Below are 229,241 nucleotides of genomic sequence, written 5' to 3'. Positions count from 1 at the left end.
TGACAAAATGGGCGTCGATCTTGAAAAGTCGATGAAGAAGGCAATGGACAAAGGCATGACGCCTATTGAAGCCATTGCCGAAATCACGAACCGCACACTTAAAGGCGACCTCGGCAAGCTCGGCGACCTTTTCCAAGATGCTCAGGTACAGAAGGGCTTGCGCCCTCTAATCCAAAACATTCTTGAATACCGCCGCATTCGCGCCGAAGCGATGAAAGCGCAGGGCGTCGTTGAAGAAGATTATCAGCGCCGTCTTAAAACTTCGCGCGGCTTCGCGGATCGCCTGCGCGCTACTATTGAAAACCTCAATGCTTCGCTAGGCGTTGCACTTCTTCCGGCGTTCAACGATATCGCTGATGCGGTATCGCTTGCGGCGACGAAGCTGGCTGAATTTGCCGAAGCCAATCCGAAGCTAACCCGTTCGATCGTTCTGGTTACGTCGGCGCTGATCGGCCTCCGCATTGCACTGACGGCCCTTAATTTCGTCGGCCTAATGGCGAAGGGCGGCGCGCTTTCTGTGCTTTCTCTTGGGTTGCGCGGTATCGCACCTGCGGCGTTCGTGGCAAGCAAGGTTCTTATGGGGCCACTTCGCAAAAGCTTGTCCGTTGCATCCGGCTACTTCGGTACTCTCGCTCTTCGCTCAAGGCTTGCTACGGCTGCAACCGGCAAAGCGCCGGGCGTTTTTGCCCGGCTCGCCGATGCCGGTATTGTTGCCGGTCGCGGCCTTCTGAGGATGCTAAATCCGCTCAATCTCTTGCGCGGTGGCTTCTCCATCCTACGCGGGGCAGCGGTAGCGCTTCGTGGCGCTCTGATGTTTACCGGCGTCGGCGCTGTCCTAGCCGGGATCGCGGCGGCAGGTACGCTGATCTACAACAATTGGGAAGGATTGAAATCCTTCTTCGTTGGTGTCGGGGAAGGCTTCGTCAAAGCACTTGAGCCGGTAAAACCGATCATTGAACCTATCGCGAAGTTTTCGACGGATATCTTCAATTCGATTAGCAATCTCCTTGGACCGTTGGGCGCAACAAACGCCGAATGGAAGTCATGGGGTGAAACGGTCGGCGGCGTCGTCGGCGGTGCCGTATCAACTATAATCGAAAAGATCAGCACGCTTGTAGGCTGGCTTCGGTCGGGCGTTGAAGCGGCAGGCAAGCTTATGTCTGCACTGTCCGGACCCGTTGGCCCTAGCGGCCTTCCTTATACCGTTACTGGTGGCTCCGATGGTTCTGGCGGCGTGAATACGCCTTCGTACATGGGCGGAGCTATCGTACCGGACGGTAAGCGTGCAAAGGGCGGGCCAATCTCTGCCGGAAGTACGTACCTGACGGGCGAAGACGGGCCGGAAATTATTACGCCTAGCAGGAATGGTTACGTGCATCCAAACGGGAAAGCGCCCGGCGGGTTCGCCGGATCAACGCGTGCTTCTGCTGCCGGTTCACGTTTTCAGTTTGGCGACATTCATATCCACGGCGTCAGCAATCCAGAAAGCGTCGGGCGGAAACTTAACGACGCTATCGAAGCCCAACTTCGCGGAATTCATAGCGATTGGGACTAAGCCGAAAAAGGAAGTTTCAAGATGCTTGCGGCTTTAGGTTCAACGCTTTTCGAAGTAAGCCCTCTCAACTTTCACGAAACCAGCCACGAAACGGGCGGCGACTTTGCGGAGAAATCCGTTATGGGTCGCCGCCCAACGCTCGAATGGGTTGGTGAAAGTTCCGAAAACTGGTCAATTCAAGGACGGCTTTTCCCGCACAAATTCGGAGGTCTGTCGAACCTTGAGGGGCTTCATCAGCAGCGCAGAGCGGGGAAACCACTACCCTATATGCGCGGAGATGGAACGCCGCTTGGATGGGTAGTAATCGAAAAAATTTCGGAACAGTCCAGCTACATCGACGCTAAGGGTTTGGGCAGGGTTATTGAATTCACCGTGTCAGTCAAGCGCTCCGATCCGCCTGCGAAAACCGGAATTTTTTCAATTATGTCGGGGCTGCTCGGATGAATATTCTCGGCTTTGAGCGCGTAACAGTCATGTCCGACTTGATGACGCTCGACCTTATCATTTGGCAGAGGTTCCAACGCCCAATGATTGGTTTAATTGAGGCGACTTATGAATTGCCTCAAAATCAAGACTTGGCTGAATTGGGCGCATTTATTCCGGTCGGAACTGTAGTCACCATTCCTATTCCGAACGAACGCGACGCGCAAAACGTCGAAATCACTTCACTTTGGGATTAGCCAATATGGCGCGGCGTGCGATCTATCAAGTTAAGGTCGCCGGACAAGACATTTCATCAAAACTTCTTCCGATCCTTATTTCACTCGAAACGACTGACAAGGAAGGCTCTTCTTCCGATACCGCGTCAATATCGATTGACGACAAGGATCAGGTAATTCGGTTTCCCAAGACGGGCGACCCAATGTCGGTGTCGTTCGGTTGGGAGGGCGAAGGTTTAAGCGTTGTCTTCACGGGCACCGTTGATGAAGTTCAATCGTCCGGCTCGCGCGGCGGTGGCCGCGTTCTGTCAATCTCCGCAAAGGGGATCGATACGCAAAGCAAGGTCAAGCAACATCAGCATTTAAATATCGACAAAGCCAACCTCGAAACCGCTTTGAAAAAGGCGGGCGAGCAAGCGGGCATTACCGATATCAAGGTCGATGATGAGCTAGCCGGTATTGAACGCGATTGGTGGGGTTTGGACGGCGAAAGCTTTATCGCCTTTGCCGAACGTACCGCACGGGAAGTCGGCGGGATTTTCAAAATCCAAGGCAATAAGGCGGCAATGGTTTCAAAGACCGGCGGCGCGGCGTCTGGCGCAGCGATGCCGACTATTACGGCAGCGTGGGGCGTTAATCTGATCGCTTGGGATATCCGTCCGGTTACGGGTCGCCCTCGGCACAAGACTGTAAAGGCACGCTACTACGACCGCAAAGAAGCAAAGTGGAAAGAAGCCGAAGCATCGGTTCAAAATGAAGACGACGTTCTTGTCTCTTACGGCAAGAAGTCGGGATCGGACGAAGGCGACGCCGTATCAACTTCGAAAGGCAAGGCCAAAGAAGTTGAACGCGACAAGGGCGGCGGGACGGTCGAAATCGACGGGACGGCTTTAGCCCGGCCCGGCGGAACCTGCATAATCTCCGGCGCGCGGGCTGGTGTCGATGGCTCTTATCGCATCGAAGAGGTCAGCCACAGCTATTCGAATAGCGGCTGGACCACTCGCCTAACGGTAAAACTCCCAAGCGCGAACGCTGGCAAAGACACGCGGTCGCCGAAGAAACCCACAAAGAAATCAAGCGGCTCAAGCGGATCATCCGGCGGCGCAAGCGTCGGCGGTGATGACATCCTTGTGCCAAGCTGACAGCGAAGGTTCGCAATGCTCAAAATCATTCAGAAGATCGTTGGCGGAAACCTCACGAGCGCACAAAAGGCAAACGCAAATAGCGTTATCGTTGCGCTCAATGAATTCGGGCCAGCCGTAGGACTAAATCAGCCGCATAGGCTTGCGCAGTACCTTGCGCAAATCCTGCACGAAAGCGGCTCCTTCCGGTATGACCGTGAGGTATGGGGGCCAACCGAAGCGCAAAAGCGCTACGACACGCGCACCGACCTTGGCAATACGGCAGCGCTTGACGGCGATGGATATCTTTTCCGGGGCCGGACGTCGATCCAGATTACCGGCAAATACAATACGACGGCTTTCCGCGATTGGTGCCGCACGCTGGCGTCATCGACCAGCCTGACCGTTCCCGACTTCGTTAAAGACCCCGATGCTATGAATACCGATCCATGGGAGGGCCTTGGTCCTATATGGTATTGGGACACACGAAACCTGAACGTTTACGCCGACCGGGGCGATAACGAAATGATTACGAAGAAGATCAATGGTGGCCTTAACGGCTATCAGGATCGTCTTGATTGGTACACGAAGACGGCGCTTGTGCTTCTCGGCTACGACCGTGGGGATATCCGCTCATTCCAGAAGGCGAAGGGGCTTGCAGTTGACGGCATTGCGGGACCGCGTACCCGTTCCGCGCTCCATAAGGCGCTTGTCAGCCTAACGGCTCCTGTGGCGCAGTCGGATAGCGTCATGTCCGCACCAGTCGTTGAAGAAAAGCCGGTTGTCCCGCCTGTTGTCGAGCAAAAGGCAAAGTCGCAAACCAACCTTTGGGGTTGGCTGACGACGGCGCTCGGCGGTGGCGGCGCTGGAATTACGGCGCTCTTGGGCGCTGACTGGAAGTCGATCCTTGCCTTTGGTGGCCTTGGACTTGGCGGATTGGTTATTCTTACCGTCGTAGGCCCGCAGATCGCGCGCGCGATCCGCAATATTCAGCAGGAATTGGCCTAAGAAGGACGATCAGGACAACACGGTAATTGCCGCGCCCGTCGTGCAAAACCTATTCGGGTCGTCGGCGCAAGCTGGCGCGGTAAAGTTTAGGATGCGTACCGGCGGAAAGCCGGTCGGCCTTCTCTTCTTATGCCCATGCGGATGCAACGTAATCGGCGGAGTTAGTTTCTCCGCCGATGGTTGGTCTTGGGACGGCGATATGAGCCGTCCTTCCGTTACCCCGTCAATTGTTCTGCATACGCGTGAGGGGCCGCATTGGCATGGCCTTCTTATCGATGGAGAATGGAGGCCCTTAGAATGTGGACCGCAATCGTAAAATGGATTACTGGCGATCTTGTCGGCCAGCTTACCAAGGCATACGAAGCGAAGTTGAAGGCATCGAATGAAACCGAAAGGATCATTGCCGACGTCGCTATCAAGGACTTGGAAAGGCAAATTGCTGACCGGCAGGCTGCAAAGGAAATTCGCCTTTCGACTTCCGGCTTTTGGGAAATGCGCCTTATCACTTTCCTAATCGCAGGCAGCTTTACGCTGCACCTGATCCTTGTGTCGTTCGACACATGTTTTTCGCTTGGCTGGAAAATTCCGCGATATCCTGCGCCGTTCGATGAATGGCAAGGAACTATCCTGCTTTCCTTCTTCGGCGTGCAGGTCGTTGGACAGGGTATTTCAGCTATTGCCGGGGCGATACGCGGTCGAAAATAGCGGCTTACTTTGACAAGCGACCGATGATTTCCTTCGCCTGAGCCGCCGCCGTGAGGCGGTCGATTTCCGAAAGCTTACCGCAATCGGCGTCTGTATTAGCGGTGTCGCTTTGGTCTACGTCTGGCGAGCCGGACGTTATGATGACCAACCGCCAAGCGCAGGCGAAAATCGGCTTTCTAATAACCGCGCCATCGCAGCCACTTGATAGACAGAAGGCAACATTCCGTTGGCTTTGATAATCGCCTTTGTAGGCGAGCGGAAACCGCTTCTTGAAATCCTTTGCGGCGCTTTCGCAGAACGGCTTGTTTGCATCGTCCGCGCAAGAACCTGACAGGAAATCGCCTGCCGCTTGCGCACTCGCGTGTCCGGCAAAAAGAGCGGCGAAGGTCAACCCGATAAGCGCCTGTTTTAACACCTTAAAAACCATCCCTGAAAGCAACCCGTTAATGCTTCATAAACGCAGAATGACGGGGCGCATGTCAACCGATGATTATCAGCCCACCCTCTCTTTCCATTCGCATATAGGGTACTTGAAATGACGGCTTCGGACGATCACCGGCACGTTTCCAACGAAGATTACGGCGCGCGTATCGGAATTCTTTCGCAACGCACTACGAACCTTGAAAGCCAGTTCGCGGACCTGCGGCGCGATATCAACCACCAAATGAACGGCGTCAATTCTGCCGTTGTAAACCTATCAGGCAAGCTTGAAGAGCGCTTCCAAGCGCTCGCCGCATCGCTTGCCGAACGTTCCCGACCTCAATGGCAGGCGGTCGGCGTGGCGCTAACCTTTGCCGCTATGATCGGCGCTCTTGCTTATTGGCCGATCCGCGAAGCAACGAAAGACCTCAAGGATGGATTGTCTGCAATGTCGCAGAGGATCGTCACCCGACAGGAGCTTGAAATGTTCATGCAGCGGACGAACGAGAATACGGACAGGAATGAAGCCCGCATCGAAAAAGTCGATGACAAGCTTATTCCCCGGAGCGAATTCGAACTTGGAATGAAGGCGATGGAGCAGCGCCTTGAATTCCAGCAAAAACTTATCGACCAGAATTCAGAAGAGATTGGCCGAAGTAGGACCGCGCGCCCTATCGATCCCGGCTGAACAGAACGAACAATTCCCATCCCATCGCGGAAACCATAGCCGCGAATGCAAAAGGCCCCTGCCGGTTTTATCAACCGGCAGGGGCCTTTTTTGCGTTTCTATCCCACCAACGCCAAGCGCTGACGAACGATCCCCGGCGATAACGCCGACTTGGCGGCGTCGGGACGGAAGAGCTTGTATCCTTGTCGGCGCGACAAACCCACGGAAACTACGGCAATTGTGGCCTTTTCGTTTGGGCTATTATCGGTGCAACGGACCTCCGCTACCATCGTTCTCCCTCTCCAGACATCTGTGTCAAATGCCTATAGCTTGACTGGCTATCGATGCGCTTTATGTTGTGCGCGTCATTATTTAACGTCGGCACATTCATGCAAATCATCGCTCTCGATCATGTTCAACTGGCAATGCCTGAAGGTCAGGAGCAGAAAGCGCGCGATTTTTATGGTTCGACCCTCGGCTTTGCGGAAGTTCCAAAGCCTGAGAATCTGGCGGCTCGTGGCGGTTGCTGGTTTGAGAATGGAGCAATCAGGCTTCATCTGGGCGTCGAACGTCCTTTCGCACCTGCGCGCAAGGCACACCCTGCATTTCTGGTCGATAACCTCCATAACACGATCGCGCATCTGACGCGAGCAGGCATCGAAACCATCGGGGATGAGCCGCTGCACGGTTATGAGCGTTGCTACATCCACGATCCGTTCGGCAATCGTATCGAATTGATGCAAAAGATAGCCTGACGGCGATGGCCATCAGGCTATAAGTTTTAATTCGCTGCAGCTGCGATGATGCGACAAAGCCCTTCGCGTACCACCGACTTGTTGGTCGCCTGCCCCGCCTGAATACTGAAGATCGCATCGACACGAGTGCCTTTACCCTGCGCCCGTGCAGTGACGCGCAAGGTCTGGATGCGACCCGATCCGGTTGTTTCCTGAAACGCGTCAATCGAAGCGAGCTGCTTGTTGACCTTGATGCCCGAAAACCCTTCGGCTGCGACGGCTTGCGCCAGACGCTGCAAGGCGGTCGATGATTTCACACCGGCAAAGCTTTGTGTCGAGCGATAGCTAATCGCTGTTACGAGTGGAACACCCTCGGACTTGAAATTCTGTTCGCACGAAGCAGCAAAGCCTGCCCCAGTTGTCGCCAGGGTCAACAGACCCGCAAGCAGAAACACCCGCATTCATCTCTCCCTCAACTATATTAGACATTTAGACTATTAAATCGTGGCAGCAGTTTCGCCAACGGGAAGTTGATGGCCATGCGGCAACACTTCACTGGATTGTGGCCGGTGCAGCGACTATATCCGGCCCAAAGCCCGCTACCCGGCGAAAGGCAATCGACAAGCGATCATGACTGTTCTCATCAACCAGCCTCACCCGTCCATCGATCCGGTTTCAATCGAGAAACTAGTGGCCACTTTCTATGGACGCGCACGCGAGGATGAAGTCATCGGGCCGATCTTTGCCGATGCGGTTCATGATTGGGATCATCACATCGCACAGATCGCCGCATTCTGGTCGTCGGTTATTCTCAAGACCGGCAATTATGAAGGCCGCCCCATGGCGCCACATCTGAAACTGGGACTCAAGAACGAACATTTCGACCGTTGGCTCGACCTTTTCGAGACAACCGCACGCGAAATCTTCCCGCCGGAAGCCGCGATCATTTTCATAGACCGGGCACGGCGCATTGCCGACAGTTTTGAAATGGCGATTGCTACCAATACGGGACAGATTTCCGCACCACGGCATTCGCGCCGCCCTCTTTAACCACAAGAGGACGCAACCCTTGCGGGCAATGCCACCCATCTTGTCATCGAATATTTAACTATATAAGCACGTCCGCAGAATAGCCGGGCCGCAATTCAGTTGCGTCAATAGAAAATAAAGGCTTGCGGGAGCAGATAAAGCCTGACGCACGATGGTGTGCTTGCGGATTAACTAATATTCGCAACATATCACTTGCATAAAGGGGCAGAATTTCGAACAGTTACCGCAGCTTTTTTGAAAGCTCGATAGATCGTGTATCGCGTCAACCCAGACGTGAAGTTTCGACTTGAGCGGATATGCAGGGAGTTAAACTATGAATGAATCCATTCGCGAACTTTTGACCAAGGTCGGCGGCCTGCCGGGCCCGGTGACGGACATCGCCGACGATGCCGACCTTTACAGCGCGGGCCTGTCCTCCTTTGCATCGGTCCAGCTCATGCTTGGCCTGGAAGACAAGTTCGACATCGAATTTCCGGACCAGTATCTCAATCGCAAATCTTTTGCGAGCATCAAGGCCATCGAACAGACGATCACCCAAATTCTCAAGGACAAAGAGGCCGCATAATGAATGCCGGGGCGGGAAACAGTCTTTCAGAGCGCGTGGGCCGCGTTGCGGCCATAGCGGGTAAATTTTCCGATAGCGTCGATAAGGAAGGCCGCTTCCCGTGTGAAGCAATCGATGCGATGAAGGCCGAAGGTCTGCTGGGCATTCAGGTGCCGAGCGAATTCGGCGGCGAGAGTGCAGAGATCGACCAGATTGCAGAACTGTGCTGTGTTCTTGGTCAGTCTTGTGCATCGAGCGCCATGATTTTCGCCATGCATCACATCAAGCTTTCAAGCCTGGTGGAGCACGGCCAGACGGTTGAATGGCACCGGGACTTCATGCGCAAGGTCGCAAAGGACCAGCTGCTGCTTGCTTCGGCTACGACCGAAGGCGGCATTGGCGGGGATCTGCGCAACTCGATCTGCGCCATCGAGGTCGAAGGTGATATCTGCCGTCTGGAAAAGAACGCCACCGTCATTTCCTATGGTACCTATGCGGATGCCATTCTGATCACATCGCGCTCCCACAAGGATGCCGCATCGTCGGATCAGGTGATGACCGTGTTCCTGAAGGACCAGTACACGCTCGAAAAGACCCATGACTGGGACACGCTCGGCATGCGTGGCACCTGCTCGGAAGGTTTTGTATTCCGTGGCGAGGCGGACAAGGTGCAGATCCTGCCGCATCCCTTTGCCGAAATTGCAGCCCAATCCATGCTGGCGCAGTCGCATACGCTGTGGAGTTCGCTCTGGTATGGCATCGCCGTCGATGCGGTCAACCGCGCGCAGGCATTCGTGCGCGCCGCAGCGAAGCGCAATCCGGGTGCGCCGCAGCCGGGCGCTCTGCGCGTAGCCGAAGCGTCCAACATGCTTCAGATGCTGAAATCCGAAATCGTTGCCTGCCTCAAGACCTATCGCGAAGCAAAGCACGATCCGGACAAGCTGGCCTCGATGGGCTTTGCGATTGCGATGAACAATCTCAAGATTGCCGCATCGCAGACGATCCTTCAGATCATCAATCATGCCATGCTGGTCTGCGGCATCATGGGCTACAAGAACGGTACGCCTTTCAGCCTCGGACGCCATCTGCGTGACGCGCATTCGGCGCAGCTGATGATTTCAAACGAGCGCATCCTCGGCAATACGGCCACCATGCTGCTCATTCACAAACAGAACACCAGCCTTTTGGGATAATTGCCATGGATGCTCAGAGATCATTTCTAGACCGGCTTTTCGATTCCGGTCTCCTGATCGACACCGGCGTGGAAGGTCTTTACGGACGTTCCGGCCAGTTCGAAGATGTCATCCAGGCGTTTGAACGCCTGATCGACCGTACCGGAGGCAATGACGGCGCCGAAGCGATCCGCTTTCCACCCGGCATGAACCGCGCTTTTTTCGAGAAAAGTGGCTACATGAAAAGCTTCCCGCAGCTGGCCGGCACCGTGCACAGCTTCTGTGGCTGCGAGCTTGACCACGTCAATCTCATCAAATGCATGGATGAAGGCACGGACTGGACGCTGGAGCAAAAAGCAACAGACATCGTGCTGACGCCTGCGGCCTGTTATCCGCTCTATCCGACTGTAGCCAAACGCGGACCGCTGCCGCAGGGCGGCGGGCTTTACGACCTGCAATCCTATTGCTTCCGTCATGAACCGTCGATCGACCCTGCCCGCCAGCAGCTTTTCCGCATGCGTGAGTATGTGCGCATGGGCACCGAAGCCGATGTGATGTCGTTCCGCCAGCTCTGGATCGACCGTGGCACGGAAATGATGAAGAAGGTCGGACTGCCGGTCGAAATCGACGTCGCCAACGACCCGTTCTTCGGACGCGCAGGCAAGTTGCTGGTCAACAACCAGCGCGACCAGAACCTGAAATTCGAGCTGCTGATCCCGATCACCAGCGTCGAAAAGCCGACCGCTTGCATGAGCTTCAACTATCATCAGGACCAGTTCGGCGTGAAGTGGGGCCTCTCCCTCAATGACGGTGCCGTGGCGCACACGGCCTGCGTCGGGTTCGGACTGGAGCGCATCGCGCTGGCGCTCTTCCATCATCACGGTCTGGATGTTGAAATCTGGCCGGAAAACGTACGCAAGGAATTGTGGGGCTGATCACGACCATGCAGGCAGTTTTTCCGAACATCGCGCCCGACCGTTACACGCCGCACGCTTTGCATGCCCAGACGCGTATCTGGCCGGAAACAAACTGCTATGTCGATCTTTGGATCGAAGTGCTGGCAACATTGGGTGTCGCTCCGGAAGCCATGCTCGGTTTCACGCTGACACAGGATTTCGAGGGCGACCAGTTCACCTTCTTCAAGGTGCCGCTGGAAGACCTCGAAGCCCTTTATGGCGTTCGGGCGACGGAGCTTGCGATTTTTGATCATGTGGAAAGCCATGTCGCCGAGCAGATCGCGCGCGGACGTCTGTGCATGATCGAAATGGACAGCTACTTCATGCCGGATACGCACGGCGTCAGCTATCGCACGGAACATGGCAAGACGACCATCGCCATCAACCGTATGGACGTCGAAAACCGCTTGCTGGACTATTTCCACAATGGCGGTTTCTATCACCTCGAAGGTGAGGATTTCGACGGCGTTTTCCAGCGTCATCTGACGGAAGCCGACCTGCCCTTCCTGCCCTATACGGAATTCGCCAAGTTTCCGAAGCATGTGCCGGATGAAGCGCATCAGCGACGCGTTGCCGAAATCCTTCTGCCCCGCCACTTTGTCCGCAGGCCGAAGGAAAACCCGATCCGCGCCTTTGCCAGCGTGTTTCCGGGACAGGTTGAAGCAATCGCGGAACGCCCGTTCGGCTTCTTCCATAAATATGCATTCAACACGCTGCGCCAGCTCGGCGCGAATTTCGAACTCACAGCAAGTCATCTTGACTGGCTCGGACAAGGCAGGCGCTTTGCAACGGCCTCGGCAGATGCCTTGCAGATTGCGGAAACGGCAAAGGCTGTTCAGTTCCAGCTCGCCCGCGCCGTCATGCGCAAGAAATTCGACGCATTGGCCGGAACGCTACAACCGGCGGCAGATGCCTGGGATCGGATGACGACAGCGCTTGCAGCGGAACTTGGTCGCGATGCGGCTTGAACTAAACCCGACCAAACGACCGCTCTCGACCGGCTGGCGGCTTGCTGTCACCGACCCGGATGCGGCGCAAACGCCGCATGATGCCAAGTCCAGTACGGCGATCAATGACGCGCCGGTACCCGGCACAGTGGCGGAAGCTCTGGAAAAATCGGGGCATTTCGACCGAAACAATCCCGTAGCGCTCGATAACAGGCAAGCCTGGTATTTCCTTGATATCGAGGAGACACCCGGCCCCGCCACACTCCATTTTGGCGGGCTTGCCACGATTTGCGACATCTTTTTCAATGGCAAGTTGCTGCTACAAACCGACAGCATGTTTCTCGGTTATGATTTGCCGGTTACGCTGACCGGCAAGGACGAGCTTGCCTTGTGTTTTCGCGCGCTCGCACCTCGCCTCAGCCAGAAAGGCCCACGCGCCCGCTGGCGCACGCAACTGATGAACACGCAGGGTCTGCGCCTCATCCGCACAACAGCACTCGGCTATATGCCGGGCTGGTGCCCGGAAGTGCATGCAGTGGGCCCATGGCGTTCGATTTCCATCAGCCGTTCCTATGCTGAAGCCATATCCGACATCGGCATTCAGGCAAGACTGACCGATACCGGCGATGGCGAACTTGCGGTCAGTTTCATCTATGGCGGCACAGCCGGAACGCTCATCCTCCATTGCGCGGGGCGACAGATCACCTGCGAACGCCAGACCGGCGATCAGTGGACAGCAAGGCTGACGCTTCCCAGCGTCGAGCCGTGGTGGCCACATACGCACGGCAATCCTGCGATGCACAATATCGAACTTTCGTTCGACGGCGAACTACGCCTGCTGGGGCATACCGGCTTTCGCCGCATCGAGGTCGACCGTGGACCAGATGGCAAGAGCTTTGCGCTCAGGATCAATGGCGAAAAAATCTTCTGTCGCGGCGCGGTATGGAGTTCTGCCGATATCGTCCGCCTTCCCGGCGCCCGCGACGATTACGAGCCATGGCTGAAGCTCGCGCAGGAAGCGGGCATGAACATGCTGCGGCTGAGCGGCATCACCGCCTATGAGACACCGGATTTCTATGCGCTTTGCGACGAGCTGGGCATCATGGTGTGGCAGGACTTCATGTTCGCCAATTTCGACTATCCGGTGAAGGACGAAGCATTTGTCACAAAAGTGCAGGCAGAAGCGTCTCAGCTTCTGGCCGCTGTCCGACATGCGCCATCGCTGACGGTCTTTTGTGGCGGCAGTGAAATTTACCAGCAGGGCGCAATGATGGGCCTGCCGGAAGCGACCTGGAAAGGCCCGCTTACCGAGGAGATCCTGCCCGGTATTGTTGACAAGCTTTGCCCCCATGTTCCCTATGTGTCGAACTCGCCCTGCGATGGCGCCCTTCCCTTCATCAGCAATGAAGGCGTCAGCCATTACTATGGAGTCAGCGCTTATTGCCGTCCCCTGGACGATGCGCGACGTGCGGAAGTACGCTTTGCGACCGAATGTCTGGCCTTCTCCAACGTGCCCGAAGCGCGCACGCTGAAAACCCATCTCGATGTACCCCCGGTTCACGATCCGCGCTGGAAAGCACGCGTGCCCCGCGACCGTGGTGTGTCCTGGGATTTCGAGGATGTGCGGGACGCCTATCTGGAGATGCTGTACGGCTATGATCCGGCACGGCTGCGGCGCGAGGATGTGGAACAGTATCTCCACCTTTCCCGCGCTGTCACGGCGGAAGTGATGGAAGCGACCTTCGCCGAGTGGAGAAGACCGGGAAGCACCTGTTTCGGTGCGCTTCTCTGGATGTTCCAAGACCTGCTGCCCGGGGCCGGTTGGGGCATGATCGATGCGACCGGCGAACCCAAAGCCTCATGGCATGGTTTGAAACGCGCCTTCCGTCCACAGCAGGTCGCCTTGACCGATGAAGGCGTCAATGGCCTCGCGATTCATGTTCTGAATGAGCAGGCAGAATCCGCTGATCTTTCGCTTGAACTGGCCTGTTTGCGCGCCGGTTCGCAGCCGGTGGTTTCCGGCCGCCGTGATCTTTCGATTGCCGGTCGTTCAGCGATCACCATTGCCGCAACGGACTTGTTCGGCGCATTCTTCGATGTCACTTACGCCTATCGTTTCGGCCCTCCGGCCCATGACGTGACCGTTGCGCGACTGAAGCGCAATGACATTACGATTGCCGAGGCATTTCACTTTCCGCTCGGACGAACAAAGGCATTTCACGACGCCACTATCGAAGTAGCTCCCATCGAAGAGAACGGAAACTGGTTCCTCGATCTGAAAACGCCAGTTCTGGCCCAATCTGTTAGCATCGATGCAGGTGACTGGCGGGCTGCCGAGAACTGGTTTCACCTTGCTCCCAACGAGACGAAACGCATCGCCCTTGCTCCACGTAAGGCAACACTCGAAAAACCGTCTGGAGAAATCCGCATCGCCGGTTCGTCACGGATCGTCTGGTTCTAACCCCGCAAGGCCATTGCGCGGATCGCGCCGATATAAATCTCGCGCGAATGTTCCGGCGTCAGATTATGATCGGCATCCGGAATGATGGCGACTGACGCATTGTCGAAGCCCTGCAGCTTGGCGCCCGCCTGATCAAAATAGAAATTGAAATGTTCGCGCCCGATATCCTTTTCGGCATAGACCAGCGCCAGCGGCACCTCACGCTGCTTCAATTCGTCAAAAGCCGAATAGACTGCCCGTCCTTCCACTGTGCGGCTGCGCAGAAGCTTGCGTGCAAGCCCGCGAATACGCCCGACAACCCCGCGCGAGATATTACGCAGGATGGCACGGATATCCAGTTCACCGCGAAACAAGCGCTGGAATGTTTCGGCGCGGAGCGCGCGGCTGCCATAATCCTCCAGCGTGCGCTTGCCGTCGCGAACGGCATCTTCTACCGAGCGTCCCGGCGCCCAGTAGAACGTCTCCGGATTGACGAGGACCGCGCCGGAAATGCGCTCGTCTTTCAAGGCACTGTGGAACCCCAGAAAAGCACCGCTGCATCGTCCTGCGATAATGGGACGGCCCCAACCAATAATGTCGAGATAGTCGAGGGCTTCGGCAACATCGGCCTCTGCCCCATTGGTATAAAGCACCTGTTCCGGCATCCCCGGATTGGGCGGGCTGTCGCCTGCATTCGCAATATCGAAGCGCAGCGACGCTATCCCTTCCCGCGCAAGCTTGCGCGCCATATCGACGGTCGTGCGCCCCCATCCGACACGTCGATCATAGGCTGCGGAGAGGAACAGGACCGTTCTGCCGCGCCGCTCACCCACGGGTGCGCAGAGAACGCCTGAAAGGCGATTGCCGGAACCGAACGACACTGGCGTTTCCACAAAACCGTCACCCGTCAAAGTGCCGCCAAGTGCCCTTTCATCCGGCTTGTTCTGCGCAGGCTGCGAACCTGCCAGACCTGCCGCCCAGTCGACAAGCCGGTCCGCGACTTCCAGCGGCAGGCGCGAGATGACAGGGTTCGAAATCAGCTTGTCGTAATCGGTAAAAGCTTCAACCGTCACATCGGCGCCCAGCCCTTCCAGATGCGTTGCCAATTCGGCATCGTTCGGACGGTCCGTCCGCGCCAGCAAAAGGCATTGAGGCGCAGGCTTCGTCTCCAGCGACAGAAGATTGATCTTCTTTACATCGGCGGCCACTTCCGGCTGCATTGTCAGCGATGCGATGGAAACGCTGTTCTTGATCCTTTGCTCGTCCGTCAGGCCCAGATCGGCATCGACCATACTCGACCAGACGGCCAGTTCACGTGTGTAGAACCGCCCGGAAATGACCGGCGCCAGAAGCGCCAACGCTGCGATGCCTTCGATCCGGGCCGCAGTTTCGGCAGCAATCGCAGCTCCGAGGCTTTGTCCAATGATGATGACGCGGCTTGCCCCGGACAGGTCACGCGCCTTCCGGGCAGCTTCAGCAAGCGTATTGCGCCAGAACTCCAGCCCTTTGGAAAAGTCGATGTCGTCGCGTCCGTCACCCGTGCCGGGCCAATCGAAACGGACAGAACCTATCCCCCGCACCGCAAGTCCGTCGGCGATGATACGCCAGAATTTGCGTGTCGTGCAGAGCTCTTCCAGCCCCCAGGGGCTTGCGAACAAGACAACCGTATCAAGAGATGGGCCAACAGGGGCCTGATAAAGGCCCAGCGTGTCGCAGAAGACGACCGGGCTGGCGGCAGACCGCACAACATTCGCCGGTTGCCTGTAGGATGTTTCGTTTTCCACCCTGTCGCCCATGCCTGATGCACCCCATCACAGAAATCACATCCTGCAATAATGGAAATCGCGCAAGGCACCAAGGATTTATCGCAGCGACTGCGAAAACGTGCCCCTGCCGTGCATCAAGCGCGGCAGGGTTGCAACAGGTAGAGCCCGTCTTCCAAAAGTGGAAGCTGTTCAAAAGACCGGATCAGGCCGCTGGCTTGGTCTTTTCGCCTTCCAGCAGCTTTTCGTGACGCAGCAGCATGCCGTAGAGATCACGCGGCTCATCTGGATCGGCAAGAAGATCCAGCTTTTCGTAGAAGCCCGTGTCCTTCAGCTTGTCACGCACATAGCGTAGAGCCGAAAAATCCTCGGTCGCAAAGCCGACGGAATCGAACAGCGTAATCTGACGCGCATCCTTGCGGCCTTCAGTCTTGCCGGTGATCACTTCCCACAATTCATTGACGGGATAATCTTCCGGCAGCTGCTGGATTTCGCCTTCGATGCGGGTCTGCGGAGGATATTCAACGAAGATGTCCGAACGGCGCAGAATATCGCCGTGCAGTTCCGTCTTGCCGGGGCAATCACCGCCAACCGCGTTGATATGCACACCAGCACCAACCATATTGTCGGTCAGGATCGTCGCATTGAGCTTGTCGGCAGTTACGGTCGTGATGATGTCCGCACCCTCGACCACTTCTTCGACATCCTTGCAGATCACGATGTCAAAACCTGCACCTTCAAGATTGCGTGCGCATTTTTCCGAAGCCGTACGGTCAATATCGTAAAGACGCAGCTTGTCGATGCCGAGAATTGCCTTGAACGCTAAGGCCTGAAACTCGCTCTGTGCGCCGTTGCCGATGATCGCCATCGTGCGTGCGTTCTTTGGCGCAAGATGCTTTGCGGCAACCGCTGAGGTAGCAGCCGTGCGCAGCGCCGTCAGAATGGTCATTTCGGTCAGAAGCATCGGATAACCGCTGCCAACATCCGAAAGAACACCAAAAGCCGTCACTGTCTGCAGGCCGTCGCGCGTATTCTTCGGATGACCGTTCACATATTTGAAGCCGTACATCGTACCGTCGCTTGTCGGCATCAGCTCGATCACGCCCTCATCGGAATGCGAAGCCACGCGTGGCGTCTTGTCGAAGCTTTCCCAGCGACGGAAATCCTCTTCCACGTAATCGGCAAGTTCCTTAAGGAAAGTCTCGACGCCGACGGAAAGCACCAGCTTCATCATGTGATCGACACTGACAAAAGGGACGATATTCAGGTTCGGTTGGGTCATTCTTGCTCCTTAACATTCAGCGGCAGACCATTTGATCCCGCCAGCAGTGAATGCAGTTTTGAATTCAATAATTGATGGTTGGACGGTCCATAACGCTGCGGCCCAAAAGGCTCGCCATCAGGTCGACCATCACCGTTGCGGTACGTCCGCGTTCATCGAGAAACGGGTTCAGCTCGACGAGATCGAGGCTCGTCACCAGATCGCTGTCATGCAGCATTTCCATGATGAGATGCGCTTCACGGAAGGTCGCTCCGCCCGGAACCGTGGTGCCGACAGCCGGCGCAATCGAAGGTTCAAGGAAGTCGACATCGAGGCTGACGTGCAGAAGGCCGTTTTCGTCCTTCACGCGCTTAAGGAAGCGACGCAGCAAGGCAGCAACACCATGTTCGTCGATAAGGCGCATGTCATAGACGGCAACATCGGTCTGCTTGATCGCAGCGCGTTCTGCCGGATCAACACTGCGAATACCCATCATGCAAACATTGGCGGGATCAATCGGTGCTGCCAGGGCCGGGAAATAGCCCTCAAAGCCCTTCTGGCCCGTGTAATAGGCAACAGGCGTGCCGTGCAGATTGCCGCTGCCAGTCGTTTCCAGCGTGTGGAAATCCGTATGGGCATCAAGCCACAACACAAACTGCTTGCGACCCTTTTCTGCAGCGCGGCGCGCGATACCCGGAACAGTGCCTGCAGCGAGCAGATGATCGCCACCGAGGAAGATCGGGAAACCTTCTTCACTCTCACGATATGCGGCTTCGCTGATGGCTTCGATCCAGGCAACAGCCTGCGGCAGCGCCTTGATCACAGGATTGGAATGGGCCAGCGGGCGCAGTTCGGCCGGGGCCAGATTACCGAGATCGGTAAACTCGTGGCCGAGTTCGCGAATCGCATCCGCAATGCCAGCGGCGCGATAACCGTCAGGGCCCATATTGCAGCCCAGACGGCCCGTGCCTTCCTGAACAGGCAATCCCAAAATCTTGCAATGCATAAACTGCTACTCCAGAGAAATTATTACCCTAGATTGACCATTTACGCTTGGCGATGTGAAGCAACCGGATTGGCAATTTTAACGGTTTGGTTTATCAGAATGTCGGATTGGCTTTTCAAAATGGAGAAAACATGGACGATCTGGATGAAAAGCTCATCACGCTTTTACGTCACAACGGACGGCGCAGTATTTCGGATGTGGCAATCGATCTCGGCGTTTCCCGCGCAACGGTCCGCGCCCGTATGGAACGATTGGAACAGTCCGGCGACATCATCGGCTACACGGTGATCCTGCGGTCCGATGCAGTTGATCTGCCGGTGCGCGGTATCATGATGATCGAAATCGAAGGCAATGTCGCCGACCGTGTGGTCAAGGCGCTCGGCGGCTTCTCGGAAGTTTCCGCCGTTCACACCACCAATGGCCGCTTCGATCTGGTAGTGGAACTGGGTGCTGCGACGCTCACCGATTTTGATGCCGTGCTGCGCCGCATCAGGCTGGTGCCGGGCATCAAGGCCAGCGAAACCAACCTGCTGCTTGCCACACCGCGCTCGACGCGGGCGCGTCTGTAACAAAAAGCCCGGCAATTCGCCGGGCTTTTTCGCTGTTAGGCAAGGATCGGATAATCCGTATATCCCTTGGCGCCGCCGCCATACATATGCTGCTGGTCCAGCTCATTAAGCGGTGAATTATCCTTCAAGCGACGAACGAGATCCGGATTCGAGATGAACGGCTTGCCAAAGGCCACGACGTCAGCGCGACCGCTTTCTATCTCTTCTTCCGCCAGTTCACGATCATAGCCATTATTGACCATCCAGGCAGCTTCGCCGCCAGCATCGCGATAGACCTGCTTCAGGCGCGCATAGTCAAAAGGCTGCGGGCCCTGCTGGAAATCGCGCGGACCACCGGTCGCACCTTCAATGATATGAACATATGCAAGACCGTAAGCGGCGAGCTTGTCGAGCACATAGTCGAACAGCGGCTGCGGATCGGAATCCGAGGCGTCATTGGCGGGCGTCACTGGCGAAAGACGAATGCCAACCTTGCCTGGCGCGACCGACTTGGTGATCGCATCCACCACTTCAAACAGGAAGCGGGCGCGGTTTTCGATAGAGCCGCCATATTCATCGGTACGATGGTTGCTGTCCGAACGCAGGAACTGATCGATCAGATAGCCGTTTGCCGCATGAATTTCGACGCCGTCGAAACCAGCCACTTCAACGGCATCCTTGGCAGCCTTGGCATAGGTCGCAACGATTTCCGGAAGCTCGCTCTTTTCAAGTGCACGCGGTTCGGAGGTTGGCGCAAATTCGCCGGTGCCATCGGGATGCACAAGATAGGTCTTTGACTTGGCGATGATGGCCGAAGGCGCAACCGGCTTGCCGCCATTTGGCTGCAACGTGTTGTGTGAAATACGCCCCACATGCCACATCTGCACGACGATCTTGCCGCCTGCGCTGTGCACTGCGTCGGTCACACGTTTCCAGCCTGCCAACTGTTCGGCGGAATAAAGGCCCGGCACATCGGCATAGCCCTGTCCCTGATGGCTGATCGGCGTTGCCTCCGTGATGATGAGGCCCGCACTGGCGCGCTGTTCGTAATAGGTGACGTTGAGATCATTCGGCACGGCGCGCGGTGAGCGATTACGCGTCAGCGGTGCCATAACAATACGATTGGCAAGCTTCAGATCGCCGATTGTAACTGGATCGAACAATGTGGCCATGGATACATTCCTTCAAATGGGAAAGATTGGGCAAATGGGAAAGATTGGACTGGTGAATTAAAGATCGGATACAGCTTTGATGAAGGCGGCTATCGCCTCCTCATCACGCTTGTAGAACGTCCATTGGCCAACGCGGTGGGGCATGATCAGCCCCGCCTTTGTCAGCACGGACAAATGAGCAGAAACGGACGACTGGGAGAGGCCGCACCGTTCGAACTGGCCCGCGCACACGCCCATCTCCAGAGGCATGTGCTGATCGGAGAAATGGTTCTCCGGTTCCTTGAGCCAGCTCAAAATGTCGAGACGCACCGGATTGGCGAGCGCCTTGAGTATCTCGTCCAAGGGTATAGACTGAACATCCGACATCGCAGTCACCTCGCTGATCCTTTGATACGTATCGTCATTTCCCGATATAAGTATTGAGTAAATCCGATTTATAAAGAGGCCGTTCGTTCACATCGCCGTGAACAGGAAACCGACGCCTTTCCTGTGGAACGTCGTTACTGCCTTGATTGCGCCGAACCCACATCCGACTATGTTGCCGTAAAGATTTGAGATTGGAATGAATATGGCCAACGATATTAAGCGCATTGCTGGGATTATAGCGGCGGAGATCAATGCAAAGCCCGAACAGGCAATCGCCGCCATTGGCTTGCTGGACGAAGGCGCGACCGTGCCTTTCGTCGCCCGTTACCGCAAGGAAGTCACCGGCGGCCTTGATGATACGCAGCTGCGCCAGCTTTCAGAGCGCCTCGCTTACTTGCGCGAACTTGAGGCGCGGCGCTCGTCCATTCTGGAATCGATCCGCGGACAGGAAAAGCTCACACCAGAACTCGAACTGAAAATCGCAGGCGTTCAGACCAAGGCCGAGCTTGAAGACCTGTATCTTCCCTATAAGCCCAAGCGCCGCACCAAAGCGGAAATCGCCCGCGAACGCGGTCTTGGACCGCTTGCCGAAGCCATTCTGACCGACCGCAGGCTGGTCCCCACCGAGATTGCTGCGCAATATGTCACCGGTGAAGTTGCCGATGTGAAGGCAGCACTGGATGGTGCGCGCGACATCATCGCCGAAGGCTTTGCGGAAAATGCCGAACTGATCGGCAATCTGCGCAACTATCTCAAGGAACGTGCTGTTCTCCGCTCCCGCGTTGTCGATGGCAAACAGGATGCAGGCGCAAAATTCTCGGATTATTTCGACCATTTCGAGCGCTGGGCAAATGTTGCAGGCCACCGGGCTCTCGCCATGCTGCGCGGACGCAACGAGGATTTCCTGTCGCTCGACATTGAAATCGACGCCGACGACACCTCGCCGGTAAAGCCTGTCGAACGCAAAATCGCAGCCGCTTACAATATCGGCGCAACCCTTCCCGGCGACCGCTGGCTGATGGAAGTTGCAGGCTGGGCATGGCGCGTCAAACTCTCGCTCTCCCTGTCGCTCGACCTGATGCGCGACTTGCGTGAACGCGCCGAGGAAGAAGCAATCAACGTCTTCGCCCGCAACCTCAAAGACCTGCTGTTGGCCGCGCCTGCCGGTTCGCGTGCCACCATGGGCCTTGATCCGGGCATCCGCACCGGCGTTAAGGTCGCAATCGTCGATGACACTGGCAAACTGCTCGACACAACGACGGTCTATCCGTTTCCGCCGAAGAACGATGTGCGTGGTACCCAGGCCGAGCTCGCAAGCCTGATCCGCAAACATAAGATCGAGCTGATAGCGATTGGCAACGGCACAGGCAGCCGCGAAACCGAACGTCTTGTTGTGGATATGCTCAACGAGCTTCCAGCGCCAAAGCCGCTCAAAGTCATCGTGTCGGAAGCAGGTGCGTCGGTCTATTCGGCATCCGAAGCCGCAGCCGCCGAATTTCCGCAGCTCGACGTATCGCTGCGCGGTGCCGTTTCCATCGCCCGCCGCTTGCAGGACCCATTGGCAGAGCTCGTCAAGATCGAGCCTAAATCCATCGGCGTTGGCCAGTATCAGCATGATGTCGATCAGTCCCGTCTGGCGCGTTCGCTCGATGCAGTGGTCGAAGATGCAGTGAATGCTGTCGGGGTTGATCTCAACACGGCATCCGCCTCACTGCTGGCGCGTGTATCGGGTCTGGGAAAATCTCTCGCCGAAGCAATCGTCGCGCATCGTGATGCAGCCGGAGCCTTCAAGAACCGCAAGGAACTGCTGAAAGTCGCCCGTCTCGGCAACCGCGCTTTTGAACAATGCGCAGGCTTTCTGCGTATTGCGAACGGCACCGAGCCGCTTGACGCGTCCTCCGTTCACCCGGAAGCCTATGGCGTTGCCAAGAAGATCGTTTCCGCTTGCGGTCGCGATGTGCGCAGCCTCATGGGGGATAGCGCAGCACTCAAGGCGCTCGATCCGCGCGTCTTTGTCGATGAGCGTTTTGGACTGCCAACCGTGCGCGACATCATCGCCGAGCTTGATAAGCCAGGCCGCGATCCGCGCCCTGAATTTAAGACCGCAACCTTTGCCGATGGCATCGATGACATCAAAGACCTGAAGCCCGGCATGGTGCTCGAAGGCACGGTAACAAATGTTGCGGCTTTTGGTGCCTTTGTCGATATCGGTGTGCATCAGGACGGACTTGTCCATGTTTCGCAGCTCGCCGACCGCTTCGTCAAAGACCCGCATGAAGTGGTCAAGGCGGGCGATGTGGTGAAGGTGCGCGTGACGGAAGTGGATGTGCCGCGCAAGCGCATTGGCCTCACAATGCGCAAGGACGGTGGCGAAGCTCCTGCCCCGCGTGATCCTGCAAGCCGCGACCAGCGGCCTGCCAAAAACTTCACTCCACAGCGCAAACAGGAGCAGCCATCAACCGGTGGTTTCGGTGCAGCACTTTTGGAAGCGATGAAGAAAAAATAAGCTAAATCTTGTTGCCGATTGGAAAGCCGGTTGAGACTTTTCTCACCGGCATTTCATCGGTTGGAATGATCCAACCACCGCGAATAGCGATGCGAACCTCATCGCCTTCTTCCAGTCGCACTGGATCGCGCACTTCAAAATGCAGATGAATATCTGGCTTGGTGAGCGGATGTGCCTCGATGCGCGAACCGCCACCGCGATAGACCGAACGCTTGACCCGCACAGGGATGCCGCCGGTTTCGGTCAATGCCAGATCTTCTGCGCGAACGCAGAGCTGCGCATTGGCACGCGGCATTTCAATGCCAGAACAGCGCACCTGCGCACGGCTTCCAAGCACCAGCGCCTCGCACTGTCCCGCTTGCGCAAAGGACACGACCTCAGCAGGCAGAACCATGCCATGCGCGATGAAGGACGCGACCATTTCGCTAGCCGGTTCTTCGTAAAGCTTGCGCGGCGTATCGAACTGCTGAAGCTTGCCATGATCAAGCACAGCAATCCGGTCAGCAAGCGCCATGGCCTCGGCCTGATCATGCGTGATGTAGATAATCGTCGTACCGGTACGCTTATGGAAAGCCGCAAACTCGTCTTCCATCGAAGCACGCAAATGCACGTCGAGATTGGCGAGTGGCTCGTCAAACAATACCAGCGAAGGCGCAGCCACCAGACAGCGGGCCAATGCCACGCGCTGCCGCTGACCACCCGAAAGATTGGCCGGGCGGCGATCACCGAAACCGTCGAGATCGACCAGCGCGAGCGCTTGCTTCACACGAGCCTCGCGCTCGGCTTTGGCAACTTTGGCTACCCGCAGACTATAGCCGACATTTTCTGCGACCGTCATATGCGGCCAGAGCGCATAGTTCTGGAAGACGATACCGACCTGCCGCTTCTCAGGTGGTACGTTACCATCAACATGGGAAACGCGGCTGTCACCAATGTGGATTTCGCCGCCATCGACGTCTTCAAAACCTGCAATCATCCGCAGAAGCGTGGTCTTGCCACAGCCGGATGGTCCGAGAATAGCAACAAACTCGCCATCCTTCACATCAAGCGACACTTCAGACAGGGCCTGAAACTCGTTGAAGGCCTTGGAAACAGAAGCGATTTTCAGTCGCGCCATGGCAGCACTCCGTTTGGAAGACGCCGCGCAAACAGATTTGTTGCAAGCATCAGCATGAATGTCACCGCAACGGCCAGAATGGATATGGCAGCCGCATAGGCGGAATCGCCCGCCTGTTCGAAAGAAAACATCACCACGCCCAGCGTTTCCGATCCCGACGCCCAAAGAAGCGCTGAAACCGTCAGCTCACAGAAGGCGGTCATGAAAATGAGCACGCCGCCTGCAAGCGTCGCCGGGGCGACCAGAGGGAATATAATGGTCCTGAGGCGATAGAAAAGCCCCGCCCCCGCAACACGCGCTGCTTCTTCCAAAGCACGGTCGATCTGGTGCAGCCCGGCAACCGTTGGCCGCAGTGCCAGCACGAAGAAGCGCGCAAGATAGGCAAAGAGGATGATCCAGAGCGTGTTGTAGAGGCTGACACCAACCACTGGCAGCGGCTTCAAGAACATCAGCAGGCAAGCAATAGCCAGCACCACGCCCGGTAACGCATAGGGCATCTCGGCTGCGAAATTGAGGATCGGCGTCCAGCGCCGTTTGCGCCAAGCGAGCATATAGGCAAGCGGAACTGCTATCAGCACCGCAAAGAATGCTGCCGCCAACGACAGAACCGCACTGTTGCGGAAAGCGCGCGCAGCACCAGCATGTTCAAGCAGCACGAAACGGAAATTCTCGGCTGTTGCCGTCGCAAATGTCAGCGGCACACCATAGGCCGGAACCAGAGCGGACAACGTAAGACCGATCAACGGCAGAAACAGCACGATAACAATCAGGAGCCATGCCGCGGCTTCCACCAACACGCGCCAGCGGCCAAGCGCGAAGGGTGCAGCAGGCAGCGACGTCGAAACAATGCGGAAATCGCGGCGGCGCGAGGCATATTCCTGCGCGGCGATCCCTGCCATTGCAATCAGCCCGATCAGAACCGACAGCACGGCGACGCTGGACAGCACAGCTGGACCGCCGCCCGCAAGACGCTGATAAATCAGCGTTGGCAAAACGAGGTAATTCGATGGAATCCCCAGAAACGCCGGGATGCCAAAATTGCCGACACACGACACGAAAGCCAAGGCAGCAGCACCGATGATCGATGGCGTCATCAGCGGCAGAATGATGGTGCGCAGAACGGTCCATTTGCTGGCACCGGCACTCAAGCCCGCTTCCACCAGTTCGCGTGGGAGTTTGCGCAGTCCTGCCCGCACGATCAGAAAGACCAGCGGTCCATATTGCACGCCAAGCAGAAAAATAATGCCCCAGACAGAATAGAGCGGATTGCGGCTGCCAAGCGGCGGCGCCATGCCGATGATCTTGAGGAACTGGCTGGAAGGCCCGAATAGCTGGAGCCACGCCAGCGCTGTTACCTGCGGGGCAATCAGCAGGGGGGTGACGTAGAAAAGCACAAAGACATTGCGCCCGCGCATGTTGGTGAGACCGACGAGCAACGCCGCAACAATGCCGAACACAAGCGCCAGCAGCGCGCCGCCAATGCCAATCTGCAGGGAATGCCATGTGGCAACCCATGTCGACTGGCTGCCAAGCGTTTCCACCAGCGCCGAGGTCGAAAACTGCCCCTGCGGCGCGACCAGTTCGACCAGCAGCCTGCCCATTGGCAGAAGCGACAGCACTGCAACAATAAGCGTTACACCAATAATCAGGGCCGCATCACGGCCCTGAAGATCTCGAAACATGTGCATTAAAATGCCTTATCCGCCGAACAGCTCGGAGAACTGCTTCTTGTCGGCATCAGTCTGATCGAGAACCTTCTGGGTGTCGATAGACATGATATTGATCTTGGTGCCTTCCGGCAGCCATGCCGGGCGACCAACGCCTTCCTTGGCAGGCAGATAGCCCTGCTCCAATGCCAGCTTCTGGCCATCATCCGACAGGATGAAATCGACGAACTTCTTGGCACCGTCGACGTTCTTGGCGGTTGCCATGATCGCAACCGGTTCGGTCACGGCAGGCACACCTTCCGACGGGAAGACGAACTCGATCGGCGAACCCTTGGCCTTGGCATTGAGCGCCATGAAGTCAACGAGGATGCCATATGGCTTTTCGCCGCTCGCAACCGACTTCAGCACGGCGCCATTGCCTTTAACGCTTGCCAGCTCATTGGTCTTGAGGTTCTTGAAGTAATCCCAGCCAATATCCTTATTGAGTGCAAAGCCGCTCAGGAGATAGGCGGCAGCGCCCGAATAAAGCGGGCTTGGCATGACCACCTGGCCTTTGTAATCGGCCTTGGCGAGATCGGCCCAATGTTCCGGCTTCTGTGCGGCACCCGTGTTGTAGGCGATGCCGGTGGTGATCAGTTTGGAGCCGAAATAGGTCTTGTCGGCGTCATAGCTATCCGCAGCAAAACCATCAACCTTGGCTTCCGGATAGGCGAGCAGGCGCTTGTCCTTCTTGAGACCTTCCATCGTCACCGCATCAGCGATCAGCAGAACGTCAGGCTGCGGCGCGCCAGCCGAAAACTCGGCGGCAAGCTTGGTGAGGAGTTCGCTCGTACCAGAGCGGAAAATCTGCACATCGGTGTCCGGATTGGCCTTGCGGAAAGCTTCAACCGTCTTTGTCGCATCCGCTTCCGGCTGTGACGTATAGAGCGTCAGCGTATCAGCCTGTGCCACGGCAATGGAAAGAGCAAGAAGCGCAGGTACGACGGCAGCCCGCTTCAGCATCTTGTTCATGGGATTCGCTCCTCGAATTTCTGTATAATGTTCGCCAGCATGACCAGCGATGCCGGTACAATCCTGACGCGTGCGAAGTGATAGCGCGCAGATACTGCCATGGCGATAGGCACGATCATTTCCATTCATGGTGCACCTGTCAAACATCCTGCAACGTGAACCCGGAAAAGCAAAAGCCTCCCGGCGGAATCATAACCATCGGAAGGCTTGTAAGACATTGAATGTTTTGCCGAACAGCCATCCGTATCTCCAAGTATGGAGAAGATGCGGATGGCATTAGAGGAATTGCAATGCGGTTTTATGACAACCGCAAACGCATTCCCGGTAAAAAGATCAACAGATCAGATAACAATCTCGGCGACATGCGCAACCTGCGCACCCGCCTCATAATAGGCTTCACGCAGACCGCGGAAATTCTGTTCCTTCGGATCGCTGACCGGCAGCGGCAGATCGTCTTCGTTGATCTCGCCTGAAACAAGCTGCGAAAGCAGTTTTCCGAAGACCGTGCCCGGCGCGATGCCACGGCCGTTGTAACCGGAGAATCCAACCACATTGCGCGCGAGGCGATGGAATTTCGGCAGGCTGTCATTGGTCATGCCGATCTTGCCATACCATTCGGCTTCGAACTCGACCTCGCCAATCTGCGGAAAAAGACGCTTCAACGATTTCTTCGCCCATGCCTTATGCACGGCAGCGCCGGTATTGCGCAGCGCACCAACGCTTCCGAAGACAAGGCGGCCCTGTTGGTCGAAACGGAAGGATGAAAGGACTTCCTTTGTATCCCACACACCCTGACGTTCCGGCAGAATGCTCTTTTTCAGATTATCCGACAGTGGCCTTGTAGCCATGTTGAAATATGGCAGATGAACCAGCTCAGCACGCACTTCCGGCCATGGCGCATTGGTGTAGGCATTCGTCGCCACAACCACCCAGTTGGCCGTCACGGAACCCTTGGCAGTCTTGACCACCCATTTGCCGTTCTTTTCCTTGGCACCGATCACCGGGCTTCCGGTAAATACTGTCGCGCCAGCGGTAATGGCGGCATGGGCAAGCCCGCGCACATAAGCGAGCGGCTGGATCGTACCGGCACGCAGATCAAGCAGCGATCCGGCATAGGCCTTGGTTCCAACCTTCGCTTCAGTTTCTTTCGCATCAAGCAGCTTCACATTGGCGCCGCGGCGCGCCCACTGCTCATGGCGGTCTTCAAGTTCCTTCAGGCCCTTCTTGCCAACAGCGCAATGAAGCGTGCCCTGCTTCTCTACTTCACAGGCGATCTTGTGCTTTTCGACGATTTCGAAAACGAGCTTCGGCGCATTGCCGAGGACATCAAGCAGGCGATCTCCATATTTCTGACCGAGCACGCCGGGCAAATCATCCGGCATGACCCACATGCCCGCATTGACCAGACCCACATTGCGGCCCGAACCGCCATAACCGATCTCGATACCTTCGAGAACGATGGCTCGCGTGCCTTTTTCGGCCAGATGCAGAGCGGTCGAAAGACCGGTGAAACCGCCACCCACAATCACGACATCCGCAGTCAGATCACCTTGCAGCGCATTCGTCTCGGGGGCGGCAGGGGCGGTCTTTTCCCAAAGACCATGGGAGCGCGGATCGTTCAGCATTGAGAGCAACCATTTTAAATAGTGGAATACGGGCACCCTGCCCGACTGTTCCTATTTCACGCCGCGAAAGCCGGTTGGACAGCGTTATTTGCGCAACAATTCATTCCGGTTTGGAATGAACCAACGGCGAATAATCCGTATTTCCTACCTGCCCGGCGATCCACTGACAGAACACCTGCGTCAGCGGATTTTCCAACTTTCCTTCCGGCACGACGAGATAATATTCATTCTCGGTTCGCATCGGCTTCTCGAAAAGCATGACCAGCTCACCGCTGAGCAATTCCTGTTCAATCAGATAAAGCGGCAGAAGCGCGAAACCCAGACCGGCCAACGCCGCGCCAATGACCATCGAGAACTGATCGAAGCGATGTCCCCGATAAGCCGATCGCCCCTCGACACCGCAGCTTTCAAACCATTGCGCCCACATTTTGGGCCGCGTCGCAAGATGCAGCAAGGGCTCATTCTCAAGCTCTTCCGGGGCGGACGGATGACGCGCTTTCAACAGGGCCGGGCTGGCAACCGGCACGATGACCTCGCTGCACAGGAAAGTGCAGGTGGCATGTGCCCAGACCGGCTGTCCATAATGGATGGCCAGATCGAACGGCTGCTCCTCGAAATCGAAGACACCGGAGCGCGACGCGACATTGATGGCAATGCCGGGATGCTTTTCGATGAAATCTGAAATACGCGGCATCAGCCAGCGCGTGCCGAATGTCGGCAATGTAGCCACACTGAAAGAAGACGTTGATTGCGCCGAAGCCATGGCGCGCAACATCGTGTCCTCCGTCTGGTTCAGAAGACGCCGCACTTCCGGCAAAAATTTCCTGCCCGCATCGGAAAGCAGAATGCGCTGGCGGATGCGTTCGAACAACAGAACACCGAGCTGGCTTTCAAGATCCTTGATCTGACGGCTGACAGCGCTCTGGGTGAGATTGAGCTCATGCGCAGCCTGCGTAAAACTGCCATGACGGGCGGCACACTCGAATGCCTGCAGCGTGGCGATGTCCGGGATCAGTCTTCTGCTCAGCTTCATTCCATTCTCGCATTAACATAGTTGCTTTCGTCGCAAGCATAACCGCAAAACGGTCTATATGATACATTTTCATCATAATCCATGCATGTTCCTCCCAAACAAGACATGCACCACCCGAAGATGCCCCACTCGACGGAAATTTTCGCCATGAAAGACCAGAAATTCGTTTCACCGGACGCCATTCGCTCGGCTTTTTCGGCAGCAATGTCCGCCATGTACAAGCAGGAAGTACCTGCTTATGGCACATTGATGGAACTCGTTGCCGATGTGAACGCCAAGGTGCTTGCTGATGACAGTCACCTGCATGAACGTCTGACGGAAACAGATTCGCTTGAACGCATCTCTGAAGAACGTCACGGCGCTATCCGCCTCGGCACAGCTGCTGAACTTTCCATGATGCGCCGCGTTTTTGCGGTCATGGGCATGTTCCCGGTCGGCTATTACGACCTCAGCGCCGCAGGCGTTCCGGTTCATTCGACCGCCTTCCGCCCGGTTGACGATGCGGCACTGAAGCACAATCCGTTCCGCGTCTTCACCTCGCTTCTGCGCCTCGACCTGATCGCCGATGAAAAGCTGCGCGCTGAATCGGAAGAAGTCCTGTTGAAGCGCAACATCTTCACTGCCGGAGCCATCGCTTTTGTCGAAAAGGCTGAAGCCGAAGGCGGCCTCAACGACGACGACGCGAAAGCCTTTGTTGCTGAAGTACTGGAAACCTTCCGCTGGCACGATCATGCCAATGTCAGCGTCGAACTTTACCATCGCCTGCATGACGCGCATCGCTTGATCGCCGATGTCGTGTCGTTCAAGGGCCCACATATCAACCATCTGACGCCGCGCACGCTCGACATCGACGCCGTGCAGGTTCAGATGCCGGATCGCGGTATTAACCCGAAAGCCGTCGTCGAAGGTCCTCCGACCCGCAAGTGCCCAATCCTTCTGCGCCAGACCTCGTTCAAGGCGCTGGAAGAAGAAGTGTCCTTCGTCAATGCAGACGGCACCTGGACGCCGGGCTCGCACACTGCCCGTTTCGGTGAAATCGAACAGCGCGGCGTGGCGCTCACGCCAAAGGGTCGCGCGCTTTACGACAAGCTGCTCAACGACACCCGTGCCGTTGTCCGCCCTGCCCCAGACGGCTCGAATGCAGCTGAATATGTGAAGGCGCTGAGCGGCACCTTTGCCGCTTTCCCGGACACATGGGCTGGCGTGCGTGAAGAAGGCCTCGGCTACTTCGCCTATTCGGTCAAGGACGCTGCAAAGCTTGAAGCTTACAAGCCGGGCACCGATATTGAGGTTCTGATTGAAGCTGGCGCGGTTCAGTCCGACCCGATCATCTATGAAGACTTCCTGCCGGTGAGTGCTGCCGGTATATTCCAGTCCAATCTGGGCGACGACGAAACACAGGAATTTGTTGAAAGCCCGAACCAGAAGCGTTTCGAGGATGATCTGGGTGCGAAAGTGCTTAATGAGTTCGAGCACTATGCCCGCATCGAACGCAAATCCATCGAAGCCGTTCAGGCAGGCCTGAAAGGCCTTGAAGCGGCAGAATAAACGCATAGCCCCGAAAAGTTACAGACTTTCTGGACAGGACTATGCGCAAACAACTCATACAGAGAGGAAAGCCATGAACACCGCTGTTAGAAAAATCGACGTGAAGAAGGAAGCCGCCGATCTGCTTTCCAAACTCGGCGTCGATGCATCCGCTTATACCGGCGGCGACCTTGCCGGTTTCAGCCCTGTATCGGGCGAACAGATTGCTGCGGTCAAGACCCACAGCAAAGAAGATGCCGTCAAGATCATCGACCAGGCCGATGAAGCCTTCCGTGCCTGGCGCAACGTTCCGGCACCGAAGCGCGGCGAACTGATCCGCCTTCTCGGTGAAGAACTGCGCGCTTCCAAGGAAGACCTCGGCCGTCTTGTTTCGCTCGAAGCTGGCAAGATTCCTTCGGAAGGTCTCGGCGAAGTACAGGAAATGATCGACATCTGCGATTTCGCCGTCGGTCTGTCGCGCCAGCTCTACGGTCTCACCATTGCAACCGAACGCGCTGGCCATCGCATGATGGAAACCTGGCATCCGCTCGGTGTTGTCGGCGTTATCTCTGCCTTCAACTTCCCAGTTGCTGTCTGGTCGTGGAATGCTGCTCTTGCAATCGTTTGCGGCAACTCGGTTGTCTGGAAGCCGTCTGAAAAGACCCTTCTGACCGCTCTTGCCTGTGATGCAATCTTCAAGCGCGCGCTGAAGCGTTTCGGCGATGCACCGGAAGGCCTCTCGCTGCTTCTGCTCGGCGACCGTGAAATCGGTGAAGTCCTCGTCGACAGCCCGAAGGTTCCGGTCGTTTCAGCAACCGGTTCGACCCGCATGGGCCGCGAAGTTGGTCCGCGTCTGGCCAAGCGTTTTGCCCGCGCAATTCTCGAACTCGGTGGCAACAATGCCGGTATCGTCTGCCCGTCGGCAGATCTCGACATGGCTCTGCGTGCGATTGCTTTCGGCGCAATGGGCACTGCCGGTCAGCGTTGCACCACGCTGCGTCGTCTCTTCGTACATGAAAGCGTTTACGACGCTCTCGTTCCGCGTCTCCAGAAGGCTTATGCCAGCGTCACCGTTGGTTCGCCGCTCGAAACAAGCGCTCTGGTCGGTCCGCTGATCGACAAGGTTGCTTTCGACAACATGCAGAAGGCCCTCAAGGAAGCTGCTGCTCACGGCGGCAAGGTACAGGGCGGCGAACGCGTCGATGCTGGCCATGAAAACGCTTACTATGTGCGTCCGGCCATCGTCGAAATGCCGAAGCAGCAAGGCCCGGTTCTCGAAGAAACCTTCGCACCGATCCTTTACGTCATGAAGTATTCCGACTTCGACGACGTACTGGCAAGCCACAACGAAGTTGGCGCAGGTCTGTCCTCGTCGATCTTCACGCTCAACCTGCAGGAAGCAGAACGTTTCCTCTCGGCTGAAGGTTCGGATTGCGGCATTGCGAACGTCAATATCGGTACTTCGGGTGCTGAAATTGGCGGTGCATTCGGCGGCGAAAAGGAAACCGGTGGCGGTCGTGAATCGGGTTCGGATGCGTGGAAGGGCTACATGCGCCGCGCAACCAACACCATCAACTACTCGAAGGCTCTGCCGCTCGCACAGGGCGTTTCCTTCGACATCGACTAATCGATCTGATTTCAGATCAAAAGAAAACCCCGCTTCGGCGGGGTTTTTTATTGACGCAACATCAGCGATTAGCGGAGATTGTGGTTATGGCATGCCGAAAATCGTGGCTTTTGAGAACCGGCGCGCAGCGTACTTGAGTACGTGAGCACCGGAAGCGCAAAAAGACGCGATTTGCAGGCTGCCAGAGCCGCAATATCACCCCATGCGTTCGGAGGCGAAAGAACCGGGGCTAGCCGGGAATACGACCGTGCGATTGCCGTTGAGGAACGAGCGGTGATGAATATGCGCGTGAACAGCGCGTGCCAGAACCTGCGCTTCGACATCACGTCCGATAGACACATAATCCGCCGCACTCTGTGCGTGCGTGATACGGGCGACATCCTGTTCGATGATCGGACCTTCATCAAGATCAGCGGTGACATAATGCGCCGTGGCTCCGATCAGTTTCACACCGCGCTCATAGGCCTGCTTGTAAGGGTTCGCGCCCTTGAAGGATGGCAGGAAGGAGTGGTGGATGTTGATGATCTTGCCCGACATCTTCTGGCAAAGCTGATCGGACAGAACCTGCATATAGCGCGCAAGAACCACCAGCTCGGTGCCTGTATCATCGACAATATCCAGAAGGCGCTGTTCAGCTTCCGGCTTGTTGGCCTTGGTCACGGCGATATGGTGGAACGGGATGTCGTGATTGACGACAACCTTCTGATAATCGAAGTGGTTCGACACGACACCAACAATATCGATTGGCAGAGCGCCGATCTTCCAGCGATAGAGCAGATCGTTCAGGCAATGGCCGAAACGGGAAACCATCAGCAAGGTTTTTGTTCGTTGGGCGTTGTCGTGGAATTCAAATTCCATCTCGAACGGAGCTGCCACGGGCGCAAAGCCTTCACGCAGCACATCAAGCGCTACGCCTTCTTCGGAGATGAAGCTGACGCGCATGAAAAAACGACCGGTATCCAGATCATCGAACTGGGCGCTATCGATGATGTTGCAACCCTTGCCCGCAAGATAACCCGAGATTGCGGCAACGATACCACGAGTGGACTTGCAGGTGACGGTCAGGACAAAATTATGCATCGGACTTCCTCAATTTTCGAAGGCGCAAGCCAAAGCGCGCGCCTTGAAACTAGTTCACGATGCGGCCTCCGCCATGCCAGAATGCGTAATGCACTGACCGGATTGCGCTATCAAGCGACTTTGGAAGAAAGATCGCTCTAATTTGATCAAAGATGCGGATTGCGGTCACGATACCGGGCGACAAGTTCCCGGTTCACCTCACCGGAGCCTGGCATGTTGGCGCTCAGATAAATTGGTGCGTCGCCTTTGCCCACCAGCTTCGCCGCCACATCGGCAAAAATGGCATTGAGGATCGTGACACCAAGCGCCGTCGAAACCGGACCGACCTTCAAAGAACTGCCTTCCATTTCCAGCACCGCATCGCCCGCTGGCGCATCATTGTCCAGCACGACATCGGCCAGAGAAAGCAGCTGCGTGCGGCCCTTGGCGATTGCGTTGGAATAAGTGACGGAAGTGACCGCGATAACGGCAGCCCCCTTCTCCCGTGCATAGCGCGCAGCCTCAATGGGAGCGGCATTCACACCAGAGTTCGACACGACGATCAGCACGTCACCTTCACGGATTCCGTAGCGTTCGAGGATCGGCAGCACAGCCCCCTTGATCCGCTCGAAATGCGAGCTGGCAGCCGCTCCGTCCTGCAGCATGATTGCCCCGCAAAGGATCGGCACAGTGATTGCCAATCCGCCCGCGCGATAGTGCAGTTCTTCCGCCATCATGTGCGAATGGCCAGTACCGAACACATAGACGCGGTTGTCTGCCAGTGCGGCAGCAGTAATCAGCTCGGCAGCTTTGGCCATCGGCTCGGCAAGGCGACCACGCAGGCCGGTGAGCCGCGCAATGAGATCATCGAAATAACGATCCGTAATTTCCGTCATCGACCTTACCCCGAAATCTGTTTTTCGCCGGAAAGCCATGTGGCTTTCGCAAACAGCCCATCGTCAAGATGGACGGCATCCATCCGCATGCCGGGACGGAACGTTCCGCGATCGTTGAGATGCAGATAGCGCGCCGGATAATGGCTCGCCATGCGCAGTGCCTCGGCCAGCGTCAGCTCCAGTTCGGCCACGCCGAAACGCACCGCCGACGCCATATCGAGATCGGAACCGGCAATGGTGCCATCCGCCAGCACAAGCTTGGAGCAGATACCGCCCGGCACACGACGGACGGCACGCCCGTTGATCTCGAAGCTTTCGGAATCCGAACCGACCAGAGCCATGGCATCCGTCACGAAGAACAGGTGGGCATCTCCCCGTTTCGCCCGAAGAGCAAGCCGCAGCGCCATCGGATCGACATGATGGCCATCGGCAACGATACCGCACCAGATGTCGGGATGATCAAGTGCCGCACCAGCCAGCCCCGGTGCACGATGGCCAATCTGGCTCATGGCGTTGAAAAGATGGGTCACGCTTCGCGCACCGGCATCGAAACGCTTGAACGCCTCATCTGCCGTCGTGTCGCTATGGCCGATACTGACGACCACACCGCCGTCGCTCAAACGACGCACCTGATCAGGCGTGACCTGTTCGGCAGCAAGCGTGACCAGCAAGGTGCCGATCTGCTTTGCCGTATGGATATAGAGCGCGATATCGGCATCGTTGACGGGACGCATCAGTTCCGCCAGATGGGCGCCTTTGCGAGCCGGCGCCAGATGCGGTCCTTCCAGATGCAGACCGGCAACGCCCTTGTCGGCCTTGACTGCCTCAATTGCCGCTTCAATGGCGCGATCGCGCACCGGCGTCGTGTCGGTGATCAGCGTCGGTAGAAGGCTCGTCGTTCCATATTTGCGATGCCCCTTGGCAATCGTGAACATGGTCTCGGGTGTCGGCTGGTCATTGAGCATACGCCCGCCGCCGCCATTAACCTGCGCATCGATAAATCCGGGTGCCAGAACGCCACCGTTCAGGCGCTCGACATCACGGGCTTCGCCTAGTGACGCTTCCGGCACGATGGCTTCGATCTTGCCATCGCTGAACACCAGCGCGCTTTGGTCGTGAAAGCGCTCGCCGTCGAAAATGCGCGCGCCTGCTATTGCCGATTTTCTTGTCATACCGTCACCGTAACCTTGTTGAGATTGCGCGGCTTGTCTGGGTCAAAACCCTTGCGGCGCGTGACCGCTTCAATGACGCGGTAATAATTGATGAGGGAAACCAGCGGATCGAGATGCGCATTGCCCGTGCTAGCCGATGGCAGTCGGAAGCCCGGCGTTTCCGCATCGGATAGCGACACGATGCTCGCTCCAAACGAATGCAGCCGCTTCAGGGCCTGCATGTTGGTGTCGAACGCTTCATCGCGCGGCAGGAAGGAAATAATCGGGAAACCTTCTTCCACCAGACGCATCGGACCGTGCATCAGCTCTGCCAGAGAGAAGGCTTCCGCATGGATATTGGCGGTTTCCTTTGCCTTCAGCGCAGCCTCAAGCGCGATTGCAAAGGCCGTGCCACGACCGCCGGTATAAAGCGAGCGGGCATTGAAAAGGAGATTTTCAACCGCTTCGCGACCGTCAGGACGTGTTGCAGCAAGCGCCTCCGGCAGGCGCTGCAGTCCGACCTGCAGGCTTGCGTCACCGCTGGCCGACGCGACCACACCCGACAATGCCGCGACTGCGGCAATGAACGACTTGGTGGCAGCAACACTCTTTTCTTCACCAGCATTGAGCGCGAGTACCACGTCGGCGGCATTACCCAGCGGGCTATCGACAACGTTCACGACGGCAATTGTGGTTGCACCACCTTTTTTGGCAGCGTCCTGCGCTGCAACAATGTCCGGGCTCGCGCCGGATTGCGACACGGTAAAGTGCAATCCGTTCTTGAGCTTCAGCTTGGAACCATAGACCGACGCCACCGAAGGCCCGATGGATGCCACCGGAATACCCATGGTGATCTCCATCAGATATTTGAAGAATGTCGCCGCATGATCGGACGAACCACGCGCGGCGGTGGTGATGACGGCAGGTTCGTTCTTCTGGAAAATGCGCGCGATTTCCGAGAATGTGCCTGCCTCCTTCTCAAGCAGACCGGCGACGACGGCAGGCGACTGTTCGGTTTCCTGCAGCATCAGGGAGGAAGGGCTGTTCATGGTCATTCTCCAATTTTCAGTTCGGCGACGAAGTCATAGGCATCGGCGCGATAGTGCGAACGGGTATATTCGACGATCCGGTCGTCCTCGAGATGCGAGACACGCTCGATCAAAAGTGCTGGCGCACCCCTGTGCACACCAAGCAGGCGTGCCGTGCCGGGGTCGAGTGTAACCGCCGTCAGGCGCTGCAAGGCGCGCACCGGCTTGTGGCCACGCCTTGCCAATGCGCCATAAAGCGAGGTTTCTTCGACGCGGTCCTGATCCAGATAATGGCGCGGGACCACAGCCCGCTCGAAGGCCATCGGCACACCATCGGCAAGGCGCAGACGATCCAGCCGCACCACCGTCGTATCAACGCCGATTCCCAGCCGGAAAGCCTCGTCGGGCGACGGCCTGTCAACCTTGTTGGTGACAACGCGTGCGCCCGGCTCCTTGCCACGCGACAGCATATCCTCGGAAAACGAAGTCAGGCGCCAGAGATGCTGGCTGATGCGGGCCGGGCGTTCGGCAACGAAGGTGCCACTGCCGCGCCGCGCCTCGACCGCGCCCTGGGTCAGCAGTTCCTTATACGCATTGCGAACGGTAATGCGGCCGACGCCAAGCTGCTCCGCCAGATCGCGCTCCGGCGGCAGTCCGACAGCGGGCGCAAGTTGCCCCTCCTCGATCAGTTCACCGAGAATACGCGCAAGGTTCCGGTAAAGCGGCCCCGTAAGCTGCGGATCGTGCAAACCGCGCTCTTCGATGGCCGTGATCAATGTGGTTCTATTCATACTTCATATAATAGAACCTATATAGAACCAATGGCAAGTGACAATCTCATGAAAAAAGCCCGGTCGTGACCGGGCTTTTTGTTTAATGCGATTGCGGAGCGGGATGCGCCTCGGCTGGTGGCCCATCTGCGCCATGCTCGGGCTCCTTGATCCGGAACCAGGCGACATAAAGCGCCGGCAGGAAGAGAAGCGTGATTGCCGTGCCCGCTATGATGCCGCCCATCATGGCATAGGCCATTGGTCCCCAAAACACTTCACGCGCAATCGGGATCAGTGCCAGACTTGCTGCCGCCGCCGTCAGCGCGATGGGTCGCATTCGGTGCTGACTGGCCTGCGTCACCGCATCCCACGGGTGCATGCCCTCGGTGATATGCTCTTCGACCTGCACGATCAGAATGACCGAGTTTCGGATAAGAATACCGACCAGTGCCAGCACACCAAGGATGGCCACGAAGCCAAGCGGTTTGCCGCTCGGCAACAAGGCAGCCACCACACCGATCAGTCCAAGCGGCGCCACGGCGACAACAAGGAACAAGCGCTGGAAGCTTTGAAGCTGGATCATCAGGATTGTCGCCATGACGAACAGCATCAGAGGCACCACGGCAGCAATCGGCCCCTGGCTCTTGCCGCTCTCCTCCACCGTGCCAGCAATCTGGATCTGATAACCGGACGGCAGCTTGTCGGCGAAAGTCTTGATGGCGGGTGCCAGATCCTTGACGATCGTATCCGGCATCGTCTTGTCGATAATGCCTGCAGCAACCGTGATCGTAGGAATACGCGAACGGCGATAGACAACCGGCTGTTCCAGCTCATATCGGAAATTGGCAATCGCGGCCAATGGCACCGACGTCCCGTTACCGGTTGCGATCTGAAGACTTTGCAGCGTATCGATCGAATCGCGTTCGTGTTTCTGTGCCCGCACAATAACGTCGATCAGATAGATCGAATCCCGCACCTGAGTGATGGTGATACCGCCGACAACGCCGTTGAGGGTCGTTGCAATATCCTTCGAGGAAATGCCGAGCTTTCTCGCCTTGTCCTGCATGACGTCGACGCGGATAACCCGACCCGGCTCGTTCCAGTTGTAGCTCACCACCCCAAGCCGCTTGTCGGAACTGAGGATGCCGGCAAAGTCCTGTGCGACACCGCGCAGTTTTTGGACATCCGGACCCGAGATGCGATACTGCACCGGGCGGCCAACTGGCGGTCCAAGCTCCAGATACTTCACATAGACATCCGTCCCGACATAATCCTTGCGCAGAACCTCGTTGAATTTCTGCTTGAGCCTGTCACGCGCTTCGAGGTCCTTCGCGACAACGACCATCTGCCCGAAATAAGGATTTGCTGGCTGCACATCAAAGGAGAGAATGAAACGGATAGCACCTTCCCCGATATACGTGCTCCAGTGATCCACATCGGGATTGTCCTTGAGCATCGTGGCTTCAAACTTCTCCATCTGGGCCTTGGTGTCGGTGATGGAACTGTTCTGAGGCAAGGTCCAGTCGAGCACCAGTTCCGGACGGTCGGATTCCGGGAAGAACTGCCGTTCGATAAAGCCCATGCCGAAAACCGAAACGAGGAAAAGTGCAATGGTCGTAATGATCGTGATCCACTTGTGCCGCATGGACGCAAGCAGGACCTGCGAAAATATCTGGAAAAGACGGCTGTGCTTTTCCTCATGCGCCTTCATTTTCTTCGGCAGGAAAGTGACACCCAGCAAAGGCGCAAACAGAACTGCCACGATCCAGGAAACAAGCAGCGAAACCGCAATCACTACGAACAATGTGAACGTGTACTCACCCGCCTGACTGTTGTTCAGCCCGATGGGTATGAACCCGGCAATCGTAACCAGCGTGCCTGTCAGCATCGGGAAAGCCGTATGCGAATAGACATAGGTGGCAGCCTTGTTGATGGGATCGCCGTGCTCAAGCCGGGCCACCATCATTTCCACCGCAATCATCGCGTCATCGACCAGCAGGCCCAGCGCGATGATGAGCGCACCGAGCGACACGCGTTGCAGGGAAATATCCATCAAAGACATCGCCAGGAAGGTGATTGCCAACACCAGCGGGATCGAAAGCGAAACGACAAAACCCGCTCGCACCCCAAGACTGACGAAGCTCACCGCCAGAACGATGATAACCGCTTCAAACAGAGCTTCGGTAAAGCCCGAAACAGCGTCCTTGACGACTTCCGGCTGATCGGCAACCTTGAAGACCTTGACACCGACCGGGAGTTCCGCCGTCACCTGGCTCATCATTTTGTCGAGTGCCGCGCCAAATTCGAGCAGGTTGCCGTTCGGCTTCATGCCAATGCCGAGGCCGATCGCATCGTGCCCGTTCACCCGGAAAATGGATGCGGGAGGGTCCACATAGCCGCGCGTAATCGTCGCGACGTCGGAAAGACGGAAGAAGCGATCATTGACGCGCAGGTTGACCGCACGCAGATCCGCTTCCGAATTGAACTGTCCGCTGACGCGCACGCTGATGCGCTCCGGCCCGGCTTCCACCACACCGGACGGCGTGATGGCATTCTGGTCCTGCAAGGCCTGCAGGATTGCCTGCTGATCCAGTCCAAGCGCTGCAATCTGGCGCGTCGAGAACTCCAGATAGATCGCTTCGTCCTGCGCGCCGATCAGCTCGACCTTGCCCGCATTGGGCAATGTCAGAATTTTCGTCCGCGTGCTTTCGGCATAGTCCCGCAACTGTCGCATGGAAAGACCATCCGACGTGAATGCATAGACGTTTCCGTAAACGTCACCGAACTGGTCATTAAAATACGGTCCGAGAACGCCCTGAGGCAGCGTATTCTGAATATCGTTCAGAAAATGACGCACTTCGGTCCATGACTTTTTGACCTGCTCGGCCCGCGTCGTATCTTTCAGAAAGACGAACACGACCGACTTGCCCGCCGTGGTTATGCTGCGTGTATAATCGAGCGTATCCAGTTCTTCGAGCTTCTTTTCCAGCCGGTCCGTGACCTGGTTGAGCGTTTCGTCGACGGAGGCGCCGGGCCAGTTGGCCTGTACAACCATCGTCTTGACGGTGAAGTCCGGATCCTCCTCACGACCAAGATCGAGATAGGAAATCAGGCCCGCCACCAGAAAGACGAGCATGAAATACCAGACCAGAGACCGATGATTCAGAGCCCAGTCAGACAGATTAAATCCCTTCTTCACAGGCCCGTTCCTTTCTCGTCCAGGCGGACTTTCTGTCCTTCTTTCAACTCATGCACACCAGCAATCGCAACATAGCTTCCGACATCCACGCCACCGGCAACGAAACTGTTGCCGCGCCGTTCAGTCACCTGCACGTCATGAAGAGAGACCGTCTGTTTATGCGGATCGATGACCCAGATGCTTGTCTTGCCGTTTTCGTCGAGCAAAGCCTGTATCGGCATCGTCACAAGATTCTGTTCAGGCCCGGCTTTGGCTGCCCGGATCGTCGCGCCAAGGCGAAAGCCTTCCGGAGGGTTGTCGAGAGCAATACGCACACGGCGTGTGCGTGTCTGCGCATCAGCCTGCGGCGCCACCTCGCGTACTGTTCCCTGCCCCGTCACTTTTGGATCGGCCTGGAGCTGTACATTGAATGGCGTACCTTGCTCAAAATATTGCGTCATGCTGTCAGGAATATCGAGCACCGCTTCGCGAATATCGGGACGCGCAACCGTCATAACCGTCTGGCCAGCGGCAACCACCTGCCCGACTTCGGCATTCGTTGCAGAAATGACGCCATCATAATCCGGACGCAGCACAGCGTAACTGCGCTGATCCTGCGCCTTTTTCAGTCCTGCCCTGGCTTTTTCCAACCCGGCCTCTGCGCTGTCACGCGCCTGTCTGGCGGCATCATAATCGGCTTGCGAAACGTTGTTGCCCTTAAGCAGGATGCTCTGGCGTTCTTCGCTCGCCGCAGCGTTGGCATATTGTGCTTCGGCGCTCGCCAGATCAGCCCTCGCAGACTGAACGGCAAGATCGAGGTTGGATGGATCAACCATCGCAACCATCTCGTCCTTTTTCACAATATCCCCCACCTGAACAGGCCGATTGATAATTCGCCCGAGCACACGGAATGCAAGATCAGTGGAATAGCGTGGCTCAATCGTGCCTGCAAAACCCGTCTGCGTTACGGGCTTGGGCTCGACCACCATATAAAGAACCGGACGGACAGGGTCCGTCTCAGCCGTGTTCTCTTCACCTTTTCCGCAAGCGGCAAGCGCAAGCATGGCAGCGATAACAGCAATACTGCTCATGGTGTGGATTCTAGGAAACTGGATTGTCGCCTTCATTGCGCAACTTGTCCTTCCTGTTCCTGCACGACTTCGGTCGGCTCGCCAGAACGCAGCATTTGTGCGCCCTTCGTGACGATCAGCTCGCCTTCCTGCAGTCCGCCTTCCACGAGTAGTCGCCCCTTTTCGTATGAGAGCACCTTGATCGGAACCAGCGTTGCCACCTTGGAATCCTTCGAGAGCCTCCAGACGGCTGTACGCCCGGCATCCGAAGTCATTGCGCTCCATGGCAAAACGACTACCTTCACCGTGTCCATATGAACCGTGCCGGTCACTGTGGCCCCGAGCGCCATCTGAGGCGGGGTTTGCGCTATGCCGACCTTTAACCGTACGGTTCCAGTCTGCGCATCGACCACCGGAGAAATCTCACGAACCTTGCCTTCGGCACTTATCGACGCATCGGACAGCAGCGCAATCGTTACGTCCATTCCAATTTTGGCATGATTGACCAGTGTTTCCTGCACATCGAAGACCGCGTCACGTGGGCCATCCTCGGCAATCGAGAACGCTGTCTGTGCGGCCTGCACGACCTGACCGGCCTCGACATTGCGCGCCGTAATCACGCCTGAAACGGGTGCCTGCAATTCAGTGTAGGAGAGCTGATCGCGTGCATCGTTGAGCTGGCTTTCAGCGCTGGCAAGAGCGCTTTGCGTCGTTTGCAGGTTCTGGTTTGCCTGATCGTAGGTGCTGCGAGTGGTGAACCCTTGTGCCAGCAATGCCTTCTGTCGCGCAAAATTGGCCTGGGCCTGCACCAGCTGCGCCTGCGCAGCATCTTTCGACGCCTGTGCAACGCGCAGATTGGCCTGTTGCTCAACATTATCGATGCTGGCGAGAGGCTGCCCCTTTTCCACGTGCTGGCCGATCTCGACCAGACGCTGCACAACCTGACCGTTCAGACGAAACGAGACATTGACAAGCGACCGTGCCGCAATGGCGCCGGATAAGGTCAGTTTCGGTTGATAATCGCTGGCGACTGCCTTTACCGCTGCCACCGGCACGATGTCGAGCGAGTCGGCTTGCGCCTGCAACATTGTGCCCGGCGCAAGCAGCCCCAGACAAAAGAGCAGTATACGGGGTGCTTTGAAATGGGGAGCAAGCTGGCCCATAACGCGCCTCCACCCATTCTGCACGCTGTAAATGAATGGTTTTGCTGCCATTTACACGATTCTCACTGGTTTGGTTCTGTTGAGAATGCAACTAAAGCTTTGCAGAGAAAAGCGGCGTTGTAAAAGATGATGAATCATAGTTATCGCTATTAAAGTCTTTTCGAAAACACTTACTCAGGAGCAATCGGCAGGCATTGCCTTCGATCAGAGAATTTATAAATAGAAATATATAGTTGTGTTGAATTTCAAGAATATCGGCGGCGGCTAACTCGTTGCCTCCTCGACAAGCCTTTTACCGGCAACGTTCAATTCGTAACGTGTGCGTTGCGTGCGCGGATCGCGCTGTTTGATCCGCACATAACCGTGGTCCTGCCCGAGCACTGAAATTTCCCGGAGCACAAGCGCATGAGCGATCCCCAGCGAACGCGCAAAAGTTCGGCTATCCGACGCGATATCCAGCGCCAGCGCGGCGATGATCCCGGCACCAAGCCCGGTCAAATTGCTGGACGCCGTCATCAAAGCATCGACGAACGCCATATATTCCACTTCGCCCTCATCCATCATGCAGCTGCCGATTTAAGGGGGCGGAACGAAACGATCACCGATTTCGATGTGGGCGTGTAGCTTTCATCACCAGAACTGGCGAGCGGCACCAGCACGTTCATTTCCGGATAGTAGCCCGCAATACAACCGCGCGGGATGTCATAGGGCACGAAGCGGAAATCGCGCGCGATACGCTCCACACCATCATCGAATTCGCCAACAATATCAGCCCGGTCACCGGCCTCGACACCGATATCCGCCATGTCAGCTTCATTCATGAAGACGACCTGTCGTTCGCCATAGACACCGCGATAGCGGTCATCCATGCCATAAATGGTGGTGTTGTACTGGTCGTGGCTGCGGAAGGTCTGCAGCACATAACGCCCCGGCGTGCCGCGTGCCTGCTGATGCTCGACAGCTTCCGGAAGGGCGCCGGTCCAGAATGTCGCCTTGCCCTTTGTCGTATTCCATTCCAGCTCACGGGCAGAATTGCGCAAATGGAAGCCACGCGGAACCCGTACACGAGCATTGAAATCGTAGAAGTCCGGCAACACACGGGCGATATGGTTGCGGATAAGATCATAGTCGTCGGCAAGCTCCAGCCAGTTGACCGGATTTGCCCCAAGCGTCGCCTGCGCCATACCCGCAATGATCGCCACTTCCGAACGAAGATGTGATGAAGCAGGCGCATTGATGCCGCCCGAACCGTGCACCATGCTCATGGAATCTTCGACTGTCACGATCTGGGCCACACCTCTGGAATTGAGGTCGATCTCGGTGCGGCCAAGGCAAGGCAGGATGAAAGATTCCTGCCCCGGCACCAGATGCGAATGGTTGAGCTTGGTTGCGACATGAACCGTCAGGCGCTGGCCGGAAAGCGCTTTAGAAATCAGCGGACTATCCGGAGTGGCCCGGGCGAAATTGCCGCCGAGACCGATAAATGCCTGAGCCGACCCGTCGAGCATGGCACCTATGGCACCCAGAACGTTGTGTCCCGGCTCACGCGGAACATTGAAGCCAAATTCCTTTTCCAGCGCATCAAGAAATGCGACTGGAGGCCGTTCGTTGATGCCGACGGTGCGATCACCCTGCACGTTGGAATGACCGCGCACCGGACAGAGGCCGGCACCGGGCCTGCCAATATTGCCGCGCAGCAGCATGAAATTGGTGATTTCGCGGATCGTGATCACCGAATGACGATGCTGGGTGATGCCCATCGCCCAGGTGCAGATGACCCGTTCCGATTCCATATAGATCTTTGCCGCACGCTCGAGCGATTGCCGGAGAAGTCCCGATTGATCCTCGATTTCTTCCCACGACGTGCTGTCCACCGCAGCGCGATAGGCTTCCAGTTCCGCTGTATGTGTGCTGAGAAATTCCCGGTCGAGGATTGATGGCTTGCCTGCGGCGAGTGCGGCATCATCCGCTGCGAAAACCGCCTTGGCCATACCGCGGAAAGCGGCAAGATCACCGCCAAGACGCGGCTGGAAATAGTCGCTCGCTATGGCTTCGCTGCCGCCATGCAGCATTTCAAGCTTGTTCTGCGGATCGGCAAAACGCTCCAGCCCGCGTTCGCGGATCGGATTGAAAACGACAATGCGCGCACCGCGCTCGGCAGCACGACGCAGATCACCCAGCATGCGGGGATGGTTGGTGCCCGGATTCTGACCGACCACGAAAATGGCATCGGCCATTTCGAAATCTTCCAGCAGGACGGTCCCCTTGCCGACGCCAACCGACTGTTTCAGTGCAACGCCGCTAGCCTCGTGGCACATGTTTGAGCAGTCGGGGAAATTATTGGTCCCATAAGCGCGTACGAACAACTGATACAGAAACGCAGCCTCGTTCGAGGCACGGCCCGACGTATAGAACTCAACCCGGTTTGGGCTGTCGAAACTCTTGAGAATGTCCCCGATAGTCCTGAACGCCTCATCCCATTCGATGGCTTCATACTGATCGGTCGAAGCATTGTACCGCATCGGATGGGTCAGGCGCCCGGTATTCTCCAGATCGAAATCCGTCCAGTTGCGCAGCTGCGAAACCGTATGCTCCCGAAAAAAGGCAGGTGTCGTGCGCCGGTCGGTCGCCTCCCAGGCGACAGCCTTCACACCGTTTTCGCAAAATTCAAAAGATGAGCCATGTTCCGGATCACCCCAGGCACAACCGGGGCAATCGAAACCGTCCGGCTGGTTCGCCTTGAGAAGCGTGCGCGCGCCGGAAAGAGGAGCGCCACTTGCAAGCAATTGCTTGCCGCAGCTTTTCAATGCACCCCATCCACCCGCTGCAGCGGATCGCTTGCCGATGAAACCGGTTTTGGTGGCCTTGCTCATCCGTTACCCTCTAACCCAGTTGCGGGACCGCCTTCTTCGAGTGGCAAAGATGCCTTGGGCGGGTGCCAATATCATAAGTGGAATTACACGGTCCTTCAATTAACCGCGAGGCAATTGTTATTCGATACTTGTTCGTACTTGATTTCGGCCGCGCGATCCGTCATGCGATTGGTCAAGAAAAATTACCACAAGGGGTGGGATAGATGCCCAACATCGTTGAAATCGCCGATCTGAAGCGGCTTGCCCAGCGCCGCGTCCCCAAGATGTTCTTTGATTACGCGGATTCTGGCGCATGGACCGAGTCGACCTATCGCTCAAATGAAGACGACTTCAAGAAGATCAAGCTGCGCCAGCGCATTCTCGTCGACATGACGAACCGTTCGCTGGAAACGACGATGATCGGCGAGAAAGTGTCCATGCCGGTGGCTCTTGCGCCGACCGGCCTGACGGGCATGCAGCACGCGGACGGTGAAATGCTGGCAGCACAGGCTGCCGAAGCCTTTGGCGTTCCCTTCACCCTTTCGACCATGAGCATCTGTTCCATCGAAGACGTCGCTTCGGTGACAAAGAAGCCGTTCTGGTTCCAGCTATACGTGATGAAGGACCGCGATTTCGTGAAGAACCTGATCGGTCGCGCTAAGGCGGCAGGCTGTTCGGCTCTTGTGCTTACCCTCGATCTCCAGATTCTCGGCCAGCGGCACAAGGATATCCGCAACGGCCTTTCCGCTCCGCCGAAATTCACCCCGAAGCATATCTGGCAGATGGCGACCCGCCCCGGCTGGTGCCTGGGCATGATGGGCACGCAGCGCCGCACGTTCCGCAACATTGCCGGTCACGCCAAGAATGTTACCGACCTTTCTTCGCTCTCCTCGTGGACGGCTGAACAGTTCGATCCGCAGCTCAACTGGAACGACGTTGCCTGGATCAAGGAACAATGGGGCGGCAAGCTGATCCTTAAAGGCATTCTCGATGTGGAAGATGCCAAGATGGCAGCCAAATCAGGTGCCGATGCGATCATCGTGTCGAACCATGGCGGACGTCAGCTGGATGGCGCACCGTCCTCGATATCCATGCTGCAGCCGATCGTTGATGCCGTTGGCGACAAGATCGAAGTGCATGTCGATGGCGGCATCCGCTCCGGCCAGGATGTGCTCAAGGCCCGCGCACTTGGCGCTCAGGGCGTGTATATCGGTCGCCCGTTCCTCTATGGCCTCGGCGCCATGGGCCAGGACGGCGTAACGCTGGCGCTCGACATCATCCGCAAGGAACTGGATATCACGATGGCGCTCTGCGGCAAGCGGGATATCAACGATATCGACAAGTCGATCATCCATTCGATAAACTTCTGATAACGACAGGAGCCGGCCTCGCGTCGGCTCCTATACTTTAGAAATTGCTTACATAATATCGCGTCACACGCGAGTACCAGCGACTGATGCACCGCAAGGTTACTTAAAAATAACCAAGTGTTAAACATATCTCTTTACCATATCCGGCAGTACGGCTTGTGAGCCGTTTTTCTGTTCGGATTTGGAGTGGGAACCGATGAAGTGCACTTCCGCCATTGCCATCGTGGCTATCAGTCTGATGGCGGGATCAGGAGCGGCGTTTGCCGCCGACATAATTGCAGACCCTGTTATTGAACCCATGCCGGAACCGGTTAATTCGTCCGGCTGGTATATTCGTGGCGATCTCGGTTACAATTTCAAATCCAGCACAGATGGCGACTGGAGCTTCTGGAACCAGTTCGATCCGCCCTATCGCGGCATTGACGACACGCTGCGCTACGATGATTTCGACCTCAAGGCAGGCGCAACTTACGGCGTGGGTGTCGGTTACCGCTTCACCGACATGTTCCGCGCCGACGCAACGCTCGACTTCTTCCGTGCAGGCATAAACGGCCGCACCGCCTGCCCAAGCTATGTGAAATCTGCCAAGGGCTTCAATCCGGTCGAGGACAACTGCAACTACGAGGATTCCTCGACAGCCAATATCTGGACGGCCATGGCCAACGCCTATGTCGACCTGCCGCGTGTGGGACCTGTGACGCCTTATCTCGGCGCAGGTCTTGGCGCCGCCTATGTGCAATATGACGACTGGAAAACCCACGAAGTCTGCGCAGGCTGCACCTATTCCAGCGAAAAGGACGGCCTCGACAGCTGGCGCTTCGCAATGGCTCTCATGGCCGGTGTCAGCTACGATCTGACCGAGCAGCTCAAGCTTGATGTCGGTTACCGCTATATGCGTATCAATGGTGGCAAAGCCTACGGTTTTGACGCAGCCGATCGCAGCACCAACCCTTACGGCAATGCCGAAGGACCGGGCGCCACGGGAACGCAGGCCAAAGACAATGGCTTCAACATGCACACGATCCGCGCCGGTCTTCGCTACGAATTCCGTTAAAGAGAGTGACCTTTCGGATAGAAAGCCCGGTCAGTGCCGGGCTTTTTTCATTTCAGCCGCGTGAAGTCGGTGCCTTTGACAGAAGCACCGTGCGGATTGCGAAACTGGAATGGATGCGCGCGACACCGGGCAATCGCGACAGGATTTCCTTGTGAATGATCTCATAAGCCGCAGCGTTTTCGGCTTCGACGCGCAAAATGTAATCCGCGTCGCCTGTCATGAGATAACATTCCTGAACTTCGGGGTGCCGCCGCACCGCTTCCTCGAAACGATTCAGAAACTCCTCGGTCTGGCGGTCAAGCGTAATGCGTACGATAGCGACGAGCCGCTCATCGCCGTCGGATGAACCGACGATGGCCGTATAGCCACGGATAACGCCGCTTTCTTCCAATATTTGCACCCGCCGCAGACAGGCGGACTGCGAAAGTCCTACTTCGCTGGCGAGATGGCTGTTGGTCATGCGCCCGTCACGGCGCAGGCAGCGGATGATATTGCGGTCGATACCGTCGAGCGTTGGCATGAATAATCTTCAACTCTGGAGCTAAAATATGCGCAAGATGTGCGAAAATTCGCATAATATGCGATAAATAGCAAAAACATTCGAATAGTCTTCGACTAATATGCGAGCAAGCTCTGGGAGTGAGGAGTCACAAGGTTTCTCAACCGAGGCTTATATGCTTTGGGTGGCAGACGATCCATATCGACAATGACCTTCCAGGCGTTCTCGTAACGTAGTGAGCAGTTTGGAAAGAACCGTGCAAATGGTTGAGATGTCGATGCAATTTTCACAGGATGAGCGCGATCTTGCCGCCGGTGGCGTATTGACCATCGACTTGTCGGCGCTGCGTCACAATTATTCGGCCATTGCCCGTCATATCGCACCCACCCGCGCTGCTGCCGTTGTGAAGGCAGATGCCTACGGGCTCGGCGCCAGTCGTGTTGCGCCAGCTTTTTACGATGCCGGTTGCCGTGACTTCTTCGTCGCCCATCTCGGCGAAGCCATTGCGCTGAAGCCGTTTATCCAGCCCGATGCGACGCTCTACGTTTTGAACGGTCTTCAACCGGGGACGGAAGAAGCCTGCGCCCGCGAAGGCATTCTGCCAGTTCTCAACTCGCTGGAACAGATTGAAAACTGGGCGGCACTCGCCACCAGACAGGGCAAGAAGCTGCCCGCCCTGCTGCAGCTCGATACCGGCATGTCGCGTCTCGGCCTGTCGCCGAAGGAATTTGAACGCTTTCTTGAGAACGCCACGCTTCTGGATGCCATTGACATCAAGTTTGTCATCAGCCACCTGGCCAGCGGTGACGAACCGGAAAATGCGGCAAATGCCCGTCAGCTTGCCAATATGACCGCCTTGCTTGCGCGCCTGCCAAAACTGCCGGTTGCTTTCGCCAATTCCGGCGGCAGCTTCCTCGACAAGACCTATCATTTCGACCTCGCTCGCCCCGGTGTCGCGCTTTATGGCGTTGGACCGAAAAGCGAGATCATTCCTGTCCTCACCCTTTCGGCACGCGTCATTCAGGTGCGCGACATCGACAAGGGGGCGGCGGTTGGCTATGGCGGCGCCTATATCGCCGAAGGGCCGATGCGGGTTGCAACGATTGCTGTGGGATATGCCGATGGCTGGTTCCGTTCTCTCAGCAACAAGGGGGCGGCCTTCTTTGGCGATACGCGACTGCCGATCATCGGCCGTGTGTCGATGGACTCGATCACGCTCGACGTCAGCGCGTTGCCGGAAGGCACGCTGAAACTCGGCAGTCTTGTGGAGCTGATCGGCCCGCACCAGCGCCTCGAAGACGTGGCGCGCGATTGCGACACTATTCCCTATGAAATTCTGACTGCGCTCGGCAACCGTTATGCACGTGTCTACGTGGAGAGCGGCGCGAGCGACATAAAAGTATAAGACAAGAGGCGAACATGCAGATCACCATTCTCGGCAGCGGCGTCATTGGCGTTACGACCGCTTATTACCTCGCCAAGCTCGGTCACGAGGTAACCGTTGTCGACCGCGAAGAAGGCCCCGCACTGGAAACGAGCTTTGCCAATGCCGGTCAGGTTTCGCCGGGTTACGCGTCGCCCTGGGCCGCGCCCGGCATTCCGTTCAAGGCCGCGAAATGGCTGTTCCAGAAGCACGCGCCACTTGTTTTGCGTCCGACTTGCGATCCGGTTCAGTATAGCTGGCTCCTGCAGATGCTCGCGAACTGCACCGACAGCCGTTACAAGGTCAACAAGACCCGCATGGTGCGCGTCGCCGAATATGCGCGCGATTGCCTTGTCGATCTGCGCAAGGAAACCGGCATCGAATACGACCAGCGCATGCAGGGCACGCTCCAGCTTTTCCGCGAGCAGTACCAGCTCGACGGTATCGGCAAGGATATTGAGGTACTGCGTCAGGATGGCGTGCCGTTCGAAGTCCTCGACCGCGAGGGTTGCGCCAAGGTAGAACCGGCACTTGCCCGCGTGAAGGACAAGTTCGTCGGTGGCTTGCGTCTTCCGCATGACGAAACCGGCGACTGCTTCAAGTTCACCAATGCGCTGGCAAAGATTGCCGAAGGACTCGGTGTAAAATTCCGCTTCGGCGTCAACATCAAGTCGTTACTGATGTCCGGCGGCAAGGTTTCCGGCGTCGAGACCTCCGAGGGTGTCCTGACCGCCGACCGTTATGTCGTCGCTCTTGGCAGCTATACGCCTGCGCTCGTCAAATCGCTTGGCCTTAACGCCCCGATCTATCCGGTGAAGGGTTATTCCATCACAGCACCGATTGTCGACGAGGATCGCGCTCCGGTTTCGACCGTTCTCGATGAGAGCTACAAGATTGCGATCACCCGTCTTGGCGACCGCATCCGCGTTGGCGGTATGGCGGAAGTCTCGGGCTTCACCACGGACCTACCTGCCGCGCGGCGCGCAACGCTCGATTTGTCGGTAACGGACCTGTTCCCCGGCGGCGATCTGAAAGCGGCAACCTTCTGGTCCGGCCTGCGCCCGATGACACCGGATTCCACGCCGATCATCGGTGCAACGCGCTACGACAACGTGTTCATAAATGCCGGTCACGGAACGCTCGGCTGGACGATGTCGTGCGGTTCCGGCAAATTGCTCGCCGACCTTATTTCCGGCAACAAGCCGGATATCCGGGCCGACGATCTCGGTATTTCCCGCTACGAATAGACTATTTGCACGAAGTTGAATCGCCTTCCTCAAGGCGATTCAAAAACTCGGCGGCGTGCAGGCGCTGACGATTTCGCATGGCACCGGTCCGACGCAACGGAACCGGTGCGGCAGCTTGCTGGAAAAGTAATAGGCGTCACCCGGCCCCAGAATGCGGCGTTCACTGCCGACCGTCACTTCGATGCGACCCGAAATGACGATGCCGCCTTCCTCGCCCTCGTGCATCAAAAGCACTTTTCCCGTATCGGAACCCGGCTCATAACGCTCCTTCAGCATCTGTAAAGAGCGTGAAAACAGATGGTCTCCCACCTGCCGATAGGAAATTGGGCCCTTGCCGATTTCCACCAGTTCCTCGGCCTGATAGAATACCTTGTGCGGAGCATCCGGTTCGAGCGCGAAAAACTCGGCCATGCCGATAGGAATACCGTCGAGAATGCGCTTCAATGCACCGACGGACGGATTGGACTGATTGGCCTCGATAAGGGAGATGGTGGAGTTGGTCACACCTGCCCTTTTGGCCAACTCACGCTGCGACAGATTCTGCCGCATGCGCACATAACGAAGCCTCCCGCCGATATCGATGCTCATCGAACTCTTCCCCATGTTTATGATGTTCGATATAGCACAAACTTGATAATTATCCCACATAAAAACAATAACTTAATATCTTGAAGAAAAGGACTTGTTGCACCTCGCAAAGCGTGGCCTGCTGCTTACAAATAGGAGGTAATTATGCTCACCAAAACCAACACGCCAAGCCTTGAGAACTTCTGGATGCCGTTCACCGCGAACCGGCAGTTCAAGGCAGCGCCTCGCCTGCTCGCAAGTGCTTCGGGCATGTATTACACCGACACCGATGGCAATCAGGTTCTGGATGGCACGGCTGGTCTCTGGTGCTGCAATGCCGGTCATGGCCGCAAGCGCATCACCGAAGCTGTCGAGCGCCAGATTTCGACCATGGATTTCGCACCGACCTTTCAGATGGGCCATAATGTGGCTTTCGACTTTGCTGAAAAGCTCGCAGCTATCGCACCGGGCGGACCGGATGCAAAACTCGACCGCGTATTCTTCACCAATTCCGGTTCGGAATCGGTCGATACCGCACTGAAGATCGCCATCGCCTATCAGCGCGCCATCGGCCAGGGCACCCGCACCATGGTTCTGGGTCGCGAAAAGGGCTATCACGGCGTTGGTTTCGGCGGCATTTCCGTCGGCGGCCTTGTCAATAACCGCCGCGTCTTCCCACAGATTCCTGCCGACCATCTGCGCCATACGCTCGATATCGAGAAGAACGCCTTCTCCAAGGGCCTGCCTGCAAACGGCATCGAACTTGCCGACGATCTGGAACGCCTCGTCCAGCTGCATGGCGCTGAAAAGATCGCTGCGGTTATCGTTGAACCGATGTCCGGTTCGGCTGGCGTCATCCTGCCACCGAAGGGCTATCTGGAACGCCTCCGCGCTACGGCAGACAAGCATGGCATCCTCCTGATCTTCGACGAAGTCATCACCGGTTTCGGCCGCCTCGGCACGCCGTTTGCGGTTGATTATTTCGGCGTCGTGCCCGACCTCGTGACAACCGCCAAGGGCCTGACCAATGGCGCCATCCCGATGGGCGCAGTCTTCGCCGCCCGCAAGGTCTATGATGGCCTGATGACCGGGCCGGAAAACGCCATCGAGCTGTTCCATGGCTACACCTATTCCGGCCATCCGGTTGCCGCTGCTGCCGGCCTTGCAACGCTGGAAGTCTATGCCGAGGAAGGCTTGCTGACGCGCGGTGCGGAACTTGCCAATCATTGGCAGGAGGCACTCCATTCACTCAAGGACGTTTCGAACGTCATCGACATTCGCAACCTCGGTCTGGTTGGTGCCATCGAACTCTCGTCGCGCAAGGATGCACCGGGCGCCCGCGCCTACGATGTTTTCGTGGATTGCTTCAAGAAGGGCCTGCTCATCCGCGTAACCGGCGATGTGATCGCGCTTTCGCCACCACTGATCGTGGAAAAGGAACAGATCGACACGATCGTGTCCGTCATCGGTGACGCCATCAAACGCGCAGCCTGACCTTCACCCAAGTCATGCTGCCTTTTAGAGCGCATCCCGAAAAGTGTGAAACGGTTTTCGGACAAGATGCGCTCTATTTTTAAACTACGCATCGATTTTTAGACCGATGCGCTCGCCGCCGCTGTTCCCCTGCGGCGGCTTTTTTTCTGATAACAGCAATTCATTCGCCGCTATCGGGAAATATCAAACCGCGATACTATTCAGAACGTATATTGTCTTGTTTCGGGAACCTTTTGGCCTCGCATACATCCAATGAAACTCCACAGGAGTTTGACCCATGCGTGCAAAAACAGCGTTACCCGCCACCTCTCCAACATTTCAGGATGATCTTGTCCTCGCCCAGTGCGCAAAAATGCACGATCTGGAAGCGCTGCGCAAAATCATGCAGACCAACAATCAGCGGCTCTATCGTCTGGCCCGCGGCATCGTGCGCAACGACAGCGAAGCGGAAGATGTGGTTCAGGAGACCTATTTTCTGGCTTTCAGGAGTCTTGATCGCTTTCGCGGCCAATCCAGCCTGACCACGTGGCTATCCCGTATTGCAATTCACGAAGCCCTCGGTCGTCTGCGCAAAACCCGGAAGGTCGAGAAGCTTCTTGAGACCACACCCGACACAAACAATATCATCCCGTTTCCATCCGACATGAGCGTGAATGACCCCGAACGCAGTTTTGCGCAGCGCCAGATATTGCAGCTGGTCGAACAGGCAACGGATAATCTGCCGGAAATTTTTCGCCTCGTATTCGTCGCACGGGTCATTGAAGGTTTGAGCGTGGATGAAACAGCCGAATTGTTGAATCTGCGCCCGCAAACCGTAAAGACACGTCTTCACCGCGCCCGATATTTGTTACGAAAACAGCTGGACGAGAAAATCGGCCCTGTATTGCTGGATGCCTTTCCCTTCGCAGGCAAACGCTGCGAGCGGATTATAACTGCCGTTTTGGCGCGGCTGGACGAACTGACTTAATGTCAGGAACCTTTTGAACTCTCCCGCATCCAATAGCTGTCACTAGAGCATTTCCAGCAAAAGTGCGAAGCGGTTTTGCGTAGGATAATGCGACGAAACAACTATTTGGAGCCCGTAAAAAGGCGCCGGACAAGGGAGAGTTCCATGTCTATTCGTTCAGTTGTATCCGTTGCTGCAATTTGCATTTGCGGCAGTCTGTCTCTGGCAATTGCCCATGACGGAAAATTACACGATCCGGCGATAGCCCATATTGCCTACACGGCAGGCGCCATCGATGTCGCGGCTGCCAAACAGGCTCTCGAAAAATCCAAAAACAAAACGGTGCTTGAGTTCGCACAGACCATGCTGCGTGATCATGAAGCGGTCAATCAGCGGGCGCTCGCTCTGGTCAAGAAACTGAACGTCACACCGGAGGATAACGACACAAGCAAAGCCTTGTCCAAAGCGGCAGCAGAAGAACTGACCAGGTTGAGCAAACTCGATGGCGCAGCTTTCGACAAATCCTATGTCGACAACGAGGTTGCCTATCATAAGGAAGTGAACAAGGCGCTGAAAACCGCACTTATCCCGTCCGCCAGCAACACTGAACTGAAGAGCCTGCTCGAAACCGGTCTCAAATTGTTCCAGAGCCATGAGCAACATGCCGAACACATCGCCATGTCTTTGAAATAGGACCGGTCCGATGAGATATGTTCAAGCTGTCACCATACTTGCCGGGTTGCTGATTATCAGTGTCCCGGCAAAGGCGAAAACAATTGAAATTACGGTCGAAAAACTTGCTTTTTCACCGCAGAACATTGAAGCGAACGTGGGCGATGTGATCGAATGGAACAATAAGGACCCGATGCAGCACACCGCAACCGTAAAGGGAGGATGGGATATTCTCCTGCCACCCCGGAAGGTTACGAGACAGGTTCTGAAATCGCCAGAAGCGGTCAAGTTTTACTGCCGTTTTCACCCCGATATGATCGGAATGCTAACAGTCAAACCATGAGGAAAAGCGCGCCGATGCGTTTGCCGGGCCGTAATGTGCACGACCAGCCGTTTATCCTCCCTGCGATGGCGTGAAATTCGCCACCAGCGCATGGCTGTCGCCGGGATAGGTAAAGCGTACATGTGTTACCGGCTGGTCAGCGTTCCACGTCTGGCGCTCGATCACCAGACAGGGCGCCCCCAGCGGAATACCGAGCATGCCAGCATTTTCCTGCGTGGCGGCAATCGCACGTATCGAGTGTTTTGCGCTACTCCACGGCACGCACGAAACCAGCCATGGTCCCGGCGAATTTTCAGCAAAGTCAGTCTGCGCAGCGGTCGGAACCGCATCCAGACTGATGATGCGCTCTTCCAGAGCGAAGACACGCTTGCCCGCATAGTGACGGCAGACGAGTTCAACCAGCGGCGTATGGCGCGGCATGTCGATATGCCTTGCATCGGCTGGTCCGCTCAATCGCTCGCGCCGGCTCGTCAGCTCGAACCTATAAGCGGCGCCGAGCGCTGCCACTTCATCGCGAATATCGTGGATTTCGAGGATTGCAGCCTGCGATTGCGGAAAGGAAACAAAACTGCCGGATCTCCGCTTGCGCTCAATCAGACCGGCTTTCGCCAGCTGCGTCAGCGCCTTGTTCACAGTCATGCGTGAACAGCCATATTGTTCCGTCAGCTCGTGTTCAAACGGGATGCGATGACCGGGCAGCCATTCTCCCGACAGGATGCGCGATTCTATATCGTCCAGAATACGCTGATGCAGCGAAAGCACCGGTGCGTCCTTTACGATCAAGTCTTCGCCAGCCATGCCATCTCCTGTCAGGCGAGTAATTCGCCGATCACTTTCTGGAAAGCACGCTCGGCCTCATCGCGCAAGCGGTGACGCCCGCCTTCCACCTGTTTAACGCCGCGCACCCATACATCGGACGGTCGTGCGCGACCGCCAAAAATCCAGCCATCGAGCACTGCGTCGCCTTTTGCATGTGGCAGACGCGCCGCATCAAGTGCGACGAAATCGGCCGAAGCCCCCGCTTCCAAGCCATCGCTTGCACGTCCCATGGCGATATTGCCGCCCGTCACCGCGCCATCGAACAATGCGCGGCCTGTCGAGCCTGCGTTCTCGGCCAGAACATTGCGCGCGCGGTGCAGGAGACGCTGCGAATATTCGTACTGGCGTAACTCATCGCTAATGCCGATCAGCACATTGGAATCCGAGCCGACGCCGAACTTGCCGCCTGCTTCGTGGAAGACCGTGGCATTGAAAGTGCCGTCACCAAGATTGGCCTCCGTCACAGGACAAAGACCAGCAATCGCACCAGCCTCAGCCATGCGCATGGTTTCCGCGTCGGTCATGTGGGTCGCGTGGATGAGGCACCAGCGCGACGACAATTCCTGATGGTCAAGCAGCCATTCAACAGGTCGCTGGCCCGACCATGCAATGCAGTCGTCCACTTCCTTGACCTGTTCGGCAATGTGAATATGCACAGGCGCATCCGGCAAAAGCTTTGCCGCAAATGTCAGCTCATCGGGGGTGACAGCACGCAGACTGTGCGGGGCTACGCCAAGCACGGCACCATCGAAACCGACAAGCGCTTTCTGGCAGCCTTCAATCAAACGGGAAAAGCTTGCTTCATCATTGATAAACCGACGCTGGCCTTCATTCGGAGCAGCACCGCCAAAGGTCGAATGCGCATAAAGCACTGGCAGCAATGTCAGGCCGATACCCGCTGCCCCAGCTGCGGAAACAATGCGATCCGCCATCTCGGAAATATTGCCGTAAGGTGTGCCGTCGCGATCATGATGCAGATAATGAAACTCGCCGACGCGGGTAAATCCTGCCTCCAGCATGTCGACATAAAGCCGCAGCGCTACAGCTTCCGCCTGTTCCGGCGACATGGTGAGCGCAAACTTGTACATGATCTCGCGCCAGCTCCAGAAGCTGTCAGCAGAAGGTCCACGCCGCTCAGCCAGTCCTGCCATGCCATATTGGAACGCATGGCTGTGCAGATTTGGCATGCCTGAAACGATCACTGCATGGTGTTCGTCGCCCGACTGCGCACTGACGCCGGTTTCCACAGATGCGATTTTTCCGTCGACAATGCCAAGACGCACATCATCCGCCCAACCTGTTTGCAGAAGCGCCTGACCGGCATGGATAAATTGCGTTTTTGTGGCTGCGGCAGACATTCGAACAAGCTCCTCATTTCGCCAAATTCACACGCCGATCTTTCAACAGATCGCAAATGGATGCATTTTTTCTCTTGGCGGCTCCGTTAATATGTATATACATTATTGAAAAACAGGGGAAGCGAGAAAACGCTCATGCCAGATAAAACAAGCTACATTTTCAGCAACGCCCGTATCGCCACCTTGGGTGAAAACGCCGAGGGTCTGGGGCTCATCGACAATGCAGTGCTCGCCGTCAAAGACGGCAAGATCGCTTATGTCGGTCCGGAAAATGCACTGCCTGCTGAATATGCATCTTTCGAGAAAATCGACTGCGAGAACCGCTTGATCACGCCCGGCCTGGTCGACTGCCACACGCATCTTGTCCATGCCGGCAACCGCGCGCATGAGTTTGAATTGCGCCTGAATGGTGCCACTTACGAAGAAGTGGCACGTGCAGGCGGCGGCATTGTTTCCTCAGTCAAGAACCTGCGCGCTGCCAGCGAAGACGATCTGGTGCGCGAAACCCTGCCCCGTCTCGATGCGCTGATTGCCGAAGGCGTCACCACCGTTGAAGTCAAGTCGGGTTACGGTCTCGACCGCGACAGCGAAATCAAGTCACTGAAAGCCGCCCGCCGTCTTGGCGAAGAACGTGACGTGACGGTCCGCACCACCTTCCTCGGCGCGCATGCCCTGCCACCGGAAATGAATGGCGACAAGGCCGCCTATATCGACCGCGTCATCAACGATATGCTTCCGGCTATCGCCGCTGAAAATCTGGCCGATGCGGTTGACGGTTTTTGCGAAGGCATCGCCTTCTTGCCCGACGAAATCGCCCGCGTCTTCGATGCGGCCAAGGCGCATAATATTCCGGTCAAGCTTCATGCCGACCAGTTGTCCAATCTGCATGGCGCGGCTCTTGCCGCTTCCTATGATGCGCTTTCAGCGGATCATCTGGAATATACGGATGCGGACGGCGCTACCGCTATGGCCAAGGCCGGAACGGTAGCCGTGCTGCTGCCCGGCGCCTACTACTTCATTCGCGAAACACAAAAGCCGCCGGTCGAGCTTTTCCGTGCTGCGGGTACCAAGATGGCGCTCGCCACCGACAACAATCCCGGCACCTCGCCGCTGACCTCGCTTCTGCTCACCATGAATATGGGCGCAACGCTCTTCCGCATGACGGTCGATGAATGCATTGCAGGCGTGACCCGCGAAGCAGCGCGCGCACTCGGGCTTCTTGATCAGACCGGCACGCTGGAAATTGGCAAGGATGCCGACCTCGCGATCTGGGACGTCGAGCGCCCGGCAGAGCTTGTTTACCGCATCGGCTTCAACCCGCTCTGGAAGCGTGTGTTCAAAGGCCAGATCTGAGTTTTTGTTTCAACGCGCATCTTATCCGAAAACCGCTTCACGTTTTTCGAGATGCGCTCTTTGGGAGTTTTCCATGACCCTCGTATTGAAGCCCGGCAGCGTGCCGCTTGAAACACTTGAAACAATCTATCGCGAGGGTCTCCCCGTCCGCATCGACCCTGCTTTTCACGCAGGCGTCGAAAAGGCTGCGGCTCGCATTGCGGAAATCGCAGCAGGGGACGAACCCGTTTACGGCATCAATACCGGCTTCGGAAAGCTTGCCTCGATCCGTATTGCGGCGGGCGATGTCGCCACGCTCCAGCGCAATCTGATCCTGTCGCATTGCTGCGGCGTCGGCGAACCGCTTTCGGAAAATATCGTGCGCCTCATCATGGCGCTGAAGCTGATTTCGCTCGGTCGCGGCGCTTCCGGCGTGCGGCTTGAAGTCATCACCCTCATCGAAGACATGCTGAAAAAAGGCGTGATCCCGATGATCCCGGAAAAGGGTTCCGTTGGCGCGTCTGGCGACCTTGCACCGCTGGCGCACATGACTGCGGCCATGATCGGTGAAGGTGAAGCCTTCTATAAGGGCGAGCGTCTACCCAGCGCGAAGGCACTGGAAAAGGCCGGACTGAAGCCGGTCGTGCTTGCTGCCAAGGAAGGGCTGGCGCTCATCAACGGCACGCAGACCTCGACTGCTCTGGCACTGGCCGGTCTTTTCCGTGCGCATCGCGCCGCACAGACAGCGCTGATCACCGGCGCATTGTCCACCGATGCCGCCATGGGGTCGGACGCACCTTTCCACGAGGAAATCCACACGCTACGCGGCCATAAGGGCCAGATCGACGCTGGCCGGGCACTGCGCGCCCTGCTCGAAGGTTCCGTCATCCGCCAGAGCCACCTTGAGGGCGACCAGCGCGTGCAGGACCCCTATTGCATTCGCTGCCAGCCGCAAGTCGACGGCGCCTGCCTCGACATTCTGCGTCAGGCAGCCCGCACGCTGGAAATCGAAGCCAATGCAGTCACCGACAATCCGCTCATTCTCTCGGACGGTCGCGCCGTGTCGGGCGGCAATTTCCATGCCGAACCTGTTGCCTTCGCCGCCGACCAGATTGCGCTGGCCGTCTGCGAAATCGGCGCGATCTCGCAGCGCCGCATCGCGCTTCTGGTTGACCCCGCCCTCTCCTTCGGTCTTCCGGCCTTCCTCGCCCGCAAGCCGGGCCTCAATTCCGGCCTGATGATCGCAGAAGTCACTTCTGCGGCACTCATGAGTGAAAACAAGCAGATGGCGCATCCGGCTTCCGTCGATTCCACCCCGACCTCGGCCAATCAGGAAGACCATGTGTCCATGGCTTGCCATGGCGCACGCCGTCTTCTTCAGATGACCGCCAACCTCAACGCCATCATCGGCATCGAGGCGCTGACCGGCGCGCTCGGCGTCGAGCTGCGCGAGCCGCTGACCACCAGCCCGGAACTGGCCAAGGTCATCGCCGTGTTGCGCGGCAAGGTGCCTACGCTGGAGGACGACCGCTATATGGCCGACGATCTCAAGAATGCCGCTGAGCTGGTGGTTGACGGTGCACTTGCCGGGGCGGTTTCGAGCGGCATCCTGCCCTCTCTGGAGGCGTGATCATGAGCGCCTTTGAAGTCAGGCAGGGCACGTCGCCCGTCATTCTGGGCCTTCCCCATACGGGCACGGATGTTCCCGACGACGTCTGGTCACGGCTCAACGACAATGGCCGCATCCTTGCCGATACCGACTGGCATATTCACCAGCTCTATGATGGCCTTATCGAGGGCGCGACCACAGTGCGCGCCACCTTCCATCGCTATTGCATCGATGCCAATCGCGACCCGGCGGGTGTCAGCCTCTATCCGGGACAGAACACCACGACGCTGATCCCGGAAACCGACTTTGACGGCATTGCCATCTGGAAAGACGGCGAAGCACCAAAGGAAGCCGATATTGCCGACCGCATCACGCGCTTCCATAGGCCCTATCACGACGCGCTTTTAGCCGAGATCGAGCGTGTGAAGGCGATCCATGGCGTCGCCATCCTTTATGACTGCCATTCGATCCGCTCGCATATTCCGTTCCTGTTCGAAGGCAAATTGCCGGATTTCAACATCGGCACGGACATGGGCAAGACCTGCGATCCGAAGATCGAAGCTGCCGCCGTTGAGGTTACGAGACGGGCCGAAGGCTACACGTCGATTCTCAATGGCCGCTTCAAGGGCGGCTGGACGACGCGCCATTACGGCAAGCCGGAAACTGGCGTTCACGCCATCCAGATGGAGCTTGCCCAATCCACGCATCTTGCGACCGAAGCGGTTCCCTTCGCCTATGACGAGGCCAAGGCGGACGAGCTTCGCGTGCATCTCAAAACCCTTTTGCAGCGGCTGGAAACAATAGCCGCAGAACTGAAATCCTGAGGAGAACACCATGTCCAATCCACGCCATAACGAGCGCGAAGTACGTAGCCCTCGCGGAGACGAACTCAACGCCAAGAGCTGGCTGACCGAAGCGCCGCTTCGCATGCTGATGAACAACCTTGACCCCGATGTCGCCGAACGCCCGCACGAGCTGGTCGTCTATGGCGGCATTGGCCGGGCGGCCCGGACATGGGATGATTTCGACAAGATTGTCGCGACCCTCAAGACGCTCAATGAAGACGAAACCTTGCTGGTGCAGTCGGGCAAGCCGGTGGGCGTGTTCCGCACCCACAAGGATGCACCGCGCGTTCTCATCGCCAATTCCAACCTCGTGCCGCATTGGGCGACCTGGGATCACTTCAACGAACTGGATAAGAAGGGTCTTGCCATGTATGGCCAGATGACCGCCGGTTCGTGGATCTACATCGGCGCGCAGGGCATCGTTCAGGGCACCTACGAAACCTTCGTGGAAGCCGGTCGCCAGCATTATGATGGCAACCTCAAGGGCAAATGGATTCTGACCGGCGGCTTGGGCGGCATGGGCGGCGCACAGCCTCTGGCAGCCGTCATGGCAGGCGCTTGCTGCCTTGCGGTCGAATGCGACGAAACCCGCGCCGATTTCCGCCTGCGCACCCGTTACGTCGATGAAAAGACCCATAGCCTCGACGAAGCGCTGGCCAAGATCGATGAATGGACCAAGGCAGGCGAAGCCAAATCCATCGCGCTCATCGGCAATGCGGCTGAAATCTATCCGGAACTCGTCAAGCGCGGCGTGCGCCCCGACATCGTCACTGACCAGACCTCGGCGCATGATCCGGTGCATGGCTATCTGCCAATCGGCTGGACCGTCGCCGAATGGCGCGCCAAGCAGGAAAGCGATCCGAAGGGCGTTGCGAAAGCCGCCCGCGCTTCGATGAAGGTGCAGGTTCAGGCCATGCTCGACTTCTGGAATGCTGGCATTCCAACCGTCGATTACGGAAACAACATCCGCCAGATGGCACTTGAAGAAGGTCTGGAAAACGCCTTCGATTTCCCGGGCTTCGTCCCTGCCTATATCCGCCCGCTGTTCTGCCGCGGCGTCGGCCCGTTCCGCTGGGCTGCCCTTTCCGGCGATCCGGAAGATATCGCCAAGACCGATGCCAAGGTGAAGGAGCTGCTGCCAGACAACAAGCACCTGCACAACTGGCTCGACATGGCAAAGGAACGTATCGAGTTTCAGGGCCTGCCAGCACGCATCTGCTGGGTCGGTCTCGGCGACCGCCATCGTCTCGGCCTCGCCTTCAACGAAATGGTCCGCAATGGCGAGCTAAAGGCACCAATCGTTATCGGTCGCGATCACCTCGATAGCGGCTCGGTGGCTTCGCCAAACCGCGAAACGGAAGCCATGAAGGATGGCTCGGACGCAGTCTCCGACTGGCCGCTGCTCAATGCTCTTCTCAACACCGCTTCGGGCGCAACGTGGGTGTCGCTCCATCACGGCGGCGGCGTCGGCATGGGCTTCAGCCAGCATTCCGGCATGGTCATCTGCTGTGACGGCACCGAAGATGCCGATCAGCGCATCGGTCGCGTGTTGTGGAACGACCCGGCCACCGGCGTCATGCGCCATGCCGATGCGGGCTACGATATCGCACTCGACTGGGCGAAGCAGCAGGGCCTGCGCCTTCCAGCCATCCTTGGCAACTAAGAAATCAATGAAAGGCGGTCCTTCCGGGGGCCGCCTTTTTCATAGCTGGATAATACTTAAATACTGGGGAATAACGATGACAGACGTAGCGCTTGGCCGTAATGAGCCCTCTCGTGGATCGGCGGCTTTGAAACTGGTCATATACAGCTTCATAGGCATATTTTTCTTTTTCGTGCCCGTCACCATTGGCGGTAAATCGACCATCCTGCTCGATCACGCCGCGACCGCGATTGCCACGCAGCTTCGCCCTGCCGCTCTCGTTTTCGTCTGCTTGCTTATCGCTTATGGTGCCTTTGCACCTTTCGTAACGGGCACGTGGAAAAAGAATGTAACCGAAAGAATTTTCTCGGTTCTGCGTCTGCTCGGCCTCATCGCGACTGCCATGTATCTTGCCAATATCGGTCCGGCTGCACTTTTCACGCCCGATATGCTGCCGTTCCTGTTCGACAAGCTCGTATTGTCGGTCGGCCTGATCGTGCCGATCGGTGCACTGGCACTGGCTTTCCTGATTGGCTATGGCCTGCTCGAATTTACCGGCGTCATCGTACAACCAGTCATGCGTCCGATCTGGCGCACGCCGGGATGGTCGGCCATCGATGCCGTGGCATCGTTCGTCGGCAGCTATTCGCTGGCACTTCTCATCACCGATCGCGTTTATAAGGAAGGCAAATACACCGCCCGCGAAGCGGCGATCGTCGCCACCGGCTTTTCCACGGTATCAGCCACCTTCATGATCATCGTCGCAAAGACGCTGGGCCTTATGGACGCGTGGAACCTCTATTTCTGGACCACTTTCTTCGTGACTTTCATTGTCTCCGCGATCACCGCACGCATCTGGCCATTGAGCCGCATGGATCATCCGGGCGACCGCGACACCCCATTGCCCGAAGGCAAAGGCCGTATTCAAACGGCAATCGACACCGGCATCCAGCAGGCACAAAATGCCCCCAAGCTTCTGCCGCTTCTCGGGGCGACGTTCCTTGATGGCCTGCGCATGGCAGCCATGATCCTGCCCAGCATCATGGCGGTCGGGCTTCTCGGTCTGCTTGCATCCAAATATACGCCGATCTTCGACCTTCTCGGTCTGGCGCTCTATCCGTTTACATGGCTTGCGCAACTGGCCGATCCGATGCTTGCCGCAAAATCCATGGCGTCCGGCCTTGCAGAAATGTTCCTGCCAGCCATCCTCTTGAAGGACGCCGATGTCGTTCTGAAGTTCGTTGCCGCCGTTGTCTCGGTCAGTCAGGTTCTCTTCCTGTCGGCCTCAATCCCTTGCGTTCTTGCCACCTCGATCCCGCTCAAGTTCCGGGACCTGATCGTGATCTGGTATATCCGCACGGCACTCAGCATCCTGCTAACAGCACCAATTGCCTTCTGGGCAGCATCCAATGGATGGCTCGGTTGATGGTCGAAATTCTCAAGGCCGAAAGTCATCGCCACATGCCATGGAAAAATGGCGGCGGCGTTACGGTCGAAATCGCCGTCCATCCGGAAGGAGCGTCAGTCGATAATTTCGACTGGCGCATTTCCATGGCGACCGTCGCCAGCGATGGCCCGTTTTCCGTCTTTCCCGGCATCGACCGCACATTGTCGGTGCTGGAAGGAGACGGCATCTTGCTCGATGTCGAAGGACAGCAGAGCACCCTCACCTGCGAAAGCGTACCGCTGTTCTTCGCTGCGGATGCTCAATCCAGCGCACGGCTGATCGGATCGGCCATTACAGACCTCAATGTGATGACCCGGCGCGGACGGTTTGCCCATATGGTCCGGCGCTTGCCCGTCAACGGCACCACGCTCACCCAGGCCAATGGCAATCTGGTTCTTCTTTTCTGTGCCGAAGGTCAGATCGATCTGACACTCGCGGCGAAAACGACAAAACTTGAGCAGCATGATTGCGCGGTCGCCACAAACTGCGACGCCTTGCCTCTTGAACTAAAGGGGAAGGGAGCAGCTTACCTGATTTCGATTAGCCCAATCTGATCAGTAGTTTACGACTATTCCATCGAGAATGAAGTATTCAAAGAACCGCAACGAACTCTCTGGACAGACGATACGGTCCTGTTAATTTGACAGGAGTAAGAGACAAAAAAGTCTCACTATAAAAGGGGTACTACACATGAAGAAATCATTGCTTGCCGGGGCGGCACTAGCAGCTTTCACGTTAACGTCTGCGGCGCACGCTGAAACTGCCGTTTCCCTTGGCTTTTCCGGCTGGACCGGCTTTGCTCCGCTGACGCTTGCCAAGGAAGCCGGAATTTTCAAGAAGAATGGCCTCGACGTCACACTGACCAAAATCCCGCAGGCAAGCCGCCATCTGGCCCTCGCTTCCGGTGATATCCAGTGCGCGGCCACCACCGTTGAAACATGGATTGTCTGGAACGCGGCTGGCGTGAAGACCAAGCAGATATTCCAGATGGACAAGTCCTACGGTGCCGATGGTATTGCGGTGCGCGCCGATGTGAATTCCTTCGCCGATCTGAAGGGCAAGACGGTTGCCGCTTCTGCTCCGGGTACGTCACCCTATTTCCTTCTCGCCTTCATGCTCGCCAAAAACGGTATGACGACCAAGGACGTCAAGGTCGTCAATATGGAGCCGGGACCGGCTGCACAGGCTTTCGTGGCCGGCCAGAACGATGCCGCCATGACCTACGAGCCTTATCTTTCCACCGTGCGCGCAGCACCCGACAAGGGCAAGATTCTTGCCACCACGCTCGATTATCCTGCGGTCATGGACACGGTCGGCTGCACGCCCGATTTCCTTGAAAAGAACCCCGAAGCCGCCAAAGCGCTTGCCGACAGCTACTTTGAAGCGCTGCAGATGATCGCTTCCGACAAGGCGAAATCCTATGAAATCATGGGCAAGGACGTGAAGCAGTCGGGCGAGGATTTCGGCAAGTCGGCAGACTATCTGCGCTGGCAGGACAAGGCAGCCAACCAGAAGTTCTTTGAAGGTGAATTCAAGGAGTTTTCAACCGAAGCCGCCGATCTTCTGCTGAAGGCGGGTGTGATCAAGTCGAAGCCCAATCTCGATGACATCGTGGATACAAGCTTCATCAAGTAACATCGCTTCATATGCAAGCCCGGACGACACGTCCGGGCTTCCTTATTTTCCGCCCGTCGAGTGCGGCGGATGCGCGACTAAACAGGAAAATATATGCAGCCCTTGCAGCCGATAGGCAGTCAGACCCGGATATTACTGGGCATTCTATTCTTCATTCTCTTCTTTGTGTTCTGGGGTATAGCCACTCTGGGCGGCTTCGTTTCCCCGACTTTTCTTGCCGATCCCATCACCATGGTGAAGGACGGCTGGGATCTTATCGCCAATCAAGGCTTTATGTCCGATATCGGAATGACTGTCTGGCGCGTGCTTGGCGGCTTCGTACTGGCAAGCGTCGTTGCCATTCCGCTCGGCATCGCCATGGGCGCATACAAGCCGATTGAAGCGCTGCTGGAGCCCTTCGTCTCTTTTGCGCGCTATCTTCCCGCTTCGGCGTTCGTTCCGCTGTTGATCCTCTGGTCAGGCATTGGTGAAACACAGAAGCTGCTCGTCATCTTCATCGGCGCGGTGTTCCAGATCATTCTCATGATCGCCGTGACGGTCTCCAATACGCGTCGCGATCTTGTCGAAGCAGCCTACACGCTCGGCGCGTCGAACAGCGGCATCATTCGCCGCGTGCTCATGCCTGCCAGCGCGCCAGACATTGCCGAAACATTGCGCCTCGTGCTCGGCTGGGCATGGACCTATGTGATCGTGGCCGAACTCATCGGCGCATCGTCCGGCATCGGCTACATGATCATCAACTCTCAGGCACTGATGGCCACGGGCCAGATCATCTTCGGCATCATCGTGATCGGCGTCATCGGCCTGATCTCGGACCTTGCCTTCAAATATTTCAACCGCTGGCTCTTTGCATGGAGGTTCGCATAATGGTTACCAAAAGCGACCAGGAACTTGTCATCAAGGGCGTGAGCCGTACCTTTCCGGGCGTCCATGGCGGCAAGCCGACACTGGCATTGCAGCCGACCGACCTCGTCATCCCGAAAAATGATTTCGTGACCGTTCTCGGCCCCTCGGGCTGCGGCAAGTCCACGCTTCTTCGCATCATCGCCGGTCTCGACAAGCCCACCACCGGCACCGTGATGCTGGAGGGCAACCCTGTCACCGGACCGGGTGCAGATCGCGGTATGGTGTTCCAGTCCTACACGCTGTTTCCGTGGCTCACCATCCGGCAGAATGTCGGCTTCGGGCTTCGCGAAAAAGGCGTGCCGGAAAAGCAGGCGCGTGAAATCGTGGACAGCTATATCGACAAGGTCGGACTACGCGGCTTTGAAGATCACTGGCCAAAGCAGCTTTCGGGCGGCATGCAACAGCGTACGGCGATTGCCCGCGCACTCGCCAACGACCCAAAGATTCTACTTCTCGACGAGCCGTTCGGCGCGCTCGACAACCAGACCCGCGGACTGATGCAGGAGCTGCTGCTCGGCATCTGGGAGCGGGAGCACAAGACAGTCATCTTCGTCACCCACGACATTGAAGAAGCCATATTCATGGCAACCCGCGTGGTTACGATGACGGCTCGTCCGGGCAAGATCAAATCGATCACGCCGGTCGATATCGAGCATCCACGCACCTACCACGTCAAGGCAAGCCCGGAATTCTCCGAACTACGTCTGAAGTTGACGGAAGAAATCCGCAGCGAAGCCATTGCGGCAGCAAAGCAGGCTGCCTGAAAATAGCTGTTTCCCATTGCAGCCGACTGACCTATGAAAAGACTGCGACTTGATCGCAGTCTTTTCGTTTCAGGACACATCCAATCATGGCCGTTTCAGCAGAAGAACTTGAAAACCGCATCGTCTATGTCAACGGCGAATATGTTTCCGCCCGCGATGCGCGCATTTCCATCTTTGACCGTGGCTTCCTGTTCGGCGACGGTATTTACGAAGTGACTGCCGTGCTCGAAGGCAAACTCATCGACAGCGAGCCGCATATGCGACGCCTGCGACGCTCGACCGGCGAGATCGGTATTCCGATGCCGATGAACGAAGACGAGATCGTTGCCATCGAGCGTGAGCTGATCCGCCGCAACAATCTGACTGAAGGTCTGGTCTATCTGCAGGTGACACGCGGCGACGGACGCGACCGTGATTTCGTGCCCGCGAAAGGTATGAAGCCTTCGGTTGTCCTGTTCACGCAGGAAGCCAATCTGCTCGACAAGCCTGCGCTGAAAACCGGTGCCCGCGTGCTTTCGCTGGATGATCTGCGCTGGAAGCGCCGCGACATCAAGACGGTCTGTCTGCTGCCGCAAGCGCTTGCCAAGGAAATCGCCAAGAACGCCGGTTGCGATGAAGCGTGGATGATTGAAGACGGCTATGTAACCGAAGGCGCATCGTCGACCGCCTATATCGTGACCGAAGATGATGTCGTCGTCACGCGCCCGAACAGCAACTCCATCCTGCCCGGCTGCACGCGGCTTTCGCTCCTGCAGCTGATCGCCGAGACCGGCATGAAGCTGGAAGAGCGCCTCTTCACCATTGATGAAGCCTATGCGGCAAAGGAAGCTTTCCTCACCAGCGCAGGCACATTCGTCACACCGATCACCGTCATCGACGAGAAGACCATCGGCACGGGGAAACCGGGCCCAGTTGCCCAGCGCCTGCGCGAAATCTATCTCGATCACGCGCGCCGAACGGCGATCTGAAAACTGAACTGCCGCACGCCAGTGAAGCGGCTAAGATTTTGGTTATGGCGAGCCGAAAATGGTGGAGTTTGAGAGCCGGAGCGCAGCGTACTAAAGGTACGTGAGCACCGGAAGCGCAAAACAACGCCATTTGCAGGCCGCCAGAGCCGAAATATCAGCGTTTCTGGTTATAGACGTCGATGCAGACAGCCCCCAGCAGCACGATCCCCTTGATGACCTGCTGATAGTCGATGCCGATGCCGAGGATCGACATGCCGTTGTTCATCACGCCCATGATGAGCGCGCCAATCACAGCACCCGTCACACGGCCCACACCGCCATAGGCGGAAGCACCACCGATGAAGCAGGCCGCGATCACGTCCAGCTCGAAGCCGATACCGGCCTTGGGCGTTGCCGTGTTAAGGCGCGCCGCAAAGACCAGGCCAGCAAGCGCCGCCAGCACACCCATATTGACGAAAGCCAGAAATGTCAGCCGTTCGGTCTTCACGCCCGAAAGCTTGGCCGCATGCCGGTTCCCACCCACCGCATAAATCTGCCGCCCGAGCACGGTTCGATTGGTGAGGAACGCATAGGCCGCAATCAGAACAGCCATGATAATGAGGACGTTCGGCAATCCGCGATGCATTGAAATCAGCAACGACAAATAGGCAATCGCCGAAAAGAACAGGATGTTCTTGATGACGAAAAGGCCAAAAGGCTCGGTTTCCACTTCATGCGCGATATGACGCTGACGCGATTTCACATTCTGCCAGATCATGAAACCGGCCAGTAGCACGCCGATGATGAGCGATGTCAGATAGACGCCACCCGTCGTGCCGATGATTTCCGGAATAAAGCCGGACGATAGTTTCTGGAACACGACCGGAAACGGCCCGACCGACTGGCCGCCTAGCACGGCAAGCATCAGCCCCTTGAAGACCAGCATGCCAGCCAGCGTGACGATAAAGGACGGAATATTGAAATAGGCGACCCAAAAGCCCTGCATTGCGCCGATAATGCCCCCGGCCAGCAGGCAGAGAATGGCTGCAATGGGAAACGGCACGCCCCATTTAACCATCATCACAGCCGCGAGCGCACCGATAAAGCCACAGACCGAGCCGACCGAAAGGTCGATGTGCCCGGTGACGATGATAAGCAGCATACCAAGCGCCATGATGACGATATAGCTGTTCTGCAGAACCAGATTGGTGAGGTTCAGCGGCTTCATCAGCACACCGCCAGTCACGATCTGGAAAAAGATCATGATCGCGACCAGCGAGATCAGCATGCCGGATTCGCGCAGATTGTTCTTGAGATAACGCCCCACGCTGCTCGCCGGAGCTTTCGATCCACTTCTTCCGATGATATTCTCGCTCATGGCCGTTTTCCCTTGTTCCGCATGATGGCGCGCATGATGTTTTCCTGCGTTGCTTCCTCGCCAGCGACTTCGCCGACGAAGGCACCTTCATGCATGACGACGATGCGGTCGCAGATGCCGATCAGCTCCGGCATTTCCGAAGAAATGACGACCACGCCCTTGCCGCTATCCGCCAGTGAATTGATGATTGTGTAGATGTCATATTTCGCGCCGACATCGATGCCGCGCGTCGGTTCATCGAGGATCAGCACGTCGGGTCCGGTGAAGAGCCATTTGGACAGCACCACCTTCTGCTGGTTACCGCCCGAAAGCGTGCCTGTCTCCTGATAGACATTGTGGCAGCGAATGCTCATCTGTTCGCGATAAGAATTCGCGATCTTCATTTCGCGAATATCGTCGATGATGCCTTTCGGGCTGACGCCGCGTAAATGCGCAAGAGAAATGTTGCGCGAAATATTTTCGCCTAAGACCAGGCCGAGCTTCTTGCGATCCTCGGTTACATAGGCAAGCCCCGCTTTGATGGCCCGCGCCACAGTGGAAATATCGGCATTGTTGCCGTTGATACGCGCCTCACCGCTGATATTCGTGCCCCATGAACGCCCGAACAGGCTCATGGCGAATTCTGTGCGTCCCGCCCCCATCAACCCGGCAATGCCGACGATTTCGCCTGCCCTCACCTTGAACGACACGTTCTTGACCGAGTGCCGCTCCGGATGCAGCGGGTGATGCACTGACCAGTTGTCGACTTCGAAAATCACCTCACCGATTTTCGGATCGCGCTTCGGGTAGCGGCTTTCCAGATCGCGGTCGACCATCTTGCGGATAATATCGTCTTCCTCGACCTCGCCCGCATTGCAGTCGAGCGTCGCCACTGCCTTGCCATCGCGCAGCACCGTGATCTTGTCGGCAACTTCGCGGATTTCATTGAGCTTGTGCGAAATGAGGATCGAGGTGATGCCTTGAGCACGAAACTCACGCAGAAGCGCCAGCAATGCCGCGCTGTCCGTCTCGTTGAGGCTTGCGGTCGGTTCGTCGAGGATCAGAAGCCGCACGCGCTTCGACAATGCCTTGGCAATTTCGACAAGCTGCTGCTTGCCGACACCAATATCGGTGACAAGCGTATCGGGCGATTCCGACAGGCCAACCTTCTGCAAAAGCTCGCGGGTACGCTTGTGCACCGTACTGCGGTCGATGACGCCATAGCTTGCCGGTGGATTGACGAGGAAAATGTTCTCGGCAATCGTCATGAGCGGTATGAGCGCCAGCTCCTGATGGATGATGACAATGCCAAGCGCTTCGGAATCGTTGATGTCGCGAAACTGCCGCTCTTCGCCGTCGAAGAAGATCGACCCCTCGTAGCTGCCATGCGGATACACACCCGACAGCACCTTCATCAAGGTCGACTTGCCTGCTCCATTCTCGCCGACAAAGGCATGAATCTCGCCCGGCATGACCGTGAAATTGACATCGCTCAGCGCTTTGACGACGCCGAAAGACTTGCTGATGCCGCGCATTTCCAGAAGCGGCTTGCCGGCGATTTCCGGCTTACCGTCAGACTGCTCGCGCAGGACAGGATTGGCTACATTCATCGCTCGCTCCCATTACAAATCTGCTCTGCCATTGCCCTCAACGAAAAGACAACGCTGTCAATCGTCGAGCCTACCCCAGCCGAAAGGCTGGGGATTTGGGGCAATGGCATGCAGAAAGGTTACGGGCATATCCTCCGATACGCCCAAAACCGCATTACTGAATCTGGTCTTCCTTGTAGTAACCGCTATCGACCAGAACCTGCTTCCAGTTCGACTTGTCGACGATCACCGGCTTGAGCAGATAGGACGGCACGACCTTGACGCCATTGTCATAGGTCTTGGTGTCGTTGACTTCCGGCTCCTTGCCGGTCATCAGCGCATCGACCATATCGACCGTGACCTTGGCGAGTTCGCGCGTATCCTTGAAGATGGTCGAGTTCTGTTCGCCAGCGAGGATCGACTTCACCGAAGGCACTTCCGCATCCTGACCGGAAACGACCGGCATTGGCATGTCGCCGCTGCCATAGCCTACACCCTTGAGGGACGACAGGATACCGATGGAGATGCCGTCATAAGGCGACAGGACTGCATCGAGCTTCTTGTCGGAATAATAGGCCGAAAGGATCGAGTCCATGCGGGCCTGAGCAGTTGCACCGTCCCAGCGCAGCGTTGCAACCTTGTCCATGCCGGTCTGGCCGCTGCCGATAACGACCTTGCCGCTATCGATATAAGGCTGCAGAACGGACATCGCGCCGTTGTAGAAGAAGTAGGCGTTGTTATCGTCCGGCGAACCGCCGAAAAGCTCGACATTGAACGGACCCGGCTTGTTCTTGAGGTCCAGCGCGGTTTCGATGGACTGGGCCTGCAGCACGCCGACCTGGAAATTGTCGAAGGTCGCATAGTAATCGACATTCGGCGTATCGCGGATCAGGCGATCATAGGCGATGACCTTGATACCCGCATCGTGGGCCTTGGCCAGAACATCGGAAAGCGTCGTGCCGTCGATGGATGCAACGACGAGAACCTTGGCGCCCTTGGTCACCATGTTCTCGATCTGCGCCAGCTGGTTAGGTACGTCGTCTTCAGCATACTGAAGATCGGTCTGGTAGCCGCGTTCTTTCAGCACCTTGACCATGTTGTCGCCATCGGCAATCCAGCGTGCCGAAGACTTCGTGGGCATGGCGACGGCGACAAGACCCTTGTCTTCCGCATGCGCCAGACCGCTAAAGGCAAGCGCGGCCATCGCGACTGCCAATGTTAGAGATTTCATGCCTGCCATTGTCTCACTCCCAAATTGGGACAGGCTTTTCCGCCTGTCGTTCTCCCAAAATTTCCGCCCCCGCCTTCCGGCCATGCGGAATTCCTCCGGAACAAGTTCTCAAAGGGCCGTCAGCCCGCGATCTTGTCCCATGCCGCAACCGCGCGCTCGGCGCGTTCGCGAACCTCAGCAACCGTCAGTCCGGCTTTGTAAAGACTGGAACCGAGTCCGAAGCAGCTCACTCCCGCTGCCCGATAGGTCGCAAAATCAGCCTCGGAAACACCGCCCACGGCGCCGACCGGAATATCCTTCGGCAAGACGGCGGATATCGCCTTGATACCGTCCGCGCCGAGTACGCTGGCCGGAAAGAATTTCAGCGCCGATGCGCCTGCACGGATCGCCGAAAAGGCTTCCGTCGGCGTGAAAACGCCGGGCATCGTCACCATGCCGTGCTGTCCGGCACGACGGATGACATCCGGCTCGACATTGGGGCTGACCAGAAGCCTGCCGCCGACATCGTTGAGACGGTCCACATCTTCGACGCTCAACACGGTCCCGGCCCCGATCAACACGCCCGCAGGCGCAAGCTTCGCCGCCTTCTCAATCGAAACGAAAGGCTCCGGCGAATTGAGCGGAATTTCAATCGCCTCGAAACCCGTCTCGATCAGTGCTCCGACGATTGCTTCCGTTTCTTCCGGACGAATGCCGCGCAGGATAGCGACCAGCGGATAGCGCAGCTTTGGCCATGCAATGCGGTCGCTCATTGCGCAACTCCTCCGAAGGCGTGTTTTGCAGCCATGAACAGGCCGTCACGCACCAGCTCATCGGCTGCAACGCGCCTGACTGTCAGCCCGGCGATTTCAAGCGCGCTGGCATAGAGCGCACCCATCGTGTCGTCTGAAAGGAGCAGCACTTCTTCGGGTTTGCCGTAAAGCGTACGCCCACCTGCCACTTCCAGCCCGATCAACAAGCCCGACAAACGGGCCAGCTGGTCGGTCGGCTTGCGATCATGGACGAGCCAGCCTGCGCGAATGGAAAACAGCGCGTTGGAAATCAGTGCCGGGTTTTCGAGCGACGCCCTGACGCCCGCAGCGAAAGCTACACCATTCGGATCGACCGCCGCGGCACCTTCCAGCGCACCGGCCAGTACCGATTTTTCCTTCAAAAGAGCGAACATTTCACCGGTCATGAAGGTTCGGTAATCGGCAAGGCCACCGTCGGCAATCCGCACCCATTTGGCATGGGTGCCGGGCATGACGACAACCGCATCATGCGTGCCCCCGTGCACAAGTCCAAGAAGCTTCGTCTCCTCGCCACGCATAACATCGGGTGCCGTTTCGTCCCGACGCGCGACGCCCGGCAACATGATGACGTGACGGTGCGCGGGCACGCGCACCGCAGCCTTCACGATACCATCCAGCCCGGCAGGCAAGCTCATATAGGGCGCTTCGATCCAGCCGGTCCGCGAACCGGCCATGCCGCAGATCACCACCGGCAGATCGTCCGACGCGCCGACAGAAGCAAGGTGCCGCTTGAGCGTTGGCTCGAAACCGGCTTCCTTTGCCTGCAGCAGACCGTCATCGCCACGGCTTTCGCCCAGCACATTGCCATCGACATCCAGCGTCCAGAGGCGGAACCGGGTGGTGCCCCAGTCCGCAACTGCCGCAAATGGCATTTTATCGAGAGCCATCCGGGGAACCCTAGTGGTTGTCTCGCGGCAGGCCACGCGTATGCGCGATGTCCTGATACTTGACCGCGTTTTCGAGAACTGCACCGGTTTCCATCTGGCCGACAACAGCGCGCTGGATTTCCTGCCACGGTGTCTGGCTTTCCGGATATTTGTAGCCACCGGCAGCCTCGAGAGCTTTGCGACGCTCGGCCAGTTCTTCGTCAGAGATCAGAATGTCAGCGCTGCCGCGACCAAGATCGATACGCACGCGGTCACCGGTCCTCAGAATAGCCAGACCGCCGCCAGCAGCAGCTTCCGGCGAGGCATTGAGGATCGAAGGCGAACCCGACGTGCCCGACTGGCGACCGTCGCCGATGCATGGCAGTGAGCTGATACCCTTTTTCAGAAGGTAATTCGGCGCGCGCATGTTGACGACTTCCGCCGCACCTGGATAACCGATGGGGCCAGCGCCACGCATGAACAGCACCGTATTCTCGTCGATTTCCAGTGCCGGATCGTCAATGCGGTGATGATAATCTTCCGGCCCGTCGAACACGACCGCCTTACCTTCAAAGGCGTTCGGGTCCTTGTCGTCAGACAGGTAGCGATTGCGGAACTCGTCCGAAATCACGCTGAGCTTCATGATCGCCGACGAGAACAGATTGCCGCGCAGCACGCGGAATCCGGCATGCTTCTTCAGCGGCTGATCGTAGGTCTTGATGACATTGCCGTCTTCGATGGTCGCGTTCTTGCAATTCTCGCCGATGGTCTTGCCATTGACGGTCAGCGCATCTTCATTGATGAGGCCCTGCCCCATCAGCTGATTGACGACTGCTGGCACACCGCCCGCATGGTAGTAATCTTCGCCAAGATATTCACCGGCAGGCTGCAGATTGACCAGAAGCGGAATTTCCTCGCCATATTTCTGCCAGTCATCGACCGTCAGCTCCACGCCGACATGACGGGCCAGAGCGTTCAGATGGATCGGCGCATTGGTCGAACCGCCAATAGCGGAATTGACGCGGATGGCATTGACGAAGGCATCCTTGGTCAGAATGTCCGACGGCTTCAAATCCTCATGCACCATTTCAACGATGCGGCGTCCCGATAGATAAGAAATTTCCTGACGGTCGCGATAAGGCGCCGGAATGGCGGCCGAGCCCGGCAACTGCATTCCAAGCGCTTCGGCAAGCGAATTCATCGTCGTTGCCGTGCCCATCGTATTGCAATAGCCGGTCGATGGTGCCGAGGAAGCAACGAGCTTGACGAAGCCCTGATAGTCGATTTCGCCCTTGGCAAGCAGCTCGCGTGCCTTCCAGACGATGGTGCCCGAACCTGTGCGTTCGCCACGGAACCAGCCATTGAGCATCGGACCCACCGACAGAGCAATCGCCGGAATATTGACGGTTGCAGCTGCCATCAGGCAGGCAGGCGTGGTCTTGTCACAACCGATTGTCAGCACGACGCCATCAAGCGGATAGCCATAAAGCACTTCCACGAGGCCAAGATAGGCAAGGTTGCGGTCCAGACCTGCGGTCGGGCGCTTGCCGGTTTCCTGAATAGGATGAACCGGAAATTCAATGACAATGCCGCCCGCCTCGCGAACACCTTCGCGCACGCGCTTGGCCAGTTCCAGATGATGACGGTTGCAAGGTGAGAGGTCGGAGCCCGTCTGCGCGATGCCGATGATCGGGCGACCGGACTGCAACTCTTCCTGGCTCAGGCCATAATTCATGTAGCGCTCCAGATAGAGCGCCGTCATATCGACATTATCAGGATTGTCGAACCAGGCGCGCGAGCGGAGCTTTGGCGTTTTCGGAGAGACGGGCTTGTTCATTTCATTGTCCTGCGTGGGTGAGAGGCCGCGTTACGACAACCTCGATTCCTAATCTTCAAAAGCTTCGACGACATGCCGCTTTCCGAGCAGAAACGCATCGGCCACATGGGTCAGTGGAGCGAGATCAACATCCGAACGCCCCGCGCCGATCAATTGCACGAAACGCTTGTAAAGTCGTTGATATTCGCGGTCCGGCTCGGCCATTTTCTCGGTCCCGGCGATGGTGAGGCGGCTGCCTCCACGGCTGAGCAGAACCGTGCCTTTATCGGTCTCCACACGAATATCCCAGGTCTGCGGGCCGGTCTGCCGCCAGTCCAGTTCGAACGAAACCGGAATGCCGCTTTCGGTCTGAAACTGGAGGTCGGCTGCAATGGGCGCCGCACGGTTTTCTGGAAAATAAAGATCGGATTGCGTCAGGAAGAAGCGCTCCGGCAAAATATGCGTAACGATGGAAAGCGCATTGATGCCAGGATCGAACACGCCAAGACCGCCCGATTCCCAGATCCATTGCTGGCCGGGATGCCAGTGGCGGACATCTTCCTTCCACGTGACCGAAACCGAACGAATTTCCGCATCTTTCAGGAATTCCCGCGCCGGCTCGACCGCTGCGGCTTCGCGCGAGTGCCACGTGGCGTAAAGCGTCACGTCTTCCGCTTGCGCAAGACGCCCCAGCGCCTGCACTTCCGAAATGGTTGCACCCGGAGGCTTCTCCAGCATCACATGCTTGCGCGCCTTCAAGGCTGCGTAGGCCTGGCTAAAGCGCCCTTGCGGCGGTGTGCAGAGCGACACCGCGTCAATGGCAATGTCGCTGCCCAGCAGCTCATCGATGTCGTGAAAAGACGGCAGGCCATCCAGCCCGGCATTGCGGCTGGCAATGGCTTTCAGCTCAATGCCATCAACGGCTTCAATGGACGGCAGATGCTGGTCACGCGCAATCTTGCCCAGACCGACGATTGCGAGAGCGATGTTCGATTCCGCCACCATTTCAGAGCGCCTTCACAGCAATATCTTCCGCCGCTGCCTGCGCCAGCCTGTTGACCAGCGGATAACGGAATGGCTTGGCGGAAATCTCGAACTGGTCGCCAGCTTCCGTCTTTACGCCCTCCGAAAACGACAAGGTTGCCGTGCCAAAGAAATGAACATGAATGTCGCCCGGACGGCGGAACAGCCCATATTTGAAATGATGGTGTTCCAGATTGGCAATCGTGTGCGACATGTTCGCTTCGCCCGAAAGGAACGGCTTTTCAAAGATCACCTGATCGCTGCGACGAATGCGCGAAACGCCCTCCACATGGTCAGGCAGGTTGCCCACATAAAGCTCCGGCCCCAACGCGGCCTGACGCAGCTTGGAATGGGCAAGCCAGAGATAGTTCTGCTTCTCGGTCACATGATCGGAAAATTCATTGGCAAGGCAGAAGCCAAGCCGGAATGGCGTACCATCCGGGCCGATCAGGTAGATGCCCGCCAGTTCCGGTTCTTCGCCGCCATCTTCCGCAAAGGAAGGCGAAACCAGTTCGCCGCCGGTTGCCACCAGCGCCGAACCGTCGCCCTTGTAGAACCATTCCGGCTGCACGCCGGTTTCGCCCGGCTTCGGTTTGCCGCCTTCGACACCCATCAGGAACATGCGCATGGAATCGGTCGGTTTTTCGGCGGCCTGTGCTGCCTTGTGCATCTTGTCGCGACCGTCAGCAGAGCCAAGATGTGTGAGGCCCGTGCCGGCAACAATCAGATGTGCTGGGTCAGAATGGGTAATCGGCAGGCCGACGCGGCCCGCAGCCAGAGCGGCGTCTATATCGACGGCTTCGCCCTTGCCGCTGCGTACGACTTGTGCCTCAAGGCTGATACCCGCTGCAATGGCTGCCGAGGCTAGCTCATAGGTCGTTGCTACGCCCTTGACGACATGCGCCGCTCCCTCCTCACTGCAGGCAGCCACACGCATTTCTCCGCTTTCATCGCGGAACTGGACCAGACGCAACATTAAACCTCCCATTTTCCGCATACCCGTTGCGGAATTCACCCCGACCGCTTGAGAAACGCCATAAGGCGCCAATTTACGGTTCGTGTTATTAATATGACTATTTTGCCGTCACCCGCTTTGTCAAGCAAGCAGACGCCCCCACCGGGGCAGTTCGCGAGCCCTGCCCCTCCCGAACGAATACAAGCCTTTGTTTTATATATGTAAATAGCAATATTGCGCGTTTGTCGCACCGGCATTTTATTGGGAAACGTCGAAAGGCGCTTGCCATAAAGTAATATTATATGCTTCATAAATGCGAAGGCCGGGAGGGCCTTATTGGGAGGAACCATCATGAAACGCACATTGACGGCCCTGACGGCCGCATTTTCTTTTGCCCTGATTTCGAGCGCATCTGCTGCATCGCTGACGGTTGGCTTTTCGCAGATCGGTTCGGAATCGGGCTGGCGTGCTGCAGAAACGGCCCTGACCAAGCAGGAAGCCGAAAAACGCGGCTATACGCTCAAGTTCGCCGATGCACAGCAAAAGCAGGAAAACCAGATCAAGGCCGTTCGTGGCTTCATCGCTCAAGGGGTTGATGCAATCCTGATCGCACCGGTGGTCTCCACAGGTTGGGACGCCGTTCTGAAGGAAGCCAAGGAAGCCGAAATTCCGGTCGTCCTGCTCGACCGCCAGATCGATTCTCCGGAAGACCTTTATCTGACCGCCGTAACCTCCGATCAGGTTCATGAAGGCAAGGTGGCCGGTGACTGGCTGGTGAAGGATGTGGGCGACAAGCCGTGCAATGTGGTCGAGCTTCAGGGCACCACCGGTTCCTCGCCCGCCATCAACCGCAAGAAGGGTTTTGAAGACGCCATCGAGGGTCATGACAACATCAAGATTTCCCGCTCGCAGACGGGTGACTTCACCCGCACAAAGGGCAAGGAAGTCATGGAAAGCTTCATCAAGGCCGAAGGCGGCGGCAAGAATATCTGCGCCGTCTATGCCCATAATGACGACATGGCTGTCGGCGCCATTCAGGCAATCAAGGAAGCTGGCTTGAAGCCGGGCACGGAAATCAAGATCGTGTCGATCGACTCCGTGCCGGACATCTTCCAGGCCATGGCGAACGGCGAAGCCAACGCGACCGTCGAACTGACGCCGAACATGGCAGGCCCGGCCTTCGACGCGATTGAAGCCTTCAAGGACAAGGGCACCGTTCCGCCGAAGTGGATCCAGACGGAGTCGAAGCTCTACACGCAGGCTGACGACCCGAAGGCCGTCTATGAAGCCAAGAAGGGTCTCGGCTACTGATCCTCTCGTCCTCGGGCCGCGTTTGTCGCGGCCCGGAATAACCTTTGCAAAATGCAATGGAAGACTGCCATGGCTGCAAAAGACGCTCCATCGGCGGCCGCAATGCCGCTTCTTGAAGCCCGTTCGATCACCAAATCCTTTCTGGGCGTGACAGCGCTCGACCATGTCGATTTCACGCTCAACTGCGGGGAAATCCATGCATTGCTTGGCGAAAACGGCGCGGGTAAATCCACGCTTATCAAGATATTGACCGGCGCTTACCACGGCTTCGGCGGTTCGATCCTGCTTGAGGGCCAGCCGATTGCACCTACCTCCGTGGCGGAAGCGCAGACATTTGGCATCGGCACGGTCTATCAGGAGGTCAACCTTCTCGAAAATCTGACGGTAGCAGAAAACCTGTTCCTGGGACGCCAGCCGAAACGTTTCGGACTGGTCGACCGGGGCCGGATGGAAAAAGATGCGACGAACCTTCTTTCCCGCTATGGCCTCACCATCGATGTCGGCGTGCCTCTGTCCGCCTATTCAGCCGCCATCCGCCAGATCATCGCGATTGCACGTGCCGTCGATCTCTCGGGCAAGGTGCTCGTCCTTGACGAACCGACCGCCAGTCTCGATGCACGCGAAGTCGAAATGTTGTTCGGCGTGCTGCGCCAGTTGAAGGCAGAAGGCCTCGGCATCATCGTCATCACCCATTTTCTGGATCAGGTCTACGCCATCGCCGATTGCGCCACCGTATTGCGCAACGGACGGCTGGTCGGCAGCCGCAACCTGTCGGAACTGCCGCGCACCGATCTCATTTCCATGATGCTCGGCCACCAGTTGCAGGAGACTGTGCGCCGCCAGCTGACCGAGGAAGTAAGCCGCGACACGGTTGCCCCGATCCGTTTTGCAGGCTTCGGCAGACAAGGCAGCGTTGCGCCGTTCGATCTCTCGATCCAGCCGGGAGAAGCCGTTGGCATTGCCGGGCTGCTCGGTTCCGGCCGCACCGAAACCGCTCTTTTGATGTTCGGTGTCGATCAGACCGATAGCGGCACCTTGACCGTCGACGGCAAGGAAACGAGGCTCCCCTCACCTGTTGCAGCCATTGCGGAGCGCTTCGCCTTCTGCCCGGAAGAACGCAAGACAGACGGCATCATTGGCGATTTCTCGATGGCGGAGAACATCGCGCTGGCGGTTCAGGCGAAGCGCGGATGGTCCAGACCGATTTCCTCACGCGAGAAGACGGCGCTTGCGCAGCGTTACATCAAGGCGCTCGATATTCGCCCGCCTGATCCTGACAAGCCGATCAAGTTCCTGTCCGGCGGCAACCAGCAGAAAGCCATACTGGCACGCTGGCTTGCCACCGACCCACGCCTGCTGATCCTCGATGAGCCGACGCGCGGCATCGATATCGGCGCCCATGCTGAAATCTTGAAGCTCATCGGCGAACTTTGCGCCGAAGGCATGTCGCTGGTCATCATCTCGTCGGAATTCGAGGAGCTTGCCGCCGTTGCCAATCGCGTCATCGTCCTGTCCGACCGTCGCCATGTGGCGGAACTGAAGGGCGAGGAAATCACTGCCGACAATATCGTGCGTGCAATCGCAGAGACCGGAAGCGAAAAGGAAGCTGCAGCATGATTGCCCGCATGACCAGAAAACTCAAAAGACTGGCGCCGCAACTGGCCGCCCTTGTGCTCATTCTGGTGGTGAACACCATCATCGCACCCGGCTTTCTTGACATTTCCTTCCAGAACGGGCGGCTCTATGGAAGCCTGATCGATATTCTGGTGCGTGCAGCGCCCGTTGCCATTCTGGCCGTTGGCATGACACTGGTGATCGCAACGCGCGGCATCGATCTGTCAGTCGGTGCCGTCATGGCGATCAGCGGCGCCTTTGCCGCGTCGCTCATCGTTGCGGGCTATCCGCTTGCAATCGTCATTCCGGCAGCGCTTGGCGTGGGCCTTCTGTGTGGCTTGTGGAACGGCTTTCTGGTTGCGGTCTTCGATATCCAGCCGATCATCGCGACGCTTATCCTGATGGTGGCAGGTCGCGGCATCGCACAGCTTATCACCGAAGGCGCGATCCTGACCTTCAACAATGACTCCTTTGCAGCGCTTGGCTCCGGCTCCTTCCTCGGCATTCCGATCCCGGTCCTCATATGGATTCTGGCCGGTCTGGTCGTGGGCCTCGCAGTGCGTACCAGTGCGCTTGGCTTCCTGATCGAGGCGACCGGCATCAACCGTCGCGCAGCGATGCTGGCGGGGGTCAAAGCACGCTTTCTCCTGTTCAGCGTCTATGCAGTTTCTGGCGTCGGCGCTGCCCTTGCGGGGCTGATCGCGGCGGCGGATATTCGCGGCGCAGATGCCAACAATGCCGGGCTGTGGCTTGAACTCGACGCGATTCTGGCGGTCGTCATCGGCGGCACCTCGCTCAATGGCGGGCGTTTCTCGATCATGGCTTCGCTGCTCGGCGCGCTCATCATCCAGTCGATCAACACAGGCATTCTGATGGCGGGCTTTCCGCCGGAATTCAACCTCATCATCAAGGCCGTCATCATCGTGATCGTGCTCACCTTCCAGTCGCCGGCCATTGTCCAGCTCATTACCTTCCTGCGCTCGGAACGCAAGGGCAATGGAGCCAATCCGGTCCGTCAAAGCCAGCAGGGAGCACGGCAATGAGAGCACTGCGCAATCTGCCCTTCCTGACGACGGTTGCAATCTTCCTGCTCGCCTATGCGATCTGCATCGTCCAGTTTCCGAACATGCTGTCGACACGGGTAGTCGGCAATCTTCTGACCGACAACGCCTTCCTCGGCATAGCCGCCGTCGGCATGACATTCGTGATCCTTTCCGGCGGCATCGACCTGTCGGTCGGCTCGGTCATCGCCTTCACCAGCGTTTTCGTTGCCGTGATGATCGGGCAGCTCGGCGTGCATCCGCTCGTGGCATTCGGCCTCGTTCTTGTGATCGCCGCATTGTTCGGGGCGTGGATGGGCATGATGATCCATTTCTTGCGGATCCCGCCTTTCGTGGCCACACTTGCGGGCATGTTTCTGGCTCGCGGTGCGGCCTTCCTCATCTCGACGCAATCCGTGCCCATCGCGCATCCGTTTCTCGATACATTGCAGGGGCTTTATTTCCGCCTGCCGGGCGGCGGCAGGCTGACATTCATCGCCATGCTCATGCTCGCGGTCTTCATCGTTGGCGGCATCATCGCGCATCGCACGCGCTTCGGCGCCAATATCTACGCGCTTGGCGGCAACCAGCAGTCGGCGGAGCTGATGGGCGTTCCGATTGCCCGCACGACAATCGGCATCTATACGATGTCGGGTATCCTTTCCGGCCTCGCCGGGATCGTCTATACGCTTTATACTTCGTCCGGCTATTCGCTCGCGACGGTGGGGGTAGAACTGGATGCCATCGCTTCGGTGGTGATCGGCGGGACATTGCTGACAGGTGGCGCAGGCCTTGTGGCCGGAACATTCGTCGGCATTCTCATACAGGGGCTGATCCAGACATACATTGTATTCGACGGAACGCTGTCTTCCTGGTGGACGAAAATAGCAATCGGTATATTGCTGTTCCTGTTCATTGCTCTGCAACGAGGACTTGCGTGGTTCTCGGATCTAAGGCGCATCCCGAAAAGTGGGAACCGGTTTTCGGGCAAGATGCGCATTGAAACAAATAGCTAGCCAGGCAACGAATGAAGGAGGCCTGAATTGGGATTGCTGGAAACGGCCATAACCGGACGCAAACGCCATAACAGCCACGCTGTCGTGGTGGGTGAACTGGGCCGCGGCATCGTCGCGGGAACCATTCCTGCAGGGTCCATCCTTCCGGGCGACCATGAATTGTCGCTACGCTTCGGCGTTTCCCGCACCGTTCTGCGCGAGGCGATGAAAACCCTTGCCGCCAAGCGCCTCATCGAACCCAAGGCCAAGGTCGGCACCCGTGTTCTGGGCCATGCGAGTTGGAATTTCTTCGATCCCGATGTGCTGACATGGCGCTTCGAGGCAGGCTTCGATGAAGTCTTCGTGGACCATCTGGCGGAAATGCGCATGGCACTGGAACCGGCAGCCGCAGCGGCCGCGGCTGAACGCGCCACCAGTGACGAGATTGTCGAGCTTTACGCGCTCGCCGCCAAGTTTGACGATCCGAACCACACGCCGGAGTCCATCGCCAAGGTTGATCTGGAATTCCATCTGGCCATTGCGCGCATGTCGGGCAATCCGTTCATGCGCTCGGTCAGCGGATTGATCGAAGCGGCGCTGGCAATCTCGTTCCAGCTTTCATCACCCGCCTCATCGCGAGAAGGCATTGCCGAATGCGCGGCCAATCACCTGCGCATTGCCCACGCCATTGCATCGCGTGATCCACAAAAAGCACGTCTGGCCATGGAAAGCGTTATCAAGCTCGGCGTCGATCGCATCCGCGATGTGATCTGAAGGTTACGATACCTTCAGATCAAACTGCGGCTCGCCGCGCAGCGTATTACTGACCGTGCAGATTTCCTCAGCCATTTCGGCGAGACGATGCTTTTCGTCGTCGGTGAGGTCACCGCCGAAATGGAAGGTGATGTTGAACCGTTCGATACGCGACGGTCCTTCATGCGCCTTGTCGCCCTTCACTTCCACCCGCACATCGGTCAGCTTTTCCTTCAGTTCGAGCTTGGTGGCAGCAATGCGCGCGCTGAGCGCCATGCAGGCAGCGACCGACGAATAGATGAGATCGAGCGGATTGAAGCCGGCCTGACTGACACTCGTAACGAGCTCGACCACGCCGCCGGTCGGCGTGGTGATGACTGGCAGTTTTCCATGCGGCATTTCGGCGATGGCACCCGTCTCGCGGGTTCTGACTTTCAGTTCGCTCATTCCTGAATTCTCCTGTAGTCCACATGCCGTGCCAGCCAGCAGCCGACGGTCATGCCTGTTATCTCGCCTTTGGCGTCACGATGGAAGACAAGTTTCCATTCGCCCGGCGACGGCGCGTCCATCGAGCGCTGCACCGGCAGCAGCCAGACATCCGGTCCCGCCTCATAGAGCGAATACATATCGCTCTTGCCAAGAAACCCTTCAAAGGCCCCATAGAAAGCACCGCCCTCATCGACGATCAAAAGATCGGCCTCAAGTTCGTCGCTGCGATAGTGCCCCGCAATATCCTGCTTCGCCGCGCCTTTCAGGCGCTGCATTGTCAGGCTCAGATTTTCGTCCTCGCGCGCCAGATGGATCGTGTCGCCATCGCGGCGGATCGCGGTCATCGAGGAACGCGCTTCGTTCTCGCCCACGACGTCCATCATTTCCGGGCCAGTGCCGAAACGTGCCTTCATGCGTCCGCGTCCGGCATCTTCAAGGCTCAGCACGAGGCCGGTTTCATGGTCGAGCCATGAGCCGAACCATACGGCATCGGCTGCAACGCGAACCTGTTCCGATGTCGGGACGCCAAGCGCAATGTTCATCAGCTTGAAGGCGACGTCGGAAGCTCCGCCTTCAAAATTGAACATAGCGATTGTCGAAAGGCGCTCATCGGCGCAATGCCAGCGCTGGCAGCGCCAGCCGCGCAAAGCCCCGCCATGGCCGGTCAGGCGCTTGCCGCCCGTTTCCTCGAATTTGAGGCCGAGGCCGTAGGGAGCAGCAGCACCGTCGCTGAAAGTCTGAAGACCGCTCAGGCGACGATAGATTCCGCTTTCGTCGTCGCGGGTCGCATCGATGAACTGCTCCCAGGCAATCATGTCGTCCAGCGACGCGCAGATACCGGCATCACCCATCCAGTGGATGCGATTGACGGCAGGCAGGAAGCCACGCACCGTGTCGCCCTCATAGCCGGTGCATTCGTCGAACAGCGCGGTATCGGGGATAAGTTCTGCCGTCTTCATGCCCGCAGGCTGAAAAATACGTTCCGACAGAAGTTCGATAAGCGACCGGCCTGTATGCTGCTCGATCAGATCAGCCAGAATGCGGAAATTGCCGTTGCAGTAGGAATAATGCGTGCCCGGTGCAAAATGCGTGGTCTTCAGGCGGCGCAGCAGGCTTTGTGCCTGTTCGGGCAGAAAGACGCCTTCCGGATCGGCCCCGCACAGAACCGTCAGCGCCCAGTAATCACGCAGGCCCGACTGGTTGTTGCAAAGATCGCGCACGCTGGGACGCTTTTCAGCAAACTTGTCGAGATAGGCGGCAAGCGCATCATCAAGAACTTCCGGCTCGCCGACACTGTCGAGCAGAACGGCGCAGGTGAACTGCTTGCTGACCGAACAGATCGGCATGCGCGTTTCGGGCGTCATCGCCTTGCGAGTGGAAAGATCGGCAAAGCCCCATGCATGGCGCAGCACGACCTTGCCATCTTTCAGCACCGCGACCGCGCCACCTGGCCCTTTATAGTGCTGCGGAATGGTGCGAACGAAGGTTTCTAGCGCGGAAAGATCGAATTTTGACATGATGCTCAGGCGACTCAGATGAAAATCAACAGCCGCCACGAGGCATCATTTTGTCCGTTCGATCAAGGCCATGGCCGCATGCGGATTATGCGCCTTATAGCCGCTGATCACATAGAGATAGACATCGCGGGCGATATGGTCCGCAACAGGCGGCGTCACGGTCTTCAACCCTTCAGCGGGTTCTCCCGCCGCTATCGCCTTGGCGCGTGCAGCCCACTGATCGAGATGACTTTCACCATAGCCAAGCGGCTCGCTTTCCTTCGTTCCCATGATGCGAAGATAGGCGAAAGGTGCGGTCATATCGGCGAATTGCGGAAAGTCGCTGTCGCCTGCAATCACCACCGCTACGCCATATTCGCGCAGCAAGGCGATGAAGTCCGGTGAATTGAAACTGTCGTGACGCACCTCCACCGCATGGCGCACATCGCGCCCGTCGACACGCTTCGGCAGAAGCTTCAAAAACGCCTCGAAGTCCACGGGGTCGAACTTCTTCGTTCCCATGAATTGCCAGTTGACCACGCCGAGCTTGTCTTTCAGTTCCATCATGCCGCCGGTCATGAACCGTTCAATGCTCTCACCCGCCTCCGCCAGGACACGGCGATTGGTGGAAAAACGCGGTGCCTTCAGCGAAAACACAAAGCCTTCCGGCGTTTCATCGTGCCATTTGGCGAAGGTCGTGGGTTTCTGCGGGCCGTAATAAGTGCTGTTGATCTCGATGGATGTGAGCTTGCTCGATGCATATTCAAGCTGGCGCTTCTTCGACAGTTTTTCAGGATAGAAGCTCTTGTCCCACGGTTCATAGGCCCATCCGCCAATACCGACGCGGATCTTACCCGTGTTTTCCCTGGCCATCGCCATTCCTCCATACCGGTGCATCATGAGTTCATACAGTTTAGTCATGATGTTTAATCTGTATTCGCACCGCTGGCTATGTTCATATCAGCGTGCTTGACTGGGAGGAGAAGCAGGCGGCTGAACGTAAACTTTGCCGCGAGACTGAGGTTTATGCACCTGTCGGCCATTTGGGTGCGTCTGACCATGAGTTCCCGTTCCCCCAACACATGGATTGTCCCGGTTTTCGGGAGGATCTTTTTGAAAAGAGGCGGAGAAACCGTCCTTGCAAGGCGAGCCGGAATGGCGAGCGAGACATGGTGAGATTGAGGAAATGCATACAATGACGAGCAAACCCAATGCCCGTACCGGAGGCCAGATTTTGGTGGATGCGCTGCGCATCCACGGCACCGACCGGGTCTTCTGCGTCCCCGGCGAGAGCTATCTCGCTGCGCTTGACGCCTTTCATGATTCCAGCGACGCGATTGACCTGATCGTCTGCCGGCAGGAAGGCGGCGCGGCCTATATGGCGGAAGCCTATGGCAAGCTGACCGGCAAGCCGGGCATCTGCTTCGTCACACGCGGTCCCGGCGCAACAAACGCCTCTGTCGGTGTGCATACAGCTTTTCAGGATTCAACGCCGATGCTGCTCTTCATCGGTCAGGTCGCCAGCGATCAGGTCGAGCGCGAGGCATTTCAGGAAATCGACTATCGCCGCATGTTCGGCCAGATGGCCAAATGGGTCGTCCAGATCGACGATGCCGCCCGCATTCCAGAACTGGTCAGCCAAGCCTTCCACCGCGCCGTCAACGGTCGCCCCGGCCCGGTCGTGATCGCCCTGCCGGAAGACATGCTGACATCCTATGCCGCCGTCAGCGACGCACCAGCCTTTAAACAGGTTCAGATGCATCCGGGCACTGATCAGTTGCAGGACATGCAGGCGCTTCTTGCAAAGGCCGAACGGCCTCTGGTAATCGTCGGCGGTGGCGGCTGGAACGCAGAAGCCACCATTGACCTGCGGAAATTTGCCGAGAACATGCACCTGCCGGTCGCCGCATCTTTCCGCTGCCAGGACATGTTCGACAACACCCATCCGCTTTATGCGGGCGAAATGGGAACCTCGATCAGCCCCAAGCTGGCGCAGCGCGTTCGCGATGCCGATCTGCTGATCGTAATCGGTGCCCGCCTCGGCGAAATGACGACACAGGGCTACGAACTCGTCTCCATTCCGGTGCCGCAGCAAAAGCTCGTCCATATCCATCCGGGCGCAGAAGAGCTGGGTCGCGTTTATCATGCAGACGTTCCGGTCAATGCTTCGATGCCTGCCTTCTGTGCGGCGGCGGCAAAGCTTGCGCCGGTTGCCGATCCGCGCTGGAAGGCATGGACCAACGGCGCCAATGCCGATTACCGCGACAACATCAAATCGCCGGTCATCCCCGGCGATGTGCAGATGGGCGAAGTGATGGAGTGGCTGCGCGCGCATCTGCCCGCCGACGCCATCATCACCAATGGCGCAGGCAACTATTCCGCATGGCCGCATCGCTTCTACCAGTACCGCACCTATCGCAGCCAGCTGGCTCCCACCAACGGCTCGATGGGCTATGGCGTACCGGCTGCGGTCGCGGCCAAACTCACCGCACCGGAACGCACGGTTGTTGCCTTTGCAGGCGACGGCTGTTTCCTCATGAACGGACAGGAACTGGCAACAGCAGCGCAGTATGGAGCCAATGCCATCTTCATCGTCGTGAATAACGGCATGTATGGCACCATCCGTATGCATCAGGAACGCACCTATCCGGGCCGCGTTTCAGGCACCGGCCTCGCCAATCCTGACTTCGCAGCGCTTGCCCGCGCCTATGGCCTGCATGGCGAAGTGGTGGAAAAGACGGCTGATTTTGCACCGGCCTTCGAGGCTTGCGAAAAGTCCGGCAAGCCGGGCCTCATCGAAATCCGCATCGATCCGGAAGCGCTTTCACCGAAGATGAGCCTCAGTCAGATGCGCGAGCAGGGTCTGGCCAAGCAGCGATAGACGGACGCCAAATAAAAAAGCACGCTTTCTTCTCGGCCAAGAAGGAAGCGTGCAAAAAGACATTTTCAATCACAACGCCCCCGGCGTATCTGTGATCCGGTGCAAGGGGGTGTACCGCACCGATAAAATGCCTTTCGGTCGCTGGAACGAGTGTCCCGGCAATCCCACAATCAGGCCTGCGCTTCTCCACAGACCTGCTGTTTGTCGAGCGCTTCGATCATCAGCTCCACCGCTGACGAGATCGGCGCGACAATCGGAATATCGAAGCCGCCACGCAGTTGTTCCGCAGCTTCCCCGAGCGGCCCACCGCCGATGATGACCGCTTCGGCTCCATCCATGATGCAAAGCCGTACCGCCGCTTCCAGTTCTGTACGCAGACGCGCGCCATCGCGCGCCAGCTTCTCAGGGTCTCCGGGCGTGCAGCGAATACCCGTATAAAGATGCGACAGGCCTAGGCTTTCCGCCCGCGCCGCTATCGCATCGGCAAGATCCGGCGTTACCGTCGCAATGCCGAACCGTCGTCCATTCCGTGTTGCCTCGACCATCGAGGCCTCGCAAATGCCGAGAACCGGCACGGCCAGGCTCTCCTGCAGATGCACGACACCGGGATCGCCATAAGCGCTGACAATGACCCCGATGCAGTTTGAATTCTGCCCCCTGCCGATTTCTATGACTTGCGCCGCTGAAGCCATCAGCTGCTCGTCATTGACGATCATCGAAGGGCTGCGTGTCGCAGTGGCGGCTTCGATCCGAAGCCGCCCGTTCGCCTTCCGCCTGGCAATATCGAGCATCATCCCGCTCGTTGCCTCTGAGCTGTTTGGATTGATCAGCAGGACATAGGGGGATGATGCAGTCATGTTCAGGCCTGTTCTTTAGCAGTTTTTGTGAAATCGACCGTCGGCTCGTCGGCTTCCGCCGGCTGCGTCAAGTCTTCCATGGACCGACCATAGGTTTCCGGCCCAAGCTGGATGCAGAATGCGAAGATGGCATACATCGATGCGGCAAGGCCGAAGACACCAAGCATTCCGTATGTGTCGAACAAGGCACCCGCAATCGTCGGCACGAAGGATCCGGCAGCCGAACCGCTCGCGAGGATGAGTGCCACACCGAAGCCGCGGATACGGGTCGGATAGAGTTCCGGCGCGTAAATCCAGATCGACGTGTTGAGCAACAGGACAAAGAACTGGAACAGCGCTCCGAAGAACAGCACCAGATAGATGTTCGTGCCCAGATAGATGATCGAAAGCGCTGCGGCACAGGCACAGACCGCACCCAGGCTGAGAACTTTCTTGCGCGGAAAGTAATAGCCGAATGCCGATGCTGCAATGGCACCGAGCACGCTGCCGCTCTGGATGATCATGCTGTAAAGAAGGCTGCCCGAAAGCGTGTAGCCCATCGAAACGAAAATCATTGGCATCAGCGTCAGGACGGAAAGCTGTGCGCCGTAGCTCATCAGGATCGCGATCGCCACAGGGACGGTGCGGCCAAGATAAGGCGCCTGGAACAGTTCCCTCCAATTGCCCTTGACAGGCTTGGTGTCACTGTCTTCCGACTTCGACAGATATTCAGTGACTTTCAGGTTCTTGGGTCGGAGTGATCCGGACGCCAGAATGGAAAGCACCTTGTTTGCTTCGTCGATCTTGCCTTGCGAGGCCAGAAAACGCGGTGTTTCAGGCACGTAACGGCGAAAGAAAACAACGAGGAAAGCGGGGATCGCCAGAACAGCGAAGAGCCAGCGCCAGTTGTCGTCGCCCGGAAAGAGCGTGAAAACCAGCAGGCCGAAAGCCGGGGCGAGGAAGTTGCCGAAACCGCCTGCGCCGACATTGACGAGACCGGCTGCAGTTCCACGGAACTTCGGCGAACAGAATTCGGCAAGCATCGTAACGGCAGTCGAAATTTCGCCGCCGACACCAAAGCCGACGATGGCGCGTGCGAGACAGAGCCAGCCGAAGCTCGGTGCGAGCGCACAAAGTGCGGAACCGACGGTGAAGAGAAGAAGATTGATCGTCAGCATGACACGGCGGCCGTACCGGTCGCCAAGAATGCCGGACAAGAGACGGCCAATGGCCGCGCTTGCGAAAGTGATGGTATTGAGGAAGCCGATATCGGCGCCCGACAGACCCCATTGTTCGCGAAGGATCGGCCCGACGAGGCCAATCGTGTTCTGCTCGAAACTGTCAAAGAGACAGCCGATCAGGATCAGCGCGAGAATCTGCTTGTGCGCAGTTGTCACGCCGATATTTCCCAATGCATTTTCCATCTGCTTGATGGCCGGTGACGTCGCACCGGATTGTATCATTTGTTCCCCTGCCATAACGGTCCAACTCCCATGATATTAGCCGTATGAAATTATTTTTTCATAATCAAACATCAGAAAATCAATTTTTACAAGCAATTTTTTATCGTTTATTTTCAGATAGATAATCTGCTCAAAGCTTAGGCGAAAAAGATGCAAAAATAGTCAAAAGCTGCTAATAGTTAGGCAATCTGAAAATATGATTTCATCAGGCGGCACATGAAACCCACCGAAAAGTCCTTTCTGACCCGCGTAAGAGACGTTATGGACGAACTGCCGCCAGCCGAAAAAAGGCTGGGTGAATTCGTATGTGATTTTCCAGGGGAACTGGCGAGCTATTCGGCGTCGGAACTGGCAGCTCTCGCCCATGTTTCCAACGCGACCGTGACGCGTTTCGTACAGCGCCTCGGTTATGACACCTATGAAGAATCCCGACGCCATGCCCGTGAGGAAAAACAGACGGGATCGCGTCTGTTTCTGTCGAGTGCCACCGATGCGGAGAGCGGCCAGTCCCTGTCTTCGCATGTCGGTCAGGGCATCGCCAATCTGGAAAAGACCTTTCTTTCCATACGCGAAACACAGATCGACGCCGTTGTGGAAGCAATGCTCGGCGCACGCAAGACATGGGTATTCGGCTTTCGCAGCAGCCAGCCTTTTGCGGCCTATCTGCAATGGCAGATGATACAGGTGGTGGACAATATCGTTGCGGTTCCCGGACCGGGCCAAACACTTGGCGAATATATTGCCAGCATCAGCCCTGACGATATGGTCATCGTCTTCGCGCTTCGCCGCCGTATTGCAAAAATGGACGACATCCTTGCCGCCATCGAAAAGCGTGGTGCGAAACTTCTCTACATCACCGATGAAGGCGCGCCGTTCCGGGCTTCCGCGCAATGGCATTTTCATTGCCAGACACTGGCACCCGGCCCGTTGTTCAATCACGTTGCGGTCATGGCGCTCTGCCATTTATTGACCACGCGGGCCATTGAAAAAGCAGGCGCTTCCGGACGAAAGCGCCTGCGTGATATCGAAGCCTCCGGCGACCTGCTCGAAGAGCTGTAAACCGGTTATTTTACAGGCGGCGCATACATGAGCCCGCCCTTGTTCCACAGCGCATTGATGCCGCGGTCGATCTTGAGCAGGCTGCCCTTGCCGATGGTGCGTTCAAACATTTCGCCATAATTGCCGATCTTGGAGACGACATTATAGGCCCATTTCGGCTCAAGGCCGAGCTGTTGGCCGCTATCGCCTTCCGATCCGAGGAAACGGCGCACGTCCGGCTTCTTGGAGTTCAGATCCGCATCAGCGGAGGCTTGCGTAATGCCCAGTTCCTCTGCCTCAAGCATTGCAAACAGCGTCCAGCGAACGATGTTGAACCATTTATCGTCGCCCTGGCGGACGGCAGGTCCAAGCGGCTCCTTGGAAATCACTTCCGGCAGAACGGTGAAAGCATCAGGTTCGGCAAGCTTCAGACGTTGCGCATAAAGTGCGGACGCGTCGGTCGTGTAAACATCACAGCGACCCGTTTCAAATGCCTTCAGGATGCCATCGGCAGAATCAATCACCACCGGTTCATACTTGATACTGTTGGCGCTGAAAAAATCAGCGGCGTTCTGTTCGGTGGTCGTGCCCTGCTCGGTGCAGACCGAAGCGCCGTCGAGCTTCAAGGCGCTATCGATACCCAGATCCTTACGGATCATGAAACCTTGACCGTCATAATAGGCGGTGCCGACGAAATGGATGCCCATGCCCGCATCACGCGAAAGCGTCCAGGTGGTCTGGCGCGAAAGCAGGTCGACCGTGCCGGATTGCAACGCCGTGAAGCGTTCCTTGGTCGAAAGCGGAATGAAGCTCACCTTGTCAGGATCGCCAAAGACTGCCGCCGATACCGCACGACAGAAATCAATATCGAAGCCGGTCCATTTGCCCTGATCGTCTGGCGACGAAAAGCCTGCAACGCCCTGACTGACGCCGCAATTGATCTTGCCGCGCTCCTTCACGGTCGAAAGCGTATCCGCCTGCGCCCCACTTTGAGCGGACATGGCAAAGCCCGCCGCCAATAACGAACCCAAAACTATTTTTTTCATTGTTCCTCCTCCCAGAGTTTCAGGCCAGAGTTTCGGCCCAGAATTTCGGCCCAGAATTTCGAAAAAGCCGATCCATTGCCCGGCAGCACGCCGCCGGGCTTGTTGTTTGTTCAGTTATCCGACTACGAACTACTTCAGTGCAGCCGCGAAGCTGTCCTCCAGAACGCTCAGCAGATGATCGGCATTGGCACGCGTGAAGATCATCGGCGGGCGCATTTTCAGGACATTGTCGAACGGACCTTCAGTCCCCATCAGAATGCCGCGTTCGCGCGCGCCATCATTGATCTTCTTGGCCAGAGCCGTTGCCGGTTCCTTGGTCTTGCGATCCGTGACCAGTTCGATACCGAGGAACAGCCCCTGCCCGCGCACATCACCGATGATATCGAAGCGCTTCTGCATCGAGCGGAACCCGTCGATGAGATAGTTGCCGATATCAAGCGCGTTGCGGCGCAGATCGTTGCGCTCAATGACATCCAGCACTGCCAGACCTGCCGCGCAGGAAACCGGATTGCCGCCAAACGTGTTGAAATATTCCATGCCATTGTTGAAACTGCTGGCTATTTCACGGGTCGTTACCACTGCCGACATCGGATGGCCGTTGCCGATAGGCTTGCCCATGGTGACGATATCCGGCACCACATCCTGCATTTCGAACGCCCACCAGTGGCTGCCGACACGACCGAAGCCAACCTGCACCTCATCCGCGATGCAGACACCACCAGCCGCCCGCACCATCGCGTAGACTTCCTGCAGATAGCCTTTCGGCAGGAAGACCTGACCGGCGACGCTCGGGATCGACTCGGCAATGAAATAGGCCGGGCCGCGTCCAAGGCTTTTGATGGCCTCGATCTGCTCGGCAATACTTTCAGCAAAGCGCTTGCCATGTTCTGCCAGCGGCCAATTTTCCGGCGCGCGGTAGCTGTCAGGGATGACGGCCTCAAACACGTGATCCGGACGTCCTTTGCCGCCCTTGCGCTTGTACTTGTAAGGGCTGAGATCGATCAGCTCCTGGGTCGTGCCGTGATAGGCCCAGTCGAGCACCAGCGCATCGCGCTGGCCCGAATGCGCGCGTGCCATACGCAGCGCCAGACTGTTCGCCTCACTGCCCGAGCAGGCAAACGAGGCCACCGTCAAACCTTCGGGCAAAGTCGCCGTCAGGCGCTCCGCATAGGAAACGATGTTGTCGTGCAGATAGCGCGTATTGGTGTTGAGGATTGCGGCCTGTCTGGCAATCGCCTCCACCACCTGCGGATGAGCGTGGCCGAGATGGCAGACATTGTTGAAGCAATCGAGATAGGCGCGGCCCCGATTGTCGATCAGCCATGCGCCTTCACCACGCACAAACTTGATCGGCTCGGAGTAGGAGATGGAGAGGTTCGGCAGCAGAATATCCTTGCGGGCGCTGACGATCTCGGCGCGCGTGCGACCGGTCTGGTGAAAGGCTTCCGCCGGAATATCGGCAAGAGCTGCGGCATCCGGGAAGATATCGGCCCAAACATCAAGATAGGCATGTTCGCCGACGCCCAGAATTTCCGCTGCCGTGAGGCCGGTATCCGTCGAAATCTGGAAATGGAGATGCGGTGTCCAACCTCCATTCTCGTGCATGTCGCCCATCTGGCCGACGAGATCACCGGCGGCCAGTTTCTGCCCCGGCTTCAGGCGGGACACAGCCTCATGCGCCATATGGCCCCAGAGCGTGATGAAAGGCGGGCAGCCTTCCGACTGATGTTCCAGCGCAATCAGGCCGCCGTAGCCAAGTGGCGCGGTCTCGATCTCGACGCTTTTCACAATAGCTGCAAGCGGCGTGTAGACGGGCGTGCCTGCAGGCATGAACAGGTCAAGGCCCAGATGGTGGACACGCCGCTCGCCTTCGACAAAGCGTGAACGAAACGCCTCATCGGTATAGACAGTACGCTTTTCGCCCCATGGACCGATGCCGAGCTGCACATGGTTGCGGGTGCAGAAATCATCCCACCAGGCGGTGGCTTCCTTTGGGCGCTGCCCGGCAGAATCGACCGTCATCACATGGGCCGGGTCGCCATAGGGCACCAGCGCCTTGGTCATGGTCGCCGGATGCGGGCGGACGATGGGGGCGAGGTTCTTTCGGTTGGCGCTGATCCAGTCACGCACTGCACCAGCACCGTCGACAGCATCGAAACCGCATGCCTTGCGCAGGATGGCGGTGGCGAAGCGCGCGTTCATGGCATCAAGCTTGTGCAGAAGCCGCCATGCAGGTGCTTCGCTGATCGCAAGATAAGGATTGTCGCCGGTCTTCTCGCGGCGCGAAGCCGACAGCGTGACGCTGGTGACGAGGCGCATCGCAATCAGATCGAATATGAGATCGATTTCCTGCGGCAAAAGCGGATATTTCGCATGGAACCCGGCAGCGAGGGCCGCAGCTGCACCAATCGGGTCGTCCATATCCAGAATGGAATAGGCAGCGGCAATTGCCACTTCGGCAACCAGAACGGTGTGAACCGCATCGCCGAAATCGATCAGCCCGGCAATACGTTCATTATCCTGCGGATCAACCAGCACATTCCAGTCATTGGCATCGCTGTGGATCACCTGTGCACGCTGGAGCGGCAGCTTCGGCGCGATATCGCGCTCGAAACGGACAAGGAAGCGCTCGACGACGGCGCGATCTTCCGGCTTGTCGATGAAATGCAGACGGTCACGCGCCCGTCCGGCGTGGCGCACATCCCAGTCAAAATCACGCAAGGCGCCCGGATGAATGAAGCCCTGCAAGGCGCGGTCCAGCTGCCCCAGCGCACCGCCCAGATTGTGCATCAGCGCCTTGGTGCGCCTGACCTCGGCCAGCGGCGTGCCCGGCAGCCAGCTTGCCACCCGCAGCGCATGGGGCTTGCCCTTTTCCTTTTCGATAGAGGCCAGCACCTCACCCGACAGGCTCGCCTTCAGGCGCGGTACGGCAAGCGCCGGATCAGCCTTGGCCAGATGCTGCAGCAGCGCGGTCTGGAATTCGCTTTCAACGCGCGGTTCGCTGGCATTCACGACCTTCAGAATCCAGTCCCCCGATCCATTGCCCGTCTTCAGCCGGAAATTGCGATCACGCTCGCTGTCGAGCGGCGAGGCACTCGCCGTCACGCCGAAATGAAGCTGGGCCAACACTTCAGCCTCTTGCGGAGAAAAATCGGGGGCGGGATGCGAAATATCGGTCATGGGAGGCGCTTCACGGGTTGAATATGAATGGGAAGTAACAGGATGAGCTTGGCATGTCCGCGATTTTCAGGCATCAGACAAGGCGTCGGTCAGACCGGCACTTTGCCGGAATGGACCGGCACATTTACGATAATACGAAAGAACCGACCATGCGGGAACTGGATGCGAAGGATCGCGAGATACTGGCCATTCTCTCCAAGGAAGCGCGCATTCCGCTGAAAACCCTGGCGGGACGCATCGGTCTTTCGCGCAGTGCAACCGGAGAGCGTGTCGCCAATCTTGAGAAAAATGGCGTCATTCGCGGTTACAGGGCAGACATCGGCCAGATCGACAGGAACGTCATCCGCGCCATGATTCTGGTCAGCCTCAAGCGTACACCGGCGCTTGGCCTTCTCGATGAGTTGGCGCGCCATGCCGAGGTGCGCCGGGTATCGTCGGTGAGTGGCCAGCTCGATTTGATCGTCGAGGTTGAAGTCCCCACCATAGACCGCCTCAACAGCCTGCGTGATCTCATCGCCACTCATGAAACTGTAGAGGATCTCACTACAGCAATCGTGCTTCGCCGGGATATCGAGCGCGAAACCGTCTGAAATTCAGTTATACAACTTTAGTTTGGACTACTACAATTTAAGGTAGACATTCTACCATAAGTCGAACATAACGCCTCCGGGTTGAAAAGGAGGGGACATGAAGACGCTTAATCTATTCATTATCGGGTTCGGCTTTACCGCACTCGTCATTACTTGCATTTTCGCCATTGGCGGCGGCACTATCTGATCAGTAACGAACGACAATCTCATTACAATATCATGCCCGTAGCAGGGGTTCCCCGAGGAAGATTGCTGAAGATTCGCGCACAGCGCGGATCATGAAATCGCTCAGCACCCGGATTCGCGGTGCAGCCACCACATCGATGTGACAGCTCATCCAATATTCACGCACCAGATGCATCTCGCGCGGCAGAACCGGAACCAATTCCGGATGCCGGCTGGCGATGAAGTAAGGCAGCACGCACAAGCCATAGCCAATCTGCGTGGCGATCAGTTGCGCATGAATACTGGAACTTTGATAGGTGCAGCGCTGCCCTGGCAGGATTTCGCGCATGTAATCAAGGCCCGGCGTGAAAACCATGTCGTCGATGTAACCAATGAACGGATGCCGGGCCATATCCTCGCGCGTCCTGATCGGCGGATGCCGCTCCAGATAATCGCGATGACCATAGATGAAGAGCCGATAAGGCGTCAGCTTCTCGCTGTGATAGGGCCCGGTACGCGGCATATGCAGCGTGATCGACAATTCCGCCTCGCGGCGCGACAGCGACATGATCTGCTGGATCGTCACCACTTCCACGAACAGGCTCGGATAGGATTGCGCCAGCACAGGCAGACGGTCGGCAAGAAAGAAATTGCCGAAACCTTCCAGCGTCGAGAGACGCACGACACCTGACAGCGCCGCCAGATTGCCGGTAGCCTCGGTCTGGAACTTCATCGCCTCGCGCTCCATGACCTCGGCAGAGTTCACCAGCCGTTCGCCGATGGGCGTCAGTAGATAACCGCGCGGATTGCGCTCGAAAAGCTTGGTCGCAAGGGCCTGTTCCAGCCGGTCGATCCGGCGCAGAACAGTGACATGGCTGGTGCGCAATTGCCGCGCCGCCGTGGAGAGCTGGCCGGTGCGCGCAACCGCCAGAAAATATTGCAGATCGTCCCATGTGAACTGCCGCATGCACCCCTCCCAAACAGTTGCAGTGGCCCCCGCCTCTCTATCTGTACGTTTTCGAACAGACGGTGTTCAAAAATTGTTGTTCGTGTACGCATTTGTCAATGCTACCGTTTCAAAAAGTAGCTCCGTCGAAAATGCCAGACAGGTTTGCGTCAGGAGCTGCAATAAAGAAAGAAACGCCCGGGGCGGAGGAACAAATCGGGCGGAAGCAGAGGGCGAACGGCACAGAGGAAAAGCCGTTTCCTGATCTCGAAAGACTGCTTCACTACAGCATTGGCCGGAAAATCGGAATCGATTTTCAGAAAGCACAATGCGTAGATTCAATAGTTTAGAGCGTCGTTTGTACGTCCGTAAGGATGCATGGCGCTCTGAAGAATGCCGTGCGGGTTTTCCGTGGCGGTTTTGGTGTTATTGGGAGGAGCACTTCATGAAATGTCTCGCACTTGCAACGGCAGCGCTTTTCGCCGCCACGGCTATCTCGTCGGCAGCGGAAATTTCCGACGGCAAGGTCAAGATCGGCATTCTGAACGATCAATCCGGCGTTTATGCCGACTTCGGCGGCAAATGGTCGTTCGAGGCTGCCAAGATGGCGGCTGAAGATTTCGGCGGCAAAGTGCTCGATGCGCCGATTGAGATCATCACGGCGGACCACCAGAACAAGCCGGACGTCGCCTCGAACATCGCGCGCCAGTGGTACGACACCGAGCAGGTCGATTCCATCATGGAACTGACAACCTCATCGGTCGGCCTCGCCGTACAGGCCCTGTCCAAGGACAAGAAGAAGATCACCATCAACACAGGTGCGGCCACATCGGAACTGACCGGCAAGCAGTGCACGCCTTATGGCTTCCATTGGGCCTATGACACCCATGCGCTTGCAGTCGGCACCGGCGGCTCGCTTGTGCAGCAGGGCGGCGATACCTGGTACTTCCTCACTGCCGACTATGCTTTCGGCTACTCGCTGGAAGAGCAGACAAGCAAATTCGTCGAATCCAAGGGCGGCAAGGTTCTGGGTTCCGTGCGCCACCCGCTGGCAACCACCGATTATTCCTCCTTCCTGCTGCAGGCACAGGCCTCCGGCGCCAAGGTGGTCGGCCTTGCCAATGCAGGTCTCGATACGTCCAACGCCATCAAGCAGGCGGCTGAATTCGGCATCGTTGCCGGTGGCCAGCGCCTCGCGGCCCTGCTCTTTACCCTGTCGGAAGTGCACGGTCTCGGCCTCGAAGCCGCTCAAGGCCTGACGCTGACCGAAGGTTTCTACTGGGATCGCGACGATGAATCGCGCGAATTCGGCAAGCGATTCTTCGAGCGCACGGGCCGTATGCCGAACATGGTTCAGGCAGGCACCTATTCCGCTGTCACTCAATATCTGAAGGCGATCAAGGAAGCCGGAACCGACGAAACCGAGGCCGTTGCCAAGAAGCTTCATGAAATGCCGGTCGAAGACGTCTTTGCCCGTCACGGCAAGGTCGGCGCCAACGGACGCATGATCTACGACATGTATCTGATGGAAGTGAAGAAGCCTGATGAAAGCAAGGCGCCTTGGGATTACTATAAGGTTCTTGCAACCATTCCCGGCGATCAGGCCTACATGAAGCCGGAAGAAAGCGGCTGCCCGCTGGTAACGCAGTAAAAAGAGGCTGGTTGAATGAACGCAGCAACTGGCAATATGACGGCCCTGCATGAAGCAGGGCCGAACGATGGCGGCTCATCCGGCAAGACCGTTCTGTCGGCACGAGGACTGGGCAAGTCTTTTGGCGGCTTTCATGCAGTCAAGAATGTCGACCTCGATGTGGAACATGCTCGTGTTCACGCGTTGATCGGCCCCAACGGCGCAGGCAAAACCACGGTTTTCAACCTCCTGACCAAGTTCTTGCAGCCATCGAGTGGCGAGATCACGCTTCTGGGCGAAACCATCACCAAGACCGATCCGGCCAAGGTGGCCCGCATGGGGTTGGTGCGCTCGTTCCAGATTTCGGCCACCTTTCCGCACCTGACCGTGCTGGAAAATGTAAAGGTCGCATTGCAGCGTCCCAATGGGCTTGCCACACAGTTCTGGCGCTCGCTGTCAGCACTCGACCGGCTCGACGCACAGGCCATCGAGCTTCTGGAGCGGGTCGGCCTTGCCGATGCCCGTCATGCGCTGGCCGCCGATCTGTCCTATGGCCGCAAGCGCGCGCTCGAAATCGCCACCACGCTGGCGCTCGATCCGAAGGTTCTGCTGCTCGATGAGCCGATGGCGGGCATGGGCCATGAAGATGTCCATACCATTGCCGCCCTCATTGCCGATGTGGCGAAGGATCGCGCGGTCTTGATGGTCGAACACAATCTCAAGGTGGTGGCCGACATTGCCCACCACGTCACGGTGCTGCAGCGCGGCGAAATTCTCGCCTCCGGCGATTATGCCACCGTCTCCAAGGACGAGCGCGTGCGCACCGCCTATATGGGAACCGAACATGAATAGAGGCCAACCGCTATTATCCGTGCGCGGGCTCAATGCCTGGTATGGCGAAAGCCATGCCCTGCACGGCGTCGACCTCGATATCTGGCCCGGCGAAACCATCACGCTTCTGGGCCGCAACGGCGTCGGCAAGACGACGACGCTGCGTGCCATCATGGGCATCATCCGCAAGCGCACCGGCACCATCACGCTCGACGGCAAGGACATCATGCGCGTGCCGCTGCATCGCATCGCCCATGCCGGTCTCGGTTTTGTGCCCGAAGAGCGCGGCATCTTTGCCACCTTGAGCGTGCATGAAAACCTGCTTTTGCCGCCTGTCGTCGCCAAAGGTAGTCAGGGCACGATGTCGCTTGACGAAATCTACGAACTCTTTCCCAATCTGCATGAGCGCCGTAACAGCCCCGGCACCAAGCTTTCGGGTGGCGAACAGCAGATGCTGGCAATTGCGCGCATCCTGCGCACCGGGGTCAAGGTGCTGCTGCTCGACGAGCCGACCGAAGGTCTTGCGCCCGTCATCGTGCAGCGCATCGGCGATGTGCTGGTGGAGTTGAAAAAACGTGGCATGACCGTGTTGCTGGTCGAGCAGAATTTCCGCTTCGCCGCCAAGGTCGCCGACCGCTTTTATCTCATGGATCATGGCGTGGTGACGGAAAACTTCCCCACCGCCGAACTGCCCGCCCGCATGGCGGCGCTCAACGAAGCGCTGGGGGTATGACACGATGACAATGATTTTTGGAATACCTTTGCAGGCACTTCTCGGGCAGCTGCTGGTCGGCCTCATCAACGGCTCCTTTTATGCCATGCTGAGTCTCGGCCTTGCCATCATCTTCGGGCTTCTGCGCATCATCAATTTCGCTCATGGCGCGCAATATATGCTGGGTGCCTTTGTCGGCTATCTGCTGTTGAGCTGGCTCGGCATCGGCTACTGGCCAGCGCTGATCCTCGCTCCGCTTATCGTCGGCCTTGGTGGCGCGATCATCGAGCGCGTGGCCCTGTCGCGGCTCTACAATCTCGATCCGCTCTATGGCCTGCTCTTCACCTTCGGCCTTGCCCTCGTGATCGAAGGCACGTTCCGCTATTATTATGGCGCTGCCGGTCAGCCCTATGCCGTGCCGCCTTCGCTTGCGGGCGGGCACAATCTCGGCTTCATGTTCCTGCCGAACTATCGCGCCTGGGTCGTCGTCGCCTCGCTTTTCGTCTGCCTCGGCACCTGGCTCCTGATCGAAAAGACCAAGCTCGGCGCCTATCTGCGCGCCGCCACCGAAAACCCGACACTGGTCAAAGCCTTCGGCATCAATGTGCCACTGCTCCTCACCTTCACCTATGCGTTGGGTGCGGCGCTTGCCGGTGTTGCGGGCATCATGGCCGCGCCGATCTATCAGGTCAGCCCGCTAATGGGGTCCAACATCATCATCGTGGTCTTTGCCGTGGTGGTCGTCGGCGGCATGGGCTCGATCCTTGGCGCCATCATCACCGGCTATGTGCTGGGGCTGGCGGAAGGCCTCACCAAGGTCTTCTACCCCGAGGCTTCCAGCATCGTCATCTTCGTCATCATGGCTATCGTCCTTCTGGTTCGACCCGCCGGACTGTTCGGGAAGGAGGCCTGATATGGCTGATACCGCTCTCAAGGCAACTGCGACCCCGCGCGACAGCAAAGCGCCTGCCGTCAACAGCCTCTCGATCATCGTGCTCGGCATTGCCCTCGTCGGGCTGCTAGCAGCCCCCTTCATGGTCTATCCCATCTTCCTGATGAAGATGTTGTGTTTTGCGCTGTTCGCCTCTGCCTTCAACCTTCTGTTGGGCTATACTGGCATTCTGTCCTTCGGCCATGCAGCCTTCTTCGGCGGCGCGGCCTATATCACGGCCCATACGGTGAAAATCTGGGGCGTCACGCCGGAACTCGGCCTCGTACTCGGCGTTCTCGCCGCAGCCGCCCTTGGCCTCGTCATCGGTTATCTCGCCATTCGCCGTCAGGGCATCTATTCGACGATGATTACGCTGGCATTGGCGCAGATGTTCTTCTTCTTCTGCCTGCAAGCCACCTTCACCCATGGCGAAGACGGATTGCAGGGCGTGCCGCGTGGATATCTCTTCGGCATCATCGACCTCAACCAGCCGATGAACATGTATTATTTCGTGCTGGCCGTGTTCGTCCTTGGTGTCTTCGTTATCTGGCGCATCATCAATTCGCCCTTCGGCATGATCCTGAAGTCGGTACGCGAAAACGAGAACCGCGCGGTTTCGCTCGGCTATTCCGTCAACCGCTACAAGCTTGCAGCCTTCGTCATGTCGGCAGCACTCGCGGGTCTTGCAGGCGGCCTGAAGGCGCTTGTCTTCCAGTTTGCAACGCTGACCGATGTCGGCTGGCAGATGTCGGGCGAAGTGATCCTCATGACGCTTCTGGGCGGTATCGGAACACTCATAGGCCCCATCGTCGGCGCTGCCTTCGTCGTCGCGCTGCAGAACTATCTCGCAACATCCGACTTCCCGGTAACGATCGTGACGGGCGTCATCTTCATGGCATGCGTCCTCCTCTTCCGTAAGGGAATCGTAGGCGAGTTCTATGCATCGCGAATTGGAAAGAAACTCTTCGGCTAACCAACATTTCGGGAGCCGCACGCTCGTTCGATAGCGGCTCCGCCTTTTACTGGATATGAGATCATGACCGACACCTACGATTACATCGTGGTTGGCGCGGGCACGGCAGGTTGCGCCCTCGCGAACCGGCTTTCCGCAGACCAGAATCGCTCCGTGCTGCTGCTGGAGGCAGGCGGAAAGGACAATTACGCCTGGATCCACATCCCGGTCGGCTATCTCTATTGCATCGGCAATCCACGCACCGACTGGTGCTTTACCACAGAGGCCGAGCCGGGGCTGAACGGTCGTTCGCTCGGCTATCCGCGCGGCAAGGTGCTTGGCGGCTGCTCGTCGATCAACGGCATGATCTATATGCGCGGTCAGGCCCGCGATTACGATCTGTGGCGTCAGGCCGGATGCGAAGGCTGGGGCTGGGACGATGTCCTGCCACTCTTCAAGAAATCGGAAGATTATTTTGCAGGTGCCAGCGATCTGCATGGCGCGGGCGGCGAATGGCGCGTCGAGAGCGCTCGCCTGCACTGGGATATTCTGGATGCCTTCCGCGATGCAGCCGTCTCGGCGGGCATCCCCGCCACCGACGATTTCAATCGCGGCGACAATGAAGGCGTGTCCTATTTCAAGGTCAACCAGAAGCGCGGCATTCGCTGGAACACGGCCAAAGCCTTTCTGCGCCCGGCATTGGATCGCAAGAACCTCACCGTCGAAACCGGTGCGCATGTGCGCCGCATCGAGATCGAGGAGTTGCGTGCCACCGGCGTCACCTTCGACCAGAACGGCACCACCCGCACGGTGAAGGCAAAGCGTGAGGTCATTCTTGCTGCCGGTGCGGTCGGCTCGCCGCAAATTCTCGAATTGTCGGGCATCGGGCGCGGCGACGTGCTGCAGCAAGCGGGCATTCCGATCAAGCTGGAGCGCAGGCAACTCGGCGAAAACCTGCAGGATCACCTGCAATTGCGCTGCGCATACAAGGTTACCGGTATTCCGACGCTCAACGAAAAGGCAAGCAAGCTTGTCGGCAAGGCAATGATCGGGCTGGAATATCTGCTGCGCCGTTCGGGGCCTATGTCCATGGCGCCAAGCCAGCTCGGCGTCTTCACCCGCTCCGACCCGTCCTACGAGACCGCCAATCTGCAATATCACGTGCAGCCGCTCAGTCTGGAAAAATTCGGCGAGGCTGTGCACCCCTTCCCTGCCTTCACGGCAAGCGTGTGCAATCTGCGCCCCGACAGTCGCGGCTCGATCCACATCAAGTCACCGGATCATCGTTCACAACCGGCAATCAGGCCGAATTATCTCACCACCGAAAGCGACCGCCGCGTTGCCGCCGACGCAATCCGCATCACGCGCCATATCGTGGCACAGGCTCCATTGCAGAAGTTCCGCCCCGAGGAATTCAAGCCCGGCCCTGCTTACGAAACGCAGGAGCAGCTGGAAAAGGCGGCGGGCGATATCGGCACCACGATTTTCCATCCGGTCGGCACCTGCCGCATGGGGCAGGATGCGGAAGCAATCGTCGATCCGCGCCTGCGCTTCAATGGCATTGCGGGCCTGCGCGTTGCCGACGCCTCGGTCATGCCGACCATCACTTCCGGCAACACCAACTCGCCGACTCTCATGATCGCCGAGAAGGCCGCACAGATGATTATCGCCGATAACCGCTAGAACCAGATTTCCGAGTGCCCGGTCAGCGGAAATGGCAATCCGCTCACCGTCTCGTGAACGCAATTTCGGCATCATGGCTTCGGCAAATTCTGAAATAATTTTCCTTGTTTATTGCCTGACAAAAGGGAATTATCGGCAACAAGGTGGGCAGGGGGAGAAAGATCATCTCAAAAGATCGCTTTCCGGGACCGGCTCTCCAAAGTTTTTAAACAAGGAAAACAAAATGTCGTCAGTCCTTTCCCGCTACACGCTGACCCGTCGCGCCGGTCTGAAAGCCCTTCTCTTCACCGCAGCCGCACTGACTGTCGGCTTCGCGTCGGCACCGAGCCACGCAGAAGACAAGACCATCAAGGTCGGCATCATGGGCGGTGAAGACGAAGACGTCTGGAAAGTCGTTGCCGAAGAAGGCAAGAAGCACGGCCTCAACATCGAGCGCGTGACCTTCAACGATTACAACCAGCCGAATGAAGCTCTGGAACGCAAGGAAATCGACGCCAACGCCTTCCAGCACAAGCCTTATCTCGATGAGCAGGTCAAGCAGCACGGCTACAAGATCAGCGTCGCCGGCTACACCGCCGTCTGGCCGATCGGCATTTATTCGCGCAAGCACAAGAGCCTTGACGAACTGAAGGAAGGCGCGGTCGTCGGCGTGCCGAACGATCCGTCAAACGAAGGCCGCGCCCTTCGCGTTCTGGAAGAGAAAGGCCTCATCAAGCTGAAGCCGGATGCAGGCATTCTGGCCACCCCGATCGACATCGTTGAAAACCCGAAGAAGCTTGAGATCAAGGAACTCGACGCCGGTGTTGTCGGCCGTTCCATCGATGACCTCGATGCAGCCATCGTGAACAACGATTGGGCAGCAAAGGCAGGCCTCAAGAAGGAAGAGGCAATCGGCTGGGAATCGAAGGAAAACAACCCGTACAACAACTTCATCGCGGTCCGCACCGAAGATGAAAACGCCGAATGGGTGAAAAACCTCGTGGCTTCGTTCCAGAACGACGCCGTGAAGGCCGAAATCGACCGTGCCTACAAGGGCACCGGCATCCCGGCCTGGAAATAATCGCTTTTGAAGCTTGAAAGACCGCGCCGGAACCGTTTCCGGCGCGGCTTTTATTGACGTACCGACAAAAATTGCCCTAAAGCATCGCCACAGCAAAAGCTGATGGCTTGAGCGAGGCATCATCCTTCCTTGAACCTTAATAAAACAGCCGCTGTTCGCAGCGGCCTATCCAGACATAGAAGAAACGACCGTGACCATTGAAAAGCCACCCGCCACATCAGCGCCCATCGTCGAGATGAAAGACGTGCGCCGAATGTTCGGCGATACGGCAGCTATCAATGGCGTTTCGCTTTCCGTCGCGCGCGGCGAAATTCTCGGCATCATCGGTCGCAGCGGCGCGGGCAAGTCCACGCTGATCCGTTGCGTCAACGGCCTTGAAAAGCCGGACGCCGGTTCGATCCTGATCGAAGGTCGCGAAATCACTGGTCTTGGCGAAGACGCACTGCGCCCCTTGCGCCGCCGCATCGGCATGGTGTTCCAGCATTTCAATCTGCTTTCGGCCAAGACGGTTGCGGAAAACATCGCTTTGCCGCTGAAGATCGCGGGCAAGCCGAAGGCCGAACGCGCCAGGCGTGTCGCGGAACTTCTGGAACTGGTCGGCCTTTCCGACAAGGCAAAGCATTATCCAGCCCAGCTTTCCGGTGGTCAGAAGCAGCGCGTCGGCATTGCCCGCGCCCTTGCTGCCGAACCGGCTGTGCTGCTTTCGGACGAAGCGACATCCGCGCTCGACCCGGAAACCACGCAGTCCATTCTGGCGCTGCTGAAAGACATCAACACCAAGCTCGGTCTCACCATCCTGCTCATCACGCATGAGATGGAAGTCATCCGCCGCATTGCCGACCGCGTCATCGTGCTCGACCACGGCGCTATCGCCGAGGAAGGTCCGGTCTGGAAAGTCTTCGCCAATCCGCTATCGCCCGTCACGCAAAGCATGTTGCAGGTGCTGACGCCGGAACTGCCTGCCGTCTGGCGCGACCAGCTGGAAAAATCCGGCGCCCTCGCCGTGCTGAAGGTAAAGCTGTCGGGCGCAGCCGCAAAAGGCGCCTTCTTCAACGATGTGACAGTGACCACCGGCCTTGTGCCGCAACTGATCCATGGCGGCATGGACACGATCCAGGGAGAGCCAGTCGGCACGCTCTTCATCAGCCTGCCCGCTGAGGACAAAGCGAAGTTCGACGCCGCAATCACCTATCTCAACACCCATGCAGACGCCACGGAGGTACTCGGCTATGTCTCAGGCGATGCTTGATCTTCTCTGGCGCTCCTTCTGGGAGACCATCATCATGACCGGCTTTTCGAGCCTGATCTCGCTTGTCGTCGGTCTGCCGCTCGCACTCATCATGATCCTGACTGAACGGGGTGGCCTCGCACAGAACCTGACGCTGAACACGATCCTCGGCGCCATCATCAATGGCTTCCGCTCGGTTCCGTTCATCATTCTGCTGGTGGCGCTCATTCCCGTCACGCGCTTCATCGTCGGCACGTCCATCGGCACATGGGCCTCCATCGTGCCGCTTTCCATTGCCGCTATTCCCTATTATGCGCGTATTGCGGAAGTGTCGTTGCGTGAAGTGGACCACGGCCTCATCGAAGCCGCGCGCTCCATGGGTGCAAACCGCTGGACCATCGTGCGCGAAGTGCTGGTTCCGGAAGCCCTGCCGGGCATCATCGCGGGCTTCACGGTCACGATCATCACTCTGGTCGGCGCATCGGCAATGGCGGGCGCCATCGGTGCTGGCGGTCTCGGCGATCTTGCCATTCGCTATGGCTATCAGCGCTTCGAGACGCAGATCATGATCGCAGTCGTGATCATCCTCATCATCATGGTTTGCGGCATCCAGTGGATCGGCGACCGGCTGGTGAGCCGTCTGGACAAGCGCAACCTGCGCGCCTGACCCTTTACTGGTCCGCTTATCTTTTCCTCTCGCGGAAACCCGCTTCCAGCGTGTTTCCGTCGGGATCGAAGACCAGTGCCGCGTAATAGCCCATCTCTTCCGGTCCCTGATAGCCGGGGCCGCCACTATCCCTGCCGCCTGCCTTCAGCGCGGCCTCATGAAACGCCTCCACCGCCTCGCGGCTTCCGGCTGTAAACATCAGGTGCAGGCGGTCGCCGGGCTTGCCCTCGCCAGCGCCTGCCCCATCGTGGCTGCCATGGATCCACAGAAACGGAACCGGCGCCCGCTCTCCCCCACTGACGAAGAAACCGCTGCCTGATCGGGCAATGACCTCCAGGCCAAGTTCGGGCATACAGCTTTCGTAAAAGGAAAGGCTGCGATTGACGTTACGGGCTTTGAATCCGATGTGATCGAAGAGCGACATAAGATTCAATATATCGCGGCCAACTATAAAGAAAAGCGGCGCTTTCGATTTTGGAAAACGCCGCTATCACTCTTCAATTCTTGATAAGATCGAAGGTTATCCGCGTGTGCGGGCCAGACCGTCTTTTGCAGGCTGGTATTTCGGATCAAGCTGTACCGCGCGCGAATAGGAATTTGCAGCCTTGGCCTTGTCGCCATTGTGCTCGTAGACAAGCGCCTGATTGGCCCAGCTTTCCGCAATATTCTGATCGAGCGTAATGGCTGTGTTGAAATCGTCGAAGGCATTGTCGTAGTCGCCGAGCGCCACATAGGAAATGCCGCGACCGTTATAAGGTTCCGGCGCCGTGGAATTGAGCGAAATTGCCTTGGAGAAATCCTCGATGGCCTGCTTGTGCTGGCCCTTGGCCTGATAGATCAGGCCGCGATTATGGTAGGCGCGACCGTCGGTGGTCTGCAGGGCAATAGCCTGATTGAAGTCGCTGAGCGCCTGATCAAGACGACCGGCCTGACGATAGACATTGCCGCGCCCGATATAGGCAGCGTCATATTGCGAATTTAGCTGGATGGCCTTGCTGTAATCCTGCACGGCCTTGGTGCTGTCACCCATATAGCGATAGACCAGCGCGCGGTTGGCATAGGCCTGATAGAAATTCGGATTGAGCGCTATTGCCTGATCAAAATCGCGCAGCGCTTCCTTGTAGCGCCCGGACTTGCCATAGGCGGAACCACGCACATTGTAGCCTTCCGGATCGCGCGGATTGCTCTGGATCACGCTTGTCAGCGAACTGATGTTCTCGCTCGACCCCTGCGCCTTATCGACAGTGCTGAGTGCGGTGGTTGTGGAGCTTTGGCAGCCAGCAACGGTCAAAGCCAGAAGTGCGGCGGCAATGAGAAGGCCGTTTCGACCTGTTCCAGACGATTGCATCATCTTCAAGCGCGTGGGCAACGACTGCATTCCTTTCAGCTCGCATAGGGGCGCAAGGCCCTTCTGCCTCTTTTCCATCCCGTGCCAGCCCGGTTTCCGGAGCTAACTCATGCCGGGCTATTCTGTCTGTTACGGTACTATACTGGTCTCAACCAGCAGATAAAAACAGCAAAAAGGCGGCATGTTCTTAAGCTTGGCTTGCCTTCGGATAGCCCGCCTGACAGTTGAATATCCTAATTATTTGTTTTTACACATAATGGTGTGCAAGAAGTCCAGAAACTTTTCGTAACGCTGCATTAAAAATAGAGGCTCGAAGTTATGAAAATACATCCAGTGGTCTGATTCCGACATTTGCATCCCTCGGATATAAGCGCTGAGCAAATGTCGGAATCAAAAAGACCACTAGTAACTTTATGTATCTAGTGGATTTTTCGAATTTGACGTTTGAAACGGGATTAATGTCGGACGGGTATCAAACGTCAAATTCAATCCACTAGCCGACATAAAATCGTTTCACACTGCACGGGAAACATCTCAAATATCTGAAGTCAAAACGTGCAAAATCCGGCGCAAGCTGAAGCCAGCACCGGAAAGCAAAAAAGGCGCTGTCCAGCAGCGCCTGTTTTCAAGGTCGATCAGCGAGCGCCCGGACGGCCGCCGATGAGGCCTTCACGCTGAGCGCGCTTACGGGCCAGCTTGCGTGCACGACGAACGGCTTCTGCCTTTTCGCGAGCGCGCTTTTCGGACGGCTTTTCATAGTGGCCGCGCATCTTCATTTCGCGGAAGATACCTTCGCGCTGCATCTTTTTCTTGAGAGCGCGGAGAGCCTGATCAACATTATTATCGCGGACGAGTACCTGCACGTGTATTCCCGTATCGGTTAGAATTTCGGTTAAGCCTGAGGCCGTTAGGGGGTCTTTTAACGATTTCAGCCGGTCTGACCGGCCGAGCAACGCCCAAAGGCTCCCAAGCTTCGCAACGGATACGCTGCAAATTGGTCGTGGCTAATACCAGAAAGAGCCCACCCTGTCCACCTCAAGATGCAACTTTGCCCACCGGCTTGCGTGAAATACCGGCTTGCACACGAATTACTATGGCCGCAACCGCGCGAATAGGCTATGCGGCACGCGTTTCCCGCATAATTCGGCCTCAATAGCTATGCATAGCATTTTGCCAGCAAACCGATAATGCCTCCTCTCAATTTATCCGATTCTCCTGATGTCCCTCCGCAAACGACTCGTTATCCAGTTCACAGGCTATGAAGGCCTGCACCCGAAAGCCGTCCGCGTGCGCCACGCGCAGGCCCTGAAGGATTTCGACCGCCTGTGGAAGGCAAAGACCAAGCTTCCGCCCATGACCGAGGAGCCTGACGATTGCGGCACGACCACTGCCGTCACCGTGGGCAATGGCTGGCAGACGGAAACCGAATTCTGCCAGTTCGGCACTGCGGATATTTTTGACGATTACGCCGCGCGCTCCACACCGAAGCGGATGCTGACCGGCTTTCACGCATTCCTGAACATCCTCTTCACCGGAACGCTGTGGCGCTATCTGACGACGAGCTGGCGCTTTGTCCTGTTTTTCCTGTGGCCATTTCTGCTGTCGCTGGCGATTCTGACTATCGCTGCCTTGCTCGCTTTCACACCGATGGCAGCAGGCCTTTCCGCGCTGCATCTCTTGTGGTCGGTTCCGCTTGCCGCCGTCGTCGCAACCCTGCTCGTGCGCAAACCCGGCGACCGGTTTTTCATGTCCTATCTGCTCGACGACTGGTCTGCGGCCTATGATCGTATCCACGGGCGCAACGAGAAGCTCAACCAGCGGCGCAAGGCTTTTGCGGAAGCCCTGAAGCAGAAGATCGAAGCCAGCAATGCCGATGAGGTCATCATCGTTGCGCATAGTCTTGGCACGGTTCCAGCCGTGGAAGCGCTTGCCGATCTGCAGCGCGAGCGTCCCGATCTTCTGGCAAAACAGCCCGTGTCGCTGCTCGCCATCGGCTCATGCCTGATGATGATCGCCCTTCACCCAAAGGCAAAGTCGCTACGCGAGGACGCGCGCGTGGTGATCGAGGAAAGCCCGGTCCTGTGGTCGGAATTCCAGGTGCTGACCGACATTATCCACTTCTACGGCTCGAACCCGGCCAAGGTTCTGAAGCTAGAGACCACCAACCCGCCGCTTATCAACCGCATCCGCTTCAAGAACGTGCACAGCGAAAACCGCTACAAGCGGTCGAAGGGCAATTTCTTCCTGATGCATCTGCTTTACATGCGCGGGGCGGAGAAGAAGAACTTCTACGATTTCGGCATGTTCCTGCACGGCCCGTTCTTCTTCCGCGAGCTGATGACCGAACACAAAGGAAAAGCCGCCCCTCTCGATGAAGAAGGACGGCTTCCAGTTCGACATAGCGAAGCGGCTTGAACTGCTTAAGCCTCCGACGGCTCCACGACGGCAATCGTCAGCCAGGTGGCCGTCAGCGCAGGCTTCAGCGAGTTTTCGATTTCCAGCGTCACATCATAATGATTGACCACGCGACCTGACGGGCGGATATCCGCATCCGCCAGCTTGAAGCGGGCGCGCACGCGGGCGCCGGTCTTGACTGGCGACATGAAGCGCAGCTTGTCGAAGCCGTAATTGATGCCCATCGTAGCACCTTCCAGCATCGGAAGCGCTTCGTAAGCCAGCGTAGAGAGTAGCGACAGCGTCAGGAAGCCATGCGCGATGGTGCCGCCAAACGGCGTTTCCTTGGCGGCGCGTTCCGGGTCGACATGGATGAACTGATGATCGTCGGTCGCATCTGCGAACTGGTTGATCATTTCCTGCGTGACTTCGCGCCACTCGGAACATCCGACTTCCGTGCCGATTGCCTCGCGCAACTGGTCGAGCGTGATTGCGTCTTTCATTCGCTGGCTATTCCTGCTGATGTGATTTGCCTTGTGTTTAACCAATAAAGCCTGGTGTCTGAATCAAAAAGTGGCAGGCCATGGCGAAAATGGTGATTTCGAGAACCGGAGCGCAATGTACTTAAATGTACATGAGCACCGGAAGCGCAGAAATTGCCATTTGCAGTCCGGCATGGCGACTTTTGGATCAGACACTCAGGCGGCAACCAGAATTTCCCGTGCTATATCATCCCAGTGCGAGAAAACCCTATGCGCCCCCCTGCCCGTCAATTTTTCGGCGTGCCCGGTATAAGTATGTCCGCCGCCCGTATAGCCGAATGCCGTCATGCCTGCCGCGATAGCGCCTTCGACACCGAAGGGAGAATCCTCGATCACCACGCAACGCGCCGGATCGATGCCCATCTTGTCGGCTGCAAACAGGAACAGGTCTGGCGCCGGCTTGCCGCGCTTGACCATGCTGGACGAGTAAACGGCATCGCCGAAATAATGGCTGATGCCGGTCTTTTCCAGGCTGAACGCGATACGCTCCGGCTGCGACGACGATGCAACGCAACGCTTTTGCGGCAGATCGCGCAGGAAATTGGCAATGCCGATGGTTGGCTGCAGAGCCTCCGCGAACAGGATTTTCGTCTCGGGCCAGAATTGGCTGGTGGCCTCCTCCGGCAGACGGTGCCCGGTCATGTCCTCAATCATCTTCATGATATCGGCCTGCTTCATGCCGATGCCCTTGGCGACCGTTCCTTCCGGCAGCTTCATGCCGTGATTGGCATAGACCTGCTCGAAAGCCAGACAGGAAAGCGGCTCGCTATCGACAAGAACGCCGTCACAGTCGAAGATCACGAGATCGAAAGGGGATACGCTGCTCATTTTGGCTCCAGTGGCCCACTAAAGGGATGCATATTTTGTCGCGCAGTTTGGGGATGCGCGTCTGTCAGTGTTGATATAGAGACTGTTCATCCAATACGCATCTATAACAACATAAGCGTGACAAAATTACCGCGAAGAAGCGGCCTTGAAGTTTTGCGGAGAGTTTCATGACGACAAATGTGGCACTGGTAGGACTGGCGCGCGATCTCGCAGCGCGAGCGGAAACCGGCAAGCCGATCCGCATCGGTCTGATTGGCGCTGGCGAAATGGGCACCGACATCGTCACGCAGGTGGCGCGGATGCAGGGCATCGAAGTCGGCGCTCTTTCTGCCCGCAGACTGCCCAACACTTTCAAAGCTGTCCGCACCGCCTATGGCGACGAGGAAAACGCGCGAGAAGCCCGCACAGAATCCGCAATGACCAGCGCCATCGAAAGCGGCAAGATCGCCGTCACCGATGACAATGACCTGATCCTTTCCAACCCGCTGCTCGATGTCATCATCGATGCGACTGGTATTCCGGAAGTGGGGGCTCAGACCGGCATCAAGGCCATCCGTAACGGCAAGCACCTCGTCATGATGAATGTCGAGGCGGATGTCACCATCGGGCCCTACCTCAAGGCCGAGGCCGACAAGCACGGCGTGATCTATTCCCTTGGCGCGGGCGACGAGCCGTCATCCTGCATGGAACTGATCGAGTTCGTTTCCGCCATGGGGCACAAGGTCGTGGCCGCTGGCAAAGGCAAGAACAATCCGCTCAATTTCGACGCGATCCCAGACGATTATCAGGAAGAAGCCGACCGCCGGAATATGAATGTCCGCCTGCTGGTGGAGTTCGTCGATGGTTCCAAAACGATGGTTGAAATGGCGGCCATCGCCAATGCAACCGGCCTTGTGCCGGATATTGCGGGCATGCATGGCCCCAAGGCAGCCATTGACGAGCTGAACCGCACTTTGATTCCGAAGGAAGACGGCGGTGTTCTGAACAAGACCGGCGTGGTCGATTATTCCATCGGGCGCGGCGTGTCGCCCGGTGTCTTCGTCATCGCCAAGATGGAACATCCGCGCCTTGTCGAACGTCTGGAAGACCTGAAGATGGGCAAAGGCCCCTACTTCACCTTCCATCGGCCTTTCCACCTCACCTCGCTGGAAGTACCGCTCACCGTCGCTCGTGTCGTGCTGCACGGCAAGACCGATATGGTGCCGCTGCCAAAGCCTGTGGCGGAAGTCTGCGCCGTCGCCAAGAAGGACTTGCAGCCCGGCGATCATCTGGATGCCATCGGGCAATATTGCTACCGCTCGTGGATCATGACGACGCCTGAAGCGCATGCGGCCAAGGCCATCCCCTGCGGCCTGCTCCAGAACGGCACGGTCATCGCGCCGATCAGGAAGGGCGAACTCATCACCTATGCCAATGCGGCACCGCAGCCGGGCTCCAAGATCGCCGAACTGCGCGCGTTGCAGGACAAGATGATCTACGGCTGAAGCCCGATCGAAAACTCAAACAAAAAGGCGGCTCGAAGCCGCCTTTTTGTTTTCCAACCGGGCACCCCGGCCTTATGAGATTCGGGGAAATGGCGTGCCGAAAATGGTGAGGTTCGAGAACCAGAGCGGAGTGTACTTAACGTACATGAGCACCGGAAGCGCAGAACCGCGCCATTTGCAGGCCGCCAGAACCCGAATATCGAAGGCCTAGTGATCGAGGGCTTTCACAATACTCTCCACCATCTTCTTCGCATCGGCGAAGAGCATCATGGTGTTGTCGCGGAAGAACAGTTCGTTTTCCACGCCCGCATAGCCGGAGCCCATGCCGCGCTTGATGAACAGAACCGTGCCAGCCTTGTCGACATCGAGGATCGGCATGCCGAAGATCGGTGACTTCGGATCGGTCTTCGCCGCCGGATTGGTGACGTCGTTCGCGCCGATCACGAAAGCCACATCGGCCTGCGCGAATTCCGAATTGATGTCTTCCAGCTCGAACACTTCATCGTAAGGCACGTTGGCCTCGGCCAGAAGCACGTTCATATGGCCCGGCATACGACCGGCCACCGGATGGATGGCGTATTTGACTTCCACGCCTTCGGCCTTGAGCTTGTCGGCCATTTCACGCAGCGCGTGCTGGGCCTGCGCCACCGCCATGCCATAGCCCGGCACGATGATGACCTTGGAAGCGTTCTTCATGATGAAGGCCGCGTCGTCGGCAGAACCCTGCTTGACCGGGCGCTGTTCGACCTCGCCAGCCGGACCGCCGGACGTATCGCCGCCAAAGCCGCCGAGAATGACCGAGATGAACGAACGGTTCATGCCCTTACACATGATGTAGGACAGGATCGCGCCCGAAGAGCCGACCAGCGCGCCGGTGATGATCAGCGCCAGATTGCCGAGCGTGAAGCCGATGCCTGCCGCTGCCCAGCCCGAATAGGAATTGAGCATGGAGACCACGACCGGCATGTCTGCGCCGCCGATTGGCACGATGATCAGCACGCCGAACACCAGCGACAGAAGCACGATCAGCCAGAACACGAAATGGCTTTCGGTGTTTACCAGCACAACGACCAGCAACACGATGGCTGCGGCCAAAGCGGCGTTGATGACATGACGTCCCGGCAGCATGATCGGCTTGCCCGACATGCGACCATCAAGCTTGAGGAAGGCGATGATCGAGCCAGTGAAGGTGATTGCGCCGATGGCCACGCCCAGCGACATTTCGATCAGCGCCTGACCGTGGATCTGGCCCACTTCGCCGATACCGAAGGAATGCGGCGAGTAAATTGCGGCAGCGGCCACGAGAACGGCGGCAAGACCGATCAACGAGTGGAACGCGGCAACAAGCTGCGGCATGGCCGTCATGGCGATGCGGCGTGCGATGACGGCACCGATACCGCCGCCAATGGCGATGCCGACCACGATGAGAGCCAGACCGCCGAAGCTTGGACGCGCCAGCAGAAGCGTGGTGACGATGGAAATCGCCATACCGATCATGCCGTACATATTGCCCTGACGGCTGGTCGTCGGATGCGACAGGCCGCGCAGCGCCAGAATGAACAACACGCCGGAGACGAGATAAAGGAAGGCTGCGAGATTAACGCTCATAATGGTTCAGCCTCACTTTTCTTTTTTCTTGTACATGGCGAGCATGCGCTGGGTGACCAGGAAGCCGCCGAAAATGTTGACGCTCGCCAGAATGAGCGCAATGAAACCGAAGCCGGTTGCCCAGCCCGAAAGCGAAAGGCCGACGGCCAGAAGCGCGCCCACCACGATCACCGATGAAATGGCGTTTGTGACGGCCATCAGCGGCGTGTGCAGTGCAGGCGTGACCGACCACACAACATAGTAGCCGACGAAAATCGACAGGATGAAAATCGCAAAGCGGAACACGAACGGATCGATCGCACCGCCCGATGCGGCATGTGCGGCAGCCGCTGCTGCATCACCCAGACCGCCTGCATTTTCCGCTGCCTGCCTTACGGCATCTGCCGCCTGATTAAGGCCCTCAAGGGCTTTGTCGAGATTTGTATCGGCCATTATGCCTCTCCTCCATCAACTGGAGACTTGGGGGAAGACGTCGTCTTCGGCGCCTTTGCAGGTGCTTTTTTGGCAGGCTTGGCAGCCGCCTTCGGCGCCGCTGCCTTTGCTGCCGGTTTTTCCGCTTTCGGTTTCGGCGCGGCCTTTGGCTTTGCAGCCTTTTCAGCGACAGCCGGAGCCGCTGCTGTCTCAGCCGTGGCGAACGCCGGATGCAAGATCTTGCCCTGATGGGTCAGAAGCGTAGCCTTGACCAGCTCTTCTTCCGGGTCGATTTTCAGGACCTTGGCTTCCTTGTCGACCAGCGTTTCGACGAAGGCGATCAGGTTGCGTGCATAAAGCTGCGATGCGCTCGCGGCGATGCGGCCCGACACATTGAGGTGACCGACGATCCTGACGCCGTTCACGTCAGCGATCTCGCCTGCAACTGCGCCTTCGACATTGCCGCCGCGCTCGACCGCGAGATCGACCAGCACGGAACCCGGACGCATGGAAGCAACCATTTCCTTGGAAACCAGACGCGGCGCCGGACGCCCCGGAATGAGCGCCGTTGTGATGACGATATCCTGCTTGGCGATATGGTCGGCAACAAGTGCGGCCTGCTTCGCCTGATATTCCTTCGACATTTCCTTGGCGTAGCCGCCGGAAGTTTCCGCAGCCTTGAACTCTTCGTCCTCAACGGCGATGAACTTCGCGCCGAGCGAAGCAACCTGCTCCTTGGCGGCGGGGCGAACGTCGGTTGCCGTCACGACAGCACCGAGACGGCGCGCCGTTGCAATGGCCTGAAGACCGGCAACGCCTGCCCCCATAACGAACACTTTGGCGGCAGGCACGGTGCCCGCTGCCGTCATCATCATCGGCATGGCGCGGTCATAGACTTCCGCCGCATCGATCACCGCCTGATAACCGGCGAGGTTTGCTTGGCTCGACAAGACGTCCATCACTTGAGCACGGGTGATGCGCGGCATGAACTCCATCGTGAAAGCGGAAATGCCAGCCTTGGCAAGGGCCGCTACAGCGTCTTCATGGCCGTAGGGATCAAGCATGGCGAAAAGCGCTGCGCCCGATTTATACCCTTTGAGTTCCGCATCCGTCGGACGCCGCACCTTGAGTACCACATCCGCCGTTTTGGCATCCGCCACTGTGCCGATGCGGGCACCGGCTGCCGTAAACTCGGCATCGGGAATGCGCGATTTCTCGCCAGCGCCTTTTTCCACCACAACGTCGAAACCGAGCGCGATGAACTTCTTCACCGTCTCCGCCGACGCAGCAACGCGGGTCTCGCTGGGGTCACTCTCTTTCGGGATAAATAACGTCTGGGCCAAGCTGGTTTCCCTTTCGTGGCGTTCTTCCGGGGTTCCCCCGGTCAGGCGGCATTACGGGCTTCCGGGAAGAAGCCCTTTTAGAGCGCGTTTCGAACTGATTGAATCAGATCGAAACGCGCTCTAACTATTGTTTTGTAACGCGCATCTGGTCCGAAAACCGTTTCACACTTTTCGGGATGCGCTCTAAAAATGAACTACAGACATGCATAAACCCTCGGCACGGTACCCCATGCCAAGGCATTCGATCAAATCGTGCGGGTTAATCCCGGTTCAGCACCAAAGCTGCATCGTGCGCCACCGGTTGGTCTCCATCCGGCGGCGAAAGGATGCGCTAGAGGATGAACCAGGCAGCGACACAAACTAGAATGAAAAGAACGGTCGCGGAGAAGAAACCACCAGCAAAAAAGCCGAACGCCATGGCAATCATAAGGGCGACGAGCGCCACCGTGCCCCATTTAACCAGGCCCGTGAAACCGGCATAAGTTTTCTCATGCTCGGAATAATCCATCGGTGCGCCAAGTTCAGCCGGAGCCGTCGTATGATGTTCTGCCATTTTAGTTCCACCCATTCAGAATTTCCGCCCATACACCGTCATGTTAAGCGAAAATAACTGCAATCTTCAATGTGCGACCGAACAAACCGATGCTTTGACAGCAAGGCTTTTCGTCGCACTACCCTCTCTCCGCAGAAGCGGTTCCGCAATCTTCGTAAAGCGAAACCACCCCTCTGGCTACATTTAATTGTTTAATATCCGGCGATGTTTTTAGATTCTTATACGCCGAGGCCAGTATATTTCGCCGTCGGCAAAATCGTCAGCGGCACGGAACTGCTGCGCATGTCACCAAACATCGCATGGCGTTCATGCGGCTGCGACTTGAAAAACGGAAAGCGCACCGCCACCGCATCGCGAATATTGCGGATAGGTGCGGAACCAAGCCCGACCCTGATTCCATAGCCTTCATGTTCGCGCGCATCGGCCATGACAGAGGTGCCGAATATGCGTTTGTAGAACGCCATATGTTCCGGCTTCACCGAGGCAAGACATTGATCTGCCGCGAAAAATTCGGATGCCATCGCCGCGATGCGCAGCGTGATGTAGGGAATGGCCGGGTATTCGCTCAATAGCTCGGGATCGGCGGCAAAACGGGTCGGATCAACAAAATGCATACCGCTATTGAGCAGCGGATCAAGAATATCCGGGAACAGTGCATAGCTCGTGCCGCGACGATGATCGGGCGTAATATGATGGATGCGCAGCGTGCTGACCAATTGCCCGTCCACATACACACCATAGACGAAGGCATGGCTGTCGCGGTCGATATCATCAACGATAGACGGCACTTCCGCCTCATGCATGACATTGCGGGTTCGGTAGGAACGGTAACGCAGACGACCGATTTCCTCGAGGTCCTCCGCATGGACAATGCGGCGATATTCCACCCGGTCGAGAAACTGCAACAGCTGTCGCGCGAAATTGGACAATGGCGGTTTATCGCCTGTAACAGCTGTATTCGTCATGCAATCGATTTTCCGCACCCCACAAATCAGTGCGCAGAATATGCGCCTTTATCAGCGTGTAAAGATATAACTTTTTGCACTGCCTTTTTATTGCCCCACAAAAAACACTCCTTCGCCATAATTGGATTGTGCTTTTGCGCGCGCCAAACGAGATAAAAATGCAAAATGGCCCATCTGGGGCCATTTCACGAATTTGCCTTGATTTGAAAACGAGCCTTCAAAGCGCGTTGGCGATAGCCTGAAACGCATACATCGTTTCGTCCTTCATATCCTGCCCGTCGACATTGTAATTGGAATATGCCGAGGTCTTGGCAATGACGACACCTTTGGCAGGATTGACATAGATGAACTGCCCATAGATGCCAACGGCACTATAGTCGCCCTGCCAGTCAACCGGCGTCCACCACTGATAGCCATAGCCGAACGGGATTTTGCCGAGTGCATCCTTGCGACCGGGCATCAGATAAGGCGCATCCGGCGTTACCGAATCGTGCACCCATTGCGCCGGCACAAGCTGCTCACCCTTGAAGTTGCGACCCTCATTGAGATAGAGCAGGCCGAAACGTGCATAATCGCGAAGCACGGCATTCATGCCGGCCCCGGCAGCAGCTTCACCCGTGGGATCCACCGCCCAATAGACATCGGCTTCCGCTCCAAGCTTTGACCAGAGTTTGTCCTTCAAATAATCCTGAAAACGAACACCAGTCGCGCCTTCCAAAACCAGCCCGAGCACTTGCGTATCCGCCGACACATAGTGGCTGAGCGTTCCCTGCGGGCGTTCATTTTTCAGATGTGCGGTGAAATTTGTGATCGAGCCAGTCAGAAGCTCGACAGCATACCGAACGATATCGGAATTGAGATCACCATAGTTCTCGTTAAATCCGATGCCAGACGCCATCTGCAGCACGTTCTTGACCGTCACGCCCTTGTATCCGCCCTCGGCCAGCACCGGCGCATAGCGGTCGACTGGCTGGTTGATATCGATCAGACCGTCCCGAACGGCATTGCCGACAAGGAAGGAAACGACAGATTTCGACATGGAAAATGCGATGCTCTGGGTGGCCTCGGTATTGCCGTGATCATATTCCTCGTGGACGATCACGCCGTCTTTCAGAACAATGAAACCGGTCGTGCCGCCGCGCTTCAGCCAGTCGGAAATCTTGCGGGTCTCACCCTTGTAGACAAAAGTCTCCGGCAAGGGCCGCTCTTCTTTCACCAGCTGGCTGACTTCACCCTCATGCGGGATGCGCACCGATGGATAGCGCCTGTAAACGTTGCGGAAGTTTTCAAAAATTTCCGGCCCCTTGAACATCTGGGCATATTGATAGACCGCCCAGCTTTCGTGGATTTTCTTCCAGAAGACCGCAGTACCAACACCGGCAAGAACAACAAGCCCGATCAGTCCATATAAAGCATAGCGAAAAAATCGTTTCATCGCCTCCCCTTTAAATATTCAAATTGAATTTTATAGACATTTTATAAGCAAATAACGAAATACTTATATACATCCTCCTAAGACATTAAGAGCATGATACGTGCATCTCAAAAAATCCCAATTATTATATTTATATTCAAATTCCTGTGATTTAAACGAGAAGTGGCAACGACATTGAGCATCGTAGATGAGACATGCCGAACACTTCGCAGTACTTTGAAAAACCGCGAGAAGCTCGTCCAATACAAACAGTTAAATCTGAAATAATCAGGCGACGGTTCGCCCGCCGTCGCGGCGCGCTGCGGCTTTCGTGGTCATAGCGCTGATCGCTTCCACAGGCACAGGCATACCGAGAAGATAGCCCTGTACGAGATCGGCACCCGCCGCCACACGGATCAGCGCAAGCTGTTCCTCTGTTTCGACACCTTCGACTGTCACGCCCAGCCCAAGCTCGTGCGAAAGCTGTGTAACGCCGCGAAGCAGCATGAGCGAGCGCCGGTCGGTGGTAATGTCGCGCACGAAGGAACGGTCGACCTTCACCTTGGTCAATTGCAAGGTATTGAGATAGCTGAGACTGGAATAGCCGGTGCCGAAATCATCCAGTGCGATATTGATCCCGGCGTTCTTGAGCCGCTGCAACACCATCGAAGTTTTGTTGCGGTCCGAGATGATGGCGCTTTCCGTCACTTCCACCTCAAGGCGGTGAGCCGGAAGGCCCGATTTCTGCAAGGCATTGGCGATGTCGCGGGCGATGTCATTGCTTTTCAGATCGATGGCCGAAAGATTGACCGAAACACCGATGCGGTCGCCCCATGACAGACAGTCGGCACAGGCCTGCGCCAGCATGAAGCGGGTAATGTCGGTGATGATGCCCATTTCTTCCGCAAGCGGAATGAATTCCGCAGGCGGCACAAAGCCAAGCTGCGGATGCTCCCAGCGCGCCAGCGCTTCACACGCAACAACGCGCAGGGACTGCGCGCTGACGATGGGCTGATAGACGACCTTGATCTCGCCATGCTCGATGGCAAGCCGCAAATCGGCTTTGAGTTTCTGGCGCCCGCGATATTTGGTGTCCATCGCATCGATGAAGATCGACCAGGGCTTGTCTTCCATGCTTTTGGCTTCGTAGAGCGCCAGATCGGCGCTGATATGCATGCTGCCGACATCGCATCTTCCGATATCCTCGATCGCGATGCCAGCGCTGATATCGATATGCACCTGATCGCCGTCGAGATCGTAGACGCCGGTCACGACGGTCATGATATGATCCATCACGCCTGCAACGTCGGCCTCGCTGCGCAGATTGAAGACGAACACCACGAATTCGTCGCCGCCGAAGCGTGACGCGACGAAACGCTGCGGATCGAGCGAGTTCAGCCGCTCTGCAAACAGGCGCAGCAATACGTCACCGGTATGATGCCCCAACGTATCGTTGACATGCTTGAAATGATTGATGTCGATGACGATGAGCGCAGCCTGCGTGCCCGCTTGCTGGTGGGAACGCATGGATCGCACCAGGGTTTCGAAATAATTGCGGTTCGGCAGGCCTGTCAGGCCGTCATAACGCGCCATATGCTGAATGCGCGCTTCCGCTTCCACGCGCTGCGTCACATCCTCGAACATCAGGACGGCCCCCTCATTGAGGGTCTGATTGCCGATACATTCGATATAACGCTGGTTCGAAAGCTGGAAAATATCGCGCGTGCGCTTGCCCAGCAGAAGATCCTGCATGCGCACATGCACACTTTTCAGGTCGTTTTGCGGAAACAGTCCCTTCTTCGCGCAATAGCGCAGCAGAACATCGAGCTTGCGGCCATGCAGCTTGGTGTGTTCAGCGATCTGCAACATCGCCTTGGCCTTATTGTTGATGACCGCAATGCGCTGCTGGCTGTCGAACATCAGCAAGCCCTGCGGCATGTTGTTGAGGGCAGCATCGAAACGCCCGGCCACAATGGACAGGCGTCGCTTGCCCATGACTGCAGCGAAGAGAAACTCGCGCAGACCGTTTGCCATCTGGATGTTGGACAGGAAATACGGGATCAGCAGCAGGCCAATGATGACGTGAAACGGCGTTCCCGCCAGAATAAGCCCGGCCAGAACCGGGATCAGCGTGCAGGCCGACATCAGAACAACGGCTTTCGCCGATGCATAATTGCGGCCCACAATGGAAACGACCGAAGCAAGCAGCACGGTCAGGCTGGCAAGTTCGGCAAAGGAATCCCTGAGCACATAGCTTGAGAAGAAACACAACATGCCGAGCGTCAGGCAGACGGCGGACGCACCGATCAGATAGCGTGTTTCCCAGCGGTCGAGATCGGCATGGGACAGCGACTGCTGTTTTGCCTGGTCGAACTTGTGCATATCGAAGATGCGACCAACAGCAATGATGGCAAATACACCGCCAAAAACCAGATAGCGCCAGTCATCGGTTTTCACATAGATGACGACACAGGCTACAACGTGCGCGAGCAAGCCAAACCAGAGCGTGGTACGATTACCATACAGCGCTCTGAGAAAAGATAGCCGCACATCTGCAGGTATCTCAGGTTTACGGCTTTGCCACATATCGATGCATTTATCCCTTATACGGGGAGGCAATATCGCACTAATGACTTAAAAATATCTTTCGGGATATTAAACCACAAGCTGTCACGACAACCACCATAAGATGTATTCAGATATTTTTTAAGGAAAACCACAGACGCACAACCCTCAACGGGCAATCACAACCATTGGCATACATGTTTTAGTCGTCCTAATATTACTGAAATGGCTAAAATGGGAGAACAGGGACAGGTTAGTTTCCGCATTCCCGAGAATTAATCCAGATTAGTCGATGTGGATATTCTACCGCCAGACCCCCGTCCGTTAGAGAAAAAACCTGCCATACAAGTCACGACGCGGGAAATAACCGCTAAAGAAACTTCCAACCTTGTCAGAGCTGATGACCGCCATCCACGGTGATGACGGAACCCGTCATATAGCGGCTGGCATCGGAAGCCAGCATCAGCACAACCCCGTCCAGATCCTCAGGCTCGCCGAGGCGCCGCATCGGGTTCCGCCCTTTGAAGTAGCCCCCGGCAGGGCCTTGCAGCTGATCTTCATTGATTCGCGTTGGAAACCATCCGGGGGAAATCGCGTTGACGCGAATATCGTGCGCGGCCCATTCCAGCGCCAGCGCCCGCGTCATCTGCGTCACGCAGGCCTTGGACATGGAATAGGCGGCAGCCCCCTTCTGCGGACGCTCACCCAGAATGCTGGTCGTATTGACGATGGAGCCGCCCTCGCCGCGCTCGATCATGCGACGTGCGGCTTCCTGCGCCACAAAAAAGGCGCCTGCGACATTGACCTCGAATATATGCTCCAGCATATCGCGCGTCGTGTCGAGCGCGCGTGCCATATGCGCGACACCGGCATTGTTGAAGAGCGTCGTTATCGGTCCGAAGCGTTCTTCCGCTTCATCAAAAGCACGCACGATTTCATCCGGATGGGTTACATCCGCCATGATTTCGAGCACTTCGCCGCCCGATGGGCAAATGCTTTCGCCTGCATGGGTGCGCGAGATCGAAATCACGCGCGCACCGTGCCCCGCCAGCACATGAACCATGCGCAGGCCCAACCCCGAAGACCCTCCCGTCACGGCAATAACCTTGCCCCTGACGGAAAAAAGCTGATCGTCAGTCATTCATCCCCTCAACTGCCAATCCCTCTTTATACCTTCCTAGAATATAGAGATCGGCATTTGAACCATCTTCGACCGTAAAAATCGGTTCAAATCAACACAATACACAGAAGGCACGACGAAAGACCTATGGCGCAGCCGAAAGACGACACCTGTTCGTGATTGCGCGACCCATTGCGGAGAAGTAAGGAACAGAGCAGATAAGAGCATAATCCGACTGGTGGATACGAACATTATGCCCAAGACTTCTCGCCCTCTCGTTGCCGTACCGACAGATGTGAAGCCATTTGAAAACTACACCTGGCACGCAGCACCCCAGCAATATCTGGCAGCCGCCATCGACGTCGCAGGTGTAACGCCGCTTCTGGTGCCAAGTTTTGGCGACAAGATGGATTTCGATGCCATTCTGGATGCGGTGGACGGCGTTCTCGTCACAGGTTCCAAATCCAACGTCAATCCGGCGCTTTATGGCGTCGAACCGAGCGCCGCGTTCGAGCCCTATGACAATGCCCGCGATGCGACATCGCTGCCACTCATCCGCGCAGCCATCGAAAAAGGTGTTCCGGTGCTGGCCATCTGCCGCGGCATACAGGAGCTGAACGTCGCACTGGGCGGCACGCTCGCCACCGAAATTCAGGAAATGGAAGGCCGGATGGACCACCGCGCCCCGGAATCCGAAAGCCAGGCCGAGCGCTTCGCCATCCAGCACCCGATCAAGCTCAACCCGAACTCATGCCTTGCGGAAATCCTCAAAGAAGAAAGCGTGCGCGTGAACTCCGTTCACCGTCAGGCCATCGACAAGCTTGCACCGCAGCTTGAAGTCGAGGCTGTGGCCGAAGACGGTACGGTTGAAGCCGTCTCCGTGAAGAATGCGAAGGGATTTGTCGTCGGCGTGCAGTGGCACCCGGAATATTGGGCGCATTCCGATGCTCCGTCGCGCAAGATATTCGAGGCGTTCGGAGAGGCTGTGCGTCAACATCAGGCAGTAGGACAGTAGGGGTAAAAGTTCGTTGCGGTCATCCGCAATCAAAACATATTCCCCTACTCGCCTGACAGACTGCTTTAGCCTTGCACATGCACCGTTTCCGGCACCGGCGTGATCGCCTTGCCGGTGTCGAACCATGCAATGAGATTGTCGATCACCAGATCCGCCATGGCCTGACGGGTCTTTTGCGATGCGGATGCGATATGCGGCAGCAAAACCGTGTTGGGCGCATCAAGCAGGCCTTGTGGCACTGACGGTTCGTTCGCGAAAACATCCAGACCTGCAGCAGCGATGGTGCCATCGTTCAGCGCTGCGGCCAGCGCATCTTCATCAACCAGCGAACCGCGCCCGACATTGATCAGCACACCGTCCGGACCGAGCGCCTTCAGCACTTCGGCATTGACTGCCTTTGCGGTTTCCGCGCCGCCCGGTGCGACCAGAATAAGTGTGTCCACCGCCTTGGCCAGCTCGAGCAGGGTCGGATAATAATCGTAGGCGACGCCTTCAGCCTTGCGACGATTGTGATAGGAAACCGGCAGTCCGAAAGCTTCGACACGATGGGCGACCGCCTTGCCGATGCGGCCAAGGCCGAAAATGCCGACCTTGCGCCCACGCAAGGATAGCTTCGACAGCGGATAGCGGCCTTCCTTCACCCAATTGCCTGCACGCAGGAATTCCTGCGACTTCGACAATTCCCGCACCGTATCAATCAGAAGGCCAAGCGCCGTATCGGCTACTTCGTCGGTCAGCACGTCCGGCGTGTTGGTGACCATGACATTTTTCACGCCGGCATGTTTTGCATCGACCGCATCGTAACCGACGCCAAAATTGCCGATGATTTTCAGATTGGGCAATGCATCGATCAGCGCCGCATCGACGGTGGACATGCTGGCAATACCATATATGTCGCCTGCCCAGTCGGCATCGACCAGCGCCGCGTCACCGCGTGGTATGCGGCGCACCGAAAACTCACCGGACAGACGCTCGACGGCATAATCATTGAAGTTTCCGAGCACCAGAACGGTTGCGTCGCGCTTGGTCATGACAATATTCCTCTGGATTCCTCTGGACAGCATGTCGCAGTTCGTGAGGGACCGGCGACCGGTTAACCCAAAGGCTGCAACCGGGGCCGGAGCGGGGGAAATCAGCCGTGTTTCGGCTTGGATGTCGATTGCCGGATATGCAGTTCCGGCTTGATAAGTTCCTGCATCGAAGAAACCTCGACGCCGTTGAGCTGGTCCAGCAGTGCGCGAGCGGCACGGCGTCCCACTTCACGCTGTCCGTTCCAGACGGTCGTCAGCGCTGGCGTTGCGATCGCCGCTTCCTCGAGATCGTCATAGCCGGTCACGGAAATGTCCTCGCCCGGCACCAGCCCGGCGCGAGCAATGCCGTTCATCAGGCCGATGGCGGTCAGATCGTTCCAGCAGACCGCAGCCGTCGGCTTGTCTTTCAGCGCCAGAAATTGCGGCGCGACTTCAAAGCCGCCCTGCTTCGTGCGCGGCCCGGCAATGCGCCAGTCGGGGCGAACCTCCAGCCCGGCCTTTTCCATGGCCTGCACATAGCCGCGATAACGGTCACGACCCGTCGAGGTCTGATCCGTACCGCCGATCATCGCGATGCGCGTATGACCGAGCGAAATAAGGTGATTGGTGGCAAGGCCGATACCATAGGCATCGTCACCCCGGAAAACCGGCGCATGAACACCCTCGACGCTACGCGCGATCAGCACGACCGGCAGGCCGTTATCTTCCGCAAGCTGGATGTCTTCCGGCGGCGTGCCGATAGCGGGCGACATAATGACCCCATCCGCGCCGAGCTGCAAAAGCGTATCCATAAAGGTGCGCTGCTTTTCGAGCTGATCGTAATGGTTGGACAGGATGAAGGTCTGCCGCGACCGGTCCAGTTCCGTTTCGATGGATTTGAGAATTTCCGCGAAGAACGGATTCATGATGTCATGCACCACGACGCCGACAATGCCGGAGCGTGAGGTGCGCAGGCTCGCAGCGCGACGGTTATAGATATAACCGATGGCGCGGGCATGTTCCTTGATCTTCTCGCGAGTCTGGTCGGCAACGAGGGGACTGTCGCGCAAAGCGAGCGAAACTGTGGCTGTCGAAACACCAAGCGCATCCGCGATGGTCGATAGCTTTATTTTCTGGGCCAAGTCGCCTCCCCAAAATGGTCCGTGCCGCAGTCGGAGACGCGGCCGCAACCTGACAAGGTGAGACGCGACCGTTCGTCTTGCGAACGGTTATGCCATTGCAAACCTTGAATTGGAAGCATTTTCGATAGCACGCATCTTGAAAAGTGTTTCACGGTTTCCCGCCAAGATGCGCGTCAAAACAAATAGTTAGAGCTTGATAAGCGACAGGCCTATTCCACGTCGTCCTCTTCAAGCACTTCCGTTTCAGGCTCATCGGGAATGCGCGTGACACCGCGAAGCGCAAGATTGCTCTCCATCCGGCTCAGCATCTTGAGGAAGGTCTTGCGATCTTTCTTGTCGAGCCCCTTCAGCATGTCCTTCTCGGTCTTGCGAATGGATTTCTCGATTGCCTTGATGGTCTCCAGACCCGTCTGCGTAAGATAGACATGCGACTGGCGCTGATCGGTTTCCGAGGCGCGCTTCGCCACGAACCCCTGCCCCTGCAGACGCGCAATGGTTTTGGTGATGGTCGGCGGACGCACACCCAGCCGCTGTGCAAGAACGCCGGGTGTCAGCCCGTCTTCCGCAGCCAGTTGCAACATGACTGCATCCTGCCCCGCATAAAGCCCCTGTTCCAGAAGCCGCGTGGCCAGCACCGTCCGCGACAGTCTTGCCACGGATTGCAGCCGGTAAAGTACAACCGCCTTATTGTCCTTGCTCATCGCCACCTCGCCCTTGTTGGCACTTTGATGCGCATCCCGAAAAGCATCCAACGGTTTTCGGACAAGATACGCTGTTCAAAATAAACCAGTTACTGTCGCCTGATCGATAGTCCCATCCATCCATATATCGTAAAATATTGTCCGACTTATGAAACAACAAGGCCCGGTTGCTGTCATGGCTAACGGACGTTAGGGTCAGGACCCAATAAAACAAATAAAGCGAGGAAAACATGACCGACCTGCGCGATCAAAACAGCGACATGATTGTCGTTCTGCCCCTTGGCGCTCACGAACAGCATGGGCCTCATTTGCCGTTTGAAACGGATACGATCATCGCCGAAGGCATTGTCGCGCGTGTCAGCGATGCGCTGCCTGCCGAACTGAACGTCAATTTTCTGCCCGCACAGCCGGTCGGCTATTCCATCGAACACATGGATACCGAAGGAACCCAGAGCCTCGCCTTTGCCGAGGCCGTGAACCAGTGGATCGGCATTGGTGAAAACCTTCACGCTGGCGGCATTCGCAAACTGGTCATGCTGAACGCGCATGGCGGAAATTCGCCATTGATGACAATTGTCGCAACGGAACTGCGCACGCGGCTCGACATGCTGGCGGTTGCCACGAGCTGGACCCGTTTCGGTCTGCCGGAAGGCCTGATTACGCCGGAGGAAAAAGCGCTCGATATTCATGGCGGCTTCATCGAGACATCGGTGATGCTGGCGCTGCGCCCCGATCTGGTGGACATGTCGAAGGCACGCAATTTCTCCAACGCCCAGTCACGTTACGCCGAGGAATTCAAGTTCCTGCGCGCCTATGGCCCTCATGCCTTCGGCTGGAAGATGCACGATCTCAACCCGGAAGGGGTTGCTGGCAACGCTGCTGCCGCAACGGCAGAAGCCGGGGAAAGGCTGATCACCAACGCGGTGACGGGCTTTATCGAACTGCTGCGCGATGTCGACAGGTTCGATCTCGCCCGGTTCGAATTGCAACGTCTCGCCAATCAGGCAGGTTAGACACTGCAAGGCCCGTGTTCCAACTGGCGTGAATGTGATTAGGCGAATGTAATATTATAGCATTGCATATGGCATTCACGCTGCCCTTCCCTTATATGAATTGTCCTATCCGAGGTTTCGGTGCTGTGCCGCTCGCGCTGGTCGCGCACTGGCCATCCCAGACCACGATTTCAAAAGGCCACAACTTCAAGAGGCATAACCATGAGCCAGGCTGAAGCCCAAACCGAAGCTCCGTCTGAAACCAAGACGACCACTGAAGCTGGCCGCATTCCCGTGACCGTTCTGACCGGTTATCTGGGTTCGGGAAAGACCACTCTTCTCAACCGTATCCTGACCGAAAATCACGGCAAGCGTTACGCCGTGATCGTCAATGAATTCGGCGAGATCGGCATCGACAACGACCTGATCGTCGAGTCGGACGAAGAAATCTACGAAATGAACAATGGCTGCATCTGCTGCACCGTGCGTGGCGACCTGATCCGCGTGGTGGAAGGCCTGATGCGCCGTCCGGGTCGTTTCGACGCCATCGTTGTGGAAACGACCGGCCTTGCCGATCCGGTTCCGGTTGCGCAGACCTTCTTCATGGATGATGACGTGCGCGCCAAGACCGGCCTCGACGCCGTTGTCGCCCTTGTCGATGCCAAGCATCTGCCGCTGCGCCTGAAGGACAGCCGCGAAGCGGAAGACCAGATCGCCTTTGCCGATGTCGTGCTCATCAACAAGACTGATCTCGTGACGCCGCAGGAGCTGGCGGCCATCGAGGCGACCGTTCGCGCCATCAATCCGCATGCCATCATCCACCGCACCGAGCGCGCTTCCATCCCGCTCGACCGCGTGCTGGATCGCGGCGCCTTCGACCTGAAGCGCGTTCTGGACAACGATCCGCACTTTCTCGACCATGATCATCCCGATCACGTATGCGGACCGGATTGCGACCATGATCATGACCATCATGGTCACGACCATGGACATCATCATCATGCGCATGATCACGATCATCATGACCACCATCACGACCATGACCATGTGTGCGGTCCCGACTGCGATCATGACCATCACCACGATCACGCCTCACCGATCCATGATGTGACGGTGAAGTCGGTGTCGCTCAGGGCTGGTGAAATCGACCCGGCGAAATTCTTCCCGTGGATTCAGAATATCACCCAGACGCAAGGACCGAACATTCTGCGCCTCAAGGGCATCATCGCTTTCAAGGACGATCCGGACCGCTATGTGGTGCAGGGCGTGCACATGATCATCGAAGGTGACCACCAGCGTGCCTGGAAGGAAGACGAAAAGCGTGAAAGCCGCCTCGTCTTCATCGGACGTGAACTCGACCCCGCCGCCCTGAAGGCCGGCTTCGAAAACAGTCAGGCCCGATAAAGCGCTTCCGGTTCTGTTCGAACCGGGAAACCGCTTAACCGCCTATTTCTATGCATTTCCGGCAAAACCGCTTCTGCTGGAAATGCTCTCATCAATAAACAATACCGGAAGCCGATGCCTACAGTAGCTCCGCTCGACCTTGAAGGTCATTGTCTTTATGCGCGCTTTATCAGCGGCATTCCCTTCTTCGCAATGGCCGATGGCTCGATCCATCAGCTCAATAACGGCAGCAAGACCTCTGCAGTCCATGACGGCCTGTTGAGCGCGACCGTTTCCGTTGACGGAAAGTCGCTCATCACTGGCGGCGAAGACGGTCGCGTGTGCCGTACCGACGCCGATGGGACGGTAACTGAACTTGCGAAGATCCCGCGCAAATGGATGACCGCCGTGGCAGCAGGCCCCGGCGGAACTGTCGGTTTTGCATCGGGTCGCACCGCCTGGGTGCGCACGTCTGACGGCAAGGTGCAGGAATTTGCGCAGGAACGCAGCGTCGAAGGCATTGCCTTTGCGCCAAAGGGCCAGCGGCTGGCGATTGCCCGCTATAATGGTGCAACCCTGATCTGGACCGGAACAGCGGCGAAACCTGTCGAACTGGAATGGAAAGGCGCACATATCGGCGCAATCTTTTCACCCGATGGTCGCTTCCTCATCACCTCGATGCAAGAAAATGCCCTGCATGGCTGGCGTCTCGAAGATACGAAGCACATGCGCATGACCGGCTATCCGGCCAAGGTGAAAGACTGGTCGTGGAGCGCCAAGGCCAAGTGGCTGGCCACCTCCGGCGCCCCGGCAGCAATCGTCTGGCCTTTTGCGGGCAAGGACGGCCCGATGGGCAAGGCTCCTCTGGAACTCGGTCTTCGTGGCGATAGCATGGTGACATCCGTTGCCTGCCATCCGGTCGAGGACATTGCAGCCATCGGCTATAATGACGGCATGATCCTGGTTGCTCGTTTCGCCGACAGCAAGGAAGTTCTGCTGCGCCGCCCCGGCAAGGGCGCAATCACCAGCATGGGCTGGGATGAACAGGGCCAACGCCTCGTCTTCGGCTCCGAGGCCGGGGATTGCGGTGTGGTTTCGATAGCGGATTAGAGCGCATCCCGAAAAGTGTGAAACGGTTTTCGGAAAAGATGCGCGTAAAAACAAATGATTAGAGCGCCGATCTGATCCAATCAGATCGGCGCTCTAAACCCTGAACAGAAGCCGCAGGTCGCGGGGGAAACAGTCCAATGGACTGATTCCCCGTTTCATCTACACAAGCAGACTGCTTGCAGATCCTCAGACCTCACCGTTTCGTTTGGCGCGAGCCATACCGAAAAGACCCGAAATCACCAGCGCAACACCGACGCCCATCACCCCATAACCCAATGCATTCGACGTTATGTCGGTCTGATTGGCAGAGGCAATGGCTGCGGCAGCTTCCGACGCGCCAGAGCCGCCAGCCCTGGCATCCATCATCGCGACCATGCCGGGCTCGTTGCATTTCGGCAGCAACGACGATTTGGCATCGGCATTATCACCATAAATATTCTGGATGATTTGTTCGCAGCGCTGTTGATCCGCGCTGGAAACAGACGAACCACTGGCTTGGTAATAAAATCCGCCTGCCACAAGAGCCGCACCAATTACGGCCATCAGGACAGAAGAACCTTTAGCACTTCTTAGAATCATACGATTTCCTTATTTAAATCTAGAGTTGCTAATAGATCATACCAACACCGGACCAACAATCGTAATCGATCTTCAGCGGTTTTATCCTGTTCATGCAGGAGGAAGAGAATTTCAGTATGCTTTCACGTCGTTCTATTGTCCTCGGCGGAGTATCGGCAGTCTTTTCGACGTCCCTGCTCGTCGAAAAGACTTCTGCGGCGCTCCCTTCGGTGGAGGCTGAGCCGTGGGCGCAAAAGCTGATTGCGGCAGCGGAAAGCCAGGTGGGAACGACGGTTCACTATGACCCCGCTTATACGCAGCTGAAATATCCCGGCGGAGACGTTCCTCTCGATCGAGGCGTCTGCACCGATGTCATCATCCGCGCCTATCGGCAGGGGTTGAATGCGGACCTGCAGGCCTTGGTCCACAACGATATGCGGAAAGCTTTCACGCAATATCCGAGAAACTGGGGCCTGAAGCGCCCCGACCCGAATATCGACCACCGTCGCGTGCCGAACCTTGCCGTATTTTTCAACAGGAGCAAAGCGGCCTTACCGGTTACAAAAGTTGCTGAGGATTATCGTCCCGGCGATCTCGTCGCGCAGATGCTTCCGGGAAACCTGCCGCATATAGCCATCGTTACACAGCGCTATAATGCCGAGGGCACACGTCTGTTGGTTGTTCACAATATTGGTGCGGGAACCCGGATTGAAGACCGGCTGTTTGAGTTTCCCATTACCGGTCACTTTCGCTACCGCCCGAATGCATGATCGCGAAGCCCGATCAGGGAAACTGACCGGGCTTCAATCAAGTCGATATTATTGTCCGCGTCTTGCAACCGCAGGCGCACCATCTGGTCCGAGCGATGCCACCCATTGAGTGATGGCGGCGATATCCTTTTCACCCAGCATATGATCCGCATCGATGGTGCGGGCATCGACGCGAGCGCCACCGGAGCGCAGAAGTGCAGAAAGCGCTGGCGCAAACGGTGAATAGAGCTTGTCCTCTTCGCCTGTGATGGTCAGAACGCGCGCCTTGCTCAGATTGGCCACAGGGGCGTTATCCAGAACCGGCATCGAGCGCATCAGAATGGCGCGCTTCACCAGATCGGGGTGCAGCATCATGGTTGCAGCCAGAAGATTGGCGCCGTTAGAATAGCCCACGAAGGTTGCGTGGGTGAGGTCGAGATCCTTGTCATCGGCCAGACGCGTCAAAAAGGTCACGAACGCATTGGCTTCGAGCTTCACGTCCTTCTGGTCGAACTTGACCGGCGAGATGCGCTTGTACCAGCGTGTACCGCCATCTTGCATCACGCGACCGCGAATGCCGAGCAGTGTGGCGCGCGGCCAGATCTTGGAAGCCAGCGGCACAAGGCTGGTTTCATTACCGCCCGAACCGTGCAGCAGGATCACCAGTTCGTTCGAAGCATTTTCCGGCTTGTAGAAGCGATGAATGAACTGCTTGCTGCGCGAAAAATTCTGTTCCGGGGTCGTTTCCGTATCCATTTTCTTCTCGCGCATTGTCACGCCTTCACCCAGCTTGGGAGCGCCCTGCTCTTCTTTCATCGATGCAGCAATAGCGCTCAGAACCTTGCCCTGACCGTTCGTCGAAACGGGCTGTCCTTCGGCCAGAGCCGAGCCGGCCGCCACCGTGAATGCAGCTGCCGCCAAAGCGGCAATAAACATCTTCTTTACCATGATCTCAATATAGCCAATGAGACGTTAACGAAGGTTTGAAGGCAGCTCTTCCCGGGTGCGTCCCCACCCCTGCCGGCGATAATCACATGACCCGACACATCTTTCCGAAATCGCCCATGCTTTTGCGGGAAGTGCTTTCGGGATGCGCTAATGTAATGCCGTTAACAGCAGAGTTTTAGCGAGAATATGGCAGAATGCACGAAAAGTTACATTGTGTTACAATTCTGTTACGCCTTCACGCGATCTCAACAATGCGTGAACAACATCGTGTTCGCAAATTATCCATGCTTTTGACGCCTTTACGTGGGATCGTATCTGCAACAGCAGGCTAATCGTTTTGGAAGTGGGAGAGACCATGAGCAGCTTCAAACCCGGGCGTTTTTCATCCGCCCGTCTCACTTATGACGCGGTGACGCCCAAGAGCCTCTATCTGAACCGTCGCAACTTCATGGTTGGTGCGGGTGCGCTGGCCGCGGCTGGTGTTGCATCAACCGCCTTTGCCGAACCGCTCAAGGCGAAGGCTTCCGCCTATAAGGTCGATGAAAAGCTGACACCGCAGGATGCTGTCACGACCTACAATAATTTCTATGAATTCGGCACCGACAAGAGCGACCCTTCCGCCAATTCCGGCAGCTACAAGCCGCTACCCTGGAAGCTCACCGTCGATGGCCTCGTGAAACAGCCGAAGGAATTCGACATTCAGGAACTGATTGCCAGGATGCCGCTTGAAGAACGCATCTATCGGATGCGCTGCGTCGAGGCATGGTCGATGGTCATTCCGTGGATCGGGTTTCCGCTCGCAAGCCTTCTGTCGCAGGTGGAGCCGCTTGGTTCCGCCAAATACATCGCCTTTACCGGCGTGGTGCGACCGGAAGAAATGCCGGGCCAGACCGGCCTCTTTCAGGTTCTCGACTGGCCCTATATCGAAGGCCTGCGTCTCGACGAAGCCAATCATCCGCTGACGATCCTTTCGGTCGGCCTTTACGGCGAGACATTGCCCAATGCGAACGGCGCGCCGATCCGGCTCGTGGTGCCCTGGAAATACGGTTTCAAGGGGATCAAGGCGATCACGAAGATCAGCTTTGTCGAAAAGCAGCCGCCAACCTCATGGCAGCAGCAGGCCGCTAACGAATATGGCTTCTATGCCAATGTGAATCCGGAGGTCGATCATCCGCGCTGGAGCCAGGCGACCGAGCGGCGTATTGGCGAAGGCGGTTTTTTGGGTTCGGGCCGCCGCCCCACCTTGCCGTTTAACGGTTATGGCGAGGAAGTCGCCTCACTTTATGCGGGCATGGACCTGAAGGTGAATTACTGACATGGCAGCAGCGGCCCAGACAGGCAAAAAGAAGACAGTTCGTCCCGGTGAATGGAAGATCTGGCTGCTTTATGCGGTCGGTTTCGTTCCGGCAGTCTGGACGTTCTATCTGGGCGCAAGCGGCAACCTTGGTGCCGATCCGGTCAAGACTTTCGAACACACGCTTGGCCTGTGGGCTCTGCGCTTTCTCATTCTGACCCTCATGGTAACGCCGATCCGCGACCTGACCGGCATGGCTTTTCTGCGCTATCGCCGGGCGCTCGGCCTGCTCGCCTTCTATTATGCGCTGATGCACTTCGCCACCTATATGGTGCTGGATCAGGGCCTGAACATTTCCGCCATTGTCACCGATATCGTGCGGCGGCCTTTCATCACCATCGGCATGATCAGTCTGGTCCTGCTGGTGCCGCTGGCGCTGACCTCCAACAACTGGTCGATCCGCAAGCTCGGCCGCCGTTGGAACAGCCTGCACAAGCTGGTCTATGTCGCAATCGCTGGCGGCGCGATCCATTTCATCATGTCGGTGAAAAGCTGGCCTGCCGAACCGGTCATCTATGCCGGGATCGTCAGCGCACTGCTTCTATGGCGTCTGGTGCGTCCGCACGCCCGCAACCGCAAGCCTGTTTCCCGCCCGCGCGGCGAAGCAATGGCAGTAAAGAAATAAGCCCTGACACACCAATAACTTTCTACGGTTCTAATGTAGAAACTTAAATTTACTATTCTAACCGTTACCCCATGACATAGGGATGCAAATCATGTCAGTATCCCGCCGATTTCCGCACACAGAATAATTCCTGGCAGCGGCAACCGACGAATACGGAATGCATATGTCATCTCTCCTGAAATCGGCTCCCGTCCGCATCGCAGGCAAGTTCGTCTTCATTTTATTCGTCCTTATCTTTGCGATATGGGCCAGCTTTGCCATGTGGTTCCAGTTGCCCTTCGGCGATGCCATGCGCGGATCGATCATCGCCGTCTGGCTTCTGATCGCTCTGGGCGTGATTGCAGGCGAAAGACATTACAGCTGCTGGCGCAGGCGACTGGTCTTCTGCCTTCTGGCGCTGGTGATGCTCGGGGCATGGTCCACAGTCCGCCCCTCCCTCAACCGCATCTGGGCGCCCGACGTCGCACGCACGGTGACGGGAAAGATCAATGGCGACATCGTCACCCTTTCCAATGTCCGCGATTTCACCTGGCGAACGACAGAAGATTTTACGCCCAACTGGAAAGAGGAAACCTACGACCTCAGCAAGATTGCGACGGTGGACGTTTATCTGTCCTATTGGTCGGGCCCGGCAATCGCCCATACGCTTCTGTCATTCGGCTTCGAGGATGGCCGTCATGTGGTCTTTTCCGGCGAAATCCGCCGCGAACACCATGAAGTCTATTCGCCCATCGCCGGTTTCTTCCGCAAATACGAGCTGGCGATGATTGCCGCCGAAGAGCAGGACATCATTTATCTGCGCACCAATGTCCGCAAGGAAAACGTCTATCGCTACCGCGTGAAGCTGCCGCCGGTGGGCGCGCGCGAACTTTTCCTGTCCTATGTCGAGCTTGGCAATGAGCTGGCAGAGCAGCCGAAATTCTATAATACGCTGACCGCGAACTGCACCACGATCATCTTCCACATGGCGCGGGTGCTGGATCCGACCTTCCCGTTCGACTACCGCATCCTCCTGTCAGGCTACCTGCCCGGTTATCTGTACGATCACGGCTGGATCGAGAATGGCGGCACGCTGGAGGAAGCACGCAAACGCGCGTCAATCGACGCAAGAGCGCTCGCGGGTGGACGCGACGGCTTTTCGCAACGTATCCGCGAATAAAAAACCCGCCGAAACCGAAGCTTCGACGGGGTTCGCATCGATATGAAGAAATTACACCGCAGCGGTGATGATGACTTCAACCTTGTAGTCTGGCGTTGCCAGCGCTGCTTCGCCGGTGGCGCGGGCAGGCGTGTGAGCCGGATCGACCCATGCATCCCAGACAGCGTTCATTTCGCCAAAATCCTTCATGTCGGCGAGCCAGATGATGGCCTGAAGGATCTTGGTCTTGTCGGAGCCCGCTTCCTTGAGAAGGCGGTCCACCTCGGCCAGAACGGCCTTGGTCTGTTCGGTAACGCTGGCGCCCGGATTTCCCACCTGACCGGCGAGATAAACGGTGTTGCCGTGAATGACGGCCTGGCTCATGCGCGGGCCGACTCCAATGCGACGGATGCTCATGGTGAACTCCTCTCAATAATGCTCTTCTGCGGGACCAGTCCCGCATGTGAAAATGTTGCGCATCCTTATTAAAGCCCTAGTCTGCTTTGGCAATGCCAATGCCGGTCCGAATGATGCAATTTCAGTAAAAAGAACATTTCCAGCAAAAGTGCGAAGCGGTTTTGCGTGAGGATAATGCGACGAAACAAATACTTGGAGCAGTTCCAGCGACACCGCTCCAACTGGAACCGCTCCGAAGAGGAGGACAGCCATGTCGGAACCACTCGCCGAGATTTATCGCGACTATATTGCATGCCTGAACCGGCAGGACTGGGACGACCTCGGGCTTTATGTGCACGAGGAGGCCATTCATAATGGCAGACCTTTGGGACTTGGCGGCTATCGCACGATGCTGGAACAGGATTTCGAGGCGATTCCCGACCTGCGCTTCAACATAGAATTGCTTGTCAGCGAGCCGCCCTATATTGCCAGCCGGCTTCAGTTTGACTGTACGCCGAAGGGGCTACTGTTCGGCCTCCCGGTCAACGGCAAACGGGTCCGGTTCGCAGAGAATGTTTTCTATGAGTTCGAGAATACGCTCATAAGGAAAGTCTGGTCAGTCATCGATAAGGCTGCGATTGAAGCACAGCTGTGATCATATCAAGCATGTCTTTTTCCCATCATAGCGGGATCAGAAATCAGTCCAGTGGACTGATTTCCCCGTGAAGGCGGCTCCCATTTTTGGGAGACAAGCTTTAGCGCCCGTCACCATTGACTCTTTGCCCCCCTCCCCCTATAAGCCGCGTCACGTTCGCCCGCGCGGTTTTACGGATGGTTTTGTGCTGTCCGTCGCAAGGGACAAGAACCAGCTCCTGTTCAATAGAGCGTGATCCCGAAAAGTGGAAAACAGTTTTCGGACAAGATCGTGTTCAACGGAAAAACAGAATCAAGAAGGGCCGCACACCGCGGTATTAAATAAATGAAGCGCACTTACCAGCCATCCAAGATCGTCCGCAAGCGTCGTCACGGTTTCCGTGCACGCATGGCAACCACCGGCGGCCGCAAGGTTCTCACCGCTCGCCGTTCGCGCGGCCGTAAGCGGCTTTCCGCTTAATCTTTTCCCGCGCTGCAGCGCGGTGAATAAAGAAATGAACAAGCCGAAACAAATACTCCGCCTTCGCAAGAGAGCGGAGTTTTTGGCTTTGAGGAATGGTGAAAAGCGACGTGGTCCACTGTTTCTTCTCGAAGTCCGCGAGCGGACCGAAGAAGAATCGCAAACCGCCAAAATCGGCGAAAAACCCCGTGCAGGTTTCACCGTAACGAAGAAAAACGGCAACGCCGTGATACGAAACCGCATCCGCCGCAGGCTGAGAGAAGCGGTTCGTTGTCACGCAGGGCGTGACATGGCGCCTTCGACCGACTATGTGATCGTAGCGCGCGAGCAAGCCCTCACTGCGCCCTTTTCGCGACTGACCGAAGAACTCTCCCGCCGCATCAAGGCGAAGGGTGAACGGCGGGGCGATGGGAAACGCCGAACGGAAAGACCGGAATCAGGACCCGTCAATGGAAAATAATCGTAATTTCTTCATCACCATTGCCCTGTCCATCCTCGTGCTAACGCTGTGGCAAGTGTTTTATCTGGGTCCGAAAACGGAAGCCCAGCGGGAGCAGGCACGCATTGAGGAGCAGCAGCAGCAGAAACAACAGGCGACGCAACAACAGGCGCAAAGTGGCGACACGCCGCAGATGCCCGCCACGTCCGGAAATATTCCCGGCCATAGCGATGTTGCAGCCGCTGGCGGCACGCTGACCCGCGAGGCAGCCGTTGCCCAGACGCAGCGCGTCGAAATCGATACGCCTTCGCTGCGCGGTTCGATCAACCTGACCGGCGCGCGCCTCGATGATCTCTTCCTGAAGAGATATCACGAGACCGTCGATGATAATTCGCCTCAGATCGAACTGCTTGCGCCCTCGGCGCTGAAGCAGGGCTATTTCGTCGAACTCGGCTTCACCGGCAACGACACGACCGGCCCGGTTCCGGGTCCGAACACGGTCTGGACCGTGGAAGGCAACAACAAGCTGACGCCATCCACGCCGGTCACGCTGACCTATACCAACGAGAAGAACATCACCTTCAAGCGCGTCATTTCGGTCGACGACGCCTATATGTTCGCCGTTGAAGACACGATCACCAACAATACCGGCGCGCCGATCTCGCTGGCCTCCTATGGCCGCGTGACCCGCTTCAACCAGCCGGAACATGCCAGCGCCACCTATGTGCTTCATGAAGGCCTGATCGGCGTCATGGGTCAGGACGGCCTGCAGGAAATCAAGTATTCCAAGGTCGAGGACGACAAGGACATCTCGTTCAAGGACGTGAGCGGTGGCTGGCTCGGCATCACCGACAAGTACTGGGCGGCAACGCTCGTTCCACCGCAGGACGAAAAGTTCACCGGTCGCTTCTCGCATTTCACCAATGATCGCCCGCGCTACCAGACCGACTTCCTCGGCGCGCCGATGACCATTGCACCCGGCCAGGCACAGACGCTGAAGAACCACGTCTTCGCCGGTGCTAAAGTCGTTTCCAACATCAAGGCCTATGAAGAAAAGCTCGGTATCAAGCAGTTCGAACTGCTGATCGACTGGGGCTGGTTCTACTTCATCACCAAGCCGATGTTCTACCTCATCGACTGGATCTACAAGTTCTCGGGCAATTTCGGCGTCGCCATTCTGGTCGTCACTGTTCTCCTTAAGGGCCTGTTCTTCCCGCTTGCCAACAAGTCGTACAAGTCGATGGCACGCATGAAGCTGGTGCAGCCGAAGCTGACTGAAATCCGCGAGAAATATGCGGATGACAAGATGAAGCAGCAGCAGGAAATGATGCGGCTCTACAAGGAAGAGAAGATCAATCCTCTCGCCGGTTGCTGGCCGGTGCTGGTGCAGATTCCGGTGTTCTTCGCACTCTACAAGGTGCTCTATGTCACCATCGAAATGCGCCATGCGCCGTTCTTCGGCTGGATTCAGGATCTTGCAGCGCCCGATCCGACCTCGCTCTTCAACCTGTTCGGCCTCTTGCCTTTCGGCGTGCCGCACTTCCTGATGATCGGCGTCTGGCCGCTCCTGATGGGCATCACCATGTTCCTGCAGATGCGCATGAACCCGACGCCTCCGGATCCAACGCAGGCCGCCATCTTCACCTGGATGCCAGTGATCTTCACCTTCATGCTGGCTTCGTTCCCGGCTGGTCTCGTGATCTACTGGGCATGGAACAACCTGCTCTCCATCACCCAGCAGGGCATCATCATGAAGCGCCAGGGCGTGAAGATCGAGCTCTTCGACAATCTCAAGGGTCTCTTCAAGCGAAAGCCGAAAGAGGCGAAGAAATAGACTTGAAAGAACCCCGCTTCGGCGGGGTTTTTTGTGCCTTCATGTTGACAATACGGCTCATAACATTGATGCGTGTACACAAGAGAACATACCGACCGGGACAGAACCATTGAACCAGCAGGATAAGAAGCAAGCGGCGATCAGGGCCGCTCAGGCAGCGGCGGATGCGGTCCGGGAAGTCCAGGCGGCACTCGTCGAGGAAGGACGCCTGCTTTTCAAGAAATCGTGGATCTTCATCCGTGGCGTGCCATCGATGAAATTCTTGCCGCCGGAAGGTCCGGTCGAAATCGCTTTCGCAGGCCGCTCCAATGTCGGCAAGTCGTCGCTCATCAATGCGCTCGTCAACAAGAAGGGCCTTGCGCGCACGTCCAACACACCGGGCCGCACGCAGGAACTGAACTATTTCGTGCCGGACGGCTATTCCGGCGAAAACGGCGATCTGCCGCCGCTGGCACTGGTCGACATGCCGGGCTACGGTTTCGCCGAAGCACCGAAAGCACAGGTCGATGCCTGGACGCGCCTTGTGTTCGATTATCTGCGCGGACGCACCACACTGAAACGTGTCTATGTGCTGATCGATGCCCGCCATGGCATCAAGAAGAACGATGCGGAAGTGCTCGATCTTCTTGACAAGGCGGCTGTCTCCTACCAGATCGTGCTGACCAAGATCGACAAGATCAAGCCCGCTGGCGTACCGCGCCTTCTGGAAGAAACGCACAAGCTTACCTACAAGCGTGCAGCCTGCTTTCCCGGCATCATCGCGACCTCGTCGGAAAAGGGCGAAGGCCTCGACGAGCTGCGTGCAGCAATCGCATTGCTTATCAAGGAAGCCTGATACTACCTATTCTCACGCATGTCCTAATCCCAAAACCGATTCCCACTTTTGGGGACATGCTCTAGCTCGGGCAGCTTTCAGGCTGCCCGTCCAGCCCTTCATTGAGGCGCTCGAAACGGGCAGTCGTGTGCCCGTCGCCGCGCTGGATATGCAGCACATAGATGCTGTCGAAATCATTGCCGCGCCATTTCGGCACCGCAGCTTTATCTCCGCCATTGTCCTTGAGCAGATTTCTGGCCAGCTTGTAGAGCTGCTTGTGTTCCCAGCCGACCAGTATCGTCGCATTGCTGTATTGCAGCTGCTCGAGTGCGACCTGCAGCTTCCCGATCTCGTCATAGCCGAAGCGCGTATCGACCGGCATCTGAAAACGGATGGCGGTCGGCTCCACCGTCGCCAGCGGTCGGTTATAGGCATAGGAAATGCCGCTATCCTTCTTTTCCTTGGCAGGATCGGGCGCGAAAATGGCATCGGGCTTGCCGAAATCTTTTGCAATGACGGCAGGCAGTTTCAAGGAACGATTGAGCCCACGACAGCTGAGCTGTCCCATGCCACCTTTGGGCTTTTCTCCATGCCGGATGAGGATGATCGTTTCAGTCGTTGCTGCAGGCGCAGCACAGGATGCTGATGTGCCAAGCAGGCAGGTAAGAACAGTGAGGAATATTTTGCGCATGATGCGGTCTCTGAAAATCATTCCGGGTAAAAAACCTGCATAGAGCGCAGACCGGCTTTTTGTTGGGCACATTTCGGGCTGCAAATTCAAATAATCGCGACCGGGTAAGTGAAAAATAAGCATCTGCGGATTCCAATTGCGATAAATCCGGTCTAGAAAAGCCTGCCTCTTTTTGCCCTGTCGCCAGCCATGGAGCCCGCGATGACGACACTTGAAAATCCCGAAATGCAAGCGCAACTCCTATCCGCGGCCCTGCCTTATATGCAGCGCTACGAGAACAAGCATGTCGTTGTGAAATATGGCGGCCACGCCATGGGCAATCCGGAACTAGGCAAGGCCTTCGCGCGCGATATCGCGCTTCTGAAGCAATCGGGCATCAATCCGATTGTCGTGCATGGCGGCGGCCCGCAGATTCAGGCCATGCTGACCAAGCTCGGCATCGAATCCCGCTTCGAAGGCGGCTTGCGCGTCACCGACGAAAAGACCGTCGAAGTGGTGGAAATGGTTCTGGCCGGTTCCATCAACAAGGAAATCGTCGCCCTCATCAATGCCGAAGGCGAATGGGCAATCGGTCTTTGCGGCAAGGACGGCAACATGGTCTTTGCGCAGAAGGCGCACAAGACCGTCATCGATCCCGATTCCAATATCGAGAAGGTGCTGGACCTCGGCTTCGTCGGTGAGCCGGCGGAAGTCGACCGCACCCTGCTCGATCTTCTAGCGCGCTCCGAAATGATCCCGGTCATTGCACCGGTCGCACCGGGTCGCGACGGCCATACCTACAATATCAACGCCGACACGTTTGCAGGCGCGATTGCCGGTGCGCTCGCCGCAACGCGCCTCCTGTTCCTGACCGATGTTCCGGGCGTGCTGGACAAGGACAAGAACCTCATCAAGGAACTGTCCGTTGCCGATGCGCAGGCGCTCATCAAGGACGGCACCATTTCCGGCGGCATGATCCCCAAGGTGGAAACCTGCATCGAAGCGATCCGCCGGGGCGTCGAAGGCGTTGTCATTCTGAATGGCAAGACCCCGCATTCCGTGCTGCTGGAGCTTTTCACCGAACATGGTGCCGGCACCTTGATCGTGCCATAGAGCGCATCCCGAAAAGTGTGAAACGGTTTTCGGATAAGATGCGCGCTTATCGTGCCTTAAGGATCGACCATGACCGATATTCCGGACAGAGCTGCTTTCGCCCACGTCACTGACTGGGTGTTCGACCTCGACAACACCCTCTACCCGCACGCCGCCAATCTGTTCTCGCAGATCGACGTGAAGATGACGAGCTATGTCGAGACTTTGCTGAAACTGCCGCGTGACGAAGCGCGCAAGATTCAGAAGCAGTTCTATCTGGAATATGGCACCACGCTGAAAGGTCTGATGGAGTGCCATCAGATCGATCCGGACGACTTTCTGAGACAAGTCCATGACATCGACTATTCCTGGCTGACACCTGATCCGGCTCTCGGGCAGGCGATCAAGGCACTGCCGGGTCGTCGCTTCATCTTCACCAATGGTGATCGCGGCCATGCCGAACGCGCTGCCAGCCAGCTCGGAATCCTCGATGATTTCGACGATATTTTCGACATCGTCGCAGCTGGCCTGACACCGAAGCCTGAACGGGTCACCTATGACCGCTTCCTCGGCGCTTTTGGCATCGATGCAGGTAAGGCCGTGATGTTCGAGGATCTGGCGCGCAATCTGGTCGTTCCCAAAGCCCTCGGCATGAAAACGGTGCTGGTCGTGCCGAACAATTTTGAGCCTACATTTTCCGAGATATGGGAAAGCGATCCCGAGTTCACCGATCAGGTGGACTATGTGACCGATAATCTGACCCAGTTTCTGGAAGAAATCATTGCACGAAGATAGGCAATTCACCGGCCTTGAAAAACGCATCGACAAGGCCGCCCACCGCCTTCTCGACAATCTGCCCCGTCACCGGATCAGCGATGCGCTGATCGAGTTTCTGGTCTTCGGACTGAAACAGGCATGGGCCTGCCTTTTCGGGGGCGCCATGCTGGCGCTCATCATCCTCACCCGCTGGTTCTGGCCGGATGGCGGCGCGGGGTTTATCACGCGCTACGATTTCCTGTTCCTGTCCGCCCTTGCTATCCAGCTTGCCATGCTGGTCTTCAAGCTGGAGGCGTGGGAGGAAGCCAAGGTCATCCTCATCTTCCATGTGGTCGGCACAGCGATGGAAGTGTTCAAGACCCATGCCGGTTCATGGGTCTATCCGGAGGAGAATTTCTTCCGCATTGGCGGCGTTCCTCTGTTTTCCGGCTTCATGTATGCGGCTGTCGGCTCCTACATGGCACGCATCAATCGCATCTTCGATATAAGGCTGAACCACTATCCACCGCTCTGGATGACCATTGTTCTGGCCGCCGCAATCTATATCAATTTCTTCGCGCACCACTTCATCTGGGATATGCGCTGGCTGCTGTTTGCTGCGACCTTCGTCCTTTTCTGGCGCACGACGATGCATTACCGCGTCTTCCGCTTCCGGCACAAAATGCCGTTGCTGGTCGCCTTTCTGCTGACCTCGCTCTTCATCTGGATTGCCGAGAACATCGGCACATGGTCGAAGGCCTGGCTTTATCCGAACCAGCGCAATGGCTGGGAACTCGTTTCAATGAGCAAGCTCGGCTCGTGGTATCTCCTGATGATTATCTCGGTCGTGCTGGTGACACTCGTTCACCGCCCTCGTGCCTATGACGAAAACGAAAACGCCCGGTCTTAAGAAAACCGGGCGCGATTCCATCAGTCCCTCAGGACACAATCAGAGCTTGTAAAAATCCTTGATCTGCTCCCAGGCTTCGTCGGCGGTTTCGACAAAGTTGAGCAGTTCGATATCGGCAGGCGAAATCGTGCCCTGCTCGGCCAGAAACTCGATATTGATCGCCTTCGTCCAGAATTCCTTGCCAAACAGGATCAGCGGCACGCGCTCCATACGGTTGGTCTGGATCAGGGTCATCGCCTCGAAAAGCTCGTCCATCGTTCCAAAGCCGCCGGGGAACACGCAGATCGCCTTGGCCCGCATCAGGAAATGCATCTTGCGGATCGCGAAATAATGGAAGTTGAAGCAAAGGTCAGGCGTAACATAGGCGTTGGGCGCCTGTTCATGCGGCAGCACAATGTTGAGACCGATCGTCGGCGCACCGACATCGGCGGCTCCGCGATTGCCTGCTTCCATGACGCCGGGACCGCCGCCCGTCACCACGATGAATTCGCGATAATAGGTCGTTGCCGAATATTCGGAACAAAGCCGCGCGAATTTGCGCGCTTCTTCGTAATAATGCGCATTGGCTTCAAGGTTCTTCTTCTGAACCTCGTTCTTGGCTGCCCATGCCTCGCCGCCGGGCTCCGGAATGCGCGCACCACCAAACATGACGACAGTGGACTTGATACCCCGGTCGGCCAGAATCATTTCAGGTTTCAGAAGCTCAAGCTGCAGCCGGATCGGCCGCAGTTCGCGCCGCGTCAGGAAATCATCGTCCGTGAAAGCAAGGCGATAGGCAGGGGCTTCGGTCTGTGGCGTCTGCGGTACGGTGCGCGCCTGCTTGACCGCTTCCTCAGAATTCGGGAATGGCGTCCAGCCAGACTTCTCCATCGGGTTCATGCTCTCACCTGCTCCTTCATTATCGCCATTCAACGCGTAATACCAGGGCGCTGAGATGCTGACGCATCGCGCCCTGAAAATGCTCAATTGCCGCACGGGCTTATCCAAAACTCGATGAGTCAAGCTCATCGGGTTTTGGTATAACAGCATCCATTCTGGCGCTAAATGCTTAATCTGTCTCAAACGTGGCACTGCAATCGGATCACGAACGACATTGACCCTCATGGCGCCTTCGCTTAATCAATTTCCCAGCAAACAGGCCGGACTTGTCCACGCCTGCCTTCCGCCGCCCCTTCATGGAGATCGCACCCTATGACCAAGCCAGACCTCGCCTCCCTTGAGAAGACAATCGACAAGGCTTTTGACGAGCGCGACGGTATCAACACGGCAACGCGCGGCGAAGTGCGCGAAGCCGTCGAACAATCGCTCGTTCTGCTCGACCGCGGTGAAGCCCGTGTCGCAGAAAAACAGGCGGACGGCAACTGGCAAGTCAACCAATGGCTGAAGAAAGCAGTTCTGCTCTCCTTCCGTCTCAACCCGATGGAAGTCATCAAGGGCGGCCCCGGCCAGTCCTCCTGGTGGGACAAGGTGCCGTCGAAATTCGACGGCTGGACAGCCAATGAATTCGAAAAGGCAGGCTTCCGCGCCGTACCGAACTGCATCGTGCGCCACTCGGCCTATATCGCGCCAAACGCGATCCTGATGCCATCCTTCGTCAATCTCGGCGCCTATGTCGATGAGGGCACCATGGTCGACACCTGGGCCACCGTCGGCTCCTGTGCACAGATCGGCAAGAACGTTCACCTTTCCGGCGGCGTCGGCATCGGCGGTGTTCTGGAGCCGATGCAGGCCGGTCCAACCATCATCGAAGACAATTGTTTCATCGGTGCCCGCTCGGAAGTCGTTGAAGGCTGCATCGTGCGTGAAGGTTCGGTCCTCGGCATGGGCGTCTTCATCGGCAAATCAACCAAGATCGTGGATCGCGCAACCGGCGAAGTCTTCTATGGCGAAGTGCCGCCCTATTCGGTCGTCGTTGCAGGCACCATGCCGGGCAAGAACGTTCCCGGCGAAAACTGGGGTCCGAGCCTCTATTGCGCCGTGATCGTCAAGCGCGTCGATGAAAAGACCCGCTCCAAGACCTCGATCAACGAATTGCTGCGTGACTAGTGGATTGAATTTGACGTTTGATACCCGTCCGATATAAATCTCGTTTCAAACGTCAAATTCGAAAAATCCACTAGATTCATAAGGTTACTAGTGGTCTTTTTGATTTCGACATTTGCTCGGCGCTCATATCCCGAGGATGCAAATGTCGGAATCAGACCACTAGAGCATGTCTCCCGAAAGTGGGAACCGGTTTCGGGATAAAGACATTCTTAAAACAAATGGATAGCGCGTTTCGACAATGACTGAGAGCGTGCTTAAAAACAAAAGGCGACGCTGCTGGCGTCGCCTTTTTGCATTTAATGGTCGCCCCTTCGGATGGCGCAATGCCTCTGATCCGGGCAGTCCGGGGAGACACTGACGCCATCCTCCGGGGAGATTTCTTGGCAGCCCTTCGGCTGCCCCGCGTGTCACATGCGTGAGGGGGAGGAACGCAACGGACGATGCAGGGCGACCGACAGGCTCAGCCGTCAGAACGAATTAGTTCTGGTAGCTGGACGGGGAAGCGTCGCCGAAGCGATGAGCCGAGCCGTCCTGATTAACTGGCGCAGACTGACGAATGGCAGCCGGAGCCGTATAGTCGATGTTGCTGCGGGTCGAAGCGACCGGCGTTTCGCCAGGAAGAACGAAAGCCTTGTCCTGAGCAGCCATTGCAGGCGGCTGGCCAACGAACGGGTTTTCGGCATAGGCAGCACCGGCGCTAAGAGCGACAGCAAGAGCGGCGAGAGCAAACTTCTTCATTTCTTTATTCCTTTTCTCCATGGCGTCCCCGGCATCGGTGCTTAACCGGCTGAACCTTGAGACTGCATCTCAGGCATAGAGGGGACATTTGGTTAGCTGGGCCTTCGTGGCCCGCCCTACGGTGCCAGGCACATCTGGGAGGAAATGCCCCGACACCTTCGGGAATACATGCAATGTGGGTATTTCATTCATGCCCGGTCCGTCTGGACCGGAGAGGCCAAAAGTCCGAGCGGACTTTTAGTTCTGGTAAGAGGAAGGCGATGCGTCACCGAAGCGGTGAGCCGAACCATCCTGATAAACCGTTGCCTTGTTGATCGAGGCAGGAGCCGTGTAGTCGAGCTTCTGGCTCTGCGTTGCAACCGGCGTACGGTCATTTGCATAGAGATCGGCAGGTTCGCCGACATGTGGGTTTTCTGCAAAAGCGGCACCAGCGGTAAGAGCAAGAGCAGCGGCAGCAAGAACAATCTTCTTCATTTTCCTATCTCCTTGGAAAGTGGAGCGGCGTTTGTTCGTCGTTCCGATGCAGCTGAAATGGGTGACAGTGGGCAAAAGTTCCAGTCACGAAAATGTTTTCTTTATCACACATTTGTGCGGCCATTTTCTTGGAGGACGATAATTGAAATTATAAAATAATAACAAAATCAAATATTTAATTGATATACCAGCAATCACACGACTGTTACAAAGTGTCTTTTGTTCAAAAAGAGCGAACAGTCTGTCCCAATATATTGTCCAATGAGAGTGAACAATGATGCGATTTTTCGCGAAATCGGTCCTTTGCAAACGACGCAAGCTTCGTCGAAATGACACCCTGATTTGCGGCTGGCATCGTTCAGCCAGTCAAATCAGCCCATACTCAAAAGAAAAGCCGCATCGAAATGCGGCTTGATGACATTCAATTGGACCAGCTCTTGATTGAACGCTGTAACCCCGATCAGTTGTTTGCAACAGCGACCGAACGCCCGGCAATGGAAACCCACTGACCGGAATTGGCAGGCGACTGCATCTTGATATAGCGGTACGAAGTTTTCTCGACCGGCAACACCTCGTCGCGCAGATTGTCGAGGATATAGTCGCCATGATCTGTGCGGGCGGTCAGGACGACATGCGGCTCGCTGCCCTGTACCATAGTAATGAGAAGCTGTGACGGGCTGATACCCCGCGCCATCAGCTGGGCCCGCTTCATCAGGACATAGTCTTCGCAATCGCCCTTGCCGTTGACCGGAATGGTCCAGTAATCGCGCTTGCCATAATTATCCTGATCGGAGACCGGTTTGATGCGGCGATTGACGGAGCTGCTGACCGATTGCAGCAGCTTCGCGCGCTGCGGGGTCATCTTCATCGGCGGCAATACGCGATGCGCACCGCAATCGCGCTTGTTACGATCGCAGTACTCCTTGTGTCCGTAAGGAATGCTTGTAAGCCCGCCTGCTTCACTCCATTGCGCGGCCTTGGCCGGTATTGTCGTCGCCCCGAAGAGCACCATCATGCCTGCTATCGCAGAAGTGACAAAACGCATGCGCAGTTTCCCATTTAAAAAGAGTCCCCGTTGAGCGGCCCTTTGCGGGTCTCGTTATCAACTTATTTTTAACTAACGATGACAGGACCCCTCCGGTCAAGGAAATTTCGTTCCCAAATTGAAACCGGTTGAGAAAAACAAGTGAAAGGCGAAACGATGCCGCCTGCGCGCAACCATCGGATTGCTGTTTCATCCGCCGGCTTCCGGCCTGTTTTTTCAACGCGCATCCTGTTCCGAAAACGCTTTGCACTTTTCGGGATGCAGTTGGTTTCTCACGCGCATCTTATTCCGAAAACCGCTTCGCACTTTTCGGGATGCGCGATAATCTCGCCGTCAGACGATTCCCTTTTCAAAAAAGTCCCGATCTCATGAGCTTAGCCGTCAATCCCGCCGATAACCTTGCCGCCCTCATCCGTTGTGCATCCGTAACGCCTGCCGAGGGCGGTGCGCTGACGGCGCTGGAAGCGATGTTGAAGCCGATGGGGTTTTCGGTGGAACGACCTGTCTTCCACGATGAAGACACGCCCGACATCGAAAACCTTTATGCACGCAAGTCGGGCAATGGCCCGCATCTGATGTTTGCGGGACATACCGATGTCGTGCCTCCCGGCAATGAGGGCGACTGGAAACACCCGCCCTTTTCTGCCGCTATTGAAGACGGCGTGATGTACGGTCGCGGTGCGGTTGACATGAAGGGCGGTGTTGCCTGTTTCGTGGCCGCAGTTGCCCGTCACATCGAAAAGCACGGCAGCATCAAGGGCAGCGTTTCGTTCCTCATCACCGGCGACGAGGAAGGCCCGGCCATCAATGGCACGGTCAAGCTTCTCGACTGGGCGAAGCAGCGCGGCGAAAGCTGGGATGCATCCATCGTCGGAGAGCCAAGCAACCCGAATGCGCTCGGCGATGCGATCAAGATCGGACGACGCGGCTCACTGTCCGGCACGATCACCGTCCATGGCGTGCAGGGCCATGCCGCCTATCCGCATCTGGCCGAAAACCCGGTACGCGGCATTACCACGCTGGTCGACAGCCTGCTTTATCCGGCTTTCGACCAAGGGACAGCCAATTTTCAGGCCAGCAATCTGGAAGTAACCAGCATCGACGTCGGCAACAAGGCCACCAATGTCATTGCGAACAAGGCAACGGCCTCGTTCAACATCCGCTTCAACGACACCTGGACGGCAGAGACCTTGCAGGCCGAAATCATCGCGCGCCTCGAAAAAGCCGCCCGCGACAATCGCTTGCGGCCGGGTCGCGAAACACCGATCAAATACGAACTCACCTGGCGCGAGCATCCGAGCCATGTGTTCCTGACCCGTGACGAAAAGCTGATCGGCACACTGACAGATTCCGTCGAGGCCGTAACGGGCAAACGCCCGGAACTGTCGACATCAGGCGGCACGTCCGATGCCCGTTTCATCAAGGATTACTGTCCGGTGGTCGAGTTCGGCCTTGTCGGACAGACCATGCATATGGTTGACGAGCGCGTAGCCCTTGCCGACCTCGAAGGCCTGACACAGATTTATGAACGCTTCATCGCCGATTTCTTTGGGTAACGCATAGTCCCGGAAAGTCGCATGACTGTTCCGCCGGGATTACGCGAAAAATTGGGAATCTCATGCCAAGCCTGGACGATATTTTCAGATATTTCTGGGGCGTCTGGAAAATGATGCTCGGGCGCAAGGAAGGACTGGGCTATCTCGACATTTCCGCCGAGGGCTTCTGGTCGTCCTTCTTTGCGATAGCGATTGCACTGCCGCCGCTCTTCGCAAGCTGGGTCGCTTATGCCGCGGATCTGACGGCAGGTCGCGAGGAGGCAGGCTTGCGCTTTGCCATTGTCACGCGCGCAGCCTTCGTGGACATAGCGGCCTGGATTATTCCGCTCGTCATCATCGGCCTTATCGCCAAGCGGATCGGCATTGCCAAGCGTTATGCGGCCTTCGTGATTGCCACCAACTGGGGCAGCGCACTGCTTTCGTGGGTCTTCGCGCCCATTACACTGCTACAGCTCTTCTTTCCCGGACGATTCGACATCGCGACCCTGTTCGCCTTCATCATGTTCGGCGCATCCATTGTGCTGAGCTACCGGCTGACTTTTGTCGCGCTGCAGCGCCCACATGCCTATGCGGCACCGTTCTTCGCCTGCATCGTCTTTGGCTCACTGTTCCTGACCGTCCTGCTGCAGCAACTGCTCGGGATCGGCTTTGATCCGCACGCCTATTAAAGCGAAAGCCATTATATCGGCACGGGATGATTGAGGGCGCTGGCGATCTCGGCCATGACGGCACGGAGAGCCGGAACCGTCTTCATATCGGAATGAACGACCATCCACACCTCGCGTGTGAGGGGGGCATGATCCGGCAGCGCTGGCACCAGCTGCTCCTGCGTCTCAGCCATGAAATCAGGCAACATGGCTATGCCCGCATTCTCGCTTACAAGAGCGAGCTGCATCTCCAGCGTATTGGCGCGCAGGGCGATTGGCCGGGCACCAGCCAAAGCAAGCAAATGGGCCTGCTGCGGAGCGTCTTCCAGACTTTCATCATAAGCAATGAACTGCCATTCTTCAGGAGGAGTTCGCGCCAGATAATCCCGGCTCGCATAAGGGCGGAAAGCTTCCTCGCCCAGCCTGCGAATGGTGAGATCGCCGGTTGTCGGGCGCGTCAGGCGAATAGCTATATCCGCCTCCCGACGGTTCAGTGAACTGAAGCGTGCTTCTCCCATCACACGCATATGGATACCCGGATATTGTTCTGACACGGCAGCGAGCGGCTTCGCCAGTCTTGCAACCGCATAGGACGGCGGCGCGGTGAGCGTGATGGTAGCGCTTATGCCCGTATCCCGAACTGCGCCGAAACGGCTGATGGCTTGTGCCTCGTCCTGCATCTTGCGGGCAATCGCCGCAATCCGCTCGCCGTCTTCCGTCAGCAGAAAACGTCGCCCCCGACGATCAACCAGTTTCAAACCGGTTTCGGATTCCAGAGCTGCCACACGTCGCGCAATCGTCGCATGTTCTACATTGAGCAATCGGGCGGCACCGGACAGAGTCCCCGTATCGGCCAAAGCCACAAAGTAACGCACGCTTTCCCAATTCACCATTGTGAAATTTTTCCCATACGCTGCGATAAAATCGGCAATTTTTTCCCGTTTCTCTATCCACGATACTGCCACGGATTGCAACGGAGGCTGACTGATGGACTACGAGATCATTCTGAACGAAACAGGTGAAGCAGGGCTGCTTCAGACAGTCCCGCAGACACCCCGAAGCCCCGGTGCGGGCGAGATACGTCTTCGCCACGAGGCAATCGGCGTGAACTTTGTCGACATATATCATCGGACCGGCCTCTATCCGCTGCCGTCCTTTCCGGCAGTGCTCGGCGTCGAAGGTGCAGGCGTGGTGGAAGCTGTCGGATCGGATGTAACCGACCTCAAGCCAGGCGACAGGGTTGCCTATGCGGGCCTGCCAGTGGGGGCATATGCTTCAACCCGGCTTCTACCGGCCCAAAGGGCGCTGCTACTGCCCGGCACAATTTCCTCGCAGTCGGCAGCAGCGACCATGCTGCGCGGTCTTACCACCCACATGCTTCTGACCGATACATTTCCCGTTGGCTCGGATACAATCATGCTGGTGCATGCAGCCGCAGGCGGACTGGGCACTTTGCTGACTCGCTGGGGCAAGGCTCTTGGAGCAACAGTGATCGGAACCGTCAGCTCGGAAGACAAAGCCGAAATGGCGCGCAAAAATGGCGCCGATCATGTGCTCGTTGGACGCGATTGCGATTTCGTCACAGCCACCCGGCGTCTCACGGATGGACAGGGCGTTCACGTCGCCTATGACGGGATCGGCGGTGAAACTCTGGCCAAAACGGCACAATGCGTGCGCCCGTTTGGAACTCTGGCGAGCATCGGTCAGGCCGGTGGAAAAATCTCCCAGACCGTCATTGATGCACTCGGCAATCAAGCAGATCTTTCTTTCGTCCGGCCAAGCGTGATCGCTTACATCAACGATCTGGATAACTACCGAAACTCCGCCTCCAAGCTTTTCGACATCATGGAAAAGGGACTGACTGGAACGATTGGGGCAACCTATCCGCTGAGCGAGGCAGCACAGGCCCATCGTGCGCTGGAGACGGGAAAATCATCCGGAAGTTTGCTCTTGATTCCCTAGAGCGCGCTTCGGGTCTCAGTACGGAAAGGCGTAGTCCACACCAATCAGATAAAGCCCATAGGGCGGGGCAACCTGCCCGCAGGCCTTGCGATCTTTGGCTTCCAAAGCCGCTTGCAGATCATCCGCCGTCCAGCGGCCAACACCCACTTCCATCAGGCTGCCTGCGAAGGACCTGACCTGATTGTGCAGGAAGGACCGCGCAGAAACGCGCATTTCCACGTAATCGCCGTTGCGGATGACATCGAGCCGGTCGAGCGTCTTGACCGGGCTCTTGGCCTGGCATTGCGTGGCGCGAAACGTCGTGAAGTCGTGCTCGCCCAGGAGCCGCTTTGCTGCTTCGTGCATCGCTTCAGCATCAAGTCGCTTCTGCACCCACCATGCGCGCTGATAATCAACCGCCAGAGGCGCACGGCGATTATGGATACGATAGAGATAATGCCGGGCACGCGCTGAAAAACGCGCATCGAATGTGTCCGTCGTCCTCTCGACATTCAAGATGCTGACGCGCTCATCCGCCATGACGAGGTGCGCATTGACCGCATCGCGCACCTTGCCTGCACCCCAATCCTTGGTGAGATCGACATGCACGACCTGCGCGGTTGCATGCACGCCTGCATCGGTGCGGCCAGCCGCACTCAGCGTCAAATCTTCGCCGCAGAACTTCTTGAATGCCAGTTCGATGGCATTCTGTACCGCATGGCCGTTTTCCTGCCGCTGCCAGCCAACATAGGGCGTGCCGTCATATTCGACAGTGAGCTTGTAGCGCGGCACCGCTTACAGAACCTTCGAAACCTGTGCGCCACGCAGAAATTCTTGCGCGGGCAATGGCTTGCCGCCGGAACGCTGCAACGTAACGAGCCGCACGGCCCCTTCCCCGCAGGCAACCGTCAGGCGATCGTCCAGCACCGTGCCCGGTTCACCGGACCCCTCACCCAGCGCCGAGCGCTGAAGCTTCACACGTTCGACAGCGCCATTGATTTCCATCTCGCACCATGCCCCCGGAAAGGGCGACAGACCGCGAATGGTATTGTGCACGTCCTGTGCCGGCTTCGACCAGTCGATGCGCGCCTCGGCCTTGTCGATCTTGGCGGCATAGGTGACGCCTTCTTCCGCCTGCGGCTGCAAGGCAAGGCTTTCACGCTCAAGCGCGCCCAGCGCACGGATCATCAGGTCGGCGCCGATCATACTCAGACGGTCATGCAGTTCGCCTGCCGTCATGTCCGGCGTGATCGCAACCTTTTCGGCCATGGCAACGGGACCGGTATCGAGCCCGGCATCCATCTTCATGATCATCATGCCGGTTTCGCTATCGCCTGCCATGATGGCACGCTGGATCGGAGCCGCGCCGCGCCAGCGCGGCAGCAGCGAGGCATGGCCGTTATAGCAACCGAGGCGCGGTGCATCCAGAATGGCTTGCGGCAGCAGCAGGCCATAAGCCACGACAATCGCAACATCGGCTTCGAGGCTTGCGAAAACGTCCTGCTCTTCCGCACCCTTGAGGCTCTTCGGCGTGAACACCGGAATGCCGAACTGTTCGGCCTTTTCATGCACCGGTGACTTGGTCAGCTCCAGCCCGCGACGGCCCGCCGGGCGCGGCGGCTGCGTATAGGCCGCAACAACCTCATAACCGTGACCGATGATGGCGGTGAGGATCGGCACGGAAAATTCCGGCGTCCCCATGAAAACGACACGCATTAAAGCACTTTCCCGGGCGCGCGCTGGCTGGCGAGCTTCTTGAACTTCTTGATGACCATATCGCGCTTCAGCTTGGAAATATGATCGATGAAGAGCACGCCGTTCAGATGATCGATCTCATGCTGCAGGCAGGTAGCCATCAGCCCGTCGGCTTCGATCAGATGCTGTTTGCCATCTGCATCGAAGTAATTGACCTTGATGGCGGCTGGCCGTTCCACTTCGGCATAATAATCCGGGATCGAAAGACAGCCTTCCTCATAGGTGCTGACTTCATCCGTCACGCCGACAATCTCGGGATTGATGAAGACATGCGGCGCTTTCGGTTCATCTTCCTTGGCAAGGTCGATGACGAGCATGCGGATCGGTTCGCCTACCTGAATGGCGGCGAGGCCAATGCCCGGCGCATCATACATGGTGTCGAACATGTCGCCGGCAAATTTGCGCAGCTGGTCGTCAAAGCGCTCCACAGGCTTGGAAACCTGGCGCAGGACGGGATCGGGAAGGATGACAAGCGGTTTTACAGACATGGGCTTTCACGTAATGGCTCACGCGAGAATCGTCAATTACACTTTGCAAAATGTTCTCGTTTTGATCTCATCAAGACGATACGAATCAGCTAAGCTCTCTTCATGGAAAACCAGAATCTCCTGAATGAGCCGATTCTGCAGCTCGGTGCCACATCCTTCACGCTGGGGAGTATCCTGCTGGCGGGTATCGTCGTGCTGGTGCTGTGTCTTGCCATTTTTCTGATCGCGGCGACACGTTCCGCCCGGCTTCGTGCGGTTGCGGAAGCACAGGCCGAAGACCGTGCCCGCGATGCGGAATATCGCATGGCGGAAATCCTGAAGGCACAGGCCGAGATGCAGGGCCGGATGCAGACCATGGCCGAGGTATTCGGCTCACGGCAGGCGGAACTCAACCAGTCGATCCGCGAAAGGCTCGACGGCATGACGCATCGCATCGGCCAGACCATGACCGAACAGACCCGCTCGACGCATGAAAATCTCGCCAAATTGCAGGAGCGTCTCGCCGTCATCGACACGGCGCAGAACAATATCCAGTCGCTCGCCGGACAGGTGGTGCAATTGCAGGCGATCCTCGCCAACAAGCAGACGCGCGGCGCTTTCGGCCAGTCGCGCATGGAAGCGATCATTGCCGATGGCCTGCCACAGGGGGCCTACGAGTTTCAGGCAACGCTTTCCAACAGCACCCGCCCCGACTGCCTTGTACGGATGCCGAACAATGCGCCCTCGCTCGTGATCGACGCAAAATTCCCGCTCGAAGCCTGGAATTCGATGCGCGAAACGGAACAGCCGGAGGCGCGCAAGGCAGCAGTCGCCCAGTTCCGCCGCGACATGGAAGTGCATATCAAGGATGTCTCGGACAAGTATCTGATCCCCGGCGAAACACAGGATACGGCTTTTCTGTTCGTGCCGTCGGAGTCCATCTTCGCCGATATTCACGAGCACTTCGAGGCCCTGATCCAGCGTGCGCATCGGGCGCGGGTCGTCATTGTCTCGCCGTCGCTGCTGATGCTGTCGATTCAGGTCATTCAGGCGATCCTGAAGGATGCCCGCATGCGCGAGCAGGCGCATGTGATTCAGGGCGAGGTGATCCGCTTGATGGAAGATGTGGGCCGTTTGGACGAGCGCGTGCGGAAGCTGCAAACGCACTTTGTGCAGGCCAACAAGGATATTGACGATATTCTGGTGTCGTCCAACAAGGTCACCCGGCGCGGCGCGAAGATCGAAGCGCTGGAATTTGGCCCTGCACCCGCAGAGGAGGCATCCCGCCCGCAAACGAGACAGACGGAAAACACTCCCACTCAAATGCGCCTGCGCGTGGTGGATGAGGACTAATTTCTTCGGCTCAGAATAGCGACGCTGTTATTTCCCTCATCCTGAGGAGGCGCGAAGCGCCGTCTCGAAGGACGAGGAAACGCACAACTCGACCCTCATTCTCAGCCTGTCGAAAGGGCCGATAGCATCAAGTATTGGCTGGCCGGTCCGAATGACCGAGATCGCGTTCCGGCCAGACCAGATCGCGCACGCGCTGCTTTAACACCTTGGCTTCCGGAAATCCGCCGTCACGCTTGCGCTCCCAGATGAGTTCTTCACTGCCGTCCGGCATATGAACACGGATTTCAAAAACCCCGCCGGTCCCCGGACGCAGCGCCACTTCGCCTAAGTCCTGCCCGAAAGTCTGTAACAGTTCCTGCGCCATCCACGCAGCACGCAGCAGCCAGTTGCATTGGGTGCAGTAGGTAATGGAGATCGATGGAGACATGTTCAGCACATCCGTATTACTTAGTTCCCGTCACTGTTTTGAAAACACAACAAACCTTATAGAATTTCTCGATATCATATGGAAAATCCGGCACATTACCAGGAAACTGCCCCATGCATTTTTCCCATAAATCAACATAAGATTTACACTTCGCCCAAGCTCTCTTGGAGTCCTTCCCACGAAGCAGTTGAAAACGTACCTTAATAGCGTTCCGGTCATCTGATGGGAAAGTGTTCAACTTTTCAACAAATGGATAAGCCGCTCCCGAATAGTCTACCGGAACCTGTTCAGACGACTTTTGCAGAATGAAAGAATATGCATCTCGCGCCGCATTTTCCAATGCTGGCAAATGATGGTTCAGCCACTGCAACGCTTCTTGCTCTTTGCTACGGCGACTTTCTTCCTCTTTCTCAATGCTATGAGCTGCTCTTTCCGATCGCTCCACAAAAATTTTCAGTATCGAATGACAAAACTCAATCAACGCTTTCAATAGTCCGAACATGCATAATTCCTTATAAAATATTCAAGAAACAACAGAAATAAAAAGGGGCGCCGAAGCGCCCCTAAAACAACTTGAGATCAATCATCGCCCATCTTGAGCGCCTGTATGAAGGCCTCCTGCGGGATTTCGACCTTGCCGAACTGGCGCATGCGCTTCTTGCCTTCCTTCTGCTTTTCCAGAAGTTTGCGCTTGCGCGTCACGTCGCCGCCGTAGCACTTGGCCGTCACGTCCTTGCGCAGTGCCGAGATCGTCTCACGCGCCACGATACGACCGCCGATGGCCGCCTGGATCGGGATCTTGAACATGTGCTGCGGGATCAGTTCCTTCAGCTTTTCGCACAGCGCGCGGCCACGCTTTTCCGCCGCCGAGCGGTGCACCAGCATCGAAAGCGCGTCGACCGGCTCCTCGTTCACGAGGATCGACATCTTGACCAGATCGCCCTCACGGTAATCCGAAAGATTGTAGTCGAACGAAGCATAGCCCTTCGAGATCGACTTCAGACGGTCGTAGAAATCGAACACCACTTCGTTGAGCGGCAGATCATAGGTGATCATGGCGCGCGGGCCGACATAGGTCAGATCAATCTGCAGACCACGGCGCTCCTGGCAGAGCTTCATGATCGCGCCGAGATAATCATCCGGTGTCATGATGGTCGCGCGAATCCAAGGTTCTTCAATCGCATTGATCTTCACCACATCCGGCATATCGGCCGGATTGTGCAGCTCTTTCTGCGAACCGTCCTGCATGTTCAGGCGATAGACAACCGAAGGCGCGGTCGTGATGAGATCGAGATTGAACTCGCGCTCAAGACGCTCCTGAATGATTTCCAGATGCAGGAGACCAAGGAACCCGCAGCGGAAGCCGAAACCAAGCGCAGCAGAGGTTTCCATTTCAAACGAGAACGACGCATCGTTGAGGCGCAGCTTGCCCATGGCAGCGCGCAGATCTTCAAAATCCGCCGCGTCGACCGGGAACAGGCCGCAGAACACGACCGGCTGCGCGGGCTTGAAGCCAGACAGCATCTTGTTCGTCGGGCGGCGATCTTCGGTGATCGTATCGCCGACGCGGGTGTCGGCCACTTCCTTGATCGAAGCGGTGATGAAGCCAAGCTCGCCGGGACCGAGTTCGTCCACCTGAACCATCTTCGGCGTGAACACGCCGGTGCGTTCCACCGGATATTTCGCGCCCGTGCCCATCATGCGGATGGTCTGGCCCTTTTTCAGGACGCCATCAATGATGCGCACCAGAACGATAACGCCAAGATAGCTGTCATACCAGCTATCGACCAGCATGGCCTTGAGCGGCGCATTGCGGTCGCCTTCCTTCGGCGCGGGCAATTGCGTGACGATGGCTTCCAGCACATCCTCGATGCCGATGCCGGTCTTGGCAGAAATGTGCACGGCCTGTGCGGCATCAATGCCGATCACTTCCTCGATCTGCTGCTTGACGCGCTCAGGCTCGGCAGCGGGCAGGTCGATCTTGTTCAGCACAACCACGATTTCATGGTTGTTGTCGATGGCCTGATAGACATTGGCCAGCGTCTGCGCTTCCACGCCCTGAGAGGCGTCCACCACCAGAAGTGAACCTTCGCACGCAGCCAGCGAGCGCGAGACTTCATAGGCGAAGTCGACGTGTCCGGGCGTGTCGATCAGGTTCAGCACATAATCTTCGCCGTTCTTCGCCTTGTAGCTGAGACGGACGGTCTGCGCCTTGATGGTGATGCCGCGCTCGCGCTCGATATCCATCGAGTCGAGAACCTGATCCTTCATCTCGCGCGTGTCCAGCCCGCCGGTCAACTGAATGAGGCGGTCGGCCAGCGTCGATTTGCCGTGGTCGATATGGGCGACGATCGAAAAATTACGAATATGGTCAAGTGGTGTGCTCATGCGCGCGATTTAACAGCAAGAAGCGGAATCTCAAAGCGGTTTTCGGATAAGATCACGCTGAAACAAAAAAACGAACATGGGAAAAAGTCCTGCTATCATGATCGTGACAACAAGTCCCCTTTGCCTTGTGGCCAAAAGGCGATAAATCACCGGCAATATAGATGCATCGCCGCCGCTCAATGCAAGCGGCGCAGCTGGCTTTCATGCAGGAGTTTAGGATGAAGACCGAACCGAACGAAGTCCACAACAGGCCGAAACTGGTCACCGTTTTCGGCGGCTCCGGCTTTGTCGGGCGCGCGGTCGTCGCAAGTCTCACCAAGCGCGGCTATCGCGTGCGCGTTGCCGTGCGCAAGCCGGAAGTTGCCTATTACATGGCTCCGCTCGGCAATGTCGGCCAGATTCAGATGGTGCAGGCCAATGTCCGCAACCGCGCTTCGGTCGAACATGTCGTCAAGGGTTCCGACCATGTCGTGAACCTCGTCGGCATCCTTGCTGAAAGCGGTCGCCAGCGTTTCAACACCGTTCAGGTGCTGGGCGCGAAGAACATCGCCGAAGCCGCCAAGGCCGCAGGCATTCGCATGACGCATCTGTCCTCGCTCGCGGCCGACGTCAATTCGCCATCGGATTACGCACGCACCAAGGGCGAAGGCGAAAACGCAGTTCTTTCCGTTCTGCCGGAAAGCGTCATCCTGCGCCCTTCGATCATTTTCGGTCCTGAAGACCGCTTCTTCAACCGCTTCGCCAACATGGCGCGCTTCTCGCCGTTCCTGCCAGCTATCGGCGGCGGCGAAACGAAGCTCCAGCCGGTCTATGTCGGTGACGTTGCGGAAGCCGTCGCCCGCGCCGTCGATGGCAAGCTGATGCCGGGTGGCGTCTATGAACTCGGCGGCCCGGATGTGCAGCCGTTCAAGAACTGGATGAAGGACATGCTCGGCGTCATCGCCCGCAAGCGCCTCATCATTTCCATGCCCTGGTGGGTTGCCCGTTTGCAGGCATCGATCCTCGGCCTGCTGCCGAACCCGATGCTCACCAACGATCAGGTGACGCTGTTGAAATTCGACAATATCGTTTCCGAAAAGGCGATCAAGGAAGGCCGCACGCTGGAAGGCATGGGCATCACGCCGGAAGGCGTCGACGCCGTGCTGCCATCCTATCTGTGGCGCTACCGCGTTGCCGGCCAGTACACCAAAACCGGTTTTGCGTGAGACATTCCGCTCATCGGAAAATGAACAAGGGGCCGAAAGGCCCCTTTTCTTTTGCTTGGCTTTTATGCGCCAAGCTTTGTCAGGATTTTCGTGCTGACGAGTCGAAAATGGTGATCTTCGAGAACCGGAGCGGAGTGTACTTTATGGTACATGAGCACCGGAAGCGCAGAAGAGTGCCATTTGCAGGCTGTCAGCGCGGAAATAATGGCAAAGCTTACCCCCAGACGAGAAGCGCGGCCAACCCCACCGACCCGACGATCAGGCGCCACCAGCCGAACAGCTTGAAGCCGTGGCGGGACACATAGTCCAGCAGATAGCGCACGACGAAAACGCCCGAGATGAAAGCCATTACGAAGCCGACCCCGATCAGCGCACCATCGTTGAGCGACAGGATATTGCGGCTCTTGTAGAGGTCATAGGCAAAAGCGCCTGCCATGGTCGGCATAGCGAGGAAGAACGAAAACTCCGCCGCCGAGCGCTTGTCGGCCCCCAGCAGAAGCGAGCCGACAATGGTGGAGCCGGAGCGCGACACGCCTGGTATCATGGCCAGGCACTGGATGAAGCCGATGGCGAGGCACATGGGCAGCGGATAATCCATCACATCATGATAGCGCGGACGCAGATTGAGCTGGTCCACCCAGAGCAGGATGAAACCGCCGATGATGAGCATGATGCAGACAAGCATCGGCGTTTCAAACAGCACGCTTTTGATGAAGCCGTGCGCCAGCGCGCCGATGACGGCAGCGGGCAGGAAGGCAACCAGAATGCCGAAGACGAAGCGCCGCGTGCGGGCATCGCGGGGAAAATCGGTCAGGATTTTCAAAAGTTTTGCCGAATAGACGGTCAAGATGGCCAGAATGGCACCAAGCTGGATCAGAACCTCGAAGGTTTTTCCTGTGGATTCAAAACCAAGAAAATGGCCGATCAGCAGCAAATGTCCGGTGGAGGAAACCGGGATAAATTCGGTCAAGCCTTCGATAAGACCGAGAAACGCGGCTTCCAGCAGATTAAAAACATCCATGAAGTCAGCACCTTAGAATATTGGGCACCATGATGGCAGCAAGACCGGGCCGCGATTGCGGTTGCCGAGGCAAAAACGAGCACTTCTAGAGTGTCCTTTGTGCGTCATCACAGACGCACAAAGGACACTCTATTTCCTTAGTTTTACGCATGTCTTTATCCCAAAATCGGTTCCCACTTTCGGGAGACACGCTCAAGCGATTGCTTGTCTCTCGCGGACATAGCCCTTATAGACTTTATATTCCGTTGAGGCGGCGTCGAATCGCTCGGTAGCAGGAATAGCCTGCTGCATGCGCAAACGCCAGCCGCCGTGCTATCTCCGGACGTTCAATTCAAGCTTCAGTCGAGAGTATCGCGTCGATCATGCTTACGCTTTTTCATCATCCCATGTCTTCGGGTTCGCGCTATGTGCGGCTCATCCTCGGCGAGTATGGCGTTGAAGCGGAGTTGATCGAGGAGCGACCGTGGTCGCGTCGCAAAGAATTTCTGGCGCTGAACCCGGCGGGCACCCTGCCCGTTCTTCTGGCTGAAAATGACCTTCCGGTCGTCGGCGCGACGGTGATTGCCGAATATCTGGACGAGACACGCGGCGCCTTGAAACGCAGCCGCCGCCTTCTGCCGGAAAGCCCGATGGAGCGCGCCGAAGTGCGCCGCCTCGTTGACTGGTTTCTACTGAAATTCGAAAATGAAGTCACACGCCACATCGCGCGCGAACGTGTGTTCAAATTGCAGATGGCTGCCGAGATGGGCGGCAGCGCGCCGGATTCTACTGCTATTCGCGCTGCCCGCACCAATATCCGCCAGCACATGAAATATATCGACTGGCTGGCTGCAACGCGCGACTGGCTGGGTGGCGCGCATCCAAGCTATGCCGACATGGCTGCGGCAGCATGCATTTCCGTGCTGGACTACCTCGGCGAAATTGAATGGGGCGAAACCAAAGCGGCGCGTGACTGGTATGCACGCATGAAATCGCGTCCGGCCTTCCGCCCATTGCTTTCTGACCGCGTGCGCGGGCTTGCCCCGGTGGCCCATTATGGCGACCTCGACTTCTAATTCGAAAACCGAAAAGCTGAAGCGCTTCCTGATCGAAGAGGCGAAGGCGGTCGGTTTCGATGCCGTCGCCTTCACTACGCCGGATGCAATTCCGCAAGCGCCCGAACGGCTGCGCCAATATATTGCCGATGGCCACCACGCCGACATGGAATGGATGGAGGAAACCGAGGCGCGCCGCAGCGATCCAAGCGTGCTGTGGCCGGAAGTCCGTTCCATCATGATGCTGGCGATGAATTACGGGCCGGATGCCAACCCGCTCGCCATTCTGGAGCAACAGGATCGCGCGGCCATATCGGTCTACGCGCAAAACCGCGACTATCACGACATCATCAAGGGCAAGCTCAAGCATGTGGCGAGCCGTTTTGCCGCGCGCGCCGGACAGGATGTCAAAGTCTTCGTCGACACCGCGCCCGTCATGGAAAAGCCGCTGGCTGAGGCCGCGGGGCTCGGCTGGCAGGGCAAGCACACCAATCTGGTAAGCCGCGAGCTTGGCTCGTGGCTATTCCTCGGCTCCATCTTCACAACGGCGGAAATTCCGCCCGACGCGCCTGAACGCGACCATTGCGGCTCCTGCCGCGCCTGCCTCGACGCCTGCCCGACCAAGGCCTTCCCCTCGCCCTATCGCATCGATGCGCGACGCTGCATTTCCTATCTCACAATCGAGAACAAGGGGCCGATCCCGCACGAATTCCGCGAGGCGATGGGCAACCGCATCTATGGCTGCGACGATTGCCTTTCCGTCTGCCCTTGGAACAAGTTTGCGCAGGCGACCAGCGAAATGAAGCTGAAAGCCCGTGACGATCTGAAAGCGCCGCGTCTGGCCGATCTGTTGACATTGGATGACCCCGCTTTCCGCACCTTGTTTTCCGGCTCCCCGGTGAAACGGATCGGGCGCGACCGCTTCCTCCGCAATGTGCTGATCGCCACCGGTAACTCCGGTGATAAAACGCTTCTGCCAGATGTCGAACGACTGCTGGAAGACGAAGCGCCTGTCGTGCGCGGCGCAGCTATATGGGCCTTGAAGCAATTGGCCAATCCCGACCATGTGGCTGAAATGCAGAAACGTCTGGCCTCATCGGAAGAGGATGCTACGGTGCAAGCAGAGTGGACCACCGCATCGACCCGAAAATCGGAAGCGATTTTGGGAAAGCACGATGCGTAGATTCAATGGATTAGAGTGTCCTTTGTGCGTCCCAACGGGCGCACGGCGCTCTATGGAGGAAGTTTGATGCGCGTTTTTCTGTTCGGAGCCGGTTATTCTGCCCAGGCCTTTGCTCAAAGGATGACAGGTGAGGCGGAACGCATCGACGGGACAACGCGGCACGAGCAGAAATTCCCGCTCCTTGAAAAGGCGGGCATAAAGCCGATGCTCTTTGACGGTGAAACACCTTCGCCCGACCTTCTGGACCGGCTTGCCCAATCGACCCATGTGGTCGTTTCGATTTCGCCCGGCGAAAGCGGCGACCCGGCGGTCGCCGTTGTAGAAGAAGCGCTTCGTCGCCCCGACAACACCATTCGCTGGATCGGCTATCTGTCGACGGTCGGCGTCTATGGCGACCATCAGGGCCAATGGGTGGACGAGACTGCTCCCTGCAAGCCCGCGTCCCGCCGCAGTCTGGAGCGGGTAGAAGCCGAAGAAGCATGGGGACAATTGAGCGAACGGCACGGAACGCCACTCGCAATCTTGCGTCTTTCCGGCATTTACGGGCCGGGCCGCAACGCCTTCATTAATCTGGAACGCGGTACTGCACGGCGTATCATCAAAGACAATCAGGTCTTCAACCGCATCCACGTCGATGACATCGCCGGTAGCCTGCGTTTTCTGGCGGGGACCAACACAGGCGGCATCTTCAATATCACCGACAATGAACCAAGCCCGCCACAGGATGTCGTCACCTATGCAGCCGAACTGATGGGCATGACGCCGCCGCCGGAGGTCCCCTTCGCGGAAGCCGACATGACGCCGATGGCGCGCTCCTTCTATGGCGAGAACAAGCGTGTCTCCAACCAGCGCATCAGGGGTCTCGGTTATGAATTTGCCTATCCCGACTACAAGACCGCCTTTTCGGCGATGTGGCGCGACGATAGCTGGCACTGATTTGCATTGTTCAGATGCGGCTGTTAAAAATGCGTCCGCAATTGAACCGGGACAAAACAGAATGAGCAGCACCGAACTCGCAACCAGATAAGCCGCAACAGCCTTTCCGACCTGTTGCGGCATCTGCCCCGGACCAATTTCCCTTAAAGCGCATCCCGAAAAGTGTGTAATGATTTTCGGATAAGACACGCGTTGTAAAGAAGGCAGATCGCCGCCCGAATTCTTTCTCGAGCGGATGCTTCGTCATGCCTTTTGATAACAAACAAACTCCACGCTGGAGCTACTCCCTGCCATTTGCGCTCGCGCTGATGGCCCCTTTCGACATTCTCGCCTCGCTGGCCATGGACATCTACCTGCCGGTCGTGCCGTCCATGCCCGCCATCCTGCAAACGACACCCGCCATGGTGCAGCTGACGCTCAGCCTCTACATGGTGATGCTGGGTGTCGGGCAACTGCTGTTCGGCCCGTTGTCGGACCGCTTCGGACGCAGGCCCATCCTACTTGGTGGCGGATTGGTTTTCGCCCTTTCGTCCTTCACGCTGGCGATTACCGACAATGCCGCGCTATTCGTGGCGCTTCGCTTCGTACAGGCAACGGGCGCCTCGGCAGCACTTGTCGCCACTTTCGCAACGGTGCGCGACGTCTATGCGACGCGTCCCGAAGGCGCGACGATCTACGGCCTTTTCAGCGCCATGCTTTCCTTCGTCCCTGCGCTTGGCCCGATTGCCGGTGCACTGATTGCAAAGGGTTTCGGATGGCGGACAATCTTCGCATTGCTGGGCCTGTTCGGTCTCATCGCAACATGGCGCGCCTTGCGCCACTGGCACGAGACACGACCGACCGGCGATGCGCCAAACGCCGGCAGTCTGGGGCGGATCATAAAGGATTTCCGCTTCTGGACCTACACGCTCGGCTTCGCTACGGCGATGGGCACGTTCTTCGTATTCTTTTCTACCGCACCGCGCATTCTGATCGAACGCAGCGGCTTCGGTGAAACAGAATTCAGCCTTGCCTTCGCAAGCGTTGCCGGCGTCATGATCGCCGCCACGCGCATCCTGCCGCGCCAGACGCAGAAATGGGGTGCCCGTACTAGCGTGGCCCTTGGCATGGTCGTGCTCCTTGCCAGCGCGCTCCTGCTTCTGGCGGGAGAGACACTGCTGCAACCATCATTCACAAGCCTCATCGTCCCGATGTGGCTTGCCGCTATCGGGATCGTTCTCACCGCATCGATGACGGCAAATGGTGCGCTTGCAGCTTTTGACGACAATGCGGGCATGGCGGTCGCAGTCTATTTCTGTGTTCAGAGCCTGATCGTCAGTCTCGCAGGAACCGCACTGGTCATTTTCCTGCCTGGCGATACTGCCTGGCCATTGATCACCTTCTGCACCTTCATGCCGTTGCTGGTTCTGGCCATGCTTGCAAGGCTACGAAAGAGCTGAAGGAAATGGCGGTCGGCAGCACAAACTGTCGACCGCCATTGAAGCCCTGCCGTGGACACAGCATAATGCCCGCAATCCGGTTGCCTTGATTCGCAGCCGCAGCCCCTAGAGCGCCATGCGTCCATATGGACGCACAAAGGATGCTCTAACCGATCGAATCTACGCATCGTCTTTCCGAAAATCGAAATCGATTTTCGGGCCGATGCTGTAGGCAAAACATGGAATTGCCCCATGATCGCAAACAGATTGAACAAGATCATTCTCGCAGCTTCGCTGGCCGCAATGATCGCGCCCGACTTCGCGCCAATGGCCATGGCGGAAGACATGCCGGCCAAACAGGCTTTCGGCGGTGAAAGACTTCCTGTGCTGACGCAGCAGCCACAATCCATCGGCTTTTATGCCAAAGGATGCCTCGCCGGTGCTGTGGCATTGCCGACGGATGGACCGAACTGGCAGGTCATGCGCCTTTCGCGCAACCGCCGCTGGGGTCATCCGCGCATGATCGGTCTTCTGGAAAAACTGTCCCGCGATGCAGCACAGGACGGCTGGCCCGGCCTGCTCGTCGGTGACATCTCGCAGCCGCGCGGCGGCCCGATGCTCACCGGCCATGCCTCGCATCAGGTCGGCCTCGATGCAGATATCTGGCTGACACCGATGCCGAAAAAGCGGTTTTCCGATGCCGAACGCGAGAGCGTTTCCGCCGTTTCGATGCTGAAGCCGGATTCGCTTTATGTGGACCCGAAAAAGTGGACCCCTGCCCGCACGGCCCTCATCAAGCATGCCGCAAGCTATCCGGAAGTCGAGCGCATCTTCGTGCATCCGGGCATCAAGAAGCAGCTTTGCGACACAGTGACGGGCGACCGAAGCTGGCTCGGCAAGGTTCGCCCCTATTGGGGGCACTTCTACCATTTCCACGTGCGCCTGACCTGCCAGCCCGGTTCGCCTCAATGCAAGGGACAGCCGAAAGTGGCTGCTGGCGACGGTTGTGACAAGTCGCTCGCCTGGTGGTTTACCGACGAGCCATGGAAACCTGCAAAACCGTCGAAGGAACCGCCGAAAAAGCCGCGTCCGGTGATGGTTTCCGATCTGCCGAAGGCCTGTGCCGCCGTCCTCAACGGCCCTGCGCCGAATTCGGTTGCGGATGTCACCTATGGCGTGCAGTAACGGCTTTTAGCGCTTTTCAGGTCTTTGGCACTTCGCTATAGATTTAAAACGATTTAGAATGCTAATGACAAGGTTATCAACTCGTAAGGTTGCTCATTCATGACGGAACGCCTGCGCATCGCATTGATCGCCCACGACCAGAAGAAGGATGACATGGTCGCCTTCGCCAAAGCGCATGAGCAGGCTTTGGCCCGCTTTGACATCGTGGCGACGGGGACAACTGGCAGCCTCATTCTGGATGCCTGTCCTTCACTCAGCATTCAGCGTGTGAAAAGTGGGCCGCTCGGCGGAGACCAGCAGATCGGCGCGATGATCGCAGAAGGCACGGTGGAAGTGCTCATCTTCTTCATCGACCCGCTGTCCCCGCTTCCGCACGATGTCGATGTGAAGGCGCTGACACGCCTTGGCAGCGTCTACGATATTCCAATGGCGCTCAATCGCGCGACAGCGGAAAAGCTGATCAAGGCGCTTGATTAGAGCGCATCCCGAAAAGTGTGAAATGGTTTTCGGAAAAGATGCGCGTAAAAACAAATGATTAGAGCACCGATCTGATTCAATCAGATCGAAACGCGCTCTAATCCTGCACAAGACAGGCTCGCCCGCGGAAGACCACTGCGGGCGGAAGACATGACCAGGGAGAGGACATGCTGGCGACTACAGCATGTCTCCCAAAAGTGGGAACCGGCTTTGGGACAAAGACATGCATGAAAACAAAGAGATAGAGCTGGTCGAACAAGGTTTCCGGTTTCCAGTACTCGTCGGCGATATCGGCGGCACCAATGCCCGCTTTGCTATCCTGGTGGATTCCAATGCAGAGCCGAAGGAATTTCCCGTTCTCCAGACGGCGGATTATGCAACCATCGATGAGGCGATACAGAGCGCCATTCTTGATCACACTTCGATCCGGCCACGCTCCGCAATTCTCGCCGTGGCCGGTCCCGTCGACGGTGACGAAATCGACCTCACCAATTGCGACTGGGTCGTGCGTCCGAAGAAGATGATCGCCGATCTCGGTTTCGAGGACGTGACCGTACTGAACGATTTCGAGGCGCAGGCGCTTGCCGTCGTGTCTCTCGGCAGCGATCATCTGGAACAGATTGGCGGCAAGCCGGAAGAAGTGATTGCCACCCGCGTCGTACTCGGACCGGGCACGGGGCTTGGCGTTGCCGGTCTTGTCCGCACACGCCATGCATGGGTGCCGGTGCCTGGCGAAGGCGGCCATATCGATATCGGCCCACGCACTGAACGCGATTATCAGGTCTTCCCGCATATCGAACGCATCGACGGCCGCGTCGCTGGCGAACAGATCCTGTGCGGCCGCGGCCTGCGCAATCTCTATCTTGCCATATGTGCCGCCGACAAGGTGACGCCAACGCTGGAAACACCTGCCGACATCACTTCAGCAGGGCTCGATGGCAGCAATGCGCAGGCGGAAGAAACCCTGCATCTGTTCGTCACCTATCTCGGACGCGTTGCAGGCGATCTGGCGCTGATCTTCATGGCGCATGGCGGTGTCTATCTTTCCGGCGGCATTCCGCAGCGCATCCTTTCTGCGCTCAAGTCCGGCGCTTTTCGCGAAGCATTCGAAGACAAAGCCCCGCACAAGGCCATCATGCGCGACATTCCTGTCCGCGTGATCACGCACCAGCTTGCAGCCCTCACAGGGCTTTCCGCCTTTGCGCAGGCCCCCGCCCGTTTCGAAGTTTCGACCGAAGGACGCCGCTGGCGCATTAGAGCATGATTCCGAAAAGTGGGAACCGGTTTTCGGGTAAAATCATGCTCAAACAAAAACTTAGAGCGGGATGATGGTTCAGCTTAAAAACATCCCGCTCTGACCGGCAAAGCTTGAGGATGGTCAAGCCGCACGGATAACGTTATAGAAACGCTGCACTGAAATTGCCGATGGCTTTTTCAGTGCAGCGTTTCCGTATGGGAAGTCGTATTTTTCAACGATAGCCGCCGGACCTGCCGGAGGGCTAAGAGACAAAAAGCGCTTTTGCACGTGAGTCTATTTAAGAAGAAAAACAAGAAGATCGATACGGGCGAAGCCACCCGCGTAATCCGGCGCATGATGTCGGAAAACATCCGCGAATATAAAAAGAATTACATTATCGCCATTCTGGCATCGCTCATCGTCGGCGGATCGAATGGCGCATTGGCCTATATGATGAAGCCGATGATCGACAAGATCTTCTATGAGCAAAATCTCGCTCTGGTCTGGGTCATTTGTGGCACATTGCTGGCCATCTTCGTATTGCGTGGCATTTCCGGCTATATACAGGCTGTGGAACTGGCCAAGATCGGTAACAATCTGGTCGCGCGCTACCAAAAGCGCATTTTCGACCATCTGATGAAGCTCGGTCTCGATTTCTATAACGACACCCGTTCCGGTCATCTGGCAGCGCAGATCAATCAGAACGTTTCCGGCATTCGCGATCTGCTCAACATGACGATTTCGTCGATCGCGCGCGATTTCATCTCACTCGTCGGTCTCGTCGGCATGATGTTCTACATGGACCCGGTTCTGTCCGTTGCGATTTTCCTGATCGGACCGCCGCTTATTCTCGCCGTTGCCTATATTTCACGCCGCATTCGCTCCGTCACCCGTGATCTCGTGCATCTCAATTCCCATTTGCTGGGTGCGATGCAGGAATCGATTCAGGGCATTGCCATCGTCAAAGCCTTTACGATGGAAGATCAGCTACGCGCCAAGATCGGCAAGCTCATCGACCAGTCCGAAGGCCGCAGCAACAAGATCGCCAAGGTCTCCGAGCGCACGACGCCCATTTCTGAAATGCTGGCAGGTTTTGCCGTCTCCGGCGTGCTGGCCTATAGCGGCTATCGCGCAATTCTCGAACAGCAGCCTCCCGGCGCGACCTTTGCCTTCATCACCGCAATGCTGCTTGCCTACGATCCGGCTCGCCGCCTCGCCCGCCTTCAGGTCGGGCTGGAAAAGGCGCTCGTCAATGCGCGCATGATCTATGAAGTGCTGGATATAGAGCCGCGCCAGCGCGATCTTCCAAACGCCGTGGAACTGAAAGCCGGTCCTGGCGAAATCCGCTTCGAGGATATCTATTTCTCCTATAACGAGACCGCGCCGGTGCTTCACGGCGTCAGCTTCGTCGCCAAGGCGGGCGAAACCACTGCCGTGGTCGGCGCGTCAGGCGCGGGCAAATCGACGCTCATCAATCTTGTCCAGCGCTTCTACGATCTCGACAGCGGCAAGATCCTGTTCGACGGACAGGATATCGCACAGGTCAAGAAGCAGTCGCTGCGCCATGCCATCGCCTATGTCTCGCAGCAGCCCTATCTGTTTGAAGGCACCATTGCCGACAATATCCGCTATGGCCGCCCGGACGCGACGGATGAGGAAATCATCGAGGCGGCGAAACTTGCCCATGCGCATGAATTCATCCTGCAACAGCCGCAGGGCTACGACACGCCGGTCGGCGAAAACGGCGTGACGCTTTCTGGCGGCCAGCGCCAGCGCGTCTCGATCGCTCGCGCCATCGTGCGCAATGCGCCGGTTCTCCTGCTCGACGAAGCGACTTCCGCCCTCGACAACGAATCGGAGAAGCGGGTCCAGCAAGCGCTGGAAGGCATCATGCAGAACCGCACCACAATCGTGATTGCCCATCGTCTTTCCACGGTGGTCAATGCAAATCGCATCGTGGTGATGGAAGCTGGTCGTGTGGTGGAAGAAGGGCGTCACGACGATCTGATCGGCATCCAGAACGGCGTTTATGCCCGCTTTTATCAATTGCAGAGCGGCAACGGCGATATCATCACCGAAAAAACGGCAGAAGAATTGCGGACAGGAGAACCCCGATGAGCGGAGAAACGCAGAACAGCGAAGTGGGCCTCGTCGTCGTCGGCGCTGGCGGACGCATGGGCCAGACGTTGATCCGGACCATCCAGACCATCGAAGGCGCGAAACTGGTCGGTGCCATCGAACGCTCCAGCTCGCCACTTCTCGGCAGGGATGCGGGCGAAGTCACCGGCATTGGCCCGCTCGGCGTGACAATCACCGACGATCCGTTGCCGGTCTTTGCCAAGGCGCAGGGCGTCCTCGATTTCACAAGCCCTGCGGCAAGCGTGGAATTTGCAGGGCTTGCTGCGCAAGCGCGCATCGTGCACGTCATCGGCACGACGGGCTGCTCGGCTGAAGACGACGAGAAAATCCGCGCCGCCGCCCGCCATGCCACCATCGTCAAATCCGGCAATATGAGCCTCGGCGTCAATCTTCTGTCCGTTCTGGTGCAGAAAGCAGCCCAAGCGCTCGATCCTGCGGATTTCGACATCGAAATTCTCGAGATGCATCACAAGCACAAGGTCGATGCACCGTCCGGCACCGCGCTGCTTCTCGGCGAAGCGGCAGCGAAGGGGCGCGACATTGCATTGGCGGAAAACAGCGTGCGCGTGCGTGACGGTTATACCGGCCCGCGCGAAACCGGCTCCATCGGTTTTGCAACATTGCGCGGCGGTTCGGTCATCGGCGATCATTCGGTGATTCTGGCCGGTCCCGGTGAACGCGTCGTTCTCTCCCATCATGCCGAAGACCGGTCGGTGTTCGCACGCGGTGCCATCAAGGCTGCACTCTGGGCCCATGGCAAAAAGCCCGGTCTCTATTCGATGCTCGATGTTCTCGGGCTGAACGACTGATCGTTTCCACCGGAGCGCCGATCCGACCTGTTCAGATCAGCTCTCCAGAGTTTTGTCTTATCGCGCATCTTATCCGAAAACCGCTTCACACTTTTCGGGATGCGCTCTCTAACGGAGCGTTGCATATGTCTCGTACTCTCGTCCTGGTCCGCCACGGTCAAAGCGAGTGGAACCTCAAGAACCTCTTCACCGGATGGCGCGATCCGGGCCTGACCGAACAGGGCCATGCCGAGGCCAAGGCCGCAGGCCAGCGCCTGAAAGCTGCCGGTCTGAAGTTCGACATCGCCTATACGTCTGCGCTGTCGCGTGCGCAGGTGACCTGCCAGCACATTCTGGACCAGCTCGGTCAGTCTGATCTCAAGACGATCCGCGATCAGGCCCTGAACGAGCGCGACTATGGCGATCTGTCCGGCCTCAACAAGGATGATGCCCGCGCCAAGTGGGGCGAGGAACAGGTCCATATCTGGCGCCGTTCCTACGACGTCCCGCCTCCGGGCGGCGAAAGCCTGAAGGATACCGGCGCGCGCGTTTGGCCGTACTATCTGCACACGGTGCAGCCACACGTGCTGCGCGGCGAAACCGTTCTGGTTGCAGCCCACGGCAATTCGCTCCGCGCACTGATCATGGCGCTCGATGGTCTGACACCGGAACAGATTCTCAAGCAGGAGCTCAACACCGGTGTTCCGGTCGTTTACCGGCTCAATGCCGATTCGACTGTCGCTTCGAAGGAAATTCTCGAAGCCTGATAGCTGTTTGGCTGTGAATTCGTCGGGCGCGCCAGCGCGCTCGTCCCTCATTTCAACGCGAAAAAAGCATTGGCTGAAAAAAAGCTGGCTGAATGTCGAAAACGCGATTGACAGAGACAGGTCGACCCCTTAGATGGGTCCTCGTCGCCCAGATGGCGGAATTGGTAGACGCACCAGCTTCAGGTGCTGGCGCTCGCAAGGGCGTGGAGGTTCGAGTCCTCTTCTGGGCACCATTTCCAAGTCTTCAGACCACTACCAAGGTCCAGAAGCACCTCAAAAAGCCCGCGCAAGCGGGCTTTTTTGTTTCTGGATTGTCGTCCCGACAGGATCAAGCTTCAAGCCGGTTAATCCGACCAACAGATTTGGCAGTCGATGCAGTTTTCTCCCTCCGAACGCGACGCTTTCTTCGAATTGCTGAAATGGCGGCGCGATGTCCGTCACTTCAGCGATAGAGCCATAGACGGCGGAATCATCGATGCTTTGCACGAAGCGATGGATTATGCTCCCTCCGTCGGCAATGCCCGCCCCTGGCGCGTGATTTCAGTTGAAACTGCTGCAATACGTGCAGCGGTGCACGACAACTTTCTGGAAGCCAACCGGTCGGCCGCACAAATCTATGAAGGCTCGCGCGCGGAGCATTACCGCGATTTGAAACTGGAAGGCATCCGCGTTGCTCCAGTGCAGCTTGCCATTTTTACCGAGACTGCGCCCGTCGAAGGGCAAGGCCTCGGCAGACAATCCATGGCCAATACCCTGGAGCACAGCACGGCAATGGCGGTCCAGAATCTCAATCTGGCGGCAAGATCGTTCGGGCTTGGCGTCGGTATGGTTTCCATTCTCGATCCACATGCAATGGAAACGCTTTTCAAGACTCCGCCCAGCTGGCGCTTCAGCCTCTATCTGTGCATCGGCTGGCCACTGGCTGATGACGACACACCCCTGCTGCACCGAAACGGCTGGCAGAAAAACAAAGCGACGATCTGGCATCGTTCCTAGAGCGCAAGAGACGCAAGGCGGCAGAAATACCTCCTGACAGCCCGCATCTATCCTGATCCGCCCCTACCTTGTAAGGTAGGCCCCGCGTGGCGGGCTTTCTGGGAGGAAAATCATGCGACGGATCATTGTTGGAACGTTTCTGAGCCTCGACGGCGTGATGCAGGCGCCAGGTGGGCCGGAGGAAGATCGTACCGGCCAATTCGAATATGGCGGCTGGACAGTGCCCTATTGGGACGATGTGGTTGCCGGAGCCATGGGTGAAAGCTTTTCCAAGCCGTTCGACCTGCTTTTGGGCAGACGCACCTACGATATTTTTGCTGCCCACTGGCCGCATCAGGTAACAGACCCCAACGACCCCGGCTTCGTATCCGGCGAAGGCGAGATCACCAAAATGTTCAATGATGTAACGAAATATGTCGCGACGCACAGGCCGGAAAGCCTGAACTGGCAGAACAGTGAACTGCTGGGCGACGATATCATCGCCTCATTGAGAGCCATCAAGGCCACCGAAGGCCCTGACCTGTCAGTCTCGGGCAGCAGCGAACTGGTCCATCAGTTACTTGCCAGCGATCTGGTCGATGAGTTGCGGCTGTTGATCTATCCGGTCATCCTTGGCAAAGGTAAGCGTCTCTTCGACGGGCAATCCGTGCCATCAGCCTTCAAGCTGGTCAGCTCCACCACATCGCCCAGCGGCGTCATCATTGCCAATTATCAGCGTTCAGGCGAACTCAAGACCGGATCTTTTGCGATGGACCACCCATCGGAAGAAGAAATCGAGCGACGTAAGAACCTTTCCTGATTCCAGCCGGGCTTCCCGAACCATTGGAGTAGAGAACCCGCCCCTTCGGCAAGGCTTTGTCAACAGCCCTATGAATTGTGCCTATTGCGCTGATCTCGCAATTGGCGGCACAATCCGACGTCCTTTGCTCAAATTCATTTGCTTACAAATATAATAACGGGGAGCGAATATGCGCCGTAAAGGCTTGCTGGAATTCGGGAGAAACAGAACGCTTTACGGCCTGTTTCTGTTCTGCGCGATCTGCGCCATTGCGGGCAGTCTCATGGGCTATAGTGGCGAGGATTCCGCCTGGCGCTGGCTGCACTATCTGACCAAGCCAACCGCAACCCTGCTGCTGCTCGCCGCCGTCCTTTGCGCCGAACGCCCCAAATCGAAATCCTATGGCTTTGCCGTCGCCTTTGGCCTGGCTTTTGCAGCACTCGGGGACTTTTTCCTGATGTTGCCCGGCGATTATTTCATGGCGGGCCTGATCTGCTTTCTCATCACCCATTGCGCCTATATCTATGCGCTTTGCCGCCATACGCGCTTTGCCGCGCATAAAGGCGTTTTCGTCCTTTTTGCCATCGCGGCCTTGGCCATCATAGCAGGCCTTTGGTCGTCGCTGCCGACGTCGATGAAAATCCCGGTCGTCATCTATGCCGCAGCGCTCGGCATCATGGCGGCGCAGGCGATGAGCCGCGCGCTCGGCACCGAGCCGGAAACGCCACAGCGCTATGCCGCATGGCTCGCGGCAGCAGGCGGCCTCTTCTTCATGGCAAGCGACACGCTGCTTGCTTATGGACGCTTCAGCCTCGACATTCCGCTGAACGGTCTGTGGGTGCTTGCAACCTATTATGCTGCGCAATTCCTCTTTGCCCGTTCAACGGAGGATTTTGCCTATGACAACTGAAGAACAGGCATTGCAGCTCTCATTCGAGCGCCTGCGTCACGCATGGCTTGAAGACCGCCCTGCCTATGAGCAGCGTCTGGACGACCTGAAGCGCCTGCGCGAGCGGCTCGAAGCAAGACTGGATGAAATGGCGAAGGCCATCAGCGCGGATTTTGGGAATCGCTCGCTGCACGAAACCCTGCTCGGTGAAGCCAGTGTCGTCTTTTCCGAAATTGATGATGCCCTGCACAATCTCAAGCGCTGGATGAAACCGAAACGCCGTAAGGCAGGCTGGAAAATGTGGCCCGCCAAGGCCGAAATCCGTTATGTTCCGCTCGGCGTGGTGGGGATCATCGCGCCGTGGAATTATCCGGTCAATCTGGCATTGGCGCCGCTTGTCGCGGCAATTGCAGCCGGGAACCACGTTTTCCTGAAACCATCAGAACACACGCCACGCACCGCCGAATTCCTGCAAAGCCTGCTTGCCGATGTGTTCCCGGAGGATCGTGTTACCGTGGCGCTTGGCGATGCTTCCCTGTCAGCACAATTTGCATCGCTGCCATTCGACCATCTCTTTTTCACCGGCTCCACTGCTGTCGGGCGCAAGATCATGGCGGCGGCGGCACCAAACCTGACCCCGGTGACGCTTGAGCTTGGCGGCAAGTCACCTGCCATCGTCAGCGAAAACGCCAATCTCAAACGCGCCGCCCGAGCGATCGCGACGGGAAAATTCTTCAACGCGGGGCAGACCTGCATCGCGCCTGACTATGTTCTGATCCATCACAGCAAGCGCGACGAATTCGTGAACCTTCTGCGAGGCGAAATGCAGGCACGTTACGGCAGCGTATCAGCGGAAAAAGACCGCACGACGATCATCAACGATGCTCAGGAAGCGCGGCTGTCGAAACTCCTGGCCGATGCCGCAAACAGGAGCGAGGCCGTCATTGAGCTTCCGGCAAGCTCCGAACAGCCGCGATCAATGGCGCCTGCGCTCGTGCTGGAACCTGCCGCCGACAGCACGATCATGCAGGAGGAGATTTTCGGTCCGCTTCTGCCGATCATCAGCTATCGCCTGCTCGACGATGCAATCGGCTTTGTTCTCAAGCTTGACCGTCCGCTGGCGCTTTACTGCTTCAGCGATAACACTGCAGAAATTGAAATGATGCTCAGCCGTATCGTTGCGGGTGGCGTCTGCGTCAACGACACGCTCTACCATTTCGCCTGCAGCAGCCTGCCATTCGGCGGTGTGGGTGCAAGCGGTATGGGCCAGTATCATGGCCATGACGGTTTTCTGACCTTTTCCAAGGCAATGCCCGTCCTGACCAAATATGCCCCGGCTCCGAGCGACCTCATCAAGCCGCCCTATACCGGCCTCACTGACAGGCTGATCCGTTTCATTGCAAGATGAGGTTGGGAACTATGCCAACATCCTCTGCGTTCGGATATTGAGATCGCCTGATTGTGTAGGGAATTGCTATTCAAACAGAGATACAATCTGACTATATAAAGACTGATCGCCGGTTCATTTCTCCGGTATAGTCATAGTCTTTCAGAACAGAATACCTGACAGGTGAAAAACGGGTGCTGAAAAAGAAAGAACCAAACCGGATATCGAAGTCCATCCTGACTGCTATCCGGAACAGGCCGGGTTTCAGGCCGCTCAACGCCAATATTACCGGCGGTGATATCGTCATTGCATCCTACAATGTCCACAAATGCATCGGTATCGACAAACAGTTCAACCCGCAACGAACGGCTGAAGTCATCAGTGAAATCGACGCGGATGTGATTGCCCTGCAGGAAGCCGACAGGCGTTTCGGCGAGCGTTCCGGCCTGCTTGATCTCGGCCTGCTTGAGCGCCGCCATGGGCTCGTTCCAGTCCCCATTACCGCGACAATGCCCAAGGGCCACGGCTGGCACGGCAATGTGCTTCTGTTCCGTGAAGGTGTGGTGCGCAATGTGCAGCAGCTCAAGCTTCCCGGTGTCGAACCGCGCGGTGCACTGGTTGCGGACCTGCAGTTTCCGGCAGGCCCCCTGCGCGTGATCGCCGCGCATCTTGGTCTTCTGAAACGCTCCCGTGAGCAGCAGGCCGAAAGTATTCTTACTGCCTTGCAGGAAGCCGATACGGTGCCGACCTTGCTGATCGGCGACCTCAACGAATGGCGCATCGGCAAGCGCTCGTCACTCGCTGCCCTCATGCCGACATTCAACCATGTCGCCACAGCAGTCCCGAGTTTCCCGTCGCGGTTCCCGGTTTTTGCGCTGGATCGCGTGCTCGGAGCACCGCACAATCTCGTCACATCGGTTGAAGTACACAACACGCCACTGGCGCGCCTGGCATCCGATCACCTGCCCATCAAGGCGCATCTTGACCTCAAATCGGCAACGAACCTGCTGGAAGAATTCAGCCCGGAAATCTTCACGAGCAGGACGGGATAACTCTCAGAGATAGGGCGAACCCAGCCATATAATCCGGTCCAGAAGCCGCTCCAGAAATGGCCTGTTCTTGAGACGCGCAAGATTGACCTCGCGGCTACCCTCGATCACCTTGCCGATGCGTTCTTCCACCTGACGCGCCACGTCGCGGTCGAGAATTTCAAGATCGACCTCGAAATTCAGTCGCAGCGAGCGCGGATCAATATTGGACGATCCGACATAAGACCAAGCACCGTCGATGGTCATCAGTTTCGAATGATTGAAAGCGCCACCTGCCCGCCAGATGCGGCAACCATCCTTCAACAGCTGGTCGAACTGCGCACGCATGGCGCGATCCACCAGCTTCAGATTGTTGACGCCCGGCACGACGATATCGACTGACACGCCGCGCCGCGCCGCCGTCACCAGCGCGCTGATCAGTTCACGGTCCGGCAGAAGATAAGGCGTCATGATGAGAATATGCTGCTCGGCAATCGAGAAAGCGCCCATCATCATGCGCTGGTTGGTTTCCACATTCTTGTCGGGGCCAGACCCGACGACACGCACCAGCGTTCCCGTTCCCGGCGGGTTTTCCGGCGGCGCTATCTTCCATGCCTCGCCGGTCAGAAGTTCGCCGGTCGCAAAGCGCCAGTCTTCGGATGCAATATGGAAGAGATCGGCAATCGCCGGGCCTTCAAGCTTGAAATGCGTATCGAAGGCAACCGCTTTGCCCGCGATCGCACGCACGAAACCCGCTCTGATATTCATGCCGCCGGTAAAGGCGATCTTGCCGTCAACAATGAGAATTTTGCGGTGGGTGCGCAGGTTCGCATAAGGCAGGCGCAACCCGATGATGATGTTGCCGTTGAACACATCGACGGCAACACCCTTGTCCTTCAAAAGCTTCACGATGCTCGGAAAGGAATAGCGCGCGCCGACAGCGTCGACCAGCACCCGCACTTCCACACCGCGCTTGACCGCATCACCCAGAGCATCGGCAAATTTTTCGCCAATGGCGTCCCGGTCGAAAATATAGGTTTCCAGCATGATGCTGCGCTCGGCTCTGCTTATCGCGTCGAGCATTGCGGCGTAGGCTTCGTCCCCCGTTTCCAGCATCTCGATGCTGTTGCCGCTGGTGAAATCATAGAGGCTGACGGCATCGCCCAATATCTTCATCGCCCCGAACTGACGTCCGAAGGCGGCGCGCACGAGGTCGTTCGTCGTATCGAAATGCGACAGGTGATAGAGCGCGATCTTGCCCATATTGGCGCGCTGGTGGGTGAGCGTCGACCGCCGGATACGGTTCACGCCCGCAATGGCATAGACCACCGCCCCGACGATGGGCGACAGCACAATCACGCCTACCCAGCCGATGGCCGTGCGTACCTCGTCCTTCGTCATCGTCGCGTGAATGGCGGCAATCGCGCCCAGAACGCCCGACAGAACGAACAGGATATGCGGCCAGTAGTGGGAAACGAGATCGAACATCACATGAACTTTAAGCGGAAAACGACTGCAATAGCAAAGAGATATAATGCGCGGTCGAGCGAACGAACAGAGTAGACAACGATGATCCCACACGCCTCGCACAAAAGCTGGTCAAATCCCGGACATGCCTTATATTGTTCCCGAGGCATGACAATTTGAGGGACGTCTCATGGCAACAGCTCATAATGATTTCGACCGCCCGACCTTTCCAAAGGAACTTTCCAGCAAATGGGGGTGGTTCGTCGCCCTTGGGGTCGCACTGCTGATCCTCGGAGGCATCGCCTTCGGTAATCTCGTTCTGGCCACCGTGGTCTCGGTCTACTATGTCGGCCTGATGATGCTGATTGGCGGCGTCATCGAGATCATTCACGCCTTCGGCGTCAAAACATGGGGCAGCTTCTTCTTCTGGCTCCTGAGCGGCCTGCTCTACACGGCAGCCGGTATCGTCGCCTTCATCAATCCGGTGCTAGCGGCTGGCGTGATGACCTTCCTTCTGGCAGCAGCCCTTCTCGGTTCCGGTGCTTTCCGCATCTGGCTAGGCTTCAAATCGAAACCGTCCGCCGGTTGGGGCTGGATCGTCGCAGCCGGTGTCATCACCATGCTGCTCGGTCTCATCATCGCCATGCAATGGCCGGTCAACAGCCTGTTCATTCTTGGTCTTTTCCTGGCGATAGACCTGATCTTCCAGGGCTGGTCCTTTATTGCCTTCGGCCTTGGCATCAAGAGCCGATAAACATCACAGATCACTGGCAAAGCGGCGCGCACTGCGCCGCTTTTTCATTTGAACTCGACCTTTCGGCCAAGTCCTGCTAGATGCTCCCCAACATCTTCGCGGCGCGCTTTCACGCGCAGCCCAACGTTTCGCCATCACGAGTTTCTTCATGCCCGCTGACCATCCCGTTTCCAAGCGCCGCACATTCGCGATCATCGCGCACCCGGACGCCGGTAAGACCACGCTGACCGAAAAGCTGCTGCTGTTCGGCGGCGCCATCCAGCTCGCCGGTGAGGTGAAGGCCAAGAAGGACCGCATCCAGACCCGGTCGGACTGGATGAACATCGAGCGCGACCGCGGCATCTCGGTCGTCACCTCGGTGATGACCTTCGAATACAAGGACTGCATCTTCAACCTGCTCGATACACCGGGCCACGAAGACTTTGCGGACGATACCTACCGCACGCTGACTGCCGTGGATTCCGCCGTCATGGTCATTGACGCCGCCAAGGGTATTGAGCCGCGCACGCTGAAGCTGTTCGAAGTCTGTCGTATGCGCGACATTCCAATCGTCACCTTCGTCAACAAGATGGACCGCGAAGCGCGCGATCCGCTCGAAATTCTCGACGAGATCGAAGAAAAGCTGGCGCTCGACACGGCTCCGATCACCTGGCCTATCGGCTCAGGCAAGAGCTTTGCAGGCACCTTTGACTTGCATAACGACACGATGCGTCGTCAGGACAATGAAGAGCAGCCGACCAAGGTCAGCGGCCCGGAAGAAGCCGCCGCGCTGCTGCCTGAAAACGAACGCGAGGCATGGCTGGAAGGTGTGGAACTGGCACGCGGCGTCTGCCGTCCGTTCGACCTCGCCTCCTTCCGCGAAGGTCATATGACGCCGGTTTATTTCGGTTCGGCGCTGAAGAATTACGGCGTGCGCGACCTGATCGAAGCTTTCTGCGATTTCGGCCCCTCACCCCGCGACCAGCAGGCCGACACGCGCATGGTTGGCTCCACCGAAGACAAGATGACCGGTTTCGTGTTCAAGATTCAGGCCAATATGGACCCGAACCACCGCGACCGCATCGCATTCCTGCGCGTCTGCTCGGGCAAGCTGTCGCGCGGCATGAAAGCAAAGCTGGTGCGCACCGGCAAGCCAATGAGCCTGTCTGCGCCGCAATTTTTCTTCGCACGTTCGCGCCAGATTGCCGACGAAGCCTTTGCGGGCGACGTGGTCGGCATTCCGAACCACGGCACGCTGCGCATCGGCGACACGCTGACCGAGGGTGAAGATATCCTGTTCCGTGGCGTGCCGAACTTCGCGCCGGAAATCCTGCGCCGCGTGCGTCTGGACGACGCCATGAAAGCCAAGAAGCTGCGTGAAGCGCTGCAGCAGATGGCTGAAGAAGGCGTTGTACAGCTCTTCGTGCCTGATGACGGTTCTCCAGCCATTGTCGGCGTTGTCGGCGCTCTTCAGATCGACGTTCTGACCGAACGCCTGAAAGTGGAATATTCGCTGCCGGTCGGCTTTGAAATGTCGCGCTTCTCGGTCTGCCGGTGGATTACGGCAGATGATCCGGCCGAACTCGACCGTTTCATCGCCTCGCATCGTGCCGATATCGCCCATGACCTCGATCACGATCCGGTCTTCCTTGCCCAGAACGGCTTCTCTCTCAATTACGAAGCCGAACGCTGGAAGGATATTCGCTTTGCCACCGTCAAGGACTATCAGGTCCGCGACAAGGCCTGATACGGTATGGTGATATGACCGATCCTGTTCTGGCTGCTCTCGATTTGCCCGATGCGTTGCTGCATCGGCTTGCCGGTTATAGCAGCCAGCAGGATGAGCTTGGCCGCTCGACCGCCAATGTCCTGCTTCTCGATCATGACGAACATGAACCGCTCGTTCTGAAAATCGAACCGGCCAGCACCGTCAGCGAACTTGCCGGTGAAGGCGCCCGGCTCGAATGGCTCGCAAGGCAGGGATTGCCTTGCCCCAAGGTCGTCGCTTACGAGACGCAGGCCGACCACCACTTTCTTTTGATGACGCGCCTTGCCGGATCGGACCTCGCCTCATCTGTCGGCACTCTCCCGGCGGACAGCATCGTCTCCATTCTCGCGACAGCCTTGAAGGCGCTGCACAGCGTCGATCCCGCCGCTTGTCCCTTCGACCACCGGCTGGACCGTCGCATTGAAGACGCGCGCAAGCGGGTCGAAGCCGGTGCCGTCGATGAAGATGATTTCGATGACGAGCGCGAAGGCCGCAGCGCCGAAGACCTGTTCACCGAACTTTGCCGCCTGAAACCGTCACAGGAAGATGTGGTCGTGACTCACGGCGATGCTTGCTTGCCAAATTTCATGGCCAGCGAATGTGCATTCACCGGCTTTATCGACTGTGGCAGGCTCGGCCGTGCAGACCGCCATCAGGATCTCGCACTAGCCTGCTGGAGCATTCGCTACAATCTGGGCGACGAATGGGTACAGCCTTTTCTCGACATTTATGGCGGCCCGGCAATCGACGAAACGAAAATTGCCTATTACCGTTTGCTGGACGAGTTTTTCTAAACCGGCATCGCCCAAAAACGCTTAGCCTTTCGTTTCCAAAAGCCGCTCAGCAATCTTCTCCGCCAGTTTTTCAGCCACTTGTTCCTTGCTCATTTCCGGCCATTCCTCGATGCCGGAACGGCTTAGAATGCGGACACGATTGCGGTCGCCGCCCATGACGCTACTGCCATCCGGCGCATGCGAAACATCGTTGGCGACGATCCAGTCCGCGCCCTTCTTTTCAAGCTTGGCTCTCGCGTTTTCGGCCACGTCCTGCGTTTCTGCTGCAAAGCCGACGACGAGGCCGGGACGCTTGTCGCTATGGCCGACACCGGCCAGAATGTCCGGGTTCTCGACCATGGCAAGCGTCGGCGCGCTTTCACCGGGTTTCTTCTTGATCTTCTGTCCGGCTTCATTGGCCGTGCGCCAGTCGGCAACCGCTGCAACCATAATTGCCGCATCGGCAGGAAGATGCCGCTCCACAGCAGCCTTCATTTCACGCGCCGTCTCGACATGAATGACATCGACGCCTTCGGGGTCAGGAATGGTGACCGGGCCGGACACCAGATGCACCGTCGCACCAAGCCGCGCCAGCGCCGCCGCAATAGCGTGGCCCTGCTTGCCCGACGAACGGTTGGCAATGTAGCGCACCGGATCAATTGGCTCGTGCGTCGGGCCGGACGTCATGACAATGGTTTTGCCTGCAAGCGGCTTTGCCTGCGGAGCAAGCAGGTTCTCGATCGCCGCGACAATCGCCAGTGGCTCGCTCATTCGTCCGGTTCCGGCTTCACCGCTTTCCGCCATCTCCCCCCTCTCCGGGCCGATGAAGCGAACGCCGTCTTTTTCGAGCGTCAGACGATTGCGTCTCGTCGCGGGATTGTCCCACATGGCCGGGTTCATGGCAGGCGCAACAAGCACTGGAACTTTGCGAGCAAGCAGCACCGCACTGGCCAGATCATCGGCAAGCCCGTTCGCCATCTTCGCCATAAGGTCAGCGGTCGCGGGCGCGACGACGATCAGGTCCGCATCGCGGGCAAGCCGGATATGCCCGACATCCTGCTCGTCCTCACGCGAGAACAGATCGGTGAAGACATGATCGGCAGAAACTGCGCCAATGGTCAGCGGTGTCACGAATTGCTGCGCTGCAGCCGTCATCAACGGGCGCACATGCGCGCCACGTTCACGCAGACGGCGGATGAGGTCCGGCGTCTTATAGGCGGCAATGCCGCCACCGATAATGAGAAGAATGCGCTTCCCGGCCAGCGACGCACCCGCGCCGGAAGACACTGCAACAGCCTGCGGAGCTATATCCTGCCCGGCCAACAGAATGCGCGCTTCCTCTTCCATGGAGCGCCCGTTCTGCGCTGCCCTGATACGCAGCCGTTCCTTGGCGTCATCATCGAGATTACGGATGGTAATGCTGGCCATTTGATTGCACCTGCTTGTTACAAGTGCAATCATTGAAATCACTTTAGAAGGTAGATGTCACCTTAAAAGTGATCCTACAGCCAAATATAAAGCTTAATCGCTATCACTGCGAGCGAGACCGCAATCACCACCTGCGCGATGCGACCCCAACGTGAGTGGCGCGCTTCAGCCCGGCCGATAGCTTCTGCCGTCGCTTCGTCAAAGCGCAATCCGTTCGCTGCCATATCGTCCAGAGCAACGGAAACCCGTTCCACACGCGCAACAAGTTCCGGCGTCTTGCGCGTGAAATGCAGCAGCGAATAAGCGCTGTCCTTCGCATCGGCAAGCATACCTTGCGGTCCGAGATTCTTGGCGATCCAGTCGCCCACCACCGGTTCCGCAGCCTTCCACATGTTGAAATGCGGATCGAGCGTACGCGACACCCCTTCCACGACGACCATTGTTTTCTGGAGCATCAGAAGTTCCGGTCGGGTCTCCATGTCGAAAAGCTCGGTCACTTCGAACAGCAGCGTGAGCAGCTTGGCCATGGAAATGGTTTCCGCCGGCTGACCATGGATCGGCTCGCCAATGGCGCGGATGGCCTGCGCAAAGCTTGCCACATCGTGGGTGTGCGGCACGTAGCCTGCTTCGAAATGCACTTCCGCCACGCGCATATAATCACGCGTGATGAAGCCATAGAGAATTTCGGCAAGGAAACGCCGCTGCTGCTTGTTGAGCCGCCCGGTGATGCCGAAATCGACCGCAACGATAATGCCTTGCGGATCGACGAACAGATTGCCCGGATGCATGTCGGCATGGAAAAAGCCATCGCGCAGCGTATGGCGCAGGAAAGACTGGATCAACGTTTCGGCCAGTTTCTTGAGATCAAAACCGGCAGCGGCCAGCGCCGAAATATCCGACATCTTGGTGCCGTCGATCCATTCGAGCGTCAGCACATCGCGACCGGTGCGCTCCCAGTCCACCTGTGGAACGCGGAAACCGGCATCGCCCTTGATATTCTCGGCGATCTCGGACAGTGCTGCCGCTTCAAGACGCAGATCCATCTCGATACGGGTGGTCTGCTGCAGCGTCTCGACAACCTGAACCGGGCGCAGGCGGCGCGTAAACGGAACATGACGCTCCTGCATGCGCGCGACCATGTAGAAACCTTCAAGGTCGCGGACGAAACGCTGGCGCACGCCCGGACGAATGACCTTGACCGCAACCTTCTGGCGCGTTCCGTCTTTCATGATTTCAGCCGGGTGAACCTGCGCCATCGACGCCGCCGCTATCGGCGCATCGAAATGCAGGTAAAGATCATCGATCTTGCGGCCAAGCGAGCCTTCGATAGCAGCAACTGCGTCGATCTGTGGGAAGAAGTCGAGCCTGTCCTGCAAAAGTTCGAGATCGGCAGCGACATCGCGCCCGACAATATCGGGCCGTGTTGCCAGAAACTGGCCGAGCTTCACATAGGACGGACCAAGCTTGTTCATGGCCCGCGACATACGTTCGGAACGCTGCATGTGGCGTGCGCGCGGACGCGCCAGAAGACCGGCAATCTTGTGTCCGAATGCCGGAAGGCCAGAGAGCCCTTCCACCGGCAAGGCGCTGATAACGCCTTCACGTGTCAAAACCCATCCGGCCCGCATCAGCCGGAAAGCGGCGGATAGATTACTCATGCCCCGATGCCCCGTTCCTGACCCCAACTCACCACAGGCACAATCAAAGCTTCCAGCCGGAATGCAGCGCGGCAATGCCACCAGTGAAATTGCGATAGCTCACGCGCTCGAAACCAGCCTTCTCGATCATCGCGGCAAAATCCTGCTGCTTGGGGAATTTGCGGATTGATTCGACCAGATAGCTGTAAGAATCGGCATCGCCGGTAATCATCTTGCCGATACGCGGAATGGCGTGGAACGACCACTGGTCGTAAACCTTGTCGAGAACCGGCAGTTCAACCTCGGAGAATTCGAGGCAAAGGAAACGACCGCCCGGCTTCAACACGCGATAAGCTTCGGACAGCGCCTTGTCGATATGTGGAACATTGCGAATGCCGAACGAAATCGTGTAAGCATCGAAGCTCGCATCTTCAAATGGCAGCTCTTCGGCACTGGCTTCAACAAATTCGAGATTGTCGGCAAGGCCCTTCTTGATCGCCCGTTCACGACCGACGCCAAGCATCGAGCCATTGATATCAAGAATGGTGACATGGGCCTGACGACCGGAAGCCTCCACAATGCGGAAAGCAATATCGCCGGTGCCGCCTGCAACGTCGAGCGAGGTCCAGCCGGGGCGCTTCGATGGTGCCAGCCATGCGATCATCGCATCTTTCCAAACGCGGTGCATGCCCGCCGACATGAGATCGTTCATCACGTCGTACTTGCTGGCGACCTTATGGAAAACGTCGTTGACCAGACCCTGCTTTTCGCTTTCGTCAACCGCCTTGAAGCCGAATGAATGCTCCATGCCACCTTGTGCGCCCACGCGGTCCGCATTGCCGTTCTGCTGGCTCATAGCTCATCCTGCTTTTGAATATTAAGACGAAAACGATTTCCGTAATGCATATAAAGCTTGTGCCAGACGATACAAGCAGAGACCGTCCTCCACTACCCCTTTTGTGATCCGGCACTTGTGAACTGTCTTGCGTTAGCGTTTAAAAATGGCCAAAGAGACATAAAACTGTGTGCGCGCGCTTGGCCCGGCGTTTTCTCCGGCGCAAACTGCCGCTAAAGTCAAAAAGATAACAAGAAAAGTGGAAAGATCATGGGCGTTACAGTCGTCAGCCATCCGCTTGTCCAGCACAAGCTCACCATCATGCGCAAGAAGGAAACGTCCACAGCCAGCTTTCGGCGGCTGCTGAAGGAAATATCGCTGTTGCTCTGCTATGAAGTGACACGCGATCTCGAACTGACCACGATGCCGATCGAAACCCCGTTGATGCCAATGGATGCGCCGGTCCTTGAAGGCAAGAAGCTTGTCTTCGCCTCGATCCTCCGCGCAGGCAATGGTCTTCTCGAAGGCATGCTCGATCTGGTGCCCGCCGCGCGCGTCGCCCATATCGGCCTTTATCGTGATCACGATACGCTGCAGCCGGTCGAATATTACTTCAAGGCGCCGGAAGACATCGTCAACCGCCTCATCATCGTGGTCGACCCGATGCTCGCCACCGGACATTCGGCAATTGCAGCCATCGACAAGCTGAAGGAACGCGGCGCGACCAATATCCGCTTCCTCTGTCTGCTGGCTGCACCGGAAGGCATCAAGCGCTTTACCGAAGCCCACCCGGATGTCGACGTGTTCACGGCCTCCATCGACGAACGCCTCGACGAAAAGGGCTATATCGTTCCCGGTCTCGGCGATGCCGGCGACCGTATGTACGGTACGAAGTAAGCATTAACCCGCGCCTGCTAATGTACCTGGAAACGGGGGCAGTATGGCGCGGGTTTTTACGATCCTTCTGGTATTTGCGGGACTGGCAATTGCCTTCCCGCTTCTGTTTGAAAAATTCAGGCAACAGCCAGAATCCGGTTCAGGCACGTCAGCGACAGCTTCAACTGCTCCTTCGCAAAACCCCGCCGCCTATAGCGGACGCCGCACGCAGATCACACCGGACAGTCGTGGCCATTTCATCACGGACATAAAAATTGCCGGGCAATCCCTTCGTGCAATGGTGGACACGGGGGCGAGCGTGGTTGCGATCAACGCAAACGCTGCACGACGCATCGGCCTGTCGCTCAAACCCGATGATTTCAAGTATCGCGTTTCGACCGCCAATGGCGAAACCGTCGCTGCATCCGCCATCCTGCCCAGCATCGAAATCGGGCGTATTCGTGTAGAGGATGTGGAGGCCATGGTTCTGCGCGACGATGCCCTGTCCGATACGCTTCTCGGCATGAGCTTTCTGAAACGTCTGCGTCACTATGAAGTTTCAAACGGCGTACTCGTGCTGACGCAATGATGTGATACCGTACTTCCGATATGGATCGAAAGCGGCTAAACCCCGCTGACCACCGACGCCCAAATACCAATGGAAGCCAGCCATGACACCGGACCAGCGCCTGACCGAGCTCGAAATTCGCGTAGCCGAACAGGAAAAGACAATCGACGAGTTGTCATCCGTTCTGGCCGAACAATGGAAAACCATAGACCGGCTTTCCAAGAAGCTCGGCGCGTTGACCGACCGCTTTCTGGAACTGGAAGAACAGACTGCTCCGGACGTACCGGTCACCAAACCACCGCACTGGTAACACCATGCTTCAGATTGCCTCCCTCGCCGACCGCCCCGATCTCGTGCCCATTTGTGCCGCGTGGAACCATGCGGAATGGGGTGAATTTAGCGGCTCCACCCTCGAACAGACCGTCAAGGCTTTTAACGACATCTCCCGCGAAGACGATGGACAGGTGGCGCGAGTTGCCCTCTGGAACGAACAACCCGCCGGTCTTGCCCTTCTGATCCACAACGATCTGGAAACACATCCGCATCTGAAGCCATGGGTGGCAAGTGTGTTCGTCGCGCCTGACTATCGCAGTAAAGGCATTGCCAAAGGTTTGGTTGACGCCATCGAGGATGCCGCGCGGGAACTCGGCTATGCGGAAGCTTATCTTTACACAGACAAGCCCGACCTTTACCGCCAGATCGGCTGGAGCGATTTCGAGCATCTGGAAGGCGACTATGCCGGGATGCTGATCATGAAAAAGAAAATCGCGCGGTAAGGACCGCGCGATCTGTTGATTACAGCCCGCTTATTGTGCCAGCGGGATCGGGCAGCTCACGCCAGTGCCGCGCAATCCGCAATAACCGTTCGGGTTCTTCGCCAGATATTGCTGGTGATAATCCTCGGCATAATAGAGCTCCGGCGCATCCTCGATTTCCGTGGTGATCGGACCGAGACCACGACCGGCAAGCGCCTGCGAATAGGCTTCCCGGCTCTTTTCCGCCACATCACGATCTGTCTTGTCGAAAGTATAGATGACTGAACGATAGGTCGTACCGATATCGTTGCCCTGCCGCATGCCCTGCGTCGGATCATGCTCCTCCCAGAAAAGGGTCAGCAGCTCGTCAAGGCTCACCACCTTCGGATCGTAAACGACCAGCACAACTTCCGCATGGCCGGTCAGCCCCGTGCAGGTTTCCTCATAGGTGGGGTTGGGTGTGACCCCGCCCGCATAACCGACAGCCGTTACATATACGCCTGGCACCTGCCAGAACAGGCGCTCGGCACCCCAGAAGCATCCCATTCCGAACAGAACCTGCTTATAGCCTTCCGGCCATGGTCCTTTCAGCGGACGACCATTGACGAAGTGGGTCGTAGATGTCGGGATCGGTTGCGCGCGTCCCGGCAAAGCTTCGTCCGTCGAAGGCATCTGCGTCTTCTTGCGATAGCTGTCCAAGAAACTCATGGTATCCACCTCCTGATTATCGAGCGGTGAAGCGTCCCAGAGGGCGCTCCCGACGATGACCGATTGCATAGAATAAAAGGGCGAGAATGCCGAAAAGAAGCCAACCCGGTCGCTCAAGCAAAGGGATGCAGACGGCATTCCAGACTCCTGCCCCTATATAGTGTGTCACGAACGTTTCTGCATCGGCCAATGTCTCGGGCGCGTTGCGCGACCACATGGAAAAAAGCGGCTTCGCTATGAACTGCGACGCGCCGACGGAACGCGCGCCATCAAGGACCGCGAAAATCACCGCCAAAGCCAGAAAAACAACCGCAAAACTACGCAATACAAATCGGATCACGATTCTCTGCCCCGGATTTCCTACCTTGATTTCGACGCCGGTTTTCTGACCGGTCTCCCGAAGATTTGTCTTTTTGATGTTGCTAAAGCATAGCACACAGAACCCGTCAGGCTCAAAGCCAAGCTGGAACACTATTGCACGATTAAAATAAAATATAATAATTTCAGACAGTTATCTCGTTGATATCGCTCTTTGCACAGGCTCTGCGATTTAGACGCAAAAACTTGCAAATAGCTGTTGAACATATGCATTTTCTGGCTATATTCGCGCCGCACCCGCTAGTTGGCGATTAACCAGCGCCTGTTTCGAAAAGCGGTGTCACGTTTGCAGTCAGTTTTCACCGTGAGACACGGTTTCCCGACAGCAAGGCAGACGGAGAGGTGGCCGAGTGGTTGAAGGCGCACGCCTGGAACGCGTGTATACGGGAAACCGTATCGAGGGTTCGAATCCCTCTCTCTCCGCCAGAATGTCCCCAAATACCCCATTATGTAATTGATTTTATTCAGTATTTTTTATGGCACCCCTCAAACTGTTACAAAATCTGTTACAACTTCCTGAGATTTTCAGCTCTACGAGAAAGCCCTGCCCAACCATCTGAAACAGTTGAATCTCAAACCAAGCACACAGTTCCACCTCATCCAGTGATGGATTGGCAGCAGGTCGTCACACTCCGAAATTTTTGCTGAAGTGATTCCCATAAAGCGGCACCCATCGCAGATGAACCGGACACAGCTACGGATCACATGGTTTTGGGTGTGGGCCGCTCTTTAAAACACGGAGAGCTTGAATCCCCCAGCAGAAAGCCTCTTGAAGCAACTCAAGTCATCGAAAACAATAAAAAACACTTTTTATGATTTTTTATCTTGCATTCAAGTAACGACTCATCTATATGATCGCCATCATTCGAATCGCACCGATTTCGAATTATACCACACGCATTTTGTGCGGTATATGCTTGGTGAAATCGAGTGTGTATGTATTGGTGATTATTTATTAAATATGGCCACTCGGGCGTGGTACGAATGATTTCTTTATCGCTTTCAACGAAGCGACATTCGGTTTCGTAAATAGCTTCCCACCAAGCAAAAAATCCAAACATCGTTCCGTTGAACTTGCTTCGCGCAAGAGTCAGCCGGAGATTCACTGTGCTTGTCTTATGACTTGTGCAAACGGAATCTTTTAACTCAAGGTATACGTTTTGGTATTTGGATTATATTTTAACCGGTCTGGCAAATGTGGATAGACCTGATCTAATTTAAGAAGAAAAAGGAACATACTGTAAAATGAATAAAATTGAATTCCCTGTGAAGGGCCTGTATTGTCGAAATGGCGTTTATTACTTCCGGAAGGTCATCCCGACAAAATTCCGGAAGTCCGGATATCCTTCAGAAATAGTGCTTTCCCTAAAAACCCGTGATGAAAGCATTGCTTTGGCTCGTTATGCCGATGCGAAATCGTCCGCTGAAGAAGAACTTATGGCGATGCGTCGTGGCGATTATGCTCCGGCGAGCAGCATTGATTTTTCCAAATCACAACAGCGGGCGAGCGCACAAGGAAGAGTACTTCAAGACATTCGTAGTTTGATCTCTGACCCGATTTCAGTCAGGGAAACCGTACAAGCCCTGAAGGGTATAAAGCGGGTTACCACGGGCGCAGTGAAGAGTTTTCTATGTAAAAACAACAACGAACCGAGAATTAATGACTTACCATCCTTCTACGAGAAATCTCGTAACTATGAACTCAAGTCATTAAATCCGCGCGAGTATGCACGGAAAATCGACCCGCTTAAGAACGCATGTAAACAGCTTGTTTCACATCTGGGTGATAACAAGAAAATTAGCGATCTAACGAAAGTGGATGCGAAATCATTTTACGATTTTCTACGCGATAGAATTTACAATGATGAAATCACTGCCAATACCGCAAACAAATACCTCACGCACCTACGTGTATTGCTTAATGAATATTACAAGGAGATAGATTTGGATACTAACTGTGTATTTTCAAGAATGCATTTTAAGCAAAACAAGAACCGGCGATCAGCTTTCAATATTTCCCACATCAAGAAAGAATGGATTGAAAGTGACGCTCTATCTCCCCTCAATGACGACTTGAGGTTCATTGTGCTCGCAATGATCGACAGTGGCTGCAACTTCAAGGAGTTGTGCGGAATAGACCCTGAGCAAGACATCCATCTGCAAGCTGAAATTCCGCATATCATTCTTCGAGATAACAAATACCGAAAGCTGAAAACTCCCTTCCGCGAACGACGTATCCCGTTGGTTGGTCTTGCACTGGAAGCGTTTCGAAACTGTCCTAACGGCTTTACCCGATATCGGGACGCGAACGGCCCTACCAATGCATCTGCTGCAATCAATAAGTTCCTTAAGGACAACAAGCTGTTTGAGAATGATGACCAGTCTGCCTATAGCATCCGCCATTGCTTCAAGGACCGCATGAGGGAGCATAGCATTCCCGCAGAAATGCAAGATTTCTTTATGGGGCACAAATCGCCCGGAATGGGCCCGAACTATGGGAACGGCTATACGTTGAAAAAACTTCAAGAAGCGTTGGAGCCTCTTGCAGCCGACTTAAAGTAATCCTCAACAGCCAAATCTGTTTATACTCCGTCATACTCATGGCGACTTAATCACGTTGAAGACCCGCGAATTTTTCTGCGGGCCTTCTGATTTTTTTAACTCCAGTCGAAAGACAGTTCAATGAAAAACTAAAATACATAGGGACAATTATCAAAAATGATAACAACAGAGGAATACATGAATGATCTAAGATTTCTTGGAGAACTTGCCATGAAGTATGGACTAGATGAAGAGCTCGATTATATATTCGACGCCTACAAACAAGCTGAAAAAAATTTAAAGAAAACTCCATGGTAATTTATAATTATTGATATCGCATTATTTCAACTCATTACCTCCCATTTATTATGTCGCGATATCAAATTCTTTAATGGTATATGTTTACCGTTAGGGACATTTTTGTGAAAAAGGAGAGAAACTAAAAATATAGATTGATTACAACAAATTATATCAATGAAAAATCAGCTTACTATTTCCTTAGAGCAAATGATTTATCAAGACACCACGGGAAGCCATTTAATCTATTTGTTACTATAAGCTTTGATTGTAAAAACTCAAAGCAACACTATCAAAAAGTATTTAGTTTAATTAATAGAGCTAAAAACGTTTGGATTAGAAACTATAATAATAGAAATGGCTTACCACGCGAAGCACCGCGAAGCGCATGTGTATTTGAAAATCCTCATTTTAACGTTCATGCACATTGGGAAGTTTATATTCCTTCTCAACTGATTGAAAAGTTTAAGGAAAAGCTACCGAGATGGCTTAAAAGATATCAGGGAGTTATTCACGATGACTCAATTGATATTCAGCATATTAATCCGCACACGCTCAAAACGGTTGCGAATTACATGATAAAAGGAATTAAGCCAGAGTGGAAAGCCTTTTACCATCTACAAAGTAGAGCTGCTTATCAGGGGGCGATCCAAGGTCAGCGGGTGAAACTTTCCCGAAATCTTGGTAGAACAGCTTTAAAACGGTCTGGTTTCAACGCTGCCACCCAACGAAATGAATGGGAAACGCTGTATCCAGAACTTTCTTCTCAATATTCCAAACCAGCAAATTGGTCTATTGAAGAAGTAATTCCGCAAGTTGCGACAGAGCGGAAATTTCCATCAATGAAGGAATTCCGGAGGATGCTCTGGAAAAAGGAACGCCAGAGATATTTGAGCTCCACTTCGATTAGCACAGGATCATCAGCCCGATTGAATGCTCAGATTGTAAAACAACTTGGCTATTCGGTTGGATCGATTGAGAATCGAGACTGGTAAGTCGTGAAAACATGACGCCTCGGGAGAAATTCCGGGGCGAACTTCATTATTCAAATAGTATAGAAGTTCACTTTCATGCCTCTTTAAACTCATACTTGACGAAAGTTTCCCTGCCGCTCAAGCGTCTTATCGCAAACTGATTGACCTCTTGAACAAGCCTTTTGGCTTCCTCAAAATCGACATTTGTATATTCTTCTATTTGGTTAATTAAGCTATCTAACTCTTGCATTCTAAGAGTTGCTTCTTGCATCTTTTGTCGAGGAATCGCCGTTATGTGGGTATTTTTAGAACGCTTTACTGTATACTGAGCAAATTTCTCTTGAAATGCTGCCCTTAAGTTACTGTATGCCACTAAACCATCGCTGGTTGCTCTATAACGATCTTCAAGCAAGTTAAGTCTGTGAATTAAGTTTGTCCCGTCGTCATGAACGAGGGGCACGAATTCGTCAATTTCAAAGCGCGGCACGTTGGTCGGCCCCGCAGTCTGTTGAACCAATGTCCACAGTGGAGCGGAAGATTCTCCCGCGTCCGCAGCTTTCTGACGCGCATCTCTAAACATCACCCGATTTGTGTGTAAACCATTAGTGATCTGAATGACTTTCAGTTGAACTCGAAGTAGAGCTGCTTTCAGCTCTGTTGCTTCTTTCTGAGCAGCATCGCGCCGAGCCTCACTTGCGGTCTGTCTAGCCACCAACCAAGAAATAAAGCCCCCGACTATAGCGCCCAGTATAGCTGCACCAGCTGCCGATATACTGTTGATGACGTTGGGTGACAGTTGATCAAATCCATTCGTACCGCGATATATCAATGCCGTCGCTATCACTACCCCCGCTCCGACGGGCATACCAATTAGAAATACTGGAAATTCGTTGTCTCGCACCGTGCCCCCAAAAAATGCAATGTTACCTGACCCCAAGAATCTAAGACATTTTACGCACCATGATTGACGCGCGTGTTTACACCATTTTACTCGGTCGCGCTGGTCTTTCGCAACTTTGAAAGGGTTGAGCGGCTACAGCCGGTTGCGGCAATTATGCTATTCCAGCTTTGGCCGCCCTCCAGCATCTTCAGAAGCGCTGCATTCCGCGACTTGTTTTCCGGCCTGCCTTTATATTTTCCATCGGCCTTAGCCTTATCAATTCCCTGCTTTTGTCGCCGTCTGCGATCATCGTAATCTTTTCGAGCGATGGCAGCGATCATATCGAGCAACATGCTGTTGATCGCCTCGAACATCCGAAGTGTAAATTCATCCGTATTTTCGGAAGCCATTGTCCATGAGGTAGGAAGGTCAAGCGCAACGACGCGAATTTGTTTTATTCTAATTTCCGCCTTCAGCTTTTGCCAGTCGGCAGAGTTCAAACGGCTCAACCGGTCCACCTGCTCAATTAAGAGTACATCGCCGGGTTGACTATCAGAGAGCAGGCGGAACAATTCCGGGCGATCAAGGGAAGCACCGCTCTCGTTTTCGGTATAGAAGGCCGCGATCTTCAAACCACGCTCTTTAGCAAAGGTAATCAGATCGTCCTTTGCCCGATTGGCGTCTTGTTCTTTTGTTGATGCTCTCAGATAGGCGCGTAGAAACATTGAACCAGCCAAAAAGTTCGTTTTAAGTGGTTCTCTTATATTTAGTTCGTTTTGAGTTGTAAACCGGCATTATCGAACCAACACACGGCCGGTTCGCATGAGGTATACTTAAAACGTCTGCCTATCATCGTGGGAGGAGTTTTGACGCAAAAAAAGCCACCAGAAGGTGGCTTTGATCGCAGACGACGCTCTAGGTGTGTGCGAAGGTGGCTTCGAGCAACGAAGTCTAGAACTTGTTGCCTTCCACTTCCCTCCGCTCTTCTCGCGAAGTATGCACGCCCCCTCACCGCGCAATGCAGATCAGAAACGCAGGAGAGCGAACATCTAAGTTTCTATTATCATCAAGGATAAACTTCCTTCAATTTCTTTTTTTCGATCAATCGGAGCAAGCTCACACTGTCCCAACTCGTAAACCAAGGAGTCGCCTCGAATTCCGTGACTAATTCAGCTAAATCGGCGTTCGTAGGAACGGAAATTGTCTTACCGCTCCCACTCTCGGCCTGAGCTTTGTTAAATGCTTCGATAAACTTTCTTAGCATTTTTTGCCGTTCCACTTTGTTGACATACGGACAGGACAAAAGATCGAGCAAAAGGTGTGTGCGTTCGGAGCACTCTCGGAGCACCGGCTTCTCGATTATATACTCAAATGCTCTGTAAAATATTTCCTTCCTCACCGAATCGTACTTCGAATCACCACCAAAAATAAAAAGCTTTGTTACTACGTCGAAATAGCTGATTGATTTTTGGCTTCCAGAACTGCGCGTCAAAATTTCTTGATAAAATTTTCCATCAAACTCGTAACTTTTCAATGCGATCAATATGTTGAGGATTTCTACATGGGTTACATGTTGTCGTCCGACCACTTTGGAAAAAGAAGCGGAAGTGCTCAACTGAACTACCCAGAGCTGAATGTGCTCTCGAAGTTTTCTGAAAACTTCCGGCCTTCGTTCCTTGAGGAAATCTCCACTTCGAATGATGAGGTGAGCGAGATTCAAAGATGCAGAAACAGTTGGATTTAATGAAAACAAGTGAAAAGCCACCTCCAACGAATATTCAATGAATATTGTTGCACTATCTATATAGGAGTCATTTATCGGAATATCTTCTCTAGAGCATTCATCGATTATATCACTTACCCTAATTTTGACTGCTGCAAGTATATAACTCGACAACGCATCATACGTAACATTCGATATATGGCATGCCTTGCGCAAGTCGGTAGTGAATTTCTTTACCAAGCTTGACACCCTAAATATTTCTTTAGCTGTAAGGATTCTATATTCGTCCGTTATTATTACTTCCGTCAAAGAATCAAAGTGCGTTTTTATTAGCTGGTCTGCTTCATAAATCGCCATCGATTTTCGAGTGAAGAAAGGTCTTGATATTATTTCGGTTTTTGCATCATTCAAACTAAGCTTGAACTGGTCCAAACATTCTTGAAGTTCCGATTTTATTTTCTCCAGAACGGAGTTTTCATTACAAAATACATAGTAATTATCAACATATCTATAGCATGAATAGTCAATATCTTTGATAAGAGATAAATCTTGCAACCTTTGAACCAAGTTGCTGTCAATCTTGTTAAGTATTATTTCGGCAAAAATCCTGCTAACTTCGGGTCCAACTACAATTCCATTAGTCTCATTATAGTTTAAAGATTGCATAAGTCGGTCAAACATTCCACCGAATGTTGCAGAATGCGCCGTCTCCTTTGCCTCCTCCTTTGATTTGGTTGCCCATGCTATAGAATGTGTGTAAACACTATCAAAACACCGGGCAATATCGAAAGATGCAAGCGTAGAGAATTTCCTTTCCAGTGTATTGTAATGGCGTGAGTTAAAAAACTGGTGGAGTCTATTGAATCCTGAGTACGAGTAATAGCTCGCAGGATTCTTTTCTAATAGCTCAACATTTAATGTTGTTACCTTATCAGATTTATATGAACTATCATTTTCTCTTGGGTTTGATATATAATATTTTGCTGCATCACGAGTAGGTCTACGTATAGACAAATCGCCGGTACTGCAATAATGAAGTATCAGCGCTGTATTATTTTTATAGAACAGGCAAATCTCTGCCTGAGACCTTGGATGAGGTAAGCTTAAACGACGCGCAGACTTCTCATCCTTAACGATTTTGAAATTGTAGGGAATCGTAAACTCTTTCCCTTTCGCCGCCGGTATAACTAGCCGCTCAACGAGGCTTTTTGCGAGACTACCAAGTTTGTCGAGCTTATGAAGGTTTCTGTAAAAGCCATCGTTGCTAACGACAATCGGCAATTCCGCAGGGGTCGTATCGCTTAGAACCGCCCTCCAATAATCCCCACGTCGAAATCTAACGGTCTCACGCTTACCCTTAGACATGCTTCCAACACTCCATTAAACGCACAACCTCTGCAGGTTTTAGGTCTATGTGAACCCCTTCTCTGACCGTCTTTTCTAAAGAATGAGATAGAAAATACTTTCTTTCGCTTCTGCTTAGAGGGCTATGTGAGAGCAAGGAGCAAATTGGGCCGTACCGCTTGGTAAAGATTGTTCTATACAACTTTTCAATTGAATTCAGCGAACTGGAAGGGAAATCTATGAGTGGATATGAGTACATAATTCCAGTTCGACGATATCGATTCTTAGTTTTATCATAGTATATATGACCAGAGTTCAAAATTCGAAATCGGTTCTTTAAATCTTGAAAATTGGCGTCCGCAAGATATTTATGAACGGCGTAGATAAACCTAGTTTTTCTTATTTTAACTTTCTTCTCACTTATATCGACTGTGACTTTTCGTGAAGCCAGAGTGCCGCAGTCACTTGATTTTTTCAGAATCTTGTCGACTTTGAATCGGTAGCCCAGGTAATCGAAATCCGCCTCCGGACCAGCTCCGCCGAAATCTCGTTCGAGTTTGCGGAAATACCTCTTGTCTTTTCCACTATTCAAAGCGAGGCCGTCTGGCAAACCACTTATAAGTGCGCTTTCCATTAACTGAGCAGTAGTTCTGGGTTCCGCGATTATTATTATATCGTCAACGTATCGTGCGAAGTATCGGACCCAAGGTAAAGCTTTGATGCCACGATCAAAATTTCGTAGATATAGTTCGGAAAGAGTTGCACTCAAAGAAATTCCGGTTGGAAGGCCGCTAGAATACAAGGCTTCATGACTAGATAAAAAACCTGAAACGAGACGCCTTGTATCGTAAGTAGTCGATAAACTTTCGTCTAAATTCTGGTTTAGTGCGGATATTTTTATATTATCGTAAAAGCGCTTAATATCATAACGTCCGATGACGTACGGCACTCCCTCCCGAAGAATTTCTTTCAAATGGCGAATTATATCGTTTCTAGATACTGGATTAATCCCAAGTATTTTTTTGATATTGGTATTAGCTTTTCTGATTATTATCTCTGTCTCATAATCCTGCGGGAAATATAAAGCTCGTCCCTTCGTATGTGCAATATTGAATTTCAAGCTCGATTCTATTGATTTAGTATAGTTTTCCGCCTGCAAAAGGCGAACTTTTACTTCTTCGATATTCTTAATATCATAAGATCGATAATCTTGCTTCCTGAACACATACATCAATGAGCGAGCGCTAAAGCTTGCATCATACATGTCGAACCCCGTCCCCGTTAGCACTATAAGAATGCTTACGGGGTGATTGAAGGTCTGTCACTACATTGTCAGTGAGTTATTTCCCGTATCCTAAAGAAATCAAAAAATGCACAGAGAAAGACGTCCGTTAAATCGCAGTTCAGTTTCGACCCTGGAAGAGAGCGATCAGCCCTCCGATAAATGCCAACACCATAAACACAGCAACGATAGTGCCGCCAAGGATCGCACCCGCGACTGCACAAATCATCAATAGAAGTCCCGGAGTTCGGGTTTTTGCTCCGAGTGTTACCGCTCCGAGCACTATCGTTAAAAATGAGAAAAGCACGCCGCCCCAACCAAGGCCTACAACCGTCGAAGCGCCTTCCGCTTCCAGTCCGGCTCCGATTCCGCCGACTGCTAACGTGAAAATGGCTGCAAAGACGCCGAAAATCCCTGCAACCAGCGCGATGATGCCGCCTGCTTTCTGCATTTTTGTATTCCTTAGTTTGATGTCGATTGCTGTTGCGGCTGCTCTAACCCGAAGATGAGTGCTGAGCCGCTTTGCGCAAGATACGCCAGCTTGACGTCGCCAAGCTTCACACTGGCTTCCTGACGCGGATTTAGCTGTAATTGCAGAGGCTGATCAGCAGGCTTTCCATCTACAAAGACACCACGTGAAAAAATCACTGGTGCAGGTTCTCGAAGATCGTTGTTGACCACAACGGAGATGGAGGCATCCGACAGCTTTATGCTGGCCATGGTGTTCACACGGCGAATTCGCTTCTGGATGTCCTCATATTTCTCGGCGTTGAATGTAACAGCCACCGAGGGGGTTCCATTTTCCAGCCTGAACGCTTCAAAGGCCAGAAGATAGTTGCTTTTCATAGGTTCTTCCGGCTTGGCGTAGAAAAGCAGCGTCGTAGCCTTGATCGTCATCCGGTCATTGAGGCTTCCAGAGACCTTCTCGCATGCAACCAGCGATGCTTGTTCAAAAACGGACGCAACAGCTTCAACCAGTTCCTGTCCCTCCGGCTTGGAACACCTTTGAGCCAGTCCGGATTCCAGAACCTCGATAGAAATATCGACCGGAATTTGAGAAGGCTCAGATTTAGCCAACATTTCCTGAACGTCTCGAACGTAAAGGGTGGTTGAAACATTTTGATCGCAACCGATCAAAGCCACGGAGGCAAGGCAAAAGCCTGCAATTTTCTTCAGCATTGATTTCCCCGGCACCAATTCCCCAAAAGAACTCATCAAACAATAATGAGTCTTATAACACCACGTTTCTTATAACGTGGCTCCGGGAAAGCCAAGCGTGTTTTGTACGCGAATGGATATTCTCGAACAGCTTGCTTTCAATTTGCGCCGTATCAGGGTCGCTAACGGTATTTCTCAGGATGAGTTGGCGCTCATGTCCAACGTTGAGCGCGCATATGTCGGCCATATTGAGCGTGGCAAGAAAAACCCAACAGTGATCACCTTGGACAAGCTGGCCACGGCATTGAACTGCCATATCGCAGACTTTTTCGCAGAAATTGAGGAAGAGTCAGAAAATCCAACTCTTCCACGAGGCCGTAAGGGAAATGGAGAGAAAGGGCTCCGCTAAAAGTCCTTCTCAATGCTCATTTTCACGCCACCGTATTTGGACAGATAGTCATCCAAGATTGCGTTCAGCGCCGCACCCGTCTGTTTGCAGGCATTCGCAAAACGCATCCGATCTTCGAAGCCGACCGGCATCATTTTATAGAGCCGCATGAGTTTGTAATTGTCGTCCTTTTCCATCTTTTTTGCTGTGTCTGCCCAGATTGTACTAGTATCCAGCGAAAGAGACGCGGCAACAAGATCGACCCGCTTCAGCTTGGCTTTCAATGGAGCCATTTGTCGTTCAGGGGCCACATGATATTCGCAGAACCCCTTTACCAGCAGATAAGTCTGATAGATGTCGGAAAGTGCATTCCGCGCTTCCTTCGATGCGGAAGGTGATTTGCCACTTGAATTGCTTTCCTCTGCATGATCATCTTTTGATTGAGACGCGGCATTAGAAGCCGTTTCATGAACAGGTTTGGTCGTAGATCGTCCGCAGGCTTCCACCCAAACGGCATCTGATAGTGAGATCAGTTCAGGGGAAACCCCTCGATTAAGCTCTTCCGCAAGCGTTTGCTCGATGCCGATCAGCGCTTTTTTCTGCTTCCAATAAACGGTTCCGCTATCCACATCGCAATAGACGTAAGCTTTCTCTGAACCTTTTTTGCCTGTACGCTGGACATCGGCTCTCACCAGATTTGCAATGGACTTTGAATAATCCAGCGATTGCAAGCGAACCGTATAGGGTGTGTCTTTCAATGAAAGTTCTGTTTTACCGCTCAGGGTTTTGAGCCGCTTCTGGATTTCTGCTCGCTTCGAAAGCTTCGCTGAATCTTTCCGGCAAACTGAAAACCATAGTTCCCAATAAAGCCGGTCGGCACTAGACGGTTCCTTTCGGACATCAATCTGGTGATTGAGGTTATCGCCATCCAAGATTTGCGCCATGGTATCATTGCAATTGACCACGAATTCGCTGGTCTCGCTTTCCCCACGATTGTCAGAAGCAATCACCGTCACAATACGATTATCCTCCACGCCTGTAGCTTCCACGCTTTGGAGAAAATACTCGCGATAAAGTCCTGAACGTCCTTCGCTTGAAAAATACTGAGCATTGGCTGTGAATGCCGTTGTAGACAAGATAACCGCAAAACCTGCTATCAAAAGCCGTCTATTTGCAGCGTTCATATTCGCCAGCCCCTGCAATCGAAATTTTGTTGGCGTTTAACTGTGTGATGTTCAAACTATCTCGCACCGTCTCACCCTCGGTTTCGCACAGAAACTGAATAATATGGCTGGCCCCTTTACTCGTATGCTTGGTAATCGCGCAGTTGCCCTCGTATCGCTTGACGGTCTTTTTTCCGATTACGAGAAAATCTTCTGTCGTCTCGTTTCGCACCGCCTTGCAGCTTTCAGCGTATTTGCCTTTCCACGTTCCAAAGATTGAACCGCCTGTTTCCGCCGACTGCGCTTGTCCTGAAATGGCTGTCATTAGCGTTGCGATTAAGATTGCAGAACCAATCAGTTTCATTGTCCCTCCGAATTAAAAATTGAAAGAAGTCACTGTAATTTAAAATCACGTTTTAAAGCACCATAATTTGAAAGTCACGCGCTTCCAAGTGTTCAGGAAATCTCTATCCCTTCCAGCTTCAAAGTAATGAAAGGCCGCTAGTGAATCGTGATACAAATCGTGTTACAAAAAGCGATATATTAGCAACATCTTAAATTATTGATTTTGCTGACTTTATACGAATGGCCGTCTGACAAAAACGGCCTCTCTCTCCGCCATTTGATTTTCCCCACAACAGACGCGAGTTACCTCTTTCAAGACGGTAGACTGGTTACCGCATCCGCAACCCAGGCAATAAAACAGCCGGAGGTTTGGACCTCCGGCTGTGATTTTTAGTTCAGGCCTTCTTCCTTGAATGCCTTCTGCACGTTTGGGCGGGCCAGCACACGTTCGCGCAGTTTCAGCGCCTTGGGATAGGCGCTCAAATCGAGCTTTTGACCAACGCCCCAACCGATGATCACCGACGCATAAGCATCTGGTTGAGTGAAGTCATCGCCAAGCCAGTAGGGGTTCTTGTCCGACAGCATGGCTTCGAACTGACCCAGACGACGATTGATGTTGACGATGACGCCCGCCCTCGCTTCCTCGCTCAGGTTGGGCGCGAACAGGCCGCTAAAGGCCGCATGCAAATCCGAACAGAAGCCCAGCGCTTCCTGCAGGCGTGCGCGTTCGATTGAACCATAGGCGGGCTTGAATGCCGCAACGTCGGAATGATCACCGATATATTGGAGAATTGCCGCGTTCTGCGTGATGACAGTGCCGGGCTTCACTTCCAGCGCCGGAACCGCGCCGCGCGGATTGACTGCAAAATAGTCGCCACCGTCCGCTGTCTTCTTGGCCTTGAGATCCACGGCCTCCAGCTCATAAGGCAGGCCCGCCTCGCTCAGAATGATGTGGGGTGCGAGCGAACAAGCGCCGACCTTGTAGTAAAGCTTCATAAAAATCTCCCATCGGTTTTCGATGAAAGACCTCTATCAATTCTGGTGTGCCCCGCAAGGAATTGGGGATCACAATTCCTTGCGTAGTTGCATTGGAGCGTGTTTCGATCAGACTGAATCAGATCGGCGCTCTAGCTGTTTGTTTTGACGGACAATTTATCAGAAAAGCGATGCGATCCGCGCAGGCTTCGAAGACTGCATTCGTGTCACCACAACCATCTTGTTGAACTCGCCGCGCTTGAAGGCGCGCAGGAAGCGCGGATAGTCCTTGAACACGACACAACCATTGGAATCGCCACGGCGCCCCAGCATGAAAGTATGCGCCAGAAGGCCATCGCGATTATAGCGGTTGTTGCCGTCGACAGGCGTGAGGCGGATCGCCTCGACGCCATGGAACAAGGCCTCGCGCATGCGCAGATCATAGGTATGTGGCGGCGTTGGCCCGCGGTTTTTCTGGTTCACATAACGCGGATTGTCGCGCATCGGACCGAGACCGGAATGGGCTTCAAGGCGCTCGCCGCTCGGCAGGTAAACAGTGGCTGCAGAAATATCGTAGATAGCAACCTTGCTGCGTGCAGCCTGATTGAGAAGTGGGCTGAACAGGCCGGGGCGCGGTTCTTCGGTTGCACCGCTTTCCGGCGCATAGGCGAGTTCGGTCTTCTCATGCATGCGGGAGCGGCGCAGCGACGGCTTCGCGCCCGGCAGCGGCACATCATCGGGCAGGAATGCATCCCGGCTGGCTTCATCCTCTGCGGCCATGTCGGTTTTCTGATCCGGAGCAAGCTGCGGAACGGGAACCGCATTGCCGGTAGGAAGATGTGCCTGCCTTTCAGCGGCATCCATTTCTTCAGCTTGCGAAAGCGGATCAATCTTGTTGAAGGCCGCCGCAGTGTTCGGTGCAGTCGGCACTGGCGCATAGGCAGCCACAGTCACGCCAGCCGTCGCGGCAGGTTGCTCTTGCTCGACACTCGCCACAACAGGCTCGTCGCGCCTGACGCGATCAGCACGCAATTCGATGAGGGATGCCGTATCGACAGGCTTGTCCTCGATCACGGAATCGGGACCGATGTCAGCAATGATCGGCTGATCGTTTACGTTTTTGGCCCGGTGCCAGTCGAGGTTGGAATAGGCCGCATCAGCAGTGTAGGCATCGATGAAGCTCTGCCTGATCCGCCGCGATGGCGCGATCTTGTGATCAACGACGGCAAGTGCCTGCGGCGCGGTCAGGGAAACACGGCGCATGATCGGGGCGACAGGCGCAAAGGCCGGCACGACCGTTTCCAGCGTGCCGAGCGCGGTCATCATCCAGCTTCCGGCCACAAGTCCCGTCGCAGCGAAAATCGCAACGCGCGTAAAACCTTTGAAACCGAGCGGAAGTCTGATGCCGTTGCTGCGCGGAGCTGCGTAGCCATACACTTCTGTTACACACGCCATGATACAAAATCCGAGTGGAAATCAACTTTCGCGGCACCGCTTTGCATGTCAGTTCGGCAAAAAGACGAACAAGACATGGCAAAGCGGTGACTGGAAGGTCGTCTCCAGCATCGTCAATTATGGTAACCAAATCCTTTACGGAATGAAAAAATCCGGTTCAGCTGGCTTCGGAAACCAACTCAAGCGGTCAGCAGATAAGCGCCCTGTTTGGCGCTCGGGAATTCCAGCCCCTCCACCGCAACGCGATTGCGTCCACGGTGCTTTACCCGCATCAGGGCAAGATCGGCACGTGCTGCTGTTTCCCATAATGTTTCAGCGCCGCGCACCATGGCGATGCCGAAACTGCATGTCATCCGGCGGTCTGCAGGCAACATGGGAAAACTGTGTCGGGCCACGCGCCCGCAAAGCCTATCGCCCAGTCGCTCACATGTTTCGGCATCCCCCTGGACCAGAAGAACAAATTCTTCGCCACCGACGCGACCGACAATCGTTGTATTTGCTGCCACTGTTTGCAGAATGCAGGCAAACTCAACCAGCACCTGATCGCCAGTTGCATGACCCAGCTCGTCATTGATCGACTTGAAGTGATCTATATCCGCGATAATGACCCCATGATCACCACGCTGGGCCTCGGCCAAACGCATAGTCGCATGACGCTCAAGGCCGCGACGATTGAGAACACCGGTCAGCGGATCGGAGTCACGCTCTGCCTGCAATTCCTTGACCACATCCGAAGTCGTCACCACCAGAAGAACCAGACCGGCAAAGACACCCGCAAAGGCACCGAATATCATGATGCCCTGCCAATAGCGCGAATGAATGAGTTCTGACGGCCGCGTGATGTCGGCGGGGAGCCCAAGCGCCATTCCAGCCTGTGCATAGAAATGCACCATCAACAACAACAATGCACCAAACAGCACGCGCTCAATCCAGCTTCGGCGTGCAAGATTGCGCGCCTGAATGCAAAGCACGGCCACCAGACTGCCCAGAGCCAGTTGGACAGTGGGCGCAATCCGCGAATAGCTCGTATCATTCGCAATGAAATAGGCCATGGCTCCAAGAAGACCGAGCCCGATCAGGCCTGATGCAAGGCGGGAATAACGTCCGCCCATGCGTATCATTACACCCTCGCAAAGCAGCCAGCCGCCCAGAAAATGGAAAGTCGTGGCAATCGGCGAGGTCAGGGCCAGGCGGTCCGAGACCAGCGAGATAGGAACCAGAAGCCCGAAAGCAAAACTGGCGAAGCTCAGGCCGAAAAGCAAAAGATGCCTGCGCTTCGTGTCGAGCATCCAAATGCCTAACATCGTCGCAGCAAACAGCAATACTACCAGCGGCGGCACAAACTTCACGAACAGGCCCTAAATCGGTTGAAAATGAGAATGCTAAAACGCTACTTCAAATTGAACCCAATGTGCAATTACAAACCAGCGTCAAAGTCAAGTTGTAAGCTTGCAATATTGATGAACACTAAAACCTAAAAGAGCAACACTGAGAATAAGCGATTGCTAAAAATAAATTGAAAACAACATCCTTCGGCGACGATCTCTTTTTATGTCGTTTTTACCTTCAGATTTATCCCCAGAAGCTTTTCGGCGATCATGCGGCCGATGGGTATGGAAGACGTCGCGGCCGGTGACGGCGCATTACACACATGCAGCATTCTCTCCGTTTCCTTGAAGAGAAAATCATGCACCAGCGTACCGTCATCAAGAACGGCTTGCGCCCGGATTCCGGCGCCCGGCGCACCAAGGTCGGCAAGCTCCAGCGTCGGGCAATATTTGCGGCACTCTTTCAGATAGCGTGTGCGAGACGCGGAATTGCTGAATTCGGCTAGAGCCGAGCGCCAGTTCTTCATCGCCATCTTCCAGAAGCCGGGAAATGTCGACATATCCGCGACATCGCCTGCACGGAAACTGCCTTTGTCGTAGCCTTCTCGCGAAAAACCCAGAACTGCGTTCGGGCCGACCGTGACACCGCCGTCAATCGTACGAGTCAGGTGAATGCCGAGAAATGGCAGGTCGGGATCGGGGATCGGATAGATCAAATGCTTGACGATATTCGCCTTCGATTTCGGCAAGGTGTAGTATTCACCGCGAAAAGGAACGATGCGATGGCTGATATCCAACCCGGCAAGCCGCGCAATGCGGTCTGACTGCAACCCGGCGCAAGCGACCAGCTTGGAAGCGCGCAAGGTCTCGCCATTTGCCATTACCGTAACGCCCTTGCCATCCTCCCGGATTGCCGTAACCGGCGCATTGAGCCGCACGACACCGCCGCGCTCAATGATTTCCGCAGCCATCGCCCGCGATACTTTCGCATAATCAACAATGCCCGTCGCCGGAACGAGCAGTGCCCCGAGGCCTGCAACCGCAGGCTCGACCTTGCGCAAAGCCTGCTGGTCCACATGCTGGAAGGTGATGTCGTTCTGGACCGCGCGCTTGGCGAGCGCCTCCATGCGGTCGACTTCTTGCTGAGAGGTCGCGACCAGAAGCTTGCCGCATGTTTCAAAAGGAATGGAATATTGCTTGCAGAAGGCTTTCGTGGCTTCCGCACCTGCCCGGCACAATTGCGCCTTCAATGAACCTGGCTGGTAATAGATACCGGCATGGATGACGCCACTATTGTGTCCTGTCTGGTGGCGCGCGAAATCGCTTTCCTTCTCCAGCAGGATGATCCTTGCGCCCGGCTCCGCTTCCTGCATGGCTTTTGCTGTCGCAAGCCCGACAATGCCGCCGCCGATGACGCAATAATCATAATCTGCCACGAAGTCCCTCCTCATGCCTTTCCCGGCGCAGCGCCCCGCCTTGCTACCGCTCGACAGGATGATTACCTGTTACTTATACGATTGCGGCCTTGGTTGCAGCACCGCAAAATGGCATTCTTTGCCAAACTCGTTCCCCCATGCGGAGAAGTTCCATGCGCCATCAGTTCGACCTTTTTGCTCTTTCCCCTGCGGAAGGAGAGGAACGGGCAGAACTGCGCCCTGCCCGCGCCAAGCCCGGCAAGACGACCGGCATCGATGAAGCGGAAATGGTGCAGCGCCTGAAAGACAGCGGACGTTACCGCATCCTGCAGCGGCTCGATCCACCACCGACAGTACCGGATGCCGACCGGATCGCCTTTCCGCGACTGGGCGTCGTCGTCGACACGGAAACGACCGGCCTCAATCCCGCGCAGGAAGAAATCATCGAGATCGGTGCCGTTGCTTTCCGCTATGCGGATGACGGCTCCATTGGTGATGTCTGCGCCACGTTCGGTGCGCTGCAGCAGCCATCCAAGCCAATACCCGCTGACATTACCCGCATCACCGGCATTACCGACGACATGGTGAAGGGCCAGACGATCCCGCGCGAGAAGCTGGATGCGCTCATCGCCGAAGCCGACATCATTATCGCGCATAATGCCGGTTTTGACCGCCCATTTCTCGAGCGTTTCTCAATCGCTTTCGCTAACAAGCCTTGGGCCTGTTCGGTCAAGGAGATCGACTGGACCGCACGCGGTTTTGAAGGCACCAAGCTTGGCTACCTGATCGGCCAAAGCGGCTATTTCCATAATGGCCATCGGGCCGAAGATGACTGTCAGGCCCTGCTCGCGGTACTGAAAGAACAGTCTGGCGACACCACGCCCTTTGCCGAATTGCTGAAGGCAAGCCAGCGCGCGCGGATGCGTGTCTATGCAGAGAACAGTCCGTTCGAAATGAAAGACCACCTGAAGACGCGTGGCTATCGCTGGTCGGATGGCACAGATGGACGTCCAAAATCATGGTGGACGGAAATCGGCGAAGAGGAACTCGAAGCTGAACTCGAATATCTGCGCACCGAGATTTATAGATGGCGCGACGCCGATCCGCTGATCCAGAAGCTCACCGCCATGGACCGTTACAAGGAACGTGCGCCGCTTCGCCCGAAGAAATAAAAAGGCGGTTTGAAATCGCCTTTTTCTCGCAACGCGAGTGATTCCATCTATGGGTAGCCGAAAATGGTGGCACTCGAGAACCGGAGCGGAGTGTACTTAACATACATGAACACCGGAAGCGCAGAGCGACGCCATTTGCAGGCAGCCAGAGGCGAAATCTAGAGAACTGGCCAGGAGCGCTGCGCTGGCCGCATCTCTTCATATGCCTTGGCGAGGCGCAACACACCCAGATCATCAAAACGCTGGCCGAAAATCTGCAGGCCGATGGGCAGTCCTGTCGACGTGTAACCGCAATTGATCGAAATCGCCGGCTGTTCCGACATGTTCATCGCCACGGTGAAAGCAATATGCTCGAATGGGCGCTGCGGATCGTTGACCGGTGAGGCCCATTCCGCCGGATAGGTTGCCATCGGCGAGGTAGGCGAAATGATGAAGTCGAAGCCCTTGGAAGCTGCAAGTGCTGCATTGCGCATGGCGTCCATCTGGGCAAAGCCGAGATAGACTTCCTCGCCGGAAAGCCCTTCCGCCGTCTCTGTCCACTGATAGATATAAGGCAGGATTTTCGCACGGTTTTCCGGCGTCATCTTCTTGATGTCCGACCAGGAACGTGCGCGCCAGAAACGATCAAGACCGTCGATCATGGTGCGATTGAGGAATGGTGCAACCGGCTCGATGATCGCACCAGCATCGGCAAAAAGCTTTGCCGATGCTTCCACGGCAGCTTTCGTTTCTTCGCCAACTTCTTCGCCAAAACCGGCATCCAACCAAAGGCCGATCTTCAAGCCCTTTACATCGATACCGAGGTTCATCCAGTCGATATCCTGCGGGGGCAGGCTCATGCCGTCGCGGCGATCCGGTCTCGACAGAACCGACATATAAAGCGCGCTATCGGCAACCGTGCGGGTCATAGGCCCCGCAACGCGACCAAGAAAGGCCGGATCGATCGGGATACGCCCGAAGGACGGCTTCAGGCCAACAAGACCGCACCAACCCGCAGGCAGGCGGATGGAGCCACCAATATCAGTGCCGATATGCAACGGACCATAACCGGCCGCACCGGCGCTGCCCGCACCAGCGCTCGATCCACCCGGATTGGTGTTCAAATCCCACGGATTGCGCGCAAGCTTGTGGAAGCTCGACAGGCCCGACGACAACATTCCGAGATCGGGCATGGTGGTCTTGGCGAGCAGCACGCCGCCAGCCTCGCGGGTGCGCGCCGCAGGCGGGGCATCGGCGACGGCAGGCTTCAGCGGCAGCGCTGCGCAGCCAAGCGGAACCGCCGTTCCCTCGGTCGCGATATTTTCCTTGATCGTCAGCGGCACCCCGTCGATGGGTCCGGCGGGCTCCCCCTTCGACCAGCGTGCTTCCGAAGCCTTTGCCGAAACCCGCGCCGCATCCGGATCGTAAGCCCAGAGTGCATTGAGCTTCGGCTCATAGGCTTCGATACGGGTGATGACGGCTTCCGTGACCTCGACCGGCGAAAGCGACTTCGTCTTATAGGCGGACACGAGTTCAACAGCTGACAAATCGGCGAGATTCGACATTGGATATTTCCTCAAATCACTCAGGCAATTTCAGTGTGGCATCGGATCGCCGCACGCGCTTGCGGCGACCGGAGAAAGGCTTTGGCACGGCATCAACCAGCGCGCGCGTATAATCATGCCGCGGATTGTCGAAGACCTCATTCGTTGGCCCCTGCTCAACGATATTCCCGCGATAGATGACAGCCACGCGGTCGGTGATGGCGCGCACGACGCCTAAATCGTGGCTGATGAAAAGATAGGAAAGGCCGAACTTCTCCTGCAAATCCATCATCAGGTTCAACACCTGCGCCTGGATGGAAACGTCCAGTGCCGAAACCGGCTCATCGGCGACGATCAGCGCCGGCTTGGTGATCAGGGCGCGCGCGATGGCAATGCGCTGGCGCTGCCCACCGGAAAACTCATGCGGATATTTTTCCGCCGAAGCCTTGGGCAGCCCAACCGCTTCCAGCACTTCAGCCACGCGGTCGTCACGTTCTTTGGCGTTTGTGCCACGCTCCAGCGAAACAATCGGCTCGGAAATGATACGCTTGACCGTATGGCGCGGATCAAGAGAACCGTAGGGGTCCTGAAAGATCGCCTGAAAGCCCTTGCGTGCCTCACGCAGGCCCGAGCGATCCAGCGCGTAGATATCCTGACCGTTGATGAGAATCTGCCCCGATTGCGGGCGTTCCAACCCCATCACGGCGCGAGCCAGCGTGGATTTTCCGGAACCGCTTTCACCGACAATGCCAAGGCTTTGGCCTGCTTCGATCTCGACATTCACACCATGCAGAACGCGCAACGCGCTCGTTCGTGAAAAGAATGATGCGCGCGGCAATTGATATTCGCGCACCACATCGCGCACCTGCAAAATCATGTTGCTCATAACACCACCTCGCCGTCTCGCGGGTGAATACAGGCGGCGCGATGCGCGACGCCGTCATTCTCAGCGATGAAATCCAGCCCCGGTATCGCCTTTCGGCAATCGTCCTGCACGAAGGCGCAGCGGTCGGCGAAGGTGCAATAGGGCGGACGCGCCAGCGGATCGGGCACCACGCCGGGAATGGCGGCAAGGCGCTGGCGTCCCGTGCCATGGCTGCGCACAAGCGCTGCCCCATGCGGAGAAGCCTGGAACAGTCCCCTTGCATAAGGATGCGCCATACGATGGAAGACGGCTTCCGTGCGCCCGGTCTCAACGATGCGGCCCGCATACATAACCGCAATACGGTCGGTCATTTCCGAAACCACGCCAAGGTCATGCGTAATCAGCATCAGGGCCGTGCCGGTTTCGTCGATCAGCTCATCCATGAGATCGAGAATCTGCGCCTGAACGGTCACGTCGAGCGCGGTGGTCGGCTCGTCGGCGATCAGCAGATCAGGCTCGCAGGCAATCGCCATGGCGATCATCACGCGCTGGCGTTGTCCGCCTGAAAGCTGGTGCGGGTAAAGATCGAGATTAAAGCGCGGCGCAGGCAGCCCCACGCGATCCAGAAGCTCGCGCGCCTTCCGCTCCGCATCGGCCCGGCTTTCGCCCAAATGCAGACGGCGACCTTCGGCAATCTGCGCACCTATGGTCTTGACCGGATTGAGCGCCGTCATAGGCTCCTGAAAGATCATCGCCATGCGCCGTCCGCGCATCCTGCACAGTTCCGCTTCCGGCTTGCTTGCCAGATTCTCCCCGTCGAAACGCAACGTGCCGCGCACACGCATCCGATCGGGCAGCAGACCCATGGCAGCAAGGGCGGTAATCGACTTGCCGCTGCCGGACTCACCCACCACACCAAGGCGTTCACCGCGATTGAGCGTCAGCGTGATATCGGACACGATATCCGCAACCTTGAGACCGATAGGCAATTCAACGGACATATTGTCCATTTCAAGCAAAGGTGTTGTCATCTCTGCCTCCTGACGCGCGGATCAAGCACATCGCGCAATCCGTCACCCAGCATGTTGAGGCCAAGTACGGCGAGCGTGATGGCAAGGCCGGGGAAAATGGCGAGCCATGGCGCGTCATAGATAAAGGTCTGTGCATCGTTGAGCATCTTGCCCCAGCTTGGCATCGGCGGCTGGGTGCCAAGCCCGACATAGGAAAGGCCCGCCTCGGCAACGATGGCGAGTGCGAACTGGATCGTCGCCTGCACGATCAGCACATGGTTGATATTGGGCAGCACATGCAAAAGCGTGATTGCCACGTCGCCACGCCCGGCGCAACGCGCAGCCTGCACATATTCGCGCTTCCATAGGCCCAGTGATGCGCCACGCGTGACGCGCGCAAACACCGGGATATTGAAAATGCCGATGGCGATCATGGCATTGACGGCGCCGGGGCCAAAAATCGCGGTAATGATGACAGCGGTAAGAAGCGCCGGAAACGCAAAGGCCAGATCGGTCATGCGCATGACGAAACCGTCCACCATGCCGCCACGTGCAGCCGCGAAAGCCCCAAGCGGTATGCCAATGCCCGCACCGACCAACACGGCGATGATGGAAACGGCAATCGAATTGCGAGCGCCGACCATGATCATGGAAAACACGTCGCGCCCGAAATTATCCGTGCCGAACAGATGGCTGAAACTCGGACCCTGCAACTTGTCACGGAAGTTCATGGCGGTCGGCGAATAGGGCGTCCAGACATAGGAGATGACGGCCATCGCGACGAGGATGACTGTGATCAGTGTACCGACAGCCAGGCTGCGGCTCAGCAGCACTGTTTTGAACACACCCGGTTTCGGGAGAGTCTGCGTTTCACTCATCGGCTGCCTCCCGTCGAAAGGCGCGGATCGATGAAGCCATAGACAAGATCGACAATGAAATTGACCGCGATCACCGAAGCGGCAAGCAGCGTCACCAGTGACTGCACGGTGACGAGATCGCGCTGCGCGATGGCCTGAAACACCAGCCTTCCAAGGCCGGGCAGATTGAAGACATTTTCGATGATGATGGTTCCTGCCAGCAGAAAGGAGAATTGCAGGCCGATGATGGTGACAACCGGGATCAGTGCATTGGGCACTGCGTGACGCCAGAGTGCTGCGTTACGTGTGAGCCCCTTGGCGCGCGCAGTCCGCACGAAATCCTCACCCAGCGTTTCAATGACGGCAGATCGGGTTACGCGGGCCAGAATTGCAGCAAGCGGCAAGGCAAGGGCCAGCGCAGGCAGAAAAAGTGAGCGTATCCCTATCCAGAAACCATTCTCCCATCCGGCGAAACCCGAAGCCGGAAACCAGCCGAGCTGCAAGGCGAAGAACAGGATCAAAAGAAGACCGAGCCAGAAATTCGGAATTGCAACACCGACCTGTGCCACGCCCATGGAAAGCACATCACCGGTCTTGCCACGCTTGGACGCCGCATAGACGCCAACAGGAATGGCAACAGCAACGGACAGCACCATGGACAAAAGCGCCAGCGGCAGCGTGACCATAATGCGTGGTCCGAGCAGTTCGCTGATCGGCACGGAATAAGTATAGCTCGTTCCGAAATCACCTTTCAGAAAACCGCCAATCCATTCGAGATAACGCCACCAGAGTGGCTGATCGAGGCCGAGCTGCTTGTGAAGTGCTGCCAGCGTTTCAGGTTGCGCATTGATACCGAGGATCACCGCCGCCGGATCCCCCGGTAGCACCTGCATCAGCAGAAAGACGATGACGGAAGCCGCAAGCGTCGTAAGCAGGAGCGAAACCAATCGCCCGGATATGTAAGCCAGCAAAGCGACCTCCTTGAAAAGACGGATATCCGCTTTCCACATTCCAACTCGCCGCACGCCCTCCCCTTATCTTTATGGGGTGCGCGGCCATTCGCGTAAAACCGCCCCGCCGAGCAAACGACGGGGCGAACCTTGTTATTCAGCCCAATAGGCTTGCGTCAGGTCGTCAGCCGGAATCGGCATGTTCTTCCACAGACCCTTCACATTCTTGTTCCACACACCGATTTTCGGTAGTGCATAGAGGAAGATATTCGGCTCGTCAGCAGCAAGTTTTTCCTGCAGCTTCTTCACGAGTTCGAGCTGTTCCTCATCACTTCCAGCCTCGGCATAGGCCTTGTAGAGCGCCTTATATTCCGGGTTGTTATAGTTGAAGTAGTATTTGTCGCGGGCATAGATATCGAGATCGCGCGCTTCGGTGTGCGCGATGATCGTCGCATCGAAATCCGAGCGCTTGAACACCTGATCCAGCCATTGTGCAAACTCGATCGGTACGAGATTGGCCTGAATGCCAACTTCCGCCAACATGGCCGCAATGATCTCACCGCCGCGACGTGCATAGGCCGGAGGTGGAAGCGTGATGGTGATCGATGTGCCAGTCGGAACGCCAGCCTCTTCCAGCAACTGCTTCGCCTTGGCCGGATCATACGGATAGGTTTCCGACAGATCGACATAGCCCGGATCGACCGGCGCATAATGCGAGCCAATGGGCGTGCCGAAACCTGAATAAACACCTTCGATCAGCGCCTTGCTGTCGATGGCATGAGCCAGCGCCTGACGAACCTTCACATTATCGAAAGGCGCCTTGGCATTGTTGAGCGACAGCAGCACCTTGCCTGCCGTATCGCCCACTTCGACCTGCAGCTTGTCGTCGCTCTTGAAGCGGCTGATAAGCTCCGGCGCCTGAAACATCGGGAACACGTCGATGTCACCGGCAAGGATGGCAGCCGCAGCAGCCGACGGATCGCTCACGAAGCGGAACGTGACGGCGGAAAGCTTTGCAGGTTCACCCCAATAATCCGGGTTGCGCTCTAGTTCGACGCGGTCGCCCTGCACCCAGCGCTTGAACTTGAACGGACCCGTGCCCACAGGCTTGGTCTTGTTGTCGGCAGCCGAATTCGGCGCGACCATGACCGCGTCACCCCAGCCCATATTGAACAGGAAATTCGAGGTCGGGCGCTTCAGCGTGACAACGGCGGTCGCCGGGTCAGGACATTGCGTGCTTTCAATCGGCGCGAACAGGCCCTTCTGCGCATTGGTGGAATCCGGCGCGACAGCGCGCTCATAGGAGAATTTCACGACCGAACAGTCAAACGGCGTGCCGTCATGAAACTTCACGCCCTGACGCAGCTTGAACGTATAGGTTTTCTTGTCGTCGGAAACAGTCCAGCTTTCAGCCAGAAGCGGCTTCACCGTGCCGTCTTCGACAATGCGCACCAGACCTTCATAAAGGTTGGCATAGGTAACCTGCCGGATACCGGCGGCGGCATTGGCCGTCGGATCGAGGCCCGGCGGTTCCAGTACTTCGCCAACCACCAGCGTATCTTTTGCAAATGCACCGTTGATCGATGCCAGCATCGCGGCTGTTATCAGCCCGGCTTTCAGCAGTTTACCCATTGTTCCTCTTTGGCTCCCCTCGTCTCTTTTTTAAATCGAACGCCCGCCATCCACGTCGAGCGCAACCCCGGTAATCATAGAGGCAGCGGGCGAGCAAAGGAAAGCCGCCGCTTCAGCCAGATCGTCGGGTTTCAACAGGCGGCCCATCGGGATGGAATCGCGGAATTTTTTACGGATTTCCTCGGTGTCTTCGCCCATGAAGGTGGTGAGAAGCGGCGTTTCACCGGCAACCGGGTTCAGTGCAACCACGCGAATCTTTGCTGGAGCAAGCTCGATAGCCAGCGCCTTGGTCACGGAAACGACCCAGCCCTTGGTGGCATTGTACCAGGCGAGGTTCGGGCGCGGGCGCCCAGCGCCGGTCGAAGCGACATTCAGAATAACGCAGTCTTCGCCCTTGGCACCATTGCCCTTGAAATGCGGAATGAGCTTGCGCGTCATCAGATAAACGCCGCGCACATTGACGCCGAGAATGCGGTCGAACTCTTCCGGCTCCACCAGTTCGGCATTTTGCGGCTTGTGACCGATACCGGCATTGTTGATCAGAATATCGACCTTGCCAAATTTCGATAAAGCGGCTTCCACTGCTGCATCGACATCAGATTCCTTGGAAATATCGGCCGCCACGGCCAGCGCCGCATCGCCGATTTCGCCTGCAACGCGCTCGGCTCCCGCCTTGTCGCGGTCGACGATGACGACCTTTGCGCCACCATCAGCGAAGCGCTTTGCCATGCCTTCGCCAAACCCCGAACCTGCTCCCGTGATGAGCGCGACCTTACCTTCAAGCGACACTGTAATTCTCCCGAATGCTATTTTCAGCCGTGATACACGGAAATCGTCTTCAGCGAGGCAAACCCGTAAAGCGCCTCAAAACCCTTTTCGCGGCCATGGCCGGATTTCTTGACGCCGCCGAAAGGCAGTTCGATGCCGCCGCCAGCGCCATAATTATTGATGAACACCTGACCGGCATGGATGGCATGCGCGAGGCGGAACTGACGTCCGCCGTCATTGGTCCAGATGCCGCAGACGAGGCCATAGGATGTGCCATTGGCAATCGCGATGGCTTCTTCTTCGGTATCGAACGGCAGGATGACCTGCACCGGGCCGAAGATTTCCTCCTGCGCCAGACGATGATCGACAGGCACGTCCCGGATCAGCGTCGGCAACACATAGGCCCCGCCTTCCGGCGCGTCTTCAGCCAGCACGCCTTGCGCGGCAATGGCCAGACCGCTTTCCTGCGCCAGTTCGAGATAGGTTTCGACAATCGCCTTCTGGCGCTGCGACACCACCGGACCGACCGACGGATCGGCACTGGCAGGGCCGACTTTCAGCACACGGTAGCGTTCGCTCATGCGCGCCACGACATCTTCATAAATGCTCCGCTCAACCAGAATGCGCGACGAAGCCGAGCAGGTCTGACCGGCATTCTGGATACCGGCATTGACCAGAAACGGCAAAGCGCGGTCGAGATCGGCATCAGCAAAGACAATCTGCGGAGACTTGCCACCAAGTTCCAGCGTCACCGGCACGGTGTTCTTCGCAGCCGCTGCCTGCACGGCCTCGCCGGTACGAACGGAGCCAGTAAACGAGATATGGTTGACGTCAGGATGTTCGGAAAGCGCTGCACCCGCTTCCGCGCCAAGCCCGGTGACGACATTGAGCGCACCGACCGGCAGACCAGCCTTTTCGGCAATCTTCGCAAATTCCAGTATGGTCAGGCAGGCTTCCTCGGCAGGCTTGACCACGGCTGCATTGCCCATGGCCAGCGCTGCGCCAAGGCTGCGACCCAGAATCTGCATCGGATAGTTCCACGGAATGATGTGCCCCGTGACGCCATGCGGCTCATAGATAGACAGAACCGTAAAGCCGTTCTGATAGGGCAGCGTGTCGCCATGCACCTTGTCGGCGGAAGCGCCATAAAACTCGAGATAACGCGCCAGCGCCACCACATCGGCACGGGCCTGGCCGACCGGCTTGCCGACATCCTTTGATTCCAGATCAGTCAGAAGATCAATGTTCTTCAGCACTTCTTCCGACATGCGGTGCAGCACACGACCGCGCTCGGTCGCCGTCAGCTTGCCCCAATCGCCGGAAAGCGCGTTACGGGCTGCAGCCACCGCCAGATCGATATCAGCCTTGGTGCCGCGCGCAATCAGCGCAAGATCGCTGCCGTCGGAAGGATTTCGGAGCGTGATATACTCGCCGCCAACGGCATCCTGCCATTCGCCTGCGATGAAATTGCCATAACGGAGCAAGCCGGCTCCTCCCGTCTTGTTCTCATGCTTCATTTTCGTTCTCCCGAAGAGGCATTTCCGCCTCCAGTCTCGCGGTTGTGGCGCGGATATGCGCCCGCGCCAGCCGCTCGGCTTCTTCGCCGTCGCGTGCAGCAATGGCTTCGACAATTGCACCATGTTCGCGGATTGCATCGCGCGCCCTGTCCACGGACAACGAGAACGAAGGCGCAAAAACCTGCGATGTCATCCGCAGAAGCGGCACGAAGGCGATCAGCGAGGCATTGCCCGCGGTGTTCATCACCGCCATATGGAAATCAACATTGGACTGGGTATAGGCTTTCGCATCCCATGGATCGACGACCGTGCCCTGCCCCGCAACATGCGCACGCAGTTTTGCAATATCCGCATCGCTCGCCCGCTCGGCGGCAAAGCGCGCGGCCACACCGTCCAGCACTTCGCGCACGGCATAAGCATCGATCAGGCGAGTGAGATCGGCAGAAGCGACACGCACCCCCCGACCTGGCAGGTGAATGACCAGCCCGTCACGCTCCAGAACGCGCAAGGCTTCACGCAAGGGCGTCCGGCTGATGCCGAACTCTGCTGCTATATGTTCCTGCCTGAGTATCGCGCCCGGCGCATAAACGCCCGCATAGATTCGCTCCCGAAGCGCCTCTGCCACTTCGTCCAGCAAACGGGTCTGACTGCGCCATTCAAAAGCCGCCAATAGAAAAGCCTCCCAACTTTTCTGGACACAATATCCTGGATACAAAATCAGTCAATCTGAAAACGGATGTGCTTTTCAGAAATTAAACAGAGAATGAAAGACCGGAAATTTCGTGAAAGGCACTCGAAACGATACAATCAATCAGAGCAAGCAATTGTCGAGGGAAAGCACGGGTCCGCGGCCTGTCTGAAACCTTCTCAGTCTCCGACAATCTCCGCCAGCATTTCGGCAAGCTGACGGATCTGGTCGGGGCCGTTGTCCATGTGCCGGATGACAATTTCCATCGGCTCGACGAACGGCAATCCTGCTGCGGCAGGCACCACCTGATGACCGGGAAGCGCAACACGCGTCGGCAGCAGGCTGACACCCAGCCCCTCGGCGACCGCACTTTGAATACTCGCCAGACTGGAGCTGGTGAAAACCACATGCCAGCGCCTGCCCACCCGATCGAGAGCCTCCGTCATGTCGCTGCGATAAAGCCCGTTCGGTGGAAACACGACGAGTGGCAGCGGATCAACGTGGGAAACGGGAAAATCGGCGCTATCGAGCCAGGACAGCGGCTCCGGCCAGTGCATGGTCCCAACCGTTTCGCCACGTTTTTGTTTCACCATGACAAGGTCAAACTCACCGGTTTCGAAACCTTTCTGCAAGTCACGGCTGAGACCGCTCGTCACTTCGAGTTTCGTGTTGGGATGTGTGCGCATGAAACGCGCCAGCGCAGGCGTAACCAGCCGTGAGGCGAAATCCTCCGGCAGGCCGAGGCGGAACACGGCAGCAAGTGCTGTGCCGGTCATCGCGGCTGCCGCCTCGTCATGCAAGTGCAGAATACGGCGCGCATAGCCCAGCAACTTTTCGCCTGCATCCGTCGGGCGCACATCATGCCGGGCACGTTCCAGAAGCGCCTGTCCAACAGCTTCCTCCAGCCGCATGATCTTCTGGCTTATGGTCGATTGGGTCGAGTGCAGCTGCAAGGCCGCAGCCGTAAAACTACGGCTGTCGACAACAGCCACAAAGGCCCGCAAAAGATCGAGATTGAAAGAAGTATTCATGAACCCACTGGATATCAGTTCAACATTTAATTTCCAAATATGACACCCTGCTTGTATGAACGCAACAAGCAGGAGAACCAGCCGATGCGTCAAACAATATTCAGCTTGAGTGCCTTGGCATTGATTGCAGGGACGATAGTTATGACCGAACCGACATTGCCGGGCCACCACGCCGCAGCCCAAGCCCATGCACAGACCGAAACGTCTCTTCTTCAGGCCGCAGCAGCTGGCGATCTGGCTGCGGTCAATGCAGCCATCAAGACCGGAGCGGACCTCGAAGCGCACGGCAAGAATGGCGAGACGGCGCTTCTGGCGGCCACCCATGCCAATCATGTCGATGTCGCCCATGCGCTCATTGATGCTGGCGCCGACGTCAATGCCAAGGATGCCATCAAGGACAGCCCCTATCTTTATGCTGGCGCGCGCGGACACCTCGAAATCCTCAAGATGACGCTTGCGCACGGTGCGGACCTGAAGAGCACCAATCGCTATGGCGGAACTGCACTCATTCCCGCCTCCGAACGCGGCCATGTCGAAACGGTGCGCACGCTGATCGAGGCGGGCGTCAAGGTCGATCACGTCAATAATCTTGGCTGGACGGCGCTCCTCGAAGCCATCATGCTCGGCGACGGCGGCCAGCGCCACGTCGATATCGTGAAGCTTCTCATTGATGCAGGGGCCGACGTCAATCTGGCAGATAATGACGGCGTCACGCCGCTTCAGCATGCCCGCAGCCGCGGCTTTGCGCCGATGGTGACCATGCTGGAAAAGGCTGGCGCGAAATGAGCAACGACCGCACATATCTCGATCAGGCCATAAGGCTCGCCTTCGACAATGTCGAACAAGGCGGACGCCCGTTCGGCGCCGTGGTCGTCAAGGGCGGCAAGGTCATCGCCACAGGCGTCAATCGCATGCAGGCCGATTGCGATCCGACCGCCCATGCCGAATTGCTGGCACTGCGCGCGGCGGGCAAGACGTTGCAATCGCCACGTCTCGACGGCTGTGAAGTCTATGCCAGCGGCCAGCCCTGCCCCATGTGCTTTGCCGCGATGCGCATGGCGGGTATTGAAAAAATCCGCTTCGCCTATTCCAATGAGCAGGCCGAACCCTTCGGCCTTTCAACCGCAAAAATCGCCGTTGAACTCGCCAAGCCCCTCGGCGCACAGACAGGCATCAGTTTCGAACATTCCCCGCCGGAAAACGATCCTGACCTCTACCAAGTATGGGAAAGCAAGAAGAAGACTGGCGCCTGAAACATGCAGACTACCATTCATCCGGCGACCGGCAGCAAGAACACAGCAAGCCTCGCCCTCATCACGCTCGTCGTCCTGATCGGCCTCAACCTGCGTCCGTTCCTGACCGCGCCGGGGCCGGTGCTTTCGGATATTGCGGCCGATACCGGCATGGGTTTCGGTGGGCTGTCCCTACTCACCTTCCTGCCAATGATGCTGATGGGGCTTGGCGCTTTCGCGGCTCCGGGTATCCAGTTGCTGTTCGGCACCCGGCGCAGCATGTTCGCAGCACTTGCCATTCTTGCAGCAGGCTCCCTCCTGCGCGGTTTTGTGCCGGACGGCGTTTCGCTAGTGCTAACCGCCGTTCTGTGCGGTGCTGGCGTTGCAATGATTCAGGCCTTGATGCCCGGCCTCATCAAAGCCAATTTCCCGTCGAGCATCGCCACCGTGACCGGGCTCTATTCTGCCATGATCATGGGCGGCGGAGCTCTCGGCGCGCGGCTGACACCATGGCTTGCAGGCAGCCAGCATAACTGGCGCTTCGCCCTTGCCGTCCTTGCAATTCCCGCAGTGCTGGCCTTGCTAACGGCACTGCCCATTCTCCGCGAGACGCCATCGTCGGGCAAAAAATCCGGAATAACCGGGCACCTGCTGCAGCGCCCTCGCACCTGGGTGCTGATGGCTGCTTTCGGTCTCGTCAATGCGGGCTACTCGTCCATGGTCGCCTGGCTCGCGCCCTATTATCAATCGCTGGGTCTTGCTGCCTCCACCACCGGCAATCTCGTCGCGGCGATGGCTGTTGCACAGGCGCTAGCGGCTTTCGGACTGCCGCTCGTCGCGCGCCACAGTACCGACCGCCGCCCGTGGCTGCTGTTGACATTGGCTATGCAGGCAGTTGGCTTCGCAGGCCTTGCCTTGGCACCCCAGCTTTCGCCTTTCTTCTGGTCTGCGATCTGCGGCGCAGGTCTCGGCGGCAGCTTCGCACTCGCCATGATTACATCGCTCGATCACCTGCCCAAACCGGAAGAAGCAGGCGCACTGGCTGCCATGATGCAGGGCGGCGGCTTTCTGATCGCGGCACTCGGGCCCGTCGCGACCGCTTTCCTGCATGGCCTGACCGGTTCGTTTGCTTCCGGCTGGATCATGCATCTCGTTCTGGTCGCGAGCATCTGCCCGCTCTATCTGAGCTTCAATCCGCACAAGTATGCGCATGTCATGAAACTGCCGGTTCAGGCGGAAAATGGCACACAATAGCGTTACTCGGCCAGTTTATGGGCCGAAAACAGTTTTCGTCCGGCAATTTTCGGCTAGATAACTTGCCGACCTTCCCAACAGGGTTAAGGTTACAGGAAACCTGTTTTTATTTTTGGCATTTGAAGCGGTTCCGGCGAACATGGAAGCGCCAGCCATATTAATCCGAATACTGGTCATAATATGAAGCACGAAACCGCGATCCATCAAGGCACGTCCGTCGCTCCGGACGGTTTGCCCAAGCCGAGAATCTATTGGGCATGGGCAACCCTGATGGTGGGCCTGACGCTTGCCGTCATCGATGGCACCATCGCAAATGTCGCCCTCCCGACGATTGCCGCCGATTTTTCGGCTGGTCCTGCAGCCTCGATCTGGATCGTCAACGGCTATCAGCTTGCAATTGTGGTCACCCTGCTTCCGCTTGCAGCACTTGGCGAAATCTATGGCTACAGGCGTGTCTATCTTGGCGGCGTGGCATTGTTCACCGTCGCTTCCGTCGCCTGCGTTTTCTCACGCTCACTGGAAGCGCTCACTTTCGCCCGCATCATACAGGGACTGGGTGCAGCAGGCCTGATGAGCGTCAACACCGCCCTTTTGCGCTATACGGTGCCGCAGGCGAAATTCGGTACAGCCATCGGCCTCAATGCACTCTTCGTCGCCGTTTCGTCGACTATCGGGCCGACGCTTGCCGGTGTCATGCTATCGTCCCTGAGCTGGCCGTGGCTTTTCGTCATCAATATTCCACTCGGCGTTGCTGCCGTCGTGATGGGCCTCAAAAGCCTGCCCGAGAATGAGCGCTCCGTACGCAAATTCGACGTGGTCAGCGCCATCCTGTCAGCGCTCACCTTCGGTCTTCTGGTCACAACCATCGACAGTGCAGGCAACGAAATCGGTTCCTTCGTCGTGCTGTTGCAGGCGGTGGGCTGCGTAACCGCGGCTGTTCTCCTCACACGGCGGTCGCTACGCATGGCCGATCCGCTGCTGCCGCTCGACCTCTTGCGCATTCCCGTCTTTACGCTTTCCATCTGCACTTCGATCATGTCGTTTCTGGCGCAGATGATGGCGTTCATCTCGCTGCCGTTCCTCTTTCAGGTCGTCTTTGGCTTCAGGCCGATCGAGGTTGGTTTCCTGATGATGCCCTGGCCTATAGCGCTTGCCATCGTCGCGCCGCTTTCGGGCAAACTGTCCGACAAGCATTCACCGGCAATTCTGGGCCTGCTTGGGCTCATCATATTCGCCATCGGCCTTGCTCTGGTCGGCATGCTGCCGGAACATCCGTCGATCCCGGATATATGCTGGCGCATGGCAATTTGCGGAATTGGTTTCGGCCTCTTTCAGGCACCGAACAATCGCATGATGATTACCTCCACGCCACGCTCACGCAGCGGTGCCGCCAGCGGCATGCTGGGCACGGCGCGCCTTCTCGGCCAATCGCTGGGAGCGGCATTCGTCGCCTTTCTGCTGTCGCAATGGGGCGTGGAAGCGACACCCTATATTCTCTTCTTCGCGTCCGGCTTCGCGCTGTTTGCCTCGCTGATCAGCGTCACACGCCTCGGGCGTTGACTTCATCCACAGCTTTGGAGGGACCCGGAAAATATCTTGCACAAAGAAGCAAATTTCCCTGTTGCAATCTCCGGAGCGTTGGTCCATATAGCGCCTGCCTGACGGAAACGAACGGTTTCCGGAATGACTGGCGCGAGCGGGTGTAGCTCAGGGGTAGAGCACAACCTTGCCAAGGTTGGGGTCGAGGGTTCGAATCCCTTCGCCCGCTCCAGTTTTTCTCCAGATCAGGTTTTACGAAGGCTGCCGACAGGCGGCCTTTCGTGTTTCAGGGCAGTATTTCTGGAAATGGACTATTGCTAGAGCAGCTTGAACGGCAGGCCTGAAACAAGCACCTTTATATAGCGTTTCTTCTGAAAATAGCCGTTGAGTGAAATACGCGGAATCGCTGCGGCTGGCATAACACCTGTTTGCTGCAGCACACCGGGCTGGGTGGTCACGCCCACATCGAACCCGCCTTCTGAAACCGCCCCAATCTCGCGTTCGCCAACGGCCGCCTTCCATCCATATGGATAGGCAAAGGATCGCGGCCTGTAACCAGCATAGCCTCCTACTGATTCGGTCGAGTCAGCGATTTCCTTGGCCAGTCTTTCGTCGTCGACACGACGTAAATTGACATGAGTGACAGTGTGCGCGCCAAGATGCACAAGCGGATCGAGCGCAAGAGCGCGCAATTCCGATGGGTTCATCACCGATTCATCGACAAGGGAAATTGCGTCGATCCCGACCGTCTGTGCAGCTGCATCTATGCGGGCTACTGCCTCGTCTTCGTCGAAACACTGCATGAACTGCACAAGCTGGGCAAAGGCCGCTGATTTCTGGGCCGGAGTTGCTGCGCGCACATCGAGAACACCGCCGCCAAAGTCGAACTGGAAACTGTCGGCCTCCGTCACCAGAGCCGCAATCGTCCGCCACCACATGGATCGCTTGCGTTCCACGAAACCCGTCGTGATGAAAATCGTGTAGGGAATGCTGTATCTGGCAAACACAGGGGCCGCGAAGTCTGCATTGTTCCGATAACCGTCGTCCAGCGTGAAGGCGACATATTTCCGGGTGCTGCCTTGTTCGGAAAGCAGCCTCGGCAAGTCATGCAAATGCACCGGCACAAGGCCCGCTTCCAATGCCGCTTCTATCGCCATTTCAAGCGTTTGCGGCGTAATCGAAAGAATGGCGTTGGGGTCTGACCGATCTGTCCCATCTTCCGGTTTGACGTGATGCATCGTGAAGACGACACCGCGCCCACCGGCAGAAGGGAAAAGCGCCGACGCACCGGAAAAGGCAATAGCCTCCAGCCCCGCACGGATCAGCGGATATTTCAAACTGCCCTTAATAGACCGCAGCGACATCTTCTCGAATATACTTCCCCCGAAGGCCAGACTTGGCGCGGGATCGTGCGCCAGCCGTGAACCCCTCTCGCCTATAGCAATTTCATCTCGCCACGTGAATTGCTTTCGCCGCATCTTATTCCTAGAGCGCATTTCGATCTGATTGAATCAGATCGGCGCTCTCAATATTTGTTTTGAAGCGCATCCCGAAAACCGTTTCACACTTTTCGGGATGCGCTCCAGCAAAAAGGCCGCACGCAAAGCGTACGGCCTTTTATCATTTTGTTCGTTAAACTTGACGCTCAAAGCGAAGTCGAGCTCTTCCACCAGTCGGTTCCGCCATCATGCGCATACTGGTCAATTTCAGCCAGTTCCTCGGCACTGAATTCCAGTCCCTTCAAAGCACCCAAAGAGTTTTCAAGCTGCGCGACCGAGCTTGCCCCGATGAGCGAAGAGGTGACGCGCGGATCGCGAAGCGTCCACGCAATTGCCATCTGGGCCAAAGTCTGTCCACGACGCTCCGCAATGACGTTCAATGCCCGGATGCGCCCCAGCAGTTCTTCGTTCTCTGCGCTGGCTTTCAGGGAGCCGCCCTGATTCGCCCGCGCACCTTCCGGAATGCCGTTCAGATAGCGCGATGTCAGCAAACCCTGAGCCAGCGGCGAAAACACGATGCAACCGGTGCCCAGTTCATCCAGCGTATCGAGAAGCCCATTCTCGATCCAGCGATTGAACATGTTGTAATTCGGCTGGTGAATGAAAAGCGGCACGCGCTCTTCCTTCAGGATCGCCGCCGCCTTCAGCGTCAGTTCCGGCGAATAGCTCGAAATACCGACATAAAGCGCCTTGCCCTGGCGATGCAGATGCGCGAGCGCTCCCATCGTCTCTTCCAGAGGCGTCGTGGCATCGACACGGTGCGAATAGAAGATGTCGACATAGTCGAGACCCATCCGCTGCAGCGACTGGTCGAGACTGGCAATCAGATATTTGCGGCTGCCGCCAATGCCACCGTAAGGCCCCGGCCACATGTCCCAACCGGCTTTCGATGAGATAATCATCTCATCGCGATAAGGTCGAAAATCGCTGGTCATGATGCGACCGAAGTTTTCTTCGGCAGATCCGGGAGGCGGGCCATAATTGTTCGCTAGATCGAAATGGGTCACGCCCAGATCGAAGGCGCGACGGAGAATCGCGCGACCGTTTTCGTAGACATCCCGGCCACCGAAATTGTGCCAGAGGCCAAGCGATATCGCTGGCAGGTCGATACCGCTCCGACCGGTGCGGCGATAGATCATATCTGACTGATAGCGATCAGCCGCTGCAGAATAATGCATAACGCATCTCCATGAGTGAAATGGTTTGACCACGCATGGAAGACAGCGCCGATCCCATGCATAACAGGTGTGACGCATATTTGATCCCGAAGGGGAGCCGAGGCAATGCTAATCTGCTGAGTGTTACTCAACGAAAGAATGACGAATAATCAACAACGGCTCTTAACGTGATCCGACTTCCTCAGCGACCACCAATTTCGCGAGGCCCTGATCTTCGCGGATGAGATCGATGAGCCGTCGCAAACCAGATGGAACCTGTCGTCTGCTCGGATAATACATGGTCAGGGGCGGACCTTCCGAAGCCCAGTCCGGTAGCACGGCTTCAAGCGCACCTGCGTCCAGGTAGTTCTTGACCAATGGCTCCAGACAATAGGCAAAGCCGATCCCGCCCAAAGCGGCTTCCACAGCCTGTTCGGTTTCATTGGCGCAAATCGGTCCTTTCACATCGACCCGGCGCAAGGAAGCACCGTTCCCCAATTCCCATGCATATCGGGAATTGTCCCCGAGCCTCGTCTCTATACACGGCAAGCGGAGCAGATCGTCCGGCGTTTCGGGGCACCCTGCCCTTGATATCAATGCCGGAGATCCGACCACAATCCATTGCAAGGGACCGGTCAGCGCAACGCCAATCATATCCTGCGGCACCCGATCACCATAACGGATCCCCGCATCGAAGCCCTCAGCGACGATATCAACCATCTGGTCATCTATAGTGATGTCGAGATGCATATCGGGATAGGTTTGCGTATAGCGCGGTAAGATGGGCGCGATGATCAGTCGTGCAGCATCGCGCAGCGCGTTGAGCCTTATGCGCCCCGATGGAAAGTCGCGCTGACTGGTCAGAGCTTCCAAGGCCTCCCCTATCGTCCGCAGTCCGCTTTCAAGTTGTGTCGCGAGTGCCGCACCGGCTTCGGTCGGCGTGAGGGAGCGGCTGGTACGGTTGAGCAATCGCACACCCAAATCCGCCTCCAGTTTTTTCATACGATGACTGATAGCTGAGGTTGTTACGCCGAGCTCGATTGCAGCCATTTTCATGCTTTTGCGGCGTACGATTGTCACGAATATGTTGAGATCAGCCAGCGCGGAGCGATCGAGGTTCACGATTGTCTTCCTTTGATAACGAGGCTGTTTGATAGCTTAAGCAGATCAGTTTGTCGTTATGGTTGGGACGGGGAGGTTTTGCAGCTGCCTAGGCTGCTTTGGTCAAAAAAAAGCCCGCGTTGCGGCGGGTTTTGATTTGGTTTTTGGCTGGTGCCTGGTTGCGTTGTCGGGGGATTGTTACGCTGGATCGTTTCTTTTTGCTGCCCACCCTTGGGGTTATGAGCGCGCTGCGGTGCGTGCGTATAGAACTCGCTTCCGTGCATCGATATTAGGTCGAACGGTCTTCTGCGAGAAGAAGGAGCCAGCTCGCAAAGATACGAACATCGGATATGATCGAGAGATTTATGTATTTTCGTGGGAATTTGGTTGCGGGGGCAGGATTTGAACCTGCGGCCTTCAGGTTATGAGCCTGACGAGCTACCGGGCTGCTCCACCCCGCGCTATGGGTGTTTTGTATGTATTTGAGAAGATAGTTTGATTTGTGTTCTTGGCAGACCTGGCAGCGACCTACTCTCCCGTGTCTTAAGACAAAGTACCATTGGCGCTGGAGCGTTTCACGGCCGAGTTCGGAATGGGATCGGGTGCAGCCGCTCCGCCATAACCACCAGGTCGGCGAAGAACACAAATTTGAGAAGCTGGTTGTCTTTCGTGCAGATAAATCAGCGATAAACGCTGATAAACAATAAGCACACGACTGTGTGCCGGCGCCTTTGCGCCGCCCACCCGGAGCCATTCACGAAGTGAATAAGGCGTGAGGGGCAAAGTTTTCATCAAGCTACGCTTGATGGATATTGTAAATGGGAGTGATCAAGTCGATCGAGCTATTAGTACCGGTAAGCTACATGCGTTGCCGCACTTCCACACCCGGCCTATCAACGTGGTAGTCTTCCACGGCTCTGATAGGGAATACTCGTTTTTAGGTGGGTTTCCCGCTTAGATGCCTTCAGCGGTTATCCCGTCCGTATATAGCTACCCTGCTATGCCGTTGGCACGACAACAGGTCCACCAGAGATACGTCCATCCCGGTCCTCTCGTACTAGGGACAGATCCTATCAATATTCCTACACCCACGGCAGATAGGGACCGAACTGTCTCACGACGTTCTGAACCCAACTCACGTACCGCTTTAAATGGCGAACAGCCATACCCTTGGGACCTGCTCCAGCCCCAGGATGCGATGAGTCGACATCGAGGTGCCAAACAACCCCGTCGATATGGACTCTTGGGGGTCATCAGCCTGTTATCCCCGGCGTACCTTTTATCCGTTGAGCGATGGCCCTTCCACGCGGGACCACCGGATCACTATGACCGACTTTCGTCTCTGCTCGACTTGTCAGTCTTGCAGTCAGGCAGGCTTATGCCATTGCACTCGACGAACGATTTCCGACCGTTCTGAGCCTACCATCGCGCGCCTCCGTTACTCTTTAGGAGGCGACCGCCCCAGTCAAACTACCCACCATACACGGTCCTGGACCCGGATAACGGGCCGCAGTTAGACATCCATATAGGCAAGGGTGGTATTTCAAGGATGACTCCACAATGGCTGGCGCCACTGCTTCAAAGTCTACCACCTATCCTACACATGCCGACACGAATGCCAGTGTAAAGCTATAGTAAAGGTGCACGGGGTCTTTCCGTCTAACCGCAGGAACCCCGCATCTTCACGGGGAATTCAATTTCACTGAGTCTGCGTTGGAGACAGCGGGGAAGTCGTTACGCCATTCGTGCAGGTCGGAACTTACCCGACAAGGAATTTCGCTACCTTAGGACCGTTATAGTTACGGCCGCCGTTTACTGGGGCTTCAATTCAATGCTTGCACATCTCCTCTTAACCTTCCAGCACCGGGCAGGCGTCAGACCCTATACGTCGTCTTGCGACTTCGCAGAGCCCTGTGTTTTTGGTAAACAGTCGCTACCCCCTGGTCTGTGCCACCCCCACCTAGTTGCCTAAATGGAGGTCACGCTTCTTCCGAAGTTACGCGTGCATTTTGCCGAGTTCCTTCAACGCAGTTCTCTCAAGCGCCTTGGTATTCTCTACCAGTCCACCAGTGTCGGTTTAGGGTACGGTCTATATGCAGGAGCTATTTCCTGGAACCGCTTCGCTGCAAGATCAATCCAATAAGACCTTACAACACACGCGATC

213 protein-coding genes, 4 tRNA genes and 2 rRNA genes (2 of these 219 only partly in view) are annotated in these 229,241 nt (G+C 56.6%); 111 read left to right on the top strand and 108 right to left on the bottom strand.

Annotation, left to right across the window (positions count from 1 at the left end; genetic code table 11):
* The 7 genes from OANT_RS07675 to OANT_RS07650 form a co-directional block, all read left to right on the top strand.
* A protein-coding gene (locus tag OANT_RS07675; RefSeq protein ID WP_012091543.1) for a phage tail tape measure protein crosses the window boundary here: on the top strand, nt 1–1,555 show its 3' portion. The gene continues 791 nt to the left of window position 1, outside the view; only the last 1,555 of its 2,346 coding nucleotides appear in the window; its start codon lies off the left edge, out of view; it ends in the stop codon at nt 1,553–1,555.
* Between the two features lie 21 nt (nt 1,556–1,576).
* On the top strand, nt 1,577–1,999 hold the full coding sequence (locus tag OANT_RS07670) for a phage tail protein (RefSeq protein ID WP_012091542.1): 423 nt from the start codon (nt 1,577–1,579) through the stop codon (nt 1,997–1,999).
* Nucleotides 1,996–2,235, top strand: a complete 240-nt coding sequence (locus OANT_RS07665; RefSeq protein ID WP_012091541.1) for a tail protein X — start codon at nt 1,996–1,998, stop codon at nt 2,233–2,235. The genes OANT_RS07670 and OANT_RS07665 overlap by 4 nt, the downstream gene beginning before the upstream one ends.
* Nucleotides 2,236–2,240: 5 nt before the next feature.
* The gene (locus OANT_RS07660; protein ID WP_012091540.1) at nt 2,241–3,356 is read left to right on the top strand and encodes a phage late control D family protein; all 1,116 of its coding nucleotides are present in this window, start codon (nt 2,241–2,243) and stop codon (nt 3,354–3,356) included.
* 15 nt (nt 3,357–3,371) lie between these two features.
* The gene (locus tag OANT_RS07655) at nt 3,372–4,343 is read left to right on the top strand and encodes a peptidoglycan-binding protein (protein ID WP_012091539.1); all 972 of its coding nucleotides are present in this window, start codon (nt 3,372–3,374) and stop codon (nt 4,341–4,343) included.
* A gap of 91 nt (nt 4,344–4,434) precedes the next feature.
* The gene (locus OANT_RS27400; RefSeq protein WP_219732938.1) at nt 4,435–4,659 is read left to right on the top strand and encodes a ubiquitination-like system serine protease family protein; all 225 of its coding nucleotides are present in this window, start codon (nt 4,435–4,437) and stop codon (nt 4,657–4,659) included.
* Nucleotides 4,641–5,048 carry a hypothetical protein gene (locus OANT_RS07650; protein ID WP_041545040.1) on the top strand — a complete coding sequence of 136 codons (408 nt, stop codon included), beginning with the start codon at nt 4,641–4,643 and terminating at the stop codon, nt 5,046–5,048. The genes OANT_RS27400 and OANT_RS07650 overlap by 19 nt, the downstream gene beginning before the upstream one ends.
* Nucleotides 5,049–5,052: 4 nt before the next feature.
* Here OANT_RS07650 and OANT_RS07645 read toward each other — a convergent pair whose 3' ends face one another.
* On the bottom strand, nt 5,053–5,463 hold the full coding sequence (locus tag OANT_RS07645; RefSeq protein WP_115179307.1) for a hypothetical protein: 411 nt from the start codon (nt 5,461–5,463) through the stop codon (nt 5,053–5,055).
* A gap of 120 nt (nt 5,464–5,583) precedes the next feature.
* On the opposite strand from OANT_RS07645, the gene OANT_RS07640 reads away from it, so the two are divergent.
* Together OANT_RS07640 and OANT_RS07635 are read left to right on the top strand one after the other, a co-directional pair.
* Nucleotides 5,584–6,156: a hypothetical protein gene (locus OANT_RS07640; RefSeq protein WP_012091536.1), complete on the top strand. Its 573-nt coding sequence runs from the start codon at nt 5,584–5,586 to the stop codon at nt 6,154–6,156.
* Between the two features lie 368 nt (nt 6,157–6,524).
* Entirely contained in the window at nt 6,525–6,890 is a 366-nt protein-coding gene (locus OANT_RS07635) for a VOC family protein (RefSeq protein ID WP_040129141.1), read from the top strand.
* Between the two features lie 26 nt (nt 6,891–6,916).
* On the opposite strand, the gene OANT_RS07630 is transcribed toward OANT_RS07635, so the two are convergent.
* Nucleotides 6,917–7,330, bottom strand: a complete 414-nt coding sequence (locus OANT_RS07630) for a hypothetical protein (protein WP_012091534.1) — start codon at nt 7,328–7,330, stop codon at nt 6,917–6,919.
* Nucleotides 7,331–7,499: 169 nt separating this feature from the next.
* Here OANT_RS07630 and OANT_RS07625 point away from each other — a divergent pair, with 169 nt between their 5' ends.
* The 6 genes from OANT_RS07625 to OANT_RS07600 all read left to right on the top strand — a co-directional run bounded on the left by OANT_RS07625 (nt 7,500) and on the right by OANT_RS07600 (nt 13,999).
* Nucleotides 7,500–7,919, top strand: coding sequence for a group III truncated hemoglobin (locus tag OANT_RS07625; protein WP_010659546.1), 420 nt, complete (start codon nt 7,500–7,502; stop codon nt 7,917–7,919).
* A 313-nt stretch (nt 7,920–8,232) separates the two neighbouring features.
* Nucleotides 8,233–8,484, top strand: coding sequence for an acyl carrier protein (locus tag OANT_RS07620; protein WP_012091533.1), 252 nt, complete (start codon nt 8,233–8,235; stop codon nt 8,482–8,484).
* Nucleotides 8,484–9,656: an acyl-CoA dehydrogenase family protein gene (locus OANT_RS07615; protein WP_010659545.1), complete on the top strand. Its 1,173-nt coding sequence runs from the start codon at nt 8,484–8,486 to the stop codon at nt 9,654–9,656. Before OANT_RS07620 ends, OANT_RS07615 begins: the two co-directional genes overlap by 1 nt.
* Nucleotides 9,657–9,661: 5 nt before the next feature.
* Entirely contained in the window at nt 9,662–10,570 is a 909-nt protein-coding gene (locus tag OANT_RS07610; RefSeq protein WP_012091532.1) for an amino acid--[acyl-carrier-protein] ligase, read from the top strand.
* 8 nt (nt 10,571–10,578) lie between these two features.
* Nucleotides 10,579–11,559, top strand: coding sequence for a DUF1839 family protein (locus OANT_RS07605; protein ID WP_012091531.1), 981 nt, complete (start codon nt 10,579–10,581; stop codon nt 11,557–11,559).
* On the top strand, nt 11,549–13,999 hold the full coding sequence (locus tag OANT_RS07600; protein ID WP_012091530.1) for a glycoside hydrolase family 2 protein: 2,451 nt from the start codon (nt 11,549–11,551) through the stop codon (nt 13,997–13,999). Before OANT_RS07605 ends, OANT_RS07600 begins: the two co-directional genes overlap by 11 nt.
* Here OANT_RS07600 and OANT_RS07595 read toward each other — a convergent pair.
* The 3 genes from OANT_RS07595 to rocF all read right to left on the bottom strand — a co-directional run bounded on the left by OANT_RS07595 (nt 13,996) and on the right by rocF (nt 18,008).
* Complete coding sequence (locus tag OANT_RS07595; RefSeq protein ID WP_012091529.1) at nt 13,996–15,774, bottom strand: alpha/beta fold hydrolase; 1,779 nt, start codon at nt 15,772–15,774, stop codon at nt 13,996–13,998. The genes OANT_RS07600 and OANT_RS07595 overlap by 4 nt on opposite strands.
* A gap of 172 nt (nt 15,775–15,946) precedes the next feature.
* Nucleotides 15,947–17,023: an ornithine cyclodeaminase gene (ocd, locus tag OANT_RS07590; protein WP_012091528.1), complete on the bottom strand. Its 1,077-nt coding sequence runs from the start codon at nt 17,021–17,023 to the stop codon at nt 15,947–15,949.
* 64 nt (nt 17,024–17,087) lie between these two features.
* Nucleotides 17,088–18,008 carry an arginase gene (gene rocF / locus OANT_RS07585; protein ID WP_012091527.1) on the bottom strand — a complete coding sequence of 307 codons (921 nt, stop codon included), beginning with the start codon at nt 18,006–18,008 and terminating at the stop codon, nt 17,088–17,090.
* 131 nt (nt 18,009–18,139) lie between these two features.
* On the opposite strand from rocF, the gene OANT_RS07580 reads away from it, so the two are divergent.
* Nucleotides 18,140–18,577, top strand: coding sequence for an Lrp/AsnC family transcriptional regulator (locus OANT_RS07580; RefSeq protein ID WP_010659538.1), 438 nt, complete (start codon nt 18,140–18,142; stop codon nt 18,575–18,577).
* Between the two features lie 35 nt (nt 18,578–18,612).
* Here the strand turns inward: OANT_RS07580 and OANT_RS07575 are convergent, their stop codons facing one another.
* Nucleotides 18,613–19,728 carry an alkene reductase gene (locus tag OANT_RS07575; protein WP_012091526.1) on the bottom strand — a complete coding sequence of 372 codons (1,116 nt, stop codon included), beginning with the start codon at nt 19,726–19,728 and terminating at the stop codon, nt 18,613–18,615.
* A 57-nt stretch (nt 19,729–19,785) separates the two neighbouring features.
* A complete protein-coding gene (locus tag OANT_RS07570; RefSeq protein WP_012091525.1) occupies nt 19,786–20,094 on the bottom strand; it encodes an ArsR/SmtB family transcription factor in 309 nt (102 codons plus the stop codon).
* Between the two features lie 202 nt (nt 20,095–20,296).
* On the opposite strand from OANT_RS07570, the gene OANT_RS07565 reads away from it, so the two are divergent.
* Nucleotides 20,297–22,600 carry a Tex family protein gene (locus OANT_RS07565; protein WP_040130079.1) on the top strand — a complete coding sequence of 768 codons (2,304 nt, stop codon included), beginning with the start codon at nt 20,297–20,299 and terminating at the stop codon, nt 22,598–22,600.
* Nucleotide 22,601: 1 nt separating this feature from the next.
* Here the strand turns inward: OANT_RS07565 and OANT_RS07560 are convergent, their stop codons facing one another.
* From OANT_RS07560 to OANT_RS07540, 5 genes are all read right to left on the bottom strand, one after another.
* Entirely contained in the window at nt 22,602–23,717 is a 1,116-nt protein-coding gene (locus OANT_RS07560; protein WP_012091523.1) for an ABC transporter ATP-binding protein, read from the bottom strand.
* A complete protein-coding gene (locus OANT_RS07555) occupies nt 23,705–25,405 on the bottom strand; it encodes an ABC transporter permease (protein WP_012091522.1) in 1,701 nt (566 codons plus the stop codon). Before OANT_RS07555 ends, OANT_RS07560 begins: the two co-directional genes overlap by 13 nt.
* A gap of 9 nt (nt 25,406–25,414) precedes the next feature.
* Nucleotides 25,415–26,395: an ABC transporter substrate-binding protein gene (locus OANT_RS07550; RefSeq protein ID WP_012091521.1), complete on the bottom strand. Its 981-nt coding sequence runs from the start codon at nt 26,393–26,395 to the stop codon at nt 25,415–25,417.
* 341 nt (nt 26,396–26,736) lie between these two features.
* Nucleotides 26,737–28,020 carry an NAD(P)/FAD-dependent oxidoreductase gene (locus tag OANT_RS07545; RefSeq protein WP_012091520.1) on the bottom strand — a complete coding sequence of 428 codons (1,284 nt, stop codon included), beginning with the start codon at nt 28,018–28,020 and terminating at the stop codon, nt 26,737–26,739.
* A gap of 100 nt (nt 28,021–28,120) precedes the next feature.
* Nucleotides 28,121–29,053 carry a LysR family transcriptional regulator gene (locus tag OANT_RS07540; RefSeq protein WP_010659530.1) on the bottom strand — a complete coding sequence of 311 codons (933 nt, stop codon included), beginning with the start codon at nt 29,051–29,053 and terminating at the stop codon, nt 28,121–28,123.
* Between the two features lie 147 nt (nt 29,054–29,200).
* On the opposite strand from OANT_RS07540, the gene hglS reads away from it, so the two are divergent.
* Nucleotides 29,201–30,601 (top strand): 2-oxoadipate dioxygenase/decarboxylase HglS, encoded by a 1,401-nt coding sequence (gene hglS, locus OANT_RS07535; RefSeq protein WP_040129138.1) that lies wholly within the window; start codon nt 29,201–29,203, stop codon nt 30,599–30,601.
* Between the two features lie 73 nt (nt 30,602–30,674).
* Nucleotides 30,675–32,207 (top strand): L-piperidine-6-carboxylate dehydrogenase, encoded by a 1,533-nt coding sequence (gene amaB / locus OANT_RS07530; protein WP_012091518.1) that lies wholly within the window; start codon nt 30,675–30,677, stop codon nt 32,205–32,207.
* A gap of 195 nt (nt 32,208–32,402) precedes the next feature.
* Here the strand turns inward: amaB and purU are convergent, their stop codons facing one another.
* The 10 genes from purU to OANT_RS07480 form a co-directional block, all read right to left on the bottom strand.
* The gene (gene purU / locus OANT_RS07525) at nt 32,403–33,287 is read right to left on the bottom strand and encodes a formyltetrahydrofolate deformylase (protein ID WP_010659527.1); all 885 of its coding nucleotides are present in this window, start codon (nt 33,285–33,287) and stop codon (nt 32,403–32,405) included.
* Between the two features lie 146 nt (nt 33,288–33,433).
* Entirely contained in the window at nt 33,434–34,162 is a 729-nt protein-coding gene (locus OANT_RS07520; RefSeq protein ID WP_012091517.1) for an SIS domain-containing protein, read from the bottom strand.
* Nucleotides 34,163–34,167: 5 nt separating this feature from the next.
* Nucleotides 34,168–35,334, bottom strand: a complete 1,167-nt coding sequence (gene nagA, locus OANT_RS07515; RefSeq protein ID WP_012091516.1) for an N-acetylglucosamine-6-phosphate deacetylase — start codon at nt 35,332–35,334, stop codon at nt 34,168–34,170.
* Entirely contained in the window at nt 35,331–36,362 is a 1,032-nt protein-coding gene (locus tag OANT_RS07510; RefSeq protein WP_012091515.1) for an SIS domain-containing protein, read from the bottom strand. Before OANT_RS07510 ends, nagA begins: the two co-directional genes overlap by 4 nt.
* A gap of 2 nt (nt 36,363–36,364) precedes the next feature.
* Nucleotides 36,365–37,132 carry a GntR family transcriptional regulator gene (locus OANT_RS07505; protein ID WP_010659523.1) on the bottom strand — a complete coding sequence of 256 codons (768 nt, stop codon included), beginning with the start codon at nt 37,130–37,132 and terminating at the stop codon, nt 36,365–36,367.
* An 82-nt stretch (nt 37,133–37,214) separates the two neighbouring features.
* Nucleotides 37,215–40,310, bottom strand: coding sequence for an efflux RND transporter permease subunit (locus tag OANT_RS07500; RefSeq protein WP_012091514.1), 3,096 nt, complete (start codon nt 40,308–40,310; stop codon nt 37,215–37,217).
* Nucleotides 40,307–41,380 (bottom strand): efflux RND transporter periplasmic adaptor subunit, encoded by a 1,074-nt coding sequence (locus tag OANT_RS07495; RefSeq protein WP_373366441.1) that lies wholly within the window; start codon nt 41,378–41,380, stop codon nt 40,307–40,309. The genes OANT_RS07500 and OANT_RS07495 overlap by 4 nt, the downstream gene beginning before the upstream one ends.
* 32 nt (nt 41,381–41,412) lie before the next feature.
* Nucleotides 41,413–42,447: an efflux RND transporter periplasmic adaptor subunit gene (locus OANT_RS07490; protein WP_373366454.1), complete on the bottom strand. Its 1,035-nt coding sequence runs from the start codon at nt 42,445–42,447 to the stop codon at nt 41,413–41,415.
* Between the two features lie 339 nt (nt 42,448–42,786).
* Nucleotides 42,787–43,086 carry a hypothetical protein gene (locus tag OANT_RS07485; protein WP_012091511.1) on the bottom strand — a complete coding sequence of 100 codons (300 nt, stop codon included), beginning with the start codon at nt 43,084–43,086 and terminating at the stop codon, nt 42,787–42,789.
* Nucleotides 43,083–45,395 (bottom strand): FdhF/YdeP family oxidoreductase, encoded by a 2,313-nt coding sequence (locus OANT_RS07480; RefSeq protein WP_012091510.1) that lies wholly within the window; start codon nt 45,393–45,395, stop codon nt 43,083–43,085. Before OANT_RS07480 ends, OANT_RS07485 begins: the two co-directional genes overlap by 4 nt.
* Before the next feature lie 203 nt (nt 45,396–45,598).
* Between OANT_RS07480 and OANT_RS07475 the strand changes: the two genes are divergently transcribed.
* Complete coding sequence (locus tag OANT_RS07475; RefSeq protein ID WP_012091509.1) at nt 45,599–46,744, top strand: alpha-hydroxy acid oxidase; 1,146 nt, start codon at nt 45,599–45,601, stop codon at nt 46,742–46,744.
* Nucleotides 46,745–46,940: 196 nt separating this feature from the next.
* Complete coding sequence (locus tag OANT_RS07470; RefSeq protein WP_010659516.1) at nt 46,941–47,798, top strand: outer membrane protein; 858 nt, start codon at nt 46,941–46,943, stop codon at nt 47,796–47,798.
* Nucleotides 47,799–47,850: 52 nt separating this feature from the next.
* Here OANT_RS07470 and OANT_RS07465 read toward each other — a convergent pair whose 3' ends face one another.
* Nucleotides 47,851–48,318: an Lrp/AsnC family transcriptional regulator gene (locus OANT_RS07465; protein ID WP_012091508.1), complete on the bottom strand. Its 468-nt coding sequence runs from the start codon at nt 48,316–48,318 to the stop codon at nt 47,851–47,853.
* A 241-nt stretch (nt 48,319–48,559) separates the two neighbouring features.
* Between OANT_RS07465 and alr the strand changes: the two genes are divergently transcribed.
* Together alr and OANT_RS07455 are read left to right on the top strand one after the other, a co-directional pair.
* The gene (gene alr / locus OANT_RS07460) at nt 48,560–49,702 is read left to right on the top strand and encodes an alanine racemase (protein WP_012091507.1); all 1,143 of its coding nucleotides are present in this window, start codon (nt 48,560–48,562) and stop codon (nt 49,700–49,702) included.
* A 14-nt stretch (nt 49,703–49,716) separates the two neighbouring features.
* Entirely contained in the window at nt 49,717–50,967 is a 1,251-nt protein-coding gene (locus tag OANT_RS07455) for a D-amino acid dehydrogenase (protein WP_010659513.1), read from the top strand.
* A 39-nt stretch (nt 50,968–51,006) separates the two neighbouring features.
* Here the strand turns inward: OANT_RS07455 and OANT_RS07450 are convergent, their stop codons facing one another.
* Nucleotides 51,007–51,555, bottom strand: a complete 549-nt coding sequence (locus OANT_RS07450; RefSeq protein ID WP_010659512.1) for a cupin domain-containing protein — start codon at nt 51,553–51,555, stop codon at nt 51,007–51,009.
* 144 nt (nt 51,556–51,699) lie between these two features.
* On the opposite strand from OANT_RS07450, the gene aptA reads away from it, so the two are divergent.
* The 4 genes from aptA to OANT_RS07430 all read left to right on the top strand — a co-directional run bounded on the left by aptA (nt 51,700) and on the right by OANT_RS07430 (nt 54,989).
* Nucleotides 51,700–53,028, top strand: a complete 1,329-nt coding sequence (aptA, locus tag OANT_RS07445) for an omega-aminotransferase AptA (protein ID WP_012091506.1) — start codon at nt 51,700–51,702, stop codon at nt 53,026–53,028.
* Between the two features lie 277 nt (nt 53,029–53,305).
* A complete protein-coding gene (locus tag OANT_RS07440; protein ID WP_012091505.1) occupies nt 53,306–53,995 on the top strand; it encodes an RNA polymerase sigma factor in 690 nt (229 codons plus the stop codon).
* A 144-nt stretch (nt 53,996–54,139) separates the two neighbouring features.
* Nucleotides 54,140–54,667: a DUF4142 domain-containing protein gene (locus OANT_RS07435; protein ID WP_012091504.1), complete on the top strand. Its 528-nt coding sequence runs from the start codon at nt 54,140–54,142 to the stop codon at nt 54,665–54,667.
* A 10-nt stretch (nt 54,668–54,677) separates the two neighbouring features.
* Entirely contained in the window at nt 54,678–54,989 is a 312-nt protein-coding gene (locus OANT_RS07430; protein WP_012091503.1) for a cupredoxin domain-containing protein, read from the top strand.
* A 51-nt stretch (nt 54,990–55,040) separates the two neighbouring features.
* Here the strand turns inward: OANT_RS07430 and hutC are convergent, their stop codons facing one another.
* Nucleotides 55,041–55,787: a histidine utilization transcriptional repressor HutC gene (gene hutC, locus OANT_RS07425; protein ID WP_010659507.1), complete on the bottom strand. Its 747-nt coding sequence runs from the start codon at nt 55,785–55,787 to the stop codon at nt 55,041–55,043.
* 11 nt (nt 55,788–55,798) lie between these two features.
* Nucleotides 55,799–57,166, bottom strand: coding sequence for a formimidoylglutamate deiminase (locus OANT_RS07420; RefSeq protein ID WP_012091502.1), 1,368 nt, complete (start codon nt 57,164–57,166; stop codon nt 55,799–55,801).
* 135 nt (nt 57,167–57,301) lie between these two features.
* Here OANT_RS07420 and hutI point away from each other — a divergent pair, with 135 nt between their 5' ends.
* The 10 genes from hutI to OANT_RS07370 all read left to right on the top strand — a co-directional run bounded on the left by hutI (nt 57,302) and on the right by OANT_RS07370 (nt 68,314).
* Nucleotides 57,302–58,519, top strand: coding sequence for an imidazolonepropionase (hutI, locus tag OANT_RS07415; protein WP_012091501.1), 1,218 nt, complete (start codon nt 57,302–57,304; stop codon nt 58,517–58,519).
* A gap of 73 nt (nt 58,520–58,592) precedes the next feature.
* Entirely contained in the window at nt 58,593–60,128 is a 1,536-nt protein-coding gene (hutH, locus tag OANT_RS07410) for a histidine ammonia-lyase (protein ID WP_012091500.1), read from the top strand.
* Between the two features lie 2 nt (nt 60,129–60,130).
* Complete coding sequence (gene hutG / locus OANT_RS07405) at nt 60,131–60,931, top strand: N-formylglutamate deformylase (RefSeq protein WP_012091499.1); 801 nt, start codon at nt 60,131–60,133, stop codon at nt 60,929–60,931.
* A 10-nt stretch (nt 60,932–60,941) separates the two neighbouring features.
* Entirely contained in the window at nt 60,942–62,615 is a 1,674-nt protein-coding gene (gene hutU, locus OANT_RS07400) for a urocanate hydratase (RefSeq protein ID WP_012091498.1), read from the top strand.
* A gap of 76 nt (nt 62,616–62,691) precedes the next feature.
* Complete coding sequence (locus tag OANT_RS07395) at nt 62,692–64,020, top strand: YjiH family protein (protein WP_010659501.1); 1,329 nt, start codon at nt 62,692–62,694, stop codon at nt 64,018–64,020.
* A complete protein-coding gene (locus tag OANT_RS07390; RefSeq protein ID WP_040130075.1) occupies nt 64,017–64,595 on the top strand; it encodes a HutD/Ves family protein in 579 nt (192 codons plus the stop codon). The genes OANT_RS07395 and OANT_RS07390 overlap by 4 nt, the downstream gene beginning before the upstream one ends.
* A gap of 136 nt (nt 64,596–64,731) precedes the next feature.
* The gene (locus OANT_RS07385; protein ID WP_012091495.1) at nt 64,732–65,676 is read left to right on the top strand and encodes an ABC transporter substrate-binding protein; all 945 of its coding nucleotides are present in this window, start codon (nt 64,732–64,734) and stop codon (nt 65,674–65,676) included.
* 93 nt (nt 65,677–65,769) lie between these two features.
* The gene (locus OANT_RS07380) at nt 65,770–66,543 is read left to right on the top strand and encodes an ABC transporter permease (RefSeq protein WP_012091494.1); all 774 of its coding nucleotides are present in this window, start codon (nt 65,770–65,772) and stop codon (nt 66,541–66,543) included.
* Nucleotides 66,543–67,346 carry an ABC transporter ATP-binding protein gene (locus OANT_RS07375; protein WP_012091493.1) on the top strand — a complete coding sequence of 268 codons (804 nt, stop codon included), beginning with the start codon at nt 66,543–66,545 and terminating at the stop codon, nt 67,344–67,346. The genes OANT_RS07380 and OANT_RS07375 overlap by 1 nt, the downstream gene beginning before the upstream one ends.
* Nucleotides 67,347–67,432: 86 nt before the next feature.
* Entirely contained in the window at nt 67,433–68,314 is an 882-nt protein-coding gene (locus tag OANT_RS07370) for a D-amino-acid transaminase (RefSeq protein WP_012091492.1), read from the top strand.
* A 154-nt stretch (nt 68,315–68,468) separates the two neighbouring features.
* On the opposite strand, the gene mmsB is transcribed toward OANT_RS07370, so the two are convergent.
* From mmsB to araD1, 8 genes are all read right to left on the bottom strand, one after another.
* Nucleotides 68,469–69,671, bottom strand: a complete 1,203-nt coding sequence (gene mmsB, locus OANT_RS07365) for a multiple monosaccharide ABC transporter permease (RefSeq protein ID WP_012091491.1) — start codon at nt 69,669–69,671, stop codon at nt 68,469–68,471.
* Nucleotides 69,668–71,260: a multiple monosaccharide ABC transporter ATP-binding protein gene (mmsA, locus tag OANT_RS07360; RefSeq protein ID WP_012091490.1), complete on the bottom strand. Its 1,593-nt coding sequence runs from the start codon at nt 71,258–71,260 to the stop codon at nt 69,668–69,670. Before mmsA ends, mmsB begins: the two co-directional genes overlap by 4 nt.
* Before the next feature lie 154 nt (nt 71,261–71,414).
* Entirely contained in the window at nt 71,415–72,479 is a 1,065-nt protein-coding gene (gene chvE / locus OANT_RS07355; protein WP_010659493.1) for a multiple monosaccharide ABC transporter substrate-binding protein, read from the bottom strand.
* A gap of 110 nt (nt 72,480–72,589) precedes the next feature.
* A complete protein-coding gene (locus tag OANT_RS07350; RefSeq protein ID WP_012091489.1) occupies nt 72,590–73,222 on the bottom strand; it encodes a 2-dehydro-3-deoxy-6-phosphogalactonate aldolase in 633 nt (210 codons plus the stop codon).
* Nucleotides 73,219–74,148 (bottom strand): 2-dehydro-3-deoxygalactonokinase, encoded by a 930-nt coding sequence (locus OANT_RS07345; protein ID WP_012091488.1) that lies wholly within the window; start codon nt 74,146–74,148, stop codon nt 73,219–73,221. The genes OANT_RS07350 and OANT_RS07345 overlap by 4 nt, the downstream gene beginning before the upstream one ends.
* Nucleotides 74,149–74,158: 10 nt before the next feature.
* The gene (locus OANT_RS07340) at nt 74,159–75,964 is read right to left on the bottom strand and encodes an IlvD/Edd family dehydratase (RefSeq protein WP_012091487.1); all 1,806 of its coding nucleotides are present in this window, start codon (nt 75,962–75,964) and stop codon (nt 74,159–74,161) included.
* Between the two features lie 48 nt (nt 75,965–76,012).
* Nucleotides 76,013–76,948, bottom strand: a complete 936-nt coding sequence (locus tag OANT_RS07335) for a Gfo/Idh/MocA family protein (protein WP_012091486.1) — start codon at nt 76,946–76,948, stop codon at nt 76,013–76,015.
* 1 nt (nt 76,949) lies between these two features.
* Complete coding sequence (gene araD1 / locus OANT_RS07330) at nt 76,950–77,942, bottom strand: AraD1 family protein (protein ID WP_040129134.1); 993 nt, start codon at nt 77,940–77,942, stop codon at nt 76,950–76,952.
* Between the two features lie 330 nt (nt 77,943–78,272).
* Between araD1 and ytfQ the strand changes: the two genes are divergently transcribed.
* The 5 genes from ytfQ (at nt 78,273) to OANT_RS07300 (ending at nt 83,655) form a co-directional block, all read left to right on the top strand.
* The gene (gene ytfQ / locus OANT_RS07320) at nt 78,273–79,232 is read left to right on the top strand and encodes a galactofuranose ABC transporter, galactofuranose-binding protein YtfQ (RefSeq protein WP_012091484.1); all 960 of its coding nucleotides are present in this window, start codon (nt 78,273–78,275) and stop codon (nt 79,230–79,232) included.
* A gap of 69 nt (nt 79,233–79,301) precedes the next feature.
* Nucleotides 79,302–80,849 (top strand): sugar ABC transporter ATP-binding protein, encoded by a 1,548-nt coding sequence (locus OANT_RS07315; protein WP_012091483.1) that lies wholly within the window; start codon nt 79,302–79,304, stop codon nt 80,847–80,849.
* Nucleotides 80,846–81,889 (top strand): ABC transporter permease, encoded by a 1,044-nt coding sequence (locus tag OANT_RS07310; protein WP_012091482.1) that lies wholly within the window; start codon nt 80,846–80,848, stop codon nt 81,887–81,889. The genes OANT_RS07315 and OANT_RS07310 overlap by 4 nt, the downstream gene beginning before the upstream one ends.
* Complete coding sequence (gene yjfF / locus OANT_RS07305) at nt 81,886–82,902, top strand: galactofuranose ABC transporter, permease protein YjfF (RefSeq protein ID WP_012091481.1); 1,017 nt, start codon at nt 81,886–81,888, stop codon at nt 82,900–82,902. Before OANT_RS07310 ends, yjfF begins: the two co-directional genes overlap by 4 nt.
* A gap of 27 nt (nt 82,903–82,929) precedes the next feature.
* Complete coding sequence (locus tag OANT_RS07300) at nt 82,930–83,655, top strand: FadR/GntR family transcriptional regulator (protein ID WP_010659482.1); 726 nt, start codon at nt 82,930–82,932, stop codon at nt 83,653–83,655.
* Between the two features lie 3 nt (nt 83,656–83,658).
* Here the strand turns inward: OANT_RS07300 and OANT_RS07295 are convergent, their stop codons facing one another.
* Genes OANT_RS07295 through OANT_RS07285 form a run of 3 tightly spaced genes read right to left on the bottom strand, consistent with a single transcriptional unit; the run spans nt 83,659 to nt 86,492 of the window.
* Complete coding sequence (locus OANT_RS07295; protein ID WP_012091480.1) at nt 83,659–84,081, bottom strand: OsmC family protein; 423 nt, start codon at nt 84,079–84,081, stop codon at nt 83,659–83,661.
* Nucleotides 84,078–85,640: a D-aminopeptidase gene (locus tag OANT_RS07290; RefSeq protein WP_012091479.1), complete on the bottom strand. Its 1,563-nt coding sequence runs from the start codon at nt 85,638–85,640 to the stop codon at nt 84,078–84,080. The genes OANT_RS07295 and OANT_RS07290 overlap by 4 nt, the downstream gene beginning before the upstream one ends.
* 45 nt (nt 85,641–85,685) lie before the next feature.
* Complete coding sequence (locus OANT_RS07285; protein WP_010659479.1) at nt 85,686–86,492, bottom strand: DUF72 domain-containing protein; 807 nt, start codon at nt 86,490–86,492, stop codon at nt 85,686–85,688.
* A 322-nt stretch (nt 86,493–86,814) separates the two neighbouring features.
* Here OANT_RS07285 and OANT_RS07280 point away from each other — a divergent pair, with 322 nt between their 5' ends.
* Nucleotides 86,815–88,500: a thiamine pyrophosphate-binding protein gene (locus OANT_RS07280; protein ID WP_040129129.1), complete on the top strand. Its 1,686-nt coding sequence runs from the start codon at nt 86,815–86,817 to the stop codon at nt 88,498–88,500.
* Nucleotides 88,501–88,670: 170 nt separating this feature from the next.
* Here OANT_RS07280 and OANT_RS07275 read toward each other — a convergent pair whose 3' ends face one another.
* Both OANT_RS07275 and OANT_RS07270 read right to left on the bottom strand, forming a co-directional pair.
* Nucleotides 88,671–89,357 (bottom strand): aspartate/glutamate racemase family protein, encoded by a 687-nt coding sequence (locus OANT_RS07275; RefSeq protein WP_012091477.1) that lies wholly within the window; start codon nt 89,355–89,357, stop codon nt 88,671–88,673.
* A gap of 2 nt (nt 89,358–89,359) precedes the next feature.
* A complete protein-coding gene (locus OANT_RS07270) occupies nt 89,360–90,814 on the bottom strand; it encodes an MFS transporter (protein WP_010659476.1) in 1,455 nt (484 codons plus the stop codon).
* Nucleotides 90,815–91,015: 201 nt separating this feature from the next.
* On the opposite strand from OANT_RS07270, the gene OANT_RS07265 reads away from it, so the two are divergent.
* Complete coding sequence (locus tag OANT_RS07265) at nt 91,016–91,858, top strand: MurR/RpiR family transcriptional regulator (protein WP_010659475.1); 843 nt, start codon at nt 91,016–91,018, stop codon at nt 91,856–91,858.
* A 5-nt stretch (nt 91,859–91,863) separates the two neighbouring features.
* Here OANT_RS07265 and OANT_RS07260 read toward each other — a convergent pair whose 3' ends face one another.
* Both OANT_RS07260 and OANT_RS07255 read right to left on the bottom strand, forming a co-directional pair.
* The gene (locus OANT_RS07260) at nt 91,864–92,883 is read right to left on the bottom strand and encodes an amino acid ABC transporter substrate-binding protein (RefSeq protein ID WP_012091476.1); all 1,020 of its coding nucleotides are present in this window, start codon (nt 92,881–92,883) and stop codon (nt 91,864–91,866) included.
* Between the two features lie 129 nt (nt 92,884–93,012).
* Nucleotides 93,013–96,063, bottom strand: a complete 3,051-nt coding sequence (locus OANT_RS07255) for an aminotransferase class III-fold pyridoxal phosphate-dependent enzyme (RefSeq protein WP_012091475.1) — start codon at nt 96,061–96,063, stop codon at nt 93,013–93,015.
* Nucleotides 96,064–96,212: 149 nt separating this feature from the next.
* Here OANT_RS07255 and OANT_RS07250 point away from each other — a divergent pair, with 149 nt between their 5' ends.
* Nucleotides 96,213–96,653: an Lrp/AsnC family transcriptional regulator gene (locus tag OANT_RS07250; protein ID WP_010659472.1), complete on the top strand. Its 441-nt coding sequence runs from the start codon at nt 96,213–96,215 to the stop codon at nt 96,651–96,653.
* Nucleotides 96,654–96,870: 217 nt separating this feature from the next.
* Here OANT_RS07250 and OANT_RS07245 read toward each other — a convergent pair whose 3' ends face one another.
* Entirely contained in the window at nt 96,871–97,785 is a 915-nt protein-coding gene (locus tag OANT_RS07245; protein ID WP_012091474.1) for a LysR family transcriptional regulator, read from the bottom strand.
* 424 nt (nt 97,786–98,209) lie between these two features.
* On the opposite strand from OANT_RS07245, the gene OANT_RS07235 reads away from it, so the two are divergent.
* The 9 genes from OANT_RS07235 to OANT_RS07195 all read left to right on the top strand — a co-directional run bounded on the left by OANT_RS07235 (nt 98,210) and on the right by OANT_RS07195 (nt 107,458).
* Nucleotides 98,210–99,415, top strand: a complete 1,206-nt coding sequence (locus tag OANT_RS07235; protein ID WP_012091473.1) for an ABC transporter substrate-binding protein — start codon at nt 98,210–98,212, stop codon at nt 99,413–99,415.
* A gap of 15 nt (nt 99,416–99,430) precedes the next feature.
* On the top strand, nt 99,431–100,246 hold the full coding sequence (locus OANT_RS07230) for an ABC transporter ATP-binding protein (protein ID WP_010659468.1): 816 nt from the start codon (nt 99,431–99,433) through the stop codon (nt 100,244–100,246).
* Nucleotides 100,239–100,958 (top strand): ABC transporter ATP-binding protein, encoded by a 720-nt coding sequence (locus OANT_RS07225; protein ID WP_010659467.1) that lies wholly within the window; start codon nt 100,239–100,241, stop codon nt 100,956–100,958. Before OANT_RS07230 ends, OANT_RS07225 begins: the two co-directional genes overlap by 8 nt.
* Before the next feature lie 4 nt (nt 100,959–100,962).
* Nucleotides 100,963–101,850: a branched-chain amino acid ABC transporter permease gene (locus OANT_RS07220; RefSeq protein WP_010659466.1), complete on the top strand. Its 888-nt coding sequence runs from the start codon at nt 100,963–100,965 to the stop codon at nt 101,848–101,850.
* A 1-nt stretch (nt 101,851) separates the two neighbouring features.
* Nucleotides 101,852–102,841, top strand: a complete 990-nt coding sequence (locus OANT_RS07215; protein WP_012091472.1) for a branched-chain amino acid ABC transporter permease — start codon at nt 101,852–101,854, stop codon at nt 102,839–102,841.
* A 63-nt stretch (nt 102,842–102,904) separates the two neighbouring features.
* On the top strand, nt 102,905–104,503 hold the full coding sequence (locus tag OANT_RS07210) for a GMC family oxidoreductase (RefSeq protein WP_012091471.1): 1,599 nt from the start codon (nt 102,905–102,907) through the stop codon (nt 104,501–104,503).
* A 223-nt stretch (nt 104,504–104,726) separates the two neighbouring features.
* Nucleotides 104,727–105,563, top strand: coding sequence for a MetQ/NlpA family ABC transporter substrate-binding protein (locus OANT_RS07205; RefSeq protein WP_010659463.1), 837 nt, complete (start codon nt 104,727–104,729; stop codon nt 105,561–105,563).
* A 190-nt stretch (nt 105,564–105,753) separates the two neighbouring features.
* Nucleotides 105,754–106,812 carry a methionine ABC transporter ATP-binding protein gene (locus tag OANT_RS07200; RefSeq protein ID WP_040129125.1) on the top strand — a complete coding sequence of 353 codons (1,059 nt, stop codon included), beginning with the start codon at nt 105,754–105,756 and terminating at the stop codon, nt 106,810–106,812.
* A complete protein-coding gene (locus OANT_RS07195; protein ID WP_010659461.1) occupies nt 106,793–107,458 on the top strand; it encodes a methionine ABC transporter permease in 666 nt (221 codons plus the stop codon). Before OANT_RS07200 ends, OANT_RS07195 begins: the two co-directional genes overlap by 20 nt.
* A gap of 16 nt (nt 107,459–107,474) precedes the next feature.
* Here OANT_RS07195 and OANT_RS07190 read toward each other — a convergent pair whose 3' ends face one another.
* The 3 genes from OANT_RS07190 to rpsU all read right to left on the bottom strand — a co-directional run bounded on the left by OANT_RS07190 (nt 107,475) and on the right by rpsU (nt 109,669).
* Nucleotides 107,475–107,882, bottom strand: coding sequence for a VOC family protein (locus OANT_RS07190; RefSeq protein ID WP_012091469.1), 408 nt, complete (start codon nt 107,880–107,882; stop codon nt 107,475–107,477).
* A gap of 96 nt (nt 107,883–107,978) precedes the next feature.
* Nucleotides 107,979–108,836 (bottom strand): tetratricopeptide repeat protein, encoded by an 858-nt coding sequence (locus OANT_RS07185; RefSeq protein WP_010659459.1) that lies wholly within the window; start codon nt 108,834–108,836, stop codon nt 107,979–107,981.
* 605 nt (nt 108,837–109,441) lie between these two features.
* The gene (rpsU, locus tag OANT_RS07180) at nt 109,442–109,669 is read right to left on the bottom strand and encodes a 30S ribosomal protein S21 (protein ID WP_010659458.1); all 228 of its coding nucleotides are present in this window, start codon (nt 109,667–109,669) and stop codon (nt 109,442–109,444) included.
* Between the two features lie 355 nt (nt 109,670–110,024).
* Here rpsU and OANT_RS07175 point away from each other — a divergent pair, with 355 nt between their 5' ends.
* The gene (locus OANT_RS07175) at nt 110,025–111,221 is read left to right on the top strand and encodes a hypothetical protein (RefSeq protein WP_012091467.1); all 1,197 of its coding nucleotides are present in this window, start codon (nt 110,025–110,027) and stop codon (nt 111,219–111,221) included.
* 5 nt (nt 111,222–111,226) lie between these two features.
* Here the strand turns inward: OANT_RS07175 and OANT_RS07170 are convergent, their stop codons facing one another.
* Both OANT_RS07170 and OANT_RS07165 read right to left on the bottom strand, forming a co-directional pair.
* Nucleotides 111,227–111,703 carry a MaoC family dehydratase gene (locus OANT_RS07170; protein WP_012091466.1) on the bottom strand — a complete coding sequence of 159 codons (477 nt, stop codon included), beginning with the start codon at nt 111,701–111,703 and terminating at the stop codon, nt 111,227–111,229.
* Between the two features lie 195 nt (nt 111,704–111,898).
* The gene (locus tag OANT_RS07165) at nt 111,899–112,570 is read right to left on the bottom strand and encodes an HAD family hydrolase (protein WP_012091465.1); all 672 of its coding nucleotides are present in this window, start codon (nt 112,568–112,570) and stop codon (nt 111,899–111,901) included.
* 167 nt (nt 112,571–112,737) lie between these two features.
* On the opposite strand from OANT_RS07165, the gene OANT_RS07160 reads away from it, so the two are divergent.
* Complete coding sequence (locus OANT_RS07160; protein ID WP_012091464.1) at nt 112,738–114,054, top strand: 1-deoxy-D-ribulose 5-phosphate reductoisomerase; 1,317 nt, start codon at nt 112,738–112,740, stop codon at nt 114,052–114,054.
* Nucleotides 114,055–114,261: 207 nt separating this feature from the next.
* Here OANT_RS07160 and OANT_RS07155 read toward each other — a convergent pair whose 3' ends face one another.
* The 8 genes from OANT_RS07155 to OANT_RS07120 all read right to left on the bottom strand — a co-directional run bounded on the left by OANT_RS07155 (nt 114,262) and on the right by OANT_RS07120 (nt 124,054).
* Nucleotides 114,262–115,662 carry an NAD(P)(+) transhydrogenase (Re/Si-specific) subunit beta gene (locus OANT_RS07155; RefSeq protein WP_012091463.1) on the bottom strand — a complete coding sequence of 467 codons (1,401 nt, stop codon included), beginning with the start codon at nt 115,660–115,662 and terminating at the stop codon, nt 114,262–114,264.
* Nucleotides 115,663–115,674: 12 nt separating this feature from the next.
* Nucleotides 115,675–116,094 carry a proton-translocating transhydrogenase family protein gene (locus OANT_RS07150; RefSeq protein ID WP_012091462.1) on the bottom strand — a complete coding sequence of 140 codons (420 nt, stop codon included), beginning with the start codon at nt 116,092–116,094 and terminating at the stop codon, nt 115,675–115,677.
* Nucleotides 116,094–117,416: a Re/Si-specific NAD(P)(+) transhydrogenase subunit alpha gene (locus OANT_RS07145; RefSeq protein ID WP_012091461.1), complete on the bottom strand. Its 1,323-nt coding sequence runs from the start codon at nt 117,414–117,416 to the stop codon at nt 116,094–116,096. The genes OANT_RS07150 and OANT_RS07145 overlap by 1 nt, the downstream gene beginning before the upstream one ends.
* Nucleotides 117,417–117,747: 331 nt before the next feature.
* Nucleotides 117,748–117,969, bottom strand: coding sequence for an aa3-type cytochrome c oxidase subunit IV (locus tag OANT_RS07140; protein WP_010659450.1), 222 nt, complete (start codon nt 117,967–117,969; stop codon nt 117,748–117,750).
* A 218-nt stretch (nt 117,970–118,187) separates the two neighbouring features.
* On the bottom strand, nt 118,188–118,934 hold the full coding sequence (locus OANT_RS07135) for an N-acyl amino acid synthase FeeM domain-containing protein (RefSeq protein ID WP_010659449.1): 747 nt from the start codon (nt 118,932–118,934) through the stop codon (nt 118,188–118,190).
* Between the two features lie 217 nt (nt 118,935–119,151).
* Nucleotides 119,152–120,369 carry a serine hydrolase domain-containing protein gene (locus OANT_RS07130; RefSeq protein WP_012091460.1) on the bottom strand — a complete coding sequence of 406 codons (1,218 nt, stop codon included), beginning with the start codon at nt 120,367–120,369 and terminating at the stop codon, nt 119,152–119,154.
* Nucleotides 120,370–120,636: 267 nt separating this feature from the next.
* Nucleotides 120,637–122,934, bottom strand: a complete 2,298-nt coding sequence (locus OANT_RS07125; protein ID WP_012091459.1) for a putative bifunctional diguanylate cyclase/phosphodiesterase — start codon at nt 122,932–122,934, stop codon at nt 120,637–120,639.
* A gap of 370 nt (nt 122,935–123,304) precedes the next feature.
* A complete protein-coding gene (locus OANT_RS07120) occupies nt 123,305–124,054 on the bottom strand; it encodes an SDR family NAD(P)-dependent oxidoreductase (RefSeq protein WP_012091458.1) in 750 nt (249 codons plus the stop codon).
* 232 nt (nt 124,055–124,286) lie between these two features.
* Between OANT_RS07120 and OANT_RS07115 the strand changes: the two genes are divergently transcribed.
* On the top strand, nt 124,287–125,048 hold the full coding sequence (locus OANT_RS07115; RefSeq protein WP_012091457.1) for a gamma-glutamyl-gamma-aminobutyrate hydrolase family protein: 762 nt from the start codon (nt 124,287–124,289) through the stop codon (nt 125,046–125,048).
* A gap of 65 nt (nt 125,049–125,113) precedes the next feature.
* Here OANT_RS07115 and OANT_RS07110 read toward each other — a convergent pair whose 3' ends face one another.
* From OANT_RS07110 to OANT_RS25525, 3 genes are all read right to left on the bottom strand, one after another.
* On the bottom strand, nt 125,114–126,079 hold the full coding sequence (locus OANT_RS07110) for a 2-hydroxyacid dehydrogenase (RefSeq protein ID WP_012091456.1): 966 nt from the start codon (nt 126,077–126,079) through the stop codon (nt 125,114–125,116).
* A gap of 101 nt (nt 126,080–126,180) precedes the next feature.
* A complete protein-coding gene (locus OANT_RS07105; RefSeq protein ID WP_006471199.1) occupies nt 126,181–127,200 on the bottom strand; it encodes a LacI family DNA-binding transcriptional regulator in 1,020 nt (339 codons plus the stop codon).
* Between the two features lie 209 nt (nt 127,201–127,409).
* On the bottom strand, nt 127,410–127,901 hold the full coding sequence (locus OANT_RS25525; protein ID WP_012091455.1) for a MarR family winged helix-turn-helix transcriptional regulator: 492 nt from the start codon (nt 127,899–127,901) through the stop codon (nt 127,410–127,412).
* 230 nt (nt 127,902–128,131) lie between these two features.
* Between OANT_RS25525 and OANT_RS07095 the strand changes: the two genes are divergently transcribed.
* The 3 genes from OANT_RS07095 to OANT_RS07085 all read left to right on the top strand — a co-directional run bounded on the left by OANT_RS07095 (nt 128,132) and on the right by OANT_RS07085 (nt 131,386).
* Entirely contained in the window at nt 128,132–128,914 is a 783-nt protein-coding gene (locus OANT_RS07095; protein ID WP_012091454.1) for a creatininase family protein, read from the top strand.
* Between the two features lie 201 nt (nt 128,915–129,115).
* A complete protein-coding gene (locus OANT_RS07090; protein ID WP_010659441.1) occupies nt 129,116–130,297 on the top strand; it encodes a CobW family GTP-binding protein in 1,182 nt (393 codons plus the stop codon).
* Nucleotides 130,298–130,411: 114 nt separating this feature from the next.
* Nucleotides 130,412–131,386: a WD40 repeat domain-containing protein gene (locus OANT_RS07085; protein WP_012091453.1), complete on the top strand. Its 975-nt coding sequence runs from the start codon at nt 130,412–130,414 to the stop codon at nt 131,384–131,386.
* Between the two features lie 186 nt (nt 131,387–131,572).
* Here the strand turns inward: OANT_RS07085 and OANT_RS07080 are convergent, their stop codons facing one another.
* The gene (locus OANT_RS07080; RefSeq protein WP_012091452.1) at nt 131,573–131,965 is read right to left on the bottom strand and encodes a hypothetical protein; all 393 of its coding nucleotides are present in this window, start codon (nt 131,963–131,965) and stop codon (nt 131,573–131,575) included.
* A gap of 116 nt (nt 131,966–132,081) precedes the next feature.
* On the opposite strand from OANT_RS07080, the gene OANT_RS07075 reads away from it, so the two are divergent.
* Complete coding sequence (locus tag OANT_RS07075) at nt 132,082–132,714, top strand: DUF1287 domain-containing protein (protein ID WP_049768395.1); 633 nt, start codon at nt 132,082–132,084, stop codon at nt 132,712–132,714.
* Nucleotides 132,715–132,762: 48 nt separating this feature from the next.
* On the opposite strand, the gene OANT_RS07070 is transcribed toward OANT_RS07075, so the two are convergent.
* The gene (locus OANT_RS07070; RefSeq protein ID WP_010659437.1) at nt 132,763–133,641 is read right to left on the bottom strand and encodes an alpha/beta hydrolase; all 879 of its coding nucleotides are present in this window, start codon (nt 133,639–133,641) and stop codon (nt 132,763–132,765) included.
* Between the two features lie 355 nt (nt 133,642–133,996).
* Here OANT_RS07070 and msrP point away from each other — a divergent pair, with 355 nt between their 5' ends.
* The 3 genes from msrP (at nt 133,997) to OANT_RS07055 (ending at nt 136,779) form a co-directional block, all read left to right on the top strand.
* Nucleotides 133,997–134,956 carry a protein-methionine-sulfoxide reductase catalytic subunit MsrP gene (gene msrP, locus OANT_RS07065; RefSeq protein WP_012091450.1) on the top strand — a complete coding sequence of 320 codons (960 nt, stop codon included), beginning with the start codon at nt 133,997–133,999 and terminating at the stop codon, nt 134,954–134,956.
* 1 nt (nt 134,957) lies between these two features.
* Complete coding sequence (gene msrQ / locus OANT_RS07060; RefSeq protein WP_010659435.1) at nt 134,958–135,620, top strand: protein-methionine-sulfoxide reductase heme-binding subunit MsrQ; 663 nt, start codon at nt 134,958–134,960, stop codon at nt 135,618–135,620.
* Nucleotides 135,621–135,783: 163 nt separating this feature from the next.
* Entirely contained in the window at nt 135,784–136,779 is a 996-nt protein-coding gene (locus OANT_RS07055) for an Lnb N-terminal periplasmic domain-containing protein (RefSeq protein WP_010659434.1), read from the top strand.
* Nucleotides 136,780–136,830: 51 nt separating this feature from the next.
* Here the strand turns inward: OANT_RS07055 and OANT_RS07050 are convergent, their stop codons facing one another.
* Nucleotides 136,831–137,175: a RidA family protein gene (locus OANT_RS07050; protein ID WP_012091448.1), complete on the bottom strand. Its 345-nt coding sequence runs from the start codon at nt 137,173–137,175 to the stop codon at nt 136,831–136,833.
* A 250-nt stretch (nt 137,176–137,425) separates the two neighbouring features.
* On the opposite strand from OANT_RS07050, the gene OANT_RS07045 reads away from it, so the two are divergent.
* The 5 genes from OANT_RS07045 to yihA all read left to right on the top strand — a co-directional run bounded on the left by OANT_RS07045 (nt 137,426) and on the right by yihA (nt 141,376).
* On the top strand, nt 137,426–137,809 hold the full coding sequence (locus OANT_RS07045) for an ester cyclase (RefSeq protein ID WP_012091447.1): 384 nt from the start codon (nt 137,426–137,428) through the stop codon (nt 137,807–137,809).
* Nucleotides 137,810–138,133: 324 nt separating this feature from the next.
* Nucleotides 138,134–138,268, top strand: coding sequence for a 50S ribosomal protein L34 (rpmH, locus tag OANT_RS07040; protein WP_010659431.1), 135 nt, complete (start codon nt 138,134–138,136; stop codon nt 138,266–138,268).
* A 34-nt stretch (nt 138,269–138,302) separates the two neighbouring features.
* The gene (gene rnpA / locus OANT_RS07035; RefSeq protein ID WP_010659430.1) at nt 138,303–138,728 is read left to right on the top strand and encodes a ribonuclease P protein component; all 426 of its coding nucleotides are present in this window, start codon (nt 138,303–138,305) and stop codon (nt 138,726–138,728) included.
* Nucleotides 138,718–140,541 carry a membrane protein insertase YidC gene (yidC, locus tag OANT_RS07030; protein WP_010659429.1) on the top strand — a complete coding sequence of 608 codons (1,824 nt, stop codon included), beginning with the start codon at nt 138,718–138,720 and terminating at the stop codon, nt 140,539–140,541. The genes rnpA and yidC overlap by 11 nt, the downstream gene beginning before the upstream one ends.
* Nucleotides 140,542–140,749: 208 nt before the next feature.
* Nucleotides 140,750–141,376 carry a ribosome biogenesis GTP-binding protein YihA/YsxC gene (gene yihA / locus OANT_RS07025; protein ID WP_036563705.1) on the top strand — a complete coding sequence of 209 codons (627 nt, stop codon included), beginning with the start codon at nt 140,750–140,752 and terminating at the stop codon, nt 141,374–141,376.
* A gap of 61 nt (nt 141,377–141,437) precedes the next feature.
* On the opposite strand, the gene OANT_RS07020 is transcribed toward yihA, so the two are convergent.
* A complete protein-coding gene (locus tag OANT_RS07020; protein ID WP_231771239.1) occupies nt 141,438–142,046 on the bottom strand; it encodes a hypothetical protein in 609 nt (202 codons plus the stop codon).
* A gap of 201 nt (nt 142,047–142,247) precedes the next feature.
* Between OANT_RS07020 and argB the strand changes: the two genes are divergently transcribed.
* The 3 genes from argB (at nt 142,248) to OANT_RS07005 (ending at nt 144,783) form a co-directional block, all read left to right on the top strand.
* A complete protein-coding gene (gene argB, locus OANT_RS07015) occupies nt 142,248–143,138 on the top strand; it encodes an acetylglutamate kinase (protein ID WP_010659426.1) in 891 nt (296 codons plus the stop codon).
* A 69-nt stretch (nt 143,139–143,207) separates the two neighbouring features.
* Nucleotides 143,208–143,912 (top strand): pyrimidine 5'-nucleotidase, encoded by a 705-nt coding sequence (locus OANT_RS07010; RefSeq protein ID WP_012091445.1) that lies wholly within the window; start codon nt 143,208–143,210, stop codon nt 143,910–143,912.
* Nucleotides 143,899–144,783 (top strand): DUF817 domain-containing protein, encoded by an 885-nt coding sequence (locus tag OANT_RS07005; protein WP_012091444.1) that lies wholly within the window; start codon nt 143,899–143,901, stop codon nt 144,781–144,783. The genes OANT_RS07010 and OANT_RS07005 overlap by 14 nt, the downstream gene beginning before the upstream one ends.
* Nucleotides 144,784–144,822: 39 nt before the next feature.
* Here OANT_RS07005 and OANT_RS07000 read toward each other — a convergent pair whose 3' ends face one another.
* Nucleotides 144,823–145,662 carry an LOG family protein gene (locus tag OANT_RS07000; protein WP_012091443.1) on the bottom strand — a complete coding sequence of 280 codons (840 nt, stop codon included), beginning with the start codon at nt 145,660–145,662 and terminating at the stop codon, nt 144,823–144,825.
* 312 nt (nt 145,663–145,974) lie between these two features.
* On the opposite strand from OANT_RS07000, the gene dapD reads away from it, so the two are divergent.
* The gene (dapD, locus tag OANT_RS06995) at nt 145,975–146,829 is read left to right on the top strand and encodes a 2,3,4,5-tetrahydropyridine-2,6-dicarboxylate N-succinyltransferase (protein WP_010659422.1); all 855 of its coding nucleotides are present in this window, start codon (nt 145,975–145,977) and stop codon (nt 146,827–146,829) included.
* A 477-nt stretch (nt 146,830–147,306) separates the two neighbouring features.
* Here dapD and OANT_RS06990 read toward each other — a convergent pair whose 3' ends face one another.
* The 3 genes from OANT_RS06990 to OANT_RS06980 all read right to left on the bottom strand — a co-directional run bounded on the left by OANT_RS06990 (nt 147,307) and on the right by OANT_RS06980 (nt 149,053).
* Nucleotides 147,307–147,567, bottom strand: coding sequence for a hypothetical protein (locus OANT_RS06990; protein WP_010659421.1), 261 nt, complete (start codon nt 147,565–147,567; stop codon nt 147,307–147,309).
* Nucleotides 147,568–147,804: 237 nt separating this feature from the next.
* Nucleotides 147,805–148,041 carry a hypothetical protein gene (locus tag OANT_RS06985; protein WP_010659420.1) on the bottom strand — a complete coding sequence of 79 codons (237 nt, stop codon included), beginning with the start codon at nt 148,039–148,041 and terminating at the stop codon, nt 147,805–147,807.
* Between the two features lie 460 nt (nt 148,042–148,501).
* Nucleotides 148,502–149,053, bottom strand: a complete 552-nt coding sequence (locus OANT_RS06980; protein WP_010659419.1) for a transglutaminase-like cysteine peptidase — start codon at nt 149,051–149,053, stop codon at nt 148,502–148,504.
* Nucleotides 149,054–149,454: 401 nt separating this feature from the next.
* Here OANT_RS06980 and dapE point away from each other — a divergent pair, with 401 nt between their 5' ends.
* Together dapE and OANT_RS06965 are read left to right on the top strand one after the other, a co-directional pair.
* Nucleotides 149,455–150,642, top strand: a complete 1,188-nt coding sequence (dapE, locus tag OANT_RS06970; protein ID WP_012091440.1) for a succinyl-diaminopimelate desuccinylase — start codon at nt 149,455–149,457, stop codon at nt 150,640–150,642.
* Nucleotides 150,643–150,704: 62 nt separating this feature from the next.
* Nucleotides 150,705–151,310 (top strand): hypothetical protein, encoded by a 606-nt coding sequence (locus OANT_RS06965; protein WP_010659416.1) that lies wholly within the window; start codon nt 150,705–150,707, stop codon nt 151,308–151,310.
* Between the two features lie 11 nt (nt 151,311–151,321).
* On the opposite strand, the gene OANT_RS06960 is transcribed toward OANT_RS06965, so the two are convergent.
* A complete protein-coding gene (locus OANT_RS06960; RefSeq protein ID WP_012091439.1) occupies nt 151,322–152,182 on the bottom strand; it encodes a LysR family transcriptional regulator in 861 nt (286 codons plus the stop codon).
* 94 nt (nt 152,183–152,276) lie between these two features.
* Here OANT_RS06960 and OANT_RS06955 point away from each other — a divergent pair, with 94 nt between their 5' ends.
* Nucleotides 152,277–153,251, top strand: a complete 975-nt coding sequence (locus OANT_RS06955; RefSeq protein WP_012091438.1) for a quinone oxidoreductase family protein — start codon at nt 152,277–152,279, stop codon at nt 153,249–153,251.
* 15 nt (nt 153,252–153,266) lie between these two features.
* On the opposite strand, the gene truA is transcribed toward OANT_RS06955, so the two are convergent.
* Genes truA through def form a run of 3 tightly spaced genes read right to left on the bottom strand, consistent with a single transcriptional unit; the run spans nt 153,267 to nt 155,473 of the window.
* A complete protein-coding gene (gene truA, locus OANT_RS06950) occupies nt 153,267–154,022 on the bottom strand; it encodes a tRNA pseudouridine(38-40) synthase TruA (protein ID WP_012091437.1) in 756 nt (251 codons plus the stop codon).
* 3 nt (nt 154,023–154,025) lie between these two features.
* Nucleotides 154,026–154,946 (bottom strand): methionyl-tRNA formyltransferase, encoded by a 921-nt coding sequence (gene fmt / locus OANT_RS06945; protein ID WP_012091436.1) that lies wholly within the window; start codon nt 154,944–154,946, stop codon nt 154,026–154,028.
* Nucleotides 154,946–155,473, bottom strand: coding sequence for a peptide deformylase (gene def / locus OANT_RS06940; protein ID WP_010659411.1), 528 nt, complete (start codon nt 155,471–155,473; stop codon nt 154,946–154,948). Before def ends, fmt begins: the two co-directional genes overlap by 1 nt.
* 102 nt (nt 155,474–155,575) lie before the next feature.
* On the opposite strand from def, the gene OANT_RS06935 reads away from it, so the two are divergent.
* Nucleotides 155,576–156,805, top strand: coding sequence for a DNA recombination protein RmuC (locus tag OANT_RS06935; protein WP_012091435.1), 1,230 nt, complete (start codon nt 155,576–155,578; stop codon nt 156,803–156,805).
* 127 nt (nt 156,806–156,932) lie between these two features.
* Here OANT_RS06935 and OANT_RS06930 read toward each other — a convergent pair whose 3' ends face one another.
* The 3 genes from OANT_RS06930 to lepA form a co-directional block, all read right to left on the bottom strand.
* Complete coding sequence (locus tag OANT_RS06930; RefSeq protein WP_012091434.1) at nt 156,933–157,232, bottom strand: Rdx family protein; 300 nt, start codon at nt 157,230–157,232, stop codon at nt 156,933–156,935.
* Nucleotides 157,233–157,248: 16 nt separating this feature from the next.
* A complete protein-coding gene (locus OANT_RS06925) occupies nt 157,249–157,734 on the bottom strand; it encodes a hypothetical protein (protein ID WP_040129115.1) in 486 nt (161 codons plus the stop codon).
* Between the two features lie 77 nt (nt 157,735–157,811).
* Nucleotides 157,812–159,620 carry a translation elongation factor 4 gene (gene lepA, locus OANT_RS06920; protein WP_010659407.1) on the bottom strand — a complete coding sequence of 603 codons (1,809 nt, stop codon included), beginning with the start codon at nt 159,618–159,620 and terminating at the stop codon, nt 157,812–157,814.
* 218 nt (nt 159,621–159,838) lie between these two features.
* On the opposite strand from lepA, the gene OANT_RS06915 reads away from it, so the two are divergent.
* On the top strand, nt 159,839–160,825 hold the full coding sequence (locus OANT_RS06915) for a complex I NDUFA9 subunit family protein (RefSeq protein WP_012091433.1): 987 nt from the start codon (nt 159,839–159,841) through the stop codon (nt 160,823–160,825).
* Nucleotides 160,826–161,039: 214 nt separating this feature from the next.
* On the opposite strand, the gene OANT_RS06910 is transcribed toward OANT_RS06915, so the two are convergent.
* Nucleotides 161,040–161,846 (bottom strand): undecaprenyl-diphosphate phosphatase, encoded by an 807-nt coding sequence (locus OANT_RS06910; protein WP_010659405.1) that lies wholly within the window; start codon nt 161,844–161,846, stop codon nt 161,040–161,042.
* Nucleotides 161,847–162,208: 362 nt separating this feature from the next.
* On the opposite strand from OANT_RS06910, the gene OANT_RS06905 reads away from it, so the two are divergent.
* The 16 genes from OANT_RS06905 (at nt 162,209) to OANT_RS06830 (ending at nt 178,112) form a co-directional block, all read left to right on the top strand.
* Complete coding sequence (locus tag OANT_RS06905) at nt 162,209–162,901, top strand: glutathione S-transferase family protein (RefSeq protein ID WP_010659404.1); 693 nt, start codon at nt 162,209–162,211, stop codon at nt 162,899–162,901.
* On the top strand, nt 162,882–164,063 hold the full coding sequence (gene queG, locus OANT_RS06900) for a tRNA epoxyqueuosine(34) reductase QueG (RefSeq protein ID WP_012091432.1): 1,182 nt from the start codon (nt 162,882–162,884) through the stop codon (nt 164,061–164,063). Before OANT_RS06905 ends, queG begins: the two co-directional genes overlap by 20 nt.
* A gap of 66 nt (nt 164,064–164,129) precedes the next feature.
* A complete protein-coding gene (locus tag OANT_RS06895; RefSeq protein ID WP_012091431.1) occupies nt 164,130–164,999 on the top strand; it encodes an SDR family oxidoreductase in 870 nt (289 codons plus the stop codon).
* Between the two features lie 245 nt (nt 165,000–165,244).
* Entirely contained in the window at nt 165,245–166,438 is a 1,194-nt protein-coding gene (cml, locus tag OANT_RS06890; RefSeq protein WP_012091430.1) for a CmlA/FloR family chloramphenicol efflux MFS transporter, read from the top strand.
* Nucleotides 166,439–166,669: 231 nt separating this feature from the next.
* Entirely contained in the window at nt 166,670–167,602 is a 933-nt protein-coding gene (gene mepA, locus OANT_RS06885; RefSeq protein WP_012091429.1) for a penicillin-insensitive murein endopeptidase, read from the top strand.
* Between the two features lie 99 nt (nt 167,603–167,701).
* Entirely contained in the window at nt 167,702–168,079 is a 378-nt protein-coding gene (locus OANT_RS06880; protein ID WP_010659399.1) for a methylglyoxal synthase, read from the top strand.
* Between the two features lie 223 nt (nt 168,080–168,302).
* Nucleotides 168,303–169,343: a glucokinase gene (locus tag OANT_RS06875; RefSeq protein WP_012091428.1), complete on the top strand. Its 1,041-nt coding sequence runs from the start codon at nt 168,303–168,305 to the stop codon at nt 169,341–169,343.
* A gap of 261 nt (nt 169,344–169,604) precedes the next feature.
* On the top strand, nt 169,605–171,434 hold the full coding sequence (locus OANT_RS06870; RefSeq protein WP_012091427.1) for an ABC transporter ATP-binding protein: 1,830 nt from the start codon (nt 169,605–169,607) through the stop codon (nt 171,432–171,434).
* Complete coding sequence (gene dapB / locus OANT_RS06865; protein ID WP_012091426.1) at nt 171,431–172,264, top strand: 4-hydroxy-tetrahydrodipicolinate reductase; 834 nt, start codon at nt 171,431–171,433, stop codon at nt 172,262–172,264. The genes OANT_RS06870 and dapB overlap by 4 nt, the downstream gene beginning before the upstream one ends.
* A 125-nt stretch (nt 172,265–172,389) precedes the next feature.
* Entirely contained in the window at nt 172,390–173,010 is a 621-nt protein-coding gene (locus tag OANT_RS06860; RefSeq protein ID WP_010659395.1) for a 2,3-bisphosphoglycerate-dependent phosphoglycerate mutase, read from the top strand.
* 146 nt (nt 173,011–173,156) lie between these two features.
* A tRNA-Leu gene (locus OANT_RS06855) sits at nt 173,157–173,243 on the top strand.
* Between the two features lie 139 nt (nt 173,244–173,382).
* Nucleotides 173,383–174,006: a 5,6-dimethylbenzimidazole synthase gene (bluB, locus tag OANT_RS06850; RefSeq protein WP_012091425.1), complete on the top strand. Its 624-nt coding sequence runs from the start codon at nt 173,383–173,385 to the stop codon at nt 174,004–174,006.
* 112 nt (nt 174,007–174,118) lie between these two features.
* A complete protein-coding gene (locus OANT_RS06845; protein ID WP_012091424.1) occupies nt 174,119–174,805 on the top strand; it encodes a dihydrofolate reductase family protein in 687 nt (228 codons plus the stop codon).
* A 169-nt stretch (nt 174,806–174,974) separates the two neighbouring features.
* On the top strand, nt 174,975–175,694 hold the full coding sequence (locus tag OANT_RS06840) for a lysoplasmalogenase (RefSeq protein ID WP_012091423.1): 720 nt from the start codon (nt 174,975–174,977) through the stop codon (nt 175,692–175,694).
* Nucleotides 175,684–177,081: a coniferyl aldehyde dehydrogenase gene (locus tag OANT_RS06835; RefSeq protein ID WP_012091422.1), complete on the top strand. Its 1,398-nt coding sequence runs from the start codon at nt 175,684–175,686 to the stop codon at nt 177,079–177,081. The genes OANT_RS06840 and OANT_RS06835 overlap by 11 nt, the downstream gene beginning before the upstream one ends.
* 173 nt (nt 177,082–177,254) lie before the next feature.
* Nucleotides 177,255–178,112 (top strand): endonuclease/exonuclease/phosphatase family protein, encoded by an 858-nt coding sequence (locus tag OANT_RS06830; RefSeq protein ID WP_010659390.1) that lies wholly within the window; start codon nt 177,255–177,257, stop codon nt 178,110–178,112.
* A gap of 3 nt (nt 178,113–178,115) precedes the next feature.
* On the opposite strand, the gene cls is transcribed toward OANT_RS06830, so the two are convergent.
* A complete protein-coding gene (gene cls, locus OANT_RS06825) occupies nt 178,116–179,576 on the bottom strand; it encodes a cardiolipin synthase (protein WP_010659389.1) in 1,461 nt (486 codons plus the stop codon).
* A 169-nt stretch (nt 179,577–179,745) separates the two neighbouring features.
* On the opposite strand from cls, the gene OANT_RS06820 reads away from it, so the two are divergent.
* From OANT_RS06820 to OANT_RS06810, 3 genes are all read left to right on the top strand, one after another.
* Nucleotides 179,746–180,309, top strand: a complete 564-nt coding sequence (locus OANT_RS06820) for an HdeD family acid-resistance protein (RefSeq protein WP_010659388.1) — start codon at nt 179,746–179,748, stop codon at nt 180,307–180,309.
* A 148-nt stretch (nt 180,310–180,457) separates the two neighbouring features.
* Nucleotides 180,458–182,035, top strand: a complete 1,578-nt coding sequence (locus OANT_RS06815; RefSeq protein WP_010659387.1) for a peptide chain release factor 3 — start codon at nt 180,458–180,460, stop codon at nt 182,033–182,035.
* Nucleotides 182,036–182,049: 14 nt separating this feature from the next.
* Nucleotides 182,050–182,850, top strand: coding sequence for an APH(3')-II family aminoglycoside O-phosphotransferase (locus OANT_RS06810; RefSeq protein WP_012091421.1), 801 nt, complete (start codon nt 182,050–182,052; stop codon nt 182,848–182,850).
* 21 nt (nt 182,851–182,871) lie between these two features.
* On the opposite strand, the gene coaBC is transcribed toward OANT_RS06810, so the two are convergent.
* From coaBC to ubiE, 3 genes are all read right to left on the bottom strand, one after another.
* On the bottom strand, nt 182,872–184,257 hold the full coding sequence (gene coaBC / locus OANT_RS06805) for a bifunctional phosphopantothenoylcysteine decarboxylase/phosphopantothenate--cysteine ligase CoaBC (protein ID WP_012091420.1): 1,386 nt from the start codon (nt 184,255–184,257) through the stop codon (nt 182,872–182,874).
* Nucleotides 184,258–184,331: 74 nt separating this feature from the next.
* Nucleotides 184,332–185,915 carry a 2-polyprenylphenol 6-hydroxylase gene (gene ubiB / locus OANT_RS06800; RefSeq protein WP_012091419.1) on the bottom strand — a complete coding sequence of 528 codons (1,584 nt, stop codon included), beginning with the start codon at nt 185,913–185,915 and terminating at the stop codon, nt 184,332–184,334.
* Between the two features lie 43 nt (nt 185,916–185,958).
* Nucleotides 185,959–186,750: a bifunctional demethylmenaquinone methyltransferase/2-methoxy-6-polyprenyl-1,4-benzoquinol methylase UbiE gene (ubiE, locus tag OANT_RS06795; protein ID WP_010659383.1), complete on the bottom strand. Its 792-nt coding sequence runs from the start codon at nt 186,748–186,750 to the stop codon at nt 185,959–185,961.
* Nucleotides 186,751–186,999: 249 nt separating this feature from the next.
* On the opposite strand from ubiE, the gene upp reads away from it, so the two are divergent.
* The 4 genes from upp (at nt 187,000) to OANT_RS06775 (ending at nt 188,949) form a co-directional block, all read left to right on the top strand.
* Nucleotides 187,000–187,626, top strand: coding sequence for a uracil phosphoribosyltransferase (gene upp, locus OANT_RS06790; protein ID WP_006467614.1), 627 nt, complete (start codon nt 187,000–187,002; stop codon nt 187,624–187,626).
* Nucleotides 187,627–187,669: 43 nt separating this feature from the next.
* Nucleotides 187,670–188,194 carry a retropepsin-like aspartic protease family protein gene (locus tag OANT_RS06785; protein ID WP_012091418.1) on the top strand — a complete coding sequence of 175 codons (525 nt, stop codon included), beginning with the start codon at nt 187,670–187,672 and terminating at the stop codon, nt 188,192–188,194.
* A gap of 82 nt (nt 188,195–188,276) precedes the next feature.
* Complete coding sequence (locus OANT_RS06780; protein WP_010659381.1) at nt 188,277–188,483, top strand: SlyX family protein; 207 nt, start codon at nt 188,277–188,279, stop codon at nt 188,481–188,483.
* Between the two features lie 4 nt (nt 188,484–188,487).
* Nucleotides 188,488–188,949 (top strand): GNAT family N-acetyltransferase, encoded by a 462-nt coding sequence (locus OANT_RS06775; protein ID WP_012091417.1) that lies wholly within the window; start codon nt 188,488–188,490, stop codon nt 188,947–188,949.
* Between the two features lie 30 nt (nt 188,950–188,979).
* Here OANT_RS06775 and msrA read toward each other — a convergent pair whose 3' ends face one another.
* Both msrA and OANT_RS06765 read right to left on the bottom strand, forming a co-directional pair.
* Nucleotides 188,980–189,636 (bottom strand): peptide-methionine (S)-S-oxide reductase MsrA, encoded by a 657-nt coding sequence (msrA, locus tag OANT_RS06770; RefSeq protein ID WP_012091416.1) that lies wholly within the window; start codon nt 189,634–189,636, stop codon nt 188,980–188,982.
* 16 nt (nt 189,637–189,652) lie between these two features.
* Complete coding sequence (locus tag OANT_RS06765; protein ID WP_012091415.1) at nt 189,653–189,976, bottom strand: hypothetical protein; 324 nt, start codon at nt 189,974–189,976, stop codon at nt 189,653–189,655.
* A gap of 374 nt (nt 189,977–190,350) precedes the next feature.
* Here OANT_RS06765 and OANT_RS06760 point away from each other — a divergent pair.
* The 3 genes from OANT_RS06760 (at nt 190,351) to OANT_RS26335 (ending at nt 193,847) form a co-directional block, all read left to right on the top strand.
* Nucleotides 190,351–190,440 (top strand) — tRNA-Ser (locus OANT_RS06760).
* 819 nt (nt 190,441–191,259) lie between these two features.
* On the top strand, nt 191,260–192,576 hold the full coding sequence (locus tag OANT_RS25030; RefSeq protein ID WP_012091414.1) for a DUF6538 domain-containing protein: 1,317 nt from the start codon (nt 191,260–191,262) through the stop codon (nt 192,574–192,576).
* A 431-nt stretch (nt 192,577–193,007) separates the two neighbouring features.
* The gene (locus OANT_RS26335; protein ID WP_012091412.1) at nt 193,008–193,847 is read left to right on the top strand and encodes a hypothetical protein; all 840 of its coding nucleotides are present in this window, start codon (nt 193,008–193,010) and stop codon (nt 193,845–193,847) included.
* Nucleotides 193,848–193,920: 73 nt separating this feature from the next.
* On the opposite strand, the gene OANT_RS06750 is transcribed toward OANT_RS26335, so the two are convergent.
* From OANT_RS06750 to OANT_RS06725, 6 genes are all read right to left on the bottom strand, one after another.
* A complete protein-coding gene (locus OANT_RS06750) occupies nt 193,921–194,727 on the bottom strand; it encodes a hypothetical protein (RefSeq protein ID WP_144243791.1) in 807 nt (268 codons plus the stop codon).
* 86 nt (nt 194,728–194,813) lie between these two features.
* Complete coding sequence (locus tag OANT_RS06745) at nt 194,814–195,431, bottom strand: recombinase family protein (RefSeq protein ID WP_012091410.1); 618 nt, start codon at nt 195,429–195,431, stop codon at nt 194,814–194,816.
* A gap of 341 nt (nt 195,432–195,772) precedes the next feature.
* Nucleotides 195,773–197,794 (bottom strand): antiviral reverse transcriptase Drt3b, encoded by a 2,022-nt coding sequence (drt3b, locus tag OANT_RS06740; protein WP_012091409.1) that lies wholly within the window; start codon nt 197,792–197,794, stop codon nt 195,773–195,775.
* On the bottom strand, nt 197,787–199,037 hold the full coding sequence (gene drt3a, locus OANT_RS06735; protein WP_080514316.1) for an antiviral reverse transcriptase Drt3a: 1,251 nt from the start codon (nt 199,035–199,037) through the stop codon (nt 197,787–197,789). The genes drt3b and drt3a overlap by 8 nt, the downstream gene beginning before the upstream one ends.
* Nucleotides 199,038–199,176: 139 nt before the next feature.
* Entirely contained in the window at nt 199,177–199,506 is a 330-nt protein-coding gene (locus OANT_RS06730; protein WP_012091407.1) for a hypothetical protein, read from the bottom strand.
* An 11-nt stretch (nt 199,507–199,517) separates the two neighbouring features.
* Nucleotides 199,518–200,234, bottom strand: a complete 717-nt coding sequence (locus OANT_RS06725) for a DUF7424 family protein (protein WP_012091406.1) — start codon at nt 200,232–200,234, stop codon at nt 199,518–199,520.
* Nucleotides 200,235–200,346: 112 nt separating this feature from the next.
* Here OANT_RS06725 and OANT_RS06720 point away from each other — a divergent pair, with 112 nt between their 5' ends.
* Nucleotides 200,347–200,622: a helix-turn-helix domain-containing protein gene (locus OANT_RS06720; RefSeq protein WP_040129107.1), complete on the top strand. Its 276-nt coding sequence runs from the start codon at nt 200,347–200,349 to the stop codon at nt 200,620–200,622.
* Here the strand turns inward: OANT_RS06720 and OANT_RS06715 are convergent.
* From OANT_RS06715 to lhgD, 6 genes are all read right to left on the bottom strand, one after another.
* Nucleotides 200,619–201,785, bottom strand: a complete 1,167-nt coding sequence (locus OANT_RS06715; protein WP_012091404.1) for a hypothetical protein — start codon at nt 201,783–201,785, stop codon at nt 200,619–200,621. The genes OANT_RS06720 and OANT_RS06715 overlap by 4 nt on opposite strands.
* Entirely contained in the window at nt 201,769–202,128 is a 360-nt protein-coding gene (locus OANT_RS06710) for a hypothetical protein (protein ID WP_012091403.1), read from the bottom strand. Before OANT_RS06710 ends, OANT_RS06715 begins: the two co-directional genes overlap by 17 nt.
* Before the next feature lie 371 nt (nt 202,129–202,499).
* Nucleotides 202,500–203,105, bottom strand: a complete 606-nt coding sequence (gst, locus tag OANT_RS06705; protein ID WP_012091402.1) for a glutathione transferase — start codon at nt 203,103–203,105, stop codon at nt 202,500–202,502.
* A 159-nt stretch (nt 203,106–203,264) separates the two neighbouring features.
* Nucleotides 203,265–204,539: a DUF2778 domain-containing protein gene (locus tag OANT_RS06700; protein ID WP_012091401.1), complete on the bottom strand. Its 1,275-nt coding sequence runs from the start codon at nt 204,537–204,539 to the stop codon at nt 203,265–203,267.
* 179 nt (nt 204,540–204,718) lie between these two features.
* The gene (locus tag OANT_RS06695; protein ID WP_012091400.1) at nt 204,719–205,888 is read right to left on the bottom strand and encodes a GGDEF domain-containing protein; all 1,170 of its coding nucleotides are present in this window, start codon (nt 205,886–205,888) and stop codon (nt 204,719–204,721) included.
* A gap of 200 nt (nt 205,889–206,088) precedes the next feature.
* Nucleotides 206,089–207,303 carry an L-2-hydroxyglutarate dehydrogenase gene (gene lhgD / locus OANT_RS06690; protein WP_040129106.1) on the bottom strand — a complete coding sequence of 405 codons (1,215 nt, stop codon included), beginning with the start codon at nt 207,301–207,303 and terminating at the stop codon, nt 206,089–206,091.
* Between the two features lie 152 nt (nt 207,304–207,455).
* Here lhgD and OANT_RS06685 point away from each other — a divergent pair, with 152 nt between their 5' ends.
* Nucleotides 207,456–208,454, top strand: coding sequence for a 3'-5' exonuclease (locus tag OANT_RS06685; RefSeq protein ID WP_012091398.1), 999 nt, complete (start codon nt 207,456–207,458; stop codon nt 208,452–208,454).
* A gap of 158 nt (nt 208,455–208,612) precedes the next feature.
* Here OANT_RS06685 and OANT_RS06680 read toward each other — a convergent pair whose 3' ends face one another.
* The 10 genes from OANT_RS06680 to OANT_RS06635 all read right to left on the bottom strand — a co-directional run bounded on the left by OANT_RS06680 (nt 208,613) and on the right by OANT_RS06635 (nt 219,295).
* On the bottom strand, nt 208,613–209,998 hold the full coding sequence (locus tag OANT_RS06680) for an amidase (protein WP_012091397.1): 1,386 nt from the start codon (nt 209,996–209,998) through the stop codon (nt 208,613–208,615).
* Between the two features lie 16 nt (nt 209,999–210,014).
* Entirely contained in the window at nt 210,015–210,863 is an 849-nt protein-coding gene (locus OANT_RS06675) for an ATP-binding cassette domain-containing protein (RefSeq protein WP_012091396.1), read from the bottom strand.
* Nucleotides 210,860–211,873 (bottom strand): ABC transporter ATP-binding protein, encoded by a 1,014-nt coding sequence (locus tag OANT_RS06670; RefSeq protein WP_012091395.1) that lies wholly within the window; start codon nt 211,871–211,873, stop codon nt 210,860–210,862. Before OANT_RS06670 ends, OANT_RS06675 begins: the two co-directional genes overlap by 4 nt.
* Nucleotides 211,870–212,730, bottom strand: a complete 861-nt coding sequence (locus tag OANT_RS06665; protein ID WP_012091394.1) for an ABC transporter permease — start codon at nt 212,728–212,730, stop codon at nt 211,870–211,872. The genes OANT_RS06670 and OANT_RS06665 overlap by 4 nt, the downstream gene beginning before the upstream one ends.
* Nucleotides 212,727–213,680 (bottom strand): ABC transporter permease, encoded by a 954-nt coding sequence (locus OANT_RS06660; RefSeq protein WP_040130064.1) that lies wholly within the window; start codon nt 213,678–213,680, stop codon nt 212,727–212,729. The genes OANT_RS06665 and OANT_RS06660 overlap by 4 nt, the downstream gene beginning before the upstream one ends.
* A gap of 132 nt (nt 213,681–213,812) precedes the next feature.
* Nucleotides 213,813–215,291, bottom strand: a complete 1,479-nt coding sequence (locus tag OANT_RS06655; protein WP_012091392.1) for an ABC transporter substrate-binding protein — start codon at nt 215,289–215,291, stop codon at nt 213,813–213,815.
* Between the two features lie 30 nt (nt 215,292–215,321).
* Complete coding sequence (locus tag OANT_RS06650) at nt 215,322–216,080, bottom strand: SDR family oxidoreductase (RefSeq protein WP_012091391.1); 759 nt, start codon at nt 216,078–216,080, stop codon at nt 215,322–215,324.
* 23 nt (nt 216,081–216,103) lie between these two features.
* Nucleotides 216,104–217,576, bottom strand: a complete 1,473-nt coding sequence (locus OANT_RS06645) for an aldehyde dehydrogenase family protein (RefSeq protein ID WP_012091390.1) — start codon at nt 217,574–217,576, stop codon at nt 216,104–216,106.
* Nucleotides 217,566–218,246, bottom strand: a complete 681-nt coding sequence (locus OANT_RS06640; protein ID WP_012091389.1) for a GntR family transcriptional regulator — start codon at nt 218,244–218,246, stop codon at nt 217,566–217,568. Before OANT_RS06640 ends, OANT_RS06645 begins: the two co-directional genes overlap by 11 nt.
* Nucleotides 218,247–218,443: 197 nt before the next feature.
* Complete coding sequence (locus OANT_RS06635; protein ID WP_012091388.1) at nt 218,444–219,295, bottom strand: LysR family transcriptional regulator; 852 nt, start codon at nt 219,293–219,295, stop codon at nt 218,444–218,446.
* Between the two features lie 141 nt (nt 219,296–219,436).
* On the opposite strand from OANT_RS06635, the gene OANT_RS06630 reads away from it, so the two are divergent.
* From OANT_RS06630 to OANT_RS06610, 5 genes are all read left to right on the top strand, one after another.
* On the top strand, nt 219,437–220,081 hold the full coding sequence (locus OANT_RS06630) for an ankyrin repeat domain-containing protein (protein ID WP_012091387.1): 645 nt from the start codon (nt 219,437–219,439) through the stop codon (nt 220,079–220,081).
* Entirely contained in the window at nt 220,078–220,548 is a 471-nt protein-coding gene (locus OANT_RS06625; RefSeq protein WP_012091386.1) for a nucleoside deaminase, read from the top strand. Before OANT_RS06630 ends, OANT_RS06625 begins: the two co-directional genes overlap by 4 nt.
* A 3-nt stretch (nt 220,549–220,551) precedes the next feature.
* Nucleotides 220,552–221,781 carry a cyanate transporter gene (locus tag OANT_RS06620; RefSeq protein WP_012091385.1) on the top strand — a complete coding sequence of 410 codons (1,230 nt, stop codon included), beginning with the start codon at nt 220,552–220,554 and terminating at the stop codon, nt 221,779–221,781.
* A 180-nt stretch (nt 221,782–221,961) separates the two neighbouring features.
* Entirely contained in the window at nt 221,962–223,341 is a 1,380-nt protein-coding gene (locus OANT_RS06615) for an MFS transporter (protein ID WP_012091384.1), read from the top strand.
* A gap of 136 nt (nt 223,342–223,477) precedes the next feature.
* Nucleotides 223,478–223,552 (top strand) — tRNA-Gly (locus OANT_RS06610).
* A gap of 85 nt (nt 223,553–223,637) precedes the next feature.
* On the opposite strand, the gene OANT_RS06605 is transcribed toward OANT_RS06610, so the two are convergent.
* From OANT_RS06605 to OANT_RS06580, 6 genes are all read right to left on the bottom strand, one after another.
* Entirely contained in the window at nt 223,638–224,684 is a 1,047-nt protein-coding gene (locus OANT_RS06605) for a polysaccharide deacetylase family protein (protein WP_012091383.1), read from the bottom strand.
* A gap of 281 nt (nt 224,685–224,965) precedes the next feature.
* Nucleotides 224,966–225,997 carry an L-glyceraldehyde 3-phosphate reductase gene (mgrA, locus tag OANT_RS06600; RefSeq protein WP_040129103.1) on the bottom strand — a complete coding sequence of 344 codons (1,032 nt, stop codon included), beginning with the start codon at nt 225,995–225,997 and terminating at the stop codon, nt 224,966–224,968.
* A 162-nt stretch (nt 225,998–226,159) separates the two neighbouring features.
* Nucleotides 226,160–227,098 (bottom strand): LysR family transcriptional regulator, encoded by a 939-nt coding sequence (locus tag OANT_RS06595; protein ID WP_012091381.1) that lies wholly within the window; start codon nt 227,096–227,098, stop codon nt 226,160–226,162.
* 363 nt (nt 227,099–227,461) lie between these two features.
* Nucleotides 227,462–227,538, bottom strand: a tRNA-Met gene (locus OANT_RS06590).
* A 54-nt stretch (nt 227,539–227,592) separates the two neighbouring features.
* Nucleotides 227,593–227,707: ribosomal RNA gene (gene rrf / locus OANT_RS06585) — 5S ribosomal RNA — on the bottom strand.
* A 194-nt stretch (nt 227,708–227,901) separates the two neighbouring features.
* Nucleotides 227,902–229,241: ribosomal RNA gene (locus OANT_RS06580) — 23S ribosomal RNA — on the bottom strand; it runs 1,567 nt beyond the window's last position.

The sequence above is a fragment of the Brucella anthropi ATCC 49188 genome (genome assembly GCF_000017405.1).
Lineage (GTDB): Bacteria > Pseudomonadota > Alphaproteobacteria > Rhizobiales > Rhizobiaceae > Brucella > Brucella anthropi.
Note: the sequence above shows the minus strand (reverse complement) of the source record. Positions and strands in the feature narration are given on the sequence as shown.

What these genes read in the sequence shown, in the direction of transcription:
- OANT_RS07670 (WP_012091542.1), top strand. Translation starts at nt 1,577, where the DNA reads ATGCTTGCGGCTTTAGGTTCAACGCTTTTCGAAGTAAGCCCTCTCAAC.
- OANT_RS07665 (WP_012091541.1), top strand. Translation starts at nt 1,996, where the DNA reads ATGAATATTCTCGGCTTTGAGCGCGTAACAGTCATGTCCGACTTGATG.
- OANT_RS07660 (WP_012091540.1), top strand. Translation starts at nt 2,241, where the DNA reads ATGGCGCGGCGTGCGATCTATCAAGTTAAGGTCGCCGGACAAGACATT.
- OANT_RS07655 (WP_012091539.1), top strand. Translation starts at nt 3,372, where the DNA reads ATGCTCAAAATCATTCAGAAGATCGTTGGCGGAAACCTCACGAGCGCA.
- OANT_RS27400 (WP_219732938.1), top strand. Translation starts at nt 4,435, where the DNA reads ATGCGTACCGGCGGAAAGCCGGTCGGCCTTCTCTTCTTATGCCCATGC.
- OANT_RS07650 (WP_041545040.1), top strand. Translation starts at nt 4,641, where the DNA reads ATGTGGACCGCAATCGTAAAATGGATTACTGGCGATCTTGTCGGCCAG.
- OANT_RS07640 (WP_012091536.1), top strand. Translation starts at nt 5,584, where the DNA reads ATGACGGCTTCGGACGATCACCGGCACGTTTCCAACGAAGATTACGGC.
- OANT_RS07635 (WP_040129141.1), top strand. Translation starts at nt 6,525, where the DNA reads ATGCAAATCATCGCTCTCGATCATGTTCAACTGGCAATGCCTGAAGGT.
- OANT_RS07630 (WP_012091534.1), bottom strand. Translation starts at nt 7,330, where the DNA reads ATGCGGGTGTTTCTGCTTGCGGGTCTGTTGACCCTGGCGACAACTGGG.
- OANT_RS07625 (WP_010659546.1), top strand. Translation starts at nt 7,500, where the DNA reads ATGACTGTTCTCATCAACCAGCCTCACCCGTCCATCGATCCGGTTTCA.
- OANT_RS07620 (WP_012091533.1), top strand. Translation starts at nt 8,233, where the DNA reads ATGAATGAATCCATTCGCGAACTTTTGACCAAGGTCGGCGGCCTGCCG.
- OANT_RS07615 (WP_010659545.1), top strand. Translation starts at nt 8,484, where the DNA reads ATGAATGCCGGGGCGGGAAACAGTCTTTCAGAGCGCGTGGGCCGCGTT.
- OANT_RS07610 (WP_012091532.1), top strand. Translation starts at nt 9,662, where the DNA reads ATGGATGCTCAGAGATCATTTCTAGACCGGCTTTTCGATTCCGGTCTC.
- OANT_RS07605 (WP_012091531.1), top strand. Translation starts at nt 10,579, where the DNA reads ATGCAGGCAGTTTTTCCGAACATCGCGCCCGACCGTTACACGCCGCAC.
- OANT_RS07600 (WP_012091530.1), top strand. Translation starts at nt 11,549, where the DNA reads ATGCGGCTTGAACTAAACCCGACCAAACGACCGCTCTCGACCGGCTGG.
- OANT_RS07595 (WP_012091529.1), bottom strand. Translation starts at nt 15,774, where the DNA reads ATGGGCGACAGGGTGGAAAACGAAACATCCTACAGGCAACCGGCGAAT.
- ocd (WP_012091528.1), bottom strand. Translation starts at nt 17,023, where the DNA reads ATGACCCAACCGAACCTGAATATCGTCCCTTTTGTCAGTGTCGATCAC.
- rocF (WP_012091527.1), bottom strand. Translation starts at nt 18,008, where the DNA reads ATGCATTGCAAGATTTTGGGATTGCCTGTTCAGGAAGGCACGGGCCGT.
- OANT_RS07580 (WP_010659538.1), top strand. Translation starts at nt 18,140, where the DNA reads ATGGACGATCTGGATGAAAAGCTCATCACGCTTTTACGTCACAACGGA.
- OANT_RS07575 (WP_012091526.1), bottom strand. Translation starts at nt 19,728, where the DNA reads ATGGCCACATTGTTCGATCCAGTTACAATCGGCGATCTGAAGCTTGCC.
- OANT_RS07570 (WP_012091525.1), bottom strand. Translation starts at nt 20,094, where the DNA reads ATGTCGGATGTTCAGTCTATACCCTTGGACGAGATACTCAAGGCGCTC.
- OANT_RS07565 (WP_040130079.1), top strand. Translation starts at nt 20,297, where the DNA reads ATGGCCAACGATATTAAGCGCATTGCTGGGATTATAGCGGCGGAGATC.
- OANT_RS07560 (WP_012091523.1), bottom strand. Translation starts at nt 23,717, where the DNA reads ATGGCGCGACTGAAAATCGCTTCTGTTTCCAAGGCCTTCAACGAGTTT.
- OANT_RS07555 (WP_012091522.1), bottom strand. Translation starts at nt 25,405, where the DNA reads ATGCACATGTTTCGAGATCTTCAGGGCCGTGATGCGGCCCTGATTATT.
- OANT_RS07550 (WP_012091521.1), bottom strand. Translation starts at nt 26,395, where the DNA reads ATGAACAAGATGCTGAAGCGGGCTGCCGTCGTACCTGCGCTTCTTGCT.
- OANT_RS07545 (WP_012091520.1), bottom strand. Translation starts at nt 28,020, where the DNA reads ATGCTGAACGATCCGCGCTCCCATGGTCTTTGGGAAAAGACCGCCCCT.
- OANT_RS07540 (WP_010659530.1), bottom strand. Translation starts at nt 29,053, where the DNA reads ATGAAGCTGAGCAGAAGACTGATCCCGGACATCGCCACGCTGCAGGCA.
- hglS (WP_040129138.1), top strand. Translation starts at nt 29,201, where the DNA reads ATGAAAGACCAGAAATTCGTTTCACCGGACGCCATTCGCTCGGCTTTT.
- amaB (WP_012091518.1), top strand. Translation starts at nt 30,675, where the DNA reads ATGAACACCGCTGTTAGAAAAATCGACGTGAAGAAGGAAGCCGCCGAT.
- purU (WP_010659527.1), bottom strand. Translation starts at nt 33,287, where the DNA reads ATGCATAATTTTGTCCTGACCGTCACCTGCAAGTCCACTCGTGGTATC.
- OANT_RS07520 (WP_012091517.1), bottom strand. Translation starts at nt 34,162, where the DNA reads ATGACGGAAATTACGGATCGTTATTTCGATGATCTCATTGCGCGGCTC.
- nagA (WP_012091516.1), bottom strand. Translation starts at nt 35,334, where the DNA reads ATGACAAGAAAATCGGCAATAGCAGGCGCGCGCATTTTCGACGGCGAG.
- OANT_RS07510 (WP_012091515.1), bottom strand. Translation starts at nt 36,362, where the DNA reads ATGAACAGCCCTTCCTCCCTGATGCTGCAGGAAACCGAACAGTCGCCT.
- OANT_RS07505 (WP_010659523.1), bottom strand. Translation starts at nt 37,132, where the DNA reads ATGAATAGAACCACATTGATCACGGCCATCGAAGAGCGCGGTTTGCAC.
- OANT_RS07495 (WP_373366441.1), bottom strand. Translation starts at nt 41,380, where the DNA reads ATGAGCAGTATTGCTGTTATCGCTGCCATGCTTGCGCTTGCCGCTTGC.
- OANT_RS07490 (WP_373366454.1), bottom strand. Translation starts at nt 42,447, where the DNA reads ATGTTGCAGGCGCAAGCCGACTCGCTCGACATCGTGCCGGTGGCAGCG.
- OANT_RS07485 (WP_012091511.1), bottom strand. Translation starts at nt 43,086, where the DNA reads ATGATGGATGAGGGCGAAGTGGAATATATGGCGTTCGTCGATGCTTTG.
- OANT_RS07480 (WP_012091510.1), bottom strand. Translation starts at nt 45,395, where the DNA reads ATGAGCAAGGCCACCAAAACCGGTTTCATCGGCAAGCGATCCGCTGCA.
- OANT_RS07475 (WP_012091509.1), top strand. Translation starts at nt 45,599, where the DNA reads ATGCCCAACATCGTTGAAATCGCCGATCTGAAGCGGCTTGCCCAGCGC.
- OANT_RS07470 (WP_010659516.1), top strand. Translation starts at nt 46,941, where the DNA reads ATGAAGTGCACTTCCGCCATTGCCATCGTGGCTATCAGTCTGATGGCG.
- OANT_RS07465 (WP_012091508.1), bottom strand. Translation starts at nt 48,318, where the DNA reads ATGCCAACGCTCGACGGTATCGACCGCAATATCATCCGCTGCCTGCGC.
- alr (WP_012091507.1), top strand. Translation starts at nt 48,560, where the DNA reads ATGGTTGAGATGTCGATGCAATTTTCACAGGATGAGCGCGATCTTGCC.
- OANT_RS07455 (WP_010659513.1), top strand. Translation starts at nt 49,717, where the DNA reads ATGCAGATCACCATTCTCGGCAGCGGCGTCATTGGCGTTACGACCGCT.
- OANT_RS07450 (WP_010659512.1), bottom strand. Translation starts at nt 51,555, where the DNA reads ATGAGCATCGATATCGGCGGGAGGCTTCGTTATGTGCGCATGCGGCAG.
- aptA (WP_012091506.1), top strand. Translation starts at nt 51,700, where the DNA reads ATGCTCACCAAAACCAACACGCCAAGCCTTGAGAACTTCTGGATGCCG.
- OANT_RS07440 (WP_012091505.1), top strand. Translation starts at nt 53,306, where the DNA reads ATGCGTGCAAAAACAGCGTTACCCGCCACCTCTCCAACATTTCAGGAT.
- OANT_RS07435 (WP_012091504.1), top strand. Translation starts at nt 54,140, where the DNA reads ATGTCTATTCGTTCAGTTGTATCCGTTGCTGCAATTTGCATTTGCGGC.
- OANT_RS07430 (WP_012091503.1), top strand. Translation starts at nt 54,678, where the DNA reads ATGAGATATGTTCAAGCTGTCACCATACTTGCCGGGTTGCTGATTATC.
- hutC (WP_010659507.1), bottom strand. Translation starts at nt 55,787, where the DNA reads ATGGCTGGCGAAGACTTGATCGTAAAGGACGCACCGGTGCTTTCGCTG.
- OANT_RS07420 (WP_012091502.1), bottom strand. Translation starts at nt 57,166, where the DNA reads ATGTCTGCCGCAGCCACAAAAACGCAATTTATCCATGCCGGTCAGGCG.
- hutI (WP_012091501.1), top strand. Translation starts at nt 57,302, where the DNA reads ATGCCAGATAAAACAAGCTACATTTTCAGCAACGCCCGTATCGCCACC.
- hutH (WP_012091500.1), top strand. Translation starts at nt 58,593, where the DNA reads ATGACCCTCGTATTGAAGCCCGGCAGCGTGCCGCTTGAAACACTTGAA.
- hutG (WP_012091499.1), top strand. Translation starts at nt 60,131, where the DNA reads ATGAGCGCCTTTGAAGTCAGGCAGGGCACGTCGCCCGTCATTCTGGGC.
- hutU (WP_012091498.1), top strand. Translation starts at nt 60,942, where the DNA reads ATGTCCAATCCACGCCATAACGAGCGCGAAGTACGTAGCCCTCGCGGA.
- OANT_RS07395 (WP_010659501.1), top strand. Translation starts at nt 62,692, where the DNA reads ATGACAGACGTAGCGCTTGGCCGTAATGAGCCCTCTCGTGGATCGGCG.
- OANT_RS07385 (WP_012091495.1), top strand. Translation starts at nt 64,732, where the DNA reads ATGAAGAAATCATTGCTTGCCGGGGCGGCACTAGCAGCTTTCACGTTA.
- OANT_RS07380 (WP_012091494.1), top strand. Translation starts at nt 65,770, where the DNA reads ATGCAGCCCTTGCAGCCGATAGGCAGTCAGACCCGGATATTACTGGGC.
- OANT_RS07375 (WP_012091493.1), top strand. Translation starts at nt 66,543, where the DNA reads ATGGTTACCAAAAGCGACCAGGAACTTGTCATCAAGGGCGTGAGCCGT.
- OANT_RS07370 (WP_012091492.1), top strand. Translation starts at nt 67,433, where the DNA reads ATGGCCGTTTCAGCAGAAGAACTTGAAAACCGCATCGTCTATGTCAAC.
- mmsB (WP_012091491.1), bottom strand. Translation starts at nt 69,671, where the DNA reads ATGAGCGAGAATATCATCGGAAGAAGTGGATCGAAAGCTCCGGCGAGC.
- mmsA (WP_012091490.1), bottom strand. Translation starts at nt 71,260, where the DNA reads ATGAATGTAGCCAATCCTGTCCTGCGCGAGCAGTCTGACGGTAAGCCG.
- chvE (WP_010659493.1), bottom strand. Translation starts at nt 72,479, where the DNA reads ATGGCAGGCATGAAATCTCTAACATTGGCAGTCGCGATGGCCGCGCTT.
- OANT_RS07350 (WP_012091489.1), bottom strand. Translation starts at nt 73,222, where the DNA reads ATGAGCGACCGCATTGCATGGCCAAAGCTGCGCTATCCGCTGGTCGCT.
- OANT_RS07345 (WP_012091488.1), bottom strand. Translation starts at nt 74,148, where the DNA reads ATGGCTCTCGATAAAATGCCATTTGCGGCAGTTGCGGACTGGGGCACC.
- OANT_RS07340 (WP_012091487.1), bottom strand. Translation starts at nt 75,964, where the DNA reads ATGAACAAGCCCGTCTCTCCGAAAACGCCAAAGCTCCGCTCGCGCGCC.
- OANT_RS07335 (WP_012091486.1), bottom strand. Translation starts at nt 76,948, where the DNA reads ATGGTGGCGGAATCGAACATCGCTCTCGCAATCGTCGGTCTGGGCAAG.
- araD1 (WP_040129134.1), bottom strand. Translation starts at nt 77,942, where the DNA reads ATGTTGCGTCTGGTCCAGTTCCGCGATGAAAGCGGAGAAATGCGTGTG.
- ytfQ (WP_012091484.1), top strand. Translation starts at nt 78,273, where the DNA reads ATGAAACGCACATTGACGGCCCTGACGGCCGCATTTTCTTTTGCCCTG.
- OANT_RS07315 (WP_012091483.1), top strand. Translation starts at nt 79,302, where the DNA reads ATGGCTGCAAAAGACGCTCCATCGGCGGCCGCAATGCCGCTTCTTGAA.
- OANT_RS07310 (WP_012091482.1), top strand. Translation starts at nt 80,846, where the DNA reads ATGATTGCCCGCATGACCAGAAAACTCAAAAGACTGGCGCCGCAACTG.
- yjfF (WP_012091481.1), top strand. Translation starts at nt 81,886, where the DNA reads ATGAGAGCACTGCGCAATCTGCCCTTCCTGACGACGGTTGCAATCTTC.
- OANT_RS07295 (WP_012091480.1), bottom strand. Translation starts at nt 84,081, where the DNA reads ATGAGCGAACTGAAAGTCAGAACCCGCGAGACGGGTGCCATCGCCGAA.
- OANT_RS07290 (WP_012091479.1), bottom strand. Translation starts at nt 85,640, where the DNA reads ATGTCAAAATTCGATCTTTCCGCGCTAGAAACCTTCGTTCGCACCATT.
- OANT_RS07285 (WP_010659479.1), bottom strand. Translation starts at nt 86,492, where the DNA reads ATGGCCAGGGAAAACACGGGTAAGATCCGCGTCGGTATTGGCGGATGG.
- OANT_RS07280 (WP_040129129.1), top strand. Translation starts at nt 86,815, where the DNA reads ATGACGAGCAAACCCAATGCCCGTACCGGAGGCCAGATTTTGGTGGAT.
- OANT_RS07275 (WP_012091477.1), bottom strand. Translation starts at nt 89,357, where the DNA reads ATGACTGCATCATCCCCCTATGTCCTGCTGATCAATCCAAACAGCTCA.
- OANT_RS07270 (WP_010659476.1), bottom strand. Translation starts at nt 90,814, where the DNA reads ATGGCAGGGGAACAAATGATACAATCCGGTGCGACGTCACCGGCCATC.
- OANT_RS07265 (WP_010659475.1), top strand. Translation starts at nt 91,016, where the DNA reads ATGAAACCCACCGAAAAGTCCTTTCTGACCCGCGTAAGAGACGTTATG.
- OANT_RS07260 (WP_012091476.1), bottom strand. Translation starts at nt 92,883, where the DNA reads ATGAAAAAAATAGTTTTGGGTTCGTTATTGGCGGCGGGCTTTGCCATG.
- OANT_RS07255 (WP_012091475.1), bottom strand. Translation starts at nt 96,063, where the DNA reads ATGACCGATATTTCGCATCCCGCCCCCGATTTTTCTCCGCAAGAGGCT.
- OANT_RS07250 (WP_010659472.1), top strand. Translation starts at nt 96,213, where the DNA reads ATGCGGGAACTGGATGCGAAGGATCGCGAGATACTGGCCATTCTCTCC.
- OANT_RS07245 (WP_012091474.1), bottom strand. Translation starts at nt 97,785, where the DNA reads ATGCGGCAGTTCACATGGGACGATCTGCAATATTTTCTGGCGGTTGCG.
- OANT_RS07235 (WP_012091473.1), top strand. Translation starts at nt 98,210, where the DNA reads ATGAAATGTCTCGCACTTGCAACGGCAGCGCTTTTCGCCGCCACGGCT.
- OANT_RS07230 (WP_010659468.1), top strand. Translation starts at nt 99,431, where the DNA reads ATGAACGCAGCAACTGGCAATATGACGGCCCTGCATGAAGCAGGGCCG.
- OANT_RS07225 (WP_010659467.1), top strand. Translation starts at nt 100,239, where the DNA reads ATGAATAGAGGCCAACCGCTATTATCCGTGCGCGGGCTCAATGCCTGG.
- OANT_RS07220 (WP_010659466.1), top strand. Translation starts at nt 100,963, where the DNA reads ATGACAATGATTTTTGGAATACCTTTGCAGGCACTTCTCGGGCAGCTG.
- OANT_RS07215 (WP_012091472.1), top strand. Translation starts at nt 101,852, where the DNA reads ATGGCTGATACCGCTCTCAAGGCAACTGCGACCCCGCGCGACAGCAAA.
- OANT_RS07210 (WP_012091471.1), top strand. Translation starts at nt 102,905, where the DNA reads ATGACCGACACCTACGATTACATCGTGGTTGGCGCGGGCACGGCAGGT.
- OANT_RS07205 (WP_010659463.1), top strand. Translation starts at nt 104,727, where the DNA reads ATGTCGTCAGTCCTTTCCCGCTACACGCTGACCCGTCGCGCCGGTCTG.
- OANT_RS07195 (WP_010659461.1), top strand. Translation starts at nt 106,793, where the DNA reads ATGTCTCAGGCGATGCTTGATCTTCTCTGGCGCTCCTTCTGGGAGACC.
- OANT_RS07190 (WP_012091469.1), bottom strand. Translation starts at nt 107,882, where the DNA reads ATGTCGCTCTTCGATCACATCGGATTCAAAGCCCGTAACGTCAATCGC.
- OANT_RS07185 (WP_010659459.1), bottom strand. Translation starts at nt 108,836, where the DNA reads ATGCAGTCGTTGCCCACGCGCTTGAAGATGATGCAATCGTCTGGAACA.
- OANT_RS07175 (WP_012091467.1), top strand. Translation starts at nt 110,025, where the DNA reads ATGTCCCTCCGCAAACGACTCGTTATCCAGTTCACAGGCTATGAAGGC.
- OANT_RS07170 (WP_012091466.1), bottom strand. Translation starts at nt 111,703, where the DNA reads ATGAAAGACGCAATCACGCTCGACCAGTTGCGCGAGGCAATCGGCACG.
- OANT_RS07165 (WP_012091465.1), bottom strand. Translation starts at nt 112,570, where the DNA reads ATGAGCAGCGTATCCCCTTTCGATCTCGTGATCTTCGACTGTGACGGC.
- OANT_RS07160 (WP_012091464.1), top strand. Translation starts at nt 112,738, where the DNA reads ATGACGACAAATGTGGCACTGGTAGGACTGGCGCGCGATCTCGCAGCG.
- OANT_RS07155 (WP_012091463.1), bottom strand. Translation starts at nt 115,662, where the DNA reads ATGAGCGTTAATCTCGCAGCCTTCCTTTATCTCGTCTCCGGCGTGTTG.
- OANT_RS07150 (WP_012091462.1), bottom strand. Translation starts at nt 116,094, where the DNA reads ATGGCCGATACAAATCTCGACAAAGCCCTTGAGGGCCTTAATCAGGCG.
- OANT_RS07140 (WP_010659450.1), bottom strand. Translation starts at nt 117,969, where the DNA reads ATGGCAGAACATCATACGACGGCTCCGGCTGAACTTGGCGCACCGATG.
- OANT_RS07135 (WP_010659449.1), bottom strand. Translation starts at nt 118,934, where the DNA reads ATGACGAATACAGCTGTTACAGGCGATAAACCGCCATTGTCCAATTTC.
- OANT_RS07130 (WP_012091460.1), bottom strand. Translation starts at nt 120,369, where the DNA reads ATGAAACGATTTTTTCGCTATGCTTTATATGGACTGATCGGGCTTGTT.
- OANT_RS07125 (WP_012091459.1), bottom strand. Translation starts at nt 122,934, where the DNA reads ATGTGGCAAAGCCGTAAACCTGAGATACCTGCAGATGTGCGGCTATCT.
- OANT_RS07120 (WP_012091458.1), bottom strand. Translation starts at nt 124,054, where the DNA reads ATGACTGACGATCAGCTTTTTTCCGTCAGGGGCAAGGTTATTGCCGTG.
- OANT_RS07115 (WP_012091457.1), top strand. Translation starts at nt 124,287, where the DNA reads ATGCCCAAGACTTCTCGCCCTCTCGTTGCCGTACCGACAGATGTGAAG.
- OANT_RS07110 (WP_012091456.1), bottom strand. Translation starts at nt 126,079, where the DNA reads ATGACCAAGCGCGACGCAACCGTTCTGGTGCTCGGAAACTTCAATGAT.
- OANT_RS25525 (WP_012091455.1), bottom strand. Translation starts at nt 127,901, where the DNA reads ATGAGCAAGGACAATAAGGCGGTTGTACTTTACCGGCTGCAATCCGTG.
- OANT_RS07095 (WP_012091454.1), top strand. Translation starts at nt 128,132, where the DNA reads ATGACCGACCTGCGCGATCAAAACAGCGACATGATTGTCGTTCTGCCC.
- OANT_RS07090 (WP_010659441.1), top strand. Translation starts at nt 129,116, where the DNA reads ATGAGCCAGGCTGAAGCCCAAACCGAAGCTCCGTCTGAAACCAAGACG.
- OANT_RS07085 (WP_012091453.1), top strand. Translation starts at nt 130,412, where the DNA reads ATGCCTACAGTAGCTCCGCTCGACCTTGAAGGTCATTGTCTTTATGCG.
- OANT_RS07080 (WP_012091452.1), bottom strand. Translation starts at nt 131,965, where the DNA reads ATGATTCTAAGAAGTGCTAAAGGTTCTTCTGTCCTGATGGCCGTAATT.
- OANT_RS07075 (WP_049768395.1), top strand. Translation starts at nt 132,082, where the DNA reads ATGCTTTCACGTCGTTCTATTGTCCTCGGCGGAGTATCGGCAGTCTTT.
- OANT_RS07070 (WP_010659437.1), bottom strand. Translation starts at nt 133,641, where the DNA reads ATGGTAAAGAAGATGTTTATTGCCGCTTTGGCGGCAGCTGCATTCACG.
- msrP (WP_012091450.1), top strand. Translation starts at nt 133,997, where the DNA reads ATGAGCAGCTTCAAACCCGGGCGTTTTTCATCCGCCCGTCTCACTTAT.
- msrQ (WP_010659435.1), top strand. Translation starts at nt 134,958, where the DNA reads ATGGCAGCAGCGGCCCAGACAGGCAAAAAGAAGACAGTTCGTCCCGGT.
- OANT_RS07055 (WP_010659434.1), top strand. Translation starts at nt 135,784, where the DNA reads ATGTCATCTCTCCTGAAATCGGCTCCCGTCCGCATCGCAGGCAAGTTC.
- OANT_RS07050 (WP_012091448.1), bottom strand. Translation starts at nt 137,175, where the DNA reads ATGAGCATCCGTCGCATTGGAGTCGGCCCGCGCATGAGCCAGGCCGTC.
- OANT_RS07045 (WP_012091447.1), top strand. Translation starts at nt 137,426, where the DNA reads ATGTCGGAACCACTCGCCGAGATTTATCGCGACTATATTGCATGCCTG.
- rpmH (WP_010659431.1), top strand. Translation starts at nt 138,134, where the DNA reads ATGAAGCGCACTTACCAGCCATCCAAGATCGTCCGCAAGCGTCGTCAC.
- rnpA (WP_010659430.1), top strand. Translation starts at nt 138,303, where the DNA reads ATGAACAAGCCGAAACAAATACTCCGCCTTCGCAAGAGAGCGGAGTTT.
- yidC (WP_010659429.1), top strand. Translation starts at nt 138,718, where the DNA reads ATGGAAAATAATCGTAATTTCTTCATCACCATTGCCCTGTCCATCCTC.
- OANT_RS07020 (WP_231771239.1), bottom strand. Translation starts at nt 142,046, where the DNA reads ATGCGCAAAATATTCCTCACTGTTCTTACCTGCCTGCTTGGCACATCA.
- argB (WP_010659426.1), top strand. Translation starts at nt 142,248, where the DNA reads ATGACGACACTTGAAAATCCCGAAATGCAAGCGCAACTCCTATCCGCG.
- OANT_RS07010 (WP_012091445.1), top strand. Translation starts at nt 143,208, where the DNA reads ATGACCGATATTCCGGACAGAGCTGCTTTCGCCCACGTCACTGACTGG.
- OANT_RS07000 (WP_012091443.1), bottom strand. Translation starts at nt 145,662, where the DNA reads ATGAACCCGATGGAGAAGTCTGGCTGGACGCCATTCCCGAATTCTGAG.
- dapD (WP_010659422.1), top strand. Translation starts at nt 145,975, where the DNA reads ATGACCAAGCCAGACCTCGCCTCCCTTGAGAAGACAATCGACAAGGCT.
- OANT_RS06990 (WP_010659421.1), bottom strand. Translation starts at nt 147,567, where the DNA reads ATGAAGAAGTTTGCTCTCGCCGCTCTTGCTGTCGCTCTTAGCGCCGGT.
- OANT_RS06985 (WP_010659420.1), bottom strand. Translation starts at nt 148,041, where the DNA reads ATGAAGAAGATTGTTCTTGCTGCCGCTGCTCTTGCTCTTACCGCTGGT.
- OANT_RS06980 (WP_010659419.1), bottom strand. Translation starts at nt 149,053, where the DNA reads ATGGTGCTCTTCGGGGCGACGACAATACCGGCCAAGGCCGCGCAATGG.
- dapE (WP_012091440.1), top strand. Translation starts at nt 149,455, where the DNA reads ATGAGCTTAGCCGTCAATCCCGCCGATAACCTTGCCGCCCTCATCCGT.
- OANT_RS06965 (WP_010659416.1), top strand. Translation starts at nt 150,705, where the DNA reads ATGCCAAGCCTGGACGATATTTTCAGATATTTCTGGGGCGTCTGGAAA.
- OANT_RS06960 (WP_012091439.1), bottom strand. Translation starts at nt 152,182, where the DNA reads ATGGTGAATTGGGAAAGCGTGCGTTACTTTGTGGCTTTGGCCGATACG.
- OANT_RS06955 (WP_012091438.1), top strand. Translation starts at nt 152,277, where the DNA reads ATGGACTACGAGATCATTCTGAACGAAACAGGTGAAGCAGGGCTGCTT.
- fmt (WP_012091436.1), bottom strand. Translation starts at nt 154,946, where the DNA reads ATGCGTGTCGTTTTCATGGGGACGCCGGAATTTTCCGTGCCGATCCTC.
- def (WP_010659411.1), bottom strand. Translation starts at nt 155,473, where the DNA reads ATGTCTGTAAAACCGCTTGTCATCCTTCCCGATCCCGTCCTGCGCCAG.
- OANT_RS06935 (WP_012091435.1), top strand. Translation starts at nt 155,576, where the DNA reads ATGGAAAACCAGAATCTCCTGAATGAGCCGATTCTGCAGCTCGGTGCC.
- OANT_RS06930 (WP_012091434.1), bottom strand. Translation starts at nt 157,232, where the DNA reads ATGTCTCCATCGATCTCCATTACCTACTGCACCCAATGCAACTGGCTG.
- OANT_RS06925 (WP_040129115.1), bottom strand. Translation starts at nt 157,734, where the DNA reads ATGTTCGGACTATTGAAAGCGTTGATTGAGTTTTGTCATTCGATACTG.
- lepA (WP_010659407.1), bottom strand. Translation starts at nt 159,620, where the DNA reads ATGAGCACACCACTTGACCATATTCGTAATTTTTCGATCGTCGCCCAT.
- OANT_RS06915 (WP_012091433.1), top strand. Translation starts at nt 159,839, where the DNA reads ATGAAGACCGAACCGAACGAAGTCCACAACAGGCCGAAACTGGTCACC.
- OANT_RS06910 (WP_010659405.1), bottom strand. Translation starts at nt 161,846, where the DNA reads ATGGATGTTTTTAATCTGCTGGAAGCCGCGTTTCTCGGTCTTATCGAA.
- OANT_RS06905 (WP_010659404.1), top strand. Translation starts at nt 162,209, where the DNA reads ATGCTTACGCTTTTTCATCATCCCATGTCTTCGGGTTCGCGCTATGTG.
- queG (WP_012091432.1), top strand. Translation starts at nt 162,882, where the DNA reads ATGGCGACCTCGACTTCTAATTCGAAAACCGAAAAGCTGAAGCGCTTC.
- OANT_RS06895 (WP_012091431.1), top strand. Translation starts at nt 164,130, where the DNA reads ATGCGCGTTTTTCTGTTCGGAGCCGGTTATTCTGCCCAGGCCTTTGCT.
- cml (WP_012091430.1), top strand. Translation starts at nt 165,245, where the DNA reads ATGCCTTTTGATAACAAACAAACTCCACGCTGGAGCTACTCCCTGCCA.
- mepA (WP_012091429.1), top strand. Translation starts at nt 166,670, where the DNA reads ATGATCGCAAACAGATTGAACAAGATCATTCTCGCAGCTTCGCTGGCC.
- OANT_RS06880 (WP_010659399.1), top strand. Translation starts at nt 167,702, where the DNA reads ATGACGGAACGCCTGCGCATCGCATTGATCGCCCACGACCAGAAGAAG.
- OANT_RS06875 (WP_012091428.1), top strand. Translation starts at nt 168,303, where the DNA reads ATGCATGAAAACAAAGAGATAGAGCTGGTCGAACAAGGTTTCCGGTTT.
- dapB (WP_012091426.1), top strand. Translation starts at nt 171,431, where the DNA reads ATGAGCGGAGAAACGCAGAACAGCGAAGTGGGCCTCGTCGTCGTCGGC.
- OANT_RS06860 (WP_010659395.1), top strand. Translation starts at nt 172,390, where the DNA reads ATGTCTCGTACTCTCGTCCTGGTCCGCCACGGTCAAAGCGAGTGGAAC.
- bluB (WP_012091425.1), top strand. Translation starts at nt 173,383, where the DNA reads ATGCAGTTTTCTCCCTCCGAACGCGACGCTTTCTTCGAATTGCTGAAA.
- OANT_RS06845 (WP_012091424.1), top strand. Translation starts at nt 174,119, where the DNA reads ATGCGACGGATCATTGTTGGAACGTTTCTGAGCCTCGACGGCGTGATG.
- OANT_RS06840 (WP_012091423.1), top strand. Translation starts at nt 174,975, where the DNA reads ATGCGCCGTAAAGGCTTGCTGGAATTCGGGAGAAACAGAACGCTTTAC.
- OANT_RS06835 (WP_012091422.1), top strand. Translation starts at nt 175,684, where the DNA reads ATGACAACTGAAGAACAGGCATTGCAGCTCTCATTCGAGCGCCTGCGT.
- cls (WP_010659389.1), bottom strand. Translation starts at nt 179,576, where the DNA reads ATGTTCGATCTCGTTTCCCACTACTGGCCGCATATCCTGTTCGTTCTG.
- OANT_RS06820 (WP_010659388.1), top strand. Translation starts at nt 179,746, where the DNA reads ATGGCAACAGCTCATAATGATTTCGACCGCCCGACCTTTCCAAAGGAA.
- OANT_RS06815 (WP_010659387.1), top strand. Translation starts at nt 180,458, where the DNA reads ATGCCCGCTGACCATCCCGTTTCCAAGCGCCGCACATTCGCGATCATC.
- OANT_RS06810 (WP_012091421.1), top strand. Translation starts at nt 182,050, where the DNA reads ATGACCGATCCTGTTCTGGCTGCTCTCGATTTGCCCGATGCGTTGCTG.
- coaBC (WP_012091420.1), bottom strand. Translation starts at nt 184,257, where the DNA reads ATGGCCAGCATTACCATCCGTAATCTCGATGATGACGCCAAGGAACGG.
- ubiB (WP_012091419.1), bottom strand. Translation starts at nt 185,915, where the DNA reads ATGAGTAATCTATCCGCCGCTTTCCGGCTGATGCGGGCCGGATGGGTT.
- ubiE (WP_010659383.1), bottom strand. Translation starts at nt 186,750, where the DNA reads ATGAGCCAGCAGAACGGCAATGCGGACCGCGTGGGCGCACAAGGTGGC.
- upp (WP_006467614.1), top strand. Translation starts at nt 187,000, where the DNA reads ATGGGCGTTACAGTCGTCAGCCATCCGCTTGTCCAGCACAAGCTCACC.
- OANT_RS06785 (WP_012091418.1), top strand. Translation starts at nt 187,670, where the DNA reads ATGGCGCGGGTTTTTACGATCCTTCTGGTATTTGCGGGACTGGCAATT.
- OANT_RS06780 (WP_010659381.1), top strand. Translation starts at nt 188,277, where the DNA reads ATGACACCGGACCAGCGCCTGACCGAGCTCGAAATTCGCGTAGCCGAA.
- OANT_RS06775 (WP_012091417.1), top strand. Translation starts at nt 188,488, where the DNA reads ATGCTTCAGATTGCCTCCCTCGCCGACCGCCCCGATCTCGTGCCCATT.
- msrA (WP_012091416.1), bottom strand. Translation starts at nt 189,636, where the DNA reads ATGAGTTTCTTGGACAGCTATCGCAAGAAGACGCAGATGCCTTCGACG.
- OANT_RS25030 (WP_012091414.1), top strand. Translation starts at nt 191,260, where the DNA reads ATGAATAAAATTGAATTCCCTGTGAAGGGCCTGTATTGTCGAAATGGC.
- OANT_RS06745 (WP_012091410.1), bottom strand. Translation starts at nt 195,431, where the DNA reads ATGTTTCTACGCGCCTATCTGAGAGCATCAACAAAAGAACAAGACGCC.
- drt3b (WP_012091409.1), bottom strand. Translation starts at nt 197,794, where the DNA reads ATGTCTAAGGGTAAGCGTGAGACCGTTAGATTTCGACGTGGGGATTAT.
- drt3a (WP_080514316.1), bottom strand. Translation starts at nt 199,037, where the DNA reads ATGTATGATGCAAGCTTTAGCGCTCGCTCATTGATGTATGTGTTCAGG.
- OANT_RS06730 (WP_012091407.1), bottom strand. Translation starts at nt 199,506, where the DNA reads ATGCAGAAAGCAGGCGGCATCATCGCGCTGGTTGCAGGGATTTTCGGC.
- OANT_RS06725 (WP_012091406.1), bottom strand. Translation starts at nt 200,234, where the DNA reads ATGCTGAAGAAAATTGCAGGCTTTTGCCTTGCCTCCGTGGCTTTGATC.
- OANT_RS06720 (WP_040129107.1), top strand. Translation starts at nt 200,347, where the DNA reads ATGGATATTCTCGAACAGCTTGCTTTCAATTTGCGCCGTATCAGGGTC.
- OANT_RS06715 (WP_012091404.1), bottom strand. Translation starts at nt 201,785, where the DNA reads ATGAACGCTGCAAATAGACGGCTTTTGATAGCAGGTTTTGCGGTTATC.
- OANT_RS06710 (WP_012091403.1), bottom strand. Translation starts at nt 202,128, where the DNA reads ATGAAACTGATTGGTTCTGCAATCTTAATCGCAACGCTAATGACAGCC.
- gst (WP_012091402.1), bottom strand. Translation starts at nt 203,105, where the DNA reads ATGAAGCTTTACTACAAGGTCGGCGCTTGTTCGCTCGCACCCCACATC.
- OANT_RS06700 (WP_012091401.1), bottom strand. Translation starts at nt 204,539, where the DNA reads ATGGCGTGTGTAACAGAAGTGTATGGCTACGCAGCTCCGCGCAGCAAC.
- OANT_RS06685 (WP_012091398.1), top strand. Translation starts at nt 207,456, where the DNA reads ATGCGCCATCAGTTCGACCTTTTTGCTCTTTCCCCTGCGGAAGGAGAG.
- OANT_RS06680 (WP_012091397.1), bottom strand. Translation starts at nt 209,998, where the DNA reads ATGTCGAATCTCGCCGATTTGTCAGCTGTTGAACTCGTGTCCGCCTAT.
- OANT_RS06675 (WP_012091396.1), bottom strand. Translation starts at nt 210,863, where the DNA reads ATGAGCAACATGATTTTGCAGGTGCGCGATGTGGTGCGCGAATATCAA.
- OANT_RS06670 (WP_012091395.1), bottom strand. Translation starts at nt 211,873, where the DNA reads ATGACAACACCTTTGCTTGAAATGGACAATATGTCCGTTGAATTGCCT.
- OANT_RS06665 (WP_012091394.1), bottom strand. Translation starts at nt 212,730, where the DNA reads ATGAGTGAAACGCAGACTCTCCCGAAACCGGGTGTGTTCAAAACAGTG.
- OANT_RS06655 (WP_012091392.1), bottom strand. Translation starts at nt 215,291, where the DNA reads ATGGGTAAACTGCTGAAAGCCGGGCTGATAACAGCCGCGATGCTGGCA.
- OANT_RS06645 (WP_012091390.1), bottom strand. Translation starts at nt 217,576, where the DNA reads ATGAAGCATGAGAACAAGACGGGAGGAGCCGGCTTGCTCCGTTATGGC.
- OANT_RS06635 (WP_012091388.1), bottom strand. Translation starts at nt 219,295, where the DNA reads ATGAATACTTCTTTCAATCTCGATCTTTTGCGGGCCTTTGTGGCTGTT.
- OANT_RS06630 (WP_012091387.1), top strand. Translation starts at nt 219,437, where the DNA reads ATGACCGAACCGACATTGCCGGGCCACCACGCCGCAGCCCAAGCCCAT.
- OANT_RS06625 (WP_012091386.1), top strand. Translation starts at nt 220,078, where the DNA reads ATGAGCAACGACCGCACATATCTCGATCAGGCCATAAGGCTCGCCTTC.
- OANT_RS06620 (WP_012091385.1), top strand. Translation starts at nt 220,552, where the DNA reads ATGCAGACTACCATTCATCCGGCGACCGGCAGCAAGAACACAGCAAGC.
- OANT_RS06615 (WP_012091384.1), top strand. Translation starts at nt 221,962, where the DNA reads ATGAAGCACGAAACCGCGATCCATCAAGGCACGTCCGTCGCTCCGGAC.
- OANT_RS06605 (WP_012091383.1), bottom strand. Translation starts at nt 224,684, where the DNA reads ATGTCGCTGCGGTCTATTAAGGGCAGTTTGAAATATCCGCTGATCCGT.
- mgrA (WP_040129103.1), bottom strand. Translation starts at nt 225,997, where the DNA reads ATGCATTATTCTGCAGCGGCTGATCGCTATCAGTCAGATATGATCTAT.